The organism is Streptomyces sp. CA189 (genome assembly GCF_056428985.1).
In genome coordinates, this window is the sequence record NZ_JBWJVM010000013.1 from 1 (window position 1) to 174,421 (window position 174,421).

General features: G+C 72.1%; 154 protein-coding genes, 1 tRNA gene and 6 pseudogenes. 79 read left to right on the forward strand and 82 right to left on the reverse strand.

What is annotated here, in order from left to right; all coding sequences use genetic code 11:
* Nucleotides 1–158: 158 nt before the first annotated feature.
* Entirely contained in the window at nucleotides 159–1,172 is a 1,014-nt protein-coding gene (locus AC061S_RS13095; protein WP_478686081.1) for a helix-turn-helix transcriptional regulator, read from the reverse strand.
* A gap of 101 nt (nucleotides 1,173–1,273) precedes the next feature.
* Here AC061S_RS13095 and AC061S_RS13100 point away from each other — a divergent pair, with 101 nt between their 5' ends.
* On the forward strand, nucleotides 1,274–1,774 hold the full coding sequence (locus AC061S_RS13100) for a DUF3224 domain-containing protein (protein WP_478686082.1): 501 nt from the start codon (nucleotides 1,274–1,276) through the stop codon (nucleotides 1,772–1,774).
* Here the strand turns inward: AC061S_RS13100 and AC061S_RS13105 are convergent.
* Nucleotides 1,762–3,756, reverse strand: coding sequence for a heavy metal translocating P-type ATPase (locus AC061S_RS13105; protein WP_478686083.1), 1,995 nt, complete (start codon nucleotides 3,754–3,756; stop codon nucleotides 1,762–1,764). The genes AC061S_RS13100 and AC061S_RS13105 overlap by 13 nt on opposite strands.
* Before the next feature lie 65 nt (nucleotides 3,757–3,821).
* Here AC061S_RS13105 and AC061S_RS13110 point away from each other — a divergent pair, with 65 nt between their 5' ends.
* Nucleotides 3,822–4,130 (forward strand): ArsR/SmtB family transcription factor, encoded by a 309-nt coding sequence (locus tag AC061S_RS13110; RefSeq protein WP_478686084.1) that lies wholly within the window; start codon nucleotides 3,822–3,824, stop codon nucleotides 4,128–4,130.
* An 87-nt stretch (nucleotides 4,131–4,217) separates the two neighbouring features.
* Here AC061S_RS13110 and AC061S_RS13115 read toward each other — a convergent pair whose 3' ends face one another.
* Nucleotides 4,218–6,950, reverse strand: coding sequence for a DNRLRE domain-containing protein (locus tag AC061S_RS13115; protein WP_478686085.1), 2,733 nt, complete (start codon nucleotides 6,948–6,950; stop codon nucleotides 4,218–4,220).
* 496 nt (nucleotides 6,951–7,446) lie between these two features.
* On the opposite strand from AC061S_RS13115, the gene AC061S_RS13120 reads away from it, so the two are divergent.
* From AC061S_RS13120 to AC061S_RS13130, 3 genes are all read left to right on the forward strand, one after another.
* Nucleotides 7,447–7,749, forward strand: coding sequence for a hypothetical protein (locus tag AC061S_RS13120; RefSeq protein ID WP_478686086.1), 303 nt, complete (start codon nucleotides 7,447–7,449; stop codon nucleotides 7,747–7,749).
* A gap of 152 nt (nucleotides 7,750–7,901) precedes the next feature.
* Complete coding sequence (locus tag AC061S_RS13125) at nucleotides 7,902–8,360, forward strand: cyclic nucleotide-binding domain-containing protein (protein ID WP_478686087.1); 459 nt, start codon at nucleotides 7,902–7,904, stop codon at nucleotides 8,358–8,360.
* Between the two features lie 187 nt (nucleotides 8,361–8,547).
* Entirely contained in the window at nucleotides 8,548–8,991 is a 444-nt protein-coding gene (locus AC061S_RS13130; RefSeq protein WP_478686088.1) for a subtilase-type protease inhibitor, read from the forward strand.
* Nucleotides 8,992–9,000: 9 nt separating this feature from the next.
* On the opposite strand, the gene AC061S_RS13135 is transcribed toward AC061S_RS13130, so the two are convergent.
* Both AC061S_RS13135 and AC061S_RS13140 read right to left on the reverse strand, forming a co-directional pair.
* Nucleotides 9,001–9,867, reverse strand: a complete 867-nt coding sequence (locus AC061S_RS13135; RefSeq protein ID WP_478686089.1) for a GNAT family N-acetyltransferase — start codon at nucleotides 9,865–9,867, stop codon at nucleotides 9,001–9,003.
* A gap of 99 nt (nucleotides 9,868–9,966) precedes the next feature.
* Nucleotides 9,967–10,845 carry an ATP-grasp domain-containing protein gene (locus tag AC061S_RS13140; protein ID WP_478686090.1) on the reverse strand — a complete coding sequence of 293 codons (879 nt, stop codon included), beginning with the start codon at nucleotides 10,843–10,845 and terminating at the stop codon, nucleotides 9,967–9,969.
* A gap of 81 nt (nucleotides 10,846–10,926) precedes the next feature.
* On the opposite strand from AC061S_RS13140, the gene AC061S_RS13145 reads away from it, so the two are divergent.
* Complete coding sequence (locus AC061S_RS13145) at nucleotides 10,927–11,670, forward strand: SIR2 family NAD-dependent protein deacylase (protein WP_478686091.1); 744 nt, start codon at nucleotides 10,927–10,929, stop codon at nucleotides 11,668–11,670.
* Between the two features lie 193 nt (nucleotides 11,671–11,863).
* Here the strand turns inward: AC061S_RS13145 and AC061S_RS13150 are convergent, their stop codons facing one another.
* The 7 genes from AC061S_RS13150 to AC061S_RS13180 all read right to left on the reverse strand — a co-directional run bounded on the left by AC061S_RS13150 (nucleotide 11,864) and on the right by AC061S_RS13180 (nucleotide 18,846).
* Nucleotides 11,864–12,346 (reverse strand): VOC family protein, encoded by a 483-nt coding sequence (locus tag AC061S_RS13150; RefSeq protein WP_266911501.1) that lies wholly within the window; start codon nucleotides 12,344–12,346, stop codon nucleotides 11,864–11,866.
* A gap of 125 nt (nucleotides 12,347–12,471) precedes the next feature.
* Nucleotides 12,472–16,035, reverse strand: coding sequence for a bifunctional glycosyltransferase/CDP-glycerol:glycerophosphate glycerophosphotransferase (locus tag AC061S_RS13155; RefSeq protein ID WP_478686092.1), 3,564 nt, complete (start codon nucleotides 16,033–16,035; stop codon nucleotides 12,472–12,474).
* A gap of 161 nt (nucleotides 16,036–16,196) precedes the next feature.
* Nucleotides 16,197–16,571, reverse strand: coding sequence for a hypothetical protein (locus AC061S_RS13160; RefSeq protein ID WP_478686093.1), 375 nt, complete (start codon nucleotides 16,569–16,571; stop codon nucleotides 16,197–16,199).
* 96 nt (nucleotides 16,572–16,667) lie between these two features.
* On the reverse strand, nucleotides 16,668–17,114 hold the full coding sequence (locus AC061S_RS13165; protein ID WP_478686094.1) for a roadblock/LC7 domain-containing protein: 447 nt from the start codon (nucleotides 17,112–17,114) through the stop codon (nucleotides 16,668–16,670).
* 71 nt (nucleotides 17,115–17,185) lie between these two features.
* Nucleotides 17,186–17,965: a transcriptional regulator gene (locus tag AC061S_RS13170; RefSeq protein ID WP_478686095.1), complete on the reverse strand. Its 780-nt coding sequence runs from the start codon at nucleotides 17,963–17,965 to the stop codon at nucleotides 17,186–17,188.
* On the reverse strand, nucleotides 17,962–18,360 hold the full coding sequence (locus AC061S_RS13175) for a roadblock/LC7 domain-containing protein (protein ID WP_478686096.1): 399 nt from the start codon (nucleotides 18,358–18,360) through the stop codon (nucleotides 17,962–17,964). Before AC061S_RS13175 ends, AC061S_RS13170 begins: the two co-directional genes overlap by 4 nt.
* A 207-nt stretch (nucleotides 18,361–18,567) precedes the next feature.
* Nucleotides 18,568–18,846, reverse strand: a complete 279-nt coding sequence (locus AC061S_RS13180; RefSeq protein ID WP_478686097.1) for a helix-turn-helix domain-containing protein — start codon at nucleotides 18,844–18,846, stop codon at nucleotides 18,568–18,570.
* A gap of 103 nt (nucleotides 18,847–18,949) precedes the next feature.
* Between AC061S_RS13180 and AC061S_RS13185 the strand changes: the two genes are divergently transcribed.
* A complete protein-coding gene (locus AC061S_RS13185; RefSeq protein WP_478686098.1) occupies nucleotides 18,950–19,846 on the forward strand; it encodes a LysR family transcriptional regulator in 897 nt (298 codons plus the stop codon).
* A gap of 19 nt (nucleotides 19,847–19,865) precedes the next feature.
* Here AC061S_RS13185 and AC061S_RS13190 read toward each other — a convergent pair whose 3' ends face one another.
* From AC061S_RS13190 to AC061S_RS13200, 3 genes are all read right to left on the reverse strand, one after another.
* Nucleotides 19,866–20,819 carry a DUF4304 domain-containing protein gene (locus AC061S_RS13190; RefSeq protein WP_478686099.1) on the reverse strand — a complete coding sequence of 318 codons (954 nt, stop codon included), beginning with the start codon at nucleotides 20,817–20,819 and terminating at the stop codon, nucleotides 19,866–19,868.
* Between the two features lie 66 nt (nucleotides 20,820–20,885).
* Nucleotides 20,886–21,578 (reverse strand): DUF6461 domain-containing protein, encoded by a 693-nt coding sequence (locus tag AC061S_RS13195; RefSeq protein WP_478686100.1) that lies wholly within the window; start codon nucleotides 21,576–21,578, stop codon nucleotides 20,886–20,888.
* A gap of 98 nt (nucleotides 21,579–21,676) precedes the next feature.
* The gene (locus tag AC061S_RS13200) at nucleotides 21,677–22,249 is read right to left on the reverse strand and encodes a TetR/AcrR family transcriptional regulator (RefSeq protein WP_478686101.1); all 573 of its coding nucleotides are present in this window, start codon (nucleotides 22,247–22,249) and stop codon (nucleotides 21,677–21,679) included.
* 143 nt (nucleotides 22,250–22,392) lie between these two features.
* On the opposite strand from AC061S_RS13200, the pseudogene AC061S_RS13205 reads away from it, so the two are divergent.
* Nucleotides 22,393–23,463, forward strand: a pseudogene (locus tag AC061S_RS13205) (RsbRD N-terminal domain-containing protein); the annotation flags it as partial.
* A 70-nt stretch (nucleotides 23,464–23,533) separates the two neighbouring features.
* On the opposite strand, the gene AC061S_RS13210 reads toward AC061S_RS13205, so the two are convergent.
* The 3 genes from AC061S_RS13210 to AC061S_RS13220 all read right to left on the reverse strand — a co-directional run bounded on the left by AC061S_RS13210 (nucleotide 23,534) and on the right by AC061S_RS13220 (nucleotide 28,295).
* Nucleotides 23,534–25,516 (reverse strand): APC family permease, encoded by a 1,983-nt coding sequence (locus AC061S_RS13210; protein WP_478686102.1) that lies wholly within the window; start codon nucleotides 25,514–25,516, stop codon nucleotides 23,534–23,536.
* Nucleotides 25,517–25,583: 67 nt separating this feature from the next.
* Entirely contained in the window at nucleotides 25,584–26,039 is a 456-nt protein-coding gene (locus AC061S_RS13215; RefSeq protein ID WP_327251219.1) for a (2Fe-2S)-binding protein, read from the reverse strand.
* Between the two features lie 21 nt (nucleotides 26,040–26,060).
* On the reverse strand, nucleotides 26,061–28,295 hold the full coding sequence (locus tag AC061S_RS13220; RefSeq protein WP_478686103.1) for a xanthine dehydrogenase family protein molybdopterin-binding subunit: 2,235 nt from the start codon (nucleotides 28,293–28,295) through the stop codon (nucleotides 26,061–26,063).
* A gap of 388 nt (nucleotides 28,296–28,683) precedes the next feature.
* On the opposite strand from AC061S_RS13220, the gene AC061S_RS13225 reads away from it, so the two are divergent.
* Nucleotides 28,684–28,932, forward strand: coding sequence for an SCO4226 family nickel-binding protein (locus tag AC061S_RS13225; RefSeq protein WP_478686104.1), 249 nt, complete (start codon nucleotides 28,684–28,686; stop codon nucleotides 28,930–28,932).
* A 244-nt stretch (nucleotides 28,933–29,176) separates the two neighbouring features.
* Nucleotides 29,177–30,604, forward strand: a complete 1,428-nt coding sequence (locus AC061S_RS13230; RefSeq protein ID WP_478686105.1) for a PP2C family protein-serine/threonine phosphatase — start codon at nucleotides 29,177–29,179, stop codon at nucleotides 30,602–30,604.
* Nucleotides 30,605–30,709: 105 nt separating this feature from the next.
* Here AC061S_RS13230 and AC061S_RS13235 read toward each other — a convergent pair whose 3' ends face one another.
* Nucleotides 30,710–32,191, reverse strand: coding sequence for a DNA-binding protein NsdB (locus AC061S_RS13235; protein ID WP_478686106.1), 1,482 nt, complete (start codon nucleotides 32,189–32,191; stop codon nucleotides 30,710–30,712).
* A gap of 230 nt (nucleotides 32,192–32,421) precedes the next feature.
* On the opposite strand from AC061S_RS13235, the gene AC061S_RS13240 reads away from it, so the two are divergent.
* Nucleotides 32,422–33,546 carry an aminoglycoside phosphotransferase family protein gene (locus AC061S_RS13240; protein ID WP_478686107.1) on the forward strand — a complete coding sequence of 375 codons (1,125 nt, stop codon included), beginning with the start codon at nucleotides 32,422–32,424 and terminating at the stop codon, nucleotides 33,544–33,546.
* A 214-nt stretch (nucleotides 33,547–33,760) separates the two neighbouring features.
* Complete coding sequence (kstD, locus tag AC061S_RS13245; RefSeq protein ID WP_478686108.1) at nucleotides 33,761–35,578, forward strand: 3-oxosteroid 1-dehydrogenase; 1,818 nt, start codon at nucleotides 33,761–33,763, stop codon at nucleotides 35,576–35,578.
* A gap of 22 nt (nucleotides 35,579–35,600) precedes the next feature.
* Here the strand turns inward: kstD and AC061S_RS13250 are convergent, their stop codons facing one another.
* The 9 genes from AC061S_RS13250 to AC061S_RS13290 form a co-directional block, all read right to left on the reverse strand.
* Nucleotides 35,601–36,101, reverse strand: coding sequence for a hypothetical protein (locus AC061S_RS13250; RefSeq protein ID WP_150520950.1), 501 nt, complete (start codon nucleotides 36,099–36,101; stop codon nucleotides 35,601–35,603).
* A 205-nt stretch (nucleotides 36,102–36,306) separates the two neighbouring features.
* On the reverse strand, nucleotides 36,307–39,015 hold the full coding sequence (locus tag AC061S_RS13255; RefSeq protein WP_478686109.1) for an ATP-binding protein: 2,709 nt from the start codon (nucleotides 39,013–39,015) through the stop codon (nucleotides 36,307–36,309).
* Between the two features lie 125 nt (nucleotides 39,016–39,140).
* The gene (locus AC061S_RS13260; protein ID WP_266911464.1) at nucleotides 39,141–39,557 is read right to left on the reverse strand and encodes an ACT domain-containing protein; all 417 of its coding nucleotides are present in this window, start codon (nucleotides 39,555–39,557) and stop codon (nucleotides 39,141–39,143) included.
* A 50-nt stretch (nucleotides 39,558–39,607) separates the two neighbouring features.
* Nucleotides 39,608–40,078, reverse strand: a complete 471-nt coding sequence (locus tag AC061S_RS13265; protein ID WP_478686110.1) for a hypothetical protein — start codon at nucleotides 40,076–40,078, stop codon at nucleotides 39,608–39,610.
* A gap of 144 nt (nucleotides 40,079–40,222) precedes the next feature.
* On the reverse strand, nucleotides 40,223–40,450 hold the full coding sequence (locus AC061S_RS13270; protein WP_375949687.1) for a DUF397 domain-containing protein: 228 nt from the start codon (nucleotides 40,448–40,450) through the stop codon (nucleotides 40,223–40,225).
* A 141-nt stretch (nucleotides 40,451–40,591) separates the two neighbouring features.
* Nucleotides 40,592–41,767: a thiolase domain-containing protein gene (locus AC061S_RS13275; RefSeq protein WP_478686111.1), complete on the reverse strand. Its 1,176-nt coding sequence runs from the start codon at nucleotides 41,765–41,767 to the stop codon at nucleotides 40,592–40,594.
* Complete coding sequence (locus tag AC061S_RS13280; RefSeq protein ID WP_478686112.1) at nucleotides 41,764–42,822, reverse strand: thiolase domain-containing protein; 1,059 nt, start codon at nucleotides 42,820–42,822, stop codon at nucleotides 41,764–41,766. Before AC061S_RS13280 ends, AC061S_RS13275 begins: the two co-directional genes overlap by 4 nt.
* A complete protein-coding gene (locus tag AC061S_RS13285; protein WP_478686113.1) occupies nucleotides 42,822–43,784 on the reverse strand; it encodes an OB-fold nucleic acid binding domain-containing protein in 963 nt (320 codons plus the stop codon). The genes AC061S_RS13280 and AC061S_RS13285 overlap by 1 nt, the downstream gene beginning before the upstream one ends.
* A gap of 365 nt (nucleotides 43,785–44,149) precedes the next feature.
* The gene (locus AC061S_RS13290; protein WP_478686114.1) at nucleotides 44,150–44,950 is read right to left on the reverse strand and encodes a crotonase/enoyl-CoA hydratase family protein; all 801 of its coding nucleotides are present in this window, start codon (nucleotides 44,948–44,950) and stop codon (nucleotides 44,150–44,152) included.
* A 174-nt stretch (nucleotides 44,951–45,124) separates the two neighbouring features.
* Here AC061S_RS13290 and AC061S_RS13295 point away from each other — a divergent pair, with 174 nt between their 5' ends.
* On the forward strand, nucleotides 45,125–46,768 hold the full coding sequence (locus AC061S_RS13295) for an acyl-CoA synthetase (RefSeq protein WP_478686115.1): 1,644 nt from the start codon (nucleotides 45,125–45,127) through the stop codon (nucleotides 46,766–46,768).
* 182 nt (nucleotides 46,769–46,950) lie between these two features.
* On the opposite strand, the gene AC061S_RS13300 is transcribed toward AC061S_RS13295, so the two are convergent.
* Complete coding sequence (locus tag AC061S_RS13300) at nucleotides 46,951–47,841, reverse strand: alpha/beta fold hydrolase (RefSeq protein WP_478686116.1); 891 nt, start codon at nucleotides 47,839–47,841, stop codon at nucleotides 46,951–46,953.
* 108 nt (nucleotides 47,842–47,949) lie between these two features.
* On the opposite strand from AC061S_RS13300, the gene paaK reads away from it, so the two are divergent.
* The 3 genes from paaK (at nucleotide 47,950) to AC061S_RS13315 (ending at nucleotide 50,829) form a co-directional block, all read left to right on the forward strand.
* Complete coding sequence (gene paaK, locus AC061S_RS13305; RefSeq protein WP_478686117.1) at nucleotides 47,950–49,260, forward strand: phenylacetate--CoA ligase PaaK; 1,311 nt, start codon at nucleotides 47,950–47,952, stop codon at nucleotides 49,258–49,260.
* A 145-nt stretch (nucleotides 49,261–49,405) separates the two neighbouring features.
* Entirely contained in the window at nucleotides 49,406–50,230 is an 825-nt protein-coding gene (locus AC061S_RS13310; RefSeq protein WP_478686118.1) for a YhjD/YihY/BrkB family envelope integrity protein, read from the forward strand.
* A gap of 74 nt (nucleotides 50,231–50,304) precedes the next feature.
* Nucleotides 50,305–50,829, forward strand: coding sequence for a GNAT family N-acetyltransferase (locus AC061S_RS13315; RefSeq protein WP_478686119.1), 525 nt, complete (start codon nucleotides 50,305–50,307; stop codon nucleotides 50,827–50,829).
* Nucleotides 50,830–50,857: 28 nt separating this feature from the next.
* Here the strand turns inward: AC061S_RS13315 and AC061S_RS13320 are convergent, their stop codons facing one another.
* Nucleotides 50,858–52,378: a fatty acyl-CoA synthetase gene (locus tag AC061S_RS13320; protein WP_478686120.1), complete on the reverse strand. Its 1,521-nt coding sequence runs from the start codon at nucleotides 52,376–52,378 to the stop codon at nucleotides 50,858–50,860.
* Between the two features lie 191 nt (nucleotides 52,379–52,569).
* Here AC061S_RS13320 and AC061S_RS13325 point away from each other — a divergent pair.
* Nucleotides 52,570–54,065 (forward strand): annotated as a pseudogene (locus AC061S_RS13325) (penicillin acylase family protein); the annotation flags it as partial.
* A gap of 560 nt (nucleotides 54,066–54,625) precedes the next feature.
* Nucleotides 54,626–54,757 (forward strand): hypothetical protein, encoded by a 132-nt coding sequence (locus AC061S_RS13330; RefSeq protein ID WP_478686121.1) that lies wholly within the window; start codon nucleotides 54,626–54,628, stop codon nucleotides 54,755–54,757.
* An 18-nt stretch (nucleotides 54,758–54,775) separates the two neighbouring features.
* On the opposite strand, the pseudogene AC061S_RS13335 reads toward AC061S_RS13330, so the two are convergent.
* Together AC061S_RS13335 and AC061S_RS13340 are read right to left on the reverse strand one after the other, a co-directional pair.
* Nucleotides 54,776–55,430, reverse strand: a pseudogene (locus AC061S_RS13335) (helix-turn-helix domain-containing protein).
* A gap of 78 nt (nucleotides 55,431–55,508) precedes the next feature.
* On the reverse strand, nucleotides 55,509–55,823 hold the full coding sequence (locus tag AC061S_RS13340) for a hypothetical protein (protein WP_478686122.1): 315 nt from the start codon (nucleotides 55,821–55,823) through the stop codon (nucleotides 55,509–55,511).
* 447 nt (nucleotides 55,824–56,270) lie between these two features.
* On the opposite strand from AC061S_RS13340, the gene AC061S_RS13345 reads away from it, so the two are divergent.
* The 4 genes and pseudogenes from AC061S_RS13345 to AC061S_RS13360 all read left to right on the forward strand — a co-directional run bounded on the left by AC061S_RS13345 (nucleotide 56,271) and on the right by AC061S_RS13360 (nucleotide 58,321).
* A complete protein-coding gene (locus AC061S_RS13345) occupies nucleotides 56,271–56,501 on the forward strand; it encodes a hypothetical protein (protein ID WP_478686123.1) in 231 nt (76 codons plus the stop codon).
* Between the two features lie 566 nt (nucleotides 56,502–57,067).
* Nucleotides 57,068–57,313 (forward strand): hypothetical protein, encoded by a 246-nt coding sequence (locus tag AC061S_RS13350; protein ID WP_478686124.1) that lies wholly within the window; start codon nucleotides 57,068–57,070, stop codon nucleotides 57,311–57,313.
* A gap of 129 nt (nucleotides 57,314–57,442) precedes the next feature.
* Nucleotides 57,443–57,673, forward strand: a pseudogene (locus tag AC061S_RS13355) (leucine-rich repeat domain-containing protein); the annotation flags it as partial.
* A 195-nt stretch (nucleotides 57,674–57,868) separates the two neighbouring features.
* On the forward strand, nucleotides 57,869–58,321 hold the full coding sequence (locus tag AC061S_RS13360) for a GNAT family N-acetyltransferase (RefSeq protein ID WP_478686125.1): 453 nt from the start codon (nucleotides 57,869–57,871) through the stop codon (nucleotides 58,319–58,321).
* A gap of 28 nt (nucleotides 58,322–58,349) precedes the next feature.
* Here the strand turns inward: AC061S_RS13360 and AC061S_RS13365 are convergent, their stop codons facing one another.
* Nucleotides 58,350–59,939, reverse strand: coding sequence for an ISL3 family transposase (locus tag AC061S_RS13365; RefSeq protein ID WP_478686126.1), 1,590 nt, complete (start codon nucleotides 59,937–59,939; stop codon nucleotides 58,350–58,352).
* A gap of 207 nt (nucleotides 59,940–60,146) precedes the next feature.
* The gene (locus AC061S_RS13370; protein ID WP_478686220.1) at nucleotides 60,147–60,314 is read right to left on the reverse strand and encodes a recombinase family protein; all 168 of its coding nucleotides are present in this window, start codon (nucleotides 60,312–60,314) and stop codon (nucleotides 60,147–60,149) included.
* Nucleotides 60,315–60,478: 164 nt separating this feature from the next.
* On the opposite strand from AC061S_RS13370, the gene AC061S_RS13375 reads away from it, so the two are divergent.
* The 8 genes from AC061S_RS13375 to AC061S_RS13410 all read left to right on the forward strand — a co-directional run bounded on the left by AC061S_RS13375 (nucleotide 60,479) and on the right by AC061S_RS13410 (nucleotide 66,758).
* Complete coding sequence (locus AC061S_RS13375; protein ID WP_478686127.1) at nucleotides 60,479–60,685, forward strand: hypothetical protein; 207 nt, start codon at nucleotides 60,479–60,481, stop codon at nucleotides 60,683–60,685.
* A 69-nt stretch (nucleotides 60,686–60,754) separates the two neighbouring features.
* Entirely contained in the window at nucleotides 60,755–62,185 is a 1,431-nt protein-coding gene (locus tag AC061S_RS13380) for a phytoene desaturase family protein (protein ID WP_478686128.1), read from the forward strand.
* Nucleotides 62,186–62,403: 218 nt separating this feature from the next.
* Nucleotides 62,404–62,754: a hypothetical protein gene (locus AC061S_RS13385; RefSeq protein ID WP_478686129.1), complete on the forward strand. Its 351-nt coding sequence runs from the start codon at nucleotides 62,404–62,406 to the stop codon at nucleotides 62,752–62,754.
* An 82-nt stretch (nucleotides 62,755–62,836) separates the two neighbouring features.
* Nucleotides 62,837–63,403: a DUF5819 family protein gene (locus AC061S_RS13390; RefSeq protein WP_478686221.1), complete on the forward strand. Its 567-nt coding sequence runs from the start codon at nucleotides 62,837–62,839 to the stop codon at nucleotides 63,401–63,403.
* Nucleotides 63,400–64,392 (forward strand): HTTM domain-containing protein, encoded by a 993-nt coding sequence (locus tag AC061S_RS13395; RefSeq protein WP_478686130.1) that lies wholly within the window; start codon nucleotides 63,400–63,402, stop codon nucleotides 64,390–64,392. Before AC061S_RS13390 ends, AC061S_RS13395 begins: the two co-directional genes overlap by 4 nt.
* 15 nt (nucleotides 64,393–64,407) lie before the next feature.
* The gene (locus tag AC061S_RS13400; protein WP_478686131.1) at nucleotides 64,408–65,259 is read left to right on the forward strand and encodes a serine hydrolase domain-containing protein; all 852 of its coding nucleotides are present in this window, start codon (nucleotides 64,408–64,410) and stop codon (nucleotides 65,257–65,259) included.
* A gap of 370 nt (nucleotides 65,260–65,629) precedes the next feature.
* Entirely contained in the window at nucleotides 65,630–65,905 is a 276-nt protein-coding gene (locus AC061S_RS13405) for an isoamylase early set domain-containing protein (protein WP_478686132.1), read from the forward strand.
* Nucleotides 65,906–66,242: 337 nt separating this feature from the next.
* Nucleotides 66,243–66,758 carry an SET domain-containing protein gene (locus AC061S_RS13410; protein ID WP_478686133.1) on the forward strand — a complete coding sequence of 172 codons (516 nt, stop codon included), beginning with the start codon at nucleotides 66,243–66,245 and terminating at the stop codon, nucleotides 66,756–66,758.
* A gap of 549 nt (nucleotides 66,759–67,307) precedes the next feature.
* On the opposite strand, the gene AC061S_RS13415 is transcribed toward AC061S_RS13410, so the two are convergent.
* The 7 genes from AC061S_RS13415 to AC061S_RS13445 form a co-directional block, all read right to left on the reverse strand.
* Nucleotides 67,308–67,805, reverse strand: coding sequence for a hypothetical protein (locus AC061S_RS13415; RefSeq protein ID WP_422519986.1), 498 nt, complete (start codon nucleotides 67,803–67,805; stop codon nucleotides 67,308–67,310).
* Nucleotides 67,806–67,901: 96 nt separating this feature from the next.
* A complete protein-coding gene (locus AC061S_RS13420; protein WP_478686134.1) occupies nucleotides 67,902–69,374 on the reverse strand; it encodes a serine/threonine-protein kinase in 1,473 nt (490 codons plus the stop codon).
* Nucleotides 69,371–70,117 (reverse strand): FHA domain-containing protein, encoded by a 747-nt coding sequence (locus AC061S_RS13425; protein WP_478686135.1) that lies wholly within the window; start codon nucleotides 70,115–70,117, stop codon nucleotides 69,371–69,373. The genes AC061S_RS13420 and AC061S_RS13425 overlap by 4 nt, the downstream gene beginning before the upstream one ends.
* A 75-nt stretch (nucleotides 70,118–70,192) precedes the next feature.
* The gene (locus AC061S_RS13430; RefSeq protein ID WP_478686136.1) at nucleotides 70,193–71,044 is read right to left on the reverse strand and encodes a peptidoglycan DD-metalloendopeptidase family protein; all 852 of its coding nucleotides are present in this window, start codon (nucleotides 71,042–71,044) and stop codon (nucleotides 70,193–70,195) included.
* Nucleotides 71,045–71,161: 117 nt separating this feature from the next.
* Nucleotides 71,162–71,596, reverse strand: coding sequence for a TetR/AcrR family transcriptional regulator (locus AC061S_RS13435; protein ID WP_478686137.1), 435 nt, complete (start codon nucleotides 71,594–71,596; stop codon nucleotides 71,162–71,164).
* A gap of 206 nt (nucleotides 71,597–71,802) precedes the next feature.
* Nucleotides 71,803–72,153 (reverse strand): hypothetical protein, encoded by a 351-nt coding sequence (locus tag AC061S_RS13440; protein ID WP_478686138.1) that lies wholly within the window; start codon nucleotides 72,151–72,153, stop codon nucleotides 71,803–71,805.
* Nucleotides 72,154–72,558: 405 nt separating this feature from the next.
* Nucleotides 72,559–73,902, reverse strand: coding sequence for an agmatine deiminase family protein (locus AC061S_RS13445; protein ID WP_478686139.1), 1,344 nt, complete (start codon nucleotides 73,900–73,902; stop codon nucleotides 72,559–72,561).
* A gap of 770 nt (nucleotides 73,903–74,672) precedes the next feature.
* Here AC061S_RS13445 and AC061S_RS13450 point away from each other — a divergent pair.
* The 5 genes from AC061S_RS13450 (at nucleotide 74,673) to AC061S_RS13470 (ending at nucleotide 76,132) form a co-directional block, all read left to right on the forward strand.
* A complete protein-coding gene (locus AC061S_RS13450) occupies nucleotides 74,673–74,945 on the forward strand; it encodes a hypothetical protein (RefSeq protein ID WP_478686140.1) in 273 nt (90 codons plus the stop codon).
* Nucleotides 74,942–75,313 (forward strand): hypothetical protein, encoded by a 372-nt coding sequence (locus AC061S_RS13455; protein WP_478686141.1) that lies wholly within the window; start codon nucleotides 74,942–74,944, stop codon nucleotides 75,311–75,313. Before AC061S_RS13450 ends, AC061S_RS13455 begins: the two co-directional genes overlap by 4 nt.
* Nucleotides 75,310–75,735, forward strand: a complete 426-nt coding sequence (locus tag AC061S_RS13460; protein WP_478686142.1) for a hypothetical protein — start codon at nucleotides 75,310–75,312, stop codon at nucleotides 75,733–75,735. Before AC061S_RS13455 ends, AC061S_RS13460 begins: the two co-directional genes overlap by 4 nt.
* Nucleotides 75,732–76,043, forward strand: coding sequence for a hypothetical protein (locus AC061S_RS13465; protein WP_478686143.1), 312 nt, complete (start codon nucleotides 75,732–75,734; stop codon nucleotides 76,041–76,043). The genes AC061S_RS13460 and AC061S_RS13465 overlap by 4 nt, the downstream gene beginning before the upstream one ends.
* Before the next feature lie 15 nt (nucleotides 76,044–76,058).
* Nucleotides 76,059–76,132, forward strand: a tRNA-Met gene (locus tag AC061S_RS13470).
* 211 nt (nucleotides 76,133–76,343) lie between these two features.
* On the opposite strand, the gene AC061S_RS13475 is transcribed toward AC061S_RS13470, so the two are convergent.
* Entirely contained in the window at nucleotides 76,344–76,682 is a 339-nt protein-coding gene (locus AC061S_RS13475; protein WP_478686144.1) for a hypothetical protein, read from the reverse strand.
* Between the two features lie 168 nt (nucleotides 76,683–76,850).
* Between AC061S_RS13475 and AC061S_RS13480 the strand changes: the two genes are divergently transcribed.
* The 3 genes from AC061S_RS13480 (at nucleotide 76,851) to AC061S_RS13490 (ending at nucleotide 79,500) form a co-directional block, all read left to right on the forward strand.
* Complete coding sequence (locus AC061S_RS13480) at nucleotides 76,851–78,077, forward strand: hypothetical protein (RefSeq protein WP_478686145.1); 1,227 nt, start codon at nucleotides 76,851–76,853, stop codon at nucleotides 78,075–78,077.
* A gap of 406 nt (nucleotides 78,078–78,483) precedes the next feature.
* The gene (locus tag AC061S_RS13485; RefSeq protein ID WP_478686146.1) at nucleotides 78,484–78,801 is read left to right on the forward strand and encodes a hypothetical protein; all 318 of its coding nucleotides are present in this window, start codon (nucleotides 78,484–78,486) and stop codon (nucleotides 78,799–78,801) included.
* 54 nt (nucleotides 78,802–78,855) lie between these two features.
* Entirely contained in the window at nucleotides 78,856–79,500 is a 645-nt protein-coding gene (locus AC061S_RS13490) for a transposase (protein WP_478686147.1), read from the forward strand.
* A 305-nt stretch (nucleotides 79,501–79,805) separates the two neighbouring features.
* On the opposite strand, the gene AC061S_RS13495 is transcribed toward AC061S_RS13490, so the two are convergent.
* Nucleotides 79,806–81,272, reverse strand: coding sequence for a membrane-associated oxidoreductase (locus tag AC061S_RS13495; protein ID WP_478686148.1), 1,467 nt, complete (start codon nucleotides 81,270–81,272; stop codon nucleotides 79,806–79,808).
* A 427-nt stretch (nucleotides 81,273–81,699) separates the two neighbouring features.
* On the opposite strand from AC061S_RS13495, the gene AC061S_RS13500 reads away from it, so the two are divergent.
* The 6 genes from AC061S_RS13500 to AC061S_RS13525 all read left to right on the forward strand — a co-directional run bounded on the left by AC061S_RS13500 (nucleotide 81,700) and on the right by AC061S_RS13525 (nucleotide 89,264).
* Nucleotides 81,700–83,301 carry an ISL3 family transposase gene (locus tag AC061S_RS13500; protein ID WP_478686222.1) on the forward strand — a complete coding sequence of 534 codons (1,602 nt, stop codon included), beginning with the start codon at nucleotides 81,700–81,702 and terminating at the stop codon, nucleotides 83,299–83,301.
* A 43-nt stretch (nucleotides 83,302–83,344) separates the two neighbouring features.
* Complete coding sequence (locus tag AC061S_RS13505) at nucleotides 83,345–83,932, forward strand: SMI1/KNR4 family protein (RefSeq protein ID WP_478686149.1); 588 nt, start codon at nucleotides 83,345–83,347, stop codon at nucleotides 83,930–83,932.
* 335 nt (nucleotides 83,933–84,267) lie between these two features.
* On the forward strand, nucleotides 84,268–85,074 hold the full coding sequence (locus tag AC061S_RS13510) for a nucleotidyltransferase (RefSeq protein ID WP_478686150.1): 807 nt from the start codon (nucleotides 84,268–84,270) through the stop codon (nucleotides 85,072–85,074).
* Between the two features lie 282 nt (nucleotides 85,075–85,356).
* Nucleotides 85,357–86,391: a tyrosine-type recombinase/integrase gene (locus tag AC061S_RS13515; RefSeq protein ID WP_478686151.1), complete on the forward strand. Its 1,035-nt coding sequence runs from the start codon at nucleotides 85,357–85,359 to the stop codon at nucleotides 86,389–86,391.
* Nucleotides 86,388–88,655 (forward strand): tyrosine-type recombinase/integrase, encoded by a 2,268-nt coding sequence (locus AC061S_RS13520; protein ID WP_478686152.1) that lies wholly within the window; start codon nucleotides 86,388–86,390, stop codon nucleotides 88,653–88,655. Before AC061S_RS13515 ends, AC061S_RS13520 begins: the two co-directional genes overlap by 4 nt.
* 117 nt (nucleotides 88,656–88,772) lie before the next feature.
* Nucleotides 88,773–89,264: a hypothetical protein gene (locus tag AC061S_RS13525; protein WP_478686153.1), complete on the forward strand. Its 492-nt coding sequence runs from the start codon at nucleotides 88,773–88,775 to the stop codon at nucleotides 89,262–89,264.
* On the opposite strand, the gene AC061S_RS13530 is transcribed toward AC061S_RS13525, so the two are convergent.
* Entirely contained in the window at nucleotides 89,231–90,004 is a 774-nt protein-coding gene (locus AC061S_RS13530; RefSeq protein WP_478686154.1) for a hypothetical protein, read from the reverse strand. The two genes, AC061S_RS13525 and AC061S_RS13530, sit on opposite strands and share 34 nt — an antisense overlap.
* Here AC061S_RS13530 and AC061S_RS13535 point away from each other — a divergent pair.
* The gene (locus AC061S_RS13535; RefSeq protein ID WP_478686155.1) at nucleotides 90,003–90,608 is read left to right on the forward strand and encodes a hypothetical protein; all 606 of its coding nucleotides are present in this window, start codon (nucleotides 90,003–90,005) and stop codon (nucleotides 90,606–90,608) included. The genes AC061S_RS13530 and AC061S_RS13535 overlap by 2 nt on opposite strands.
* 29 nt (nucleotides 90,609–90,637) lie before the next feature.
* Here AC061S_RS13535 and AC061S_RS13540 read toward each other — a convergent pair whose 3' ends face one another.
* From AC061S_RS13540 to AC061S_RS13555, 4 genes are all read right to left on the reverse strand, one after another.
* On the reverse strand, nucleotides 90,638–91,078 hold the full coding sequence (locus AC061S_RS13540; protein ID WP_478686156.1) for a hypothetical protein: 441 nt from the start codon (nucleotides 91,076–91,078) through the stop codon (nucleotides 90,638–90,640).
* Nucleotides 91,079–91,549: 471 nt separating this feature from the next.
* Entirely contained in the window at nucleotides 91,550–93,046 is a 1,497-nt protein-coding gene (locus AC061S_RS13545) for an IMP dehydrogenase (protein ID WP_478686157.1), read from the reverse strand.
* A 208-nt stretch (nucleotides 93,047–93,254) separates the two neighbouring features.
* Nucleotides 93,255–93,482, reverse strand: a complete 228-nt coding sequence (locus AC061S_RS13550; RefSeq protein WP_478686158.1) for a hypothetical protein — start codon at nucleotides 93,480–93,482, stop codon at nucleotides 93,255–93,257.
* Nucleotides 93,483–93,567: 85 nt separating this feature from the next.
* Nucleotides 93,568–95,103, reverse strand: a complete 1,536-nt coding sequence (locus AC061S_RS13555; protein WP_478686159.1) for an ISL3 family transposase — start codon at nucleotides 95,101–95,103, stop codon at nucleotides 93,568–93,570.
* A 714-nt stretch (nucleotides 95,104–95,817) separates the two neighbouring features.
* Here AC061S_RS13555 and AC061S_RS13560 point away from each other — a divergent pair.
* A complete protein-coding gene (locus tag AC061S_RS13560; protein WP_478686223.1) occupies nucleotides 95,818–97,239 on the forward strand; it encodes an IS4 family transposase in 1,422 nt (473 codons plus the stop codon).
* A gap of 8 nt (nucleotides 97,240–97,247) precedes the next feature.
* Here the strand turns inward: AC061S_RS13560 and AC061S_RS13565 are convergent, their stop codons facing one another.
* Nucleotides 97,248–98,225 carry a hypothetical protein gene (locus AC061S_RS13565; protein WP_478686160.1) on the reverse strand — a complete coding sequence of 326 codons (978 nt, stop codon included), beginning with the start codon at nucleotides 98,223–98,225 and terminating at the stop codon, nucleotides 97,248–97,250.
* Between the two features lie 1,081 nt (nucleotides 98,226–99,306).
* Nucleotides 99,307–99,477, reverse strand: coding sequence for a hypothetical protein (locus AC061S_RS13570; RefSeq protein ID WP_478686161.1), 171 nt, complete (start codon nucleotides 99,475–99,477; stop codon nucleotides 99,307–99,309).
* A gap of 487 nt (nucleotides 99,478–99,964) precedes the next feature.
* Here AC061S_RS13570 and AC061S_RS13575 point away from each other — a divergent pair.
* Nucleotides 99,965–100,859 (forward strand): annotated as a pseudogene (locus AC061S_RS13575) (penicillin acylase family protein); the annotation flags it as partial.
* 58 nt (nucleotides 100,860–100,917) lie between these two features.
* Here AC061S_RS13575 and AC061S_RS13580 read toward each other — a convergent pair.
* From AC061S_RS13580 to AC061S_RS13590, 3 genes are all read right to left on the reverse strand, one after another.
* On the reverse strand, nucleotides 100,918–102,057 hold the full coding sequence (locus AC061S_RS13580) for a calcium:cation antiporter (RefSeq protein ID WP_478686162.1): 1,140 nt from the start codon (nucleotides 102,055–102,057) through the stop codon (nucleotides 100,918–100,920).
* A gap of 136 nt (nucleotides 102,058–102,193) precedes the next feature.
* On the reverse strand, nucleotides 102,194–103,747 hold the full coding sequence (locus tag AC061S_RS13585) for an acyl-CoA synthetase (RefSeq protein WP_478686163.1): 1,554 nt from the start codon (nucleotides 103,745–103,747) through the stop codon (nucleotides 102,194–102,196).
* A 20-nt stretch (nucleotides 103,748–103,767) separates the two neighbouring features.
* Nucleotides 103,768–104,874 (reverse strand): nitronate monooxygenase, encoded by a 1,107-nt coding sequence (locus AC061S_RS13590; RefSeq protein WP_382968637.1) that lies wholly within the window; start codon nucleotides 104,872–104,874, stop codon nucleotides 103,768–103,770.
* 145 nt (nucleotides 104,875–105,019) lie between these two features.
* On the opposite strand from AC061S_RS13590, the gene AC061S_RS13595 reads away from it, so the two are divergent.
* On the forward strand, nucleotides 105,020–106,981 hold the full coding sequence (locus AC061S_RS13595) for a serine hydrolase domain-containing protein (RefSeq protein WP_478686164.1): 1,962 nt from the start codon (nucleotides 105,020–105,022) through the stop codon (nucleotides 106,979–106,981).
* A gap of 33 nt (nucleotides 106,982–107,014) precedes the next feature.
* Here AC061S_RS13595 and AC061S_RS13600 read toward each other — a convergent pair whose 3' ends face one another.
* Complete coding sequence (locus AC061S_RS13600; RefSeq protein WP_478686165.1) at nucleotides 107,015–107,611, reverse strand: TetR/AcrR family transcriptional regulator; 597 nt, start codon at nucleotides 107,609–107,611, stop codon at nucleotides 107,015–107,017.
* Between the two features lie 78 nt (nucleotides 107,612–107,689).
* On the opposite strand from AC061S_RS13600, the gene AC061S_RS13605 reads away from it, so the two are divergent.
* Together AC061S_RS13605 and AC061S_RS13610 are read left to right on the forward strand one after the other, a co-directional pair.
* Nucleotides 107,690–108,844, forward strand: coding sequence for an FAD-dependent monooxygenase (locus AC061S_RS13605; protein ID WP_478686166.1), 1,155 nt, complete (start codon nucleotides 107,690–107,692; stop codon nucleotides 108,842–108,844).
* An 82-nt stretch (nucleotides 108,845–108,926) separates the two neighbouring features.
* Nucleotides 108,927–109,370: a nitroreductase family deazaflavin-dependent oxidoreductase gene (locus AC061S_RS13610; protein ID WP_478686167.1), complete on the forward strand. Its 444-nt coding sequence runs from the start codon at nucleotides 108,927–108,929 to the stop codon at nucleotides 109,368–109,370.
* 17 nt (nucleotides 109,371–109,387) lie between these two features.
* On the opposite strand, the gene AC061S_RS13615 is transcribed toward AC061S_RS13610, so the two are convergent.
* Genes AC061S_RS13615 through AC061S_RS13625 form a run of 3 tightly spaced genes read right to left on the reverse strand, consistent with a single transcriptional unit; the run spans nucleotide 109,388 to nucleotide 114,076 of the window.
* Nucleotides 109,388–110,962, reverse strand: coding sequence for a phytoene desaturase family protein (locus tag AC061S_RS13615; protein WP_478686168.1), 1,575 nt, complete (start codon nucleotides 110,960–110,962; stop codon nucleotides 109,388–109,390).
* On the reverse strand, nucleotides 110,959–113,133 hold the full coding sequence (locus AC061S_RS13620) for a serine/threonine-protein kinase (protein WP_478686169.1): 2,175 nt from the start codon (nucleotides 113,131–113,133) through the stop codon (nucleotides 110,959–110,961). The genes AC061S_RS13615 and AC061S_RS13620 overlap by 4 nt, the downstream gene beginning before the upstream one ends.
* A gap of 34 nt (nucleotides 113,134–113,167) precedes the next feature.
* On the reverse strand, nucleotides 113,168–114,076 hold the full coding sequence (locus AC061S_RS13625; protein ID WP_478686170.1) for an oxygenase MpaB family protein: 909 nt from the start codon (nucleotides 114,074–114,076) through the stop codon (nucleotides 113,168–113,170).
* Between the two features lie 187 nt (nucleotides 114,077–114,263).
* Here AC061S_RS13625 and AC061S_RS13630 point away from each other — a divergent pair, with 187 nt between their 5' ends.
* Entirely contained in the window at nucleotides 114,264–115,004 is a 741-nt protein-coding gene (locus AC061S_RS13630; RefSeq protein ID WP_478686171.1) for an SDR family NAD(P)-dependent oxidoreductase, read from the forward strand.
* Between the two features lie 61 nt (nucleotides 115,005–115,065).
* Nucleotides 115,066–115,626 (forward strand): hypothetical protein, encoded by a 561-nt coding sequence (locus AC061S_RS13635; RefSeq protein ID WP_478686172.1) that lies wholly within the window; start codon nucleotides 115,066–115,068, stop codon nucleotides 115,624–115,626.
* Between the two features lie 160 nt (nucleotides 115,627–115,786).
* On the opposite strand, the gene AC061S_RS13640 is transcribed toward AC061S_RS13635, so the two are convergent.
* From AC061S_RS13640 to AC061S_RS13670, 7 genes are all read right to left on the reverse strand, one after another.
* On the reverse strand, nucleotides 115,787–116,977 hold the full coding sequence (locus AC061S_RS13640; protein WP_478686173.1) for an acyl-CoA dehydrogenase family protein: 1,191 nt from the start codon (nucleotides 116,975–116,977) through the stop codon (nucleotides 115,787–115,789).
* 130 nt (nucleotides 116,978–117,107) lie between these two features.
* On the reverse strand, nucleotides 117,108–118,169 hold the full coding sequence (locus tag AC061S_RS13645; protein ID WP_478686174.1) for a zinc-binding dehydrogenase: 1,062 nt from the start codon (nucleotides 118,167–118,169) through the stop codon (nucleotides 117,108–117,110).
* On the reverse strand, nucleotides 118,166–118,627 hold the full coding sequence (locus tag AC061S_RS13650) for a hypothetical protein (protein WP_478686175.1): 462 nt from the start codon (nucleotides 118,625–118,627) through the stop codon (nucleotides 118,166–118,168). The genes AC061S_RS13645 and AC061S_RS13650 overlap by 4 nt, the downstream gene beginning before the upstream one ends.
* Before the next feature lie 486 nt (nucleotides 118,628–119,113).
* Complete coding sequence (locus AC061S_RS13655; protein WP_478686176.1) at nucleotides 119,114–119,392, reverse strand: hypothetical protein; 279 nt, start codon at nucleotides 119,390–119,392, stop codon at nucleotides 119,114–119,116.
* Nucleotides 119,393–119,519: 127 nt separating this feature from the next.
* Nucleotides 119,520–120,041, reverse strand: coding sequence for a hypothetical protein (locus AC061S_RS13660; protein WP_478686177.1), 522 nt, complete (start codon nucleotides 120,039–120,041; stop codon nucleotides 119,520–119,522).
* A 26-nt stretch (nucleotides 120,042–120,067) separates the two neighbouring features.
* Nucleotides 120,068–120,904: a class II fructose-bisphosphate aldolase gene (locus AC061S_RS13665; RefSeq protein WP_478686178.1), complete on the reverse strand. Its 837-nt coding sequence runs from the start codon at nucleotides 120,902–120,904 to the stop codon at nucleotides 120,068–120,070.
* Nucleotides 120,901–121,803, reverse strand: coding sequence for an SIS domain-containing protein (locus AC061S_RS13670; RefSeq protein WP_478686179.1), 903 nt, complete (start codon nucleotides 121,801–121,803; stop codon nucleotides 120,901–120,903). Before AC061S_RS13670 ends, AC061S_RS13665 begins: the two co-directional genes overlap by 4 nt.
* Before the next feature lie 195 nt (nucleotides 121,804–121,998).
* On the opposite strand from AC061S_RS13670, the gene AC061S_RS13675 reads away from it, so the two are divergent.
* On the forward strand, nucleotides 121,999–122,778 hold the full coding sequence (locus AC061S_RS13675) for a DeoR/GlpR family DNA-binding transcription regulator (RefSeq protein ID WP_478686180.1): 780 nt from the start codon (nucleotides 121,999–122,001) through the stop codon (nucleotides 122,776–122,778).
* Nucleotides 122,779–122,852: 74 nt separating this feature from the next.
* Nucleotides 122,853–123,623 (forward strand): MBL fold metallo-hydrolase, encoded by a 771-nt coding sequence (locus AC061S_RS13680; protein ID WP_478686181.1) that lies wholly within the window; start codon nucleotides 122,853–122,855, stop codon nucleotides 123,621–123,623.
* Nucleotides 123,624–123,680: 57 nt separating this feature from the next.
* Here AC061S_RS13680 and AC061S_RS13685 read toward each other — a convergent pair whose 3' ends face one another.
* The 3 genes from AC061S_RS13685 to tdh form a co-directional block, all read right to left on the reverse strand.
* Entirely contained in the window at nucleotides 123,681–124,595 is a 915-nt protein-coding gene (locus tag AC061S_RS13685; protein ID WP_478686182.1) for a LysR family transcriptional regulator, read from the reverse strand.
* Between the two features lie 369 nt (nucleotides 124,596–124,964).
* Complete coding sequence (locus tag AC061S_RS13690) at nucleotides 124,965–126,182, reverse strand: glycine C-acetyltransferase (RefSeq protein WP_478686183.1); 1,218 nt, start codon at nucleotides 126,180–126,182, stop codon at nucleotides 124,965–124,967.
* 160 nt (nucleotides 126,183–126,342) lie between these two features.
* Nucleotides 126,343–127,374: an L-threonine 3-dehydrogenase gene (gene tdh / locus AC061S_RS13695; protein WP_478686184.1), complete on the reverse strand. Its 1,032-nt coding sequence runs from the start codon at nucleotides 127,372–127,374 to the stop codon at nucleotides 126,343–126,345.
* A gap of 207 nt (nucleotides 127,375–127,581) precedes the next feature.
* On the opposite strand from tdh, the gene AC061S_RS13700 reads away from it, so the two are divergent.
* A complete protein-coding gene (locus tag AC061S_RS13700) occupies nucleotides 127,582–128,493 on the forward strand; it encodes an alpha/beta hydrolase fold domain-containing protein (RefSeq protein WP_478686185.1) in 912 nt (303 codons plus the stop codon).
* A 99-nt stretch (nucleotides 128,494–128,592) separates the two neighbouring features.
* Here AC061S_RS13700 and AC061S_RS13705 read toward each other — a convergent pair whose 3' ends face one another.
* Complete coding sequence (locus AC061S_RS13705; protein WP_478686186.1) at nucleotides 128,593–129,309, reverse strand: class I SAM-dependent methyltransferase; 717 nt, start codon at nucleotides 129,307–129,309, stop codon at nucleotides 128,593–128,595.
* Nucleotides 129,310–129,580: 271 nt separating this feature from the next.
* Here AC061S_RS13705 and AC061S_RS13710 point away from each other — a divergent pair, with 271 nt between their 5' ends.
* Nucleotides 129,581–130,081, forward strand: coding sequence for a hypothetical protein (locus AC061S_RS13710; RefSeq protein WP_478686187.1), 501 nt, complete (start codon nucleotides 129,581–129,583; stop codon nucleotides 130,079–130,081).
* Nucleotides 130,082–130,122: 41 nt separating this feature from the next.
* Here the strand turns inward: AC061S_RS13710 and AC061S_RS13715 are convergent, their stop codons facing one another.
* From AC061S_RS13715 to AC061S_RS13730, 4 genes are all read right to left on the reverse strand, one after another.
* The gene (locus tag AC061S_RS13715; protein WP_478686188.1) at nucleotides 130,123–130,452 is read right to left on the reverse strand and encodes a helix-turn-helix domain-containing protein; all 330 of its coding nucleotides are present in this window, start codon (nucleotides 130,450–130,452) and stop codon (nucleotides 130,123–130,125) included.
* A complete protein-coding gene (feoB, locus tag AC061S_RS13720) occupies nucleotides 130,449–132,611 on the reverse strand; it encodes a ferrous iron transport protein B (protein ID WP_478686189.1) in 2,163 nt (720 codons plus the stop codon). Before feoB ends, AC061S_RS13715 begins: the two co-directional genes overlap by 4 nt.
* On the reverse strand, nucleotides 132,608–132,835 hold the full coding sequence (locus AC061S_RS13725; RefSeq protein ID WP_250739058.1) for a FeoA family protein: 228 nt from the start codon (nucleotides 132,833–132,835) through the stop codon (nucleotides 132,608–132,610). Before AC061S_RS13725 ends, feoB begins: the two co-directional genes overlap by 4 nt.
* 167 nt (nucleotides 132,836–133,002) lie before the next feature.
* The gene (locus AC061S_RS13730) at nucleotides 133,003–133,413 is read right to left on the reverse strand and encodes a methylglyoxal synthase (RefSeq protein WP_478686190.1); all 411 of its coding nucleotides are present in this window, start codon (nucleotides 133,411–133,413) and stop codon (nucleotides 133,003–133,005) included.
* A 149-nt stretch (nucleotides 133,414–133,562) separates the two neighbouring features.
* Here AC061S_RS13730 and AC061S_RS13735 point away from each other — a divergent pair, with 149 nt between their 5' ends.
* Nucleotides 133,563–135,947: a PP2C family protein-serine/threonine phosphatase gene (locus AC061S_RS13735; protein ID WP_478686191.1), complete on the forward strand. Its 2,385-nt coding sequence runs from the start codon at nucleotides 133,563–133,565 to the stop codon at nucleotides 135,945–135,947.
* Nucleotides 135,948–136,042: 95 nt separating this feature from the next.
* Here the strand turns inward: AC061S_RS13735 and AC061S_RS13740 are convergent, their stop codons facing one another.
* On the reverse strand, nucleotides 136,043–137,155 hold the full coding sequence (locus AC061S_RS13740; RefSeq protein ID WP_478686192.1) for a glycerol dehydrogenase: 1,113 nt from the start codon (nucleotides 137,153–137,155) through the stop codon (nucleotides 136,043–136,045).
* A 300-nt stretch (nucleotides 137,156–137,455) separates the two neighbouring features.
* Here AC061S_RS13740 and dhaK point away from each other — a divergent pair, with 300 nt between their 5' ends.
* The 14 genes and pseudogenes from dhaK (at nucleotide 137,456) to AC061S_RS13810 (ending at nucleotide 150,775) form a co-directional block, all read left to right on the forward strand.
* Nucleotides 137,456–138,463 (forward strand): dihydroxyacetone kinase subunit DhaK, encoded by a 1,008-nt coding sequence (gene dhaK, locus AC061S_RS13745; RefSeq protein WP_478686193.1) that lies wholly within the window; start codon nucleotides 137,456–137,458, stop codon nucleotides 138,461–138,463.
* A 57-nt stretch (nucleotides 138,464–138,520) separates the two neighbouring features.
* Nucleotides 138,521–139,219, forward strand: a pseudogene (dhaL, locus tag AC061S_RS13750) (dihydroxyacetone kinase subunit DhaL); the annotation flags it as partial.
* A 114-nt stretch (nucleotides 139,220–139,333) separates the two neighbouring features.
* Nucleotides 139,334–139,720 carry a PTS-dependent dihydroxyacetone kinase phosphotransferase subunit DhaM gene (locus AC061S_RS13755; RefSeq protein WP_385432435.1) on the forward strand — a complete coding sequence of 129 codons (387 nt, stop codon included), beginning with the start codon at nucleotides 139,334–139,336 and terminating at the stop codon, nucleotides 139,718–139,720.
* Between the two features lie 79 nt (nucleotides 139,721–139,799).
* Nucleotides 139,800–140,264, forward strand: coding sequence for a hypothetical protein (locus AC061S_RS13760; protein ID WP_478686194.1), 465 nt, complete (start codon nucleotides 139,800–139,802; stop codon nucleotides 140,262–140,264).
* A 100-nt stretch (nucleotides 140,265–140,364) separates the two neighbouring features.
* Nucleotides 140,365–141,315, forward strand: coding sequence for an STM4015 family protein (locus AC061S_RS13765; RefSeq protein ID WP_478686195.1), 951 nt, complete (start codon nucleotides 140,365–140,367; stop codon nucleotides 141,313–141,315).
* Nucleotides 141,312–142,457, forward strand: a complete 1,146-nt coding sequence (locus AC061S_RS13770; protein WP_478686196.1) for an STM4014 family protein — start codon at nucleotides 141,312–141,314, stop codon at nucleotides 142,455–142,457. Before AC061S_RS13765 ends, AC061S_RS13770 begins: the two co-directional genes overlap by 4 nt.
* A gap of 1 nt (nucleotide 142,458) precedes the next feature.
* Nucleotides 142,459–143,277: an STM4013/SEN3800 family hydrolase gene (locus AC061S_RS13775; protein WP_478686224.1), complete on the forward strand. Its 819-nt coding sequence runs from the start codon at nucleotides 142,459–142,461 to the stop codon at nucleotides 143,275–143,277.
* Nucleotides 143,274–144,638: an STM4012 family radical SAM protein gene (locus AC061S_RS13780; RefSeq protein WP_478686197.1), complete on the forward strand. Its 1,365-nt coding sequence runs from the start codon at nucleotides 143,274–143,276 to the stop codon at nucleotides 144,636–144,638. The genes AC061S_RS13775 and AC061S_RS13780 overlap by 4 nt, the downstream gene beginning before the upstream one ends.
* Nucleotides 144,639–144,666: 28 nt before the next feature.
* Nucleotides 144,667–145,575: an STM4011 family radical SAM protein gene (locus AC061S_RS13785; protein WP_478686198.1), complete on the forward strand. Its 909-nt coding sequence runs from the start codon at nucleotides 144,667–144,669 to the stop codon at nucleotides 145,573–145,575.
* Between the two features lie 318 nt (nucleotides 145,576–145,893).
* Nucleotides 145,894–146,430 (forward strand): rhodanese-like domain-containing protein, encoded by a 537-nt coding sequence (locus tag AC061S_RS13790; protein WP_478686199.1) that lies wholly within the window; start codon nucleotides 145,894–145,896, stop codon nucleotides 146,428–146,430.
* A gap of 481 nt (nucleotides 146,431–146,911) precedes the next feature.
* A complete protein-coding gene (locus tag AC061S_RS13795; protein WP_478686200.1) occupies nucleotides 146,912–148,027 on the forward strand; it encodes an LLM class flavin-dependent oxidoreductase in 1,116 nt (371 codons plus the stop codon).
* A complete protein-coding gene (locus AC061S_RS13800; protein ID WP_478686201.1) occupies nucleotides 148,024–148,896 on the forward strand; it encodes an ABC transporter permease in 873 nt (290 codons plus the stop codon). The genes AC061S_RS13795 and AC061S_RS13800 overlap by 4 nt, the downstream gene beginning before the upstream one ends.
* Before the next feature lie 57 nt (nucleotides 148,897–148,953).
* Entirely contained in the window at nucleotides 148,954–149,997 is a 1,044-nt protein-coding gene (locus AC061S_RS13805; RefSeq protein WP_478686202.1) for a taurine ABC transporter substrate-binding protein, read from the forward strand.
* The gene (locus tag AC061S_RS13810; protein ID WP_478686203.1) at nucleotides 149,984–150,775 is read left to right on the forward strand and encodes an ABC transporter ATP-binding protein; all 792 of its coding nucleotides are present in this window, start codon (nucleotides 149,984–149,986) and stop codon (nucleotides 150,773–150,775) included. Before AC061S_RS13805 ends, AC061S_RS13810 begins: the two co-directional genes overlap by 14 nt.
* Before the next feature lie 62 nt (nucleotides 150,776–150,837).
* Here the strand turns inward: AC061S_RS13810 and AC061S_RS13815 are convergent, their stop codons facing one another.
* Together AC061S_RS13815 and AC061S_RS13820 are read right to left on the reverse strand one after the other, a co-directional pair.
* Nucleotides 150,838–152,655 (reverse strand): glycoside hydrolase family 15 protein, encoded by a 1,818-nt coding sequence (locus AC061S_RS13815; RefSeq protein WP_478686204.1) that lies wholly within the window; start codon nucleotides 152,653–152,655, stop codon nucleotides 150,838–150,840.
* 76 nt (nucleotides 152,656–152,731) lie between these two features.
* A complete protein-coding gene (locus tag AC061S_RS13820) occupies nucleotides 152,732–153,304 on the reverse strand; it encodes a DoxX family protein (RefSeq protein ID WP_478686205.1) in 573 nt (190 codons plus the stop codon).
* Nucleotides 153,305–153,432: 128 nt separating this feature from the next.
* On the opposite strand from AC061S_RS13820, the gene AC061S_RS13825 reads away from it, so the two are divergent.
* Complete coding sequence (locus tag AC061S_RS13825) at nucleotides 153,433–153,897, forward strand: MarR family winged helix-turn-helix transcriptional regulator (RefSeq protein ID WP_478686225.1); 465 nt, start codon at nucleotides 153,433–153,435, stop codon at nucleotides 153,895–153,897.
* On the forward strand, nucleotides 153,897–154,193 hold the full coding sequence (locus AC061S_RS13830) for a YkvA family protein (protein WP_478686206.1): 297 nt from the start codon (nucleotides 153,897–153,899) through the stop codon (nucleotides 154,191–154,193). The genes AC061S_RS13825 and AC061S_RS13830 overlap by 1 nt, the downstream gene beginning before the upstream one ends.
* Nucleotides 154,194–154,213: 20 nt before the next feature.
* On the opposite strand, the gene AC061S_RS13835 is transcribed toward AC061S_RS13830, so the two are convergent.
* From AC061S_RS13835 to AC061S_RS13845, 3 genes are all read right to left on the reverse strand, one after another.
* A complete protein-coding gene (locus AC061S_RS13835) occupies nucleotides 154,214–154,840 on the reverse strand; it encodes an alpha-ketoglutarate-dependent dioxygenase AlkB (RefSeq protein WP_478686207.1) in 627 nt (208 codons plus the stop codon).
* 76 nt (nucleotides 154,841–154,916) lie between these two features.
* Nucleotides 154,917–157,997 carry a carbohydrate binding domain-containing protein gene (locus AC061S_RS13840; RefSeq protein ID WP_478686208.1) on the reverse strand — a complete coding sequence of 1,027 codons (3,081 nt, stop codon included), beginning with the start codon at nucleotides 157,995–157,997 and terminating at the stop codon, nucleotides 154,917–154,919.
* A 383-nt stretch (nucleotides 157,998–158,380) separates the two neighbouring features.
* A complete protein-coding gene (locus AC061S_RS13845; RefSeq protein ID WP_478686209.1) occupies nucleotides 158,381–158,776 on the reverse strand; it encodes an RNA-binding S4 domain-containing protein in 396 nt (131 codons plus the stop codon).
* Nucleotides 158,777–158,926: 150 nt separating this feature from the next.
* Here AC061S_RS13845 and AC061S_RS13850 point away from each other — a divergent pair, with 150 nt between their 5' ends.
* The 3 genes from AC061S_RS13850 to AC061S_RS13860 all read left to right on the forward strand — a co-directional run bounded on the left by AC061S_RS13850 (nucleotide 158,927) and on the right by AC061S_RS13860 (nucleotide 162,367).
* The gene (locus AC061S_RS13850) at nucleotides 158,927–159,322 is read left to right on the forward strand and encodes a TOBE domain-containing protein (protein ID WP_478686210.1); all 396 of its coding nucleotides are present in this window, start codon (nucleotides 158,927–158,929) and stop codon (nucleotides 159,320–159,322) included.
* Nucleotides 159,323–159,457: 135 nt separating this feature from the next.
* Nucleotides 159,458–160,219 carry a molybdate ABC transporter substrate-binding protein gene (modA, locus tag AC061S_RS13855; RefSeq protein WP_478686211.1) on the forward strand — a complete coding sequence of 254 codons (762 nt, stop codon included), beginning with the start codon at nucleotides 159,458–159,460 and terminating at the stop codon, nucleotides 160,217–160,219.
* Between the two features lie 153 nt (nucleotides 160,220–160,372).
* Entirely contained in the window at nucleotides 160,373–162,367 is a 1,995-nt protein-coding gene (locus AC061S_RS13860; protein WP_478686212.1) for an ABC transporter permease, read from the forward strand.
* Between the two features lie 29 nt (nucleotides 162,368–162,396).
* Here AC061S_RS13860 and AC061S_RS13865 read toward each other — a convergent pair whose 3' ends face one another.
* The 3 genes from AC061S_RS13865 to AC061S_RS13875 form a co-directional block, all read right to left on the reverse strand.
* Nucleotides 162,397–164,787: an ATP-binding cassette domain-containing protein gene (locus AC061S_RS13865; protein ID WP_478686213.1), complete on the reverse strand. Its 2,391-nt coding sequence runs from the start codon at nucleotides 164,785–164,787 to the stop codon at nucleotides 162,397–162,399.
* A 133-nt stretch (nucleotides 164,788–164,920) separates the two neighbouring features.
* Nucleotides 164,921–165,337, reverse strand: coding sequence for a VOC family protein (locus AC061S_RS13870; protein WP_478686214.1), 417 nt, complete (start codon nucleotides 165,335–165,337; stop codon nucleotides 164,921–164,923).
* A 55-nt stretch (nucleotides 165,338–165,392) separates the two neighbouring features.
* Nucleotides 165,393–168,185 (reverse strand): phosphodiester glycosidase family protein, encoded by a 2,793-nt coding sequence (locus tag AC061S_RS13875; RefSeq protein ID WP_478686215.1) that lies wholly within the window; start codon nucleotides 168,183–168,185, stop codon nucleotides 165,393–165,395.
* A 217-nt stretch (nucleotides 168,186–168,402) separates the two neighbouring features.
* Here AC061S_RS13875 and AC061S_RS13880 point away from each other — a divergent pair, with 217 nt between their 5' ends.
* Nucleotides 168,403–169,077: a DUF4328 domain-containing protein gene (locus tag AC061S_RS13880; protein ID WP_478686216.1), complete on the forward strand. Its 675-nt coding sequence runs from the start codon at nucleotides 168,403–168,405 to the stop codon at nucleotides 169,075–169,077.
* Nucleotides 169,078–169,155: 78 nt separating this feature from the next.
* Here AC061S_RS13880 and AC061S_RS13885 read toward each other — a convergent pair whose 3' ends face one another.
* Nucleotides 169,156–171,375, reverse strand: a complete 2,220-nt coding sequence (locus AC061S_RS13885) for a SpoIIE family protein phosphatase (RefSeq protein ID WP_478686217.1) — start codon at nucleotides 171,373–171,375, stop codon at nucleotides 169,156–169,158.
* Between the two features lie 375 nt (nucleotides 171,376–171,750).
* Between AC061S_RS13885 and AC061S_RS13890 the strand changes: the two genes are divergently transcribed.
* A complete protein-coding gene (locus AC061S_RS13890) occupies nucleotides 171,751–173,196 on the forward strand; it encodes an SPFH domain-containing protein (RefSeq protein WP_478686218.1) in 1,446 nt (481 codons plus the stop codon).
* A gap of 43 nt (nucleotides 173,197–173,239) precedes the next feature.
* The gene (locus AC061S_RS13895) at nucleotides 173,240–174,193 is read left to right on the forward strand and encodes a C40 family peptidase (RefSeq protein WP_478686219.1); all 954 of its coding nucleotides are present in this window, start codon (nucleotides 173,240–173,242) and stop codon (nucleotides 174,191–174,193) included.
* The last annotated feature ends 228 nt before the right edge of the window (nucleotides 174,194–174,421 follow it).

Sequence of the window (174,421 nt, forward strand, 5' to 3'; positions counted from 1 at the left end):
GCCTGACCCTCTACCAGGCCCTGGACCTCCTCCAACACCTCATCGCCACCTGGACCGGCACATGCCCAACCTGCCGACAACCCACCCCATGGCAGCCCTACGACAGCACGTAACAAAGCCCTACTAGGGCCTGTCGTCATGCGGACGCCGGCGGATTCTCAGCGGTAGCGCCCGGCCAGCTCGGCCACTGCCGCCGCGAGGGCCCGGCGCAGCTCCGGCGGCCCGAGCACCTCGGCGTCCGCTCCGAGGCGGAGCAGGTCGCCGACGGCCATGGAGCCGGACTCGACGGCGAGTTCCACGCCCACCCAGCCTTCGGCGGCGGGCGGCCCCGCGGTGGCGAGGGCGTGGACGCCCGCCGCCCCGAACCACATCGGCAGCAGGCGACGGGCGCGCGGGGAGAGCCGTACGACGGCGGTCCGGCGGCGCGTGGCCGCCTCCAGGCGGCGGGCGGACTCCGCCCAGTACGCGGCGAGTTCGAAGCCCTCTGGGCGCTCGAAGCGCTCCCCGGGGGTGTCCACGGCGAGGAACCGCCCCACCCGGTAGGTCCGCACGGCACCCCCGGTCTTCCCCGGGGCGGGCGCGGGCTCCTCGACCTCCATGGGCTCCGCGGCCCGCGCGACCAGGTACCAGATGCCGCCCTTGAGGACGAGTCCGAGCGGCCACAGCGTCCGGTGGACGGCGCCGCCGCTCCATCGGCGGTAGTGGGTCTTCAGGATCCGCTGCTCCCACAGGGCCTCGGCGATCTGCGCGAGGTGCGGTACGGGGTCGGCGTCGCGGAACCAGGCGGGCGCGTCGAGGTGGAAGCGCTGCTGGATCCGGCGGGCCCGGTCTGCGAGTTCGGCGGGGAGGGCGGCCTGGAGTTTCAGCTGGGCGGCGGTGAGGTCCGCGCCGAGGCCGAGGTCCCGGGCGGGGCCGGGGGCGCCGGCCAGGAACAGGGAGCCCGCCTGGACGTCGGTGAGGCCGGTGAGCCGGGTCCGGTAGCCGTCGACGAGGCGGAATCCGCCGGCCGGCCCGCGGTCGGCGTGGACGGGGATGCCGGAGGCGCCGAGCGCCTCGACGTCCCGGTACACGGTACGGACGGAGACCTCCAGCTCGGCGGCGAGTTCGGGGGCGGTCATCCGGCCGCGGTTCTGGAGCAGCAGCAGGAGGGAGAGGAGCCGGTCGGCGCGCATGCGGTCATTGTCCGGCGTACCTGACAGGAGATGTCAGGTACGCCGCCCAGGCTGTGCACGGACGGGCCCACGGCCCGCGGAACCCACACCTGGAGGCCCCCGTGCCCACGCCCACGCCGACCACGACACCGACCGCCACCCCGATCCCCACCGCCAACGCCAACGCCACCGCCACCGCCAACGCCAACGCCAACGGGTTCACCTTCAAGGACTGGGAGGAGCACCCGGTCGGCCCGGAAGGCGTCTTCCCCCGCCTGGCCCGCGCCACGGTCACCAACGCCTTCACCGGCGCCCTCACCGCCCCCGCGACAACCTGCACCTACACCGTGGCCTATACGGGGGAGAGCGCCGGCACCTTCACCGGCATGGAGCTGGTCACCGGCACCGTCGACGGCCGTGAAGGCGCCTTCGTCCTGGAGGAACGCGGCACCTTCGACGCCACCGGCACCCACTGCCGCTTCACCGTGGTCCCCGGCTCGGGCACCGGCGGCCTGGCCGGTCTCGGCGGCTCCGGCTCCTTCACCCACCGCTACGGCGACACCTCGGTGGAGTACGCCTTCGCCCACGAGTTCGCGGACGCGGCCGCGGATCAGTCGGCGTAGCGCAGCAGGCGCAGCGCGTTCGCGACGACCACGAGGGTGGAGCCCTCGTGGACCAGGACCGCCGGGCCGATGCCGAGGCCCAGGGCGGTGGCCGGGACGAGCACGGCCACGATGCCGAGGCTCAGCCAGAGGTTCTGCCGGATGACGCGGCTCGCACGGCGGCTGAGGCCGGTGATGAAGGGGAGCCGGCGCAGGTCGTCGGACATCAGGGCGATGTCCGCCGTCTCCAGGGCCACGGCCGAGCCGGCCGCGCCCATCGCGACGCCGACGGTGGCGCCGGCCATCGCCGGGGCGTCGTTGACCCCGTCGCCGATCATCGCCGTACGGGCCGTGCGGCGCAGCCGGGTCACCTCGGCGACCTTGTCCTCGGGCAGCAGCCCGCCACGGACCTCGTCCATCCCGATCGCGCGGCCCACCGCGTCGGCCACCCGCTGGTCGTCGCCGGACAGCATCACGGTCCGTTGCACCCCGAGCCCGCGCAGGGCGGCCACCGCCGCGGCGGCCTCGGGGCGCGGGGCGTCCATCAGGCCGAGCGTGCCGAGCCAGCGGTCGCCGCGGCGGACCAACATGGTGGTGCGGCCGGTCCGGGCGAGTTCCTCCGTACGGTCGCGGAGCCCGGCCGGTACGGGCGGGCCCGCGAGGGTGTCCGCGTAGGCGAGGCTGCCGATGTGGACGGTCTCCCCGTCGAGCTCGGCGACGATCCCGCGGCCGATGACGGCGCGCAGACTCCCAGCTTCTGAGGGGGCGGCTTCTGAGGGGGCGGCCTCTGAGGGGGCGGCCCCTTGCAGGAGTCCCGCGCCGTCGCGGATCACGGCCTGCGCGAGGGGGTGGTCGCTGAGGCGCTGCGCGGCGACGGCGGTGCGCAGCAGTTCCTCGCGCCCGGCGGCGTGGACGGGCTCGATCTCGGTGAGGCGGGGGCGGCCCTCGGTCAGGGTGCCGGTCTTGTCGAAGGCGATGGTCCGCAGCCGGCCGAACTCCTCCAGCGGCGCTCCGCCCTTGACCAGCACTCCCCCGCGCGCCGCCCGGCCCACGGCGCTGAGCACGGCGGCCGGTGTGGCGATGGCCAGGGCGCAGGGACTGGCGGCGACGAGTACGGCCATGGCGCGGTAGAACGTGTCGGCGAAGGGTTCGCCGGTGAGCGCGCCGACGGCGAGCAGCACGGCGACGAGTACGAGGACGCCCGGTACGAAGAACTTCGTGAACCGCTCGGTGAACCGCTGGGTCGGCGAGGTGCGCTCCTCGGCGTCCTGGACCAGCTTGACGACCCTGGCCAGGGTGTTCTCCCCGGCGAGGCGGGTGACGGCGATGTCGAGGGCGCCGGAGCCGTTGACCGTGCCGGCGTAGACGCGGCTCTCCGGGCCGGCCGCGGACGGGTCGGCGAGGGCGGCGGCCGGGTCGGCGACGGGGGTCTTGTCGGCGGGGACGCTCTCGCCGGTGATGGGCGACTGGTCGACGCTGCTGGTGCCGGCGGAGACGAAGCCGTCGGCCGGGACGCGGGTGTGGGGGCGGACGACGACGGTGTCACCGACGGCCAGCTCCTCGACCGGGACCTCCACCGGAGCGCCCGCGCCCCGGCGCACCAGGGCGGTACGCGGGGCCAGCGCGCCGAGCGCTTCGATGGAGCGGCGGGCCCGGCCCATGGCGTAGCCCTCCAGGGCGTGGCCGAGGCTGAACAGGACGAGAAGGACGGCGCCCTCCTCCCACCGCCCGATCGCGGCGGCGCCGGCCGCGGCGACGAGCATGAGGAAGTCGACCTGGAAGCGGCCGCCGCGTACGGCGAGGAGGGCCTCGCGGAGGGTGAAGAACCCGCCGAAGGCGTACGCCGCGATGAAGAGGGCCTGCGGGACGGGGCCTCCGTGGCCGGTGAGCTGGAGGGTGAGGCCCGTGAGGTAGACGACGAGGGCGAGCAGGGCGCTGACCAGCTCCGCGCGCTCGCCCAGGAATCCGTGGCGGTGGGTGTTCACGTTCTCGGCTTCAGTCATGACATCAACATATCAGGATGTTGGAATATATGAACCTGGAGATGTCCTGATCTAAGGTGGCCGGTATGGAACCGGAACCGCTCACCGAACCGGACGCCGCCGCCGTGGCCGAGGTCTTGCAGGGCCTGGCCTCCCCGGCCCGGATCCGCATCCTCGCCCACCTGCTGCACGCCCCCTGCTCGGTCGGCGAACTGGCCGAGGCACTCGACCTCGGCCAGCCCACCGTCTCGAACCACCTGCGGCTCCTGCGCCACCTCGATCTGGTGACCGGCCGCCGCGACGGGCGCAGCGTGATCTACGAGCTCCACGACGCGCACGTCGCGGCCCTGCTCCAGCAGATCCTGGCGCACGTCCACCACGGCGGCCGGGCGTAGGAACCGCACCGGCCGCCGGGCGTAGGAAGCACCACGGCGGCCGGGCGTGGGAACCGCACCGGCCGCCGTGTTCGGGAACCGCTCCGGTTACGGCGCGCCGAAGGTGAGCGTCAGGCGCGGGGAGCCCTCGTTGGCCGGGGCCTCCGAGGACCACAGCCACAGCGCGTCCGTCCCGGCGCTGCTCAGCGCCAGGCTGTACGCGCTGCCGAGCGCCCCCGCGACAGCGGTCTTGTCCAGGCCGGTCGTGTGGACGGCCGACCCCTCCGGGACGCCCGCGAAGCTGCCGAGCGCCGGGCCGCCGAGTGCCGGGCGGTTGGCGTACGTGGTCCCGGCCTCCGTCCAGGAGCCGGTGACCGGGACCACGGACACCGTGTCCGTCGTACCGGCGCCGGTCATGGTGCTGGTCTTGACGCTCAGCGTGGCCGCCTTGAGCACCGTGCCGGCGGGCGCGGCGGGCAGGTTGAACCGCAGGTAGCTCGCGTAGAACGAGGTTCCGCGGACCGCGAGCGAGCCGGACGTCCCGTAATTGGTGCTCGGGGCGCCCGCGTTGGCGTACGTGTCCTCCGCGGCCTGGACCTCGACGACCGAGTCCGCCGGAGCGGAGGCCAGGGTGTGGTGGTTCTGCACCTGGGCCGCGCTCAGGACCGTCGGGTACACGGCGGTCTCGTCGAGCTGACCCGCCCAGTACTCGCTGATCGGACGGTCCGGCCAGCCACCGAGGCTGTCGCCGCCGGCGTGCCAGTAGCCGGCGAAGTTCTCGTGCGCGGTGACGCCCAGCGTGCCCTTCTGGACGCCGTCCACGTACAGGGCCATGCCGCCCGGGCCCTGGGTCGCGACGACGTGGTGCCACTGGTTGTCGTTGTACGCGGCGGCGGTCGTGACGGTGCGGGTCCCGCCGGTGTAGACGCCGTAGACGAGCCGGCCGTCGTTGGTCATGTAGATGTGCTTGTCGTACTGACTGCTGCCGCGGGACTGGTTGTTGCCGAACCCGAAGAGCTTGCCGCCCCTGGTGGTGTCCGTCTTGAACCAGGTCTCGATGCTGTAGGTGGAGCCGACGTTCTGGCGGCGGTCCCCGTACACCTGGGTGTCCGTGCCGTCGAAGCCGATGGCCGTGCTCGCGCCCGTGACCGCACCGGGCGTCTGGCGCAGGGCGGGGGCGTTCAGGTGCACGCCGCTCTGGTTGCCGCCGTCCGAGGAGTCCGCGACGAACGGCAGGGCCGACTCGTCGTAGCGCCAGAACAGCTGGGCGCCGTCGGTGCGGACCGCGCTGGGGTACGCGTCGGCCGAGTTCGGCACCGTCACGCTCGCCGTCGCCGACAGGGCGCTGGTGTTGCCGGCCGCGTCGGTGGCGGTCACCCGGTAGGTGTAGGACTGCCCGGCGGTGACGGTGGTGTCGGTCCAGGAGGCCTGCGGGCGGCGGAAGAAGAGCGAGTCCGCCTCCACCGTGGCGATCGGCGTGGCCGCGCCGTTCCGGTAGACCTTGTACGTGAGCGTGCCGTCGTCCAGGTCGAGGCTGGTGCGCCAGCGCACCTGCACCTCACCGGGCTCGAAGCTCACGGCGCTCGCCACCGGGACGCTGGGCGCACCCGTGTCCCCGGTGGAGGCGAAGCGCGTCAGGCTCTGCTGCGCCGCACCGTTGACGGTGGTGAACTCGCCGCCGACCCAGAGGTACTGGACGCCGCCCTTGGAGCCGACCGCCATCGCGCGCGGGCCGATGCCCTCGCCGATGCCGTCGTTGGTGTCGGGAGCCCAGCCCAGCTTGCCGGTGGCCGTGGTCGGCTGGGCGAGCAGGTGGTGGCGCTGGCCGTCCGGGAACTCGCCGATGCCGGAGCAGTCGTGCGCGTGCGAGGCGCTGTAGAGCACGTCCTGGTACGGGAGCACGGCCTGGGTCGCGCCGAGGCAGGTGTCGCGCCAGCGCTGGCCGAAGTCGCTCAGGTTCAGCGCGATCCGGCCGTCGAAGACGCCTCCGCCCGTCCCCTCGTTGGCGGTGTAGAAGCCGGTCGCGTCGGTGGCGATGTCCTTGACCACCGAGTTGGTCTCGACGAAGCCCGGGTAGGCCTTGGTGACGGCGCCGCTCGTCGCGTCGACGACGGCCAGGGCGTGGCTGTTCGTACCGCCCACGGTGAAGAAGTCGCCGCCCAGGACCAGGTGCTCGCCGTCCGGGGTGAGCTCGACGGCCCGGCCCGGTTCGTCGGCGTTCGCGGTGAACGGCTTCAGCGTGCCGTCGGCCGCGGCGACGGCGGCGAACCGCTCGCGGGGCTGGCCCGCGACGGTGAGGAAGTCGCCGCCCGCGTACACGGTGTCGCCGGTGACGGCGAGGGCCCGGACGGTGGCCGCGAACGCGGGCCGGAAGTCGGTCTTCACGGTGCAGGTCGCCACGTCGATCGCGGCGATGCTGGAGACCGCGGTGCCGTTGACGGCGCCGAAGTAGCCGCCCGCGTACAGGGTCGCCTTGTCCGGCGAGAGGACGAGGGCGCGGACGGTGGCGGTGCCCGTGCCCACGGTGAAGGACAGCTTGCAGGAGGTCGGGGCTCCCGTCGCGGCGTCGAACGCCGCGAAGTTCACCGCCTCCTGCTCGGTGCCGGCAGCGCCGTCCGGCGGGCGGACCGCCGAGAAGGTGCCGCCGACGAAGACCTGGTCGCCCGCTTCGGCCAGGGCCCAGACGACCCCGTTGGCCTGCCAGGTGGGCAGCTCGTCGGCGGTGAAGGCCACCGGCGGGGTGATGGCCGCGGCTTCTTCGACGAAGCCCGTGCCCACGGCCGTGCAGGTGCCGGCCAAGGCCAGGGTGAGAGCGGCGGCCAGCCCTCTGGATCTACGCATGAACCCCCCAGTTCGGTATGCGCGGCGCCGCGCTGTGCTGCGCGACGCGGTGCGCGTCATTTCGGAGTACGGAGTCGGAGTACGGAATCCAGAATGCGGAATACCGGCTGCGACATATGGAATGGCCGGAAGCTATCGTACGTACGTCCACGGCCGTGACCAGGGGCACCCTAAGGGGAATGCGGGCTCCGCTCACCGCACTTGACGCATCGGAACCATCGGAGCCCCCATCACACCGGTCGCGCGCCCCGAGGGCCCGGCCGCCCGGCTCATCGGCCTGACGCGGGTCGCCGCGGGCCGCCGCGGGCCGCCGCGGGCCGCCGCGGGGAAGCCCGTACCCCGCCCGTCCGGAACCTGGGACGGACGGCCCGTTCTCGCGATTGCCGCCCCACCCGGGCCCGCGTCCCTCTACCGTGCCCTGGGGGACGACACAGGCACGGGCAGGAGCGCACGCCCGGGGACGTACGCGGGCGCGGGACCGGAGGGGCGGAGCGGGATGAGCGACGACGAAGACACGCGGCTGGCGGGGATGACCCCCGAGATCTCCCGCCGCACCCTGGCCCTGCTCCGCGGCCTGGCCGGGCTCGAGCCGCCGGAGCAGGTGCCCGAGGAGGCGATGATCACCGCCGACGAGGTCCTCGCGGAGTACGGCACCGACGGGCTCCGCGTGCTGGTGATGACCCTGGCGTCCTGGGCGACGGCACAGATCGAGAACGTCTCCGAGCTGAGCGGGCGCAGCCACGAGGCCGTCCTCGACGCCATGGAGCTGGCCTGCCTGGAGGCCGGCGCCGAGGAGTAAACCGGGAGAAGCCGGGGAGCAGCTTGGCCGTGCCTCCGGGCCGCGGGGTTTGCGTCGCCGAAAATCGGACAATTCTCCGGAGACGGACACCCCGGATTCGGTCCGGCGTCGGCGACACTGGGGGGAGCGGGGGGTCCCGATCGGAGGCCGTCGTGAGCACACCTTCCCCCATCCGGATCGCTGCCGTCCTGTCGACCGAACACCGCGGACGGCTGATGTCGCACGCCCGCGAGGTCAATTTCCGCGAGGGCGCGCGGATCTTCGACGAGGGCACCCGGGCGGACTCCTTCTGGATCGTGCGCTCGGGCACGGTGACCCTGGAGATCCCGGTACCGGGCCGCCGGCCCACCCCCATCGAGAACCTGGGCCCCGGAGAACTGGTCGGCTGGTCGTGGCTGTTCCCGCCGTACGTGTGGCAGTTGGGCGCCGAGGCCATGACACCGGTCCGCGCGTACGAGTTCGACGCCACGACCGTACGGATGCTCATGGACGCCGATCCGGCCTTCGGGTCCGCCCTCGGCCACTGGGTCGGGCGGGTCCTCGCACTGCGGCTGCACCAGACCCGCACCCGCCTCCTCGACACGTACGCCCCCCGCCTCGCCGCGAGCTGAACCCGGGCGGGTTCGGGCCGATTCCGCCGACCGCTCCCCCACAGGTCAGCCCTCCGCACACCACTGCGGTCTGCGGTCATGCGTGCGCGCTGCGTGACGAGAAGTAGAGGTGCGAACGGGCGTTCCGGTTCCGCATGGGCAAGACTCGCGTCCGTTATCCGAAGCAACGACGCGAGGAGTGTTCGACATGCGATCCGTCACCAGGACCCTGGCACTTTCGTCCGCCGCCATGGGGCTCACGGCCCTCACCGCCCTGGCCGGCTCGGGCGCCGCCGGAGCCGCGCCCGCCGGCGGCGAGAGCCTGTACGCCCCGTCCGCACTGGTCCTGAGCGTCACCGACGGCGAGGACGCGGCGAGCGGTACGGTACTGCGCGCGGTCACGCTGGTCTGCGCGCCCCGGCCCGGCGGAACCCACCCCGCCCCGGACGCGGCGTGCGCCGAGTTACAGGCCTACGCCCCCGAGCTGGACGCGCTCGCCGAGCCGCGCCCCGACGCGGCGTGTACCCGGGAGTGGAGCCCGGTGACCGTCACCGCCGAAGGCGTGTGGCAGGGCCGCCGGATGAACTACTCCTACACCTACGCGAACCCGTGCGCCCTGTGGAACAGCACCGGCACGGTCTTCACCATCTGAGGTCGGGGATCAGCCCAGCTCCAGACTCGTGACCCCGTACATGCCGGTCAGGTCGAGGTCCGGTTCCTGGCCGGTGTACATCCGGGCGGCCTCGAACGTCGGGGTCAGGCCCAGTCCGCCCATCAGGGCGGCGGCTCGCGGATGGGCGTCCGGTACGTCCACGGCGACCTTGCCGTCGGGGGTCCGCTCCGCGAGCCGGTGCACCAGGGCGGCGGCGACGGCGGGGTCTGCGGCGTAGAGCGGGCCGATCCGGGAGGCGCCGCTGCACGGCCGGACGACACCGAGCCCCTCGACCCGGCCGTCCCGGACCGCGGCGAGGGCGGTACGGCCGGGCAGGCCGACCCAGGCGGCGAGGAAGGCGTCGCGCGAGGTGGGGAAGAACCTCCTGTCGTACGCGGCGAGTTGCCCGAAGGGCAGGGTGGCCGCGTCCACGATCCGCACCCCGGGCGCCGTCGCCTCCCCCGGGTCCCCGGGTCGCGGCACCCCCTCGTGGCGGACGTTGTTCCAGGCCGAGCGGAAGCCGGACTTGCGGTAGTTGTGCTGTTGCTCGACCACCCCGTCCAGCCCGACGAGCCGCCCGTCGAGCCGCTCCATTCCGGCCTTCCACAGCCGGATCCCGTAGCCCTGGCCACGGACGTCGGGGCGGGCGATGTAGAAGCCGATGAAGCCGAAGCCGGCGCCGTACCGGACGGCCGAGATGCAGGCGACGGGCTCCCCGCGGAGCCGCCCGACGAGGAAGCCGCCCGGATCGGCGACGGCGAACGCGAACCGGTCGGAGTCCCCCGGGTTCCAGCCCTCCTCGTCGGCCCAGTCACGGAGCAGCGCCATGTCGGCGGCGCTCGCGGCGTTGATCTCGAATCCAGCGAATCCCGTCATGCCCGCTGTTGTACCAGATGCGCCCCCGCGGCCCGTGCGCCGTCGCGCGAGGCCCGCAAGGGGCGCACCGCCGCCCCTGACCCGGCGCTCCGTCCTGGCTCAACCACCCGTCAGGAGGCGGACGAACGCCGCGCGGTCGGCCTCCCGGTGCAGATCGCTCACCTGCCCGTCGCCCACCTCCACGACCCGCCAGACCCCGTCCGCGCGCAGCGCGAGGTCCGTGGTGACGAAGGTGCAGCCGAGCTCCGCGACGGCGGCCCGCACCGGTCCGAGCTCCGGCGCCGCGGCCTCGGCGTACGGGCTGTCGGGGTGGGCGGTGACCAGCCGGGGCTCGCCGTCGCGCCACCAGACCCGCACCTCGGTGGCCTCGCCCTCGGCCGCCGTGAACGGTTCGAAGGCGCGCAGCACCACCCCGCCGGCCAGGTCCTCGCCCTGGAGTTCCACGAAGCGGTTCACCACGCGGTGGACGGCGGCCCGGTCCGCGAGGTCGGGGAGGTGGCAGGCCTCGGCCCACTGGTGTTTGCGGGACTTGACGTAGTCCTTGACGATGCCCGCGCGCGAGGGGAGGGCCGCGGCGGCGTCCGCGAGCCGGTCCGGCTCCGGGGTCTCCCCCGGAAGTGTCGCCAGCCATCGGCTGGGCGGGGTCAGGCCGGCGAACGCCTCGTACCAGCCCGGGAGTTCGTGGGCGCGCCGGTACGCGTCCGGGGTGACCCGGAGCTCCCCGCCGCGCTCGCGCAGGGCCGCGTCGAGATCGGCGTACCGGCCTGCCGGGATCATCCAGCCCCGGTACCAGAGGGCCCCCGCCCCGGCGGGCACCCGGGCCACGGCCCGGCCTGCGTCCCCGGCGAGCAGCGCGTCGTGGTCGATGAGCCCGATGGCGCCTGCGGCGGCGCGCACCGCACGGGTCTCCTCGGCGAAGTGGGCGTCCGCCCGGCGCTCGTTCAGCGGATCGGAGCAGTACAGGACGGTGGTCGGCATGGCGACACCCTACGGACCGGGAGGCGGCGGTGTAGCCGAAACCCTGTGGAGAAGGCCGTCCGGGCTCCCTAGAGTCGGCCCATGGGAAAGCCGCTCGTCGCAGTGTTCAGTGGGGCCGGGATGTCCACCGATTCGGGGATCCCCGACTACCGGGGGCCGCAGGGATTGTGGCGCCGGGAGGCCGACGCCGAGAAGCTCGTGACGTACGCGTACTACATGGCCGATCCGGAGATCCGGCGCCGGTCCTGGCTGATGCGTGCCGAGATCGGGGCCCTGGGGGCGCGGCCGAACGCCGCGCACCTCGCCGTCGCCGAGCTGGAGCGTGCCGGGATCCCGCTGCGGGTGATCACCCAGAACGTGGACGGGCTGCACCAGCTCGCCGGGACCTCCGCGCGCAAGGTGTTCGAACTGCACGGCACGGCGCGGGCCGTGGTGTGCACGGTCTGCCGTGCCCGTACCGGGATGGACGAGGCACTGGCCCGGGTGTCCGCCGGGGAGCCGGATCCGGCCTGCCTCGGGTGCGGCGGGATCCTGAAGGCGGCGACCGTGATGTTCGGGGAGCGGCTGGACCCCGAGGTGCTCGCGCGGGCCGTCGCGGTCGCCAAGGGGTGCCAGGTCTTCGTGGCCGTGGGCTCGACGCTCCAGGTGCAGCCCGCGGCCTCGCTGGCCGGGATGGCCGCGGAGGCCGGGGCCCGCCTGGTCATCGTGAACGCGCAGGAGACCCCGTACGACTCCCTCGCCGACGAGGTGATCCGCGAGCCCATCGGGACGGCGCTGCCCGCGCTGCTGGCGCGGATCGCCGCGGACGGCGAGCCCGTGCTCTAGGCCGTCTCTTTCGGATCTTGCCTGGCCCGCGCCGCCCGGCACCGCACCTCGCCGCGCTGCCGGGGCACCCGGGTACGTCCAGTACGCGGGAGCCCCGGCAGCGCGGCGAGGCACGGCACCGGACGACGCGGGCCTGACCGGCAAGATCCGAAAGAGACGGCCTAGTCCTCGCGCCGGCCCGTGCCGGCCCGCCTCAGCCCGCGTCGGCCGCCCGCCGCATCTCCGCCACGTCGAGCTTCTTCATCTTCATCATCGCGGCCGTCGCGCGCGCGGCCCGCCCCGGGTCGGGGTCGGAGATCAGCTCGATGGCCCCGGCCGGGATGACCTGCCAGGACAGTCCGAACTTGTCCTTGACCCAGCCGCAGGCCGATTCCTCGCCGCCGTCGCCGGTCAGCGCCTCGTAGTAGTAGTCCGCCTCCGCGTCGTCGGCGCAGTGGATCTGGAAGGAGACGGCCTCGGTGAAGGGGAACTGCGGGCCGCCGTTGAGGCCGACGAACCTCTGGCCGTTGATCTCGAACTCGACGACCATGACCTCGCCCGCGACGCCGGGGCTCCCCTCGGGGTAGAGGCCGACCCGGCCGCGCTTGCCGTCCTTGAAGACCGACAGGTAGTAGTCGGCGGCGGCCTCCGCCGCGCCGTCGAACCACAGACAGGTGGTAAAGGGGTTGCTCGCCATGGCTGCCTCCGGAGTGCGTGGGGGCGGGGGGTGTCCGTCCCGCACATGCGGACCGGTCCCGGCCCCGAAACTCATCGGTGGGGCCGGGACCGGTCCGTATCCAGTCTGGAGTGCACTCTCGCGGGCTACATGTCGAGCATGCGATCGACGATCCGGCGCGCCGCCTGACCGTCGTCCAGGTCGCAGAACTCCTCGCGGAACGCCGCCCGCGCCTGCGCGTACTCCGCCCCCACCGCGTCCGCGTTCCGCACGGCCGCGATCAGGCTCGCCGAATCCCTGAGCAGCGGGCCGGGGGCCTTCTTCTCCAGGTCGAAGGTGAAGCCGCGGAGCGTGTCCCGGTAGTGCTCCAGGTCGTACGCGAAGAGCAGGATCGGCCGGTCGGTGTGCGCGAAGTCGAAGATCGCGGAGGAGTAGTCCGAGATCAGCACGTCGGCGATGAGCAGCAGGTCGGTGGGGTCGGACCAGCGCGACACGTCGACGACGAACCCGTCGCGGACGCCTTCGCGCACCTGCTCGGTGACCTTGTGGTGGCCGCGGATCAGCAGGACGTGGTCCTCGCCGAGCTCACGGCGGGCCGCGTCCAGGTCGATCTGCAGGTCGAGCTTGTAGCCGGAGGTGAGCGTCCAGCCCAGGCGGTTCTCCCGCCACGTGGGCATGTACAGGACGACCTTCTTGCCCTCCGGCAGACCGAGCCGCCGGCGGACCTCCGCGATCCGCTCCGCGTCGGGCCGCACCAGCGCGTCGGTGCGCGGACTGCCGGACTCGATGACCTCGCCGTCGTAGCCGAGCGCCCGCTTCAGGACAGCGGTGGCGTACGAGCCCGGGGAGGCGAGCAGTGACCACTGGGCGCTGTCGTGCTCCAGCGCGTCCAGCACCTCGGGGCTGGTGTAGTAGTCGTGCATGAAGTCGTGGCCGATCTGCTTCAGCGGCGTACCGTGCCACGTCTGCACGACGGTCTGCCCGGGGCGCCGGCTGAAGGCGCGCGGCACGCTGTCGTTGACCACGTAGTACCGGGCCCGCGCGAGCACGTCCCAGGATTCGAGGCTGTCGTACTGGACCGCGCGGGCGGTCTCCGGGACCTCGGCGCGGCCGTCGCGCACCAGCCAGACGTGTTCCAGCTTCTCGCCGCGCCGCAGCAGTTCCTCGTGGATGGCGAGCGGCGAATCGCCGGCCCCGTACCCCTGGAAGGCGTCGTAGACCACGATGTCCTTGACCGGGAGGGCGCTCTGCGCCGGGTACGTCACATCGCGCGCGATCCGCTGCGCGTAGCGCGAGCGGTCGTGCGGGCTGATCATCGGGTCTGCGGTCAGCACGACCCGGTCGTAGAGGCGGGATTCGACGCGTATGCGGCGGCCCCGGGCGGTGACGGCGTGGGGTCCCGTGTACAGGGCGGTCGGGGAGAACTGCAGCGGGGCGCCCCGGTCGACGCCGAGGAGGCCGGCGGTGGCCCCGCCCTGGGAGACCGGGCGCAGCGTGGGCCACCAGCGGCCGTGCGGCAGCGGGGTGCGGCCGGCCCGGCTCTCGGGGAGCACCGGCTCGAAGGAGGCTTCGAAGGTGTCGCCGTCCCGGGTGACGGGGTAGCTGAACTCCAGGCCGGCCGGGTCGTGCAGGACGAGCTCGTAGGGCTCGTCCAGGGGCGCGAGGAAGCGGCCCCGGAGCGTCAGGGAGCCGTCGCCGGCCTCGACGGTGTCGACCAGCGGCGGGGAGGACTGGACGGAGAGGATGAGGTGTCCGGTGGTGCCGCGCTTGACGAAGAGGGTGCGGCCGGGCTCCTCGCCGGGCAGGGCGACGACCAGTCCGGTGAAGCCGGTGCGCTCGTCGTGCGCCAGCCGGTGCTCGGCGCCGTCGGCCCCGGTCACGGACAGGTTCCACGGCTCCGGGGTCCACTCGCCGGGCACGCCCGGGGCGTCCGGGACCGCGGCCAGACCGGCCAGCGGCACGCGCGCGGTGAAGGGGATCCGGCCGCCGGTGACGGCGGGGGCGGTCTCCAGCGGGAAGTCGAGGACGGCTCCGGTGGAGACGTGCACGGCACGCAGGGACGCTCCGGCGCCGACGTCGGCGGCGAGCTCGCCCGACACCTCGACGGCGTCGTCGCCGGCCGGGCGGACGTCCAGGGCCCGGGCGCGGACGATTTCCACCTGGACGCTGAAGGTGGCGATGGCGCTGGGGACGATCCGCACGTCCGGGGCGACCCAGTGCGCGGGCGGGTTCTGTCCGCTGTCGTGCTCGCCGCCCTTGAGCCGGGCGCGGTGCAGGCCTCCGGCGCCGGTGACGGCGACGGAGGTGCTCCACACGCCTTCGTTCCACTTGCCGCCCGTCTGGAAGGCGGCGGGGTCGACGACGGCGGTGAAACCGGCCCAGTCGGCGTGGCGCAGGGCGAGGTGCGGGGAGTTCACGGTGGCCATCGGGGAGGCGACCGTACGGGTGGTGACGACGCTCCGGCGGCGCTTGCCGTTCTCGCGGAAGACCAGCATCTTGCGCGAGCCGAGGCGGCTCTCGGCGCCCAGGTGTCCGGGCAGGGCGTAGCCGCGCAGCAGCAGTTTGCCGTCGGCCCAGTGGGCCTGCTCCACCCGGCTGACGACGCGGCGCTCGCGCGGGCCGAGGGTGAGGACCTTGGCGGGGACGGGCGCCTTGAGGAAGGGGTAGTCGGCCTGCGGGCGGGCCAGTCCCTTGACCGGCACGCTGTACGTGAAGTCCCGCTGGTGCTGGACGAGGGCGACGAACTCCTCGATCCGGCCCTCCCCGGCGAGGTAGGCCTTGAGCCGGTCGGCGACCGTCAGGTCGGGCCACGGCCCGGTGCCGATCTCCCGGATGAGGCCGCCGGCCTCCTTGGCGAAGGCGGCCCGGAAATCGGCGCCCGCCTCGGGGACGTACTTGTAGATGAGCGGGAGTTCCTCGCTCAGCACGTTGCGGTCGTAGTCGCGCAGGTAGCGGGTGTAGGCGGCGCCCTGCTTGGCTTGGAGGGCTTCGCGGACCAGGCGGACCGAGGCCACCCGGTCGATGACCGAGACCGGGTCGGTGGAGCGCTGGGTGATGGAGCGCTCGCCGGTTTCGCGGACCCGCCAGTGGTAGACGCACTCGCCGATGACGTCGACGCTCTTGGCGAAGTAGTGCGCGGGAATCGAGACGGGGGCGTCCTCGTAGAGGATGCCTTCCGGGTACTGGAAGGAGTGCTCGTCCCAGAAGCTTCGCCGGTAGACCTTGTTCCACGCGGTGCGGTCGGTGACCAGCGCCGGGAGCTTGGAGATGTGCGTCTTCAGCCGGGTAGCGGCGAAGGCGGTGCGGTGTCCCCAGGACTGCTGCATGCCGACGGAGCGGAAGCGCTTGACGTTGCCGGCCGCGAAGTCGGAGCCGGTCGCGTCGAGGGCGTCGATCATGCGCTGGTACGCGTACGACGGCATGGTGTCGTCGCTGTCGACGAAGGCCAGGTACTCGCTGCCCGGGCTGATGTGGCGGGCGCCCACGTTGCGGGCCGCGCCGAGTCCCGCGTTCTTCTGGAGTACCAGCCGGAAGCGGTCGTCACGGTCGACGAACGCCTGGGCGAGTGCCGCGCTGCCGTCGGTGGATCCATCGTCGACGAGCACGACCTCGAAGTCGTCGAATGTCTGTGCCGCGATGGACTCCAGGCACTCGTCGAGATAAAGCTCGACGTTGTAGACGGGGACGACGATACTCAGGCGCGGGGGCATGGGCGGCGAGTTCTCCAGCTTAATAACTTATTGATGATCAGCCGATTACAGCATCTTACTCTGTAACGAGATGATAAAAATCAGTCGTCTCGGACATATGTGAGAAGCCGCCGGGGCGGGCGGCAATGAGTTCAGCCGCCCGCCACCTCGCCGTCATCGGATCAGACTTCCAGCTCTGCCTCGATCTTCTTCAGCTGGTGCCGGGCCATCGCGAGGTTGGCCCGCGTCTTGTCGAGCGCGAGGTAGAGGAAGAGCCCCGCGGAGCCCCGGCCCTTCAGGAGCCGGATCAGGTGGTACTGGCTTCCGAGGGTGATGAGGATGTCCTCGATCTCGTCCTTCAGCCCGAGCATCTCCATCGTGCGGAGCTTGGCCCGCACCACGTCGGTGTTGCCCGCGGCGGCGACCGTGAGGTCGAGGTCCTTTCCGCCGCCGATGGTGCCGAGGGCCATACCGCTGCTGCAGTCGACCAGGGCGACGCCGAGCACGCCGTCGATGGTGGTGGTGGCTTCCTTGAGCGATGTCTCCACGTTGGCCATGGCGGTTCTTCTTTCTCTTCGGTGTCCTGGGCGTTTTCGGTCAGTGCGTTTCGGGCGGTGCGTTTCGGGCGGTACGGATGTACGTGGTCGAGGGGATCAGGAGCCCTGGCCCGCGCCCGGGCCCGTGCCCGGAGCCGGTCCCGGGCCGCGGCGGCCGAGGCTGTGGTCGATGAGCTCCGCTATGCGCAGGCTGGAGCGGCGGGCCTCCAGGTGGAGCCGCCCGACGTTGACGCGCGGCTCCGCGATCAAGGTCAGTACGGCCGCGTCGCCCGCCGCGTAGGTGGCGACGTAGCCGTCCTCCCCGCGCACGAGCAGCTCGCGGAACCCGCCCTGCCCGGTGCAGTCGCTGAGCCGCTGGGCCACTCCGAGGGCCGCGGCGGTCAGGGCCGCCACGGATTCCGCCTCGGTGGCGGCGCTGTCGTGGGCCAGGACCAGGCCGTCGACGCTCGCGGCGAGGGCACCGCCGAGCTGCGGGACGCGGGCGCGCAGCCGTCGGAGCTCGGCGAGTATCTCGGCCTCGGCTTCGGCGGGCACCGTACTCATGTCGGACCTTCTCCTTTCGGACTGCCGCCGCTCGGAACGGTCGCCGCGCTGGGCGGCTCGCAGCGGGAGCCTCACAGGCTTGCCTCCAGTGCGTCGCGTAACCGGCGCAGCAACGCCACGTCCGGGGACTGCGCCTGCGTCATCCAGTCGGGCAGCGGCGTCTCCGCGGCGGCGGCGGGTGCCGGCGCGTGCGGGGTCTCGACCAGCCCGGCCGCCGCGAGGCGTCGTACGTCGAGCAGGGTGTGGAAGGCCGGCCGGCCCAGCACCCAGGCGAGGTCCGCCGGTGTCCGTACCCCGTCGGCCCGGTCGAGCAGGATCCGCTGGCGGGCGGTGACGGTCTGGCCGGGGGCGGCGGCCCGGGGCACCACTGGGGAGGTGTCCAGCAGCGGGTAGGGCCAGACCGCGTCGAGCAGCTCCCGGCGCCGGCAGGTCTCCCGCTCGACGGCGGCGGCCGGAACGGAGCGGACGGAGCCGATCCAGTGGGTGGCCCCGCGCCGGAAGCGGGAGGGACCGCTGCCCGGGGAGAGGGCGAAGAAGGCGGCGTCGAAGATCGCGGCGAGATGGCATATCTCCAGCTCGCCGCCCGCGAGCCCGCCGCTGTCGACGAGGAAGCGGGCGACTTGGCGGCGGGCGCCGGCCTGGTTCACGGCGTCGGTCCAGCGCTCGGGGCTGAGGCCCCCGCCGGTGGTGAGCAGGACGTCGAGTCCGGGGGTGGCCGGGCTCTCCGCGTGCACCACGCGGCCGTCCTCCAGGAAGAGGGTGCCGCGCTCGCGGAACAGGGCGCCGGTCGCCCGCTCGGCGGCGAGCCGGGTGAGCAGCGGGGAGACGGCGGCTACGGCGGCGGCTGTCATTTCAGCACCAGCTCCTCGGCCAGGGCCCGGAGTCTGTGCCGGGCGAGCGCGAGGTTGCCGTCGGTCCGGTCGAGCCACAGGTGCAGGAACACGCTGCTGTCGAAGCTGGTCTCGACGAAGCGGAGCACGTGGTACCCGGACCGGGTGGTGACGATCAGGTCCTCCACGGGCGGCCCGGCGGCGTCCTCCGCCCCGGTGCCGCCCGGGGCGAAGGACTCGTACTCGGCGGCCGCCCGGGCCAGCTCGGCGGTCTCGGCCGCGGTGGTCTCGTGGTCCCCCACCGGTGATTCCCCGGCGGTGCCGAGGGCCAGTCCGCTGCTCCAGTCGACCAGCGCGGCCCCCCTGGCACCAGGCAGGGCCATGGCTTCGAGCAGGCATTCGTCGATCCCGGGCACGCGGACTCCCCTCCCGGCCGGACCGTGCGTGGTGCACGGTCGTACGGCGCGACAGAAGGGAACTTACTCAACTTCCACAGTGCGGAAGGGTGTTCTGGCATTTTCCGCTGGAACATGCGCGATGGCACGTGACAGCTTGGCCGGAACCCAACCCATTTTGATCATTGCTTTGGATCGCGCGCCCCAAACGCCCCCGCGCACCCGCCGTCACGAAGCGAGCGGCAGATCGTCCGAGAGCCGGAACGACCCGCCCTCGCGCTGTACGTAGCCCTCGTGGCTGAGGGTGCGCAGCAGGTGGTACACGGTGGGCAACGGAATTCCGGTGAGCCGGGAAAGGCGCTTGGCCGTCGCCCCGCCCTCCGCGTACATCGCTTCCACGAGCCGCAATGCCCGCTGCACGGAACCGATGAGGGTGGGTGCGGTGGTGGTGGCGCTGCCGCCGTCCGCGCTCCCCGCGCTGCGCTTCGGACTGTGTTCGGTCCCCATGAGTGGTCCCCCTGCTCCGGTACGAGGCCTGGCAAACCCATCAAAGTCGCTCACCGGCCGCAAAACCAGCGGACTCGCGTAAACCTGAGCATAAGATCAACTAATGCTCGACCCCCGGAAACTGAAGCTCCTCGTCGATGTCGCGCGCACGGGCACCATCGCGGGTGCCGCCCTCCGCGCCGACGTCACCGCCTCCGCCGCCTCCCAGCAGCTCTCCGCGCTCGAACGCCAGGCCGGTTGTCCGCTGCTGGAGCGCTCCGGTCGGAGCGTACGCCTGACCGCCGCCGGACACACCCTGGTATCCCACGCCACCCGCGTGCTCGCCGAGATCGAGGCCGCGGAGGAGGCGCTGCGCGACATCGCGGGGCTGCGCGACGGCCAGTTGCGGGTCGCCACCTTCGCCTCCGCCGCGGAGCCCTTCACGGTGCCCGCGCTGGCCGCGTTCCGGCGGACCCATCCGGGGCTCGACGTGAGCCTGACCGAGCTGGAGCCGGAGCTGGCGCTGCCCTCGCTGGCGGCGGGCAGCCTGGACCTGGCGGTCACCCACCAGTACCCCCACCTGCCGGAGCCGGACCTGCGCGGGCTGCGGCAGGTGCTGCTGCGCCGGGAGAAGCTGATGCTCGCCGTGCCCCCGCACGCCAGACCGCCACTCGACGGGCCGGTCAAGCTCGGCGAGTTCGCCCGTACCGCCTGGGCCTCGACCACGCCCAGCACCGGCTTCCAGGCGGTCACCGAGGGGATCTGCCGGGCCGCCGGCTTCGAACCGGACATCGCCTTCCGCGCCGACAGCTACCCGATGCTGCTCTCCCTGGTGGCCGCCGACTTCGCGGTCGCCCTGGTGCCGCAGAGCGCGGCGGACCGGCGCGCGGAAATCTCCTTCCACGACATCGCAGAACCGGCCCATCTCGTACGGGACATCTACGCGACCGTCCGGACCGGGGACCGCAGCCCGGCGACCGAGTCGATGATCCGGCACCTGGCACGGCAGCTCGGCGGCTGATCCGCCCGCTCCGGGCGGATCAGATGCGGGCCGGCGTCCAGCCTTCGATGTGCCAGGGCGCGCCGACGGTCAGCGCGTGTGGGGTGCCGGAGACGGTGAGGCAGGCCTCGCGCGGTGTGCCCCGCTCGAAGGTGAGCCGCAGGGAGCCGTTGCCGGTGACCTCGGCCGTGTTGATCCGGCACAGGGCCAGTTCGCCGAGGAGCGCCAGCGGATGGCCGGGGAGCATGCTGCCCGGGCTGGCGGAGACCCGGACGTCGCCGTCGGCGGCGATGCCGACCCGGACCGAGCCGAAGAGCGGCTGCTCCAGCCGCCAGGGGGCGTCGATGACGATGCGGGCCTCCGCGTCCGTCAGCTCGTCGTGGACGGTGAGGAAGGGCGAGGCCCGGCGGCGCTCGCCCGTCTCCAGGACGAGGGCGCCCTCGATGTCCACGGGCAGCGGGGCCTCCCCGGCGCCGACGGGGAACGGACCGCTGTCCACCCGCAGGCACACCGGGTCCAGGCAGTCGGGCACCGGATCCACCACGGGCCCCGGCAGCGGGGGCCGGTCGGTCACCTCGCCCCACAGCGCGGGGACGGCGTGGCGCAGCACCACGTCCGTGACCTCGTCCGCGACGCGGGCGGCGGTGCGCTCGTCGGTGATGCTCCACCAGTGGTCGTGCGGATGGCCGAGGAGGCGTCCGATCCTGGCGTGCCAGCCGACGGGGCCGACGCGGTTGGCGCTGAGCCGGGTCCCGAGGGCCGGCCGCAGCCGCCGCAGGGCCTCGTGTTCCTCGTACGGGACCGCGCGCAGGTTCACGGTGAACCTGCACTCGGCGGCCCCGGACGAAGCGCTCCGCTGGAAGCCGAGCAGCGCGTGGTCGGGTTCGGCGGCGCGGAGCCGGTACTCCAGCCCCGTTCCGGTGAAACCCGCGTCGCGCAGCGCCGGGGCGATCCGCTCGCGCAGCGTCTGGTGGAACAAGTCGGTCGCGTTCACCCCCGTAGTGTCACAAGACGCACGCTCTGCGGCCAAAACCGTCCACGTCCGGGCGGCCTCGCGGTGCTACTGCGTGCAGGTCACGAAGGCCGGGAGCGGGGTCTCCTCGACGAGGCGGCGGGGCAGGGACAGCCCGAAGCGGTGCTCCAGTACGGCCAGGGTGAGGCGGTCGCGCTCCTCGTACGGTTCGTCCTCGGGGCGGGCGTAGCAGCCGTCCGGGGTGAGGATCTTGGCCTCGACCAGCTCCGGCAGGAGGAAGTCGGGCCGGTGGCCGCCGCGCCAGTGCTCCTCGCCGATGCCGAAGCAGCAGACCAGCTCGCCGTCCCGGGCGTACGCGAACTGCTTGGGCGGGTGATCGGGCTGCGGGTCGAGGTACACGGCCTCGGCTCCGGAGCGGGAGACCTCGGCGAGGCGGTGCGCCCCGGCGGGCACCCCGTGTTCCACGGCGAAGGACCAGCCTCCCCAGCTCCCGACACGGGCCACCCCGTCGCCGTCCACCGTCTCGGTGACCATGCTCCAGGCGTCGATGGCCCCGAGCGGCCCGGGGTGCAGGTCGGGCAGGGCGCCGAGCCGGGCGGCCAGCTCCTCGGGGCCGATGCCCCGGGCGAAGGTGAGGCCGACGTACCAGGCGCTCCAGTCCGCGAGCCACTGGATGCCGCCGTCGCGGCCGCTGTCGCGGCCGATGTCGCGGCCGATGTCGCGGCCGATGTCGCTGTCGCGGCCGCCGTCCGCCGCGCCCTGCCCGGTGATGTCCGCCATTGCCACGGTCCCTCCCGCGATCCCCGCGCTGCGAGCCGGTCCTTCCGGTGCCGCCGGTGCCGCCGGTCCTGCCGGAACCGGCCCTACCGGCACGATAGTCAGTCGGCGGGGCGCTCCGGGAGGAGGCGCTCGACCATCGTGTCGATGAGCCCCTCGGCCCCGTGGAGGGGATGGGGGTCCAGCAGTCCGGGCACGGTGAGGTCGTCCACGATCAGCCCGAGCATGGCCAGGTAGATCAGGACCACGCCCTGCCGGTCCCCCGGCAGCCCCGCCTCCAGGTGCCAGGCGATGTTCGCCTCCAGTTCGGCGCCCTGGAACCCGGCCAGCGCCTCCTGGAGTTCGGGCCGCCGGGTGGCCTCCAGGCGCAGTTCCAGCATCGCGGTGTGGACGCTGCGCTCGCGGCGCATGCGCTCCAGGAGCCGGCGCAGCAGCACCTTCGTGTCGAACGGGCCCGTCAGGTCCGCAGGGTCGGGGGTCAGCCGCTCGCGGGTGCGGTGCAGGATCTGCACGAGGAGCTGGGCGCGGTTGGCGAAGTAGTTGGAGGAGGTGCCGGTCGGAACCCCGGCCTCCGTGTCCACCGCGCGCAGGGTCAGCCCCCGTGAGCCCTCGCGGGCGAGGACTTCGATGGCGGCGTCGAGCAGCGCGGCGCGGCGCTCCGGGTTCTGGCGCATGGGTGGGTCCCTGACCGTGTGGACGCGGCCGCCGGTATGACCGCCGCATATGCACTGCACGTGCAGTGCTTCGGACACGCTAGCGGACACCGCCTCGTCGCGGCCCTCCCCAGCGCCCCCTCCCTCGTGCCACCCTGCCCGTCATGGAGCGGATCATCGGGGAGATACGCGAGGACCTGGACCGCCGGATCGCCGTGGCCGCCGAGCGGTTCGCCGACCGGTCGCCGGCCGAGGACCCGGCCTGTGCCGTCTACGTCGCCCTGCTCGGCCGGGCCGCCCTGCGCGAGCGGGTCCACCACCTGCTCCGCCAGGCCGTCGACGGGCTGGTCCGCGTGGCCCGCGGCCTGCCGCCCGAGCTGGGCGAGGCCCGCGCCGACGGGGAGCTCCGCGCCCGGCAGGGCCTCCCGCTCAACTCCCTGCTGCGGGTCTACCGGCTCGCCGGCCGGCTGCTGTGGCAGGTGCTGACCGAGGCCGTCGCCTCACACGACCGGGCGGCGCTGCCCCGCCTCTTGCCCGGGGCGCCCGCACTGTGGGACGTGGTCGACCGGATGGCGGACGCGGCGGCCGAGTCCCACCGCCGGGCCGAGGCCCTGCGCGGCGACCGCGAGCGGGAGCTGCGGGGGGCCCTGCTCGACGCCCTGTTCGAGGCCGGCGGTCCGGCGGGCCGGTACGCCGAGTCCGCGCGGCGGCTCGGCCTGCCGGAGCGCGGCCGGTTCGCCGTGGTGGTCCTCGACGCCGGGGACGGCGCGGGGGCGACTCCGGGCGGCGGCGCCCCGCGCGTGCTGTGGCGGATCCGGGCCGACGGGGAGACCGGCCTCGTGGAGCTGGGCCGGCTGCCGCTCGCCTCCGTGACCGACCTGCTCGCGCCCCTCGGCTTACGCGCCGGGGTGAGCCCGGTGGTGGAGACACCGGGCGAGCTGGCCGGGGCCCGCCGGCTGGCGCTCCTCGCGCTGCGCGCCGCTCCGGGGGCCGACGGTCCGCACACCGCCCTGCTGGACGAGCGGCTCCCGGCGGCGCTGGTCGCGGCCGAGCCCGAACTCGCGGGCCGGCTGCGTCAGGTGGTGCTGGGGCCGGTCCTGGAGCTGGCCCCGGAGGACCGCAGGGTGCTGCTGACCACCCTGGGGACCTGGCTGGCCTGCCGGGGCTCGACCACGTACGCCGCGCAGCGGCTGTACTGCCACCGCAACACGGTCTCGAACCGGCTGCGCCGCCTGGAGCAGCTCACCGGCCGCTCGCTGTCCGATCCCGCGCACGTCGTGGAGCTGGCGCTGGCCCACACGGCGGTCACTCAGCGCCCGGCCGGGTCCCCGCCTGCTCCTGCCGGTCCCCCCGCCCCGGATCCCCCTCCTCCGTCGGCTTCGCGGATTCCAGCAGGAACGGCACGTCGATCACCGCGACCCCGGGCGTGAACAGCAGGCGGGCCTTGAGGCGCAGCGCGTTCTGGTTGTGCAGGGGCTGTTCCCACCAGTGCCCGACCACGTACTCCGGGATGACCACGGAGAGCATGTCCGTGCCCTCGGCGGCCGCCTGCTCCTGTACGTAGGCCAGCACGGGCCCGATCACCTCGCGGTACGGGGAGTGCAGCACCTTGAGCGGGATGCCGGGGTCGTGCTCCGCCCAGGCCTCGCGCAGCCGGTTCGCGTCCTCCTCGTCGGCGGCCACCGAGAGGGCCGTCAGGGTGTCGGGGCGCAGCCCCATCGCGAAGCCGAGGGCCTTGAGGGTCGGCGCGTGGACGGCGGCGACGAGGACGACGACGTGGTGGCGGGAGGGCTTGCGGGGTTTGACCCCGGGGGCGACGGCTACTTCCCGGGCCACGGTGTCGTAGTGGCGGCGCACGCCCTTCATCCCGAGGAAGAGCAGCGGCATGGCGATGACGACGAGCCAGGCGCCGTGGGTGAACTTGGTGATCAGGACGATGACCAGGACCACGAAGGTCATGGTGGCGCCGACCGCGTTGAGGGCGAGCCGGCGGTGGATGTGGATCCGCTCCTCCTTGCGGGTCTCCGGGGAGGCGAGCTCCTGCTGCCAGTGCCGGACCATGCCGGCCTGGGAGAGGGTGAAGGAGACGAAGACGCCGATGATGTAGAGCTGGATGAGGCGGGTCAGCTCGGCGTCGAAGGCGATGATCAGGCAGATGGCGGCGAGCGCCAGCAGGACGACACCGTTGGAGTAGACGAGCCGATCGCCGCGGTTGAAGAGCTGACGCGGCACGTACCGGTCCTTGGCCAGGATCGAGGCGAGCATCGGGAAGCCGTTGAAGGCGGTGTTCGCCGCGAGGATCAGGACGCCGGCCGTGACGGCCTGGAGCAGGTAGAAGAGGACGTGCCAGTCGCCGAAGGTGGCTCTGCCGATCTGCGCGAGCGCGGTGGACATCGGGGTTCCGGGGGCCAGGCCGAGCTCGGTCGGGTCCGCCGCGACGTGCACCTTGTAGCTCATGGCGAGGAAGGTGATCCCGGCGAACATGGTGACGGCGAGCGTGCCCATGGCGGCGAGGGTGGTCGCGGCGTTCCTGCTCTTCGGCTTCTGGAAGGCGGGGACGCCGTTGCTGATGGCCTCGACGCCCGTGAGCGCCGTACAGCCGGAGGCGAAGGCCCGCAGCGCGAGGAGCACCACCGCGAGGCCGGTGTAGTTGCCCTCGGCGGTGATCGACAGTTCGGCGGACTCGGCGCGGATCGTGTCGCCGGTCGCGAGCCGGTAGGCGGCCACCGCGAACATCAGGTAGATGACGAGGACGAAGCCGTAGGTGGGGACGGCGAAGACCCGTCCCGATTCCCGTACCCCGCGCAGGTTCATGAGGGTCAGCAGCACCACGAAAGCCACCGACAGCGGGACTTCGTGGTCGGAGAGCGAGGGGATCGCGGAGGTGATGGCGGAGACGCCGGAGACCACGGAGACGGCGACCGTCATGACGTAGTCGACGAGGAGGGCGCTCGCGGCGGTGAGGGCGGCGGTCGGGCCGAGGTTCTTGGAGCTGACGATGTAGGCGCCGCCGCCGCCCGGGTAGGCGTAGCAGGTCTGGCGGTAGGAGGCGACGACGACCACGAGCAGGAACACGATGGCGGCGGCCGCGTACCAGGCGAGGTGGAGCAGCGCGACCCCGCCGAGGGCGAGGATCAGCAGGATCTCCTCGGTGGCGTAGGCCACGGAGGAGAGCGGGTCGCTGCAGAAGATCGGGAGTGCGAGCCGTTTGGGGAGCAGGGTCTCGCCCAGGCGCGCGGTGTCGAGCGGTTCGCCGACCAGCACACGTTTCGCATTGATACGCCTCATTCAGGCATGATCAGCGAAAACTGTATTGATTCGTCCCATATAAGCCTTGTGTCATGGGATGAAGCGCCTACATCTTCGCCGCCGCGCTGCGGATCGCCTCCCGGATGCGGAAGTACGTGCCGCAGCGGCAGATGTTGGCGATCGCGTCGATGTCCTCGTCCGTGGGCGTGCTCGTCCGCTTGAGCAGGGCGACGGCCGCCATGATCTGGCCGGGTTGGCAGAAGCCGCACTGGGCGACGTCCTGTTCGAGCCAGGCCTCCTGGACCGGATGCAGGTCCTCGCCGTCGGCCAGCCCTTCGATCGTGGTCACCGTCTTCCCCGCGCACGCGGAGACCGGCACCACGCACGGGCGCACGTCCACCCCGTCGAGGTGGCTGGTACAGGCCTTGCAGACGTCCACCCCGCAGCCGTATTTCGGGCCGCGCACGCCCAGCATGTCGCGGAGCACCCACAGCAGGGGCAGATCGTCGGGCGCGTCCACGGTGACGCTCTGCCCGTTGACGGTGAAGGTGTGCGAGGGCACGGCTCGGCTCCTGGAGGCGGACTAGCGCGGGTAGGGGGTGAAGTCGACGTCGAAGTCGAGGGGGAAGCTGCGCGGCTTGGTGCCGGTGGCCCGGGCGTAGGCGTTGGCGATCGCGCCCACGGCGGCGGGCAGGCCCAGCTCGCCTGCCCCGCCGGGCTCGGTTCCGGTCGCCGGGAGCACGAAGACGCGTACGTCCTTCGGGGTGTCGCGCTGCTGCGCCCAGTGGAACTGGCTGTAACTGCCTTCCAGCGGGAGCCCCTTGTCCAGGTGCAGGCCGGCCTTGAGCGTGGTGGAGATCGCGTCGGTCAGGCCGCCGATCATCTGGGCCTCCAGACCGCGCGGGTTGACGGGCAGGCCCACGTCGACGGCGATGACCGCCTTCGTGACGCGGACGTGCTCCGGGTCCCTGGTGTCGATCTCGACCAGGCAGGCCGTCCGGGACTTGTACTCCTCGTGGAAGGCGATGCCCTGCGCGCAGCCGGCCGGCATGGCCCGGCCCCAGCCGCCTTCGGTGGCCGCCTTGTCGAGTACGGCGCGCTGGGCGGCCGTCTTCAGGAAGGTCCGGCGGAACTGGTACGGGTCCCGGCCCGTCGCGGCGGCCAGCTCGTCGACCACGATCTCCTCGGCCCCCCGGGTGTTCGCCGAGTACACCGACCGCCAGGACCCGGTGGGCACTCCGGTCGGGACCTCGGTGAGCGCTTGGGTGGTGAGCCCGAAGTGGTACGGGGACTTGATCGTGGTGAGGAACAGGGTCTGGGCGAGGGTCGCGTTGCCGATGCCGAGCGGGAGGCTGGCGGCGGTGGCGGTGATGATCTCGCCGAGTCCGTGCCGGAAGTCGGTCTCCGCGGCGGCGACCCGGTGTTCGAAGCTGAGCACCTCGCCCAGCAGGTGCGTGGCCCGGATCTTGTGGTGGGTGGCCGGGCGCATCCGGCCGTGCCGGGTGTCGTCGACCCGGGTCCACATCAGCCGGACCGGGCGGCGGCAGGCCTTGGAGATCCGGGCCGCCTCCAGGGCGGCGTCGAAGAACAGCCGCCGGCCGAACGACCCGCCGGCCTGCACCACGTGGACGGTGACCTTGTCGAGGGGCAGGCCGAGGTCGGCGGCGATCGTTTCGCGGGCCACGATCGGCGATTTGAGCCCGGACCAGATCTCGGCGCGGTCCTCGCGCACGTCGGCGACGGCCGAGTTGGTCTCCATCGGCGCGTGGCTGACGAAGGCGAAGTCGAACTCGGCGTCCACGTGCGGGGTGAGCAGCGGCGGCACGAGCAGCGGCGGGGTGGCGGCGCGCAGCTTCGTACGGACGGCCGCGTCCGAGAGCTGGTCGGCCGGGCCCGGGCCCCACGTGACCTGGAGGGCGGCCTTGGCGTCGAGGGCCTGGCCGAAGGTCTCGGCGACGACGGCGACCCCGGTGGCGACGGTGACCACGTGCAGGACGCCGGGCATGGCCCGGACCGTGTCGAGGTTGGCCACGGAGCGGACGCTGCCGCCGAGGGTGGGCGGGCGGCGGACCACGCACGGCTTGGCCCCGGGCACGTCCAGGTCGAGGGTGTAGCGCTGGGCCCCGGTGACCATGGCGCGGGCGTCGATCCGGCTGGTGGGCCTGCCGACCAGGGCGTGCTTCGCCATCGGCTTGGGGGTGGCGCCGAGGACGATCAGGGCGGGGTCGGCGGCGGCCGCGGCGAGGGATCCGTAGGGCGCGGTGCGGCCGTCGGGGGCGCGGACGGCGCCGCCCGCCGTGGTCAGGGTGGACGCCGGGAGGCTCCAGCGCACGGCGGCGGCCGCGACCAGGCGGGCCCGGGCGGTGGCGGCGCACTGGCGGACGGGGCCGTAGAGGGAGCGGATGGAGTTGGAGGATCCGGTGAGCTGGTTGAAGAGCAGCTCGGGGCGCGCGTCGTCCAGTTCGACCCGTACGGCGGCCAGCGGGGCGTCCAGTTCCTCGGCGACGAGCATCGCCACGGCGGTGGTGAGGCCCTGGCCGACCTCCTCGCGCGGCAGCCGGAAGCGGATGGTTCCGTCGGCCTCCACGACGAGCGCGAGCAGGGCCGAGGTGGGGGCGCCGGCCAGGATGAACAGGTCTCCGAGGTCCACCAGGTCGGCGATGGCGGGCAGGGTCGGGATCACCGCGTGCGCGGACTGCGGGGCGAGGAGGTCGGCGCCCGCGCGCGTGACGAGGGCGAGGGTCGGAGCGGCGACGAGATAGGTGAGGAAGGACCGCCGGCTCTGCCCGTCGGTCGGCGCATGGCTCTGCCCGGTCATGTCGTTGTGTCCCCACCCTGCGCGCGGCCCGCCTCAGCGAGCCTCCCCGGCTCATTACCGGCACGTAGAGTAGCGATCACGGGGTGCGGTGGGAAGTCCGGGTCAACTGCCGGGCGGAATATCGGACATACCGTCGGCCGGAGCCGGGATCACGCCGCACGGGCGACAGCAGCAGGCGGAGCACGGGGTCCTTCGTTCGGGGGGTGCCGGCCCGGTCGTGTTGATCCGGGTCCTGCGTCGTCTTTCGCCGGTACGGCGGGGGGAACGCCTCGTACACCTCGGCCGTACGATCGATCGCCCGCGTCCGAAAGGCCGGTTTCCGGCCGCGGGCGGACGATGGGAGGAGCACGGCATTGCCACACCGAGCAGATGGAGGAGGTGTGCGGCAGTGACGAAGTACATGGACGTCCACTACGGCATGAACGGCATCACGGCGGAGCAGCTGAAGGCCGCCCACAACGCCGACCTGGCCATCGAGAAGGAGGAGCGCGTGCACTTCGAGCGGGCCTGGGCCGACCCCGCGTCCGGCACGGTCTACTGCCTCTCCGAGGCGCCCTCGGCGGAGGCGGTCCAGCGCATCCACGAGCGCGCGGGGCACCCCGCCAGCGAGATCCACCCGGTACCGCTCACCGTGTGACGGCCCGGGAACGGCAAGGGCCGGCGGGGTTTGCGCGCCGGCCCTTCGGCACGGGCTGACCGGATTCGTTCGCACACTCCAGGAGGGCCGGAAGGCCTCAGGCATATGCCTGAAGCAAGTCCGGCCCAGATGTTGCCAAACGCCTTACAGGCCGTCGCTGGCTGTGCAACAGTCGTAACCGGCCCTTCCTTCAGAACCGGTCCCTCCTCAGACTTGGCCGTGCCGCGCCTGTATCGGAGTTCAGATGCCGTCCCACCTGTACGCGGACCGCCCCGCGCAACCCCCCGAGCCAGGGTCGGTGGACGCGCTGATCTCGCAGACCCGACAGCTCCGGGGAGAAGTCGACGCGGTCCGCCGCGACACCGTCGTCGACGACGACGACGCGCAGGGCCGCTGGCAGCGCGCACTGTGCGATCTCGCCGTCCACCACCTCGACGACCTCCGCGCGCACCTCGGCCAGCTCAAGGAGGGACTGCCGCCCACCGCGCCCGAGTCCGCCGCGCTGCCGCAGGCCGCCCCCGAGACGGGGGCCGAGGCCCTGCAGACCAGGGTCGGCAGTGCCGAGTGGAACCTGCTGACCGATGAGGTCAGTTGGTCCGACGAACTCTTCCAGATCTTCGGCCGCTCCCCCGAGGCGGGTGCGCTGCCCCTCGACGAACTGGGATCCACCCTGTTCTCCGAGGACCAGCCGCTGCTCACCGCGATGGTGACGGCCTGTCTGGTGGACGGCAAGCCGATAGACGGCGAGTTCCGCATCGTCCGGGCCGACGGCCGGGTCCGGACGCTGCACATGAGGGGCGAGCCGGTACTCGACTCCGACGGCTGCACGGCCTCCATGTGGGCCGTGCTGCGGGACGTGAGTGAACTGCGCCGGAGCCAGCGGGCGGTGCGCGAGTCCCGGGACTCGCTGCAACGCCGGCAGGAGATCGCGCAGACCGAGCGCCGGCTGGCGGTCGAGCTACAGGAAGCCGTACTCCCCCCGTGGCGCGGCTCCCTGCGGTTCCCGCACGACAACACCAGGGCGCTGGACGTCGCGGCGCACTACCTGCCCTCCGCGACCAGCGCGCTCATCGGCGGGGACTGGTACGACGCGCTCGAACTCCCCGGCGGAGACTCGATGCTGACGGTGGGCGACCTCACCGGGCACGGGGTGACCGCCACCTCCGGCATGGCGATGATGCTCGGCGCCCTGCGCGGGATGGCGATGGCCGGCATCGAGCCGGGCCCGCTGATGGGCTGGCTGAACCAGCTCCTGGAGACCTCCGTACAGCCCGCGCTGGGATCCGCGGTGTGCTGCCGCTACGATCCCGCGCGCCGGGTGCTGTCCTGGGCCCAGGCCGGCCACCCCGCCCCGCTGCTCTTCCGGCGCGGCCAGGGCCGTTCGCTGCTGCCGCCCGAGGGCGTCCTGCTGGGAGCGACCTCCGGAGCCTCGTACGGCCAGGCCGAGGAGCGGCTGGAGGTGGGCGACGTACTCGTCCTGCACACCGACGGACTGACCCCGCGCAGCATCGAGTTCAGCAAGGCCGACGGGACCGAACGGCTGCTGGCACTGGCACCGCACTTCTCCGCCGCCCGGTCCGCGCAGGACTGCGTGCGCCTGGTGATCGGGGAGTTCGGCGAGGGCGAGCGCGAGGACGACGCCTGCGTACTGGTCGCCCGGATCGGCTCGTAGCGCGCGAGGGGCGGTTCGCGGGACTCAGGGCCGCGCCGGAAGGCGCGGCCTTTCTCGTCCACAGGCCCGGGGCGGCGCCCACCGGTCTCAGACCGGCCGTGCCGCTCACACCGAATGCGCCACGGGGCTGTTCGGGAGGGCCAGCTTGATCTCCTCGCGGAGCTCCTCGATGCCGGCGAATCCGGAGTAGTGGCCGGTCAGCCGGTACATCTCGCGCAGCCGGTCCCAGGTCCGGTGCGAGGAGGTCTCGTTCATCGAGACCAGCGCCAGGCGGGCGTAGCGGTCGGCCTGCTCCGGGTCGTCGGCGATGAAGCAGGCGGAGGCCATCGAGATGTAGTCGAAGATCTTCGAGCGCTGGTGGCCGTCGGCCCGCAGGCGCAGGGCCTCCTTGGCGTGCTGCTGCGCGATGGTCGCCGCCGAGGGATCGTGGTCGGCGAGGGTGCGGAAGGCCAGCGCCTGCATGCCGTGCAGGTCGGCCTCGTCGAAGTGCTGCATCCAGGACGGCGGCGGCACGTCACCCGAAGTGGACACGAACAGGTCCTCGGCCTCGCCCAGGGTGCGGCGCATCGCCTGCCCCTTGCCGAGCGCGGCCTGCGCCCAGGCCTCGATGGTGTGGAGCATGGCGCGGGTGCGGGGCAGGGTCTGCTCGCCGGAGCCGGACTGCGCCAGCTTCATCAGGTCGAGCGCCTCGTTCGGCTTGCCCAGGTGGACCATCTGACGGGCCGCACGGGAGAGCGCCTCCCCCGCCCGCGGCCGGTCGCCGCCCTCGCGGGCCGCGTGCGCGGCGATGACGAAGTACTTCTGCGCGGTGGGCTCCAGGCCCACGTCGTGGGACATCCAGCCCGCCAGGACCGCCAGGTTGGCCGCCACCCCCCACAACCGGCGCTGGAGGTGGTCGGGGTGGTGGTACGCGAGCATGCCGCCCACCTCGTTGAGCTGCCCGACCACGGCCTTGCGCTGGAGGCCGCCGCCTCTGGAGGCGTCCCAGGCGCGGAAGACGTCCACCGAACGCTCGAGGGCCTCGATCTCCTGGGAGCCGATGGGCGCGGCCTCGTAGCGGTCGTAGCCCGCGGAGTCGGCCTGGAAGGCGTCCGCGTGGCGCTGCGCGTCCTGCGCGCGGGTGGGTTCGGTGTGGAGCCAGTCGTGCATGGCGTTGCCGATGGCTGAGCCGGCGGTGAGCGCGGCACCCGCGCTCATCAGACCGCGACGGTTGAGCATGAGGTCCATTCCCGTGAATTCGGTGAGGACCGCGGCTGTGCGTTCGGGCGCCCAGGGCATCCCGTCGGGGTTCTCCTGCTCCCCGTCCGGCTGCCGTTTGGCGGTGCGCCGTTGTCGTACGAACCCGAGGTCCTCGATGGTCACGACACGACCGAGCTGCTCGGTGAACAGTGCTGCCAGTACCGTGGGCACCGGTTCGCGCGGGGTCTCCCCCATGTCGATCCAGCGCCGCACCCGCGAGGTGTCGGTGGCCAGCTGGTGGTGGCCCATCGAGGCCGCCTGCCGGTTGACCATCCTCGCCAGTTCGCCCTTGGACCAGCCGGCCAGGCCGAACAGGTCGTTCAGACGGGTGTTTGGACCTTTGCTCACGTCAAGCCCCCAGGTTCTCGGCTGAGTTGACAGTAACCCCCCGTCAGATGCCGAGCGACTATTCGCCAGGGTTCGCCAGGGCACGCAATGTGGTCCGCCACCCACGCCGGGGTGTCAGGTAGGAATGCGCCTCCCCGACCCGGTCACCGGCGGAACTCCCCAGGGTGATGCACGGGATCCGGCGGGGCGGCGTACGCAACTCGTCGGCGCACGAAGGGATCCGTAACGCCATGTACGCAGCAACGACCTCCGTGTCCGCCCCGGTCCGGCCGCACCGCACTTTCCCCGCGGGCGGCGGCCCCTACCTCGAACCCGGCCGCCCCGCGGCACCGGCGCAGGGCGCCGTACGGGCGCGGCGGATGCCGGGTACCGGATCGCAGCCGCTCAGCGGGAGAATCGACCTGTCGGGGCCCCAAGGGGCACAGTTGCGCACCGCACTCGCCTCCGTGCAGCGCATCTGTCCGGAGTTCGCGCCGGTCCAGGTACTGCGCCGCAGCGGCCGGTCGGTCCTGTTGGTGGGCACCACCGGACGGATGACGGCCGTCGCGAAGGTGTTATTGGATCACTCGCCCGAGTGGCGCGAGCGGTACCGGCACGAAATAGCGACGTACCGGACGTTCGTCCGGCACCGCCCGCAGGTCCGGGTGCCGCGGCTCATCGCCGCCGATCCGGAGAACTGCGTACTGGTCGTCGAGCGGATGGCCGGCCGGGTTGCCGCGCTCCAGCGGCATCCGGTGGAGGCCCCGCCGCGGGCCGACCTGCGGGCGGCGCTGGGCGCGGTGCGCCAGGTGAACGGCTGGCGCCCCGCCGACGAGCTGTTCGGGCGGCCGCTGGACTACGACCGCCGGATCGCCCGGGACTACCAGCTGGGCCTGCTGACCGACCGGGACTTCGGCGATCTGCAGAAGCTGCTGCACGGGGTGAAGATGTCGGGCAACCCCTGGCAGTTCAACCACGGCGACGCGCTGCTGTCGAACCTGCTGCTGTCCCCGACGGGTCCGGTGCTCCTCGACTGGGAGCACGCGGGCTGGTACCGGCCGGGCTACGACCTGGCCACCCTGTGGACGGTACTGGGCGACGCCCCGGCCGCGCGTGCCCAGATCAGCCGTCTGGCACAGGCGGCCGGACCGGCCGCACGGGACGCGTTCCTGGTCAACCTGATGCTGGTGCTGACGCGGGAGATCCGGATGTCGGAGACGGCCGTACAGCGCTCGATGCTGGCGACCGCCCCGGCGCAGTCCCTGCCGGCGGGCGCCCTGTCCTCGGGCGAGGAGCAGCGCCTGCTGCTGCGCCGCCTGCACGACGACGCGGGCATGGCCCGCAGGGCGGTCCGTGCGGCGGTGGGCACCCGCTGACCCGCACCGGGCCCGTGGTCCCGTAGCCCCGAGCCCCCCACCCGAAGTCCCGCGGCGATCCGGCCGCGGGACTTCGGCGCGTCCGGGGCCCCGTCGGGCGGGCAGGGCAACCGGCGCGTATGCCTTGACTTCACATGATCCCCCGAAGACCTTTTCTGACTCAGCATCAGAATGCTGGATCCGTCCCTCACTCCCTCTCCGCTGGAGCCTGCCCATGACCGCGAGAACCGCCTCCGCAGCGAGTTCCGTACCGAGTTCCGAAGCGAGTTCCGCCCTCCCCTCCCGCCGGACGGTGCTCGCCGGCGCCGGGGCCGGGGCGCTCGCCGCCACCGTGCTGCCGTCCGCCGCCGCGTACGCCGACGGCACGGCGGACGTGCCCGTGCTCGGCGAGTACGACGTCGTCGTGGTCGGCTCCGGGGCGGCCGGAATGACCGCCGCGCTCACCGCCGCCAAGCGGGGTCTGAGCGTGCTCGTGGTCGAGAAGGCCCCGACCTTCGGCGGCTCGGCGGCCCGGTCCGGCGCCGGGATCTGGCTGCCCAACAACTCGGTGATCCTGGGCGCGGGCGTTCCGGACACCCCGGCGAAGGCGGCCCAGTACCTTGCGGCCGTGGTCGGCAACGGCTCCTCCGCGGACCGGCAGGCGGCCTTCCTCGCCAACGGGCCCCGGATGCTGGACTTCGTGATGGCCAACAGCCCGCTGCGCTTCCGCTTCATGGACGGCTACAGCGACTACTACCCGAACCTCCCCGGCGGGCTCCCGAACGGCCGCTCCATCGAGCCGGACCAGATCGACGGGAACATCCTCGGCTCCGAACTGGCCCACCTGAACCCGGCGTACATGCCCGTACCGGCCGGCATGGTCGTGTTCAGCCAGGACTACAAGTGGCTCAACCTCGCCGCCGTGAGCGCCAAGGGGCTCGCGGTGTCCACGGAATGCCTGGCGCGCGGCACGGCGGCCGCGCTGTGCGGGCAGAAGCCGCTGACCATGGGCCAGGCCCTGGCCACCGGCCTGCGGGCCGGTCTGCTGCAAGCGGGGGTCCCGGTCTGGCTGAACAGCCCGCTCGTCGACCTGGTCCAGGAGGGCGGCGCGGTCACCGGCATCGTGGTGGAGAAGGCGGGCGTACGGGGCGTGGTACGGGCCCGCAAGGGCGTGGTCGTCGGCTCGGGCGGCTTCGAGCACAACGCGGAGATGCGGGCGCAGTACCAGCAGCAGCCGGTCGGCACCCAGTGGTCGGTCGGCGCGAAGGAGAACACGGGCGACGGGATCCGGGCGGGCCAACGGGCCGGTGCGGCACTGGCGTTGATGGACGACGCCTGGTGGGGTCCGTCGATACCGCTGCCGAACGAGCCGTACTTCTGCCTGGCCGAGCGGACCCTGCCCGGCGGCCTGATGGTCAACGCGAAGGGCGCCCGCTTCGTCAACGAGGCCGCCCCGTACAGCGATGTGGTGCACGTGATGTACGAGAAGGACCGGGGTGCGACCGGCTCGCACATTCCGTCCTGGCTGATCGTGGATCAGAACTACCGCAACAAGTACCTGTTCAAGGACATCCTGCCGACGCTCGTCTTCCCCGACTCCTGGTACCAGGTGGGCGCGGCGAAGAAGGCGTGGACCTGGGACGCGCTGGCCAACCAGATCGGGGTGCCGGCGGCCGCCCTGCGCTCCACCCTCAACCGGTTCAACGGCCAGGCGTGGAACGGCACCGACCCCGACTTCCACCGGGGCGACACCGCGTACGACCACTACTACACGGACCCGGGCGTGACGCCGAACTCCTGCCTGGCCCCGATCTGGGCGCCGCCGTTCTACGCCTTCAAGATCGTGCCGGGTGACCTGGGCACGAAGGGCGGCATCGTCACGGACGCACGGGCCCGCGCCCTGCGCGCGGACGGATCCGTGATCCGGGGCCTGTGGGCGGCGGGCAACGCGAGTGCGGCCGTGATGGGGCACAGCTACGCGGGGGCCGGATCGACGATCGGCCCCGCGATGACGTTCGGCTACGTGGCCGCGAACGACATCGCGGACGCGTGACGGCTGCGGCTGACCCCGCCTGCTAGCCCTGCTGGAAGAGCTCGGCCGGGAGCGGCTTCAGCAGCGCGTAGAGATCGTCCGTGATCGGCCGGTCCCAGCTCGCGATGGTGACCAGCACGTTGTCACTGCGGTCGAACTGCACGCAGCTGATCCGGCTCTCGGAGAGCTTGATCTTCCGGACGATGAGGAGGTTGTCGCCCTGCATGACGGGGCAGTCCTCGGCACCGGTGACCTCGACGTCCTCGTCGTTCTCGAGGGCGTCGAGGAGCTGGGCCACCTCGAAGGGGACCTGGCCCTCGGAGAGGTCGCGCGCGGGGGAACCCTCGGGGAGGTTTCCGATGATCATCGCGGGGCCGCGTCCGCCGAACAGGTCGTAGCGGAGGAAGACACCCTGGCAGCTGCCATCGGGCGCGGGCAGCAGCCCGGCCCCGAGATTGCCCGGCCAGTCCCCCGGGTCCATGGCCAGGACATCGAAGTCCGGGCCGGCGGGTGTGGCGGCGCGGTGGCGGCGGAGGAAGGACATGCCGCCATGGTACGTGCCCCGTCGCGTTTCCCGGCCCTCCACCCCGGACCCGGGCCCCCGGCCGCGACTGCGGGTGCGGGTGCGCCGCTGCGCCCGTTCCCCCGGGGCTCCGCCCCGGGGGAACGGGCGAAGGGTGGGTAGGGGACCTCGCCCCGCAGGGCCCGCCCCTACCCCGGCGGGCCCGTCAGCGCACCGGGCACCCCGGTCAGTGCACCGGGGCCGGGCCGGATTCGGGCACGGGGAGGCACGGGAAGGTGCCGCCGCGGGCGAGGAGGGCGTTCGTGGCGGTGGCCGCCAGGCCGTCCGCCCCGCAGGCACGGGCCGCCACCACCGCACGCAGCAGGATGTCGGCGTCCCCCCGCTCCTCCCCCAGCGCGGCCAGCGCGAGCGCCAGCTCGTACGCCGCCGGCGAAGCCGACAGCACCTCCACCGCCTCCTCCAGCAGGGCCGGGCGGTCCTGCGGCGAAGCCACCTCCGCGGCCACCCGCAGGGCCTGCCCGATGCCGGACGCGGCCCCGAAGGCGCGGGCCCGGCGTACCGCCTCCGCGGCCAGCTCCCGTGCCCGCGCCGGGTCCTCCCCGGCCACCGCGCGGGCCAGGTGGAGCTGCCACGGGCACCAGGACGGGTTCTGGATCCCCCTGGGGGTCAGCCGCCGGTCCACCGCTTCCAGCTCCGCCGCGGCGGCCTTCGCCTGGCCGCGGGCCAGCAGCAGTTCCGCGTACACGGTCTGGGAGTCGGGGAAGACGACCGCGGCCGGGAAGGGCTCCCCGTACTCGTGCTCGCGGACCAGTTCCCAGGCCTCGTCCACCCGGCCCCGCGCCAACAGCGTGGTGATGAGGATCGCGATGGAGTACCAGTGCACGGGCGTACGCCGCCCGACGCGCTCGGCGAGGCGCAGCCCGGCCCGCGCCAGCTCCTCCGCCTCGGCCAGCCGCCCTCGGCGGTAGCGGATGTAGGCCCGCAGGCTGTAGGCGAAGGACAGGTGCGCCCCGCGCCAGCCCTGCCGCTCGAACTCGGCGGTGCCCGCCTCGAAGAGCTCCTCGGCCCGCTCCGGCCGGTCTGCGTACATGTGCGCCATCGCGACGAGCACCGGGACCTCGAAGCCCCGGTCCGCGTACGCCCAGCTGAACTCGGTTTCCAGGACCCGCCCGGCATGGTGGAGGACCACGTCGACCGGCTCCCCGCGCAGGCAGGCGTCCCAGGCGCGCAGCCCGATGACGTACCGCTCGGTGAGGTCCCGCCCGGTCAGCCGGTCCGCGAGCTTCGCGAGCCGCCGGGAGCGCGCCGGGGAGTCCGGCTCGGCGGCGTTGAAGGCGTCCCACATGAACTGCTCGGACTGCAGGCGCAGCCGGCCGCGTACGTCCTGGGTGTGCGGGATCTCCCGCGCGAGGCATTCCGAGGCCTCGGCGAGGCGGTCGCTGTGCGAGAGCACCTGGGCCAGCCGGATGACGATGCCCTGGCGCAGCGCCGGGTCCTCGAAGGGCTCCGCGAGGGCGGCGCGCAGGTGGTTGACGGTGTTGGCGGGCTCGGTGAGCAGGGAGGCGCAGCCCAGTTCGTACAGGACGGCCGCCCGCTCGTCGAAGTCCGGGGGCTCGCGCAGGGCCCGTGCGAGCTGGCGGCGGGCGGCTTCGGGGGCGCCCGCCCGGAGGTTCTCGCCGGCGGCCTCGCGCAGCGTGCGCACCACCCAGGGGTCGTTCTCGGGATGGGTCTCCAGCAGGTGGCGGGCCGCGGCGGAGGGCCCGAGTCCCGCGTCGACCACGGCGGCGGCGGCCTTTCCGTGCAGGGCGACGCGCAGGGCGTCGGGGATGGCGCGGTATATGGCGGTGGCGATGAGGGGGTGGACGAACTCCAGCCCGGTCGCTTCCTCGGCGGCTGCTTCCTCGGCGGCGGCCGACAGGATGCGGGCGTCGCGCAGCCGTCCGGTGGCGTCGACGGCCTCCTCGGTGCCGAGGCCGGCGACGCGGGCGGCGAGCTCCCGGGGGATGTCGGTGCCGAGGACGGCGCAGGCCCAGGCGAAGCGGACGGTGGAGGGGCCGAGACTGTGCAGCCGGGCGACGAGGCCGCTGCCCCGCTGGGCGGCGGCGAGGTCGCGCAGCAGCGGGGCGCTGGCTTCGACGGGGGCGAGGCCCTTGTCCCGGACCTTCGCGGTGAGCTCGACGGCTTCGAAGGGGTTGCCGGTGGTGACGGCCCAGGCTTCGCGGCAGAACGCCTCGTCGGCGTGTTCGCCGACGGCTTCGCGGACCAGGCCGGAGACGGCCTCGGCGGTGAGCGGTGCGAGGCTCAGCGGGCGGTGTCCCGCGCGGCCGGGCAGCGTACGGAAGGCCTCGGCGTGGGCGGGCAGTTCGTCGGGGCGGTAGGCGACGACGAGGAGGAGCGGGAGGTGTTCGGCGCGCGGGGCGAAGGCGGCGAGCCAGGAGAGGGATTCGGGGTCGGCCCAGTGGGCGTCGTCCAGGACGAGTGCAACGGGGGCACGCTGGACGACGAGGTGGGTGAGGACCCAGTCCAGTCCGTCGCGCAGGCCCTGGGGGTCGGGCGGGGCGCCCTGTTCGGCGGCGCAGAGGCCGAGGGCGGGGCCGACGATGGAGTACCAGCTGCCGAGGGCCTCGCGCAGTTCCGCGTCGGAGGTGCCGGCCAGTTGGGGCTGGATGAGCTGGCGGGCGACGTGGAAGGGCTGGCTCTGCTCCTGTTCGCCGCCGCGTGCTGCGAGGACGGTGCAGGCCTTGGTGTGGGCGCGGCGGCGGACTTCGCCGAGGAGCGTGGTCTTGCCGAGCCCGGCGGGTCCGGAGAAGGCCAGCAGGGTTCCGCCGGCGTCGGGGCCCGGGTCGGTGAGCTGCTCCAGGGCTTCGTCGACGGCGGTGAGCTCCGTGTCGCGTTCGAACATCGTGCGCCGTTTGCGGGTCCGGCGTTCCGTCATGGCTGGTACCCCCCAGGCCTGTTCGGGGGATCAGCGTACGCCCGCGCACGCGCACGGGAAGCCCGGTGCGACAAATAGAGGTGATCTTCTTTTGGGAGGCGCAGCCCTGTGCTGGTCCCGTCGGGTCAGTCCTGTGCGGAGCGTTCCGCGAGCGCTTCCAGGACGGCCACGGCCTCGTCGGCCCGGGCGGCGTCCACGAAGAGGTGGTCGTGGTGGTAGCCGGCGATGACGTTGCAGCTCAGGCCGTGTGCCCCGAGTTCGGTGGCGAAGGCCGCGGTGAGGCCGACGGCGTCGAGGGAGGAGTGGACGCGCAGGGTGATCCAGCCCGCGGTGTACGTGTACGGGAGCCCGGCCCCGTCGGCGTCCTCCTGGCTCAGTACGAGGGTGAGCCCCTCGGGTTCCAGGACGGAGGCGACGGGGGTGAGCCCGGCCAGGGCCTCCGGGTCGGTGTCGCCGGGGATGGTGCAGAACACGTACAGCCCGTCGTTCAGTTCGGGCCGCATTCCGCTCAGCAGCTTCCGCAGGTCGTTTTCTCCACTCATGCCGCCTACCGTACCGGTCATCCCGTTATGGCCGGTACGACACCGCTGGATCAGTCGTCCTCGTAGAGCCGCCGGCGCCACCAGGCGCGCGGCCGGCCGCTCCAGTCCGCCCGACCCGCGGCGGACGGGACCGGGTGCGGGAGCGTGCGACGGCGGAACTGCTCGTCCAGGCCCCGCAGCACGCGGCCCAGCGCGGTGCGGGCGACCGGCGGCAGGGACAGGTACAGGTCGCCCAGGTCGTCCCGGACGACGGCGACATCGTCGCGCGCGCAGCCGGGGCAGGCCGGGCATGCGGAGGGGGTCAGGAGCAGGGTGCCGCCGGGCCGGCTCAGGAAGGTCCGGTACCGGCTCAGCAGGTCCACGATCTCGTAGGCCCGTCCGGGCCGGGCCCAGTGCGCGGCGGCCGCCGCATCGGGCGACAGCCGGTCCACGGGAGGGAGTTCCCACGCCCAGGCGGGCGGTCGGCGGTCCTCGTACGTTCCTCGTTCGGCGCGCAGCGCGCCGGGCCGTCTACGCGGCATCGCCCTTTCGGCGGGTGATCGTCATGGCGGTCATGATGCCGACGGCCATCCGGTCCGGCAAGGGGTTTACGGGGGCCCCGATCCGGGCCCCACCGGGGCGGCGGCTCCCCGCGCCCGGTGGTGCGCCGCGTACCCGTTCCCCCGCTAGGTCAGGTCGAACTCCCCGCCCCGCGCGTTCAGGACGAACTTGCGCCACTCGTCCGGCGCGAAGATCAGCGAGGGGCTTTCGGGGCGGTCGCCGTTGCGCATCGCGATGAACCCCTCCACGAAGGCGATCTGGACGTCACCCGCCCCCCGGCTGCTCGACTGCCAGTCCGCCTCGGTCAGGTCGAGGTCCGGCTTTCCCCAGCCGGCCGGCGCCTTCGAAGTCATGCTCTCTGCCACGTGCGTGCTCCTCCCGGTACTCCCGGTTCGTCGTCCCGGGGCCAGGTTAGCCATCGCACGCCGTGCCGCACAGGCCACGGTGCGTCACTCGTGGCCGGTGCGGCACCCCGCCCGGAATCCGGTTTCCGCTCAGGAGCCCGGCTGCTCCGCTCCCACCAGCCACATCGCGAAGAACTGCGCCCCGCCTCCGTAGGCGTGTCCCATCGCCCGCCGGGCGTCCGGGACTTGGTGCTCCCCGGCCTGACCGCGCACCTGGAGGGCCGCCTCCGCGAAGCGGATCATGCCGGAGGCTCCGATGGGGTTGGTGGACAGCACGCCGCCCGACGGGTTGACGGGCAGGTCCCCGTCGAGTTCCGTGACTCCGGCCTCGGTGAGCTTCCAGCCCTCGCCCTCGTCGGCGAAGCCGAGGTTCTCCAGCCACATCGGCTCGTACCAGGAGAAGGGCACGTACATCTCCACGGCGTCGATCTCCCGGCGCGGATCGGTGATCCCCGCCTGCCGGTAGACGTCGGCCGCACAGTCCTTGCCCGCCTGCGGGGACACGAAGTCCTTCCCCGCGAAGAGGGTCGGCTCGCTGCGCATCGCCCCGCCGTGCAGCCAGGCCGGGGGCTTGGGCGAACGGGCCGCGCCCGCGCGGTCGGTGAGGATCATCGCGCACGCCCCGTCGGAGGAGGGGCAGGTCTCGGAGTACCGGATCGGGTCCCACAGCATCGGCGAGGCCTGGACCTTCTCCAGGGTGATGTCGTGCTCGTGCAGGTGAGCGTACGGGTTCTTCAGCGCGTTGCGGCGGTCCTTGTACGCGACGAGCGAGCCCACCGTGTCGGGGGCGCCGGTGCGCCGCATGTACGCGCGCACGTGCGGGGCGAAGAACCCGCCGGCCCCCGCCAGCAGCGGCTGCTGGAAGGGGACGGGCAGCGAGAGCCCCCACATGGCGTTGGACTCGGACTGCTTCTCGAAGGCGAGGGTCAGCACCGTGCGGTGCACCCGGGCGGCGACGAGGTTGGAGGCGACCAGCGCCGTCGACCCGCCCACCGAACCGGCCGTGTGCACGCGGAGCATGGGCTTGCCGACGGCGCCGAGGGCGTCCGCGAGGTACAGCTCCGGCATCATCACGCCCTCGAAGAAGTCGGGGGCCTTGCCGATGACGACCGCGTCGATGTCCGCCCAGGTCAGCTCGGCGTCGGCGAGCGCGCGGGCCGCCGCCTCGCGCACCAGCCCGGCGATGGAGACGTCGTGGCGGGCGGCCACGTGCTTGGTCTGGCCGATGCCGACGATGGCCACCGGCTCCTTGCCCGTCGTGCTCATGCTCGGTCCCCTTCCAGGACGGCGACCAGGTTCTGCTGGAGGCAGGGGCCGGAGGTGGCGTGCGCGACGGCCCGGTCGGACTCGCCGCGGTGGATGCGGGCGGCCGCCTCGCCGATCCGGATCAGGCCGGCGGCCATCATCGGGTTGGCGGCGAGCGCTCCGCCGGAGGGGTTGACGGCGACGTCCCCGTCGAGTCCGAGTGCCTTGCGCAGCACGACCTCCTGGGAGGAGAACGGCGCGTGCAGTTCCGCGGTGTCCACCGGGGCCTCGAACACGCCCGCGCGCTCGGCGGCGATCCGTGTCGACGGGGAGTCGGTGAGGTCGCGCAGCCCGAGGCTGTGTGCCTCGATGCGGTGGTCGATGCCGGTGATCCAGGCGGGCCGCTCGCAGAGCCGGCGGGCCACGTCCCCGGCGGCCAGGATGACGGCGGCCGCGCCGTCGCCGATGGGCGGGCAATCGCCGGTGCGCAGCGGGGCGACCTGGTACTCGCCCTGCGCGACGGCTCCGCTGAGCTGGGCGTGCGGGTTGGCTCCCGCGGAGGCCCGGCTGCGGGCGCCGATCGCGGCGAGCCCGGCTTCGTCGGTCTCCCCCGCGTCGATGAGCGCCTGGGCCTGGAGGGCGGCCAGGGCCACCGAGTCGGGCCAGAGTGGAGCCACGTAGTACGGGTCGAGCTGGCGCGTCAGGACGTCCCGTACGGATCCCGGGGAGGACTTCCCGTAGGAGTAGACGAGCGCGGTGTCCGCCTCGCCGGTCTGGATCTTGACCCAGGCCTCGTACAGGGCCCAGGCGCCGTCCATCTCCACGTGCGATTCGGATATGGGGGGCCAGGCGCCGACCCCGTCGAGGGTCATGGTGAAGGAGAAGGCCCGGCCTGCGAGGTAGTCGCTGGAACCGGAGCAGGTGAAGCCGATCTCGCCCGCCTTCAGTCCGGTGGCGGCCAGCACCTTGTGCAGGACGGGCATGACCATCTCGACTTCGCTGAGCTCGTCGGTACGGCGCAGGTGGTCGCTCTGTGCGAAGGCGACCACCGCGACCTCACGGGCGTATCGGGCCATCAGATGAGCTCCTTGTACACGTCGTAGTCCGCGTCCGGCTCTCCGGTGGGGCGGTAGTGGTCGGGGTAGCGGCCGCCTTCGGTCCAGACGGGTTCCACGCGCAGGCCCATGCGGACCTGGTCGTACGGGATTCCGCCGATCCGGCCGTGGAGGGCGAGGCCGGCGCCGTCCAGGGCGATGTGGGCGTAGACGTAGGGCACTTCGATGTCGAGGTTCTTGGCCTTGATGTTGACGATGCAGTACGTGGTGACCGTGCCGGCCGGGCCGACCTCGACCCGGTCGGTGGTGGCGACCCCGCAGGTGGGGCAGGCGCCGCGCGGCGGCACGTACACCTTGTGGCAGGAGGGGCAGCGCTCGCCGATGGTCTTCTGCTCGGAGAGCCCGGCGATGTACGCGGTCTGCGCGCGGCCGGGGCTGTACGAGTAGTCCAGGCGGGCCTCGGCGACGATCCCGGTGACGGCGTCGGCGAACTCCCCGCTGTGCGGAGTCGCGTGCGCGCCCGGCTCCGCTTCCCCGGCGGGCTCGAAGCAGGCGATGTCGGTGATCGCGCCGGCCCGCTCCGCGGCCCACCGCACGCGGACCCGCATGCCGGTGGCGACCGCCTCGGGCCCGGGGGCGTCGAGGGCGTGCAGGAGGGCGGTGTCGGCGCCGTCGAGGCGGACGAGGACCCAGGCGAAGGGCGTGTCGAGGGGCTGGTTGGGGCGCGGCGAACCGTTCCAGGCCCAGGTGGTGACGGTCCCGGTGGTGCCCACCTCCACCAGGTCGCGGATCTCCTCGGCGGTGACGGGGTCGTACTCGACGGGCGGCACCATCACCTTGCCGTCGGCGGTCGTGACCCCGAGGACGACCCCTTCGCGCAGGCCGGTGAGGAAGGCGCTCTGCACGGGGCCGAGGGAGCGGGTGAAGGGGAACTCGACGACAAGGGGTGCGCGGAGGATCTCGGGTGGCGACGCGGCTGTCATGGGTGGGTCTCCGATGTTCGGAACGGGAACGGTTCAGCGCTGCCGGCCAGATCCAGCCTCGCCGGCGTGTGAGGCGCGGGGTCCGGGCCGGAGCCCCGCAGGCCGGCCCGCCGGGACCGTCTCGGCCCCGCCGGGCGACGATTCAGCCCCTCCGGCGTTTGAGGAGCGGGGGTCCGGGGGCCGGCCCCCGGCAACGGCGCCGCACCCGTGAACCCGGCCCCGCCCGGCGAACCAGGCACCGCCGGGGCAGAATCAGCCCCGCCGGCGTTTGAGGCGCAGGGGTCCGGGGACTGGTCCCCGGCAACGGCGCCGCACCCGTGCCACGGGCCGGCACCGCGGGCACGGGCCGGGCACGGCCCGACCGGCTACTCCCGCCGGTACACCGCGGGCCGCTTCTCGGCGAAGGCCCGCGCCCCCTCCTTGGCGTCGGCCGTATCGAAGATCGGCCATCCCCGGAGGAGTTCGGAGGCCAGCCCCTCCGACTCGGTCATCTCGGCCGTCTCGTAGACGGAGGCCTTCACCGCCTCCACCGCCAGCGGCCCGCACGCGTTGATCTTCTCCGCGATCTCCAGCGCAGCCGCAAGCGCCGTCCCGTCCGGTACCACCCGCCCGACGAGCCCGATCCGCGCCGCCTCCTCGGCCGCGTACGGCCGCCCCGTCAGCAGCATTTCCAGCGCGTGCGTGCGCGGGATCTGCCGCGGCAGCCGGACCGTCGAGCCGCCGATCGGGAAGAGCCCCCGCTTGACCTCGAACAGCCCGAAGGTGGCCCCCTCTCCCGCGACCCGGATGTCGGTCCCCTGGAGGATCTCCGTCCCGCCGGCCACGCAGTAGCCCTCCACCGCCGCGATGATCGGCTTGCGCGGCCGGTGGTGGCGCAGCATCGCCTTCCAGTGCAGGTCCGGGTCGGCCTTCAGCCGGTCCCGGTACTGGTCGCCCGCCATGCCCTTGCCGGCCAGCGCCTTCAGGTCCATCCCGGCGCAGAAGTCCCCGCCGGCCCCCGTCAGCACCACCGAGCGGATCGTGTCGTCCGCGTCGGCCTCCAGCCAGCCGTCGTACAGCCCCACCAGCAGCGGCAGCGAGAGCGCGTTCTTCGCCTCGGGCCTGTTCATGGTGAGCACCAGCGTGGCTCCGTGGCGTTCCACGGTCAGGTGTTCTGTCCCACCCATTGCCGTCCTCCCGTCTCAAGACCTAGAACAGGTTGCAGGAGGGGCGGGTGCAGTTCAATAGTTTTCTGACACCCAGTCAGATTTCTTGGACGGTCCCCTTCCCTGTTGGGGTTGGCGACGCTCTAATGACCGCCGAGCAGACCAGCCATGGGATTTTCTGGGTCAGGAGGACCGGTGGAGTACAACATTGCCGACCTGTTCGAGTCGGTCGTGGACGTGGTCCCGGACCGCGAGGCCCTCGTGTACGTGGACCACCCCGGGACCGGCGCCGAGCGCCGCCTCACGTACGCGGAGCTGGACGCGGCGGCGAACCGCATCGCGCACCATTTGCTGGACAGCGGCCTGAAGGCCGGTGAGCACCTGGGCCTGCACCTCTACAACGGCATCGAGTACCTCCAGACCGTCCTGGCCTGCCTGAAGGCCCGTCTGGTACCGGTCAACGTGAACTACCGGTACGTGGAGGAGGAGCTCGTCTACCTCTACAACGACGCCGACCTCGCCGCACTCGTCTTCGAGGGCGAGTTCACCGAACGGGTCGCGGCGGCCCTCCCCCAGACGACGAAGCTCCGCCACCTGATCCGCGTCGGGCCGACCCCCGAGGGCGCCCCGGAGCCCTCGATCGCGCCGGTAGCGTACGCCGACGCCGAGGCGGCCGGCTCGCCGGAACGCGGCTTCCCGCCCCGCTCCCCCGACGACCTGTTCATCATCTACACGGGCGGCACGACCGGGATGCCCAAGGGCGTCATGTGGCGCGCCGAGGACCTCTTCTTCGCCGGCCTCTTCGGCGGCGAACCGACCGGCGAACCGGTGAAGCGGCCCGAGGAACTGGCCGAGCGGGTCGCGTCGAAGGGCGCCGGGCTCACCTTCTTCCCCGCGCCGCCGCTGATGCACGGCACCTCCACCCTGACGTCCTTCATCGCCTTCAACTACGGGCAGCGGGTGGTCATCCACCGCAAGTACGCGCCCGAGGAGGTGCTGCGGACCATCGAGAAGGAGAAGGTCTCCAGCGTCTCGCTGGTGGGCGACGCCATGCTGCGGCCGCTCATCGACGCCCTGAACGGGCCCCTGAAGGGCACCGACCTGTCCTCCCTCTTCAGCGTCTCCTCGTCCGGCGCGATCATGTCGGAGACGGTGCGCGCCGAGTTCCAGGCGCTCGTGCCGAACGTGATGCTCCTGAACAACTTCGGCTCGTCCGAGTCCGGCTCCAACGGCCGCGCGACGAACGACTCCAGCCCGGAGAAGGGCTTCCGACTGGAGGTCAACGAGCGTACGCAGGTGGTCGACCCGGTGACCCACGAGCCGGTGCCGATCGGCGAACCGGGACGGCTCGCGCAGCGCGGGTACGTCCCGCTGGGCTACTACAACGACCCCGTCAAGACCGCCGAAACCTTCTTCCAGAAGGGATCCGAGCGGTGGGTGCTGCTCGGCGACATGGCGACCGTGGACGAGCAGGGCATCGTCACCGTCCTCGGCCGCGGCTCCCAGTGCATCAACACGGGCGGCGAGAAGGTGTACCCGGAGGAGGTGGAGCAGGCGCTGAAGTCCCACCCGGACGTCTACGACGCCCTGGTCGCCGGGGTCGCGGACCCGACGTGGGGCAGTCACGTGGCGGCGGTGGTCCAGGTCCGGGAGGGCGCCGCCGAGCCGACGCTGGACGAGATCCAGGCGCACTGCCGCACCAAGCTGGCGGGGTACAAGATCCCGCGCCAGCTCGTCATCGCCCCCGCCATCCAGCGCTCCCCGAGCGGCAAGGCGGACTACCGGTGGGCGAAGTCGGTGGCCACGGAGGCGGACGCGGCCCCGGGCGCCGCGGGCTGAGCTCTCGTACGCACGCGGTTGCGGGCCGGAACCCCTGTGGGTTCCGGCCCGCACGTGCGGAGGGGTGGGGGCGTAGTGGCTGGGGGGCGTAGAGGCGGGCGGCCGCTGCCGCTCGGGCCCCGGCGGTCGGACGCAGGCGCTCGGGCCCCGGCGCTCGGCCCCCGGCGCTCGGGCCCCGATGCTCAGACCCCGGTGGCCAGGAAGCGTTCGATGCGGGCCGCGAAGCACGCCTCGTCGTCCAGCCACGGGAAGTGCCCGCCGCCCGGCTGTACGTCGACGGCGCCGCGCGGGAAGAGCTCCGCGATCCGGGCGGCGAGGGCCGGAGAGGGGTTGGAGTCGAGCTCCCCGGCCAGCACCAGCACCTCGCCGTCGACCCGGCGGAGGGCCTCGCGGGTGGCGGGCGGGTCGAAGGCGCCGGAGCCGGCGAAGGCGGCGGCCGCCTCCGCGTTCTTCTGGGCCGGGCTCAGTTCGGCGTGGGCGCGCGCCTTCTCGTCCCAGCGTCCGTAGGCGAGCGGCATCGCGGCCGCCCAGGCGGCCTCCTCGGGCGCGCCTCCGGCGGCGACGGCGGCGAGCACCCGTTCGTAGGCCGCGATGGCCGAGTCGTAGGGCTCGCCGCCGGCCCGGCGGCGAACGTCCGCCAGGCGTACCTCCGAGGACTCCGCGAGGTCGACGGCCCAGGCGGTCGGGGTGACGAGGGCGAGGCGGCGCACGCGTCGCGGGTGCGCCGCCGCGTGGAGCAGGGCGAGGTTGCCGGAGGCGGAGTGGGCGAGCAGGTCGACGCTCTCCAGGCCGAGGTGGATGCGCAGCGCCTCGACGTCGGCCACCTGGTGGTCGACCCGGTACGTCGAGGTATCGGCCGGGACCGCGGAGTGCCCGGTGCCGCGGAGATCGAGCAGGATCAGCCGGCGCCCGGCGGACAGTCCGCCGAGGTCGCCCAGGTACGCGGAGGCCCGCATGGCACCGCCGGGGAGGCAGACGAGCGGCTCGCCTTCGCCCTGGACGTGGTAAGCGAGTTCGGTTCCGTCCTGGGCGGCGAAGGTAAAGGTGCAGGTGGATGACGTGGAGGTCGGCATGGGCGCAATCTCAGCAGACGATCACCCGTTCGAGTAATTGATTTGGGCGCCGGGGTCCGGCAATCTACCGAATGATCGGTCGGTTGACTCGGACAAGGGGTGGGCGGCATGGGTACGTACACAGAGGGACACGGCGGCGGTGCGGACGAGGGCGAGCGGATGGGCCGGGACGAGCTGGCGGCGCTCCAGCTGACCCGACTGCGGGCGACCTTGCGCCGGGCGTACGACCGGGTGCCCTTCTACCGGCAGGCCTTCGACAAGGCCGGTCTGCATCCCGACGACTGCCGCTCCCTCTCCGATCTGTCCCTGTTCCCCTTCACCACCAAGTCCGATCTGCGCGACCAGTACCCCTTCGGGATGTTCGCCGTACCGCGCTCCGAGGTCCGCCGCATCCACGCGTCCAGCGGCACCACGGGCCGGCCGACCGTCGTCGGTTACACGGACGGGGACCTGTCCACCTGGGCGGACGTCGTCGCCCGCTCGATCCGCGCGGCGGGCGGCAGGCCCGGCCAGATCGTCCACATCGCCTACGGGTACGGCCTGTTCACCGGCGGCCTGGGCGCGCACTACGGCGCGGAGCGCCTGGGCTGCACGGTCGTCCCCGCCTCGGGCGGGATGACGGACCGCCAGGTCCGGCTGATCCAGGACTTCCGGCCGGAGGTCATCATGGTGACCCCCTCCTACATGCTGACCCTGCTGGACGAGATGGAGCGCCAGGGCGTCGATCCCCGCGCCACCTCTCTCCGTACGGGGATCTTCGGCGCGGAGCCGTGGACCGAGGAGATGCGCCGCGAGATCGAGGAGCGTCTGAGCATCGACGCGGTGGACATATACGGGCTCTCGGAGGTGATGGGCCCGGGCGTCGCACAGGAGTTCGCCGAGACGAAGGACGGCCTCCACATATGGGAGGACCACTTCTATCCGGAGGTGGTCGACCCGCTGACGGGCGCCGTGCTGCCGGAGGGCGAACCCGGGGAGCTGGTCTTCACCTCGCTCACCAAGGAGGCGATGCCCGTCGTCCGCTACCGCACCCGGGACCTGACACGGCTGCTTCCCGGCACCGTCCGGCCGGCCTTCCGCCGGATGGAGAAGATCACCGGGCGCAGCGACGACATGATCATCCTGCGTGGGGTGAACCTCTACCCCACCCAGATCGAGGAGGTGCTCCTGCGGACCCCGGCCCTGGCTCCGCACTTCCAGCTCCGGCTGACCCGGCAGGGGCGGCTGGACGCTCTGACGGTCCGGGTGGAGGCGCGCCGTGAGAGCGACGCCGGACAGCGGGAAGCCGCGGCGGCTTCGGTGGTGCGGGCCGTCAAGGAGGGCATCGGAGTCTCGGTCGCGGTGGAGGTGGTGGATCCGGAGACCCTGGAGCGGTCCGTCGGCAAGATCAAGCGGCTGGTGGACCTGCGGGAGGCCTGAGCCTGCCCCTGCCCCTGCCCCTGCGCCGCACAGGGAACAGACGAGCGCCCGCGCCGGAGGACCGGACACGGCCGGATCCACCCCTTCGGGCTCACTCGGGGGGCCTCCCGGGAAGCCGCGGGCCCATCCGGGTAGGGAGAGAGGCGTGACCTCGACCTTCCGGCGGCTCCACGACCGGCTCCAGGCCTCCCAGGCCGGGCTGGCATGGAGCCGTGGGCGGGAGATGGAGCTGATGCACCGGGCCATGGGCTTCGCCGCCCTCGGCTTCCTCACCCTGGTGCCGCTGCTCGTCGTCGTCGCGGCCGCCGCGCCGGGCAGCGGCTCGGGCTTCGGTCGCTGGCTCGGTCAGGCGCTCGGGGTGACGGAGTTCTCCCGGGAGCGGGTGGAGATGCTGTTCGGCGCCGCGGACCTCGCGCTGGAGCGGACGACCGCCTTCGGTCTCGCCGCCCTCGCGGTCTTCGGCCTGACCTTCGGCTCCGCCGTGCAGACCGGGTACGAGAAGGTGTGGGACCTTCCGACGGCCCGCTGGCACACCATGTGGCGGCACGTCGTCTGGCTCGCCCTGCTGGTCTGCTACCTCGGCCTGCTGGTCGTCATCCCCGCCCCCTCCAACGATGGCACCGGCACAATCCTCGGCACCACGGGCGACCTCATCGGGACCTGCCTGTTCTTCTGGACCTCCCAGTGGATCCTCCTCGGCGGGCGGGTCCGCTGGCGCGCCCTGCTCCCGGGGGCCGCGTGCACCAGCCTGGGCCTCCTGGGCCTACGGGTCTTCTCGCAGTTGGTGTTCTCCCCGCTGATCGCCTCCAACGCCGTGACCTACGGCCCCTTCGGCACCCTCCTGGTCGTGCAGTCCTGGCTGGTCGGCGTCGGCTTCGTGGTCTACGGCGGCGCTCTGGTCGGCCGGCTCTTCCACGAACACCTCGTCCTGCGCCGCCTCCAGGACACGGAGCTCTCGGAAATCGATTGAACGTGCGATGCCGACCGTGATAGCACTTCATGGTTTGCAGAACGATCACGAGATGGACCAGAGGTGTGGTGGGCATGGCGCTCGGAGAACTGGTGGAACTGCGGGCGATGGGCCCCGAGGACGCCGAGGCCCTGTGGCGCTGGAACCACGACCCCGAGGTCATGCGGTGGATGGACGACACGTACGCCCAGCCGGTGGAGCGCGTCCGCGCCTGGCTGACCGACCGCCCCCGCAATTCCTACGAAGACCTGCTCTTCGGCATCGAAGCGCTCGACGACGGCAAGCTCATCGGGCTGGTCACCCTGCACGACGCGGCCCCGGAGAAGGGCATCGCGCAGCTCGACATCTACCTGGGCGAGAAGGAGTACTGGGGCCGCGGCTACGCCACCGACGCGGTGCGGACGGCCTGCCGCTACGGGTTCCAGGACATGCGCCTGCACAAGGTGACCCTGACCGTGGTCACCGAGAACCACGCCGCGCGCAAGGCCTACGAGAAGGTCGGCTTCGTCGAGGAGGGCCGACTCCGTCAGGTCTTCCGCCGCGACGGCCGATGGTTCGACCAGTTCACCATGGGGCTGCTCTCGGACGAGCTCCGCTGACTCCGCCGAGGCCGGCGCCGCTTCCCGTTCAGGCCTGGGACGAGAAGCGGTCGCGCAGGGTGCGCTTGAGGATTTTGCCGCTCGCGTTGCGGGGCAGGGCGTCCACGAAGAGGACCCGCTTCGGGGCCTTGAAGTGGGCCAGCTTCTCACGGGCGTAGGCCAGGAGTTCCGCCTCCGTCACCCCGTCGCGCGGGACCACCACCGCCGTGACGGCCTCGATCCACCGTTCGTCCGGCAGGCCGACCACCGCCGCCTCGGCCACGCCCGGGTGGGTGTACAGCACGTCCTCTACCTGCCGCGAGGCGACCAGTACCCCGCCCGAGTTGATGACGTCCTTCACCCGGTCCACGACCGTGAAGTACCCCTCCGGGTCCCGGACCGCCAGGTCGCCGGAGCGGAACCAGCCGTCCCGGAAGGCCTTCTTCGTCGCCTCCGCGTCGTTCCAGTAGCCCAGGCAGAGCTGCGGGGAGCGGTAGACCACCTCGCCCGCCGTGCCGTCCGGCACCGGCGCCCCGTCCTCGTCGACCACCCGCGCCTCCACGTGGTGGACCGGCCGCCCGCACGAGTCCATCCGCCCCTCGTGCTCCTCCGGCCGCAGCACCGTGGCCAGCGGGCCGATCTCGCTCTGGCCGAAGCAGTTGTAGAAGCCGAGTCCGGGCAGCCGCGCCCGCAGCCGCTCCAGGACCGGCACCGGCATGATCGAGGCCCCGTAGTACGCCTTGCGCAGGGCGGACAGGTCGCGGACGGCGAAGTCGGGATGGTTGGCCAGCCCGATCCACACCGTCGGCGGCGCGAACAGGCTGTCCGCCTCCCGCGCCTCCACCAAGCCGAAGATCTCCTCCGCGACCGGCGCGTCCACGATCGTGTTCCGCGCGCCCACCGCCAGGTACGGCACCAGGAACACGTGCATCTGCGCCGAGTGGTACAGCGGCAGGGAGTGCACCGGCAGATCACCCTCCGCCAGGTCCAGGGCCGCGATCGCGCTCTCGTACTCGTGGCAGAGCGCCTCGTGCGTCATCATCGCCCCCTTCGGCAGGGCGGTGGTCCCGGAGGTGTACAGGAGCTGCACCAGCCGGGACGGGTCGCCGGAGCGGGCGAAGGCCGCGGGCCCCGCGGGCTCTGCAGAGTCCTGCGCGCCGGCCAGGAAGGAGCCGGGCGCGTCGCGCAGCGGGCGTACGGCGAAACCCTCGGGGACCCGACCGGCCAGTTCCGGGTCCGCGAGGACGAGCGAGCTCCCGGAGTTCTCCAGGATGTGGGCGAGGTCCTCCCCGGTGAGGTTCTGGTTGACGGGGACGTGCGTGAGCCCGGCCCGCGCACAGGCGAGGAAGGCGAGCAGGTAGGCGTCGGAGTTGTGCCCGAAGGTCGCGACCCGGTCGCCCTCGGCCAGCCCGTAGCGCCCGCGCAGCACGGCCGCGCCCGTGGAGACGGCCCCGTCGAGTTCCGCGTAGGTCCAGGTCCGCTCGCGGTAGCGGACCGCCACCCGGTCCGGGACGCGCCGCGCGCTGTCGTGGAGCAGTCCGTCGACCGTGTTCTTCCGCACCGGGGTCATGGCGGGATCTTCGTCTGCGCGCACGGCCGGGGTCAATGACCCGGGCAGCGCGGATGCCGGGCCGGAACGTCCAGGGATACCAAACGGCATGTCGACACGGTGCCAGGTGGCCTGCATGAGTGTGGGGGCACACGAGCACCACCCACCCGCACGGGCGATCGCGCCCGTGCGCAGGCTACTTGGGAAGTACGTTGCGCCTACTCCACGGACGCCGTCGCGCCCGGCCGCTCCTGCGCCGCGTCGCCGGCACCGCACTGCTGGCCGCCGCCTCGGCGATACCCGAGGCCGCCGCCCGCGGCCAGGGCTCCGGCCCGTCCGGCGGCGGCCTGTCCGCCGTCATCCGGTACACCGAGAACGGGATCCCGCACATCCTGGCCCGGGACTACGCCCACCTCGGTTTCGGCACCGGCTGGGCGCAGGCCGCCGACCAGGTGTGCGTGCTCGCCGACGGGTTCCTGACCGTCTCCGGGGAGCGGTCGCGGTGGTTCGGCCCGGACGCCGCGCCCGACGGTTCGCTCTCCTCCGCCTCCGGGAACCTCTCCAGCGACCTCTTCTTCAAGGGCGTGCGCGATGCCGGCCCCGTGGAGAAGCTGCTGGCCGTGCCCGCACCCGCCGGGCCGGGCAAGGAGGTCAAGGAGCTGATGCGGGGCTGGGCCGCCGGCTACAACGCCTGGCTGGCCCAGAACAAGATCACCGACCCGGCCTGCAAGGGCGCCGGGTGGGTGCGCCCGGTCACCGCCACCGACGTCGCCGCCCGCGGCTTCGCCGTCTCGGTCCTCGGCGGCCAGGGCCGCGCCGTCGACGGCATCACCTCGGCGCGGCCCCCGGGCCCGGCCGCAGCCGCCCCGGCCGACCCGAACGCCACGGATGCGGCCGGCGTCGATCCGGCCGCCGCCGCGGAGGCGGCCCGGGCGTTCTTCGACACCACCCGCTACGACATGGGGTCCAACGCCGTGGCCTTCGCCGGTTCTGGCAGTCGCAGCAGACCATCCCCGGCGAGCTGAACGTCTCCGGCGGCTCGCTGCTCGGCACCACCGTGGTGAACATCGGCTTCAACGAGAAGGTGGCGTGGAGCCACACGGTGGCCACGGGCACCCCCGTCAACCTCCACCAACTGGCCCTCGACCCGGCCGACCCGACCTCCTACCTGGTGGACGGCACGCCGGAGAAGATGACCGCACGCACCGTCAGCGTCCCGGTCCGGGGCGGCGCCCCGGTCACCCGGACCCAGTGGTGGACCCGCTACGGCCCGGTCCTGTCCGGCCTCGGCGCCGGCCTCCCGCTGTCCTGGACCACCACCACCGCCTACGCACTGGCCGACCCCAACTCCGCGAACATGCGCGGCTCCGACACGGCACTGGCCATGGGCAGGGCCCGCTCGGTCGCCGGCGTCCAGGAGGCCCTGCGGCGCACCCAGGGCCTGCCCTGGGTCAACACGGTGGCCGCCGACTCGGCGGGCGGCACCCTCTTCACCCGGTCCCAGGTGCTCCCCCGGATCACGGACGAGCTCGCCGCGCGCTGCTCGACCCCGCTGGGCAGGGCCACGTACGCCTCCTCGGGGCTGGCGGTGCTGGACGGTTCGCGCGGTGACTGCGCGCCCGGCTCCGACCCGGACGCGGTCCAGCCCGGGGTCTTCGGCCCGGGCAGGGCGCCGACGCTGCGGGGCGCCCCGTACGCCGAGAAATCCAAGACCATGATCAAGGCATGATTATTGCGCGGCTTTGACGTGTAAAGAGCAGCAGGTCAGGGCTGGTGCGGGCAAGACCGGGTGCTTGCTGATCCTCGAAGAGTGTGAGCTGCTTGGCCCATCAGACGGGCGCTGCTCGTCGGTCCGGAACGCCTCGCACGCGCCGATGGTTCGGGTCGCACTTGGCCTGTGCCGTGTCTTCCCTCTTGGATATTCCGCCCAGTGGCGGAGCCTGCTGACCCGTATCTCCAGCGGAGTGCCGGCGTTCAATGGGTGTGACAGAAAGTCAGTACGTAGCGGCACTGACCCGTTGCATCGAAGAGCACTACGAGGCTGTGAAGAGAGCGCACGAGGCGTGGGAGCAGGCCCAGGACTTGGCCTCGAGCATGGCCCGTCTCATCCAAGCCTGCCTGGCGGCAGGTACATCCTGGGCGGAGGTGGGACGACTGCTCGCCGAAGTCGTGGATGGGACCCCTCCCGAAGAACTCCTCCGGCATAGGCCTCCGGCTCCGATCTCCTTTCTGCCTCCGGTACTCAATCCCGACTCAAGGCCAGCACGCGTGCCGACGCAGCCCAGCACTGGAAAGTCCGCCCGGCTGGTGAGCATCGTCGACGAGGAAGGAGTTCCCCTCAGCGCGTTCAAGGCGGTGTGGGAGCGGGCGGTCCCACACGCCGACTACAAGCCGACCTAGTGCTGTGACCGCATAGGCTCACCGTGTTTGCCAGGCGGCGGTTTTGAGAGGGCGTCCGCCCCAACGGACGCCTTTCTCGCTGCGGATGCGGGCGCGTTCCTTGCGCTCGGCGGCCAGGACATCGCGGTGGCGGGCGTTGGCGTTGCGCCACCGCAGGTAGGCGTGCAGGGCCCGCGTCTGGACCGTGTGGTTCGAGTAGTTCGAATTGGCGATGGTGAACTGCCTCAGCGGTCCGAAGTGGGCTTCGATCGGGTTCGCCCAGGAGGCGTAGGTCGGGGTGAAGCACAACTCGACTTTGTTCTTTCCCGCCCAGAGGCGGATGTCGCTGCCCTTGTGAGTGGACAGGTTGTCCATGATCACGTAGATCGGTGCTCCGTCGGGCCGGGCGGCACGGATCGACTTCAGTGCGTCCAGAGTGTTCACGGCACCCTTCTTGCGGGACGGCCTCCCGCCCACCGAGGGTCCAGCAGGCCAGGCCGATCTCGTTGAACCGGTGGATCACGTTCCGGACGGTGTCCTCGTCGGCCTGCACCAGCTGGGCGATCACCGGCACGCGGTTCCCGCCGGCCGAGGCCAGCAGCATCATCGCGCGCCGGTAACGCACCGAGTTGGTGCTGCCCCGGCGCACGATCTGCTGCAGGCGCTGCCCCTCCTGGTCGGTCAGCCACCGCACATCCAGCAGTCGGACCGGATGTCACCGCACATCCAACCGTCACGACCGCTGGCCCGGCGAACGTTCCCGGGCGGAGGACTACTTGTCGCGCAGGCTCTCGATTTCGGCGGCCAGCACGGCCATGTCGCGCACGTGCGTGTAGTACTCGGCCGCGTACTCGTCGTCGATCGCCGGGAGGACCTTCGCGAACACCGAGGTCAGCCGCGTCAAGCCTGCCCGGTGCTGTTCGCTGAGCGGGCCTTTACGGACGCCTGCGGCATAGCCATAGGCGTCCGCGTCGAGCAACACCATGTCCTGGCCCTCGAAGTCCAGGCCGCGGCAGCCGGGTGGGAACGGCCTGGCAATGTGCTCGGCCATCATCTGCGCAAGCGTGTCGAGCTTCTCTTCGAGCATGCGGGAGATCCTGCCAGGCACACGCTCGCGTCATTGGATCGGGTGTCCCGGCACACCCAAACCACCCACGAGCCCCAACCCGGTGAACCTATGCGGTCAGAGCACTAGCCGGAGGAGGCGGCGGTCCGCGCGGTCGGCGCCCGGGTCCTCGAGGGTCGGCTCGGCCGGCTCGGCGGCCAGACGGGCCGGGCGGCCGGAGGTGCCTAGGGAGTTGCAGGGCGGGGGCCGCCCAGGGGGCAGCGCTCGATCACCCCGCGAGTCTGGCCTATGCCCAGTTCCCTTTCTGAACGGGGGAACCGGCACCCCTTCTCCGGCGCCGCCTGCGGCCATGAAGGTGGAAGGAAGAGAGCTGATGACTTCGTGGCCCATCCCCCCATAACCCCTGTGGGGCCAGGTGCTCCGCGCCGCAGTCTGCGTTCGCAGACCACCAACGGGAGGGAACCCCTCATGTCCGCCACCATCGACCAGCAGCCCCAGCCGGCCCCGCAGCAGCCCGCGCCGGGCACCGACCCCGTGTTGCTCCTGGTCATGGGGAGCGTCGTCGTCCTGGGCCTGGGCGCCATCGGCTACCTGTGCGTGGTCCACCGCTCACTGGTCGACCCGATCGGCACCGTGGGCGAGGTGGCCTCGGCGCTGGCCGCCGCATTCGGCGTGGCGCTCGCCCTGCGCCGCCGGTGACCACCGGCGCCCCCGATGGGTGATTGGTGACCAATCACCCGCGAGCATCGGCGGAGCCATCACCGGCGCTTGATCTGCTTGCCACCGCGGCCACCTGTCCTGGGCGGGGGCTTGGCGGGGGCCGGTGCCCAGAGGGCGGCGCTGATCATCCACCCGCACAGTCTCCCGCCAAAACAGCCGGGGACCTTAATTCAAAGGTTTTCCGCAGGCCAGCCCGTAGGTACCGTGCGGCCGCAGGAACGCAAAACCGTACCACTCCGCGCTGTTGGGTGGCGGGCCGCCGGCAGGTGCCTCGGGAGGCCTGCACGAGCCGTGAGCGGCTGCGGGGACAGGCTAGGCTCGTGCGCAGTCCGCGCCGACATGGGTGTGTGGGCCAGGGCCGGTGCCCAGAGCGCTCTGGGGCAGTACGACCGGGCCGCCCCGGCCCCGGTATTCCGACGGAGTGCCGGGGCCGACGGACTCAAGGGTCCAGCCGCTCCCGCGATGGCTGGACGTCCTCACCGGCACCGGGACACGTAGGGCAGTACCGCGGCGGCGAGGGTGTGGGCTGAATAAGGGGTGGGAAAGTGGAGAAGACCTTGTTCGAAGAGTTGTTCCGCAGGAGACCGCATCCGGTGCTGCGTCTGCTGGGCAACCTGGCGCTCTGTGCGGCCCAGCTCGTCTTCGTGATCGCCGTGATCACGCACTTCCATAGCGCGTGGCGGTGGCTTGCTGTCCCGCTGGGGCTCTGGGCCATGGTGGCCGACGGCCGGGGCGTGGCCTTGGCGGTGCAAGACCTTCGGCGGCGCGGCGACGGCCTGACGCAGGAGTGAGACGAGCAGAGCTGGTTGACCGGCCAGCGCCATTTCCACCGCGCCAGTGAGACCGCGTTTGAGATCTGCCGTATCCCGGGGCTGGTGGGGTCGTTGAGCCTTGTGTGACTGGTTCCGGGGTCAAGGTCCCTACGCCACCTGGACCTACGCGAGAACTCTCTGATTGGGGTGCCGGAGTCACTGGCCGGTCTCCCGCGCCTGCGTCAGATCGACCTGCGGAGCAACCGCCTTGGCCAGCTGCCCGACTGGCTCGCCCTGATGCCATCGCTGGAGAAGCTGGATCTGCGTTGGAACGAGGTCGATCCCTCGCTACCGCTCCTCAGCGAGCTGGAGCGGCGGGGGTGCGTCGTCCTGACGTGACAGAGACGACACCACCTCTCGCCACAGTGCCGCTATTTCTCGGTTCTGGCACAGATCTTGGGGAGTCGTCGCGGAGCGTCATCTCAGCGTTCGAACGCGAGGCGGCCGGGTCCGACAGTGATCGATCTTGACGTGCCTGACGTGTGTGGTGTCGAGTTGCCGGTGAGAAGTGGCACCAGCGCATAGGGGATCGACATGTTCATAGCGGAAGAGGGCGTTTTCGATCCTGCTGAGGTGCTGAAGCTCTACGACTCGGTCGGCTGGGAGGGCTACACGAGCGACGTCGACAAGCTCTGTCGCGGTCTCGTGAACTCTCACCTCGTCATCACGGCACGAGACGGATCGGGATCCCTCCTGGGACTGGCCCGGACCATCTCCGACGACGAGCACATCTGTTACGTCCAGGACGTCGTGGTCAATCCGGCGAACCACAGGCAGGGGGTTGGCCGGGCGCTGGTGGAGCACCTGATGCGGCGCTACTCCCACTGCCGGTTCTTCCTCCTGTCCACTGACCACGAGTCGTCACCAGAGGGCAACCGCAACCACGCGTTCTACCGGAGCCTGGGCTTCCTGTCCTACGAGGAAAAGGAGATGGCAGGCTTCGGACTGCCGAGGAACCGCCCCGACCTGCGCGATACGGCTCCGTAGGCAAAAGATTTTGAGGAGTTGCGGAGTGCTACTGGAGGAGGATCATCTTGCGGAGTAGTTCGAATCCGGCTCGGCCGTAGAGCTGCCGCTTGATCTTCTTGATGCGGTTCACGGCGCCCTCGATGCTGCCGGAGCTCCAGTCGAGAGTGAGCCCGGCTGTCACGGCGTCGAGGTCTCGGAGCAGGTGCAGTGCGAAGCCGGTGAGGCCCGGTAGCTGACCGGCGTCGACTGCGTCGATCCAGGTGGGGAGTGTGGAGCCGAGGCGGTCGGTGAGTATCTCGCCGAAGTCGCGGACGTGTCCCGCGGCCTTGTCCAGTTCGGGGCAGCGGGCCAGGACCTCCTTCAGGCCGGCCCGGCCTTCCTCGGTCAGGGTCGTGGGGTGCCGGGTGAGCCAGCCAGTCACCTGCCGCACCGTCGGCGGCCGCGGCGGCGCGCCGGCCGGAGCCCCACGCAGGGTAGCGATGTGGGAGCGGACCATCTGGTAGGTCACGGGGGCGTTGTCGGCAACGAGTTCGCTGTGGAGGTGGGTGACGCTGGTGCATCCTTCGGCGAAGCGTCGCTCCAGGTAGGGCTTGTAGGGGTCCAGTCTGCTGGGCCGGGGGCGGTTCTCGCGGATGGTGTCCTGCCAGCGTGCGGCGTTCGCGTACCGGAGGACGGTGTTGAGGCCCCAGCCCAGGTGCCGAGCGATCGCCCGGCGCGAATGGCCCTGAGCGAGCAGCTCGTGGACCAGGGCGTGTGCTGCCTTCTTTCGGTCGGCTCGCCGGCCGGCGGGCTCCGAGTCACCCTGCGGCCGGTCGGAACCCAGGGTGGCCTTCGGCAGCATGCCGCCGGGCGATGGGGTGCGCAGGCAGTCGCGGTGGGCGGCGACGCAGGTCTCCACGGCTCGGCCGAGGCCCTGCCACAGATGGAACCGGTCGGCGACCTGCAGGGCATCGGGAGCACCGCGCCGGGCGCCTTCGGCGTAGGCGCCTGCCCGGTCCCGGCAGATGATCTCCACGCCGGGGTGACGGACCAGCCACGCAGCCAGTGGCCCGGTCTCGCGGGTCGGGAGCACGTCGACTACGCGATGGTCTTCGACGCTGGTCAAGACGGTGGAGTAGGTCTGGCCGCGACGGATCGCGAAGTCGTCCACGCCCAGCACCCGCGGCGTGCTGAACTGCGGATCGGGCAGTGCCATGACCCTGCGTAACAAGGTCATCCGGCCCGCGCCGAAACCCAAATGGGCAGCCAGCCGAGCTCCGGCCCGCCCGGCCAGCGCGAGCCCCACCCGCTCCAAGGCGCAGTTGAGCCGAGTCGTGAACCTGGCGTGCGGGGCGGCCAGCCGGGAGAACGGCTCGGCGAACGTCCGGCGCGGGCAGTCCGCCGAGCCGCAGATGAAACGCCGGACCGTCAGCCGGATCACAAAGCCCTGCTCAGCGAGCGGAAGGTCCTTCAGCCTGCGCTGGTACCGATCGTGGACCCGGTCCGAGAAGCGGCCGCAGTCCGGACGTACAGAGCCGGCCGCGCGACCTCTCGCCACCACCTCGACCGTGCCGAACACGGCCGTAACCGCCTCGACATCCACATCGTCGATCCCGGCGAACACCAGCGACTCCCAGAACGGTGCATCGGTCTGCATGACCAGCACCATCGCCGTCCACAACCGCCCGCAGCAGCGGCCAGCAGACACCTGAGGGAGCGTCAATTCTGACCGTTGGACGACAAGGCGTGCGCCGTCTCACACGAGCCCGCCTCCTCACAATCGAACATCGAGGTCACCCTCCGCGACCACTCCCCAAGATCTGTGCCAGAACCCATTTCTCGTGAACAAGCACAAGCGAGTTGATCACTGAACGCCGCTGAAACTCGTCAACAAACGCTGTCGCTGGAGATGAACGAAGCCACCGGCTTCCAGACTGTCCATCGGCCGCTCCGACATCAGGGCGTGCTCGAACTCGGCTACCGCTCCGAGGATCTGGAAGAACATCCGCCCGACTGCGGTGGAGGTGTCGATGCCCTGGTCGTGTTACCGGACGTGGAGATGTGCAGGGCTGGCACTCGAACGCGTCCTCTACCCCGGTCGCCTGAGCGACTCGCGCTTCGGTACCCAGCTGGCTTGATCACGGCGGTGCATCTATGGCACCGGTCTACGATGATCAAGATCACGAAGGGGGAGGCATGAGACTGGCATGGCTGGCATGGCTGGCCGACGAATGGGATGAGCTGGGGTACAGCAACGGTGTGCTGCGGGGCGGGGTCGGCACGGTCGCGGTCTTGCTCAGTGCGGCAATTACCGCCCTTGCGCTGCGCCGTCTCCGCGTTGCCGCGCTGACGGCCGCGGGGGTGGTCGCCGTCGCGGGAGTCGGCTGGCTGTCAACCCACTGATGGGGAGCACAGGCACGGGTCCGGCGAGCGTGGCCTACCGTGCCGGGAACAAGAACTAGGAAGCATCGTATGACGGACGCTGCCGTAGTCGGTTCCGGCCCGAACGGGCTGGCCGCCGCCCTCACTCTGGCCCGCGCGGGACTGCTGGTCGAGGTTTTCGAGGCGCACGAGCACCTGGGCGGCGGACTCCGCACCGAGGCTCTGTTCGACTCGGAGGTGCTCCACGACATCTGCGCCGCGGTCCATCCGATGGCACCGGTCTCCCCCTTCATGAGGTCGCTCCCGCTACATGAGTACGGCGTCCGCATGATGCGTTCGCCCGCCGCGTACGCCCATCCCCTGAGGGGTGGGCAGGCCGCCGTCGCGTGGAACGACCTCGACGCCACCTGTGCGGAATTGGGCAGGGACGGGAAGCGCTGGCGGAGCCTGATGCTGCCGCTGATGGAGCACTCCGAGGCCGTCGTGCGGCTGATGCTCTCCACCCAGCGGACCGTTCCCCCGCTGCGCGCCCTGACGGCACTGGCACCGCGGATGCCGTTGCATGCGCTGAGACTGGGTGGCGGACTGCGCACCGAGGCGGGCCGGGCGCTGCTGACCGGTGTGGCGGCCCACGGGATCGGTCGGCTGCCCTCGCCGGCGGCCGCTGCCGTCGCGCTGCTGCTGGGACACCTGGCCCACACCTCGGGCTGGCCCATACCGCAGGGCGGTTCTGGGGCGCTGGCGGCCGTCATGGCCGCGGAGATCGAGAAGCTGGGCGGTCGGATCCACACCGGCGTACGCATCGACAGCCTTCGCGAACTCCCCGCCGGCCGACGCATCACGATGCTCGACGTCTCACCGCGCGAACTCGCCCGCATCGCGCCCCTGCCCACCGGCTACGTCCGCCGGCTGTCCCGCTACCGCTACGGCCCCGGCGCGGCGAAGGCCGACTTTCTTGTCGACGGCGAGATCCCGTGGACCGACCGCCGGCTCTCCCGGGCCGCCACCATTCATCTGGCGGGTACGCGCGGAGCGGCGGCCGAAGTGGCCCGCGCGGAGGCGCTCACCGCCAGGGGGACGCCCGCGGAGTGGCCGTACATCATCGTGGTCGACCCGGCGGCGGCAGATCCATCGCGTGCTGTCCGCGGCCGCCGGCCGGTGTGGGCCTACGCGCACGTACCCAACGCCGATACGCGAGACCCCCTGGCCGTGATCCGGGCCTCGATCGAGGCGCACGCGCCGGGTTTCACCGACACAGTGCTGGCCGAACGCGGTATGTCGGCAGCCCAGTTGGGTGAGTACAACGCCAACTACGTCGGTGGGGACATTGCTTCGGGAGCGATGAGTCTGTGGCAGACACTGGCCCGCCCGGTTGCCCGTTGGAATCCGTACCGCACACCCGTTCCGGGGACCTGGCTCTGCTCCTCGGCCACCCCGCCGGGCCCCTCGGTGCACGGCATGTGTGGATACCATGCCGCCGCGTCGGCTCTGAAAGAGCAGGGACTTCACGCAAAGCTGTAAGTCAACCCATTTTCTTCGACCCTCAACAGAATTGAGAGACTCCAGATATTCGGAATGCTCACCTCCACCCCGCACATGTCCGGAAAACGGACAGTGGCTGGAAAATGCTCTTGCTCGGCTCTATTTCAGTTGATTGGATTTCCTTGATCAACACACGGCGGATCTCTCCCGACTCGTGAGATTCACCGTGCTCAGGTTTCGTTAAAAAGGAAATCATTGTGAACGTGAAGAAGATAGGCACCGTTGCCGGTGTCGCCACCGCAGGCATCGCTCTCTTTGTCGCCACCCAGGGCAGCGCCCAGGCCGCACCGGCTCAGCCGGTGGTGTCGGTCGCCCCCGTCCAGCCGTCGGAGGACGCCCCGCAGGCCATCGGCTCCGTGCTGGGCAAGGCCGCCAAGTCCGTGGGCAAGGCCGCCACCAAGGGCGCCAACAAGGCGACGGCCCTCGGTAAGGGTATGAACCAGGTCGCGAAGAGCAACGCCGACAACATGCTGTCGCATGGCGCGATCTGGTCCGCGCCCTCCGAGCTGCCGCCGGGCGTCGACAGCAACACCGTCTTCGACCGGTAATCATCCTGTGACGCAGACGTACCGCACCACCAGGAGGGCGGCGCTGCTTGTCGGCGGCGCCCTCCTGGGCGTTCACATGACCATGGCCGCGCTGTCGCAGGCGCCTCTCAGTCCCGCCAAACTCGTATACGGGGACACGGTAACGGAATATTTGGATCCGTACTTTTCCCAGAACTGGATGCTGTTCGCTCCCCGGCCGATGTCCGACAGTCGTGGAATCCTCGCACGTGCCACGTGTCCGGACGGTTCGGTATCCGATTTCTACGATGTCTCGGCTGGGGCCTTGCAGAAGGTTCAGGATTCTCGTTTCTTCCCCTCCCGCGATGTCCGACTCGTTTCCAGCAACATCCAGAACCTCACGAGTAGCGAGGAGATCCTCCGGAGGCTGCGGCAGCAGCAGACCAACGACAAGAAACCCGCGCTGCCCCCGATGCCGTACGAGAAGGCGACGGAGGCGGAGTCGGTGAAGTACCTCTCCCGCTACGCCTACGACCACATGCCGACCGCGTGCGGCGGCGAGTCCGTCAAGGTGCAGGTCCGCATGTACGTGGACGAGCTGCCGCCATGGTCGAAGCGCCGCGACCCCGCCGCCGAGGGCCAGGTCCTGACCAAGGACTTCGACTGGATCGACACCAAGGACCTGCGATGAAGAACTTCGGCGCCCGCCTGGACGCCTGGTCGCTGCACGCGGTGGCCGTCACCGGTGTCTCGGGCACCCGGATGCTGCTGGGATTCGTCGGGCTCATGTACTACGTGAGCCAGTACCAAGAGCGGAACTACCTGTTCGGCCCCGATGGGCTGATGCTGCACGACGAGTTCAAGGAGCAGGTGTCGGGCTTCAGCCTGTACACACTCTCCGCCTCACCGGCCTGGTTCCAGCTCGTCTTCCACGCCGGAGCCGCGGTGGCACTGGCCGTGACCCTTGGCGTCGGCGGCCGGCCGGGCCTGGCCCTGCACTGGGTGTTCCTCTGGTCGATCTACCAGCGCCAGCCCGGACTCCTGGACGGCGGCGACAACCTCGCCTACGTCGTCATCCCCTTCCTGCTGCTCACCCGCTGCTACGACCGCTTCGCGATGCCCACCGGGGTCGCGAAGCGGCTGTCGGAGCGGCTGCCCGGGCATGTCCGGGCGCTGTCGGTCCCCTTCCACAACCTCGGCGTCCTGATAGTCGCCGCGCAGATCTGCCTGGTCTACGTCGCCTCCGGCCTCTACAAGGTCATGGGTGAGGAATGGCAGGACGGCACCGCCCTCTTCTACGTCATGAGGGTGCCTGAGTTCGAGCTGCCCGGCTGGTCGAACCTCGTCTACGAGAGCGACTTCCTAGTGGTCCTGGGGACCTACGGGACAGTGGCCTTCCTGGTCTACTTCCCCATGGGCATCCTGGTCCGGGGCCTGAGGCCGTGGGCCGCCGCCATGTCGATCGGGTTCCACCTGTCGATCGCCGTCTTCATGGGCCTCACCGGCTTCGCCCTGACTATGATCGCCTGCGACCTGGTCTTCCTCTCGGGGGCCCTCGACCGCCTCATCACCTGGGCCGGCAGTCGGACCGACCGGAAGGCAGACCCGGCGCCGCAGCCGGGTGCCGAGGCCGAGGAGGCCGGGAAGAAAGGGGCTGTCCATGAGCCGGAACTGGTCTGACGGAGACGAGCGCGCATGCTGACAGCCACCTGCCTGCTGGGCGGCCCGGGAATCACCGACCGGGTCACCCACGGCCATGACGCGGATCGCTTCGTGCAACTGGGCTCCCTGAGCAAGGTGATGACGGGAACCGTCCTGACCCGGCTGACGGATCAGGGCGTCACCGACCTCGACGCCCCCCTGGAGGACTGCCTCGGCGAGGTGCCCCGGGGCACAGGGATCACCCTGCGGCACCTCGCCGAGCACACGTCGGGCCTGCCGCGCCTTCCCCCCGGCGCCACCGGCCCCGCCGACGACCCGTACGCCGACTTCACCGACGCCACGCTCAGCGTGCTGCTACGCAATCTCGACCGGGTGGCGGCGGATCGCCCGGGCGTGGAAGCGTACTCCAACCTCGGGTACGCCGTGCTCGGGCGGGCACTGACCGAGGTGTCGGGGCGTACGTACCAGCAGCTGGTGGACGAGTGCGTCCTGGAACCACTGGGGCTGGCGGCGGGCGCTGTCACGGCGACCCCCCCGGACGGCCGGCGGCTGGTGGCGCGCACCCTCTTCGGCCGTCCTCGCGCCCCGTGGACCCTGACCGGGCCGATCCTGCCCTCCGGCGGCCTGTGGTCCACCCCGCGGACCATGGCCTCCGTCGTGGTCGAACTGCTGGTCAAACGCAGGCTCGGGCCCCCGGCGCCCACGTGGCGCCGGGGAGAGTCGTCGCTGTTGTGGCACAACGGAGCCACACGCGGCGCGTCCGTCGTCGCCGTGGCACACGACGACGGCCGCTGGCTCCTCCTCCACCGCCTGCACAGCAACGCCACACGTACCGACCGCATGGCGATCAAGAAGTTCGAGGCATCGGGTCCCCCCAGGTCATGACCCGCGTGCGAGGAACACTGGCGGCGCCTGCGGGATCGCCGTCAGCAGTTGCCGCCGCAGCGGCTTCGTCCACCTGCACGTCGCCATGCGCGTCGAATACCCGCATCATCGCCGGGCACCTTCACGAAGCCGTCATCGGCGCCCACTACGCCCCCTCCAGTTCCTCGTCGGAGAACACCTTCGTGGCCGACCGCCACTCCCCACACCGTCAACACTCATGCAGCTCAACAAGCCAACCAGCCCTCCGCAACGGGCCAGGTCAGGGGCTACTACGCTGTGGCGGGTGGCGTAGTCCCGGGCTGTCGATGCCTCCGCAGCGGGCAGGGATCGCAGTGCCCATGACCCCTTGAGGTGAGGAGCTGACGTTTCCATGCTGGAGCGCACCCGGCGCAAGAACCGCACCGAGATCACGTTCGTCCTGGCCGCCGGCCACCCGGCCGGTGAGGTCAGCGTGGTCGGCGACTTCAACGACTGGCGGCCCGGCGCCCACCCGATGGCCGAGCGCCCCGACGGCACCCGCGCCGTCACGGTCACTCTGCCGGTGAACGAGCGCCACGGCTTCCGCTATCTCGCGCACGGCGGCCACTGGCTCGATGAGGACGGCGCGGACGGCCACGACGGCCGCAACAGCCTCCTGCGCACCTGACCTACGGCGCGACAGCGGCCGACCCCGCCCCCAGAAGGAGAGGACCCCTGTGACTGACATGTAGGTCTAGGGTCCCGCCGGTAATCTGCTGAATTAAGCGCTAAAAGTGGTCGGCTCCGGAAGTCCTTCGGGGGTGACGTGCGGGGCCCGTCTGGGTGAGACCGGCCAGGGCGACGATGTCCAGCTCGCTTCGGCCGGTATCCGGCTGGTGTACGGGGGGCCGGTGCGGTTGTGTTTGGTGTACCTGCGCTCCGGTAAAGCCCCGGTGTCGTCCGGTGGCTATACCGGAGCTCCGGCCCCGCGGAGCGTTCCGCCCGACTGACCGAAGGGCTCTTTCATGAACCGTGCAGACTCTGCCGTCCCCCTGCCGGCTGCGCTGGCTGCGGCGGTCCGGGGCCCGGGGGCCGAGCTCCGGGAATCCGCGGGCAAAGGGGCAGGGGTATTCGCCACACGGCCTTTCCGGGCGGGAGAGCTGGTTCTGGCCGGTGTCATCGTGGCCGAGCTCGACCGCAACGATGCCCACGCCTCGCAGATCAGCTGGAATCGCTTCGTGCGGCACGGCGGTCTGGTGCCGAAGGTGAACCACTCCTGCGACCCGAACTGCGGCATCGGGCCCAACGCGTCCGGGGCTCATGACCTGCTCGCCCGTCTCCCCATCACGACCGGCCAGGAAATCACCTTCGACTACGCGATGCGCAACTACACCATCGAGCACTTCCCAGCTCGGTGTCGGTGCGGGACACTCCTGTGCCGCGGCCGGATCACCGGCTGGAAGAACCTTCCCTCCGATCGAAGGGACGCCTACAGGGACTTCGCCGCGCCCTACCTCCTCGACGGACCGACAGGTCCATGAAGTGAGCCGAGACTGGTGACGACGGGCAGCACCCCCAAGCCGCCACACCGGTGTGCGAGGCGGTCACCCGGCCCAGTTCCCCGTCCGCGTGCCCCGGCTGGGCGACAAGCAGCGGCTCGGCGAACTCGGCGTGAAGGCGGCCGTACAGGCCCGCAGGGCGAGCGCAAAGGCGCCACAACGTCCACGTCCGGGCGGGGCGTGGCGGCCTCCAGGCCGGCGTAAAGGCCCTCGCGCAGTACCTGGAGCGGGAAGGTGGCGGTATGTCGGGCCACCCCATGTCGAGCAGCTCCCGGGCGGCAGCGACCACCGGACCGGGGTGTGGATCGCCAACCAGAAGCAGCGCCGCGACCGGCTTGACCGGGCACAGCTCGCCGCGCTCGCCGACCTCGCCCCCGGCCAACCGGACCGCGGCAGGCCGCCGAAGTCGCCCGGAAGAGCAGTTCAGCTCACCCGGCGGTATCCCCGGCAGGCCTGCACACGGCGGTGCAGGCCGCCGCGGGCCCGGCCCCGGTCGCAGGACGACGGGGGCCGGGCCCGCGTGGGGGTCGGTCAGCAGTTCTTGATGGAGTAGACCGGCGTCCAGTCCACGCCCTTCTGACCGCCTCCGGGCTGGAAGCGCGTCAACTCGGCGCCGTTCGAGCCGTACAGGAACGACCAGACCCCGCCGGTCTGGTTGTCGTTGTACCACCCGTTGCCGTTCCAGTTGTACACCGAGTACCGGTGGCAGGCGTTGAGGTAGAAGACCTTCCAGTCCGAGGTCGTGGGGTCCCAGACGAGGGTGCACAGGTTCCCGCTGGCGCAGCTGTAGGTGCCGTTCCCCGGTATGTGGTTGCTGGGCGCCCACGGGGAGATGCCCGGGGAGGCGGCGGCCACGAGGGAGGCCGACCGGTCGGCGGCCGCCGGCGCGGCCGGGGCCACCAGTACACGGGCTGCCGCCGGGCTCTGCTCCGAGGGCGCGGCCGCCTGCGCCGACCCGGTGGTGAAGGCCGCCGCGAACAGCATCGAGCAGACGCCGGCCATACCGAGGATGGAATGCTTGACGCGCATCGTGAAACCCCTTGTCAGAGCGGTGTGATGTACCTCAAGGCTCTCGGAGGAGCCGGATCGGCAGTACCTCGCAGGTACGAGGTACTGCTCGGAGGGTCAGCAGTTCGGGACCCAGGCATGGGAGCGCGGCCGGTCCGTGCCGGGGAGGTTCGTCCTGGTGCGCACCTTCACGCAGCCCAGCAACTCCCGCTCGCCGGCCTGCACGTAGTACAGGACGTCGATCTTGGTCGCCCCCTCGTCGTGGTCGAACCCGTTGTTGTAGACCGAGCGCGGCGCGTCGCGCGCCGACCACGGGCAGAGGCCCAGGGCGTCGGTCCAGTCGGCGTCGCCGTCGACCCAGGAGCACATCGCGCCGCGGCCGTCCCCCTCTGCGAAGAAGCAGACGGCACCGCGCCGGCACCGGTCGTACCCCGCCGCCCCGGTGCCCCCGACGGGCAGCAGACCCGTGCCCCACACGACGCCCAGGGCCGCGAGCAACGCCGCACCGGCCGCGATCAGCACGCGGCGGCGCCGTCGCGGCCCGGGCAAACGCCGATCGGCGTCTCCTCGTTCGGCAAGGCCCGGCCCGGAGCCGGTCGGTTCGGACTTTCGCCGTACGGAGCTTCGCGGCTTGGGGCCCGGCGGCTCCGGATCGCGCGGGACTGGTGGCGCGTACGTCGGGCCGGGCCGGCCGGCGGCCGCCTCCGTACGGCACAGCAGCGACGCCGCGGTGTGCCCGGCCCGGTCCTCGTGCCCGCGGGCCAGGCAGTCGCGGACGATGTCCCGCCACGGCTCCGGCAGTTCCGGCGAGAGGCGCAGCTCCTCCTCGCCCCTGGCGTAGCGGAGCGCGGCGTCCCGGCGGGCGGCGGGCGTGCCGCCGGGCAGCGGCAGCGTGCCGGTCAGGACGACGTGGGCCAGCACGCCGAAGGCCCAGATGTCGGCCGTGGGGCGGATCTTCATCCCGCGTTCGCCGACCTCCGACCAGAGCAGGTCCGGAGGGGTGTAGTCGGGCGTCGCGAAGGCCGGCGAGTAGGCATGGGTGCCCTCCAGTTCCGCCGCCATGTTGAAGTCGCCGAGCCGCGCCGTGCCGTCGGGCATCAGCAGGACGTTCCCGGGCTTGAGGTCGCCGTGCACCCAGCCCGCCCGGTGCAGTTGGTCGAGCCCCTCGCAGACCTGGGCGAGGAGGGCTGGTCCGGCGGCCGGAACGCCGCCGGCGAGCAGGGCGTCCAGAGACCTCTGCGCCTCCTCCAGGACGAGCACGGTGGCACCGTCGAGTTCGGGGCGGCCGGGGTCGTCGACCGTGAGCACCTCGTACATCCGGATCAGCCGGGGCGTGCGCACCCGGCGCAGCACCTCGGTCTCGCGGGCGGCGAGTTCGCTCAGGTGGCGCAGCTGGCGCGGGGTGCGGGTGCCGGTCGGCAGGACCTTGAGCGCGGCCCGGTCGGGCAGGCCCTGTTCGGGGACGGCGCGCAGGGCCGCGTACACGCTGCCGAAGGCGCCGGCTCCCAGCAGGCGGCCGGCGATCCAGGGGCCGACCCGGTAGCCCGGCGGGATCGCGAGGGCGCCTAAGTGTCCTTCCCGGCCGGTCACCGTGCGCTTCCGGTCGGGGTGGCCGGCAGGACCGGCAGGTCGTCCTCGCCGACGAGGTCGAAGCGCAGGGCGAGGGAGACCAGGGTCTCCTTCTTCCCTACGAGGCGCGGTCCCGGGTCGGCGGTGTCGGGGCCGGGCTTGAGGCGGAGCTTGACGGCGAGGTAGTCGATGTTCCACTGCACGGCGGCGCGGTTCGCGGCCGGCCAGCGGGGCTTCAGTCGTTCGACGACCTGCTCGACGGTGGGCAGCGGCGCGTGCGGTTCGCCGCGCAGCCGGGACTCGCAGAGCGCGGTGAGGACCAGGAAGTAGCGGCTGGACCGGTCGAGGGGGAAGGCGAGTACGGTCGGCTCCCCGCCGCTCTCGCCGGATTCCTCGCGGTCGGCGTAGTCGTGGCGGGGCGCCCAGACGTCCAGGGTGAGCAGTTCGGAGCCGGCGGGCAGGACGATCCGGGCGAACTCGAACGGGACGGGTGCGCCCAGCCGTCCGGGCGTGATCTTGATGTGTTCGCCGGCGCCCTCGGGGTTCTCCACCACGTAGGTCGACGAGCGGCTGAGGTTGCTGAGCGACCAGTACGTGCCGGTGGCGGCGATCTCCCCCGCCGAGCGCGAGACGCCGGCGTGCGGTACCCGCAGGCAGCCCTCGCCCTCGTTCTCGCGGCCGAACCGGAGGGTCTGCCCCGGTGCCAGGCGGATCTGTGCGGCCGGGGACATGGTGGGCCCCGGAACCACGATGATGCTGTACACGCTGTTTCCTTCCCCCAGATTGCCGGGGGAAGGTTAGCCAGCGGAATCAATCAGTCCTGTAACGGAGGCCTTCCGTCAGCACTCTCCGCGCCACAGGAAGCTCTCGATGGTCCGGCCGCCGGCGGGCAGGTTCCCGCGTCCCTCGTCCCATCCGTAGTGCAGGCAGGCACTGCCGCCCTCGCGGAAGACGACCTGTACGTGGTCGTAACCCGGATCCGCGGTGCCGTTGTTGAAGAAGGATCTGCGCAGGCCGCAGGTGCTGTCGGGCTGGGTTCCGGCGGAGCGGCAGACGGTGCCGGTGCCGTCGGGGCCCGAGTAGAAGCAGACGTAGCCGGATGGGCAGTCCTGCCAAGCGGCGGGGGTGCCGGTGCAGTTGCGGCTGGTGACGCTCGGCCAGTCCTTCGCGGCGCCCGTGTACTCGACGCCGTCGAAATGGACGGGCACCCGGTGGCTCTCGTCGGTGAAGTCGCCGGTGGCCAGGTAGCGCTGCTCGTAGTGCAGGTGGGCCCAGCCGGAGGCGCCCGAGGTGCCGATCCGGCCGATGTTCGTGGACGGCTGGACCGCGTCGCCCTTCCTCACGTACGTCGCCGGGTCGTCCTTCAGGTGGTAGTACGCCGTGAACCAGCCGTTGCCGTGGCTGATCTGGATGGTGTTGCCCGAGCCGTTGTTCCAGTAGGTGGCGGACACCGTGCCGGCGGCCGACGCGAGGACGGGCAGCCCGTCGGAGCCGGTGTTTCCCTCCACCACGATGTCCAGCGCGGGGTTGTGGGCCCAGGTGTGCATCTCCCACGTGGTACCGCACGGGAACGGCAGCTGGAACGGCGGCTTCGCCGCCGCGGTCGCGGACGAGACGGGCGCGCCCGCCAGCAGCAGGCCCGCCACGCACATCAGCACCACGGCCCGCAGTCTGCGCACATACCGCAGCATGTCTTCCCCTCCCGGCTCAACTGGACGGCGCCCGGCCGGACGTTGTCCAGCGTCATGGTCGGGGGCGGGAGCCGGTCACGGCACCTCGCGCTTGCGAGGGTGCGGGCCTCGGCCCGGCTACCGGGCTCCTCCCAGCAGGACGGCCGTCAGGCGCCGGACCGTCTCGCCGGCGGCCGCGCAGATCTCGGGCGCGGGCGTCAGCAACAGGTGGTGGACGGTGCCGACGAGCGCGAAGGAGATGACGGCCGCACCCGCGTGCTCCGCGCCCTGGCCCCCTTCGCGCTCCGTGACCGACTCCTGCACGGCGGTGAACCCCGGCGCGCCGGCCCGCCGGGTGTGGAGCGAGGCTCCGAGGCGGGTCATGGCCAGGCCGACGACCGCGGGATCCAGGGAGTTCAGCAGGCCGAGCGCCACGTCGGCGAGGTTCCCCTCGACACTGCCCCTGCCCACCTTCCAGGGCAGTTCCCCGGCGTCGCGCGCGCTGCGCGCGAACCGGTCCAGGACCAGCTCCGCGACGAACTCGTCGATCCCGTCGAAGTGCTTGTGCAGCACGCCCTTGGCGCACAGCTTCCGTCGTGACCGCCCGGCTGGTCAGCGCGGCCGCGCCTTCGCGGGCGGCGACCCGGGCAGCCGCGAAGAGCCGTTCGCGCAGGTCGGGAATCGCCACTCCACATGGTCGTTCACCCCCTGCCCGCTGGCCGGGGTGCTGGCGGTGACGGTCCGGTCCCGAGCGTCTCAAGGAACCCGGCATCCCGTTCTCACATGAAGCCGGCAGCGGTGAACACGGCCTGGATGATCGCGGCTGGCAGCGTCTCCCACGCCACTTCCTTCACCCTCTCCAGAGCTTGGCGCACCCTGCCCGGGTCAGGGCTGTTCTCGGCGAGTTCGCCCTCGAGTACGGCGACGCTCTCGGTGACCCGGGTGCGGGCGGTGTCGGTGATCTCCGCGGTGTTCGCCGCAGCGAGGAGCTCCCTGGCGAACTGTGCCAGCTGGTTCGGGTCATAGCCGAAGGTGTTCTGGGTGTTGCCGTCGCCGAACTGGTTCCCGTTGCCGAAGACGTGGAACTGGTTCTTGATGCCTGCCTGCTGGTCGATGACGAACTTCCTCACGTCGATGAGGTCCGCGGACCGCAGATAGCCCCCTGGGGGGTGAGCTTGATCGACACGATCTTCGACTCCGCCGTGGCAACGCGATGGCCAGCTTCTGCTCGACCAGGTAGGACACCGCCTTGTCGATCTCCTGCGTGGTCAGGACGGTGTCGAGAATGAAACTCGCCCCGGCCGTCGGTATCGCCATCAGCCCGGTGGCGATCACCGCCATCGTGCTGATGTGGTGGCCGCCCGCGCCGGGGTCTATCGGATCACTGCTGATGTCGTTGGCGTACTTGTGGCGCCGCTCGGTCGTCCAGGCGTATGCACGAGTTGGCGGGGAGCGCTGTTCGACGTGCGCGGTATTTCCGTGTCGTCCACCGCAGGGGGCGGCTCACGACGCGCGGACTTGCGTAGGGCGGTGGGCTATGCCGCGGGTTGCTGCTGGGTCGCGCAGTGAATGGTGCCGCCGCCGCTGGCGATGCCGTCGCTGGTGAGCTGGATGATCGTGCGGTCCGGGTGGAGGCGCTGGACGGTCTCGTGTGCTTGCCGGTCGCGTTCGACGTCGCCGCACTGCGCCATGATCACGCAGCTGTTCGCCTCGTAGTAGCCGACGTATCCGGCCGCGGAGGTGTGGATGAACTCGTCCAGGCCGCGCTCGGTGATCGACGGCGTGTTCCGGGCGGTGAAGGCTTCGAAGACGTTCTTCTGGTCGGGGACCGGGAGTTCGTGGGCCGTCAGGGTCGCCGCCGCGGAGCCCAGGTAGCGCGCCTTCTCGTCGCCAGGTAGGGCGTTGATCTGGTCGACCTCGGCGGCCAGGGCCTTCTGGTTGCGCTGGTCCTCGGGTTCGAAGTTGGTGTCGAACGCGAAGAGCAGGTCGGAGGGCGAGGTGAAGCGGGCGGTGAAGTCGATGTGCCAGTCGGTGAGCTCCTCGCCCTTGACGCCCGGCAGCCACAGCATCTTCTCGACCCCGAAGAGCCTACGAAGCTCCGCCTCGATCTCCGCCTTGCTCTTGCCCGGGTTGCGGTTGACGTTGACGATGCTGCTCTCGCAGGCGATGCCCAGGCCTCGGCCGTTCACTTCGAGGCCGCCGCCCTCCATCGTCAGCCACGTCTTCACCTCAGGTGTGCGGAGGTGGCGGTTGACGGCCCGGGCGACGTGCCGGTCTCCGTCGATGGGCTGATCGACGACACCGTTCTTCGTCTTGTCGGGGTCCTTCGCCCAGCCGGGCAGCCCCGTGGTCAGCGGGAACTGCCCCCAGCAGTTGAAGTTGAGGTCGACGCCGTGGAGCCGGCCGTCCGGGCCGAGGGCGAAGACGGGCGCGGTGTCGCGGGTCCATAGGTCGTTGATGTGCTGGATGACGAACGTGATGGGGTGCGTCCTGACCGGCGGGAGGTCCGAGGGCGACCTCGTCGTGCCGAGGAAGATCCGTCCTGAGCCGTCGACGGCGTCGTGGAACCGGTCCTTGGCGGACGTCTGGGCGACGATGGTCTCCAGGTACTCGATGGCCTGGGCCTTGTCGGCGTCCGAGTCGACCAGCATGAACACGGGTTCGAACCGCGAGAGGTTGGCCGCCACCCGCATCAGATCCTGCCGCGCGATGGTGCGGCTGTTCGACAGGTCGCGGCCGAACGCGTCAGCGGTGTCGTCCCCCCATGCCGAGACCGTGGCCCCGTACGCCATCCAGGTCGCGGCGTGCGGCGCCGACTCCGCCGGCATCCGCAGCCCCGCGGGGAAGGGACCGGAACCGTCGGGCGATTTTCTACTCACGGGCGCTTCCTTACCCGTCGGAGCCGTACACCCCGCGAGACCGGCCACAAGCCCGCCGGCGGCCAGCCCCGAACCTGCCATCAGGAATCTTCGACGATCGAGCAAGACCACCACTCCCTCGACCCCCCAAGCTGACTGAAAATTCAGTTAACAATGGAGCGGGACTGTACGCGAACCTTCCCCCGCCCGGCAAGACCCGCCAGGCGACAGCGGGTGGTGACCCGCCACCACGAAGGACCGCGACGTCACTCACAGCAGAGCCCTGCCTCTCTGGCCGATGCCGCCGCGCGTGGGCTCGATGGGAGCAGGGCCTGTCCGCGTGCTTGCAGTGCCGGCGGGTGGGAGACGGTGTTCCAGCCGCAGGCCGGCCTCGATGTCGTACAGGCGTTCCCGCTCGGCCTCGTCCAGGCGCCCAGCGGAGCTTTGGCGGCTGTCCACTCCAACACGTACCGGCACAGAGCCTCGGACGGGTCCTGGCCGGCCCCCTGGTGGTTCGAGCCGGGCCGTGACCGCGACGAGGCTGCTCATCTGCTGGTCGTTCGCATATGCCTACGCCGTGCCAGCGTCCAGGCGGAGCCTCCCGAGTCCCATGCCTCAGCCAGCGGCACCATGTCCGGCTGACCCTCGGCCGCTCGCGTACGCCCGGGGCGGAGCGGCACCGGGCTGAAGCTCCGGGCAGCTTGGTGCCTATCTGCCCCGCTCGGCGGTGGGCCCCGACATATTTGTCAAGCGCAGTTGCGTTTGCTGTGTGACTGGGGCAGGCTCGGTCCATGACCACCTCTCCTCGCGTCACCCGGGTCGCTCTGCAGCCCGGGGAGGCACAAGAACTGGACCTCCTCGCCCGGACCGTCGATGAGTGCGCCGCAGCGCTGGAACAGGCACGTACCGCACTCGGACAGGCGGCAGGCCGCATCGCCGCCCGCTACGAGCGCGGCGGACCCACCGCGGTAGCCGCCCGCGTCGGCTGGTCCCGTCAGCACGTCTCCACCCTGGCCGCCACGCACCGCCGCGAGAACGCCGAACAAGAGAAGGACGCGGCATGAGTACCGCAGCCGAGCAACCCTCCGGCCCGGGCGTGCCCCAGCCGGCCGCCACGGCCGAGGAGCTGCGGGCCACACTGGCCCGCATCGCGCCGGACGCCGTGGCGACGTTCGACGCCGAACGGGCCGCCGCCGTGGCCCGGGCGCGGGAAGAGGTCAGCTCGGCACCGATGCGGCGTTTCCTTCGCCAATGGGCCCTTCACGTAGCGATCGAACGGCACCCGGAGCAGGCGTCGCGGCTGCGTCACCTTGAGGCCCGGGCCGCGTTCGTGAGCGATCCCGAGGAAGCCAGGGCGATCGCCGCCGAAATCGGCCGGATCCTCGACAAGGCCGCGGCCGAGGCGGGGCTGCCACATGGCGGCGAGTCTTGAGCAACTGGCGCTGGGAGTACGACCCGGATGCCGCGCACGTCGTCAAAGGGCTCCCGCAAGCGGTGGTGGCCGAGGTCGGGCGCCTGGCCGACGAACTCGTCGCGCTCGCCGAAGTGGGCGTGGACGTCACCGACATCGGGGACGGAGCGCGCAAGGGCGTCCCCGGCGGACTGCGCCGCATCCCCCTCCTCGCCGACGGATGGTTCTACGCCCTGCCCCTGCCCCGCCTCCGGCTCATCGCCATCGTCCGCGTAATCCCCCCCGTACACCGACCTGTAGCAGCCAAGCCCTGTCCGCCGTGGCGAGCGCGCGCAACCGCCCGGCGTCGGTCACGCCAGCGGCCCCGCCCTCGACGACCAGGTCGAGGCCCTCGCGAGCGGATCGCACAGCTCGACGCGGGCGGAATGAGGTGGGCCGCATGATGCCGTCGGAATTCAGCGTGCCCGTCAGGCGAGCCGTCGACAGGCAGCTCAACTTCGCCGCACGACACGTCACCGACATGCTCCGTGACATCGCCTCCTCCATCACCCTCCACACTGGGGGCGGCGACCTCACCTGGACGGGCAATGGGGAGGACCCCATCACGTTAGACCCCGCCACCATGCGCACCGTCGCACGCATACTGACCGCCCAGGCCGACCAGATGGACATCCAACTCATCAGCATCGCCGGACAGCCAGACCCCCTGAGCAGGAAGAAGACGGTGAAGGGCGGTCCTGCGGTGCCGTAAGGTGAGGCTTGCCGACGCGGGGTGGAGCAGTTCGGTAGCTCGCTGGGCTCATAATCCAGAGGTCGCAGGTTCAAATCCTGTCCCCGCTACTGAACAGACAGGGCCCGGATCCACAAGGATCCGGGCCCTTCTGCTTCACCCAGAGCGCGGCGCGCGTCGCGGCACGCCTGCGCAGAGCCCTCGTCGCCTGCGGCAGGCCCCCCCGCACCCAGTTCACACCCCCTGACAGCCCGGCTTCTCACTACACCCCCCACAAACCGAGCGCGAGGGTGATCGTCTCGGATTCGGCCAGGGTGCGCTTCATGGTGCCGTGCCGGACGTGTACCCGGAATGGAAGGTCCGCAGTTGCTTGCCGCAGGTGCGGCAAACCGGTGTCGAGATCGTCACGGCTCCAGCCTTACGGAGCACGATCAGCCGGGGCTCTGGAGAGCAGCCGTCGGACAGGACCTCGGGCCGGGCCACCAGGGATTCGGCGAGCCGGCGCCACTTCGCACGGCCGCCGTCGACGGTGAGGACCACGGCCCGGACGGCCGTGGGGTCGAGGTCCTTCTCCACGTGGCTGATCAGATCCGTGATCAGGCCGACGGGCCGCGACCGCGCGGGCCGGGCTGGTCGGTAGTGGTCACGGCAGGTCGACACCCCTGATCCGGGCCCGCTCAGCCGCAGGCCACCAAGCCCATCCGCCACCGGTGACGCGGCGCCAGCAGCCGCGGCCTGCACTGTCGATCACCCGCCGATGTTCCCCCACCGGTCCGGCGGTGTCGCCGGGCGGGACTTCGGAGCGGTCCTTGTGGGCATCCTCTGGCCATGGCCCTGAAATTATCGTGGCGGCACCATGCGATCGCCGATGCCAGTCTCGTGACCGTGTACTGGTTCCCAGAGGAGGCCCGCGCGGCCGGCGAGGCCGAGGGACCCGTCCCGGACCTGCTCGGCTCCTCCCGCCTGTCGCGCACCCGCGTACAGGCGGCCGCCACCCCGCAGGAGGTGGCCGCCTGGAATGCCGCTGCCCTCGCCTTCCTGAGTGAACTCACGCCTGCCATAGCGGAACTGGAGCGGATCGAGGAGCGACTGCAGCGATGGCGCAGGCGGTGGGTGAGCCGGCGGTGGGCCGAGGCAACGTACGGGAGGGCCAAGGCGGCCTTGCTGGATCGGGTGGAGCCCGCGGCAGCCACCTATCGGCCGGTGCGGGAGGCGGTGGAGCGGCGGATCGCCGAACAGGAGGCCCAGCGTATCGAGGCGGGCCGGCGTGCCTACCGGGAACAGGAACGGCGGCTGGCGGAGGCCCGGGCCCGGTTCGAGGAGTGGGAGTGGCGCCAGGCAGCCGCAGACCGACCGCTACCGGTCGGGAGCACTCCGCGGGAGCTGGCGGCGCGGGGCGAGACGCCGCAGGCCTGGCCTGTCGAGCTGCGGGAGACGGTCGGTGACATCGACGCCTGGTGGCAGCGCGTCCGCGCATCGGTCCGCAACGAGCGGGCCCGCGAGGAGGCCGTACGGAAAGTGGCCAGGGTGATAGCCGAGACCGCGGCTGCCCTGGAGGCGTCCGGCCGGCCCGGCATCAGCACAGTCAAGGACAGGCCGTACGAGGTGCGTCACGGCTGGTGGGTGCACTTCAATTGGTCCGGCCTGCCCGACGCCACCCCGCTCAGGACACCGCCAGACATGCCGATGGGACACCTGTACACGGGTCAGTGGCGCGGCGACGCGTACCACCCGGACCGGATACTGCTCGTGCGGCGGCCGTCCGGTGCCTACGGTCTGGCGGTCGTGACCAGAGAGAGCATCGCGAACGGCATGGCGACCAGGTACACATGGTGGGAACGGGAGATCGAAGGGTTCGCGCAGGCGTTGGTCCCCGAGCGGCTCGATTACCACACGGCCCACACGTTCCAGGTCGCGGTGAGCCTGCGCATCACCGACCACGCCGACCCGGCTGTCTTCGTGCCGTACGCAGAAGCAGTCGCACGCCGCGCGACCGCGGCCTTCCGGGCCGTGGCGGCCGAGCAAGCCCGCCCCGATCCGAAAGACACGGCGTAGCTCCTAGCCACAGGGGCCGGCTACCACCACGTTTCGCCGAGAGCTGCGCGTGCCTCGAAGGCGGATGCGGCTGCCGAGGCGGATGCCTCGGCAGCTGAAGCCGAAGCGCGTGCGGATTCGACCGCCTCGGAGGCTTTCGACGCAAGGGGGGAGGGGGCGTCTCCGGAGAATGCCGCCGTGTTGGGTGGTGACGGCCGTTCGCTGAGCGGGCTACCGCTGTCATTTCCGCTGCCGGTGCTGCATGAGGCCAGTGTGGTTGCGGCCGTCGCGGCTGCGATGACGGCGAGCGCTGTACGGCGGCCGATCGGTTGCCGGGCGCAGGGTCTGGGGGTGCCCATCCGGTCGGTCCTGTTCGGTGGGAGTTACTGGGGAGAGCTGTCAGTGCCGCAGGGTGCAGGCGAGTCCGATGTCCCGCGAGCGTGTCGTCAGCGACAAAGTGGACCGGGCGCACCTGTTCTACGATGTCGTCCAGTCCATTGAGATCATCGGCTTCGGCCGGATCCATATGGTCGCAATGTTCGCTGGCCGTTTCGCCGTAGGGCCTCTTGGCTACAAGAAGGCGGACACGCACGTCGGTTGTGCTCTGCCGGACATCGTTGAGGCCAGCGGGGAGCTTCCACTGAGCGACTCTGTCGGGGATCTTGAGGTTCGAAGGACACCGTCAACGGTCGCTCGGGAGACTGCGGGAAGTTCGGTTAAGTCCCGCTCGTCTCTCCCGAGGTGATCAGTGTCCGTCCGTCCCCGACCCGGCGCGGAGGTTCCGGCGCTCACTGCGCACATGGCCCGCGCCAGCAACCCGCGTGGCACTACGGCGATGTGGGTCCGCGACCACGTCAACGGGCTGTGGCGTGATGAGGACTTTGCCACCTGGTATCCGCGCGATGGCCGTCCCGGTCTCTCGCCCGCTCAGCTTGCCACCGTGTGCGTGCTCCAGTTCCTGCTCAATCTCTCTGACCGGCAGGCCGCCGAGGCGGTGCGCTGCCGCATCGACTTCAAGTACGCCCTGGCCATGGAACTGGATGACCCCGGCTTCCACCACAGCGTGCTGACGGACTTCCGCGACCGTCTGTGCGAGGACGACCGCGCGGACCAGCTCTTCTCCCTGGCCCTGGAACGGATGCGGGCCGCTGGGCTGCTCAAGGAGCGCGGACGGCAGCGCACCGATTCCACTCAGGTCCTGGCCGCCGCCCGCGAGCTGACCCGCCTGGAGCTGGTTCTCGAAGCGGTGCGGGCCGCCTTGGAGGAAGCCGCCCGGTGTGCTCCGGAGGTCCTCGACGAGCTGGTGGACGCCGAATGGGCCAAGCGTTACCCGGCCTTGGGTCAAGGCCCAACCCTGGAACGGCGAGGGCGCGAGCCGGAAGGCGCCCAGTTCCCCTGGTCTGCGAAGCCATCCAGTGTCAGGCTGACGTGTCCATGCATTTAATTGAGGGGGTGGGTGGATGCGCCACGTCAGTGCGAGGTGGGCTCTGGCGTTTCTGTTACTCGGAGCCGGACTTTCCGCTTGCGGGGACAAGGCAACCCAGGACAAATTCGAGGGCATCCTGGACCGGACGACGAAGGACCTTCCGTACGCCTTGACCGTCGCAGGTGATTGGAGCGACTATCCCGATCTGCCTACGGATTGGGCATCGTGCGCGGTCAAGATTTCGGACACTGAGGTGTTCGGACGAGCTAAACGGTCTTTGGCGTGAGTGGCGTTCTGTGAGATCGAGTCGGTTCAAGAGCGGGTCATTGGCGGCTCACCGTACGGGTCACGCCCGCGACGATCGTCGTCGCCAGGATCCAGCCAGTGATGATCAGGGTGTACGACAACCACTGGTGCCAGCCGACAGGGGCGAATGCCGACTCCTGGCCGAAGCTGATGATCGGCAGGAGCAGGTCGAGGGTGTAGAAGACGGAGTTGAAGGCCGGCCCCTCGCCTGCCTTGACGGGGCGTGGGTGGTCCAGGCCATACGCGATCGACCCGATGGCCATGAGCGACAGCAACCAGACGGCCGCGCGCAACGGGCGGAAGCCGTAGCCGACGACGCCGTCCTGGAGGTACCCCCACAGTCGTCCGTACCAGGTGAGCGTGGTGCGCCGGCGGCGCTGCTTGGCAAGTTGGACAAGTCGGGCCGCGTCGTCGTCACCGACGTGGCGGTAGGCCGCCGTCAACTGCTCGTAGCCGTACGGCTCATAACGGTCGCCGTCCCGCTCCAGCATCGGAAGGCGCCTCTCGGCGGGCTCGTGTGGGGTGAGTACGGTGTAGGTGAGATTGCTGATGTACACCTGGGCCGGCAGCATCTTCGGTTCGAGGTTCATGATCTCTATTCGAGAACGCCGCAGATTCAGGGCACCCTCGATGCGATAGCCACCGAGCAGCCAGAGTTCACCGATGACACAGCTGCTGGCCCTCAGTGCCGTGCCGCCCGGATGCGACAGGTGGGCGTGGAGCAGGTCGAGACGGCCCGCTATGCGCGAGCCCCTGAGCTCGACCCCGCCGTGCGTACGTATGCGCCGTGCCCGTACATGGGCTCCCACGTTGAGGTTCTGTGCGTCCAGTGCGGTGCCACCGGGCTGGTTGAACTCGGCGTCCTGAACGTTGATCCGCCCGGCGATGGAGGCGCCGGTGAGTCGTACCTGTCCGATCGCGTGCATCTCCGGCGCCCACAGGTCGGCGCCGATCACGGCCTGGTTGAGCTGCAGCACCGGCTCGGAGTCGTCCGGCGCCGTGAACTGCGCCTGCTCCATGAACAACGCCCCGGAGATCTGCGCGCCGCCGAGCCGCACCGGCCCCCGCATACGGCAGCCCGTCATCCGCAGCACCCCCTCGACCCTCAAGGTCTCCGCGGTCAGGCCCGGCAGAACCGACTTGCTCAGATCGAGCTCGCGCAGCTGGGCACCGTACAGGTCGGGAACGCCGTCGAACCGGCAGTGGCCCAACCCGATGGCGGCATCGATCGTGGCGTGCTTCAGGTCCAGTACGCCGGTGATCCGCGCCCCCGTGAGCTTGAGCGCGGCGATCTCTCCCTCCTCCTGCGGAGCCTTGATGAGCAGCGCCCGCAGCACTCTCGCCCGTACGGTCCGCTCAGCGCCCCAGGCGTTGCCGAGCGCCGGATCCTCGTCCTCGGCTGCGCGAAAGTCCACGGACTCGCCTCGCGGAAAGGCCCGCCATATTCGCGCTTCCGCCGACGTCAGATCGTTGGTCTCGCTCACGCCGGGACTCTGACGTGTCGCGTTCGAGCTGTCACTTGCCGCACAGAGAACGCCATTCTGTTCGATCCCCCGCCCCGCCCGGCCAGCGCCGAGCCCGGCCCCCAATTTATCAACTGCGAGTTCATTACGATCTTCACCACCTCTCGAGCAGCGTCGAGGACCTCGCCGCGTCGTCCTCGATGCGTTCGCCCCCGCCGCGGTCTCACGCGAACAGTCCCCTCGCAATAGGGCATCGAGGCAGCACTCCACGACGGCTCCCCAAGATCTGTGCCAGAACCGAGTTTGAGCAGCGTTTGTACACCACTTCGGGTTCTGGCTCACTTTCCGTGGATCACCACGCTGAGTGACGCCCGTCGGACGGGCGGGTCCTCGGGAAGCTGCCTGAAAATGGCCCGTCCCCAGGGTGGTGTGGCTGACAGTTCGGCCTGTGGAAGAAGTAGTGCTCCGGCTGGAGGAGTTACTGTTCCCGTCGATCTCGGACGTGGCTGTGCTGTCGGTCGATGTGAACGACGAGGCGGTACGCATCGAGGCACAGAGCACGATGGCCGGGGCCGATTGCCCTGGCTGTGGAGGCTGGTCGCGGCGGATTCACAGCTCCTACCTGCGGTTTCCCGCGGATGTGCCCAGCGGTGGCAGACGGGTCGTCCTCTGCCTGCGTGTCCGCAGGTTCCTCTGTCCGGTCATCTCGTGCGGGCGCCGGACCTTCGCCGAGCAGATGTCGGGGCTGACCCGACGGTACGGCCGGCGGACCGAGCGCCTGCGGTCGACGCTGGCCGCGGTCGGCCTCGCGCTCGCCGGTCGGGCCGGGGCCCGGTTGGCGAGAGTCTTCGGCTTGTCCGTCAGCCGCAGCACGGTGCTGCGGCTGGTCGAAGCCTTGCCCGATCCGGAAGTTTCCGCCCCGCGCGTCGTCGGTGTCGATGAGTACGCGACCCGCAAAGGCCGCCACTACGGGACCGTCCTGGTCGACGTCGAAAGCCGACGCCCGGTGGACCTGCTGCCCGACCGGGAAGCCTCCAGCCTGGCCGCTTGGCTCGCGAAGCGACCCGGGGTAGAGGTCGTATGCCGCGATCGGGCGCCGTTCTTCGCCGAAGGCGCCACCGCCGGGGCGCCCCAGGCGGTGCAGGTCGCGGACAGATGGCATCTCTGGCACAACCTGAGCGAAGCCGCCGAGCGTTGTGTCGCAGACCACCGCGGATGCCTGCGGGTGCTGGCGCCAGATCCAGCCCAGACTGCCCCCGAGCTGGAGAAGTTTGAAGACCCGTCCGGCTCGCCCTGGCCAAGGGGACACCGCTTTGCCGACCGAACCCGAGCCAACCACGCGACCGTCCACGAGCTGCTGACCGCCGGACTCAGTCGGAGGGCGATCGGCCGCCAACTCCGCATGACCTCGCGCACCGTCAAACTCTTCGCCGACGCAGCCACCCCGGAGGACCTCTTCCGCGGGCAGTGGCAGGGCCGGCCGTCCAAGCTGGACGCGTTCAAGCCCTACCTGGACGACCGCTGGAACCAGGGCTGCACCAACGCCTGGACGGTATGGGAGGAGATCGTGCCACTCGGCTATCAGGGCAGCTACCAGCGCGTTCGCGCCTACTTCCGGGAGAAACGGACCTCTCCCAACCCGATCACAGTTCGGCCACCGTCACCCCGCGTCGTCGCCGGCTGGATCCTCCGGCGCCCCGAGACCCTCCCAGAGACCGACCATCTTCGGCTCAAGGCCGTCCTGGTCCACTGCCCCGAACTCGACGCCCTCACCACTCACGTCCGGTCCTTCGCCCAGATGCTCACCGAGCGCCAGGGGGAACGGCTGCCGCAGTGGCTCGATGCCGTCCGGCGCGACGACCTCCCCAGCCTCCACACCCTCGCCGCGGGCATCGAACATGACCGCGATGCCGTCATCGCCGGGCTCACCCTGCCCTGGAGTTCCGGCGTCGTCGAAGGACACGTCAACCGGATCAAGATGCTCAAACGCCAGATGTTCGGCCGCGCCGGCTTCGCCCTCCTGCGGAAGAGAGTCCTCCTGGCCAGCTGACCACCGCCACCCATAGGGTGACGGGGACGAGAGAAGATGCACCATGGATCCCCGCATACCCCGCCTGCGTCGCAAGCTGGCCGCGATCCCGTTCCAACCCCTGCGCAGCCACTCCTTCGGGGAAGAGCAACACGAGTTTCGCCTCGGTCCGAAGCTGGCGGAAGCACGCGTCGCTGCGTTTGAGGCCGAGCACGACATCGTCCTGCCCGATGCCTATCGGCAGTTCCTCACGCAGATCGGCGGCTCAGGCGCGGCGCCGTTCTACGGCCTCATGCCGCTGGAGCGGTGTTCCCTGCTGGTCATGAATCCGCGTGGAGAACCAGGGAAGCCCCGCGGCTTCGGCGGCACAGGGCCCAGGGCCCACGGACGCGATCTCTTCCTCCACATCATCGAGATGGGTTGCACTGACGTATGCGTCATCGCGGTGACCGGTCCCCTCACTGGCCGCGTCCTCGTTGGTAACGGCGACGGGTACTGGGGCCCCAACGTCTCCTCCGCCACCGACTTCCTCGACTGGTACGAACGCTGGCTCAACCACATGAGCGCCGGAGGCGACAACCGGGCCCTGGAACTCACCTCGCCTCGACTTCGCGCCCATCCAAACCGCCATCGCATGGCCTCGAAGATCTGACTCTCCGTAATCACTCCACGGAATGTGAGCCAGAACCCGAAGTGGTGTACAAACGCTGCTCAAACTCTGTTCTGGCACAGATCTTGAGGAGCGGTCGCAGAGGGTAACAGTGGTGTTCGGTTGCGAGGCTCGGGCTGGCGTGAGCCCGCGCACATCCTGCCTCCGCAGCGCGCGGGTTGGGGAACGAACGAGGACGGCGAGGTCGCGTCCATCGATCCTGGCGGGTTGGCGCTGCACCGCCCGCTGGCGGGTGCGTGGGCGGTGTGATTCGCGGCCGCCGCACCGCCTCGGAAATCCGCTCGGCAGATCGCAGCAGCACAAGGCACAGTGGCCCCATGGATGAACGAGGGCTGGACCACGACGGAACGATCGCACGCGAGGGCGCACTGGACCGAGTGCGGGCAACGTTCGTCCCCGTCGTCGATGCCGCCCGCGCTCACATCACCGAGGCGTTCGGCAGAACGCGCCTGCACAGCGCCTACCTCTACGGAAGCATTCCCCGCGGCACCGCCACCCCCGGAGTCTCCGACCTCGACCTCCAGCTCGCCCTCCACGACGAGCCCACCGAAGCCGACCGCGCTGACACCAAAGCGATCGAGGCCGTACTCGACCGTACATTCCCGCAGATCGATGGCGTCGGAATCCTGCTGACCAGCACGCGGGTTCTGCTCAGCGACGTCGAACGTCACGATGGCGGATTCTTCATCGCCTGCCTCTGCACCCCGTTGCTGGGCCCTGACCTCGCAGAACAACTGCCTCGTTACCACCCCACATCCCTACTCGCGCGGGAGACCAACGGCGACCTCGCCCGTGTGCTTCCACGCTGGCGTGCCAAAGCAGCCGAAGCCACCACGGACGCCGATCGCCGGACCCTCAGCCGTCTCGTCGGCCGTCGCATCGTCCGCACAGGATTCACCCTGATCATGCCCCGATGGGGCGGCTGGACCAGCGACCTCAACCAGTCCGCCGATCTCTTCGGCCGCTACTACCCCGAGCGCGTCGAGCAGATGCGTGTCGCCGCGTCCATTGGCCGTGCGCCCTCGCCCGACCCGGCGGTGCTCGGGACGCTCATCAACGACCTCGGCCCTTGGCTCGCAGCCGAATACACAGCCGTGCACGGCGAGAAAGCCCCGCGTCCCTGACAGGCTGCCCACGCCATGATCGACCCTCTCAGCAGCCGCTGACACTCCAGATGCCCAGCAGTGTCGATTCTTGGTTTGCGCAGATCTTGGGGACCGGTCGCAGAGGGTTACTGGAGCAGGATCATCTTGCGGAGTAGTTCGAATCCGGCTCGGCCGTAGAGCTGCCTCTTGATCCTCTTAAAAGTTACGTGGAATCTGCCGGGGTGATCATGTCTCCTCGGTGCAACCACGGACTTGGGAGATGGCTTGAGCGGCACGACGGTGCTCACGGAGAAGTGGCCGGTGTTCGGCCGGCACGAGCAGGCGGCGGCCTGGCTGACGGTCTGGACGGATCTCGGACGTGCACCGCGCACGATCGACGCCTACGGCCGGGGACTGGCCGAGTACCTGCTGATGTGCGAGCGGGAGGATGTCGACCCGGTCAGCGCGAACCGTTCCCATATCGCCATCTACGTACGGGAGTTGAGCTCGCGGCCGCACCGCCGGGGTGCGAACGTGATCTCGATCGACTCAGGGGCGGGGCTGGCGAACGCGACGATCCAGCAGCGGCTCGTGCCGGTCCGTCTGTTCTACGACTTCCTCATGGAAGAGGGGCTGCGGGAATCCAACCCGGTCGGCCGGGGGCGCTACACCCCCGGCCGACGCAGCGGCGGTCAGCAGCGCGGCCTGGTGCCCCGGCTGACGAAGCTGCCGTGGATTCCCGGAGAACAGCAGTGGCTGAGCGTCCTGGAAGTCGCCAAGCGTGAGCCGGTACGCAACCGCCTGATGCTCGCCCTGGCCTACGACGCCGCCCTGCGCCGCGAGGAGTTGTGCTCGCTGCGGACCGACGACGTCGATCCGGCCCACCGCACGCTGCGGATACGGGCGGAAACGACGAAGAACCGGCTTGAGCGGGTGGTGCCCTACTCGGCGTCGACCGGGGTGCTGCTGTCGGACTATCTCGCTCACCGCGCCCGGATCAGCCGGGCCCGTGGGCCGCTGTTCCTGTCGGAGTCGCGGCGCAATCACGCCCAGCCGCTGAGCCTGTGGACCTGGTCGAAGGTGGTCCGGCGGATCGCGCTGGGCTCCGGCGTCGAGCGGTTCTCCACGCATACCACCCGGCACCTGTGTCTGACCGATTTGGCCCGAATGGGCTGGGAGTTGCACGCGATCGCGTCTTTTGCCGGACACCGGCACACCGACTCCACCCTTCAGTACATCCACCTCTCTGGCCGGGACCTGGCCGACAAGCTGGCCCGCGGCATGGACCACATTCATGCCTGGCGAATACAGATGCTGACCACCCCGGCCAGCGCGACGACGGAGGTGTCACAGTGACCCCATCGTCGCTGGCCGCCGTCACCGAGGGCACCGACGGTCGCTGGCACTGTCCGATCGTCCCGGACCGTTACGACACGACCGCCGCGGTCCGGCCTGCTGAGGCACGGGCCGTCCTCGAACTCGGCGTGCGCAATCTGCGCCGACTGCAGTACTACGACCCGGCCGCACCGGGCTGGCGCGTGATCGCCCGACTACTGGGACCGCTCGAGGCGGTCAATGCCGCACTCGACTCGTCGCCCACTCCGCACCGCCGGCGGGCCATGCTCGACGTGATCGCCCTTCTGCTGACGCACAGCGCGGAGACCGGCCGGACCTACTGGGGCTGGACCACGCAGGATTGGACCCGTCTACTCGGCCGCAGCCAGGCCGAGTTCCGTCAGCACGCACCCGACTGGGCCGGGGACGAAGTCCGCCCCTACCTCGCGGCGCACGCCTACCTCCTCGGGTCCTTCAATGAATTCCACAAGCTCGGCAGCTTCCAACGCCTCACACTGTCCTGGCGAATCTTCGGACGCGACCGCGTCACCAGCGAGATCACCCGCATCCGCACCGTCCTCCGTGCCTGGGGCTATCAGCTGGGCCAGGACGAGGACACGCTGCTGCCGTCGGTCGCCTGCCAGCTGTTTCTGCTCAACCGCAGCCCGCACCTCGAAGACATGGACACCGCGCTGTTCGACCGGGTCCGCCGCGAACAGCTGCTGGAGGGCTCCCAGCTGAACACCTTGCACGCTCTGCAGCGGGCGGTCGCCGCGCTCGGCTTCTGCGATCCACCACTGCAGAGCACCGGCCGTCACTCGGCGCGGGCCACCGGCGGAGCGGAGGTCTGGGAGCAGTGGGCCGACCGCTGGCACGACACCTCCACCCTCACCCCGCGCGTCCGTGGCAGCATCCGCTCCACGCTCCTGCGGATCGGCCGGTGGATCGCCGCCGAACAGCCCGACGTCGCCGATCCCACGGGCTGGACCCGGCAGACCTGCGCGACTTGGATCGCCGCACTGGACCGGATGAAAGTCGGCGACTACGTCCAGCGCACGGTTGGCCTCAAGGACCGGCTCGGCAAGCCGCTGGAGGCGCCCACGAAGGCCGGACAGATCACCGCGCTGCGGACCTTCTTTCGGGACTGCCAGGAATGGGAGTGGCTGCCCCGCCGCTTCGACCCACTACGCGCTCTGGCGATCCCCCGCAGCATCACCGCCCTCCTCGGACCCGACCCACGGGTGATCGCCGACGAGGTCTGGGCCAAGCTGTTGTGGGCCGGCCTCAACCTCGATCCCGCGGATCTTCCGCAGACCCGGTCCGGGCACTTCTACCCCTTCGAACTGGTCCGCGCGGTCACGCTGACCTGGCTTTTCTCCGGTCAACGTAGCAACGAGATCGCCCGGTTGAGACTGGGCTGCATCCGTTGGCAGCACGATGGGAACTCGATCGCGGGCGACTCGCAACAGGTGCTGGCCCGCGACGCGGTCTGCCTGCTCGACGTCCCAACCCACAAGACCGGCACCGCCTTCACCAAACCGGTCGACCCGATCCTCGGTCAGGCCATCGACGCCTGGCAGGCCGTCCGCCCGGACCAGCCGAAGTTCACCGACCGCCGCACCGGCGAGCACGTCGAGCTGCTGTTCGCCGTCCGCGCCCGCCGCGTCTCCACCAGCTACATCAACAACACGATCATCCCGATGCTCTGCCGCAAGGCCGGCGTCCCGGACGCCGACGTCCGCGGGAACATCACCAGCCACCGAGCCCGGTCCACCATCGCCAGCCAGCTCTACAACGCCAAGGAACCGATGACGCTGTTCGAGCTGCGAGCCTGGCTCGGACACCGATCGCCACAATCCACCCAGTATTACGCGAGGATCACCCCGAACGCTCTGTCCAAGGCGTACTCCGAAGCGGGCTATTTCGAGCGGAACGTCCGCACCATCGAGGTCCTCGTCGACCGCGACGCGGTCGCCTCCGGCGCCGCCGCGACCGGCGAGCCCTGGCAGCACTACGACCTCGGACACGGCTACTGCACCTACACCTTCTTCGAGCAGTGCCAACACCGCATGGCCTGCGCGCGCTGTGACTTCTACGCACCCAAGGACTCCACCAAAGCCCAACTCCTCGAAGCCAAGGGCAACTTGCAGAAGATGGCCATCTCGATCCCACTCACCGAAGACGAGCAAGCAGCCGGTCACCGACGGCCAGAGCGCGCTCGACCGCCTCCTCGACAGGCTCGCCGACACCCCCACCCCGGCCGGACCAACACCCCGACAGCTTGACGTCCCAACGAACGCCACTGTCTTGCCCATCGTCGCCGTCCGGCAAGGCAGCGCAGGCCCAGCGTCACGCTGATATCGGAGTGCGAACTGGCTTGGGAGAGTGTCACAGTCACTGTCGTGACCTTGATGGACGTACTCGTCGGCTTCTCCCGCACTGGCCGGATCGGGCCCCTGAACTGCGGAATGACTCTGGCTGAGGCTGAAAACCTCCTCGGCCCAGGGCGCCCGCACCCCGCCCACATCATGAAGGGGCCCGATATCGACGGCTACCCGTACTCCTGGGGCGGGCTGCGGCTGGTGGTCACTCAGCGGGCCATCAGCGGGATCTGGATCAACCTCTGGCCCGGTGCGACCGCCAAACTTCCGCCGCTCGTCCTGCCTGATTCCGAGTCGTTCGAGGCCACCGTCCTCCGCGAGGAGCTGATCGCTGCCCTCGACGACGCTGGCTGCCTGCATGCGGCCAACAGCGCCCTCACTTTCGGCGAGCAGTCCAGCCTCATCACCCAGCCCGCTGACGTCTGCGCGGTCTTCAGCCTGCCCGGACGGGACAACCAGGTGCCGCACCGTGATCGGCACTACCTCGACGTGATGCACAAGCACACGGCTTGACATCGCTGATTCCACAGAATGATGCGGTTGACGGCGCCCTCGATGCTGCCGGAGCTCCAGTCGAGAGTGAGCCCGGCTGTCACGGCGTCGAGGTCTCGGAGCAGGTGGAGTGCGAAGCCGGTGAGGCCGGGTAGCTGGCTGGCGTCGACTGCGTCGATCCAGGTGGGGAGTGTGGAGCCGAGGCGGTCGGTGAGTATCTCTCCGAAGTCGCGGACGTGTCCGGCGGCCTTGTCCAGTGCGGGGCAGCGGGCCAGGACCTCCTTCAGGCCGGCCCAGTCTTCCTCGGTCAGGGCGGTGGGGCCGGTCACCTGCCGCTCCGTCGGCGGCCGGGGTGGCGCCCCGGACGGAGCGCCGCGCAAAGTGGCGATGTGCGCGCGGACCATGCCGTAGGTGAGGGGAGCGTGCTCGGCAACCAGCTCGCTCTGCAGTCGGGTGACGCTGGTGCATCCCGCGGCGAATCGCCGCTCCAAGTAGGGCTTGTAGGGGTCCAGTCTGCTGAGCCGGGGCCGGTTCTCGCGGAAGGTGTCCTGCCAGCGCGCGGCGTTCGCGTACCGGAGCACGGTGTTGAGACCCCAGCCCAGGTGCCGGGACTGGGGCTTCACGAACTGCGAGTGGAGGGGCAGCTGGAGGTACGGCATCGGACTGGATGGGTCCGAGAGCAGCAACACGAACAGCGAGTGGCGCTTCGAAGGGCGCCACGTCGGCGGGGCGTACGAGGTCGCGTTCCTTTGGTCTGGCATGAACCCCCAGCACCGCCAGCAGGACCAGTTTCTGAACTTCTGGATCTCCGACTGCAAGATCGAATTCGACTCGGGTGACGCGTTCCGGTTCGACCGGGGCGGGTTCATCGTCGTCACCGGGGGGAGTTGGATCATCAAGGGAGAACGCCCCGACGGCGGCGTCTCCCGGTACTTCAACTTCCCGGTGGCCGGCCACGCCGACTCCGTGCAGCATCTCACCGTCCGCGGGGCGCGCTTCGAGCTCCGCAACGCCACCAGCCAGGTCATCCGATCCCGCTGGAACGGCGGGCACATCACCTTCAGCGACTGCAGTGACACCGCGCTCGGATTCAAGCCGCACTCGAAGGACTTGATCGGCCACGAGTACGACTTCACCGCGGGTGCGCCGCAGGTCCGCTACGAGCAGTGTGACCTCGTCGGCCGGCACCGCATCTGGGCAGGATCGGCCGATATCGGGCGGGGCGGGATCGTCTACGACCAGTGCTCGCGCAAGACCCACCGTGTGGTGGGTGCCTTCCTCGACACCGCCGGGGCCGGCACGAAGCCGCAGATCGCCGACCTGAACATCGAGCACCGCGCGGACGCCGACGGGTTCACGCCCTGAGGCCTCGCCTGTGGTCGGGCCCTGGACCGCTACTGGGCGGGGTGGGCATCGAGCCACCGACTCAAGTCATGGGCCGAGCCCAGTACGTCCGGCCTGTTGGTCACCCTGTCCTCACCCACCGCGATTCCGCGCTCCATCTTGTCGATCAGCGCGTACGCCTCCGTCCAGAACGCCGGGCCGGCCTGGTTCGCGTTCATTGCCTTCCGCAGCTCCCGAGCGGGCTCCATGACGGCGAGCATCTTGGCCCAGCACGCCCCGGCTTCCTTAGGACAGCCGTTGGTCACGTTGAACGTGGTGACGGCGTCCTTGAAACTTGCCGTGGCCGTGCTGATGCTTGCAGCACTGGGAGTCGGCGGCGCCTTCGTTTCGGCGCCCGCCTCTCCCCCACATCCCGACACGGTCACTGCGGCCACGATGGCGAACGTAATGCTCGCGGCGGCCCCCCACCCCTTGATCATGGCGCCGATCATGCCACGGCCCTGCCCGGGGCCGTGGCTGTGCGATTCAGCCGCTGGCGTTGGCCGAATCACGATCCGCCGCGTGGGTCAGTTCCGGCACCAGGTGCTCGAGGAAGGCATCCTTCAGCGTCCCGAGCGTGGGAGCCGGGGCCGTCGACCAGCCGCAGGCGCACACCGCGGCGACTCCACCTACAGCGGGGTAGTGGCGGATGGTAGGCCGGTGCTGCGCCCAAGCACGGCTGTGGTCGGGGCACGCATAAGAGCGCCGGCGCCCGGTCCGGCGACTCCCTTCCACCCGACGGGCCAGGGGGCCACCCAGTCGAAGGCGAGGCTGGTGATCGTCCACCGGTAGGGGTGGCCGGAGCCGTCGAGCAGGGTGTGGGTGCTGCCGCGGCGCAGGTGCTTGATTACTGGCGGGAGGGGGATATTCCGACTGTGCACTATTCCCCCTTTGGCCAGTAGCCCGTGGCTCTTGGCAGCCTCTCAGGCGACGGTCGCTGGGGTGTCCCGCAGGGTGACGTTGGCGTGGCTCTCCTGGAAGCTCTGGTCCGAGACCAGGGTCAGCCGGGCTGCGGACTGGAATTCCGGAAGAGTGGAGGAGCCGCAGGAGACCATAGTGGTCTTGAGTTTGGCGATGGTCAGGGCGAGCCCTTCGTTGAGGTCGCCGGCGTAGGGGACGTAGCCGTCGACGCCTTCCTCGAAGATCAGCCCCTGGCCGCCCTGGCCGTAGCGCTGCCAGTTGCGGGCACGGTTCGAGCCCTCTCCCCAGTACTCCTTCACGAAGCCGTCCCGGGTGGCGAGTTTCGCGCCGGCTGCCTGGTCGAAGCGGGCGAAGTATCGCCCCATCATGACGAAGTCCGCTCCCATCGCCAGAGCCAGGGCCACGTGGTAGTCGTGCACCAGTCCGCCGTCGGAGCAGATCGGCACGTACTCGCCGGTGCGATCGCGGAAGGCGTCCCGGGCCGCGGCGACGTCCAGCACCGCGCTGGCCTGGCCGCGGCCGATGCCCTTCTGATCGCGGGTGATACAGATGGAGCCGCCGCCCACGCCGACCTTGACGAAGTCCGCACCGGCCTCGGCGAGGAAGGTGAAAGCTTCTCCGTCGACCACGTTGCCGCCGCCGGCCGGGATCTCCGGGTAGTGCTTCTTCACCCAGGTCAGGGCTTGCGCCTGCCAGTCGCTGTAGCCGTCGGAGGAGTCGAAGCACAGTGCGTCCGCGCCCGCCTCCAGCAGGGCGGGGACGCGCTCTTGGTAGTCGTGGGTGTTGATGCCCGCGCCCACGCGCAGGCGCTTGGCGGTGTCCACGGCCTGGTTCGGGAAGCGCTTGTTGTCCGTGTAGTCGGACCGGAACACCAGATACTGCAGGTGGCCCTCGGCGTCCAGAACGGGGAGGCAGTCCAGCCGCTGGTCCCACAGCCGCGCGTTGGCCTCGGAGAGCGTGGTATCGGCACCGGCGTGGGGCAGGTCGGCGATGGCGGTCATCCGACCGCTCACCGGTCCGTCGAGGTCGTGGCGTTGGGGATGGAAGTCGCGGGAGGTCACCAGGCCGAGCAGGCGGCCGGCGGCGGTGCCGTCGTGGGTGACCGCGGCAGTGCTGTGACCGGTGCGTTGCATGACGGCGACCAGGTGGCTCAGGCTGTCGTCCGGGCGGACGTTGGTGTCACTGGTGACGAACCCGGCCTTGAAGTTCTTCACCTGGCGGACGGCTGCGGCCTGGTCCTGGATCGACTGGTTGTGGTGCAGGAAGCTCAGACCGCCGTTGCGCGCGAGCGCGATCGCGAGTTCCGGTGTGCTGACAGCCTGCATGATCGCGGACGTGAACGGGGAGCCGAGTTCGATTGCCGACCGCTCGCCCACGATGTGCCGCACCAGGGGCGTGGACAGGTCGACCGTCGCGGGCGAACAGTCGGTCCGGGTCCGGTTCGGCAAGAGCAGAAACTCGTTGAACGTCCTTGAGACCTCGGCGATGATCTGTGCCACTCGTTCCTCCTGACCCGTCGACCGGGGCCCGACGGCCCGGCCGTGAAGACCGCTCCGTGTCCCAAGACCCGGGCAGGCAGGTGCCGGCATGGCAGCTGTGGAGGTGCCACGAACTGCGGCAGAGCCCTGACCAGCCCGTGTTGAACCGAGTGCGGTCGTGACCTGACACCCTATCGACTGTCCCGCCGTTGCACGAATCTTCCCCTCGTCACCGGCGACCGCCGGTCGGGGGTGGCTCCTTCTGGTCCTCGGCGCGTGTTGCGAGGTACTCGGCCCAGTCGCGTCTGGCGTAGGCGACCCAGCGGATCGCGGTGTGGCGGTGCATGCCGGTCAGGTCGGCGAGGATGGGGCTGGGGAGGTCGGTGGCGAGTGCGGCGAGGGCGGAGTTGCGGGCCGCGCGGACCGAGATCCCGTGTCGGTTGAGCTTCTGCGTCATGGCGTGGGTCGAGATCGGCTTCCCCGGGACCGGGACTGTAAATCGAACGGCTCTGTCTCACATTCGGTGGTGACAGAGGGTGGTGCTATCCGAGGAGGATGCGGTGCCGGAGCAGGGTGAAGCCTGCTCGTCCGTGCATCTGGCGGGCCATCCGCTTGGTCTTGGTGTTGATCCCCTCGGTCGGGCCGATGCTATACGGAAGTGTGACCGCGGCGATCACAGCGTCGCGGTCTCGCTCAAGGCCGCGGGCGAAGGCATGGAGGTGCGGTAGGTCTGCAGTACGGATCTCGGCGATCCAGTGATCGAGCGCGCCGGCGTTCTCGGGCTGAGGCTTCAGAAGCTGGGCGAAAGTCCGGACGGCGGTGGCCAGGTGGGTCATCTCGGGGCAGGCAGCGGTCAGCTGGTCCAGGAGATCGCGATGTCCGGTCTTGAGGTTCTCGGGCCTGGTCAGGAGTATCCGGGCGAGTTTGCGCGGCGAGATGTGGCTGCGGTCGGCGTCCGCGCGGCCTTGGTTGATGTACTTGTGCAGGAGGTTCAGGTAGCCCGTGAAGCCCAGGGCTTTGATCTCTTCGAAGAGGTACTTGACGGGGACGCCAGGGTCCTCGGCCCGGCGTTTGCGTAGATGGTCGCGGTAGGGGTCGACGAGGCTGGCGCGGTACTTGGGGACGCGGAGCATGCGCTCGGGCCGGTCGGCGCGGGCATAGCGTTTGACGGTGTTCAGGGCCAGTTCCAGGCGGCGGGCGCATTCGAGCAGGCCCACGCCCTGGTCGAGCAGACCGTGGACCTGGTGCCAGCGTTCCAGGGTGGTCTGGGCGCGGGGTCCGTCGTAGATGGGCGCGTCCAGTACGGTGGCCCAGCAGGTGCTGTGGGCCTTGACCTCGCTCAGGGCGGCTTCGCACAGGTTGTGCCACAAATGCCAGCGATCACCAACCTGCACCGCATCGGGCAGGGCGCGACGGATGGCCTCGGCGTAGGTCGCAGAGCCGTCCCGGCACACGATCTCGACGCCCGGATGCTCGCGCAGCCAGGTCTCCAGGGTGTCGGCTGTGCGGTCGGGCAGCACGTCGATCCGCTCATGGGGCTCGGCGTCGATGATCACGGTGGCATAGCAGTGCCGCCGGCGCAGAGCGAAATCGTCGACGCCGATCACGCGAGGCACCCGCCCGGTGGGCAACGCAATACGCAACAGGGTGCGCAGGGCAGTGTGATGCGACAGTCCCATGGCGAGTATCGCCAGCAGCCGTGCCGCTGCCTGGCCCGCTAACTCCTTGACCAAGGCCTTGACTTGCCTGGTCAAACGGGCTGTGCGCCGCTGGTATCGCTCCAATATCCCGGGCACCTGCTCGCGGAAGGTGTGGCGGCAGCCGCGCGTGGGACAGACCAGACGCCGCACCCGTACACGGACCACTACCCGCCGCCCGTCCACCGAGACATCGGCCCCCGTCCGCAGGTGATAGCTATGCACACGGCCGGACGGCGCCCCGCAGCCCGGACACGGCACCGAGTCCTCCGGAGTCCGGGCCCGCACCATAATCCGCTCGACCTCGTCGGTCACGTCCTCGGTGACCAGCGGCGACAGCCCCGAGAACACCACATCTACAAGCTCGTTGACGTTCCGCATGTCATGCCAGCGACGAACCAGCACCCTCCGTTACCACCGGATGTGAGCCAGAGCCGTTCGATTGACAGACCCCCGCCCGCCGGTCTTCAGCGCTCTCACGGGACGTCGCCCGCCCACGCCCACGGACCGGCCGGGTCATCATCCTGGGGCCGTAGTCGGCCCGGCCGCCCCGGCCCGTACCTGCCCAGCGGCGTGATCAGCAGCGCGCCCGTGGTGGCCTGGTCAGGCGTCCAGCCGTGACGTCGAGCACCTGGCTGCGATCCCTCGCTTCCATGTCAGGTGTGTACTGGCACGCCCATGTCAGCTGGCCGTCCTTCTGATTGGCCCCGGACGGCAGCAGTCTGGCCACCTCGTGACCGCCATGATCACAACCGCTGCCCGGCCTGGGCAGGTGGCAGCCATCCCACCCTCGCTGACGCCCATTCAGTGCCACTGCCGCACGCATTCACACATGTGCAGCCCTGGGCGTGGCCGGTCTGCACGTTGCTATCGGTCGCTCGGTGCTGTCGGCTTCCCGCAGAGGTCAAGCGTTGGTGATATCCGCAGGGCGGCTGCGTGGCAGGGGCGTTTCAAAGTCAATGCCGGGAAGATAGGGCTGTGAGCAGGCTGTCAAGCCGTTGGGGGAAGTTGATGTAGGGCGGAGGATCTTGGCGTAGGACGGGAGTCGACCAAGATGCCGTACCTGCGGGAGCTGTGTTGCCCACTCAATCTGACGTGCCCACCTGCGCTGATTCCGGCCGAAGCGCGTTCGCGGCCGGGCATCTTGGGGAGCTGATGCAGATCATCACGCCGGCCGTGGTCGACGAGGTGCTGAGGGCGACGCGTCCGGTGGAGAGGCGGGTCCGAAAGCTACCGTCGCGGGTAGTGGTGTACTTCGTGCTGGCCATGGCTCTCTTCCCTCGCGAGGGGTACCGCGGTGTGTGGGCCTCGCTGGTCGCAGGCCTGGCAGGGGAGGTCTGCGATCCCTCCGCCGCCGCGTTGCGCCAGGCCCGCCGCCGGATAGGGCCTGAACCACTCGCCCTGCTGTTCGACCAGCTCAAAGGCTGCACGGCCACAGCGGAGACCCTCGGCGCGTGGTGGCGCGGGCTGCGCACGGTGGCCTGGGACGGGACCACCCTCGAGGTGGCCGACAGCCCGGCCAACGCCGCGTTCTTCGGCTACTACCAGTCCCGTCGAGCCTCGACGTATCCGCTGGTCCGGCTCACCGCTCTGGTCGAATGCGGGACCCGGGCCCTGGTGGACGTGGTGACAGGGCCTGTCACCGAGAGTGAGAAGAGCCAGGCCCAGCAACTCTGCGGGGTACTGCGGCCGGGCATGCTGCACTTGGCCGATCGCGGGTCCGACGGCCTGGAACTGATGCGGCAGGCCGCCGGCACGGGGGCGCACCTGCTATGGCGGATCAACACCGGCCGCATCCTGCCGGCCGTCGAGGTGCTCGACGACGGAAGCTGGCTGTCCATGGTCTCCACGCCCACCGGCCGCAACCAGCTGGTGCGCTGGGTTGACCGCGACCGACGTCGCGGGATGGCTCCCCAGGTCCATGGTGTCGCCGTGCGGGTCATCGAAGCCGACATCACCGTGGCCGATCGGGCCACGGGTACCTCGCGCACCAGCCGCTTGCGCCTGGTGACCACACTTCTGGACCACCACCGTTACCCCGCAAGCGAGTTGGCCGCCCTGTATCACGAGCGATGGGAGGTCGAGACCGCCTATTACGGGCTGAAGGTCACCGCACTCGGCTCGGGAACCGTCCTGCGCTCCCACCACCCGCGCGACGTCTTCCAAGAGCTGCTCGGACTGTTCATCGTGTTCCAGGCCGCCCGGCTCACTGCGGCGCAGAGCGCCACGGCAGTCGGTCTCGACCCGGACCGGATTTCACTGACCGTCACACTCCGTACCGCCCGCCACACCGTGATCAACGCCGACCTGGCGCCCCACGCACAGGTCGGCACGACACCGCGCATCACCGCTGCCACCCTCAACCCCCGAGCTCTGGGGCCCAAACAGCGGCGTCCCCGGATACTTCCCCGCCGCGTGAAACGCAGCCAATCCAAGTTCGCCTACAGCGAGACCAGGAACGACAAGGCACTACAGAGAGCAACAACAATCACTGTGACACCCTGCCCCAGCCCTTGACAGCCTGCTCACAGCCCTATCTTCCCGGCATTGACTTTGAAACGCCCCTGGGCTGCGTGGCGGGGTGGTGGTGAAAAAGGCGCGCAAGGGCTGGTCGATGTGCTGTTCGGAGTTCGTGCCTTGTGCAGCGGGGGTGCGAGGTCATCGGTGTCTGAAGGGGTCAGGATCAGCCAGCGAAGGATGACCTGCAGGGTGAGGAGTCTGAGGGTGCGCAGTTCCTCCAGCTTCTTCTCCTCCGACTGATCTTGGAACACGTCGCCGTGGACGTAGGTGGAGCGGGCCTTGTACGCGCGGTGGACAAGGGTGTCGGTTCGTACCTGTTCGGCGGGGGTGAGGAAGAGGGTGGCAGCGCGGGACCGAATGTTGCGGGCGATGCCTCCCCCGTCGATGTCGTCATTGGGGCTGATGAGGAGGGCTTCAAGGGCGATGACGTAGTCGAAGTGCAGCTCGTCGGTCTCCACCTCCCAGACGCCATAGTCATTCTGCGTGCGTTGGTAGGCGGCGAGGAGATGTCGGGCGGCGCGTTCGAGGCGTCGAGCGCGCAGTCTGGGGATGCGCCTCTGGTGGTGCACGCCGGTCATGACGGCGTCGATCTTGGCCGAGATCGCAGTGCAGAAAGAGGTCAGGGCCAGGAGGTGCGCGGCCGGTACGTGAAACTCGCCGGTGTCACGGACCTCGAACTCCTCCTCTCTTCCGTGGCGGTCTGGGTAGACGCGGATCGTGACGGGGACGGCTGCGGGGTTCAGATCGAAGCGGCGGCCTCGCGCGACTGTGAAGACCGAGTCGACCCGGAGAAGATGCGGGTCCCAGAGCATCAGAGGGAGAAGAGCCTGCCAGTGCTTGGCTTCCGCCCGCGGGCCGGTGAAGTCGAACCACCTCGGGCGGCGGGTGACCACGTGGTCGGGATCGGCAACGTGGAGGAACGGTGCGCCGTTGAGCAGGTGGAGATCGAGGCTGCCGGGCTTGAGGGCGCTCAGGGCCGGCATCGGAACTGTCTGGAGGAGTTCGTCTGTGGTAAAGGTCTGGGGGTGTGCCGCCCCAGTGAAATCCGGGTTCCTTGGAGAAAGGTGCCGTTGAGGAGAAGCCATCGCTCACTGGTGCCGGATGGGTGCAGAGGCAACGAAGCTGTCCGCGACCTCGGACACGGGGACGGCTGCGCCTTGGGCGATCAGGCGTGTTGCTTCGCCGAGGCCCGACTCCCCCAACACGGTCCGGTAGTTCGGTATCCAGTCCCGTCGACCTTGGCGTAGAGGTCGCGGTGCTCTTCGCTAGGCGCGGCGGCGGACACCGCTTCCTCCAGGGCATCCCACTCTGGCAGGACAGCCAGTGACACGTCGGTGATGGCCTGAGGCGTAGGCGGCAGACGGCGCGCATGCTCAAGCCACAGCAGAGCGGCTTCGCGCAGGGGGAGGTCCTTGCTCATACTCGTGAAACTAGCCGCTCGGGTTGCTTTGAAGCAGCGGTTTCTCCGCAACAGGCTTGCGTCGGCGGGTAGCGGCCTTGGGCATACCCGGCGCCGTGCCCCGCCATGGCGGCGCACGGTGCACTCTCTGACCGGGCAAGTTGACCGATTGAGCCCGTCCTATCCGGGCAGTCCGCCTCGTTCGTCGAGCACGCGCACGGGGCCGGCCAGGGCCTCGACCTCCCCCCTTCGCCGATGTGCCGCCCCTCCTGCACACCGACAGCATGGACATACCCGTGCTGTTCCGCGACAGCCCGGCGGCGCGTCCCTTCAAGCAGTGGCGCACCGCGAAGCCGTTGCCGAGGCAAAGGCGGTTACGGGCGACACCTGGATGCCGACACGGAGTCGGTTGTCCAGGACGGGCTGGCTACGGTGGTGGAGCGTCGCCGTGGCCCCCGACCGCCGGGTTTCCGGCGAAGAACGGCTGGTACTTGCCCACCACTACCTCCTCGCGCGTGATCAAGCGGCGGTGAGCCAGGCCCGGTAGGCGCTGGCGAGGTCGTCGTCGCGGCGTGTGCCGCGTTCGATGCAGGAGATCGCCGCGGCCAGACGCCGAAGTGCTCGGCGACAGTGGTGAGGGTGAGGTTCTTCGCCTGACGTGCCGGTCAGAGGTCGGAGCCGTCCGGGACGGTGACCGGTGTGGTGATGTAGCGGAAGATCTCCCGGGCGATAGCCCACTTGAGCAGACGGATGATCTCCTTCTTCGTGCGCCCGGCCGTGGTCTGCCGGGCGACGTACTCGCGGGTTCGCCTCGCTGACCTGCTCGCACCGCTCAACGGTGTACGTTGTCCGGGCCCCACCAGCCAGGAACTCGGGGACGGGGCCGGGATTGCCAGACGCGTGCAACGATGGCGTGTCCGCGTACCGCGCGCACTTGCTGTTCGCCGTGGATGGCGTTGAGGATGATCAGGCCACAGGTTAGGGCGGGTACGAACCACTGGGCGTAGGAGAGGTGCTGTTCGGCCAGGCTGGTGTCGAGCGGATGCCTTGACCAGGACCTGCTGCCGCAGTGCTGGACGTCGACAGAGCCCTCGCTCCCGCAGAAACAGACGGCCCTCCTTCGAGGTTCTTCGGGCACGATGCCCGAAACCCGAGGACGTCGATCCCGAGCGGTTGGAGCGCGTGGCCCGGCTCAAGGCGCAGTATCTCGCGGTCAAGCCGGACTTCGACTCGCGTGTGGCTGCCTACTGGTCCAAGTAGCAAGAGATATTCGCCCCCGACGGACTGCGGACGTGCAACCCAAGGGTGCTCACGGACTTCGGCAACTCCAACGACAGCGCCTGGCTGGCCAACGCGGAGCAGCCGCTCACCGGCTACGAGCGGATCTGGGGCAATGTCGGAACCCCGCGCTCGCTGCGCACCCGGGGCGCCCAGGAGGGCGTCTCCGCGATGGCCGCCCGGGGCGGGCTGACGGTCGCGGACCTGCAGGAGCAGCAGTTCGCGAACCGGGTGCCGGCCGGTGATCTGGCGGCGGCCGACGCGGCGAAGGCCTGCGCGGCCCTGCCGGGTGGGACGGCCACCGGCACCGACGGGGCCGTCGTGGACGTGTCGGCGGCCTGCGGGGTGCCGGCGGCCTGGGACCGCACGGCCGACAGCGCGAGCCGCGGCGCGCTGCTCTTCGACCGGTTCTGGCGCAAGCTGACCGCGGACACGGCGGCCAGGGACCTGTGGCTGGTGCCCTTCGACGCGGCCGATCCGGTACGGACGCCCCGCACGCTCAACCGGGCGGCGCCCGGCATCGGGCGGGCCCTCGCCGACGCGGTGGCGGAGCTGGGGAAGGCGAGCATCGCGCCGGACGCCCCGCTCGGCGAGCACCAGTTCGTGGTGCGCGGCGGGCAGAAGCTGCCGGTGGGCGGCGGAACCGAGGCCCTGGGCGTCTGGAACAAGATCGAGGCTCCGTGGAACGCGGCCGGCGGCGGCTACCCGGAGGTCCTGCACGGCTCCAGCCACATCCAGGCGGTCGGCTGGGACGGCGGCCGCTGCCCGGTGGCGCGCACCCTGCTGACGTACAGCCAGTCCTCGAACCCGAACTCCCCGCACGCGGCCCGACCAGACCCGGCTCTTCTCCGGGGAGCGCTGGGTGAAGGCACGGTTCTGCGAGCGGGACATCCTCACCTCGCCCGGGCTGAGGGTGGTCTGGCCGCGCGAGCGGCACTGACCTGCGCCGCGACCCGTACAACAGGCCTCCAGTGCCTGTCGTACGGGTCGCGGCGCGCTCAGGGGCTGACGGCGAGGAAGAGGTACGCGGCCAGCAGCACGAGGTGCACGCCGCCCTGGAGCAGGGTGGCGCGGCCCGGGACGATGGTGAGGGCGCTGACGACGACGGTCAGCGCGAGCAGCACCATGTGGACGGGTTCGAGCCCGAGCACCAGCGGCCCGGAGAGCCAGATCGAGGCGAGCGCGATGGCCGGGATGGTCAGGCCGATGCTGGCGATGGCCGAGCCGTAGGCGAGGTTGAGGCTGGTCTGCACGCGGTCGCGGCGGGCCGCGCGGACGGCGGCCAGGGTCTCGGGCGCCAGCACGAGCAGGGCGATGATCACGCCGACGACGGCGTAGGGCAGGCCGAGGTCCGCGACTCCCCGTTCGATGGTCGGCGAGACCGCCTTGGCGTTTCCGACGACGGCGACGAGCGCGACGAGCAGCAGCCCGAGGCTGATCAGGGCGGCCCGGGCGGTGGGCGGCTCGGCGTGCTCGTCCTCTTCGCCTGCGGCCGCCGCGGCAGCGGCCTGCGCGGCCTCCTTGCGGATCCGCTTGGTGTCGACGGGCAGGAAGTAGTCGCGGTGGCGGACCGTCTGGACGGCGACGAACAGCCCGTAGAGGGCGAGCGAGGCGGTGGCGGCGAAGGCGAGCTGGGCCGTGGAGAACTCGGGGCCGGGCTTCGTCGTGGTGAAGGTGGGCAGGACGAGGCTGAGTACGGCGAGCGTGGCGACGGTGGCCAGGGCCGCGCCCGAGCCTTCGGCGTTGAAGACGGCGACGCGGTTGCGCAGGGCTCCGACGAGCAGGGACAGGCCGACGATGCCGTTGCACGAGATCATGACGGCGGCGAAGACGGTGTCCCGGGCGAGGGAGGAGGTCTTGTCCCCGCCGTCGGCCAGCAGGGTGACGATGAGGGCCACTTCGATGACGGTGACGGCGACGGCGAGGACCAGCGAGCCGAAGGGTTCGCCGACCCGGTGCGCGACGACCTCGGCATGGTGGACCGCCGCGAGCACCGCACCGGCCAGGCAGAGGGCCACCAGGGCCACGGCGAGCGAGGGCAGGTCGCGTCCCCAGCTGAAGACGAGGGCGACCAGCGCCACCACGGGGACCAGGACGGTCCAGTCGGCCAGGGGGGATCTATGCGTTGCCGTACTCATATCAGCCAACTTGCCAGAACTGTCCGGCCTGTGCGGTCGAACAACCCCCTTCACGCCCCTGACGTGGCACTTCTCACGAAACTCCGGGCGTGGCGGACGGATGGGACGGGCCGGCCCCGCAGGGCCGGCCCGGTCCTCACATCGCGCGCTCGTGGCCCTCCCAGTACGGCTCGCGCAGCCGGCGTTTGTACAGCTTGCCGTTGGGGTCGCGCGGCATCGTCTCGATGAAGTCCACGGTCTTGGGCCGCTTGTACCCGGCCAGTTGCCGCTCGCAGTGGTTCAGGATCTCCGCTGCCAGCGCGTCGCTCGCCGCGAAGCCCTCGGCGGGCTCGATGACCGCCTTGACCTCCTCGCCCCAGGAGGGGTGCGGGATGCCGAAGGCGGCGGCGTCCGCGACCGCCGGATGGGTGAGCAGCGCCGATTCGATCTCGGCCGGGTAGATGTTCACCCCGCCCGAGATGATCATGTCGATCTTCCGGTCGCGGAGGAAGAGGTAGCCCTCCTCGTCCATCAGGCCGAGGTCGCCGACGGTGAAGAAGTCGCCGATGCGGTTCTTCTTCGTCTTACCCTCGTCCTTGTGGTAGCTGAAGCCGCCGGTGTTCATCTTGATGTAGACGGTGCCGAGTTCGCCCGCGGGCAGCCGCTCGCCGTCGTCGTCGAAGATGGCGAGCTCGCTGATCGGCCAGGCCTTGCCGACGGTTCCCGGCTTCTTCAGCCAGTCCTCGGCCGTCGCGAAGGCGCCGCCGCCCTCGCTCGCCGCGTAGTACTCCTCCACGCACCCGCCCCACCAGTCGATCATCGCCCGCTTGACGTGGTCGGGGCAGGGCGCGGCGCCGTGGATGGCGTGCCGCATGGAGGAGACGTCGTACGCGTCCTTCGTCTCCTGCGGGAGCGCGAGGAGCCGGTGGAACTGGGTCGGGACCATGTGGGTGTGCGTGCAGGCGTGCTCGTCGATCAGGCGCAGCATCTCCTCGGCGGTCCACTTGTCCATCAGGACCAGCGGGTGCCCGATGTGCAGGGCCGCGGCTGCGAACTGCAGGACGGCCGTGTGGTACAGCGGCGAGCACACGAGGTGGACGTTGTCGTCGAAGGCGCGGATGCCGAAGATGCCGAGGAAGCCGCCGAGGTACGTCTCCTCCGGGAGCTTGCCGGGCAGCGGACGGCGGATGCCGCGCGGCCGGCCGGTGGTGCCGGAGGTGTAGTTCATGACCCAGCCGAGCGTGCGGTCGGCTGGGGCGGTGTCCGGCTGGCCGTCGAGCAGTTCGCCGTACGAGCGGAAGCCCGCGACCGCTCCGACCGCGTACCGCCGGCTCGCGGGCAGGCCCGCCTCGTCGGCCGCGGCGGTCGCGGCGTCGGCGAAGCGTTCGTGGGCGATCAGGACCTTGGCCCCGGAGTCGGAGACGATCCAGGCGATCTCGGGGCCGACGAGGTGGTGGTTGACCGGGACGAGGTAGAACCCGGCCTGGGACGCGGCGAGGTAGGCGGTGAGGAACTCGACGCTGTTGGGGAGGACGACGGCGAAGACGTCGCCCCGCTCCAGGCCGGCGGCGCGCAGGCCGTGGACGAGGCGGTTGACGTCGGCGTGCAGCCGGGAGGCGGACCAGGCCTCGCCCTCCGGGGTGACCAGGACGGTCCGGTCGGGGTCGGCGGCGGCCTGGGCCCAGAAGCCGTTGGGGGGCGTGTCGGTCATCTTGTCCACTCCTCTGATGCTCAGGCCCGGCCGGCGATGCGGGTGATGCGGTCGATGGCGCGCTCGAAGCCGCTGGTGAGGTCGTCGAAGACGGCCTGGACGCTGCGCTCGCTGTTCATCCGGCCGACGATCTGCCCGACGGGGGTGCCGAGCAGCGGCTGGATCTCGTACTTCTGGATGCGGGACACGGCCTCCGCGACGAGGAGTCCCTGCAGGGGCATCGGCAGCGCGCCGGGGCCCTCCGGGTCGTCCCACGCGTCGGTCCACTCGGTGCGCAGTTGCCGGGCCGGCTTGCCGGTGAGGGCGCGGGAGCGGACGGTGTCCCCGGAACCGGCGGCGAGCAGCTTCTCGGTGAGGGCGCGGGAGTGCATGTCCGCCTCGGTGGTGGTCAGCCACAGGGAGCCGAGCCAGGCGCCCTGGGCGCCGAGGGCCAGTCCGGCGGCGATCTGCTCGCCGCTGCCGATGCCTCCGGCGGCGAGGACCGGGAGCGGGGCGACGGCCTCGACCACCTCGGGCACCAGGACCATGGTGGCGATGTCGCCGGTGTGTCCGCCCGCCTCGTAGCCCTGGGCGACGACGATGTCGATGCCGGCCTCGGCGTGCCGGCGGGCGTGCTTGGCGCTGCCGGCGAGGGCGGCGACGAGGACGCCGTGCTCGTGGGCGCGCGCGATGACGTCTGCGGGCGGGGAACCGAGGGCGTTCGCCAGGAGTTTGATGGGGTAGTCGAAGGCCACGTCGAGCTGGTTGCGGGCGACCTGCTCCATCCAGCCGGTGATGCGCCAGCCGGAGGCCTCGCCCTCCGGAAGTTCGGGTACGTGGTGTTTGGCGAGGGTGTCGCGGACGTACTCCCGGTGCGCGGCCGGGATCATCGCCTCGATGTCGGCCTCGCTGACGCCGTCGACGGCCTTCTTCGCGGGCATGACCACGTCGAGCCCGTAGGGCTTGCCGTCGGTGTGCTCCTGCATCCAGTCGAGGTCGCGCTTCAAGTCGTCGGGGGCGGTGTAGCGGACCGCCCCGAGCACCCCGAACCCGCCCGCGCGGGTGATGGCAGCGGCCACCGCCGGGAAGGGCGTGAAGCCGAAGATGGCGTGCTCTATTCCAAGTTTTCTGCTCAGCTCCGTCTCCATGGGCGGCAGGATGCCGCAGCCCGGCCGCCGAGGGAAGGGGTTTTCTGATGCAGCGTCAGATTCTTTGTCGGCCGGTCGCCGCGGGGCCCGCGTCGTGAGCGGGCAGATACTCGGGAGGGCACGGCGGTGGACGGGAGGACCGGTCATGAAGACACGACGGGCAGCCGGGAACGACGGTGACTCGAAGGGCTCCGGCACGACCGGCCCGACGACGCCGGACGCCGGCGCCAGCGGGCCCGGGGCGAACGGCAGCGGGCCCGGGGCGGATGACCCCCGGCCCAGGGCGGATGACCCCGGGCCCAGGGCGGATGGCCGCGCCGGAAGCGGGCGCGTGCTCTCCCGGCGGCGGCTGGGCGCGCGGCTGCTGGCGCTGGGCGGTGTGCTCGTACTCCAGGCGGCGCTGCCCGGGTCCGCGGGGGCCGCCGGGGGGCCGGCCGAGCGGCGTGCGCTCCAGGGCCTGCGGCTGCGGTACGGGTCCGCCCGCCAGGCGGGGCTGTTGGAGAAGCACCTCGAAGGAGTGGCGGACGAGGCGCGGCGCTTCCTCGGCCCCTCCCCCGAACACCCCTACTACGCCGGGGCCGTGGTCCTCGCCGGCCGGGGCCGCACCGTGGCGCTGCACCGGGCGATGGGCGACGCCGTCCGGTACTCCGACTACGACGGCCGCACGGACCGGGTCCGGGAGTTCCCGGCCGCCCAGCGGATCGCGATGGCCGAGGACACGGTCTTCGACCTGGCGTCGCTCTCCAAGCTGTTCACCTCGTTGCTGGCCGTCCAGCAGATGGAGCGCGGACGGCTGGAGCTGGAGGCTCCGGTGAACCGGTACCTGCCCGAATTCACGGGCGGGGGCAAGGAGTCGGTCACCGTACGCCAGCTCCTCACGCACACCTCGGGGCTGCGATCCTGGGCCCCCTTCTACCAGGAGCCGACCCGGGCGGGTCAGTTGCGACTGCTGTGGTCGGTGAGGCCGCAGGAGACCCCGGGGACGGTCTACCGGTACTCCGACCTCAACCTCATCGCCCTGCAACTGCTCTTGGAACGGATCACCGGTCACACACTGGACCTCCTGCTCCACGACGAGATCACCGCTCCACTCGGGATGCACCGCACTCGCTTCAACCCACCGCTCTCCTGGCGCCGGGTCACTGCCGCCACCGAGGTCCAGCGCCCGCCCTGGTCCGGGCTGGACCGCGGGCTCGTCTGGGGCGAGGTCCACGACGAGAACGCGCACGCGCTGGGCGGCGTCGCCGGCCACGCAGGGGTCTTCGGCACCGCCTGGGACCTGGCAATCCTCGCCCGCACCCTCCTCGACGGCGGGGTCTACGCCGGCAAGCGCATCCTGCGCCCCGCCTCCGTCGAGCTCCTCTTCACCGACTACAACACCGCCTTCCCCGGCGACGACCACGGCCTGGGCTTCGAGCTCTACCAGCACTGGTACATGGGCGCCATGGCCACCCCACACTCCGCCGGCCACACCGGTTTCACGGGCACCTCCCTGGTCCTGGACCCCTCCACGGACTCCTTCCTGATCCTCCTGGGCAACTCCGTCCACCCCGTGCGGACCTGGCGCGCCGGCAGCGCCCCCCGCGTCGCCGTCGGCAACCGCTTCGCCCGCGCCGTCCCCGTCCGTACGAGGCACGGCGGCCCCGCCTGGTACTCCGGCATGGAGACCGGCGGCTCGGGCACCCTGACCCTCCCGCCGCTCACCCCCTCCACCGGCTCCGCCCGGCTGCGCTGCGCGCTGTGGTGGGACACCGTGCCGGGCGCGGGAGCCCTGCACGTGGAGGCGTCCGCCGACGGGCAGACCTGGGAGCCGCTCCCCTTCACCACCGTCCGCACCACCGGCGGGGCCGCCGAACAGTGGCCGCAGGGCACCGTCTCCGGCTGGTCGGGGCGCATCTGGCACCGCCTCGAAGCCCCGCTCACCGCCTGGGCGGGCCGCGAGGTCCGCCTCCGCTTCCGCCACACCGCCCAGGGCCGCTACGTGGGCCGCGGCGCCTACGTCGACGTCCTGCGCGTCTCGGAACCCTCCCACCTCCTCTTCGCCGAGGACCGCCCCGCGGACGCCGCGCGCATCGAGGCGACGGGCTGGTCCCGCTCGGCGGACTGAAGGCCGCACGCGCCGCAGAAGCTCAGGCCTGGCCTAGGCGAGGGCCGCGTCGATCATCCTGCGGGTCACGGAGGTCAGTTCGGCCAGGTCCGGTGCCGGGCGGGAGCGGGCGAGCGCGCCCGCGAGGCGGTCGTAGAGGAGTCCGTCGGCCCACGCGACCAGGAGTTCGGCGGACTCGCCCGGCCGGGCGGCGCCGAATGCCGCGAGGATCCCGGCGGCCCGGTGCCGCGAGCCCTGTCCGGCCCGGTGGAGTTCCGTCGCCAGCTCCGGGTTCCGCGCGGCCTCCAGGCTCAGCTCGAAGCGCGCCAGCTGGCGGGCCCGTCCCACGGTCAGCCACCGGTACAGCAGCGCGGCGAGCGCCGCGGCGGCGGCGTCCCGGTCCGCCGGTGGAGGTGCGGGCGTGGGGCCCCCGTCGAAGTCGCCGAGGTCCAGCTCGGCCAGCCGTGCGTAGCAGGCGCCGATCAGCGCCGTCCTCGTGCGGAAGTAGTACGAGGTGGAGCCGGCCGGCAGCCCGGCCGCGCCGTCGACCGCCCGGTGGGTCAGACCCCGCAGCCCGGCCGCGGCCACCAGGTCGATCGCGGTGTCCGCGATCAGGGTCCGGCGGTCGCTTCCAGGTTCGGGGGAGTGCATGCCCGTCACTCTACAGGTGTAGAGTGACGGGCATGCCTCTACACCTGTAGAGGCATGGGGACGGGGAAGGGGCTGCCAATGACTCGACGTCATGCGGTGGTGGCGGGTGCGGGGATCGGCGGACTCTCCGTGGCGGTGGCCCTGCACCGGCGCGGTTGGGACGTCACCGTCTGCGAACGCGCGCCGGGGCCGTCCGCCGTCGGCGCGGGAATCGTCCTCGCCCCCAACGCCCTGAGCGCCTTCGACGCCATCGGCTTCGATGCCGTCGGCGCGACGGGGCACGCCGTCCCGGCCGCGATGGACCTGCGCCGCCCCGGCGGCCGCCGGCTGAGCCGCGCCGACGCGGCCGCGCTGACCGCCCGCTACGGCCGGCCCCCGCTCGCCGTGCACCGCACGGCCCTCGCCGCCGCCCTGGCCGCCGCGCTCCCCCAGGGCGCCCTCCGGTACGGCACGGCGGTGACCGCCGTCGACGACGCGGACGGCAGTCCGGTCGTCCACACCTCGGCCGGCGGCCTCACCGCCGACGTGGTCATCGCCGCCGACGGCATCCACAGCCCGATCCGCCGCCAGTACTTCCCGGCCCATCCCGGCCTGCGCTACAGCGGCGAGACCGCCTGGCGGACCGTCCTCGCCGCCGACGGCCCGCCCGTGCGCGCCACTGCCGAAACCTGGGGCCGCGGGGAGCGCTTCGGCGTCGTCCCGCTCGCCGACGGCCGCGTGTACCTCTACGCCACCGCGGTCGTCCCCGAGGGCCACCGGCCCGCCGACGTCCGCACCGAGCTCCTGCGCCGCTACGCCACCTGGCACGACCCGATCCCCGGCCTGCTGGAGCGGATCGACCCGGCGGCCGTGCTCCAGCACGACCTGTACGACCTCGCCGCCCCGCTCCCCCGCTTCCACCAGGGCCGGCTGGCGTGGCTCGGCGACGCGGCGCACGCCATGACCCCCAACCTCGGCCAGGGCGGCTGCCAGGCCGTCGAGGACGCCGCCGTCCTCGCGCACCTGCTGGACGGGGCCGACGTGCCGGCCGCCCTGGCCGCCTACAGCGCGGCCCGCTGCGCCCGCACCGACGCCCTGCGCATCCGCTCCCGCCGCGCGGGCCGGGTCGCCGCCCTCACGCACCCCCTCGCCGTGGCCGTCCGCGACCTCGCCGTCCGCGCCACCCCGGCCCGCGCGGCCCGGCGCGCGCTGGACGACCTCTTCACCTTCGACGGGCCCGCGCTTCCGAACTAGGGCGGAATGCGCCGTGCCCTGTGGCGGTGCCGCTCGTTGTTGTGGTTCGTTGACCGTTCAACACGAAGGCAGGCGAAGCCATATGACCGACATCGACTGGGACAACCCGATCGACCCCAAGCCGGGCTGGACCCTGGATCACGTCAAGCTGTACGTCGGTTCGGGCGGGACCGAGGGGCAGTACTGGAACAACACCCAGACCCTGCTGCTCACCACCATCGGCCGCACGTCCGGGAAGCCGGTGCGGACCCCGCTCATCTACGGCGAGGACGGCGACCGCTACCTCGTCGTCGCCTCCAAGGGCGGCGACCCCGCGGACCCGCTCTGGTACCGGAACCTCACCGAGCACCCCGAGGTCCGGGTGCAGGTCGGCCCCGAGATCCGGCAGGGCGTCGCGCGGACCGCGACCCCCGAGGAACGTGCGGAGTTCTGGCCCCTGATGGTGAAGCACTGGCCCTCGTACGACGAGTACCAGACCAAGACCAGCCGGGAGATCCCGATCGTCGTGATCGACCCCGTCGGCTGACGGGGCGCCGGGGCGCGTCAGTGCCCCAGTACCGCCATCGCCGCGTTGTGGCCGGGGACCCCGCTGACGCCGCCGCCGCGGACGGCCCCCGCGCCGCACAGCAGTACGTTGCGGTGCGCGGTCTCCACGCCCCAACGGCCGCCGCCCTCCTCGGAGTAGGGCCAGGACAGGTCCCGGTGGAAGATGTGCCCGCCGGGCAGGCGCAGTTCGCGCTCCAGGTCGAGCGGGGTCTTGGCCTCGATGCACGGGCGGCCGTCGGCGTCGAAGGCCAGGCAGTCGGTGATCGGTTCGGCCAGGTGGGCGTCGAGCTGGGCGAGGGTGGCGGCGAGCAGCACCTCCCGCGCCCCCTGGTTGTCGTGTCCGAACAGCCGCGCCGGGGTGTGCAGTCCGAAGAGGGTCAGGGTCTGGTAGCCCTGCTCCGCCAATTCGGGCCCCAGGATCGTCGGATCCGTCAGCGAGTGGCAGTAGATCTCCGAGGGCGGCACGGAGGGCAGTTCGCCGGACGCGGCCTCCGTGTGGGCCCGGGCGAGCTGCTCGTAGCCCTCCGCGATGTGGAAGGTGCCGCCGAAGGCCTCGCGCGGGTCCACGGAGGTGTCCCGCAGCCGGGGCAGACGGCGCAGCAGCATGTTGACCTTGAGCTGGGCCCCTTCGGGGGCGGGCTGCGCCGGTTCCTCTCCCAGGAGTTCGGCGAGCGCTCGCGGCGAGGCGTTGACGAGCACCACCCGGCCGGCGACCCGCCCCTCGCCCGTGGCCGTACGGAAGGTCACCTCGGCCGGGGCCGTCGTGCCGTCCGTGTCGATGCGCAGCGCCTCGTGGCCGGTGGCGATCTCCGCACCGGCCGCCAGCGCGGCCGCGGCCAGCGCCTCGGTGAGCGCGCCCATGCCGCCGACCGGTACGTCCCAGTCACCGGTGCCGCCGCCGATGACGTGGTAGAGGAAGCAGCGGTTCTGGGCCAGGCCCGGGTCGTGGGCACCGGCGAAGGTGCCGATCAGTGCGTCGGTGAGGACGACACCGCGCACCAGGTCGTCGGTGAACTCCCGCTCGACGGCCCGTCCGATCGGCTCCTCGAAGAGCATCCGCCAGGCCGCCCCGTCGTCGAGCCGCGTCCGCAGCTCCGCGCGCGTGGGCAGCGGCTCGGTCAGTGTCGGGAAGAGGCGTTCGGCGGCCCGCCCGGTGGTCCCGTAGAAGGCGCGCCAGTTCTCGTACTCCCGGTCCGAGCCGGTCAGCCGCGCGAAGGACTCCCGGGTGCGCGCCTCGCCGCCGCCGACCAGCAGTCCGCCGGGGCGTCCGGCGCGCTCGACGGGGGTGTACGAGGAGACCGTGCGCCTGCGCACCTCGAAGTCCAGCCCGAGCTCGCGCACGATCTTCGCCGGAAGCAGCGAGACGAGGTAGGAGTAGCGGGAGAGGCGGGCGTCGACGCCCGGGAACGGCCGGGTGGACACGGCGGCCCCGCCGGTGCGGCCGAGCCGCTCCAGGATCAGGACCGAGCGGCCGGCCCGGGCCAGGTAGGCGGCGGCGACGAGGCCGTTGTGGCCCCCGCCCACGATCACCGCGTCGTACACGTCGTGCCCGAAGCCCCGCGAGGTCGTCATGGCTCTTGGTAACACACCTGGCCCAGCCGCTCCAGACAGTGCGCCTCGTCGGCGTGGGCGGCGACCGTGTCCGGATGGCCGTCGCCCAGCGACCGCTCGCGGATGCCGGACAGTTCCCGGTAGACCGGCAGCGCCTGGTCCCAGCGGCCCAGCCGGCCGAGCCCCACCGCGAGTTCGCGGCGGCTGACCAGGGTGTCGGGGTGTTCGGCGCCGAGCGTGCGGGCCCGCGCCTCGCCGACCTGGCGGGCTTCGGCCACCGCCTCCTCCCAGCGCTCCAGGCGCCCGAGGTTCACCCCCAGGACGTGCCGGGCCCGCAGTGTCTCCGGGTCGGCGGCCCCGTAGGCGCGGGTGCGGTCGCGGACCAGGTCCCGGAACAGCTCCAGGGCCTCGGCCGAACGCCCGGTCCGGCCGAGCGCGATCCCGGCCTCGTAGCGCGCTGCGAGCGTGTCGGGGTGGTCGCGGCCGAGCACCCGCTCCCGTACGGCCGCGATGTGCCGGAAGGCCTCCAGGGCCTCCTCCCAGCGTTCCAGGCGGCCCAGCGCGTACGCCACCTCGTACCGGGTCAGCAGCGTGTCCGCGTGCTCCGCCCCCAGGACGGCCGCCCGGTCGGCGGCCACCTCGGCGGCGGCGGCGTGGGCCTCGGCGAAGCGGCCGAGTGCGCCCAGCGCGCAGGCCAGGTTGTGCCGGCAGCGCAGGGTGTCGGGGTGGATCCGGCCCACGGTCCGCTCCCGGGCGGTGAGCACCGCGCGGTAGCCCTCGTACGCCTCCTGGTGGCGGCCGAGCAGGCCCGTCTCGTACGCCGCCTCCTGCCGCGCGGCGAGGGTGTCCGGGTGGTCGGCTCCGAGCACCCGGGCGCGTCCTTCGGCGACGGCCGCGTACCCGGCGAGGGCCTCCTCGGTACGGCCGGCCCGGCTGAGGGCGAAGGCCCGCGTATGGCCGGCGTCGAGCGCGGCCGGGCCCGAGGGGGCGGCGCCGGGACCATGGGGGAACCCGTAGGCGGCGGTGAGCCGGGGGTCTTCCGCCGGACGCGGGCGTACGACGGCGGGCGCGGCCGGGGCCGGAGCGCCGGAGGGCGGCACGGCTCGGGGGGCGGTGCCGGTGGAGGCGCCGGTGGCAGCAGCGGCAGGGGTGCCAGGGGTGGCTCCGGCCGCCTTCGGGTGCTCCCCGCTCGGGCGCACGGCGGTCCAGGAGCCGGTGAGGACGGCCCACTCCCCGCTGGCGGGGCGGGACTCCAGGCCGGCCTTGCGTCCGGCGGTCATCCCGTCGGCCCACCCGGGCAGCGGCGGGTGCGCTCCGGTCGCCGCGCCGGGGCCGAGCCGGGCCTCGACCAGCTGCCGGTGCAGGTGGCGGGCGTCGCCCGGCCGGTCCTCGGGGCATTTGGCGAGCAGGTCGAGCACCAGCCGCTCGAAGGAGGCCGGCAGTTCGGGGCGGTGCTCGCGCGGCGGCACGGGCGCGGTGTCGCGGTGGCCGACCAGGACGGACCAGGAGTCGCCGAGGTCGAAGGGCGGGGCGCCGGTGGCGATCTCGTACAGGACGCAGCCGAGGGAGTAGAGGTCGCTGCGGTGGTCCACCTCGCCGCCCGCGATCTGCTCGGGCGACATGTAGTGCGGGGTGCCCATGGCCATGCCGCCGCCGGTCAGTTTCGCGGTGAAGCCGATGTCGGCGGCCAGCCGGGCGATGCCGAAGTCGCAGATCTTCACCGTGCCGTCGGTGAGCCGCATGATGTTGGCGGGCTTCAGGTCGCGGTGCACGACGCCCTGCTCGTGGGTGTAGCCGAGGGCGGCCGCCATCTGCTCGGCGATGTCGACGACCACGTCCACGGGGAGCGGGCGCGCGTCGTTGTCCTCCAGGAGCTGGCTGAGGTTGCGGCCCTCGAGGAGTTCCATGACCAGGTAGAGGGGGCCGCCGGCCGCGCTGTCGTCGCCGAAGTCGTGGACGACGGTGACGCCCCGGTGCTGGAGGGAGGCGGCGACGCGCGCCTCGCGGCGGAAGCGCTCGCGCAGCACCTGGGTGAAGTGGGTGTCCTGCTCGGGCCCGATGGGCTTGAGGCATTTGACGGCGACCTGCCGGCCCAGCGACTCGTCGCGGGCCCGCCACACCTCGCCCATGCCGCCGCGGCCGATCAGATCGAGCGACCGGTACCGGCCGTGGATCAGTCTGGACTCCGCCATGTTTTGAAGTCGCCCCCGTGTGTCGCCCTGCGTCCTACGCCCTCCCCGGCCGGTCCAGTATGGCCGCTGATGTACGCAGTGTGTACGGCGCGGGGCGGCTCCCGGGGCCCAGGCGGCGCATCGCTTTCAAGATGTGACCTGGAGGCAGCTTCCAGCGCAGACCTGCGGGAATGCTGCGCAGCAGGCTACCGGTGAGACGCAGGCGGCGGGTGACGCTGCGCGGGGCCGGTGCGGGGCGGCCGTACAGCTGGTGCGCCCAGCCGGGGAGGGATCCGTAGGCGAGGGCGGCGAGCGGGCGCCACACCAGGTTTCGGCCAGGGACGAGGAGGGGGTGGATGGGCGGGGTGCACAGGAAGGCGTCGACGGCGCGGGCGTCGGGTCCGGCGGCGAGTTCGGGGCGGATCCGCTCGAAGTAGGCGGCGAGGGACGCCGTGTCCCCGGGTACCCCGGACGGGTCGAGGCCGACGAGGCGGGCGTTGACGCGGTTCTCCGCCACGTAGCGGTCGGCCTGTGCGGGGGTGAGCGGGACCCCGGAGCGGCGCAGGACGTGCAGGAAGCTGTCGATCTGGGCGCAGTGGATCCAGAGCAGCAGTTCCGGCTCGTCCACGCGGAACCGTGTGCCGGTGGCCGGGTCGGTCGCCGACAGCATGGTGTGGATCTTGCGGACGCGGGCGCCGGCCCGTTCGGCGGCCTCGGTGGTTCCGTAGGTGACGGTGCCGACGAAGTCGGCGGTGCGCAGCAGCCGGCCCCAGGCGTCGCCCCCGCCGTTCTCCCCGCTGAAGGCGGTGCTGTTCTCCATGACCCCGCGGACCGCGCGCGGGTGCAGGGCCTGGAGGTAGAGCGCGCGGACCCCGGCGATCCACATGACCGGGTCACTGTGGCACTGCCAGGTCACGGAGCCGGGGCCGTAGAGCCCCGGATCGGGGCCTCCGCTCTCGTCCATGTCCGGCTCCTCCCCCGTCGCTCGCCCTGCTGCGCACCGTTCGGGCCGCATGGACCCTGCGGATCCCGCGGACCCCGCGGGCCCTTCCAGCATTCCACCGAACGGCAGCACGCACGCCCGCGCGCGCCACTAGGCTTTCCCGCCGGCGGACCGCACCCGCCTCCCCTCGGGACGCGGAGGCACGGTCATGCGTACGGGACAGCTCGAAGGGCAGGTCGCCGTCGTCACGGGCGGTTCGGCCGGCATCGGCCTGGCGACGGCCCGGCGGTTCGTGGAGGAGGGCGCCCGGGTCTTCGTCACCGGCAGGCGGCCGGAGGAACTCGCCGCGGCGGTCCGCGACCTGGGCCCGCACGCCGTGGCCGTACCCGGTGACGCGTCCCGCGTCGCGGACCTGGACCGGCTCTACGCGGCGGTCGCGGCCGCGGGCTGCGAGGCGATCGACGTGCTGGTGGTGAACGCGGGCGGCGGCCCGCCCGGCGGCTTCGCCGAGTTCACCGAGGAGCAGTTCGACGCCACCGCGGACCTCAACTTCCGGGGCGCCTTCTTCACCGTCCAACGGGCCCTGCCGCTGCTGCGCGACGGTGCCTCGGTCATCCTCCTGGGCTCGGCCGCCGGCTCCTCGGCCTCCACCCGGTACGGGGTGTACGCCGCCACGAAAGCGGCCGTACGGTCCCTCGCGCGCAGCCTGGCGCTGGAACTCGCCGGGCGCGCCATCCGGGTCAACACGCTCAGCCCCGGCCCGATCGACACCCCGGCCCTGGCCGGCGCCCCGGCACCCGTACGCGAACGGGCCACCGCCGGAGTCCCGCTCGGCCGGGCCGGACGCCCCGAGGAAGTGGCCGCGGCGGCCCTGTTCCTGGCCTCGCGGGAGAGCAGCTTCATCACCGGCATCGAACTCTTCGTGGACGGCGGAGCCGGCCAGGTCTGAGCCTCTTCGCGGTGGGCGGCCCGACGACCTCGGACTGCTCGTCTCGTACCTGGAACTGTGCGTGCGGGCCGACGGGTGGACGTACCCGTGGCGCACCCGGGAGGCGGGCCGGCTCAAGGAGCGAATAGCCGAACTGGCGCCGCCCGGGTCTCCCGAGGCCGCCCGGGTGGAGGACGCGCTCCGCTGGGCCGGGCGGGGCTATGGGCAGGACCTGCGGGAGAAGACGGCCGGCGCGCGGGCCGATCGGGCGGCTCTGGCCTCCTACGGCGACGATGTCGCCGAAGCGCTGGAGCGGGGCGGCCGGGAGCCCGGCCATCCCGAGGACCTGCGGGCCGCCGAGGTGACCGCCGCGCTGGAACTGCTGGCCGGCCCGTGGCGGGCACCGCTCCGGCTCATGGTCCGGCACCGGGTGGCCGCGTACGTCGCCGCCTTCGTGCTGGTCCTCGCCACGAACAAGGCGCTGGTGCTGAGCGGGGCCGTGTCCTACAGCGTGTGGGGCTGGATCTGGTGCGCGCCCCTCCTCCTGGCCGATGCGAAGCTCAGGCAGGCCCGGCGGCTGGCCCGGCAGCGGGTGATCGGCGCGATGGAGGCCCGGCACGCCGAGACCGCCGCCGCGGGCTAGCCCGCGGCGGCGGGGCCGAAGGCCGTCGGGGTGATGCGGGTGGCGGCCGCCGGGGAGGCCGTCGGCGCCCCGGGCTCGACGCGGCGCCTGATCGGTGCCCGGTCGGCCGCTTACCCGGCCGGACGGCCGGCCGGGAGCGACAGCGAGTTTCGGCCGCCGGTCAGCGGCGTACGCGGGGCATGCCGAGGCCGATCCAGGAGATGATCTCGCGCTGGATCTCGTTGTTGCCGCCGCCGAAGGTGAAGATGACCGCGCTGCGGTAACCGCGCTCCAGCTCCCCGTGCAGGACCGCGCCCGCGGAGCCGTCCTTGAGGGAGCCGGCCGCGCCGACCACCTCCATCAGCCAGGCGTACGCGTCCCTGCGCGCCTCGGAGCCGTAGACCTTGACGGCGGAGGCGTCCTGCGGGGTGAGGTTTCCGTCCTGGACGGCGTTGACCATCTGCCAGTTCAGCAGCTTCATCGCGTCGAGGCGGGCGTGGGTGCGGGCGAGGCGGCCGCGGACCCAGGAGAGGTCGATGACCCGGCGGCCGTCCGCGAGCTTGGTCTCGGCGGCCCAGCGCTGGACGTCGTGCAGGGCGCGGATGGCCATGGTGCCGTGGGCGGCGAGGGTGACGCGCTCGTGGTTGAGCTGGTTGGTGATCAGCCGCCAGCCCTTGTTCTCCTGGCCGACGCGGCGGCTCGCGGGCACCCGGATGTTCTCGTAGTAGCTCGCGGTGGTGTCGTGCGAGGCGAGGGTGTTGATGAGCGTGCAGGAGTATCCGGGGTCGGAGGTCGGCACGAGGAGCATGGTGATGCCCTTGTGGGCCGGGGCGTCCGGGTCGGTGCGCACGGCGAGCCAGACCCAGTCGGCGGTGTCGCCGTTGGTGGTCCAGATCTTCTGCCCGTCGACCACGTAGGTGCCGGTCTCCTCGTCGCCCTCGCGGACGGCCTTGCACTTGAGGGCGGCGAGGTCGGTGCCGGCGTCGGGCTCGCTGTAGCCGATGGCGAAGTCGATCTCGCCCGCGAGGATCTTGGGCAGGAAGTACGCCTTCTGCTCGTCGGTGCCGAACTGCATGATGGTCGGCCCGACGGTGTTGAGGGCCATCAGCGGCAGCGGTACGACGGCCTGCGCCGCCTCGTCGAAGAAGATGAACTGGTCCATGGGCGACATCCCGCGGCCGCCGTACTCCTTGGGCCAGCCGACCCCGAGCCAGCCGTCGGCCCCGAGCCGGCGGATGGTCTCCCGGTAGAAGCGCTTCTGCCCGGCCGGGTCCTCGTACCGGGCGTAGACGTCGTCCGGGATCAGCTCGGCGAAGTAGGCGCGCAGCTCGGTGCGCAACCGCTGCTGCTCAGGCGTGTATTCGAGGTGCACGGCCCCTCCGGGTCTCTCGTGGCTCAAGGTCGCGCGGCCGTCCGCCGCCGCCGCGGGGGGCAGACTAGAACCTGTTCCAGCAATCCGGAAGGGTCAGCGGGAAGTCGGCGGCCGGCCGGCCGGGGGCCAGTCAGCGGGCCGCCACCCCGGTGCCCTCCCGTCCCGGCCGGATCAGGACCTTGATGTGCTCCTCGGGCCGCCGCAGGGAGGCGAAGGCCGCGTCGAGCCCGCCGAGGCCCGCTTCTCCCGTGACCAGGGACGCGGGGTCGATGCGGCCGTCGGCGAGGCGGGCGAGGGTGGCGCCGAATTCCGCGGGCGGGTAGGTCAGGCACATGCGGATCGTCACGTCCTTGTAGATGCCGACCACCGGACGGATCACGTCCTCGGTCATCACCCCGCCGATCTGCAGGATCTCGGTGCCGCGCGGGACCGTGTGCAGGAGCTGGTTCAGCATGCCGGGTACGCCCACGCAGTTCACGACCACGGTGGGGCGCGGGCGGGCTCCCGCGAGTTCCGCGCAGAGCCGTACGGGGTCCTGCGCGGCCGGGTCCACCACCGCGTGCGCGCCGAGCCGGCGGGCGGCCGCCCGCCGCAGCGCCGACGGGTCGGAGGCCACCACGGGTCCGGCGCCCCGCTCCAGCAGCGCGGCGACGGCTCCCAGGCCGACCGGGCCGCAGCCGACGACCACGGCCGGGGTGTCCTTTCCGGCCGCGCTCCGGGCGATGTTGCCGAAGCCGACGGCCAGCGGCTCGGTGAGGGCGGCGAGCCCGAGGTCCAGGGACGGCGGTACGGGCAGCAGCGCCTGCGCCTGTACGACGATCCGTTCGCCGAATCCGCCGGGGAAGGCATTGCTGTAGCCCACGGTACGCACGACCCCGCCCGGGTCGACCGCCCAGGGCAGGCCGACGACTCCGGTGCCCGGTTCGGGGCCGGTCGCGCCGGGCCCGTAAGAGAGAACGCGGCCGGAGAACTCGTGGCCCATCACCAGTGGCCGGTCCGGGTCGAAGAGGAAGCTGGTGGTTCCGCTGTCCCGGGAGGCCCGGAGGAACTCGGCGGTGTGCTCGACCGCGCTCAGGTCGGAGCCGCAGATCCCGCAGGCGGCGGTCTCCACGAGCACCTGTCCGGGGCCGGGCACCGGATCCGGGTGCTCCCGTACCCGGAACACCCCGTCTTCGAGCACGGCGGCCCTCAACGGACCTCCCCTTTGCGGGCGATGGCTTCCATCGTGGACCGGCGCACGGCCCCGACGAACCGTTCGCTGTTGCGTCCGGCCCACTCCAGGCTGGCGCGGCGGGCCTCGGTGTGGCCGGTGAGCCGGGGGACGACCCGCTCGGCGAAGAGCTCCAGGCTGCGCAGGGCGGCCGCGGGCTCGGCGAGGTCCAGCCGGAGGATGAGGAAGGTTCCGAACCCGCCGGTCTTGTCGGCGAGTTGCTCGATGCGCCGGACGGCGTCCTCGGGGGTGCCGATGACGGCCCGGCCGAAGGTGGGCAGCCCTTCGGTGGTCCACCGCTCGACGGCGCCGGCCGGGGTGGCGCAGCCGTCCAGGCGGGTTCCGCTCAGTTTCTCGATGTAGTCCACGATGTCCGGCGTGCCGTACTCGGCCTCTTTCAGAGCCGGTTCGAGGGTCTCGGCGAGGTGCATGGGCGTCACGCGCCGCAGGCCGAGCGGTCGGCAGCCCTGCGCCCGCTCGCGCAGGCCAGTTCGCGGGCGACGCCCAGTTGGCGTCGACCGCCGCGAAGCAGGCCGGGTCGGCGGCGGCCGCCACCGGAAGAGCATCGGCGAGGCGATGATCTCGTACCGTTCCTATGGGAGTTGGCCATGATTTGGCCGCATCACCACAAGCCGGGCAGTTCGCCTGGCTGCCCCGCGAACGGTCTTCGGGGGCGCAGGGGCCGGGATCGAGCTCGGCGTACACGCGTCTTCTCCGCTTGCTGCGGTGCGCGGCATCCTCACAGGTCCGGTGGTCCCTGCCTGCCGTGGCCATTGACTCGGACCCGCGGGGTAGCTCTCTGTGCACGATCCATCCGGTCGTGCACAGTCACACCTACGCGATAGCAGCCGGAGCCTGGAACCACGATCGCCGACGAGCCTAGCAGCCGAAATGGGTGACCCACTTGGCCAGCTGTGGCCAACAGTTCAAGGAACAGTGGCCAACCCGGCGGAGTGGTGTTCACCGGCCCACAGCTCCTCGTAGCCGAGCCGGTCGAGGTCGGCTGCGAGGTCGAGGTCCCGGCGCAGCTGGAGCGCCGGGTCGCCGTCGGGCCGGTGGTAGGGGGCGAGGAACACCCCGAAGCGGTACGGGAGATACGGCTGCGGCCGCTGCGGCGGCAGGTGCGCCGACGGGTGCGCCGACGGGTGCTGCGGCATGTGCGCCGACGTGTGCGGTGGCATGTCCTGCGGCATCTGCGGCGGCATGTGCGGTGGCCTTCCCTCGGCGGCGCCTGCTCTGCTCCGGCATCCGACGAAACACCGCCCGGGCCGCAGCTTCAATGCCGCCGCGGCCGTCCTCCCACTGAGTGGGAGGAAACCCGCGGGCCGCCGCTCAGGTGTAGAGGAAGAGGTAGTCGAAGTACACGAGGTCGCGGATGCCGTCGAAGCGGAAGGTGCCCGACGGGATCACGTCCAGGCCTTCCTCCAGGGCGACCTTGTCGTACGTCGTGCTCTGCTTCCAGGCCGCGCTGGAGGGAATGAACGGTTTCAGCGGGCCCGGCGGCCCGGACAGCGGCCCGACCTCGAAGCGGTGGGCGGGATCGCGCATGATGCGGTTCGCCGTGCCCTGCTTCAGGTGCGCGACCCCGACGAGGCGTACCCGGGAGTCCGGGCTCGGGATCGTCCGGTCGTTGTTGGACTCGTCGATGTCGTAGCCCAGCCAGTGCGCGTCGGAGACGTCGCCCAGCGCGGTCCAGAAGCGCCGGTTGAGCGGGGCCAGATCGGTGCGGACCTTCTCCGCGTCTTCTTCCTCGGGCCACATCGCGTAGCCGAGGCCCGCCGCACCGAGCAGCAGCGGGGCCCCCAGTCCCAGAAGAAGCCGCCGTCTGCTGCTGAGGCCCCGCTGTGCGCTCATCAAAGTCCCCCCGGTACCAGGTCCCGTCAGTTCAGGGCGCTGATCATAGCGGCGGCCGTCGCCGTCATCGCCTCCCGTGCGGCGGTCAAATACGGGCGGGGATCCGCGGGGGTCAAGTGGGTCCGGATGGCTTCGGTCATCGCCACGTTGAGGGCGGTGCCGATGTTGACCTTGCGGATGCCGCCGGCGACGGCCGCGGCGAGTTCCGCGTCCGGCAGACCGGAGGAACCGTGCAGCACCAGCGGGACGTCGACCGTCTTGGCGAGGCGGCCGAGCAGCACGTGGTCCAGGGTGGCGGTCCGGCTGGTCATGGCGTGGCTGCTGCCGATGGCCACGGCCAGCGCGTCCACCCCGGAGTCGGCGACGAACCGCCGCGCCTCGTCCGGGTCGGTACGCGCTCCGGGTGCGTGCGGATCCAGCGGCGCGGCCCCGTTCTTCCCGCCGACCTCGCCCAGCTCGGCTTCGATCCAGAGCCCGTTGACGTGGGCCCAGTCGGCGGCGGAGCGGGTGGCCTCCAGGTTCTCGGCGTAGGGGAGGTGCGCGGCGTCGTACATGACCGAGCTGAATCCGGCGTCCACGGCCTGCCGCAGCAGTTCGGAGCTCTTGACGTGGTCCAGGTGCAGACCGACCGGGACCCCGGCGGCCTCGGCGACGGCCACGGCCGCGCGGCTGATCGGCAGCAGTGCTCCGCCGCGGAACTTGACGGCGTTCTCGCTGAGCTGCAGGACCACGGGCAGTCCGGCCGACTCGGCGCCCGCGACCACCGCTTCGGCGTGCTCCAGCGTGATGATGTTGAAGGCGGCGACGGCGCGGCCCTGGGCGGCGGCCTCCAGGACGAGCCGGCCGGCGGGGACGAGGCTCATCGGACGGCCTCCTCGCCCGTGGTGAGGATGACGGACCGGGTCAGGTTGCGCGGCGCGTCCGGGTCCAGACCCTGGTGGGCGGCGACGGCGACGGCCAGGCGGTGGACGCGGACCAGTTCGGCGAGCGGGTCGAGGTGCCCGGCCACCCACTGGGCTCCGGTCCCCCGGACCTGGTCGGCGAGCCCTTCGGGCGCGTCGCCGAGCGACCAGGTGGCGGTACCGGGCGCCGAGACGCTGATGGGGCCGTGCCGGTACTCCATGGCCGGGTAGGACTCGGCCCAGGCCAGGGCGGCTTCGCGCATCTTCAGCGCTGCCTCGTTGGCGAGTCCGACGCTCCAGCCCCGCCCGAGGAAGGTGAACTGGCCCCGGGTCTCCAGCTCCGCGGGGAGCGGTTCGGCGAGTGCGGCGCGCGCGTCGGCGACGACGGACGGGCTGTGCAGGCCGACGTGGGCGCGCAGCAGGGTGAGGGCGGTGGTGGCGAAGCGGGTCTGGACGACGGACTGCTCGTCGGCGAAGTCCAGTACGACGAGCGCGTCGGCGAGGGTGATGACGGGGGTGGCGGGGTCCCCGATGACGGCGGTGGTGGGCACGCCCGCGTCCCGCAGCCCGGCCAGCAGGTCGAGGACCTCGGTGGTGGTACCGGACCGGGTCAGCGCGACGACCCGGTCGTAGCGCCGGTGGCGGGGGAACTCCGAGGCGGGGAAGGCGTCGGTCTCGCCCTGCCCTGCCTCCTCCCGCAACACGGCGGCGGCCTGGGCCATGTAGTACGAGGTCCCGCATCCGACGATCGCGGTACGCTCCCCCGGCCGTGGCAGCACCGCCCGGTGTTCCGGGGCCAGTTCGGCGGCCCGCTCCCAGCATGCGGGCTGCGTGCCCAACTCGTACGCGACATGGCTCATGGCGGCTCCCTAGCGCGGTGCATGCACCTCTGAGTGCGTGTTCTTGCAAGATAGTGGGCTCTTTCACGCAACTTCAAGCATCTCCGGGATGATCCCCTGCGTTAATGTCGACGCATAGACCAAGAGAGAGCGCCGAAGCGAACAGCAAAGCGAGTATCGAAGTCGCGACCGAAGACCAGACCGAAAGGGCGGCCGATGACCCGCAAGGAACGCTGGCAGACACTGCTGGACCTGCTGGTGGAGCGGGGCGAGCTGGAAGTGGAGCCCGCCGCCGAGGCCCTCGGCGTGTCCGCCGCCACCATCCGGCGCGACCTCGACCAGCTCGCCGAGCAGCAGCTCCTGGTCCGCACGCGCGGCGGAGCGGTCCTGCACGGGGTCTCGTACGAACTCCCGCTGCGCTACCGCACCTCGCGCCGGGCCGCCGAGAAGAGCCGCATCAGCGAGACCGTCGCGGCGCTGATCGTCCCGGGCGAGGTGATCGGCCTGACCGGCGGCACGACGACCACCGAGGTGGCGCGGGCGCTGGCCGCCCGCCCCGACCTCGCCACCGGCTCCCCCGCGCTCACCGTGGTCACCAACGCGCTGAACATCGCGGGTGAGCTGGTCATCAGACCGCAGTTCAAGATCGTGCTGACGGGCGGCGTGGCCCGGCCGCAGTCCTACGAGCTCACCGGCCCCCTGGCCATGGAGGTCCTCGGGCAGCTCTCCGTGGACACCGCCGTCGTCGGCGTGGACGCCTTCGACCCGGCCGACGGGGCCGCCACCCGGCACGAGGACGAGGCGGCCATGAACCGGCTGCTCTGCGAGCGCGCCCGCCGCGTGGTGATCGCGGCCGACTCCAGCAAGCTGGGCGTCCGCGCCTTCGCCCGCATCGTCTCGACCGACGCCGTGGACGTGCTGGTGACGGACACCGGCCTGTCCCCGTCGGTGGCCGAGGCCTTCGAGGCGGCGGGCGTGGAGGTCATCCGCGTCTGAGCGCGCCTGACCGCGGCGGCCGAGGAGCGGCAGCCCGGCCCGGGACCGCTCGCGCGGCGTCCTAGACTCCCCGGATGGCAGACGACCCCCTCCGGCTCACCGTCCTGGGCAGCGCGACGCCCTACCCCACCGCCGACAATCCCTGCTCCGGATACCTGCTCGAAGGCGGCGGCGCCCGGGTCTGGGTCGACGCGGGCAGCGGAACCCTGGGACCGCTGCAACGCCACGTCGGACTCGGCGAGCTCGACGCGATATGGATCTCGCACCTGCACGCCGACCACACCGCCGACCTGCTCACCGCGTTCTACGGCCTGCTCTACGCCGACGTACGACGGCCCGCGCCGCTCCCGCTCTACGGGCCGCCCGGCATCGCGGACCGGCTCGCGGGGTTCCTCACCAACGGCCCGGCACGCAGCCCGGTCGAGGAGGCCTTCACGGTCCACGAGCTGTACGACGGCCACCGCGCGCGGGCCGGGGGCCTCCGCCTCACCAGCCGGGCGGTGTCCCACGGCATGCCGGCCTTCGCGCTGCGCGCCGACTCGGAAGGCCGGTCCCTGGTGTACTCCGGCGATACGGCGCCCTGTTCGGCCCTGACCCGCTTCGCCGAGGACTGCGCGCTCCTGCTGTGCGAGGCCGACAGCTCGGCGCACCCGGCCGACGGCGAACCGGTGCACCACACCCCCGAGGAAGCCGGCGACACCGCCCGCGCGGCCCGCGCCCGGCGGCTGGTCGTCACGCACGTCGGCCGGGACCTGGATCCGGCCGAGGCCGTGTCCCGCGCCTCCACCCGCTATCCCGGACCGGTCGACTACGCCGCGCCGGGTGCGGTGTTCCGGGTCGGGTGATCCTTCGGTACGCCGGGATCGGGTACGCCTTCGGTACGCCGGGGATCGGGTACGCCTTCAGTGCGCCGGGAGCCGGCCGGCCTCACGGGCCAGGGCGGCCAGCACCGGGGCGATCAGCGGATGCGTCTCGGCGCCGCGCCGGGTGGCCGCGAAGACCCGCCGGGTCGCCGCCGGGCCGGTCACCGGGCGGACCTGGACCTCCTTGAGTTCCATGCCGCGCAGCGCCGAACGCGGCACCAGGGCGACCCCCGCGCCCGCGCCGACCAGCGCGACGACGGCCCGGAAGTCGTCGGAGGAGTGCACCAGCCGGGGCTGGAAGCCCGCGAGTTCGCAGGCGAGCTGCATGACGTCGTGGCAGGGGTTGCCGGGGTACTGGCCCACCCAGTCCGCCTCCGAGAGGCCGGCCAGCGGCACCTCGGGCAGATCACCGAGGGGGTGGCCGGCGGGCAGCACCGCGTCGAAGGGTTCCGCGTACAGCGGGAGCACGGACAGCCGGCCGTCGTCGGCGCCGGGGGCGCCCCGGTACTCCACGGCCAGGGCGAGGTCCGCCTCGCCGTCGAGCAGCAGCGGCAGGCTCTGGTCGCCCTCCGCGTCGCGTACGCGCAGCCGGATCCCGGGGTGGTCCACGGCGAGCCGGGCGATGGCCGGGGCCAGCACCTCGGCGATGCCGGTGGCGAAGGCCGCCACGGTGACGGCGCCCGCCGAACCGCCCGCGTAGGCGGCGAGTTCGGCCTCGGCCCGCTCCAGCTGCGCCAGGACCTCGTGGGCGTGCCCGAGCAGGATCTCGCCGGCCGCGGTGAGGCGTACGCCCCGGCCGCTGCGCGTCAGCAGGGCGTGCCCCGTCTCCTGCTCCAGCGCGGCGAGCTGCTGGGAGACGGCGGAGGGGGTGAGGTACAGCGCCGCGGCCGCGGCGGTCACCGTACGGTGGTCCGCCACGGCCCGCAGGATGCGCAGCCGCCGGGGGTCGATCACACTGCCATTCTCGCAGCCCGCGGGGCCCTGTCGGGCCGACCGATCGGGCGGGTCCGGGGCCCGGGCCGAAGTGAACCGGGTCGGGGTGCCCCACCCCGACCCGCGTATCCGGGCCGGCCCGTACCGGGCGGAGGTCTGGCCGGTCCCGGCCCGTACCGGAGGACTGGGCACTGTCCCCTACCCGCCCTTCCACCGTTCCCCGGGGCTCCGCCCCGGACCCCGCGCCTCAATCGCCGGCGGGGCTGAACTCTCCAGACGCCGTCGGTCACGTGCCGGCCGGCGCCGGCCACATCCAGCCCCTCCGGCGTTTGAGGAGCGGGGGTCCGGGGGCCGGCCCCCGGCAGCGGCGCCGCACCCGGCGCACGGGGGTCAGGCTTCGGCGCCCGCCAGGGAAGCCCGCGCGTCGATGAACGCCGCGATCGCGCGTTCCACGTCGGCCGTCGAGTGGGCCGCCGAGAGCTGGACGCGGATCCGCGCCGCGCCCATCGGCACCACCGGGTAGGAGAAGCCGATCACGTAGACCCCGCGCTCCAGCAGGAGTTCCGCCATCCTGGCCGCCTCCGCCGCGTCGCCGATCATCACGGGGGCGATGGCGTGGTCGCCGGGCAGGATCTCGAAGCCGGCCTCCGTCATCTTCGTGCGGAAGAGCGCGGTGTTGGCGGAGAGCCGCTCGCGCAGGTCGTCGGCCGACTCCAGCAGGTCGAGGACCTTGAGGGAGGCCGCCGCGATGACCGGGGCGAGGGAGTTGGAGAAGAGGTACGGGCGCGAGCGCTGGCGCAGCAGCTCGACGATCTCCGCGCGCGCCGCGACGTAGCCGCCGGAGGCTCCGCCCAGCGCCTTGCCGAGGGTGCCGGTGATGATGTCCACGCGGTCCATGACCCCGTGCAGTTCGGGGGTGCCTCGGCCGCCGGGGCCGACGAAGCCGACGGCGTGCGAGTCGTCCACCATGACCATGGCGTCGTAGCGCTCCGCGAGGTCGCAGATCTCGGCGAGCGGGGCGACGTAGCCGTCCATGGAGAACACGCCGTCGGTGACGATCAGCTTGCGGCGGGCACCGCCCTCGGTGGCTTCCTTGAGCCTGGTCTCCAGTTCCGCCATGTCGCGGTTGGCGTAGCGGAAGCGGCGGGCCTTGGAGAGGCGGATGCCGTCGATGATCGAGGCGTGGTTGAGGGCGTCGGAGATCACCGCGTCCTCGGGGCCGAGGATGGTCTCGAAGACTCCGCCGTTGGCGTCGAAGCAGGAGGAGTAGAGGATCGTGTCCTCCTGGCCGAGGAAGGCGGAGAGCCGCGCCTCCAGCTCCTTGTGCACCTCCTGCGTACCGCAGATGAAGCGCACGGAGGCCATTCCGTAGCCCCAGCGGTCCAGGGCCTCCTTCGCCGCGGTGACCACCTCGGGGTGGTCGGCGAGGCCGAGGTAGTTGTTGGCGCAGAAGTTGAGAACCTCGCCGACAGCGCTGCCGGCGCCGCCCGAGGTCACGGCGACGGCCGCGTTCTGCGGGGTGCCGATGACGCGCTCGGGCTTGTGCAGACCCGCGGCGCGGATCTCGTCGAGGGTCGTACGGAGGTCCGCGCGGACGGTCTCGAACATGTGCGGTGCTCTCTTTCTCCTGGTGCGGCGGAAGGAGGGGGGCCGGGCCCCGCGGAGGGGGGAGGGTGGTGCGGGGCCCGGCCGGAGGGAAATGGTCTGTGGGGCTGGACGCCCGGGCCGCTCGCCCGGGGCGGATGCCCGGGCCGGTGGGCCCGAGCCGCTACGCCTGGGTCCAGTCCAGGATGATCTTGCCGCTGCGGGCGGTCGCGGCCTCGTCGAACGCGGCCTCGAAGTCCCCGTAGGCGTACCGGCCGGTGATGACGGGGCTGAGGTCGAGCCCGCCCTCCAGCAGCACGGTCATCGCGTACCAGGTCTCGAACATCTCGCGGCCGTAGATGCCCTTGATCGTGATCATCGAGGTGACGACCTTGGCCCAGTCGACGGCGAACTCCTGCGCCGGCAGGCCCAGCATGGCGATCCGGCCGCCGTGCGTCATGTTGTCGATCATGTCGCGCATGGCCTCGCCGCGGCCGGACATCTCCAGGCCGATGTCGAAGCCCTCGCGCAGGCCGAGCTGGGCCTGCGCGTCGGCGATGGTCGCCTTCGAGACGTCGAGCGCGAGGGTGGCGCCGGCCTTGCGGGCGATCTCCAGGCGCTCCGGGCTGACGTCGGTGATGACCACGTTGCGCGCTCCCGCGTGCCGGGCCACGGCCGCCGCCATGATCCCGATCGGGCCAGCGCCGGTGATCAGCACGTCCTCGCCGACGAGCGGGAAGGAGAGCGCCGTGTGCACGGCGTTGCCGAACGGGTCGAAGATCGCCGCGACGTCGAGGTCCACCTTGGTCCGGTGCACCCACACGTTCTGCGCGGGCAGCACCACGTACTCGGCGAAGGCCCCGTCGCGTCCGACCCCGAGCCCGATCGTGCTGCGGCACAGGTGGCGGCGCCCGGCCAGGCAGTTGCGGCACCTCCCGCACACCAGGTGGCCCTCGCCGCTGACCAGCGCGCCGACCTCGATGTCGGACACGTCGGAGCCGAGCGCGGCCACCTCGCCGACGAACTCGTGGCCGAGCACGAGGGGGGTCTTCACGGCGCCCTGCGCCCAGCCGTCCCAGGACCGGATGTGCAGGTCCGTCCCGCAGATGCCGGTGCGCAGCACCTTGATCAGCACGTCGCCGGGGCCGTACTCGGGCTCGGGAACGTCCATGAGCCAGAGCCCGGGCTCGGCCTTGTGCTTGACGAGTGCCTTCATGGGGGTGGCTCCAGGCATGCGGAAGGAAGCGCTACGGGGCGTGCGGGCCGGGCAGCGTTCGGACGACACCAATCTGCCGACCTGCGGGGTGATCAGTCCATCGAGGATTTCTTAAGCGGGTCCACAGCCCAGCTTCACGCCTATGCTCCTCAGGTGACGGGCAGGGGCCGGGGAGTGGTCCGGGCCGGGAATGGGGAGGTGAGGGGCGTGCCGAGTCTGCGCAGCAAGGCGCTTTCGGTCGCGCTGATCGCGGCGGGACGGCGAAGACGGTTCGGGAGCGCGGAGGCGGTCCGTACCCGGGTGGCGGAATCGGCACGGCGGCCGGCGTCGCATCTGCCCCCGCGTTCGCTGGGCCGGGTCGCGGAGGTGTCGCGGACCTTCGTCGGGGCCTGGCCGGTGTACGACGTGTCGCCGCTCGGAGCGGAACCGGCCGCGCGGGTGCTGTACGTGCACGGCGGCGGGTACATCAACGAACTGGTCCGGGCGCACTGGTCGCTGATCCGGACCCTGGTCACGCAGGCGCAGGCCCGGGTCGTCGTACCGGCGTACATCCTGGCCCCGCGCGGAACCGCCGACCGGACCGTCCCGGTCGCCGCCGACCTGCTCAGCGGCCTGATCGCGAGCGGAGGCGCGGGCGGCACAGTGCTCCTCGGGGATTCGGCGGGCGCCGGGCTGGCACTGGCCGCGGCCCAGCGGCTGCGCGACCGGACCGGGGCGCAGCCGTCCCGGATCGTGCTGATCTCGCCCTGGCTGGACGTGTCCATGAGCCACCCCGACCAGGCGGCCATCGAGGCGGGCGACCCGATGCTGGCCCGCCCCGGCCTGCGGGAGGCCGGACGGCTGTACGCGGGCAACCTGGCGGCCGACGATCCCCGGGTGAGCCCGCTGCACGGGTCGTTCGCGGGGCTGGCCCCGCTGACGGTGTTCACGGGCACCCGGGACGTCCTGACGACCGACAGCCGCGAACTGCTGAACCGGGCGCGGAAAGCCGGCGTCGAGGTGGAGTTCATCGAGGAGCCGGGGCTGCCGCACGACTACCCGCTGATGCCGCTCCCGGAGGGCAGGGCGGCCCGCGACCGGATCGTGGAGCTGGTCCGCGCGGCGGCCGCGGAGGCCTGAGCCGCGGAGGCCGCCCCCGGTGGGGGCCGAGCGGCGCCGCCGAGCCGGGCCCTGCGGATCGGGACGGCCCCTCAGGCTTCTTCTGGCCGCTCAGGCCGCTCAGGCCACGCAGTTCATCAGGGAGCCGACCGGAGCCGTACGGTAGCGGGCCCAGTACGTCTCGTCCCGGGTCGCGCACGCGGGCGGGGTCCGGGTGGGCTGCCAGGTCACGGTGGCGAAGCCGGCGTCGGCGGCGGCCTCGGCGAAGTCGGCGTGGGCCCATTCGCGGCATTCGAACGGGACCGGCGGGTCGGTCTCCAACCGGGCCCGCAGCAGCGGGGCGTCACCGCCCGGAGACCGCTCCACGACGCTGATCCCGTACGGCTCCCAGTCCGCGTAGGGGAAGGCCCCCGGGTTCGGCACGATGGCGAGGAGCCGCCCGCCGGGGCGCAGGTTGGCCCGTACGGCGCGGAACATGGCGTGCAGGGCCGTACGGTCGTGGGCCTGGTTGAACAGGTACACGGCGGTGGCCAGGTCGAACGGCCCCAGGGCCGGCATGCCGGCCGCCGCGTCCGCGACGACGTACTCGACGGCGTGCGCGAGGTCCGCGCCGGTCTCCCGGGCCCGGCGGATCCGGTCGGGGCAACTGTCGACGCCCACCGTCCGGCGGGCCCCGCCGCTCGCCAGCAGCCGGGTGGTGCTTCCGTGTCCGCAGGCCAGGTCGAGGGTGTCGAGGCCGCGGACGCCGCCGAGGGCGTCCAGGGCCGTGCTCAGGGTGAAGGCATCGGCGACCGAGAAGGCCGGCGGGGGCGTTGACGTGTCGTACTGCTGTCGCATGTCGGCAAGCCTGCCCGTACGCGGCTCCGCGCGACGGTCCCGGCCCCGGACCTCCCCCGGACGGGGGAGGCGTTCGGATCAGTCCGTACGGCGTCCGGGGCGTACGGGTCTGCGCGCCGCGGCCCGGGGGGCGTTCGGCGGCGCCGGGCCTCGCGTCGGCCGAGCCCGCCTCAGGTCTTCCCTCAGCGGGTGCGCCCTCATCCGCGGGGCGGATACGGTCCGCCGTCACGGATGAAGCGCGGCCGCCCCGTCCGGGGCCAGCATGGGCCGCATGACGACAGCGACCGCTCCGCTCCCCGCCTCCGCTCCCGCACCCGCGCCCGTCTGGGCCCGCCGCACCGCCCACGCCATCGCCCTGTGCGCCGTCCCGTCCGGCCTGTGGCGCATCGCCATGGCATGCGGTGTCTACGTGGGCTACAGCGACCAGGTGCTGCGCGAGGTCTTCGACATCCCGGGCTGGGGCATCGCCTACGTCGTCGGGCTCTCCGTCCTGGCCGAACTGGCCGCCCTGTTGCCGCTGCTGCTCGTCAGCGACCGGTGGCGGCCGCTGCGGCCCGGGGTCCTCGCCCCGCTGGCCTGGACCGGCTCGGGGATCCTGATCCTGGTGACGCTGTGGCAGTTGGTGGTCGCCTTCACCGTCGAGAGCCAGACGTACCTGGCGAGCGGTACGGCACAGACCGTCTGGGGCTTCGTCTTCGCCCCGCTGTTGGCCATACCGGTCCTGATGACCGCGGTGACCTGGTCGTACGCGAAGCGGCACCGGGCACGGTGACCGGCATGCGCCGGCGGGCGCCGGCGGGCGCCGGCAGCGCACTACGTGTGCGGGTCCCCCGGCCGTGGGGGGCGTACGGGGGTCAGCGCGACCAGTACCGGGTGCGGGGAAGCGGGCGGCGGCGAGCCGCCGGGGCACGCCGTACAGGAGCGGGTGGCGGGGAGGCAGCCTCCGCAGTCGCGGCCGCCGATCTCCTCGCGGCGCAGCCGTCCCTTGCGGACCCAGTACGCGGCCAGGTCGGCCGCCTCGGCCCGGCCGATGCCCAGCCGGTCGGCGATCTGCCCGAGCCCCTCACCGGGGGCCGCCTCCTCGAAGGCGCGCAGCAGTCGGCGGAGTATGCCGGGCCCGTTCGCCCCGTCGGCCCCGCTCACCACACCAGCCTCGCGATCTGGAAGACGCCGACGGCCAGCAGCCAGGCCGCCGCCAGTTGGATGCCGAAGCCGATCACGGTCAGCCGGGTGCCGATCTCGGCGCGCTGCGCGGCCAGGGTGGCGAAGCAGGGGGTGTAGGCCAGGATGAAGACCAGGAAGGCGAGCGCGGCCGCCCGCTGGTGCCCGCCGGAGGACTCCTCGAAGGTGGCGTGCAGGCTCGCGGTGAGCTTGGGGTCGCCGTCCTCCTCGGCCGAATAGGTCTGGGCGAGGGTGGAGATCACGCCCTCCTTGGCGATCAGGCCGGTGCCGAGCGCGGCCGTGGCGTGCCAGTCGCCGAAGCCGGCCGGGGCCACGAGGGGGGCCGTGGCGCGGGTGACCGTACCGAACACGCTCTGCTCGACGTCGACCTTGCCGAAGCCTCCGTGGCCGGCCGCGGCCGGGATCGCCATGAGGAGCCAGACGGCGGCCGCGGTCGCGACGATGATTCCGCCGGCGGTGCGCAGGAACGCGGCGAGCTTCTGCCAGACCTGCGCACCGGTGACCCGCAGGGTGGGAAGCCGGTACGGGGGCAGCTCCAGGACGAGCGGTTCCTCCTTCATGCCGCGGAACAGCAGGGGCCGCAGGATCAGGCCCATGCCGACGACCAGCAGCACGGAGGCGACGTAGAGGAAGAAGACGACGGTGCCGGAGTCCGAGCCGAAGAAGACGCCCGCGATCATCACGTAGACGGCGAGGCGGGCGGTGCAGCTCATGTAGGGGATGAGCAGGCCGACGAGGAGCCGGTGCGAGCGGCGGTTGAGGATGCGGGTGCCGGCCAGGGCGGGGACGTTGCAGCCGAAGCCGACGACGAGCGGCAGGAAGGCGCGGCCGGGCAGCCTCAGCGTACGCATGAGGCGGTCGGCGACGAACGCGGCGCGGGCGAAGTAGCCGGAGTCCTCCAGCAGGGCCAGCAGCAGGAACATGATGATCATCAACGGGACGAAGGTGAGCAGTTGGCCCACCCCGTTGATCAGGCCGTCGACCAGCAGACCGGTCAGCCAGCCGGGTGCGTGGACGGCTTCCAGGAGGCGGTCGGCGCCACCGCTGACGGGTCCCGAGACGAAGTCGCCCAGGCCGTCCTGGAGGGGTTTGGCCAGGGCGGTGGTGGCCTGGAAGACCCCCCACATGACGGCGAGGAAGAACGGGATGCCGAAGCCTCGGGACAGCAGCAGCCGGTCCACCCGGTCGGTGAGGGTGGGCCGGGCCCCGGCCGGGCGGGGCGCCGCGCGTTCGATGACGGCGTGCGCCCAGGCGTAGCGGGCCTCGGCGACGAGGAGTTCGGCGTCGGCGTCGCCCTCCGCCGCGGCGTCGCCCTCCCCCGCGGCACCGTGCGCCGCCGCCGCATCGTGCGCCGTCGCGGCGAGGCGGTCCGCCGCCGATCCGGCCCGCTCGGCCAGCGCCGCCGGGACCGCGGGCGGCTCCTCCCCGCAGAGCAGGCTGACGGCCAGCCACCGCGCCGGGTGCGGGGTCAGCCCGGAGGCCTCCGCGGCCAGCGCCGCCAGTTCGGCCGCCACGGGCGAGCCGGTCGCCCAGGCGGAGGTCCGCCCGTGGGGTGGCGGTACGGCGTCCAGGGCCTCGCACACCGCGTCGGCGAGCAGGTCCAGCCCATTCCCGGAGCGCCCTTCCACCCGTACGACGGGCAGCGCGAGCTCGCGGGCCAGCGCGTCGGGGCCGGGGGGCGTTCCGCGCCGGGCGGCCACGTCGGTCATGGTGAGCGCGACCACGACGGGGATGTCGGTGTCGAGAATCTGCGAGAGCAGGTAGAGATTTCGGGCCGGGTTGGCCGCATCGAGGGCGAAGACCACGGCGTCGGGCCGCTCCCCCGCCGGCGCGGTCAGCACGTCGCGCACCAGCGCCTCGTCCGGGGAGTCGGGCAGCAGGCTGTAGGAGCCGGGCAGATCGGCGATGCGCAGCGGGCGGCCGCCCGCGGTGCGCCAGTCGCCCTGGGCCACGGAGACGGTCTTGCCCGGCCAGTTGCCGACGCGCTGGTGGGCGCCGGTGAGGGCGTTGAAGAGGGTCGACTTGCCGACATTGGGGTTGCCGACGAGGGCGACGAACGGCGTACCGGTCCGCCGCTCCGCCGTGGCGGTCGCACCGGCCCCGGTGGCGTGACAGCTCATCCGGCGCACCTCAGCCGGCCGGCGGTTCGGGTGTCCAGCGCGACCCGGGTGTCCCCGAGCCCGACGAGCAGGCCTCCGGTGGCGCCCCGGGCGATCACGGTGACGTCCGCGCCCGGCACGAAGCCGAACTCCAGGAGCCGGCGCCGGCTCCCGCCGGCCTGACCGGGGTCGATCCCCGTGATGCGTACGGTCGTCCCTGGACGGCTGTCGTTGAGCGACGGCACCGGACCTCCTTGTTCGACTCCACTTAGGCAAACCTAAGCAGTCCGAGGAGTGTCGAGAGCCGGGCAAAGTCCCTGATCAGGAGGGACTTTCAGCCCACGGGTCCCGCCCGGGCATCGGCCGATCGGCCGACCCCGGGACGTCGGGGCCGGGCTCGGGGCGACAGGCCCTAGCGGGAGCGGGCTCCGGCCGGGACCGGGTGCGCACGGCGGCCGTCGAAGGAGAATCCGTCCTCGGACATTGCCTCCGCGCTCGCCGGATTCAGCGCGACGGGGATATTGCGGAGCACGGCAATTCTCACGAGGGCGAGTACGTCGTGAACGTGCGGGGCGGCCCACAGAGGGTCCCAGAAGAAGACGAGCGAGGTGACATCTCCGGAAATGACCATCGAGCCGATCTGCTGGTCCCCGCCGTGCGGACCGGACTCAACCGACCTGATCTGCAAGCCGAGTTCTGATCTGAGCAGTCGTGCGGTGGAGCTGGTTCCCACCAGTCCGTGCCGGGTCACGGCACGGTGATTGCGCCGTACCCAATTCAGTAGGTCGTTCTTCCTCTGGTCGTGTGCCACGAGAGCGATCATCAGCCGACGCTAACCCGGTGCGATTCCTTCCGCCATTCAGGGCATGGAATTCCGAATGACGCCGCCGCACGTCCGATAATCGGAGCAAATGCCGAGGGGGAGGGTCCGCGGGGTGTGCGTAAGCCCCGGCCCGAGCGCATTCTGGAGGGGTGACGGCGAGACCGGACACCGGCGGCCCCGTCACCGACGCCACGGCCCAGGCGCTCGCACGGGCCGCTCTCGATGCCGTGGGGGCCGCCGGCGGGTACGCGGGCTGCGTCTACCTGCGCTCCGGCACCGAGGGGCTGCTGCTGATGGCGGTCGTGACCGGGATCCCGGGCCCGCTGTTCCGCCCCTGGTGGCGGATGCACGTGAACCGCCCGTACCCCGTGGCCGAGGCCTACCGGTCCGGCCAGTCCGTGCACCTGCCCGACACGGAATCGGCGATGCGGCGCTTCCCCCAGCTGATGGCCGGGCTCCCGTTCCCGTTCGGCTCGCTCTACGAGCCCGTGGCCCGGGGCCGGGAGCGCTACGGCGTCCTCGTGGTGCTGCGCCCCGCGACCCCCGGGGTCCCGGTCGGGCCGGGCGACCGGAAGCGGCTGCGCGCGGTGGCGGCCCGGCTGGCCGGGGAGCTGGCCGCGCTCGCCGTGGGCGGGGCCACGGTCACCTGGGAGGGCGACCCGGTGGCCCTGCCCGGTCCGGGCCCGGCGGGCAGCGCGTCGGGCGGCACGGCGGGCGGCACGGCGGGCGAACCCCCGCGCAGCCCCCCGGCCGGCTCCCCCGACGCCTCCCCCGACAGCACCGCCGCCGGCGCCCGCGCCGCCGTGGACCGGCTGGACCTGGCCGTGCTGTCCGTGGACCGGCGGGGCGTGATCGGCTTCGCCAACTCCCGTGCCCGCTCAGCCGCCACGACCCTGCTCGGCTCCGACGGCGCGGAACTCTCCGGCCGGATGCTGTGGGAGGCGCTGCCCTGGCTCGGTCACCCCGCCTACGAGGACCATTTCCGGGCCGTGTTCCTCGCCCCCGCTCCAGTGCACTTCCAAGCCTCCCGGCGCGGACCCGAACCCTCCCCGCACTGGCTGTCCGTGGGCCTGCATCCCGGGCTCGACGGGATCACCGTCACCATCACCGAGGCCGAACCGCCCACGTACGCACCCGGGTCGGTGATGCGGCCCGGCGCGGGGCTCGGGTCCCCGGGCCTCGGCTCGCCCGCCGACCGGGCTTCGGCGCTGTACCGGCCGGTGGCACTGGCGATCGCGCTGACCGAGGCGGTGACAGCCCGCCAGGTGTCGATGGTGGTCACCGACGAGCTGCTCCCGGCCTTCGGCGGACGGCAGTTGGCGATCTACCTGCTCGGTGAGGGGCATCTGCACCTGGCGTGGGAGACCGGTTTCCCCCGGGGGTTCCTCGACCGGTTCGACGGGGTTGCGCTCGACGTCCGGCTGCCCGGGGTGGAGACCCTCACCTCGGGCCGACCGCTGTTCTTCGAGTCGATGCAGCACCTGGCCGCCGCCTACCCGGGGATCGAGCTGGACGCCCATGTCGGCGCCCGGGCCTTCCTCCCCCTGATCGCCTCCGGCCGCCCGGTCGGCTCGTGCATCCTCGGCTTCGACGCCCCCCGCGGGTTCAGTCCGGAGGAGCGTACGGTGCTCACGGCGCTGGCCGGGCTCATCGCGCAGGCGCTGGAGCGGGCCCGGCGCTACGACAGCGAGTCCGCGCTGGCCCGCGGGCTCCAGGCGGCGCTGCTCCCGCACCGGCTGCCGGTGCGCGAGAACGTGGTCACGGTGGGGCGGTACCTGCCCGGCACCGCCGGGATGGACGTCGGCGGCGACTGGTACGACGTGCTGGAGGCGGGCGGCGGGCGCCTCGCGCTGGTCATCGGCGACGTCCAGGGCCACGGGGTGGCGGCCGCGGCTACGATGGGCCAACTACGCAGCGCCGTACGGGCCTTCGCGCTCAGCGGCAACGATCCCGAGCAAGTGATGCGCGGCACGAACCAGCTGCTCATCGACCTCGACCCGGGTCAGTTCGCGAGCTGTTGCTACGTCCTGCTCGACCCGGGGTCCGGTCTCGCCCTCGCCGTCCGAGCCGGACACCCCCAGCCGCTGCTGCGGCATCCGGGCGGCCGGACGGAGGTGCTGGACCTGCCGGGCGGGATGGTGCTCGGCATCGACGCCGGGGCCGGATATCCGGTGACGCGGCTGCGGATCGAGCCGGGTGCGGTGCTCGCCCTGTACACCGACGGGCTGGTGGAGATCCCGGGCCGGGACATCGACGTGGGGGTGGAGCGACTGCGGGCCTCGCTGGCGGCCGCCGGCCCCGAGCCACTGACCGAGACGGCGGACCGGCTGGTCGCCGAGGCGGGGCACTCCACCGACCGGCCGGACGACATCGCCCTGCTGCTGGCGTCCCGTACGTCCGCCCCGGAGGTGTCCGTCCCGGACCAGACGGCGGACCGGGCAGACCGGGCGGACCGGGACGAGGCGGCCTCGAACGCCGCCGGCCCCGACGGGCCCCGCGGCGCGGGGGACGGCCCGCGCCGCGGAGCCCCGTAGGACGTCCCCGCGGGACGTCCCCGCGGGACGTCCCCGCGGGACGTCCCCGCGGGGCGCGGGCGTCCCGTGCGCCGCCCGCGCCCTCCCCGCTTCCGCTACCTCTTGGCGTAGGCGCGGGCGTACGAGTCGCCCGCGATCAGGGCGTCGGCGACCATCTCCGGGGTCACCGGGAACGGCATGTTGTGCGTGGTCTCGCCCTCCGCCGTGGCCGCGCGCCCGATGGCGAGGAGCTCGTCACGGTCCGGGTCGCCGAGGCCGATCTCGGCGAGGGTGGTGGGCAGGCCGACGGCGCGGCTGAAGCGCAGGTAGGTGTCCAGCTCTTCGGTCGGGGCGCCTTCCAGGACCAGCTGGGCGAGGGTGCCGATGTTGACCTTCTCGCCGTGCATCATGCCGTGCACCTTGTGCGAGACGGTCAGCCCGTTGTGGATGCCGTGCGCGGCGGCGAGGCCGCAGGACTCGAAACCGAGGCCGGAGAGCAGCGTGTTGGCCTCCGTGACCTTCTCCAGGGCGGGGGTGACCACGTGCGCCTCGGCGGCCAGCCGGGCCTGGGGGCCGTACTCCATCAGGGTCTCCCAGCACAGCCGGGCGAGCGCGAGGGAGGCCTCGGTGGCGAGACCGCCGGCCATGGCGACCCGGTTGGCGGCCACGCAGACGCGGGCCTCGTACCAGGTGGCGAGCGCGTCGCCCATGCCGGAGACGATGAAACGGCTCGGCGCACCCGCGACGAGCGCGGTGTCGACGAGGACGAGGTTGGGGTTGCGCTGGAAAAAGGAGTAGCGCTCGAAGGCGCCACCCTCCGTGTAGATCACGGCGAGCGCGCTGGTCGGCGCGTCGGTGGAGGCAACCGTGGGCGCGGACACGACGGCGATGTCGCCGAGCGCGTGGCCCACGGCCTTCGCCGTGTCGATGGCGGTGCCGCCGCCGATGCCGATGACGACGTCCGCGCCGGCGGCCTCGGCGGCCGCGGCGACCCGGTCGATCTCCTTCTGGGTGCAGAGACCTCCGAAGACCTCCTTGGTCAGCTTGACCCCGGCTCCGGAGAGGGAAGCGGTGACGGCCGTGTCCACGAAGCCCCAGACGCCCTTGTCCGCGAGGACCACGGCGTTCGTCCCGAGCCGTGCGGTGTGCTCGCCCAGGTCGTTCATCGCCCCGGCGCCCTGCACGTACTTCGGCGGGCTGATCATCATGCGCGTACCGACGGTCTTCACGCGAATCCTCCTCATTGCGAATTCATTTCCGCTTGCTTATTCATCCCTATCACGGTTTTCGGCCGCGTCCGAGATATGCACGGTCCCCTTGCGGACGGGCCCTTTCGCGCCCAGATCCGGGACCAAGGGCCCGAGCTGTTCCGCAGGTTCGCCGGGGTAAAGTTCCAGCCAAGTGCCCCGGAAGCGGTGGCGGATCGGCGACGGTGCCGACTTAATACCGTCCCGTAATTCCTATTTCCGCTCCGGACCGGCGTGACGAGTTACCCGTTCCGCGTTCCCCTTTCAAGGAAAGAGGCCCCCGTGAAGAAGCTCATCAATTCCCCCGAAAGTGTCGTCTCCGACGCACTGCGCGGAATGGCCGCCGCTCACCCGGGGCTCTCCATCGAGGCGGAGAAGGGCATCGTCACGCGGGCCGCCGGAGCGGCCGGGGAGCCGGCCGGGAAGGTCGCCCTGCTGTCGGGCGGCGGCAGCGGGCACGAGCCGCTGCACGCGGGGTTCGTCGGGCGCGGCATGCTGGCGGCGGCCGTGGCCGGCCCGGTGTTCACCTCCCCGGTGCCGGACAACATCGCGGCTGCCACCTGCGCGGTCGACGCGGGTGCGGGCGTTCTGCACATCGTGAAGAACTACACGGGCGACATCCTCAACTTCACGATGGCGGCGGAGGACTGCGAGGACGAGGGCGTCGAGGTCGAGCAGGTCGTCGTGGACGACGACGTGGCCGTGGCCCGGACGGAGCACGGCCCGGGCCGCCGCGGCACCGGCGCCACCCTGTTCGTGGAGAAGATCGCGGGCGCGCTCGCCGAGGAGGGCGCTCCGCTCGCCGAGGTGGCCGCGGTCGCCCGCAAGGTCAACGCGAACGCGCGCAGCTACGGCGTCGCCCTGACCTCCTGCACCACCCCCGCCAAGGGCAGCCCCAACTTCACGCTCGGCGAGGACGAGATCGAGCTGGGCATCGGCATCCACGGCGAGCCCGGCCGTGAGCGCCGGAAGCTCATGACGGCCGCCGAGACCGCCGAGGCGATGCTCGACGCCATCCTCGACGACCTCCCCGAGGCGGCCGGCGCCCCCGTCATCCTCCTCGTGAACGGCCTGGGCGGCACCCCGCCCGTGGAGCTGTACATCATGCGCGCGGAGGTCGAGCGGGTGCTCGCCGAGCGCGGGATCACCGTGGCCCGGTCCCTGGTCGGCAACTACGTCACCAGCCTGGACATGGCCGGCTGCACCCTCACCCTGTGCCGCGCCGACGAGGAGCTGCTGCGCCTGTGGGACGCGCCGGTGGACACCCCGTCCCTGCGCTGGGGCTGCTGACCCCGCTCGCCGTACCCCTCTCGCTGACACTCTCCAGGAGCCCTCTCCATGACCGCCATGCCCGCCACCCCGACGACCTCCACGACCCCGCCCGCCCAGGCCCCCGCCGAGGCCCCCGCCCAGGCCCCCGCGCTGGACACCGCCTACTTCCGCCGCTGGATCGCCGAGACCAACCGGCTCGTACGACGGGACGGCGCGCGCCTCACCGAGCTGGACGCGGTCATCGGCGACGGGGACCACGGGGCCAATCTCGTACGGGGCTTCGGTGCCGTCGGCGCGGCCGTGGCCGAGCAGCGGCCCACTACCCCGGGGGCGCTGCTGACGCTGGCCGGCTCCACCCTCACGAACACCGTGGGCGGCGCCTCCGGCCCGCTGTTCGGCACCGCGCTGCGCCGCACGGGCAAGGTGCTCGGCGACACCGGGGCGCCGACCGTGGCGGAGCTCGGTGCCGCGCTCGGCGCCGGGCTCAAGTCGGTGCAGAAGCTGGGCGGCGCCGAGCTCGGCGACGCCACCCTGGTGGACGCCCTGGCTCCCGCGGTGACGGCGCTGGCCGAAGCCGCCGAGGCCGGCCGGCCGCTGCGCGAGGCCCTGGACGAAGCCGTACGGGCGGCCCGCGCGGGCGCCGACGCCACCGAAGCGCTCGAAGCCCGCAAGGGCCGGGCCAGTTACCTCGGCGAGCGCAGCATCGGCCACCAGGACGCCGGGGCCAACTCCGTGGCCCTGCTCATGGAAGCGCTGCGCACCGCGGTGGACGCACCCGAGGCGACACCTCTCGTCCCCGTGGAGCCTGGCACCGCCGAGGAGCCGGCCGTCGCCGAGGAACCGGTGGAGCGGCAGGCCCCGAAGACCCGTACGGGCCGCGTCGGCATCGTGCTCGTCTCGCACAGCAAGGCGGTCGCGGAGTCCGTGGCCGCGCTGGCGGGCGCGCTGATCGGCTCGGTCGAGCCCGCTCCGCTGGCGGTGGCGGGCGGCACCCCCGACGGCGGGATCGGCACCAGCGCGGAGCTGATCACGGCCGCCGCCCGGTCGGTGGACGAGGGCCGGGGCGTGGCCGTGCTGTGCGACATGGGCAGCGCGGTGCTGACGGTGAACGCCCTGCTCGGCGAGGAGCCCTCGCAACTGCCCGAAGGCGCGCGGATCGTGGACGCGCCGTTCCTGGAGGGCGCCGTGGCCATCACGCTGACCTCGGCGATCGGCGGGGACCTCGACGCCGTACTGGCCGCCGCCGAGGACGCGCGCGGCTACCGCAAGCGCTGACCGGACACCGAAGGCCGGGGGGCGGCCCTCCCCCGGGAGGGCCGCCCACCGGCCTTCACGCCGTGGCAGCATCGGGCGCATGGCACCCAGGAAGATCCGCGGTCCGGCCGAGCGGATGCTCGGCTACGCCCGCGTCAAGGAGGCCCGGGACCCGGAGGTCACGGGAGACCGGCTGCGCGAGCTCGCCGGAGACGAGATCATGCCGGTGCGGCTGTACACCGCGCGCAGCTACGCGGCTCCGCCGGACGTCCTGCTCCGGCTGGCGTCCGACGAGGACGACTCCGTGCGGTGGTGCGTCCAGCTGAACCCGGTCGCGGACGACGCGGTGCTCCGGTTCCTGGTCGAGCGGGAGCGGGCGGCCGTGGCGGCCCGGCCCGGGGCGCCCTCCTTCTCCGTGCGCCGGTACGTCGTCCACCATCCCGGCGCCTCTCCGGAGTTGCGGGACGAACTCCTGGCGGAGGGCGCCTGCGCCTGCCCCGGGTTCTGCACCCCGGAGGTCTGGTGCACCCTGACCTCCAGGTGGAGCGGGGCCGCACGGCCCTGAGCCCGCCGCCCGCCGTGGCTGTCGGTGGGGCTTGGTAGAACTGTCGTCGGACGACACGCACGGCCGGGCACCACCCGCCATACCGTCAGGAGCTGGGCGCATGACCATCGGGACCCACCTGAGCGAGCTCGGCGGCCTGCCCGCCTTCGACTTCCCGGGGCCCAAGGACACCCGTACCCTGCCCGAGCCCGCGGCCGTGGCCTGGCGGATCTCGGTGGACACCTACGACGCCGAGGAGGAGTGGCCGCAGGCCTTCGCCCGGTTCACGGAGTCCGTGGACACCCGGCAGGTGCGCGCCCTGATCGTGGGCGGCTGGTCCGAGGCGTACGAGACCTCCAGCGCCGGGATCGTCGAGGCGCTCGCCGGGGCCGCGTCCGACTTCCCCGCGCTGCGGGCGCTGTTCGTCGGTGACATCACCTCCGAGGAGTGCGAGATCTCCTGGATCCAGCAGTCGGACGTGGGCCCGCTGCTGCGTGCGTATCCCGCGCTGGAGGAGTTCGGGGTGCGCGGCGGCGACGGCCTGGCCTTCCCGCCCGTGGAGCACGCCGCGCTGCGCGTCCTGCGCGTCGAGACCGGCGGACTGCGCCGGGAGGTGGTGCGCGGGGTCGCCGCGAGCGAACTGCCCGCGCTCACCGAGCTCGACCTGTGGCTCGGCACGCCCGGGTACGGCGGGGACGCGGAGCCCGGCGATCTGGAGCCGTTCCTGACCGGCGAGCGGCTGCCGTCCCTGCGCCGGCTCGCGCTGCGCAACAGCGAGATCCAGAACGAGGTCGCCGCCGCGGTCGCCACCGCTCCGGTCGTCGAGCGGCTGGAGGTGCTGGACCTCTCCATGGGGCTCCTGGACGACGCGGGCGTCGAAGCGCTGCTGGCCGGCCGCCCGCTCACCCACCTCACCAAGCTCGACCTGCACCACCACTACGTCAGCGAGCCGCTCCGGGAGCGGCTCCGCGCGGCGCTCGCCCCGCACGGCGTGGAGGTCGACCTCGGCGACGTGCAGAGTCCGGATGTGGACGACGAGGCCGAGTACCGCTACATCGCGGTGGCGGAGTGAGCCGTACGGCTCCCGCCCCGGCCTTCGCCGTCGTCGGCAACCCGGGCAACCGCCGGGTCGCCCTCTTCCAGGACGCCGTGCGCGCCGCCGGGCTGCCCGCGGCGCGGGTGGTTCCGTGGCGGGACGTGCTGACCGGCCGGGCCGCCTTCCGGGCGGGCGAGAGCGTACGGATCGACTCCCCCGGCGAGGACCCGGAGGTCGAGCGGCTGCTGCGCGGGGCCGCCGACACCACCCGGGTCGAGGGCTCCGGACGCTGGTACCGCCGTTTCACCGAGGCCGTGCACGCGGTGGCGGCGGGGGTGCGGTCGGCCGGCGGCACCCTGACGAGCGACCCCGACGACCTCGGGGTGCTGTTCGACAAGCGGCTCTGCCACGGGGTGCTGGCGGCCGCCGGGACGCCCGTACCGGCCTCCCCCACCTCGGGACCGGACGCCGTCCGCGCCCCGGTGCGCGGCTGGGAGGAGGTCCGGGCGGTACTCGCCCTCCCCGGATACCGCCGGGCCTTCGTGAAGCTCGCGCACGGCTCCTCGGCCTCCGGGGTGCTCGCGGTGGAGACGGGCTCGGGCGGCCGGATCCGCGCCACCACCTCCGTGGAGCGGGCTCCTTCGGGGGCGCTGCACAACTCGCTGCGCCTGCGGCGGTACGAGGACGAGCGGGTGATCGGCGCCATCGTCGACGCCCTGGCCCCAGACGGCCTGCACATCGAGCGGTGGCTGCCGAAGGCTTCCCAGCAGGGACGCTCCGCCGATCTGCGGGTGGTCGTCATCGCCGGCCGGGCCACCCACGCCGTGGTCCGCACCGCCGCCGGCCCCCTCACGAACCTGCACCTCGGCGGCGCCCGCGGCGACCTCGACGCGGCCGTTGCCGCCGTGACGGCGGCGGGCGGCCGCTGGGAGGCGGACGCGCTCGCCGTCTGCGAGCGGGCGGCGGCCGCCTTCCCGCGCACCCTGTGCGTCGGCGTCGACCTGCTGCCCGCCCTCGGCTGGCGGAACTTCGCCGTGGGCGAGGTCAACGCCTTCGGGGACCTGCTGCCCCGGCTGACGGGACTGCCCGGCTCGCCCGTCGAGGGCCAGGACACCTATGCGGCCCAAGTGGCCGCCGTACGACAGGAACAGCATGTACGCGCCCCCGCCCACCCCTGACATGAACGAGGTCGTCGGCCGTGACGACCTGCTGCTCGTCACCCTCGACACGCTCCGCTACGACGTGGCCGCGCGGCTGGCCGCCGAGGGCCGGATCCCGAACCTGGCGGCGCATCTGCCCGGCGGGGCGTGGGAGCGGCGGCACGCGCCGGGGAGTTTCACCTACGCCTCCCACCAGGCCGTGTTCGCGGGCTTCCTGCCCACCCCCGAGGGGCCGGGCCCGCATCCGCGGCTGTTCGCCGCCCGCTTCCCGGGCAGTGAGACCACCGCGGGCCGCACCTGGGTGTTCGACACCCCGGACCTGGTGTCGGGGCTGGCCGGGGCGGGTTACCGGACCGTGTGCGTGGGGGGCGTCGGCTTCTTCAACAAGGCGGCCGCGCTGGGCTCCGTACTGCCGGGGATGTTCCAGGAGTCGCACTGGGAGCCGGAGTTCGGCGTGGCCTCGCCGACGTCCTTCGAGGCCCAGGTGTCCCGCGCCGAGCAGGTCGTGGCCGGACTGCCGCACGACCGGCGGCTGTTCCTCTTCCTGAACGTGTCGGCGATGCACCAGCCCAATTGGTTCCACTCCCCCGGGGCGACCGCCGAGGGCGGCGACTCCCGGGAGACGCACGCGGCCGCGCTGGAGTACGTCGACCGGCACATCGGGCGGCTCTTCAACGCGATGCGGTCGCGGCGCGGCTGCTTCGCGATCGTCTGCTCCGACCACGGGACCACGTACGGGGACGACGGGTACACCGGGCACCGGCTCGCCCATGAGGCGGTCTGGACGGTCCCGTACGCACAGTTCCACCTGAACCACGAGGAGCCCGGCCCCCGATGACCCCCATAGCCCCTGTGGCCCCTGTAGCCCCTGTGAACGGCCCGACCCCCTACGAGAATTACGTCTACGCCTACCCGCACAAGACGGCGTACCGCGCACTGCCCGAGCCCGCCGAGCTGAGCCGGGAGTGGGCACGGCAGCCCAAGGACGCCCTTTCCCTCTACCTCCACATCCCCTTCTGCGAGGTGCGCTGCGGGTTCTGCAACCTCTTCACCCGGATCGGCGCGCCGGAGGGGCTGACCACGGCCTATCTCGACGCGCTGGAGCGGCAGGCGACCGCGGTCCGGGGCGCGTTGGGCGACGGGGAGCCCGTGCGGTTCGCGGCGGCGGCCTTCGGCGGCGGGACGCCGACCTTCCTGACGGCGTCCGAGCTGGAGCGGCTCTGCGACATCGCGGAGAAGAGGGCGGGCGCCGATCTGCGGGCGGTGCCGCTGTCCGTGGAGGCCTCGCCTGCCACGGCGACGGCGGACCGGCTCACCGTGCTGGCCGACCGGGGTACGACCCGGCTCAGCCTGGGCGTGCAGAGCTTCGTGCCCGCCGAGGCGCGTTCAGCCGTGCGTCCGCAGAAGCGGGCGGACGTGGAGGCGGCGCTGGCCCGGGTCCGGGACGCGGCGATACCGGTCCTGAACATCGACCTGATCTACGGCATCGACGGGCAGACGGAGGAGAGCTGGCGCTACTCGCTGGACGCGGCCCTCGCCTGGCGCCCGGAGGAGCTCTACCTCTACCCCCTGTACGTGCGCCCCCTGACGGGCCTGGGGCGCAGGCCGGGCGAGTCCACGGCCGCCGGGTGGGACGAGCAGCGGCTGCGGCTGTACCGGGCCGGGCGCGACCACCTGCTGGCCGCCGGGTACGAGCAGGTGTCGATGCGGATGTTCCGCCGGACGGACGCGCCCGCGGAAGGCGCCGAGGACTACGCCTGCCAGACCGACGGCATGATCGGCCTCGGCTGCGGGGCCCGCTCCTACACGGCCGAGCTGCACTACTCCTTCGACTACGCGGTCGGCATGAGCGAGATCCGCGGCATCATCGACGACTACGTGAGCCGCCCCGAGGCGGACTTCGCGCGGGCCGGGCACGGCCGCCGGATCGACGCGGAGGAGGCCCGGCGCCGACACCTGCTGCAGTCCCTGCTCCAGGCGCGCGGGATGCCGGTGAGCGAGTACCGGGGGCGGTTCGGGAGCGGCCCGTGGGAGGACTTCCCCACGGAGCTGGCGGCCTTCGCGGAGCGCGGCTGGCTCGTGGACGACGCGGAGCTGCTGCGGCTGACCCCGGAGGGGCTGGCGCACTCGGACGCGGCGGGCCCGGCACTGTTCTCGGCGGACGTGCGGGCCACGATGGCCGCGTACGAGCGCAAGTGACGGGGCGGGAGGGGGCGAGGGCCCGCCGATGGACCTGACCGTGCTCTACCGGGGCCCGCTGTCCTCGTGCGACTACGACTGCCCCTACTGCCCGTTCGCCAAGCGGCGGGACAGCCGGGAGCTGCTGGCGGCCGACCGGGCCGCCCTGGAACGGTTCGCCGGCTGGGCGGCCGGCAACACCGGCGACCGGCTGTCCGTCCTGTTCACCCCGTGGGGGGAGGGCCTGGTCCGCTCCTGGTACCGGCGCGCCCTGGTGGAGCTGTCGCACCTCCCGCACGTGCGCCGGGTCGCGATCCAGACCAACCTGAGCGGCCGCACCGGCTGGACCGCCGAGGCCGACCGGGACACGCTCGCGCTGTGGTGCACGTACCACCCGGGGCAGACCCCGTACGACCGCTTCCTGGGCAAGTGCCGGGACCTGGCCGCCGCCGGGGTGCGGTTCAGCGTGGGCGTGGTCGGCCTGCCCGAACACCTCGCGGAGGCCCGCCGGCTGCGCGCCGCGCTGCCGCCCGAGGTGTACCTGTGGGTGAACGCGGCGGAGGGCCACGCGTACACCGATCCGGAGGCGGCCGACTGGACCGCCCTGGACCCGCTCTTCCCGTTCAGCCGCCACCCGCACCGCTCGGCGGGCCTGCCGTGCCGCACGGGCGCCTCGGTGATCTCGGTGGACGGCGCCGGCGCGGTCCGCCGCTGCCACTTCGTCAAGGCGGAGCTGGGCAACCTCTACGACGGCTCCTACCGGGCCGCCCTGCGCCCGCGCGGCTGCCCGCTGGCGGTCTGCGACTGCCACATCGGCTACGTCCACCTGGAGACGCTCCCGCTCTACGACGTCTTCGCGGGCGGCGTCCTGGAGCGGATCCCGGCGTCGCTCCCGGCGTCGGCCCCGGCGTCGGCCCCGGCGTCGCTCCCGGCGTCGGCTCCGGCCGCCTCCCCGTAGCAGAAGACCGGCGGATGCCCCGTACCGCCGTCCCGAATGGTGGAACGGGTGTCTCGCCCGTCCCGCCTCCCTTCGTCTATGCTCCGCGCCATGGCCGTCACCCAGCGCCTCCTGTCGCGCTCCTGTTGTCCCCGCTGACGCCCGCCTGCTCCGACGCACCCGCTCCGACCGCCCGCCCGCCCCGCGGCCGACGTCTCCGTCGCCCCGGCCCGCCCCCGCGGTCCCACGGTCCCGCCGCATCCCCCGTACCGTCGTGCATACGATTCCGCTTCCGCCTACACCCCGGCGGCCCCCGCCTCCCGAAGGAGACCGTTCACCATGAGCAGCAGCCCCGCCCTCCTCGACGTCGGCCAGGCCCACGCCCGCCGCACCGAGTTCCGGATCGTCGATGTCCGCACCCCCGGCGAGTACGCCTCCGGCCACCTCCCCGGCGCGCTGAACATCCCCCTCGACCGGATCGGCCGCTCCCTGCCCGAGCTGCGCGAGGCCGCCGAGGAGCAGGAGCTGCTGCTGGTGTGCGCCTCGGGGACCCGCTCGCAGAACGCGGCCCGGACCCTGGCCGGGCACGGCATCGCGGCCACCAGCCTGACCGGCGGCACCACCTCCTGGTCGGCGCACGGGCACCCGCTCGACTACCCCGCCCAGGGGCCCCGCCGGGTCTGGGCCATGGAGCGTCAGGTCCGGTTCGCCGCGGGCTCGCTCGTCCTCCTCTGCCTGCTCCTCGGCCTGCTGGTGCACCCGGCGTTCGAGCTGCTCAGCGCCGGGATCGCGGCCGGGCTGGTCTTCTCCGCCCTCACCGACACCTGCGGCATGGCCGTGATCCTCGGCCGACTGCCCTTCAACCGCCGCCGGTAGCCTCCCCCGATCCCGCACCTGCCCGGCATCTGGGACGATTCCGTCCAGGATCCGGACTCCGCTTGTCGATACCGCCCGGACACCGACAGGATGCACCCCATGGCCCCCGTTCTCGTATCGCGCCGTCACGTAGACCTTCTGCGCGTGTCGACCATGCTCTGTCGGGCTGCCGTCCCCCGTACGCACGGCTGTTGATCTCACCGATCCGCCGCATCTGACGCCGTACGGATGAGTCCGCGCCTCTCGGCGCACCCTTCACCACGCGCTTGACCGTGCGCTCCACCGCGCGCTCTTCACCGCGCTCTTCACCGCACCGTTCTCGGCGGCCGCAGCCCTTGCCACAGGGCCGATCCCGGCCACGCCTCCGGTCGCGCGGACTCCCGCACTCCTGCCCGCACTTCCCCGTACCCGTGCCACCGCCGCCCGCAGCCCCGCTCCTCGCGCGGCGGTGCGCGTCACGCTGCTCCGACGAGGTTTCGCCATGCCCGAGAATCCGCTCCTGCTGCACTGGTTCCTGCCCACCGGCGGGGACGGCCGCGACCCCGGCGGGGTCACCGCCGTCCAGGGGCGCAGCCGCGGTGCCACCCGCCGCCCCGCTGACGTCCCGTACCTCGCGCAGGTCGCCCGCGCCGCCGAACAGGCCGGGTTCCATTCGCTGTTGACCCCGGTGGGGCTCGGCTGCGTCGACCCGTGGATCCTGACGGCCGCGCTCGCGCAGCACACCACCAGGATCGGCTTCCTCGTGGCGTTCCGCGCGGGGTTCGCGAGCCCGACGCTGATCGCCCAACAGGCGGACGCCTTCCGCCGGTTCGCCGGTGGTCGGCTCGGGTTGAACGTGGTGACGGGCGGCGATCCCGCCGAGCAGCGGGCCTACGGGGACCGGCTGGCGCACGACGAGCGCTACGCCCGCACCGGCGAGGTCATGGCCGTGCTGCGGGACCTCCTGGACGGCAAGTCCGTGGACCACGAAGGCGCCCACCTGCACGTCGAGGGGGCCCGTCTCACGGATCCGGAGCTGCGCCACCCGGTCCCGCTGTACTTCGGCGGAGCATCGCCCGCCGCCGAGGAGGTCGCCGCCCGGCAGGCGGACGTACAACTGCTGTGGGGCGAGCCGCCGTCGGCCGTCGCCGCATGCATCGGCCGACTGCGCGAGCGGGCCCGCGCGGTCGGCCGCACGATCCGCTTCGGGCTGCGGCTGCACGTCATCAGCCGGGACTCCGCCGCCGAGGCCTGGGCGGAGGCCGACCGGATCCTCGCCGGACTGGATCCGGCGGCGGTCCGGGCGAGCCAGGAGCGGTTCGCCGCCATGGACTCCACCGGGCAGGCCCGGATGGCGGCCCTGCACGGCGGGGTCGTGGACGCCGGACGGCTGACGGTGGCGCCGAACCTGTGGGCGGGCATCGGGCTGGTCCGCGAGGGCGCGGGGACGGCCCTGGTCGGCTCGCACGACGAGGTCGCGGCGCGCCTGGCGGAGTACCGGGCCCTGGGTGTGGACGAGTTCATCCTGTCCGGCTATCCGCACCTCGAAGAGGCCTACCGGGTGGGCGAAGAGGTCGCCCCGCGCCTGCGCGCCCTGACCGGGGCGGCGGCCGCGTGACCGCGCTCAGTACGGAGTCCCGGCCCCGACTCGCTCCGTCCGGCGCCTCCTCGGCCCCCGCACCGCGGTCCCGGGCCCGGATCCGGGAGGCGCTGCGCTGGAGCGCGCTGCGCCTCCTCGCCCTCGCCGTGCTGCTCGCCGCCTGGCAGGCGGCGGTGGCGGCCGAGCTGTGGCCCAGGGTGCTGGTCCCCTCGCCCGGCGAGGTGTGGCGGCAGTTCCTGCTGGCGTCCACCACGCACGACGGGGTCCGCGGCTACGGCGGCCACCTGCTGGTCGAACACCTCGGGGTGAGTCTGGGCCGCATCGGCACCGGCTCCGCGTACGCCGTGCTGGCCGGGGTGCCCCTGGGGCTGCTGATCGGCACCGTCCGGCCGCTCGCGGTGGTGCTGGAGCCGGCCGTGACCTTCCTGCGCACCCTGCCGCCGCTCGCGTACCTCTCGCTGCTCGTCATCTGGTTCGGCATCGACGAGGCCCCCAAGATCTGGCTGCTGGTGATCGCCGCGCTGCCGCCGATCGCCGCGGCCACGGCGGCGGCCGTACGCACCGTGCCGGGCGAACTCGTCGAGGCGGCACGGGCTTTGGGCTCCGGTCCGACGTCCCTGCTGCTGTCCGTGCGGCTGCCCGCCGCGCTGCCCGAGATCCTCACCGGCATCCGGATCGCCGTCGGGGTCGCGTACACCTCCGTCGTGGCGGCGGAGACCATCAACGGCGTGCCCGGCATCGGCGGCATGATCCGCGACGCCCAGCGCTACAACCAGACGGCCCTGGTGATCGCCGGCATCATCGCCATCGGGCTGTCCGGGATCGTGCTCGATGCCCTGCTCCGGGGGATCGAGCGGTTCGCCGTCCCCTGGCGCGCCCGCACCTGACCGACGCCGGTCCCCCACTTCTTCCCCCGTACCCTTCCTCACCCTTGGAGTTCCGCCATGCCCGGAAACGCATCCCGCCGCACCCTGTTGCTGGCCGCCGCCGTCGCCCTGACCGCCTCCACCACCGTCGCGTGCGGGGCGGACGGGGGCGGGCCGGCGGCCGGGCCGGGACGGACCACCGTGCGGATCGCCTACCAGGCGATACCCAACGCCGACCTGATCGTGAAGAACCAGCGGCTGCTGGAGCAGGCCCTGCCGGACGCCGACGTGAAGTGGGTGAAGTTCGAGTCCGGCGGTGACGTCAACACGGCCGTGATCGCCGGTTCGGTGGACCTGGGCCTGGCCGGGTCGAGCACCGTCACCAAGGGCCTGTCGGCCCCGCTGAACATCCCGTACAAGGTGGTGTGGATCCACGACCTGATCGGGGACAACGAGGCACTGGTCGCCAAGCCGGGGATCGGCTCGGTCAAGGACCTGGCCGGGAAGAAGGTGGCCACGCCCTTCGGCTCCACCGCCCACTACTCGCTGCTCGCCGCGCTGAAGGCCGCCGGGGTGGACGCGTCGGCCGTGCAGACCATCGACCTCCAGCCGCAGGACGCCCTCGCCGCCTGGAAGCGCGGGGACATCGACGCGGCGTACGTGTGGACGCCGACGCTGAGCGAGCTGGCCAAGGACGGGAAGGTGCTCGTCACCAGCCGGCAGCTCGCGGAGCAGGGCAAGCCGACCGCCGACCTGGGTGTGGTGACGAACGCGTTCGCGGCCGCGCACCCGGAGGTGGTCACGGCCTGGATCAAGGCTCAGGACCAGGCCGTCGGGCAGGCCCGTACCGCCCCCGACCAGGCCGCGAAGTCCATCGGGGCGGAGCTCGGGCTGCCGCCGCAGGAGGCGAAGCGCCAGCTCTCGGAGCTGGTGCTGCTGAGCGCGAAGGAGCAGACCGGCCCCGACTACCTCGGCACGCCCGGCGCCCCCGGAAAGCTGGCGGCGACCCTGCGCGACGCGGCCGTCTTCCTGAAGGAGCAGAAGAAGGTGGACTCCGTCCCGGACGAGGCCGCCTTCGGCCGGGCCCTCGCGGTGGAGGAGCTCGGCCGTGCCGCGCACTGAACCCGCCGTCGGCGACGTCGTGGACCTCTCCGCGGTGTCGGTGCGCTACGGACCGGCGAAGCAGCCCGTGACGGTGCTCGACGCGGTGGACCTACGGGTCCGCGCAGGCGAGTTCGTCGTCCTCGTCGGCCCCTCCGGCTGCGGCAAGACCACCCTGCTGCGGGTGATCGCCGGCTTCGCCCGCCCCGCCTCGGGCGCCGCCCTGGTCCGGGGCGCCACCCCGCGCCCCGGACGGGGCGCGGGGGTGGTGTTCCAGCAGCCCAGGCTGTTCCCGTGGCGCACCGTCGGCGGGAACCTCGGCTTCGCGCTGGCCCGCCACGGGGTACCGCGGTCCCAGCGGCCGGGCCGGATCGCCGAGTTGCTGGACCGGGTGGGTCTGTCCGGTATGGTCGGCCGCCACACCTGGGAGCTGTCCGGCGGCCAGCAGCAGCGGGTGGCGCTGGCGCGCGCCCTGGCGGCGGAGCCCGAACTGCTGTTGATGGACGAGCCGTTCGCCGCTCTGGACGCGCTGACCCGGGAGCGCCTCCAGGAGGAGGTCCGCTCACTGGCCGGACGGCTCGGCACGACCGTGCTGTTCGTGACGCATTCGGTCGAGGAGGCGGTACTGCTGGGATCCCGTGTCCTGGTGATGGCCGCGGGTCCCGGCGGCGGCCGGGTCGTGACGGACCTGCCCGTGGCGCTCCCCCGCGACCCGGCCACGGACGTCGCGGGGTTGCGGGCCTCCCCCGAGTTCGCGCGGCTGCGCGGCCGGCTGGCCCTGGCGCTGCGCCCGGGCTGACCGGCGAACGGGACGACCGGCGTACGAGCCGGTCGGCGACCGGGCTGCCGGGCACCCGGCCCTCACACCTGGCCCGCCGCCAGGCTGCCACCGCCCAGGGTGAGCGCGGTGTTCACCAGGCCGACGTGGCTGAACGCCTGCGGGAAGTTGCCGAGTTGGCGTCCGGAGACGGGGTCGTACTCTTCGGCGAGGAGTCCCACGTCGTTGCGTACGGCCAGCAGCCGCTCGAAGAGCTCCCGCGCCTCCTTCTCCCGGCCGGTCAGGTGCAGCGCGTCGGTCAGCCAGAACGAGCAGGCGAGGAAGGCCCCTTCGTCGCCGGGCAGGCCGTCCACCGAGAGCCCCTCGGTGCTGTAGCGGCGGACCAGGCCGCTGCGGCCCAGTTCCTCGCGCACGGCGTCGACCGTGCCGATGACGCGGGGGTCCTCGGGCGGCAGGAAGCCGACCCGCGGGATGAGGAGGGTGGCCGCGTCCAGCTCGCGGGAGCCGTAGTACTGGGTGAAGGTGCGCCGCTCCGGGTCGTAGGCGTTCTCGCACACGTCGTGGTGCACGGCCTCCCTCATGGCGCGCCAGCGGTGCACGTCGCCGGGCAGTTTGGGGTTGAGCTCCAGGGTGCGCACGGCCCGGTCGGCGGCGACCCACGCCATCACCTTGGAGTGCGTGAAGTGCCGGCGCGGGCCGCGCACCTCCCACAGGCCCTCGTCGGGGCGGCGCCAGTTCTGCTCCAGGAAGTCGAGGAGTGCGAGCTGGATCTTCCAGGAGTGCCACTCGGCGGGGAGGCCGTTGGAGCGGGCCAGGTACAGGGAGTCGAGGACCTCCCCGTACACGTCGAGCTGGAGCTGGTCGACGGCCGCGTTGCCGACGCGGACCGGCGCGGAGGAGGCGTACCCCTTCAGCCAGGGCAGCTCGCTCTCCGGGATGCGCCGCTCGCCGCCGATCCCGTACATGATCTGCAGGTCGGCCGGGTCGCCCGCGACGGCCCGCAGCAGCCAGGCCCGCCAGGCGCGGGCTTCGTCGAGGTAACCGGTGGCCAGCAGGGAGCCGAGGGTGAGGGTGGAGTCGCGGAGCCAGCAGAAGCGGTAGTCCCAGTTGCGGACGCCGCCGAGCTCCTCGGGCAGGGAGGTGGTCGCGGCTGCGGCGATGCCGCCCGTCGGGGCGTAGGTGAGGGCCTTGAGGGTGATCAGGGAGCGGATCACCGCATCCCGGTAGGGGCCGTCGTAGGTGCACCGGCCGGTCCACTCCCGCCAGTCGGCGAGGCTCTGGTCCAGGGCGGCGTACGGGTCCAGCGGCTCGGGGCGCGGCTCGTGCGAGGGGTGCCAGGTGAGCACGAAGGCGACGCGCTCGCCGGGGGCCACGGTGAACTCGGAGCGGGTGCTCAGGTCCTCGCCCCAGGTGCGCACCGGGGGTTCGCTGCGCAGCCATGCCGCGTCGGGGCCGGCGACGGCAACGCGGTCGCCCTCGCGGGCGCCGTCGCAGCGGCGGACCCAGGGCACGACGTGCCCGTAGTCGAAGCGCAGGCGCAGGGTGCTGCTCACGGTCGATTCGCCGGTGAGTCCTTCGACGATCCGCATCAGGTCGGGCGCGATGTCGCGCTGCGGCATGAAGTCGATGACCTTGAACGAGGCGCCGTCCTCGGTCTCCCAGAAGGATTCCAGGACGAGCGTGCCGTCGACGTAGGCGCGGCGGGCGCAGCGCGCGGAATCGGGGGCGGCGGCCGGGGCGATGCGCCAGTGGCCGTTCTCCTCGTCTCCGAGGAGGGAGGCGAAACAGGCGGCCGAGTCGAAGCGGGGCAGGCACAGCCAGTCGATGGACCCGTCGCGGCCGACCAGTCCACTGGTCATCAGGTCGCCGATGAGTGCGTAGTCTTCGATGGGTTGTGTCATTTAGGGCACTTTCCCCCGAATGCCCGCACTCAATCAGCCCGCATGGGTCCCCGCGCGGAGCCGCCCCCGGGGCCGCTCAGTTCCGTACGAGGAGCAGCACGCCCGCGGTCACGACGCCGAGGCCGACCGCGAGGGCGCCGTGGGCGAGGCGGTGGCCGCGCAGGACGGGCAGGAAGCGGTCGACGGCGTACCGGCCGGGGCCGGTGAGCGCGAGGGCGGCGGCGCCGGCGGTGAGCAGGAGCTCGTACTCGATGCCCTGCGGGGCGAAGAAGGAGCCGGCTCCGTGCACGGCGATCGCGTTGATCATGGTGCCGACCAGGGCGGCGCCCGCCAGCGGGGTGAGCAGGCCGAGGACGAGGCCGAGCCCTCCGAGGGTTTCGGTCAGGCCGGCGAGGACCGCCATGGCGTCGCCCGCCGGATATCCGCTGGCGGTGAAGAACTGGCCGGTGCCGCTGATGCCGCCGCCGCCGAACCAGCCGAAGAGCTTCTGGGCGCCGTGGGCGGCCATGGTCAGGCCGAGGACCACGCGCAGGAGGAGCAGGCCGACGTCGTGGGCGGGGGTGGACAGGGCCGGGGCGGAGGCGCCCGCGAGGGGCGCGGCCGGTTCGCCGGTCCGCGGCTTCGGCGTGGTGACGGAGGGGCTGGTCATGGGGGTGTCCTTCCGGTCGGGCGGCCCGAGGGGCAGGTTGTTCAAATTCGAACCACTCCACCCGACCATAGCCCCGCATCCGCAGCTGATTCAAATTGGAACGTCACGTGTAGCCTGGATCCATGGCTTTGGCTGAAACGAAATGGCTGGACGACCGCGAAATGCGCGCCTGGCAGGGGTTCCTCGCCGCTTCCGCGCTGGTCAACCGCCGCCTCGATCAGCAGCTCAAGGACGACTCCGGGCTGTCCCACCCGCAGTACGAGATCCTCGTACGGCTCGCCGGGGCGCCGGAGGGCGAGCTGCGCATGACGGAGCTCGCCAACGGCCTGGTCAACTCCAAGAGCGGCCTCACCTACCAGGTGACCCAGCTGGAGAAGGCGGGCCTCGTCCGCCGCCGCACCTGCCCGTCCGACGTCCGCGGGATATACGCCGTCCTCACCGAGACCGGCCGCGCCCGGCTGACGGAGGCCGCACCGGGGCACGTGACCACGGTCCGGGAGGTTCTGGTGGACGTCCTCACCCCCGAACAGCTCGACGCGCTCGCGGACGGGCTCGGCGAGGTCGGCCGCCGGCTCCGGGCGCAGGGCGCCTGATGGACACGGCGACCTTCTGGCTCATCGTGGCGGCGGTGGTGGCGGCCGGCCTGGCGGTCACGGCGGCCGTGCTCCTCGTACGGGTCTTCGCGGCCCGCCGGCTCCTGCGCGACGCGGGCATCCCGCTGCGCGACAAGGCCCTGTTCTGGGCCGCCGTGGCGTACACGGTCTCCCCGGTGGACCTGATCCCGGACCCGGTCTACCTGGACGACATCGGCATCCTCCTCCTGGCCCTCCGCTCCCTCCACGCGGCAGCCTCGGCGGCCCGCCCGCCCAAGGAACTCGACGCGGCGTAGGCCCATCCGCGCCGGCCGGCTCAGCGCACCCCGCGCGGGCGGAACTGGACGCTGATGCGGGGGCCCACCCGGCGGGCCGTCTTGGGGACGGCGTGTTCCATCGTGCGCTGGCAGGAGCCGCCCATCACCACCAGGTCACCGTGGCCCAGGGGGAGGCGGAGCAGGGTGGGACCGCCGTCGCGGGGGCGCAGGACCAGGTCGCGGGGGTCGCCCACCGAGAGGATCGCGACCATCGTGTCCTCGGTGGCGGAGCGGCCGGTGCGGTCGCCGTGCCAGGCGACGCTGTCGCGTCCGTCGCGGTAGAGGCACAGGCCCGCCGTGGTGAAGGGTTCGCCCAGCTCGGGGGCGTAGTGGCGGCTCAGCACGGCCCGGGCCCCGGTGAGGGCGGGGTGCGGCAGCGGGTCCCCCTCGCCGTAGTGGGCCAGGAGGCGGGGGACCGCCACCTCCCGCTCGTACATCTGCCGGCGCTCGGCGTGCCACGGGACGTCCGACGCGAGCCGTTCGAACAGCGCGTCGGCGCCCGTCAGCCAGCCCGGCAGGTGGTCCACCCAGGCGCCGGCGCCCAGTTCCTCGCGCCGGACGCCCACCAGTGGACCGAGCCGGATCTCGTCGCTCTGATCGAAGAGCGAGCCCTGGAGTGCGTGCATGGGTCCAGGATAACGCGCGATTCGAACATATGCACGAGAGGCGGGGCGGGTGAGCCCGCCCCGCCTCCTCACTCCCCTACTTCAGGTAGGGCCCGGTGGCGCCCACCTTGCCGGGAGCGGCGTTGCTGCCGCCCAGGTCGAGCACGTAGACGCGCAGGTTGCCCTTGCCGGGGGCCGGGACGGACAGGGTGCCGCCGGTGACGGTCTTGACGTCGCCGGTGACCGCGTCCTTGTACGTGCCGTTCGGTACGCCGGCGTAGGTGGCGGACCCGGTGACGGTCACCAGGGCGAAGCTGTCCACTCCGGTGGCGGTGTCGGTGTAGCGCCGCTTGAAGGCCATGCCGCCCGAGACGCCCTCGGTGGAGTACTGGCCCATCTGGAGCGCGGGCACGGCGCGGCGGATCTCGTTCAGCCGCTGGAGGTGTTTGACCAGCGGGGATTCGAGGGTGGCGGCGACGGGTCCGGTGGCGGTGGCGACCTTCGAGAAGTCGGAGGCGGTGACCGATCCCGCGATCTTGTCCCCGAAGTACGCGCGGCCGGTGCCGGCGAGCGGGCAGGTCGGGCCGCAGTCGATCTGCTTTCCGGCCTGGAACTCGATCTCGGAGCCGTAGTACAGGGTCGGGATGCCGCGGAAGGTCCACATCAGGGCCGTGTTCTCGGCCCAGGCGTCGGTTCCCCCCGCGTAGCGGGTGGAGGATTTGCCGGGACCGAAGTCGTGGCTGTCCACATAGACGACGTTGTAGGTGGCGTCGTTGTAGCTGTCGTCGGAGTCCTTGCCGTTCTGGAAGGCGTTGTTCGCGTCCCCGAAGTTCATGTGCATGCGCATGTCGATGACGTTCATGCCGGAGAACCTGCTGTGGTCGGGGGCGTGGTAGAGGTTGCCGTTGAGGAAGGCATTGGTGCTGGTCGGCTGCTTGGCCGGGTCGTTGTCGGTCGTGTACTGCTGGACGGCGGCGGTGGCGTCATCCGCGCTGTACGTCGCGGACTCCTTCCAGGTGTAGTACTGCGCGGACTGGTTGGCCGAGCCGCGGTTCCACTTGTCGTTGACGAAGGAGCCGACCTCGCCGAAGACGTAGAAGTCCTCGGCCTTCTGGGCGCCGAACTGCTGGGCCACGCGCTGCTGGATGGCGGGCAGGAAGCGCCGGTTCCAGGTGACGCGGGGGATGTGCACGGCCGTGTCGACCCGGAAGCCGTCGACGCCCATGTCGATGTACTTGTTGTAGGCGCCGATGAGGTAGTTCTGGACGGCCGGGTTCTCGGTGTTGAAGTCCGCGAGGTCCTCGTGGATCCAGCAGGAACGGGCGTCCTCACCCTCCCAGTTGCCGATCCAGCACTGGTGGAACAGGGCCTTGGGGAACATCCCCGAGGTCGGGTTCGGCCACTGGCAGTTGTAGATGGTGTAGCCCTCGGCGCTCTTGTACGGGGTGGCCGCGCCCCAGTTGACGCAGGTGTTCCCGGCCGGCTCGGCGGTCGACCACAAGTCGCCGTTGTAGTACGACTTTCCGCTCTTGGGGTCGACGGTGAGGCCGTCGTACTCGAAGCCGGCCTGCTTCTCGTCGTAGTACCAGGACCACTGGGCGTCGCGCACGCCGAAGACGGTGGGGGTGAACAGGCCCTTGGCTCCCCAGCGGGCGCTGTGGTTGTAGACCACGTCCTGGTAGATCTTGACGCCCTTGGCGTGGGCGGCGTTGATGAGGTCCTGGTAGGAGGCGCCCGCCGATTCCAGGCGGGGGTCGACCTTGTAGAAGTCGTAGCCGTGATAGCCGTGGAAGTCGTAGTCGGAGCGGTTCAGCACGACCGGGGTGATCCAGATCGCGGAGAAGCCGAGGGCTTTGACGTAGTCCAGCTTCTCGACGAGGCCCTTGAAGTCCCCGCGGAACATCGGGTCGTTGTTGGCGGCGTTCCCGGACTTCACGTGCTGGCTGCCGCCCCGGTTGTTGGCGCTGTCGCCGTCGTTGAAGCGGGCGGTGAGCACGAAGTAGATCGGGTCCTTGCGCGGGTCACCGCCCAGCGGCGCGGATCCTGCCGGAGCCGGGGGCCGGGTGCCCGTGGTGGCCACGGCCTCGGCGGAGGAGGCCGAGAGGTTCCCGGCGGCGTCCACGGCCTTGACCGTGTAGCTGTAGGCGGTGCGCTCCTCCAGACCGGATTCGGTGAGGACCGTGGAGGTGACGGAGGTGACGACGGATCCCTTGGTGCCGCCCGAGCGGGTGACCTGGTAGCCGGTCACCCCCCGGTCGTCGGTGGCGGCGTCCCAGGTCACGACGGTGGACACGTCGGTGGCCGCGGCCCGCAGGTTCGCGGGCGCGGTGGGCGCGATGGTGTCGGGGACGACGGCGGCGCACGGGTCGGCGGCGTTCGCGGTGACCGTGGTGTCCTTCACCGTGGACAGACCCGCGCCGAGGGCGTAGTTCCTGCCGTTGTTGTTGTCCCAGGTGCCGTTGCCGTTGTTGAAGGTGGCGGCGAGTCCGGCGGCCGATCCGAGCGGGACCGTCTTCTTCACCCAGCCCGTGCAGGCCGGGTCCATCCCGGCGCCGGGGACGGTGGTCCAGGCGCCGCCGGTCGGGGCCCAGTGCAGGTTGACGGTCGACCAGCCGACGGTCGTCGTCGAGTAGTAGACGGTGGCGCTCGCGCCGGTACCGGTGCCGGGGTCCGCGGCGCAGGGGTCGCTGTGCGCCACGACCCCGTCCTTGACGGTGATGACCCCGGTGCCCAGGGCGTAGTTCTTGCCCCCGTTGTTGTCCCAGGTCCCCTGGCCGTTGTTGAAGGTCGCCTGGAGCCCGGCGGCCGCGCCGAGGCTGACGGTCTTCTTCACCCAGTCGGTACAGGCGGCTTCCATGCCGGCGCCGGGGACGGTCGTCCAGCTCCCGCCGTCGGGTGCCCAATGCAGGTTGTACGCAGTCCAGTTGCGCGTCCTGGTGTAGTAGAAGACCGTCGCCGTGCCGTCGCCTGCCGCCGTCGCGGCAGCGGGGGTGGGGGTGGCGGCGGGGGCGGGCGCGGCCTCGGCGAGGGAGGCTCCGGCGGCCGGCAGCGCGGCCGCCAGGCATCCCGCGACAGCCAGGGCCAGGGCTGTGGACCGCCCTCTGGGATGTGAGCGCGTGCGTGATCTCAAGGTCTGCTCCTCGAAACAGGGCCCAACAGCCCTGCGGCTCCGCGGCATTGAAAACTTGCCGCAAGGTTTTGCGGGGAGGTTATCCACCTGTCACCAGCGCGTGAACCCCTTGTGAACCGAAAATCTCGCAACTGGGCACGCCTTGACGACCTCCCGGGACCCTTTATGGGGAGAACTACCGCAATGGCTTGCAGAAAATTTCCGTGCGTAGGCACAGGCGCAGGCGAGGATCCGCACCGAGGCCGGGAGGACCGGGGAGGGCGGGCGGCGCCGAGGATGGGCCGGGGGCCGACCAGAAGAGGGCCGGGCCGGGCAAAGATCGATAAGTCGACACAGATGACGTACGTGCCCACGCGGACGGCGGCCGCCGAAGCTGCCGGGCCGGGCGAAGCCTCAGGGACCGGCCACCGATGCTTCGCCCCCGCCCGCTCCTACCGGCCGCCGCGCAGGGTTTCGATCTCGCGGCGTTCGCGCTTCGTCGGGCGGCCCGCGCCGCGGTCGCGGATGCCGACCACCGCCGCCTCCACCGGGGTCGGCGGCGGCGGGCTGTTGTCGGTCAGGCATTCCGCCGCAGCCGGGGCGCCGACCCGCTTGGACACCGGGCGCCGGACCACCACGATGCGCTCGCGCCCCGCGTGGAAGAGGCGCACCTCGTCCCCGGCCCGCACCGCCTGCGCCGGCTTCGCGCGCTCCCCGTTGACCCGCACATGTCCCGCCCGGCACGCCGTGGCGGCGATCGCCCGCGTCTTCGTCAGCCGGACCGACCAGATCCACACGTCGACCCGCGCCGACCCCGATCCCGTACCCGCGGTTCCCTCTTCAGCCATGCCCCCGACTCTAGCGAGGCGAGCTGGGCGGGCCGAGCCCCGTCGAAACGGAATGGTTTTTGGCGGTTACGACAAGAGCGGGGGTATCTGCCATGGATATCATCCCAATAGAATTGCAAATGCGCCACACGTGGCCCTACCTTGTCGCACATGCAGTCCTACACCATCGGTCAGGCGGCACGCCTGCTGGGCGTCAGCCCGGACACCGCACGCCGCTGGGCCGACGCCGGCCGCGTCACGACCCATCGCGACGAGAGCGGTCGCCGGCTGATCGACGGCCGCGCGCTGGCCGCCTTCTCCGTCGAGGTGGCGCAGGGGGCCCACACCGAGGACGGCGAGACCTACACCTCGGCGCGCAACGCCTTCCCGGGCATCGTCACCGCCGTCAAGCTCGGCGACGTGGCCGCCCAGGTCGAGATCCAGGCCGGTCCCCACCGCCTGGTCTCCCTGCTCACCCGGGAGGCCGTCGACGAGCTCGGGCTCCAGGTCGGCATGCGGGCCACCGCCCGCGTGAAGTCCACCAGCGTGCACATCGACCGCGCCTGACCCCGGGACCGCCGCCCGGTTCAACCCCGCTCACCACCACGCGTCCCCACCCGCTCCGCCCGTCCCCGGCGCGGGTCACCACCGCGCGGACCCGGCACCAGGCCGGCCGCCGACCCGACCGAGGAGCACCAGCTCATGTCCCCGTTCCTGCCGCTTAACCGCCGTACCGCCGCGCTGACCCTCTCCGCCGCCCTCCTCGTGCCGGCCCTCGCCGCCTGCGGCAGCAGCGACGACAAGAACCTGACGGTGCTCGCCGCCACCTCCCTCACCGACGTCTTCAAGACGGCCGGCGCCGCGTACGAGAAGGCGCACCCGGGCACCAAGCTCACCTTCTCCTTCGCCGGTTCGCAGGAGCTCGCCGCGCAGGTCAAGCAGGGCTCCCCGGCCGACGCCCTGGTCACCGCCGACACCAAGACGATGGACGGCCTGAAGGCCGAGACCAACGACCCGGCCGTCATCGCCAAGAACCGCCTGGTCATCGCGACCGGCAAGGGCAACCCGTTCAAGGTCGCCGCGCTCAAGGACCTCGCCGACACCAAGATCAAGGTCGTGCTGGCCGCGCCCGAGGTCCCGGTGGGCCGCTACAGCAAGCAGATCCTCGACGCCCAGAAGATCGAGGTGAAGCCGGTCTCCCAGGAGCCCAACGTCCGCGCCGTGCTGAGCAAGGTCGAGCTGGGCGAGGCCGACGCCGGTCTCGTCTACAAGACCGACACCCTCAAGTCCGGTGACAAGGTCGTCGTCGTGGACATCCCGGACGCCGATAACGCCGTGGCCTCGTACCCGGCCGCCACGCTCAAGGGCTCCAAGAACGCCAAGGACGCGGCCGCGTTCGTCGCCTGGCTGAGCACCCCGGAGGCGCAGAAGATCCTCCAGGACGCGGGCTTCCAGAAGGCGTGACCGCCTGCCGAGTCCGGTGACGGAGAGGGACTGCCTGGTCCGGGGGGACGGGCAGTCCCTCTCCGTTTCCCTCCCGCCCCATTACGCTTCACACGCCGCCCGGCCGTCCCGACGTACCCGGCGGCGCCCCGACACCCCCGGCCAGGAACCCACATGAGCAGACTCCGTACCCGCCGTGCCCGGCCCCCCGTGGCCCTGGCGCTCCCCGCGCTGCTCGCCGTGGCGTTCCTGCTGATGCCGCTCGTCGGCATCCTCACCCGCACCCACTGGAGCGATCTCGGCTCGCACCTGACCAGCCCCGGTGTGGTCGAGGCGCTCCGGCTCTCGCTGGTCGTGTCCCTGTGGGCGCTCGGCTTCTCCCTCCTCCTGGGGGTGCCGCTCGCCTGGCTGCTGGCCCGGGTCGAGTTCAAGGGCAAGGCGCTGGTGCGCTCGCTGGTCCTGCTCCCCATGGTGCTGCCGCCCACGGTCGGCGGTGTGGCCCTGCTGCTCGGTTTCGGCCGGCGCGGGCTGCTCGGACCCTGGCTGGAGGGCACCTTCGGCATCACGCTGCCCTTCCACACCTCCGGCGCGGTCGTCGCCGCCACCTTCGTCGCCATGCCCTTCCTCGTGATCAGCCTGGAGGGCGCGCTCGGCGGGCTCAAGCCGAGCTACGAGGAGACCGCCGCCTCCCTCGGTTCCACACCGCTGCGCGTGTTCTTCACCGTGACGCTGCCGATGGTGGCCCCGGGGCTGGTCGCCGGAGCCGCGCTGACCTGGGCGCGGGCGCTCGGCGAGTTCGGCGCCACCATCACCTTCGCGGGCAACCTCCCGGGCACCACCCAGACCCTGCCGCTCCAGGTCTACCTGCTGCTCCAGGACCAGCCCGAGGCCGCCACCTCCGTGTCCCTGCTGCTGCTCGCGATCGCCATGGCCGTACTCATCGCCCTGCGCGGGAGGTGGACGGGAACCCCCGTCGCCCGCAAGGACCCCGGTGCGTCAGTGGTCGCCGAGGAGGCCGCCGGCCCGGATCCCGTGAGCCCCGTACCGCCCGGGCCCCCGTTCTCCCCCGGGTTCCCGTCGCCCTCGCCCTCGGAGCCGGCGCAGCCGTCGGCCGGGGCCCCGGCCGACGGCGGGCACTGGCCGCTGCACGCCACCGTCACCGGTTTCAACGAGCTCACCCTCGACGCCGAACCCGGCACCACCATCGCCGTCGTCGGCGAGAACGGCGCCGGCAAGACCACCCTGCTGCGCGCCCTGCTCGGCCTGACCCCCCGAGCCCACGCCGAACTCCGGCTCGGTGACACCGACGTGACCGACCTGCCCCCGCACCGGCGCCAGGTCGCCTGGGTCCCCCAGGACGGGGCGCTGTTCCCGCACCTGAGCGCGCTCGCCAACACCTCCTACGGGCTGCGCGCCCGCCGGGTGCCCCGGGCCGCGGCCCGGGCCGAGGCGCAGGCCTGGCTCGACCGGCTCGGCGTCGGGCACCTCGCCCACCGCAAGCCCGCGCAGCTCTCGGGCGGGCAGGCCCAGCGGGTGGCGCTGGCCCGCGCGCTGGCCGCCCGCCCCCGGCTGCTGCTCCTCGACGAGCCGCTCGCCGCCCTGGACCAGACCACCCGCGCCCGGGTCCGGCACACGCTGCGCACGCACCTGGCCGGGTTCGGCGGGGTGTGCCTCATCGTCACGCACGACCCCGTCGAGGCAGTGTCCCTGGCCGACCGGGTCCTCGTACTCTCCGACGGCCGGACCCTCCAGGACGCTCCGCCCGCCGAGGTGACCCGGCATCCGCGCTCCCCGTGGGTGGCCCGGATGCTGGGGCGCAACGCCTGGCCCGGCACGGCCTCGGCACACGGCCTGGAACTCGCCGCCGGGGGCCGCCTGGTGGTGGCCGAGGCGCTGCCGGAGGGGGCTCAGGCGCTCGCGATCATCCCCCCCGAGGCGGTGTCCGTGCACCGGGACCGCCCGGGCGGCAGCCCTCGCAACGTATGGCCCGGCACCGTACGGGAGATCACCTCGGTCGGCAGCCGCCTGCGCGTGCTGGTCGGCTCCGACCAGGCCCCCGACCTCGTCGCGGAGATCACCCCCGAGGCCGCCGCCGAGCTGGGAATCGTCGACGGCGCCGCGGTGTGGACCAGCGTGAAGGCGACCGAGGTCACCCTCGTACGGCTCTGAGGCAGGCCCTCTGGGCCGTCTCTTCCTGCCTAGGCGCCCACGTACGTCGCCAGGTGCTCGCCGGTGAGGGTGGCACGGGCGGCGACGAGGTCGGCGGGGGTGCCCTCGAAGACGATCCGGCCGCCGTCGTGACCGGCGCCGGGGCCGAGGTCGATGATCCAGTCGGCGTGCGCCATGACCGCCTGGTGGTGCTCGACCACGATCACCGACTTGCCGGAGTCGACCAGGCGGTCGAGGAGGCCGAGGAGCTGCTGGACGTCGGCGAGGTGCAGGCCGGCGGTCGGCTCGTCGAGTACGTAGACCCCGCCCTTGTCCGCCATGTGCGTGGCCAGCTTGAGCCGCTGCCGCTCGCCGCCGGAGAGGGTGGTCAGCGGCTGGCCGAGGCTGAGGTAGCCCAGGCCGACGTCCGCCATCCGCTCCAGGATCTTGTGCGCGGCAGGGGTGCGCGCCTCGCCCTCACCGAAGAATTCGGTGGCCTCGGAGACCGGCATCGCGAGGACCTCGGTGATGTCGCGGCCGCCGAGGTGGTGTTCCAGGACCGAGGCGTGGAAGCGCTTGCCGTCGCACTCCTCGCAGGTGGTGGAGACTCCGGCCATCATCGCCAGGTCGGTGAAGATGACGCCGGCACCGTTGCAGCCGGGGCAGGCGCCCTCGGAGTTGGCGCTGAACAGGGCCGGCTTCACGCCGTTGGCCTTGGCGAAGGCCTTGCGGATCGGGTCGAGCAGCCCGGTGTACGTGGCCGGGTTGCTCCGCCGGGAGCCGCGGATCGGACTCTGGTCGACCGAGATCACGCCCTCGCTCGCCGGGATCGAGCCGTGGACGAGCGAGCTCTTGCCGGAGCCGGCGACGCCGGTGACCACGACGAGCACCCCGAGCGGTACGTCTACGTCTATGCCCCGCAGGTTGTGCGTCTTCGCGCCGCGGATCTCCAGCTTCCCGTCGGGCTCGCGCACCGTGTCCTTGAGGCTCGCGCGGTCGCCGAAGTGCCGGCCCGTGATGGTGTCGCCCGCCCGCAGCCCCTCGACGGTGCCCTCGAAGCAGATGGTGCCGCCCCCTTGGCCGGCGCCGGGGCCGAGGTCGACGACGTGGTCGGCGATCGCGATCGTCTCCGGCTTGTGCTCCACGACGAGCACCGTGTTGCCCTTGTCCCGCAGCCGCAGGAGCAGGTTGTTCATCTGCTGGATGTCGTGCGGGTGCAGGCCGACCGTGGGCTCATCGAAGACGTAGGTGACGTCGGTGAGCGAGGAGCCGAGGTGGCGGATCATCTTGACGCGCTGGGCCTCGCCGCCCGACAGCGTTCCCGAGGGCCGGTCCAGGGAGAGGTAGCCCAGGCCGATCTCCACGAACGAGTCGAGGGTCTGGCGCAGCGTCGCGAGGAGCGGGGCCACCGAGGGCTCGTCGAGGTCGCGGACCCATTTCGCCAGGTCGCTGATCTGCATGGCGCAGGCGTCGGCGATGCTGATCTTCTTGATCTTCGAGGACCGGGCCCCCGCGCTGAGCCGGGTGCCCTCGCAGTCGGGACAGACGCTGAAGGTCACCGCGCGCTTCACGAACGCCCGGATGTGCGGCTGCAGCGCCTCGACGTCCTTGGACAGCATCGACTTCTGGAGCTTCGGGATGAGGCCCTCGTAGGTGAGGTTGATGCCGTCGACCTTGATCTTGGTCGGCTCCTTGTGGAGCAGGTCGCTCAGCTCGCGCTTGGTGTACTTGCGGATCGGCTTGTCCATGTCGAAGAAGCCGGAGCCGCTGAAGATGCGGCCGTACCAGCCGTCCATCGTGTAGCCGGGGATGGTGAGGGCGCCCTCACCGAGCGACTTCGTGTCGTCGTACAGCGCGGTGAGGTCGATGTCATTGACCGAGCCCCGGCCCTCGCAGCGCGGGCACATGCCGCCGGTGATGCTGAAGCTGCGCCGCTCCTTCACGGTCTGTCCGGCGCGCTCGATGGTGACCGCGCCGGCCCCGCTGATCGAGGCCACGTTGAAGGAGAAGGCCTTGGGCGAGCCGATGTGCGGCTTTCCGAGCCGGCTGAAGAGGATGCGCAGCATCGCGTTCGCGTCGGTGGCGGTGCCCACCGTCGAGCGGGGGTCCGAGCCCATCCGCTGCTGGTCGACGGTAATCACGGTGGTCAGCCCGTCGAGGACGTCCACCTCGGGCCGCGCCAGGGTCGGCATGAAGGCCTGGAGGAAGGCGCTGTAGGTCTCGTTGATCAGCCGCTGCGACTCGGCGGCGATCGTGTCGAACACCAGGGAGCTCTTGCCCGAACCGGACACGCCGGTGAAGACCGTGAGCCGGCGCTTGGGGATCTCGACGCTGACGTCCTTGAGGTTGTTCACCCGCGCGCCGTGTACGCGGATCAGGTCGTGGACGTCTGCTGCGTGCGGCTCGGGGGCCTGCGCGCCCGTCCTCGTGACCTTGCTCATCGTGTCTCCATACTGTTGGGCCGACGCCGCTCTGTTGGGCCGGCGCCGCCTTCGCGGTCGCGGCAACACTCCCCTGTCTACCCGATCGGCGGTGTCATCCGGGAGCGGCGCCAGGTATTAGCCGCGGTGGATCTCAGCGCGTGCGGGGCTGGTGGAACCGGAGCATGTTGCCGGCCGGGTCGCGGAAGGCGCAGTCCCGGACCCCGTACGGCTGGTCGATCGGCTCCTGGAGCACGTCACCGCCGGCGGCCCGGATGCGTTCGAAGGTGGCGTCGCAGTCGTCGGTGCTGAAGATGACACCGCGCAGCAGGCCCTTGGCCAGCAGTTCCGCCATGGCCTCGCGGTCGGCGGACGAGGCGTTCGGGTTCGCGACGGGCGGTTCGAGGACGATGTCCACGTCCGGCTGCGCGGGCGATCCGAGGGTCACCCAGCGCATCCCCTCGAACCCGACGTCGCCCCGGACCTCCAGGCCGAGGACGTCCCGGTAGAAGGGGATCGCCGTGTCGTGGTCGTCGACGGCGATGAAGCACTGCGAAAGGTTGATGTCCATGGGTTTCACGCTACGGGCGGGTGGGCGCCCGGTACTTCTCCATTCCTGACCGGCTTCACCGACGGCTGGCCGGCAGTACCGACAGCCAGTCGCCCGCCGCGAAGGCATCGGCGCCGATCACGGTGCGGCCGGTGCGGGGGGCCGCGACAGTGAGCACGCCCTCGGTGCGGCCGGCCGCGAAGCGGGCGGCGCCGACGGTGACGACCACGGCCCGTTTGCCGGTGGCCCGGCGGAACTCCGCCAGCAGGCGCAGCCGCAGGGCGGCCTCCTTGCGGTCGACGGCCTGCGGCGCGTACGGCTCTACGACGGCCAGCGCGCCCGTGCCCGGCTCCCGGGCGGCCGCCGCGAGGGCCGCCCGCAGCGCCTTGATCCGGTCCAGCCCGCCGCCCCCGAGGGTACGGAGCGTGGAGCCGAGCGGCAGGAACCGTACGCCCCGGTGCACGAAGGCGGGGCGGCCGGTGCCGGTCAGCGCGAAGTCGACGGCCCCGGTCGGGGCGGAGGCCGCGGCCGGCCGCGCACCGGCGGGGGCGACCGCGAACCGCCAGGGCCGGGCGTCCACCCGGGCCGCCGTGGCCACGATCGGATCCGGCGCCTGGGCCGTAGGGACGACCCCGGTCGGCGGGGTCTGCGCCGCCAGGGTGTCCAGCAGCAGCCGCGGGGCGGCGGGAACCCCGGTCGAGGCCTTGGCGGGTGCCTTGGCCGGGACCGGGACCGGGACCGGGGCTGAGGCCTTCGTGTGGGTGGCCGCGGAGGTGGTGGCCGAGAGGCCGGTCACGGTGAACGGGGCCTCCGCCGTCGCCGGGAGCGGCAGGCTGATCTGCCGCCAGCCGGTCCAGTCCACGGCGGGCCCGCGCAGGACGGCGGCGGCCCCGTCGGCGTCGGCGAGTTGCACCCCGGGCCGGGCCCCGGAGCCGTCGCCGTTCACCCAGAGGGAGAGCGACCGGGCCAGATCGGGGACCCGGAGGGGCCGGGGCGGGGTCGCGGTGGCGGTCCCGCCCCCGGCGGGCGGTGTGAGGGCGAGGCCCCGGCCAGGACGGCCCTGCCCGGGCGCGGCGCCCGGACCGGTCCAGCGGGCGGCGTCCTCCAGATCCGCGAGCGGCCGGTCCGACAGGCCCACCCCGAGGGCCAGTTCGGCCGGAGGCAGGGACGCACCGCGCACCGTGGCCCGCACGAGCCCGGCCGCGCCCGGGACTCGGGCGGTCACCGTGAATCCGCCGCGACCGTCGTCGGCGACGCTCCACCGGGAACGGTCGAAATCGAGTTCCACGTCCCGGGGTTCGACGAAGGCGGCGGCGCCCTGCGCGTCGTACCCGGTCAGGACGAAGCGTGCCCTCTCGCCCTCCTCCGCGAGCCCGATCCGCTCCGGGACGGCCCGGACCCGTGTCACCGCCCCGAGGACGTCGAGGCGGAGCGCACCGCGTGCCGGTCCCAGCTCCGCGCGTGCCTCCACCGGGCCGGGGGCGGACGCACGCAGCCCCCCGGCGGAGTCGATCCGGCCGCCGCCTCCCGGGAGGGACCACACCGGAGCCGTCTCCCGCGCGGGCACCGGGCCGAGCAGCGCGTCGTAAGGGGTGGCCCTGAGGGTCCGGGTGAGGCCGGGGAAGGCGCGCGCGGCGCCGCCGACGGCCTCGATCCGCCAGCCCGCGGCGCGGCCGGAGCCGGCCGGGGCGGTCAGCACCAGGCCGTTGGGGACCGGGCGCTGGCGGCCGTCGGACGGGGAGTTCTCCACGGTCAGAGCCGCCTCCCCGGTCAGCGCGGCGAGCAGGGTCGAGGAGCCGCCGCCGTCCAGGTTGAGGGCCTCGTAGGCGCCGAGCCGGTGCATCAGCCGTCCGAGCCCCGTCAGGGTCAGTCCTCCGCTGTCGCGCCGGCGGCCGTCGACGGTGACCAGGCGGGCCCGGCGGCCGTCACGGGAGAAGCCGACGGCGGTGCGCGGCGCGGCGGCGTTGTTCGGCTCGCCGTCGTGGTTCTGCGGGACCCCCGCCACCACGAGCGCCTCCCGGCCGCCGACCGCGCTCGCAGGGAGCGGTCCGCCCCCGGCCGCCACCGGCCGGGCCGTCACGGCGACCGCGTCCCCGGGGCGCAGGGCGGCGAGTTCCGCCGCCGCTGCCGCGCCGGCCGCGATCAGCACGGTGGTTCCGGGTGCGGGACGCTCCCGGCGCGCGGGCCGGCGTACGGCGGCGCGCACGGCCGTGACCCGGCCGTCGCGCAGTTCCACCGCCGGTCCCGATACGGGGAGTCCGTCCGCCGGCCAGTCGGCGGTGTAGGCGGCGAAGCCCTCGGCGGGCGGGCGCGCGGTGTTGAATCCGGCGAGCGGGCGGGCCCGGCCACCGGGCAGAGTGACGCTCCCGTCGAGGGCGAGGCGCAGCACCCGGCCCAGCCCGTCCGCGCCGAAGCCGACGGCCCGTCCCGCGCCGGGCGAGGCCGCGTGCAGCAGCCGTCCGGCGCGGATGCCGGGGCCGAGCGGGGCGCCCGTACCCCGGATGTCGAAGAAGTCCCCGTTCACGGCGGCGACCACCCGGCGGCCCGCCCCGGCGGGGTGGCGGGCGGCGGAGTCGGAGACGGTGGCTACGCCGCGGCCGCCGAGGTACTCCGCGCGGACCCCTGAGCCGGCCGCACCCGCACCCGCCAACTGGACGTCGAGTTCGTCGATGCGGAGCCACCGGTCGGCCTCGAGCCGGTCGTACGACTCCAGCCGTACCCCGGGGGCGATCTGCCGGGCGGTACGGGCCGTCTCGATCCCCTCGCCCGTGCCGCTTCCGTAAGCGTGGGCCGGCGGCGCCGGGGCCACGAGCAGCGCGCTGAGCAGGGGCGGCAGCAGGACGGGCAACAGCGGGCGACGGGTGGACATCCAGGCAGGATCATCCAGCTCCGCGCATATGAGTACATGAACACAGCGCGAGTCCGGTGACTGTCAGCCATTCGCCCGCACCCGCCCCGGGAAGCGGGCCAAGTCATCCAAAGGCGCGGTCTGAGATCTTGGCCCCGCCATGTCTTCGACCGTGCCCACGTGCCGGCGGGCCGGCGGGCCCTCTGCGCATGTGACCTGTTCCCGGGGGTACAGCTTCATGTCCTTCAGCGCGACCGGCTCACCGCCACCCGTCGACCGCGACCAGCGGACACCGCCGCGGGTGCCCCTGCTGCGCCCAGCCGGGGCGCTCGCCACGGCCACGAGCGTCCTGCTCGCACTCTCCGGTCTGTACGCCCTGCTCCTGACCGCGACCGGCCTGTACCTCGGCCCGGGCCTGCGCGCCGGCAGCTACCCGGGTGCGGGAACCGAGGACGGCGACACCCTGCCGGACACCCTGCTGGGCCTGGCGCGGCTCATGGAGATTCCGCTGCTGATCATCACGGCGGCCCTGTTCATCACCTGGTTCCACCGCGTCCACCACAACGCCCTGGTTCTCGGCGGGGACACGGTCACCCGGTCCGCGGCCTGGGCCGTCGGCGGCTGGTTCGTGCCCTTCGCCTTCCTCCGCATCCCCTACAAGATGGCGAAGGAGATCTGGGCCGCCAGCCTCCTGCGCGGGTCGGACGGAGCCCACCGGCCCGTCTCGACCGCGCCCATCACCACGTGGTGGCTGGTGTGGATCACCGCGTTGTTCGCCACCGCGTCTACGACACCCTCTACGGCCGCGCCGCCGACGCGGCCGGGCTCGCCACCGCCACCACCGCCGCCGCCGTGTACGGCGTGGTACTGCTCGCGGCCTCCGTCCTCGCGATCCGCTTCGTGCGCGGGCTGACGGCGTTGCAGCCGGCCAAGGGCGCGCAGCACCCGTACGCGGCCGAGTAGCCCGCGAAACCCCTTCCGGCTCCCGCGCCTACACCTCGCCGGGCTCCCCGGACGGGAAGGCGGGAGCCGCGAGGGAGGGCGCCGAGTGGGAGGGCGCCGGAACGGCGAACTCGCACCACACGCACTTCCCGCCGCCCCGCGGCTCCACGCCCCAGGCGTCCGCGAGCCGGTCCACCAGCATCAGGCCGCGGCCCGACACCGCCCAGTCGTCGGCCTCCCGGCGCCGCGGCAGGGCGCTGCTGGTGTCCTCCACCTCGATCCGGATCCGGCCTTCCGGTGTCAGCCGCATGCTGACGCCGCCGACGCCGTCCGTGTGGACCAGCGCGTTGGTCATCAGCTCGTCCGCCGCCAGCTCGATCTCGTCGGCCTGGTCCCACGCACCCCACGCCGCGGCGGCCGCCCGGATCAGGTGCCGGGCCATCGCCGGGGCGTCCGGGTCCCCGGGGGTGAGCCGGTGGCGCAGCGGGCCGCCGCCGCGCGGGAGCGGGGTGCCGCGCCGGCGCAGCAGGAGCAGGGCCATGTCGTCCCCGCCGCCCGAGTCCCCGACCAGGTCGCACAGCACGTCGGCGAGTTCCTCCACGTCCGTCGGCCCGTCCCGGACCGCGTCCATGAGCTCGCGCACACCGGTGTCGGGATCCGCGCCGGGCCGTTCGGTCAGACCGTCCGTGCACAGCAGCAGCGTATCCCCGGGGTGCAGTTCGAGGCTGGTGACGGGGTATCCCGTACCGGCGGAGCCGGAAGTACCGGAGCGGGAAGTACCGGAGCCGAAAGCCTCGGTGCCGGAAGCATCGGTGCCGTGAGCACCCGGGCCACCGGTGGCATCCGCACCGGGCGCACCCGGCTCGCGCGCCGGCAGGCCCAGCGGCAGCCCGCCCGCCACCTGCACGCGGTGGCAACTGCCGTCGCCGCGCCGCACCACGGGGTCGATGTGCCCGGCGCGGACCAGCCGGGCCATGCCGGTGGTGAGGTCGATTTCGGCGTACGTGCAGGTGGCGAAGCGTTCCGTCTCCAGGTCCCGGAGGAAGGCGGAGGCCCGCGCCATGGCCGCGCCGGGGGTGTGGCCCTCGGCGATGTACGCGCGCAGCGCGATGCGCAGCTGGCCCATGACGGCGGCGGCGTCCGTGTCGTGGCCCTCCACGTCGCCGATCATCACGCCGACCCGTCCCTCGCCGAGCGGGACCACGTCGTACCAGTCGCCGCCGATGTCCCGCCCCATCCGGGCGGCCCGGTACCGCACGGCGATCAGCGCACCCGCCACCTCCGGGATCCGGCGCGGCAGCATGGCCTTCTGGAGGCCCTCGGCGAGGTCGTGCTCCTGCTCGAAGAGGATGGCCCGCTGGAGGCTCTGCGCGATGCCGCTGCCGAGGGCCATCAGCACGTTGCGCTCCTCGGCGTTGAAGTCGCCCTCCCGCGCGTAGAGCAGGCCGAGCGCGCCGACGGGGCGGCCCTGGGCGATCAGCGGCAGGTAGACCCCGCTGCGGACGGCCAGCGGCTCGACGTACGGCCACAGGTCCGGGTAGCGCTGCCGGAACTCCTCGCGGGAGCCCAGGTACACCGGCCGCAGCGTCCGTACCGCCTCGCTCAACGGCAGGGGCGCGTCGATCCGCGTGTACTCGGTCTCCGGTACGTACGCACCGAGCCGCCCCTCCGCGACCAGGTGGATCCGGCCGCCGTCGACCACGCCGAGCATGACGCTGACCGCACCGAGGTGGCCGAGCGCCTCGGGGTCCTTGAGGACGTCGGTGACGTCGTTGACCGTGCGGGCGTGCGCCAGGATCGCCGTGGTCCGTTCGACGACCCCCGTCATGCGGCGCCGGCCCTCGTCGCGCTCTCCGGCCGCGCCGGGCTCGCCGGGGTCGTGGACGGCGTCGCGGACGATCCCGATGATCCGGTACGGACGCCCGTGCGGGTCCCGCAGGATGTGGCCCTGGAGATGGGTCCAGCCCGGGGCGCCGTCCCGGCCGCGGCTGCGCACGTAGGCCCCGTAGTGGCTCCGGCCGGCCTTCAGTGCCTGTGCGACCCGCGCGTCGAGCCGGACCTCCTCGCCGGGCGCGAGGCGGACGCGCAGTCCGGCGGGGGTGCCCGTGAACTCCTCGGGGCGCAAGTCGAGGACCTCGAGGGCGGTGGTGTCCAGAAACATCTGCCCGCTGTCGAGGTCCCAGTCGAAGGTGCCCATGCGGTTGAGCGCGAGGCTCGTGTCCGTCCGGGCAGGCCACTCGACCTGGGGGGTCACTCCCCTTTCGGCCACACCTTCAGGGTCTCACTCTTCGACGGTCCGCGCCGGTCTGCGGGAGCTTGCCGGGGCCGGGCGGGAGGGGGCGCCGGTTCGCGGTACGCGCAGGCCGGATCCGGCGTGTCGGCCGGACCCCGCGCTCCGCATGCGCTAGCGAGCCCCCAGGAAGCCGAATTCCGGGACGAAAAAGGACCAAAGTCCCGGCCTGTCGTGACTTTCGCCGAATAGGTGACTTGTACGATTTCGCGAAGATCGATCCGTTCATGATCATCTTTGCTGGCGTCAGGAACCCCCCGGCACGGGGTCGTTGACGCCCACGGCTGTGTGGGGTGTGGCTTGTCGCAAGCGCCGAAGACGACCGGAGAACCGGCCGGAGCACCGGAGGGAGGGGTGGAAGGAGGGCGGGACGGAGCGGCGGAAAGGCCGGAGGACGGGGCGCGGACCCCGGTCCGAATATCCGCCCCCCTCACCGGCCCCACCCCTCCGGACGACACCCACACCCCGACCCACTCCGCGAGCCCTGCCGACACCTCGGCGTCGGCGTCGGCGTCGGCCTCTGCCTCCGGCTCCGGTCTCGGCTCGGCTTCCGGCTCCGGCTCCGGCCCCGACTCCGGTGGCGATGCTGCCCTCGGGGCCCGTACGGGGCGCGGGAGTCTGATCGTGCGGCCCTACCGGGATCCGCTCGTCTTCGGTCCGCTCTTCCGTGACGAGGAACCGGCAGGCACCCCCGCCACGACCACCCCCGGACCCTACGGCTCAGCCGGTCCCGGCGGACCCGGCCGACCCCACGGACCCGGCGCACCCGGGACTCCCGGCGGCCCGGACCGCCTCCGCGGACGTCGCGGACCCGCCGAGCCCGATACCCTCCGGCAGGCCGCCGTACATGCGGCGATACCCCGGCCCGCTCGACCGGCAACGGCGGCGCCGGCCACCCCGCGGACCCTTCCCGCCGTTCTCGACCCCGAGCTCACCGAACGCCCCGCGCGGGCCTGTTCCGGCTGGTGGGCCCTGCTCACCGCCACGCTGGCCACGGCCGGCGCCGCCGTCCTGCCGCGGTTCGGGGAGCTCCGCCCCTCCGCCTCCCCCGCCGAGGCCTGGCCCCTGGCCGTCGTCGTGTGCTGCGCGCTCCTCACGCTCCTCGCGCTCTGCGGACTGCGGCGCGGCCGCGCCGGCCAGGCCTGGTCGCTGACCCTCTTCGGCCGCTACCGCGGCACGATCCGGCGTACCGGCCTCATCTGGTCGAATCCGCTGCCCCGGCACACCCGCGTCGACGTACGGCTGCGGCACTGGCGCAGCGAGCCGCTCTGCGTCGTCGACTCCGAAGGCACCGCGCTGCGGTCCGTCGTCCTCGTCGTATGGCGGGTCAGGGACACCGCCCGCGCGCTGCTGGCGGTCGACGACCACACCGCGTACCTGCGCGGGCAGGTGGAGTCCGCGACCGCCCGGGTGCTCTCCCGGATGCCCGCCGACTCCTTCGGCCCGGAGCCGGCCGAACCGGAGACGCTGCGCGACACCGAGGCCGTCGGCGACGAGCTGACCCGGCTCCTCGCCGCCGAGTGCAAGGCCGTCGGCATCGAAGTCTTCTCCGCCCGCCCGCTGCACGTCGAGTACGCCCCCGAGGTCGCCGCAGCGATGCAGCGCCGCCGGGTCGCCTCGATCGACGCCCGGCACCGGGACTCCGTCCTCACCTCCGTGCTCGACGCCGTCGACGACACCGTTCACCGGATGTCGGACCGCGGGCTCGTGAGCCTGGACGACTACGAACGCAAGGCCCTGGTCAAGGACTTGACCGTGGCCTTCTACACGGCGCGCGGCCCTGCCGCCGACGCCCGTTGAAGCACCCCCGATGAAAGAGCCCCCGATGGATAAGGAACCATGCATGCGCACGCCCGAGTTCACCGAAGAAATACCCGACAGCTGTGACTGCACCGGCTGCGCGCGCGGCACGACGGCCATGACGGCCGCCGCGGCCCGCCGCCGCCGCTGCACCCTGCGCGGCGCCGTGGTCGCGGCCGTCGGCGCCACGCTGCTGATGGGCACCGGAGTGGGCACCGCGTCCGCCGAGCCGGCGCCGGCGCACGCCGGCTGGGACGGCTCGAAGTACTGGTACAAGGACGCGACCGGCTGGTGGCGCTGGACCCAGCACCACAGCAAGTACGTGGCGAACAGCGGCGGTTCCTCCGCCGGCGCCTCCTCCTCTTCTTCCTCTTCTTCCTCTGCTTCTTCGACTTCTCCTTCCTCCTCCGTACGCACCTCCGAGCCGACCTTCCGCGGCCGCGCGGGCTGGGACGGGACGGACCGCGTGTACTGGTACAAGGACGGCACCGGCTGGTGGCGCTGGACCCAGCACAAGGCCAAGTACGAGCGCTTCGCCGGCGGATCCGGCGCCGGATCCTCCTCGGGCTCGTCCGGTTCCTCCGGTTCCTCGGGCTCATCCGGCTCTTCGGGCTCCTCCGGCAGCCCCATCCGCCAGGGCACGGAGGGCGCCATCTCCTTCGCCAACAGCCACCTCGGCGACCCGTACGTCTGGGGCGGCAACGGCCCCCGCGGCTGGGACTGCTCGGGCCTGGTCCAGGCCGCGTACCGCTCGGCGGGCATCACCCTGCCCCGCGTGGCCTCCGACCAGTACCGGGCCACCACCCCGATCTCCCGCTCCGAACTGCGCCGCGGAGACCTGGTGTTCTGGACCTCGAACGGCAGCGCCTCGGGCATCCACCACGTCGCCGTCTACCTCGGCGGCGGCAAGTACATCGAGGCTCCCCGCCCGGGCAAGCAGGTCCGCGTCTCCAGCTTCAGCTCGTACAACCCGAACATGTACGGGCGCGTCCGCTAGCAGCCGCCCCCGCACGACGGCGGTACCAGACCTCCCCGAGGGCCACCGGCCCTCGGGGAGGTCTTCGTTCCGGGCTGGACCCTACTGGCTGTCGTTGCCGTCACCGGCCGGACCGCCATCCGAACCCTGTTCCTGGTCGGTACCCGCTCCGGGCCCGATCGGGGAGGGCGGCGGCGGGGGCGCGATCAGCGAGGTGGCCGGGACCGGCGCCTGGGTCGGAGGGGGCGG

Excerpts from the sequence above, each read along its gene's own strand:
- kstD (WP_478686108.1), top strand. The coding sequence starts at position 33,761 with ATGACCGCGAGAACCGCCTCCGCAGCGAGTTCCGTACCGAGTTCCGAA.
- AC061S_RS13845 (WP_478686209.1), bottom strand. The coding sequence starts at position 158,776 with ATGGCTGAAGAGGGAACCGCGGGTACGGGATCGGGGTCGGCGCGGGTC.
- AC061S_RS13850 (WP_478686210.1), top strand. The coding sequence starts at position 158,927 with ATGCAGTCCTACACCATCGGTCAGGCGGCACGCCTGCTGGGCGTCAGC.
- AC061S_RS13510 (WP_478686150.1), top strand. The coding sequence starts at position 84,268 with ATGGATGAACGAGGGCTGGACCACGACGGAACGATCGCACGCGAGGGC.
- AC061S_RS13270 (WP_375949687.1), bottom strand. The coding sequence starts at position 40,450 with ATGACTTCGAAGGCGCCGGCCGGCTGGGGAAAGCCGGACCTCGACCTG.
- AC061S_RS13290 (WP_478686114.1), bottom strand. The coding sequence starts at position 44,950 with ATGGGTGGGACAGAACACCTGACCGTGGAACGCCACGGAGCCACGCTG.
- AC061S_RS13300 (WP_478686116.1), bottom strand. The coding sequence starts at position 47,841 with ATGCCGACCTCCACGTCATCCACCTGCACCTTTACCTTCGCCGCCCAG.
- AC061S_RS13220 (WP_478686103.1), bottom strand. The coding sequence starts at position 28,295 with ATGACCGGGCAGAGCCATGCGCCGACCGACGGGCAGAGCCGGCGGTCC.
- AC061S_RS13895 (WP_478686219.1), top strand. The coding sequence starts at position 173,240 with ATGCGCACGCCCGAGTTCACCGAAGAAATACCCGACAGCTGTGACTGC.
- feoB (WP_478686189.1), bottom strand. The coding sequence starts at position 132,611 with ATGAGCTGTCACGCCACCGGGGCCGGTGCGACCGCCACGGCGGAGCGG.
- AC061S_RS13105 (WP_478686083.1), bottom strand. The coding sequence starts at position 3,756 with ATGACTGAAGCCGAGAACGTGAACACCCACCGCCACGGATTCCTGGGC.
- AC061S_RS13280 (WP_478686112.1), bottom strand. The coding sequence starts at position 42,822 with ATGGCCCGATACGCCCGTGAGGTCGCGGTGGTCGCCTTCGCACAGAGC.
- AC061S_RS13345 (WP_478686123.1), top strand. The coding sequence starts at position 56,271 with ATGTCCGCCACCATCGACCAGCAGCCCCAGCCGGCCCCGCAGCAGCCC.
- AC061S_RS13555 (WP_478686159.1), bottom strand. The coding sequence starts at position 95,103 with ATGCGGAACGTCAACGAGCTTGTAGATGTGGTGTTCTCGGGGCTGTCG.
- AC061S_RS13760 (WP_478686194.1), top strand. The coding sequence starts at position 139,800 with ATGGCACCCAGGAAGATCCGCGGTCCGGCCGAGCGGATGCTCGGCTAC.
- AC061S_RS13410 (WP_478686133.1), top strand. The coding sequence starts at position 66,243 with ATGAACCGTGCAGACTCTGCCGTCCCCCTGCCGGCTGCGCTGGCTGCG.
- AC061S_RS13530 (WP_478686154.1), bottom strand. The coding sequence starts at position 90,004 with ATGCCAGACCAAAGGAACGCGACCTCGTACGCCCCGCCGACGTGGCGC.
- AC061S_RS13795 (WP_478686200.1), top strand. The coding sequence starts at position 146,912 with ATGCCCGAGAATCCGCTCCTGCTGCACTGGTTCCTGCCCACCGGCGGG.
- AC061S_RS13240 (WP_478686107.1), top strand. The coding sequence starts at position 32,422 with ATGTACGCAGCAACGACCTCCGTGTCCGCCCCGGTCCGGCCGCACCGC.
- AC061S_RS13390 (WP_478686221.1), top strand. The coding sequence starts at position 62,837 with ATGGCCGCGCTGTCGCAGGCGCCTCTCAGTCCCGCCAAACTCGTATAC.
- AC061S_RS13805 (WP_478686202.1), top strand. The coding sequence starts at position 148,954 with ATGCCCGGAAACGCATCCCGCCGCACCCTGTTGCTGGCCGCCGCCGTC.
- AC061S_RS13375 (WP_478686127.1), top strand. The coding sequence starts at position 60,479 with ATGAGACTGGCATGGCTGGCATGGCTGGCCGACGAATGGGATGAGCTG.
- AC061S_RS13165 (WP_478686094.1), bottom strand. The coding sequence starts at position 17,114 with ATGAGTACGGTGCCCGCCGAAGCCGAGGCCGAGATACTCGCCGAGCTC.
- AC061S_RS13185 (WP_478686098.1), top strand. The coding sequence starts at position 18,950 with ATGCTCGACCCCCGGAAACTGAAGCTCCTCGTCGATGTCGCGCGCACG.
- AC061S_RS13670 (WP_478686179.1), bottom strand. The coding sequence starts at position 121,803 with ATGAGCCATGTCGCGTACGAGTTGGGCACGCAGCCCGCATGCTGGGAG.
- AC061S_RS13360 (WP_478686125.1), top strand. The coding sequence starts at position 57,869 with ATGTTCATAGCGGAAGAGGGCGTTTTCGATCCTGCTGAGGTGCTGAAG.
- AC061S_RS13615 (WP_478686168.1), bottom strand. The coding sequence starts at position 110,962 with ATGACGACCTCGCGGGGCTTCGGGCACGACGTGTACGACGCGGTGATC.
- AC061S_RS13565 (WP_478686160.1), bottom strand. The coding sequence starts at position 98,225 with ATGCCGGCCCTGAGCGCCCTCAAGCCCGGCAGCCTCGATCTCCACCTG.
- AC061S_RS13630 (WP_478686171.1), top strand. The coding sequence starts at position 114,264 with ATGCGTACGGGACAGCTCGAAGGGCAGGTCGCCGTCGTCACGGGCGGT.
- AC061S_RS13140 (WP_478686090.1), bottom strand. The coding sequence starts at position 10,845 with ATGCCGACCACCGTCCTGTACTGCTCCGATCCGCTGAACGAGCGCCGG.
- AC061S_RS13095 (WP_478686081.1), bottom strand. The coding sequence starts at position 1,172 with ATGCGCGCCGACCGGCTCCTCTCCCTCCTGCTGCTGCTCCAGAACCGC.
- AC061S_RS13315 (WP_478686119.1), top strand. The coding sequence starts at position 50,305 with ATGGCGCTCGGAGAACTGGTGGAACTGCGGGCGATGGGCCCCGAGGAC.
- AC061S_RS13505 (WP_478686149.1), top strand. The coding sequence starts at position 83,345 with ATGGATCCCCGCATACCCCGCCTGCGTCGCAAGCTGGCCGCGATCCCG.
- AC061S_RS13255 (WP_478686109.1), bottom strand. The coding sequence starts at position 39,015 with ATGACGGAACGCCGGACCCGCAAACGGCGCACGATGTTCGAACGCGAC.
- tdh (WP_478686184.1), bottom strand. The coding sequence starts at position 127,374 with ATGAAGGCACTCGTCAAGCACAAGGCCGAGCCCGGGCTCTGGCTCATG.
- AC061S_RS13660 (WP_478686177.1), bottom strand. The coding sequence starts at position 120,041 with ATGAGCGCACAGCGGGGCCTCAGCAGCAGACGGCGGCTTCTTCTGGGA.
- paaK (WP_478686117.1), top strand. The coding sequence starts at position 47,950 with ATGGGTACGTACACAGAGGGACACGGCGGCGGTGCGGACGAGGGCGAG.
- AC061S_RS13120 (WP_478686086.1), top strand. The coding sequence starts at position 7,447 with ATGAGCGACGACGAAGACACGCGGCTGGCGGGGATGACCCCCGAGATC.
- AC061S_RS13365 (WP_478686126.1), bottom strand. The coding sequence starts at position 59,939 with ATGCAGACCGATGCACCGTTCTGGGAGTCGCTGGTGTTCGCCGGGATC.
- AC061S_RS13180 (WP_478686097.1), bottom strand. The coding sequence starts at position 18,846 with ATGGGGACCGAACACAGTCCGAAGCGCAGCGCGGGGAGCGCGGACGGC.
- AC061S_RS13465 (WP_478686143.1), top strand. The coding sequence starts at position 75,732 with ATGATGCCGTCGGAATTCAGCGTGCCCGTCAGGCGAGCCGTCGACAGG.
- AC061S_RS13485 (WP_478686146.1), top strand. The coding sequence starts at position 78,484 with ATGTCCCGCGAGCGTGTCGTCAGCGACAAAGTGGACCGGGCGCACCTG.
- AC061S_RS13415 (WP_422519986.1), bottom strand. The coding sequence starts at position 67,805 with ATGCGCGTCAAGCATTCCATCCTCGGTATGGCCGGCGTCTGCTCGATG.
- AC061S_RS13200 (WP_478686101.1), bottom strand. The coding sequence starts at position 22,249 with ATGCGCCAGAACCCGGAGCGCCGCGCCGCGCTGCTCGACGCCGCCATC.
- AC061S_RS13830 (WP_478686206.1), top strand. The coding sequence starts at position 153,897 with ATGGACACGGCGACCTTCTGGCTCATCGTGGCGGCGGTGGTGGCGGCC.
- AC061S_RS13730 (WP_478686190.1), bottom strand. The coding sequence starts at position 133,413 with ATGATCGCTCTCGTGGCACACGACCAGAGGAAGAACGACCTACTGAAT.
- AC061S_RS13320 (WP_478686120.1), bottom strand. The coding sequence starts at position 52,378 with ATGACCCCGGTGCGGAAGAACACGGTCGACGGACTGCTCCACGACAGC.
- AC061S_RS13705 (WP_478686186.1), bottom strand. The coding sequence starts at position 129,309 with ATGCGACAGCAGTACGACACGTCAACGCCCCCGCCGGCCTTCTCGGTC.
- AC061S_RS13590 (WP_382968637.1), bottom strand. The coding sequence starts at position 104,874 with ATGGAGACGGAGCTGAGCAGAAAACTTGGAATAGAGCACGCCATCTTC.
- AC061S_RS13540 (WP_478686156.1), bottom strand. The coding sequence starts at position 91,078 with ATGATCGGCGCCATGATCAAGGGGTGGGGGGCCGCCGCGAGCATTACG.
- AC061S_RS13815 (WP_478686204.1), bottom strand. The coding sequence starts at position 152,655 with ATGACACAACCCATCGAAGACTACGCACTCATCGGCGACCTGATGACC.
- AC061S_RS13210 (WP_478686102.1), bottom strand. The coding sequence starts at position 25,516 with ATGAGGCGTATCAATGCGAAACGTGTGCTGGTCGGCGAACCGCTCGAC.
- AC061S_RS13455 (WP_478686141.1), top strand. The coding sequence starts at position 74,942 with ATGAGTACCGCAGCCGAGCAACCCTCCGGCCCGGGCGTGCCCCAGCCG.
- AC061S_RS13690 (WP_478686183.1), bottom strand. The coding sequence starts at position 126,182 with ATGTTCGAGACCGTCCGCGCGGACCTCCGTACGACCCTCGACGAGATC.
- AC061S_RS13610 (WP_478686167.1), top strand. The coding sequence starts at position 108,927 with ATGACCGACATCGACTGGGACAACCCGATCGACCCCAAGCCGGGCTGG.
- AC061S_RS13260 (WP_266911464.1), bottom strand. The coding sequence starts at position 39,557 with ATGAGTGGAGAAAACGACCTGCGGAAGCTGCTGAGCGGAATGCGGCCC.
- AC061S_RS13155 (WP_478686092.1), bottom strand. The coding sequence starts at position 16,035 with ATGCCCCCGCGCCTGAGTATCGTCGTCCCCGTCTACAACGTCGAGCTT.
- AC061S_RS13605 (WP_478686166.1), top strand. The coding sequence starts at position 107,690 with ATGACTCGACGTCATGCGGTGGTGGCGGGTGCGGGGATCGGCGGACTC.
- AC061S_RS13430 (WP_478686136.1), bottom strand. The coding sequence starts at position 71,044 with ATGCTGCGGTATGTGCGCAGACTGCGGGCCGTGGTGCTGATGTGCGTG.
- AC061S_RS13115 (WP_478686085.1), bottom strand. The coding sequence starts at position 6,950 with ATGCGTAGATCCAGAGGGCTGGCCGCCGCTCTCACCCTGGCCTTGGCC.
- AC061S_RS13380 (WP_478686128.1), top strand. The coding sequence starts at position 60,755 with ATGACGGACGCTGCCGTAGTCGGTTCCGGCCCGAACGGGCTGGCCGCC.
- AC061S_RS13160 (WP_478686093.1), bottom strand. The coding sequence starts at position 16,571 with ATGGCCAACGTGGAGACATCGCTCAAGGAAGCCACCACCACCATCGAC.
- AC061S_RS13170 (WP_478686095.1), bottom strand. The coding sequence starts at position 17,965 with ATGACAGCCGCCGCCGTAGCCGCCGTCTCCCCGCTGCTCACCCGGCTC.
- AC061S_RS13400 (WP_478686131.1), top strand. The coding sequence starts at position 64,408 with ATGCTGACAGCCACCTGCCTGCTGGGCGGCCCGGGAATCACCGACCGG.
- AC061S_RS13765 (WP_478686195.1), top strand. The coding sequence starts at position 140,365 with ATGACCATCGGGACCCACCTGAGCGAGCTCGGCGGCCTGCCCGCCTTC.
- AC061S_RS13150 (WP_266911501.1), bottom strand. The coding sequence starts at position 12,346 with ATGGCGAGCAACCCCTTTACCACCTGTCTGTGGTTCGACGGCGCGGCG.
- AC061S_RS13780 (WP_478686197.1), top strand. The coding sequence starts at position 143,274 with ATGACCCCCATAGCCCCTGTGGCCCCTGTAGCCCCTGTGAACGGCCCG.
- AC061S_RS13865 (WP_478686213.1), bottom strand. The coding sequence starts at position 164,787 with ATGAGCAAGGTCACGAGGACGGGCGCGCAGGCCCCCGAGCCGCACGCA.
- AC061S_RS13285 (WP_478686113.1), bottom strand. The coding sequence starts at position 43,784 with ATGACAGCCGCGTCGCCACCCGAGATCCTCCGCGCACCCCTTGTCGTC.
- AC061S_RS13655 (WP_478686176.1), bottom strand. The coding sequence starts at position 119,392 with ATGCCGCCGCAGATGCCGCAGGACATGCCACCGCACACGTCGGCGCAC.
- AC061S_RS13860 (WP_478686212.1), top strand. The coding sequence starts at position 160,373 with ATGAGCAGACTCCGTACCCGCCGTGCCCGGCCCCCCGTGGCCCTGGCG.
- AC061S_RS13450 (WP_478686140.1), top strand. The coding sequence starts at position 74,673 with ATGACCACCTCTCCTCGCGTCACCCGGGTCGCTCTGCAGCCCGGGGAG.
- AC061S_RS13585 (WP_478686163.1), bottom strand. The coding sequence starts at position 103,747 with ATGACCGACACGCCCCCCAACGGCTTCTGGGCCCAGGCCGCCGCCGAC.
- AC061S_RS13600 (WP_478686165.1), bottom strand. The coding sequence starts at position 107,611 with ATGCACTCCCCCGAACCTGGAAGCGACCGCCGGACCCTGATCGCGGAC.
- AC061S_RS13820 (WP_478686205.1), bottom strand. The coding sequence starts at position 153,304 with ATGACCAGCCCCTCCGTCACCACGCCGAAGCCGCGGACCGGCGAACCG.
- AC061S_RS13550 (WP_478686158.1), bottom strand. The coding sequence starts at position 93,482 with ATGACGCAGAAGCTCAACCGACACGGGATCTCGGTCCGCGCGGCCCGC.
- AC061S_RS13275 (WP_478686111.1), bottom strand. The coding sequence starts at position 41,767 with ATGAGCACGACGGGCAAGGAGCCGGTGGCCATCGTCGGCATCGGCCAG.
- AC061S_RS13480 (WP_478686145.1), top strand. The coding sequence starts at position 76,851 with ATGGCCCTGAAATTATCGTGGCGGCACCATGCGATCGCCGATGCCAGT.
- AC061S_RS13675 (WP_478686180.1), top strand. The coding sequence starts at position 121,999 with ATGACCCGCAAGGAACGCTGGCAGACACTGCTGGACCTGCTGGTGGAG.
- AC061S_RS13130 (WP_478686088.1), top strand. The coding sequence starts at position 8,548 with ATGCGATCCGTCACCAGGACCCTGGCACTTTCGTCCGCCGCCATGGGG.
- AC061S_RS13580 (WP_478686162.1), bottom strand. The coding sequence starts at position 102,057 with ATGAGTACGGCAACGCATAGATCCCCCCTGGCCGACTGGACCGTCCTG.
- AC061S_RS13195 (WP_478686100.1), bottom strand. The coding sequence starts at position 21,578 with ATGGCGGACATCACCGGGCAGGGCGCGGCGGACGGCGGCCGCGACAGC.
- AC061S_RS13790 (WP_478686199.1), top strand. The coding sequence starts at position 145,894 with ATGAGCAGCAGCCCCGCCCTCCTCGACGTCGGCCAGGCCCACGCCCGC.
- AC061S_RS13665 (WP_478686178.1), bottom strand. The coding sequence starts at position 120,904 with ATGAGCCTCGTCCCCGCCGGCCGGCTCGTCCTGGAGGCCGCCGCCCAG.
- AC061S_RS13145 (WP_478686091.1), top strand. The coding sequence starts at position 10,927 with ATGGGAAAGCCGCTCGTCGCAGTGTTCAGTGGGGCCGGGATGTCCACC.
- AC061S_RS13620 (WP_478686169.1), bottom strand. The coding sequence starts at position 113,133 with ATGGCGGAGTCCAGACTGATCCACGGCCGGTACCGGTCGCTCGATCTG.
- AC061S_RS13340 (WP_478686122.1), bottom strand. The coding sequence starts at position 55,823 with ATGCTCGAAGAGAAGCTCGACACGCTTGCGCAGATGATGGCCGAGCAC.
- AC061S_RS13230 (WP_478686105.1), top strand. The coding sequence starts at position 29,177 with ATGCCGTCCCACCTGTACGCGGACCGCCCCGCGCAACCCCCCGAGCCA.
- AC061S_RS13135 (WP_478686089.1), bottom strand. The coding sequence starts at position 9,867 with ATGACGGGATTCGCTGGATTCGAGATCAACGCCGCGAGCGCCGCCGAC.
- AC061S_RS13835 (WP_478686207.1), bottom strand. The coding sequence starts at position 154,840 with ATGCACGCACTCCAGGGCTCGCTCTTCGATCAGAGCGACGAGATCCGG.
- AC061S_RS13840 (WP_478686208.1), bottom strand. The coding sequence starts at position 157,997 with ATGCCGCGGAGCCGCAGGGCTGTTGGGCCCTGTTTCGAGGAGCAGACC.
- AC061S_RS13405 (WP_478686132.1), top strand. The coding sequence starts at position 65,630 with ATGCTGGAGCGCACCCGGCGCAAGAACCGCACCGAGATCACGTTCGTC.
- AC061S_RS13625 (WP_478686170.1), bottom strand. The coding sequence starts at position 114,076 with ATGGACGAGAGCGGAGGCCCCGATCCGGGGCTCTACGGCCCCGGCTCC.
- AC061S_RS13535 (WP_478686155.1), top strand. The coding sequence starts at position 90,003 with ATGAACCCCCAGCACCGCCAGCAGGACCAGTTTCTGAACTTCTGGATC.
- AC061S_RS13110 (WP_478686084.1), top strand. The coding sequence starts at position 3,822 with ATGGAACCGGAACCGCTCACCGAACCGGACGCCGCCGCCGTGGCCGAG.
- AC061S_RS13870 (WP_478686214.1), bottom strand. The coding sequence starts at position 165,337 with ATGGACATCAACCTTTCGCAGTGCTTCATCGCCGTCGACGACCACGAC.
- AC061S_RS13265 (WP_478686110.1), bottom strand. The coding sequence starts at position 40,078 with ATGCCGCGTAGACGGCCCGGCGCGCTGCGCGCCGAACGAGGAACGTAC.
- AC061S_RS13250 (WP_150520950.1), bottom strand. The coding sequence starts at position 36,101 with ATGTCCTTCCTCCGCCGCCACCGCGCCGCCACACCCGCCGGCCCGGAC.
- AC061S_RS13395 (WP_478686130.1), top strand. The coding sequence starts at position 63,400 with ATGAAGAACTTCGGCGCCCGCCTGGACGCCTGGTCGCTGCACGCGGTG.
- AC061S_RS13775 (WP_478686224.1), top strand. The coding sequence starts at position 142,459 with ATGAACGAGGTCGTCGGCCGTGACGACCTGCTGCTCGTCACCCTCGAC.
- AC061S_RS13880 (WP_478686216.1), top strand. The coding sequence starts at position 168,403 with ATGTCCTTCAGCGCGACCGGCTCACCGCCACCCGTCGACCGCGACCAG.
- AC061S_RS13490 (WP_478686147.1), top strand. The coding sequence starts at position 78,856 with ATGGCCCGCGCCAGCAACCCGCGTGGCACTACGGCGATGTGGGTCCGC.
- AC061S_RS13875 (WP_478686215.1), bottom strand. The coding sequence starts at position 168,185 with ATGTCCACCCGTCGCCCGCTGTTGCCCGTCCTGCTGCCGCCCCTGCTC.
- AC061S_RS13710 (WP_478686187.1), top strand. The coding sequence starts at position 129,581 with ATGACGACAGCGACCGCTCCGCTCCCCGCCTCCGCTCCCGCACCCGCG.
- AC061S_RS13680 (WP_478686181.1), top strand. The coding sequence starts at position 122,853 with ATGGCAGACGACCCCCTCCGGCTCACCGTCCTGGGCAGCGCGACGCCC.
- modA (WP_478686211.1), top strand. The coding sequence starts at position 159,458 with ATGTCCCCGTTCCTGCCGCTTAACCGCCGTACCGCCGCGCTGACCCTC.
- AC061S_RS13595 (WP_478686164.1), top strand. The coding sequence starts at position 105,020 with ATGAAGACACGACGGGCAGCCGGGAACGACGGTGACTCGAAGGGCTCC.
- AC061S_RS13785 (WP_478686198.1), top strand. The coding sequence starts at position 144,667 with ATGGACCTGACCGTGCTCTACCGGGGCCCGCTGTCCTCGTGCGACTAC.